Raw genomic sequence first — 228,023 nt, 5'->3', positions numbered from 1 at the left:
AACGTCACGCGAAGAAACTGGCTCGCGAAAACGCACGCCGTACTCGTCTGTACTAATTGGTTGAGGGCCTCAGCCCTCAATTGACAGACAGAGTAATAGTCGTAAGGCCGTGCTTCCGGAAGGAATGCGCGGCTTGTTTTCGTTTATAAGTCGCTTAAAATTTTGGGGCATATGGCCGGAAGAATCCCACGCGTTTTCATCAATGACCTGCTTGCCAGAACCGACATCGTCGATCTCATCGACGCGCGGGTAAAGCTAAAAAAGCAGGGCAAGAACTACCATGCGTGCTGTCCGTTCCATAATGAAAAAACCCCCTCCTTCACCGTAAACGGTGAAAAGCAGTTCTACCATTGCTTCGGCTGTGGCGCACACGGTAATGCCGTCGATTTTTTGATGAATTACGACAAGCTCGAGTTCGTTGAAACCGTCGAAGAGCTGGCGGCGATGCATAACCTTGAAGTGCCGTATGAAGCAGGCAGTGGGCCAAGTCAGATCGAGCGCCATCAACGGCAAACGCTGTATCAACTGATGGATGGCCTGAATTCGTTTTACCAACAGTCTCTTAAGCAATCTGCGGCTGAGCCTGCGCGTCAGTATCTGAATAAGCGCGGACTGAGCGACGATGTCATTGCGCGTTTCGCTATTGGTTACGCCCCGCCCGGCTGGGACAACGTGTTAAAGCGTTTTGGCGGCAATAGCGAAGATCGTAAGTCTCTCATCGATGCAGGCATGCTGGTCACCAACGACCAGGGACGAAGCTACGACCGCTTCCGCGAACGGGTAATGTTCCCGATCCGCGACAAGCGTGGCCGGGTAATTGGTTTTGGTGGTCGCGTGCTGGGTGATGCCCTGCCGAAATACCTCAACTCCCCGGAAACCGATATTTTCCATAAGGGCCGCCAGCTGTACGGTCTTTATGAGGCGCAGCAGAATAATGCGGAACCTCCGCGTCTTCTGGTCGTCGAAGGCTATATGGACGTCGTGGCCCTGGCGCAGTACGACATCAACTACGCGGTTGCGTCGTTAGGGACGTCCACCACCGCCGATCATATTCAACTGCTGTTCCGGGTGACCAACAACGTCATCTGCTGTTACGACGGTGATCGCGCAGGACGCGACGCCGCCTGGCGCGCGCTGGAAACCGCGCTGCCGTATATGACCGACGGGCGTCAGCTACGCTTTATGTTTCTGCCCGACGGCGAAGACCCGGATACGCTGGTGCGTAAAGAGGGCAAAGCGGCGTTTGAAGCGCGGATGGAGCAGGCTCAGCCGCTCTCCACGTTTTTGTTTAACAGCCTGATGCCGCAGGTCGATTTGAGTACCCCTGACGGGCGCGCGCAGCTCAGTACGCTGGCGCTGCCGTTAATCAGCCAGGTGCCCGGCGAAACGCTGCGCATCTATCTGCGTCAGGAGTTAGGCAACAAGCTCGGCATTCTGGATGACAGCCAGCTTGAACGTTTAATGCCAAAACAGGCTGAAAACGGTGCGGTTCGCCCCGCGCCTCAGCTAAAACGCACAACCATGCGTATACTGATAGGGTTGCTGGTCCAAAACCCCGAGCTCGCACCGCAGGTGCCGTCGCTGGCGGGTTTAAACCACGAAAAATTGCCCGGGCTTGGCTTATTTTCAGAACTGGTCAACACGTGTTTGTCTCAGCCAGGTCTGACCACCGGACAACTTTTAGAGCATTATCGCGGCACAAAAGAGGCCGCTACCCTTGAAAAATTGTCGATGTGGGACGATATAGCAGATAAGGACATTGCAGAAAAAACGTTCACCGACTCACTCAACCATATGTTTGATTCGATGCTTGAGCTGCGCCAGGAAGAGTTGATAGCTCGCGAGCGCACACACGGTTTAAGCAGCGAAGAACGCCGGGAGCTCTGGATGATTAACCAGGAACTGGCGAAGAAATAAAAAATTTAACGGCTTAAGTGCCGAATATCGATCGGGAAGCCCCCGGCAGCCGCACTGAGAGGCAGCGGCAAAAATATAAGTACGCCCTCGCTTTAAAGGTTGGCAGCCCCATCGCCGACACCAATCAAACGAATTAAGTGTGGATACCGTCTTATGGAGCAAAACCCGCAGTCACAGCTGAAACTTCTTGTCCAACGTGGTAAGGAGCAAGGCTATCTGACCTATGCCGAGGTCAATGACCATCTGCCGGAAGATATCGTCGATTCAGATCAAATCGAAGATATCATCCAAATGATCAATGACATGGGCATTCAGGTGATGGAAGAAGCACCGGATGCCGATGATCTGTTGCTGGCTGAAACCTCCAACAACACTGACGAAGATGCGGAAGAAGCTGCTGCACAGGTACTGTCCAGCGTGGAATCTGAAATCGGGCGTACCACTGACCCGGTCCGCATGTACATGCGCGAAATGGGTACCGTTGAACTGTTGACCCGCGAAGGCGAAATTGACATCGCAAAACGCATCGAAGACGGGATCAACCAGGTTCAGTGCTCTGTCGCCGAGTACCCGGAAGCGATCACCTATCTGCTGGAGCAGTACGATCGCGTTGAAGCGGAAGAAGCGCGCCTGTCTGACCTGATCACCGGTTTTGTCGACCCGAACGCCGAAGAAGATATGGCGCCTACCGCCACTCACGTCGGTTCTGAACTGTCTCAGGAAGAGATGGATGATGACGAAGACGAAGATGAGGAAGAGAGCGACGACGACACCGCGGACGATGACAACAGCATCGACCCGGAGCTGGCGCGTGAGAAGTTTGCCGAGCTGCGTACCCAGTACGAAGTGACGCGTGACACCATCAAAGCGAAAGGCCGCAGCCATGCCGCCGCACAGGAAGAGATCCTGAAGCTGTCTGAAGTATTCAAACAGTTCCGCCTGGTGCCAAAACAGTTCGACTACCTGGTAAACAGCATGCGCGTGATGATGGATCGCGTACGTACCCAGGAACGCATCATCATGAAGCTGTGCGTTGAGCAGTGCAAAATGCCGAAGAAGAACTTCATCACCCTCTTCACCGGCAACGAAACCAGCGAAACCTGGTTCAACGCGGCTATCGCGATGAACAAGCCGTGGTCTGAAAAACTGCACGACGTGAAGGACGATGTGCATCGCGGCCTGCAGAAACTGCATCAGATTGAAGAAGAGACCGGCCTGACCATCGAGCAGGTTAAAGACATCAACCGTCGTATGTCCATCGGTGAAGCGAAAGCCCGCCGTGCGAAGAAAGAGATGGTTGAAGCGAACTTGCGTCTGGTTATCTCTATCGCCAAGAAATACACCAACCGTGGTCTGCAGTTCCTGGATCTGATTCAGGAAGGCAACATCGGTCTGATGAAAGCGGTAGATAAGTTTGAATACCGTCGTGGTTACAAGTTCTCCACCTACGCAACCTGGTGGATCCGTCAGGCTATCACCCGCTCTATCGCGGATCAGGCGCGCACCATCCGTATTCCGGTGCATATGATTGAGACCATCAACAAGCTCAACCGTATCTCCCGCCAGATGCTGCAGGAGATGGGCCGCGAGCCGACGCCGGAAGAGCTGGCCGAGCGCATGCTGATGCCGGAAGACAAGATCCGTAAAGTGCTGAAGATCGCCAAAGAGCCAATCTCCATGGAAACACCAATCGGTGATGATGAAGATTCGCATCTGGGTGATTTCATCGAGGATACCACCCTCGAGCTGCCGCTGGACTCTGCCACCACTGAGAGCCTGCGCGCTGCGACGCACGACGTTCTGGCTGGCCTGACCGCCCGTGAAGCAAAAGTCCTGCGCATGCGTTTCGGTATTGATATGAACACCGACCACACGCTGGAAGAAGTGGGTAAACAGTTCGACGTTACCCGCGAACGTATCCGTCAGATCGAAGCGAAGGCGCTGCGCAAGCTGCGTCATCCAAGCCGCTCTGAAGTGCTGCGTAGCTTCCTGGACGATTAATCGGTCCTGACAGTGAAAAAGCTCCCAATCGGGAGCTTTTTTTTTGTTTATTCCCTCTCCCTGTGGGAGAGGGTCAGGGTGAGGGCATCAGGCCGCAGAGGATTACAGCCCCCGCACCATAAGCGCCTCATCCAGCTCCCGATACGCCTCAACCAGCTTATCCAGCGTCGCCCTGTTGAGCCCGCTCGGGTTCGGCAGCACCCACACCTGCGTAACGCCAATCATGATGCTCTGCTTGCCCCACTGCGTTCCGCGCTGGCTAAACGCCTGCTCGTAGGCCTGCTTGCCGAGGATCGCCAGCGCGGCCGGCTGATAATCCTCTATCTTCTTGATCAGCTCCCGCCCGCCGCTGCGCAGCTCATGCAGGTTGACCTCGCTCGCCTGTACCGTAGGCCGCTCGACCAGCATGGTGATCCCGCAGCGCGTGTCCAGCAGATGCTGTTCCTCTTCGGGCTTAAGTAGCCTGTCGGTAAACCCGGCCTGGTAGATCACCTTCCAGAAGCGATTACCCGGATGGGCAAAGTGAAAACCGGTGTGCGCCGAGGACTTACCCGGGTTGATTCCGCAGAACACCACCCGCAGGCCAGGGGCCAGAATATCGTTGATCATCTTTACTCCCGCTCGATACATCGTCAGGGAAGTATAAAGGATTGATTATGCGTTGTTTATAAAAACAGCAGGCAGGTGTGAATGGCTGGATTGCTGCGGGGAGTTACTTTATAATTCACCGCCACGGCCCCTTAGCTCAGTGGTTAGAGCAGGCGACTCATAATCGCTTGGTCGCTGGTTCAAGTCCAGCAGGGGCCACCAAATTTTAGCTTTAGAATCATATGATTAAGCCACTCGACCGAGTGGCTTTTTTATTGGTTTTTAAGAACCGGTAACGCAGCCGCTAACCGTGGTTCAGCGAAGCCGTTCGGACTCGCTCAGACGCACCGGGAGTGGCAATCAGGCGCTCCACGGACTCCATCGTCACGAACGTACAGCTGCAGTCCACATTGGTGCACTGGTGATAGCGCTCTTTGGTATTTTCACTTAGATAGCGACTGGTACGCGCATGCGCAGAGTGCTTGCACTTAGGACAATGAAACATGTACCCCTCCACTTGGTTCACATTTTGTGAATAAATAATACCCAAAATAAAACCAATAGCAACTACATTACTCACTATCAACAGTAAATTTTTCGTCGCTGACGTTCAGCTCAAGCTTAAGCTGCGTGGTAAATCCGCTATCGTTGAGGGTATGCATCACCTCGCTGATGATCCACGCCTGCTCGTCAATGACGCGTTTAAAACCGTTTACCAGCACCGGCGTTTCGGGGAACAGATCGGCGCGTCCCAGGGCAAGCTGGATGGAAAACTCTACGGTTCCCCGCTGAAGCGCGCGCCACTTAGCCTCTGCGGCCCTGAGCGCCTGCTCTTCAGAGGCATAAACCGTGGTGAGCTCAAATACGTTCTCCGCCGATCCCACCAGCCTCTCTTGCGGTTTCTGCTCCTTGCCTGCTGCTCCCGCTACCGGTGCGGCGGCATCCGGGTGCTGCAGTGCTTCTGTCTGCTGCCCTCCGGACTGACGATTAATACTCAATTGAGGATTTTGTTGTTTGGGGTCACGCGTTTGCAGCCATTTGGCCGTTACGCCGGAATAATTTTCACGGTCAGTTATGGAAAAAAGGTGCTTATCGCCATCCCCACGTTCAATCATCATTAAGGAAAGCGGAGTGCCGCTGGCCGTCACGGCCTGGCCCGCTTTCATAAAGATAATCTTCCCGGCTTTGATTGAAACAAATGCTCCATTACGTTCAGCAAGGCGGGAGAGGAAGGCCGCGTCTGTCTCCTGAGACTGGTCAATATGAGAGATGGCGATGGATGCAAGCCCCGACGCGACGCTGGCGGTCAACTGGTTACGCTGAGCGATGGTATCGACTATCGCGCCAATCGTCGTGTCATGCCACGACTGTTCGCGCCGCACGTTTAGCTTTCCACGAAAATCTGCGCTGAATCCCTGGATGGTCAGCGTGTCCGGCGCGCCCCGGAAATGAATCGCATCAATCGTAAAGTCCCCTTTCTCCTCGAGCGGGGTTCCCTCCCATCCCAGCCATAAGGACAGCCTTGCCCCCCGGGCAGGCAAGTCCAGCAGCCCGTCGGAATCATCCAGCAGAATATCCAGCTGATCGGCTTCCAGCCCCCGTTTGTCGGTCATGGTCAGGCTGATAAGACGATGGCTGAAATTTTGCGTGATATCACGATCGTCAAGCTTAAGCATAAAATCAGGGGCGATTTTTCCACCCGCCCGGATATTCATTTCGGTGATCATCCCACCAGCCCTCCAATGCTATTCCGTGCGCTTTCCACCAGTTCTGAGGCCTGCGTTCGCAGGTCGCCAAACGTCGTCATCAGCGATTCGTCCACGCGTTTTAGCGACAGGGTAAACTCAATTTTTCGAGCGGTACCGTCACTGTAAAAATCCGAATGCGTGTGCGTGACTTTCTCAATGATAAACATGCCGTGAATGATGCCGGTACCGTCTATCAACGGCCATGCCCGCCCCTCATTTGCCATCAGCTCAATCGCCTTGAGGGAAAGCCGCCCTCCCGTGAGTTCCGGGTAAAGTAAGCCGGAGAGGCTAAAGGATGTCTCACCTTCGCCAAGGTACTGCCAGGCTTTGGGTTTCCCGATGCGAGCGCTGGATGCCCAGCGGTAGTCTTTTGTGAATATCATTGACTGATACGGTAAGGTTCGTCGTTCAAAGACAAACAGACCCAGCACCATTAACATTTTCTCTCTCCTCAACTATACATAAAGCTGGATTGCTGCCGTCTCGCTTTATCCTGTTCAATATTATCTATCGTCTCCCGGATTTGACGCGTCAGATCCGTTCCGGAGGCCGCGCCCCCCTGCAGCGTGATGTTATATTCGCTTTTACTCTGATCGACGTAAGAGCGTCCTCCAGTAGCGATGGTCGGCTGATACCCCAGGCCGCCGCCAGAGATCCCCGCGCCCGGAATATAAGCGCTGCCCGCCGGTGAGGATGCCGCTTCTGCTTTTGCCGCAGCGGCGTCGAGATCGCCCGACTCGTTTTTGATAATACCGAGCTTCTCCAGCAGCCAGCTGGCCTTGCCGCTCAGGCTATTAAAGAGATCGAGCGGTGCCATTAACGCATCGCCCAGCGCCTGACCAAAAATCACGCCAGCGTTTTTACAGCCATCCAGCGTTTCCTGCGTCGCCTTGATCGGCGTAATCAAGTCGGTGAACCATTGCCAGATACCGCCCAGCTTCTCCGAGATAGAGTCAAATACCGCCATCACCGGTGAGAACAGCGCACCCAGCGGTGCGAAAGCCGTCGAAAGCCCTTCCATCACCCCACCAAAGAAGGCGCTGATGGGCTCCCAGTATTTAAAAATCAGTAAGGCGCCGGCAGCAATCGCCGCGCCAAGGGCAATCACCGGCCAGCTAAGGGCACCCAGCACCGTCATGATGGCGCCGCCCACCACGCTGAATACCGTTCCCAACATCCCGGCTGCGGTAACAACCATATTGACGCCCGTCAGAACCGGGCCGATAACCGTGCCTACGCCACCCAGTACGCCAGCAAACGCCTGTGCGCCGACAACGATGCTGGCGAGAGTCTGCGTCAGCTCAGGGTTGGCATTCACCCAAAGGGAGGCCGTGCCAAGCCAGCCGGTTGCGGTTGTTATCAGGTTGCGCAGAGCGCCATCCGCTTTATCAAACACATCAATCTTCAACCCGCTCCACGCGGCCTGGAATCGGTTGATATCGCCGTCAAGATTATCGGTCTGCACGGACGCCGCAATCGCGGTACTGCCTTTTGCCCCCTGCAACTGCTGGCGTTTTTCATCAAGCGATCCATCACCCGCAGCGGAAGCCAGCGCCCCCGCGGCTTTTATGGCATCCGGAGTCTGAACATGGCGCAACATCGCGCTGAGCGCGTCCCCCGCGGCGGCGCCTTTCATCCCTTTTTCCGCCAGAACGCCAAGCAGCGCGGTGGTCTCTTCAAGCCCCATACCGGATGCATCCGCAGCGGGCGCAGCGGAGGTAACGGCCGCCACCATCTCAGCAAGGCTGGTATTCGAAGAGGTAGAACCGCGCGTAAGCACATCTGCGATGCGTCCCGCGTCCGTATCGGCCAGGCTATACGCGGCCTGCGTGCTGGCGATCATATCGGCCGCTTTAGCCGCGTCGACACTCCCCGCCAGGCTGAGGTTGACCGTTGGCGCGGTGGCCGCAAGCAGCCCATCGGCGTCATAGCCTGAACGAGTCAGTTCGGTTTGTGCCCGGAGGACCGTATCTGCAGGTACTCCGGTCCTGGCGCTGACCTCCCGCGCCTGCTGGCGAATCGCCTCAAGCCGGGAATCCCCCTTCGCCAGGCCAAGGTTTGCCTGAATGGCCGACATCTGCTTTTCAAAGCTGATGCCAGGCGCCATAAACCGGGACGTCTGGTCAAAGCCCGCTTTTGCCATGCCCACGCCCGCATTCGCAAGCTGACGCACCCGCGCGGTAACGCGTTTGCCTGACTCGTAGCGATTCTGAACGGTACTCAGCCGCTCCTGCTGCTGATTGACGCGGGCCAGCGCATCCCGCTGTCGGTTAAGCTGCTGCGTTTTTTCGCTGATGTGACTTTTTAAACGACGTTCATCCGACGAGAGAGTGCGCGTGTTCACTCCCGCCTGAGCGAGTTCAGTGCGCTGACGCTGCACCGAGTAGCGTAAGCTATTGTACTCATGCTTCAGGTCGACTGCCGATTTTCGGGCTGCAGTCAGCGCATCAGCCTGCGCCTGGGTGGGGTTTTGCGTGTTTTTAAACTGCACCGCAAGCGCCGCTGCCTGCTGTTTCGCCTGAGCAAGCGACTGCTCCGTCGTGGAGAGCCGGGCATTTGCTTTTCTGAAGCCGTTAATACGCCCCGCCTGCTCATCGAGCGCCCCCAGCGCCGTCTGCGCATCGCGGATATCGCTCGCGAGAGTGAGGCTGGCGTTCTGGAGAGCGTTAAGCGGTCGGGTTGCCCGGTCGACTGCCTTAAGCAGCTCCTGAAGACTGACATTATTACTCATGGTGGTTTCCGCTTCGCTGCAGCGCTTTTTCGCGCCATAAGAGGAGTTCGGTCACGCTCAGGGAGTACAGTTCTGACGGCGGCCAGTGAAAAATCACCGCGATATCCGCCATCAGATCGTCGACCGACACATTTTCGGGAAATTTCAGCGAGCCGAAGCCGGTGACAAAAAACCGATCACCTTACCTGCAAAAGAGAGCAGATCGCAGGCGTCCAGGCGCGCAACCTCATGCTCGGTCAGCGCCGGCGAGGTCATTCGCGGCAGCACCTTAATCAGCGCATCGACGTCAGATTGCGCCAGCGACGCCAGCGATACGCCGCGCAGGGTCCCCGCATTGGGTTTTGCGACAGTCACCTTTTCGATTTTTTGCTCGCCGCGCTGAACGGGGCTATCAAGCGTGACGATATGTGGGTTTTCACTTTCGTTCATGGCGGTCTCGTTGATATTTTCCATTTCGTTACTCTTCTGAAAGTTAATTCACCGGCCGGTAATCCCGGCCGGTTAAAGGGTTACAGGCCGATGGCCTTACGGTGTTCTGCCAGGCGATCGACGCCATCGACTTTGAGCACCATGTTGATGATGTCGATTTCGATGATCTCTTTGCCATCAATGGTCAGCTGGTAGTAAGCGCACTCGGTGGACATCTTGGTGGTGCCGCTCTCGCCCTGCTTGTTTTCACCGCCATCAAACTCTTTATGACGGCCGCGCATGACGATTTCGACGGCGGAGATTTCGCCGGTATCATCACGCTGATAAGAGCCGGTAAAGCGCAGCGGCACGCTGTCCGCGCCCGGAGAGGCATACTGCGCCCACAGCGCGGCGTCCGGCAGACCGCCAACGGTCCACTCCAGCGCCAGGGCATCATCGTCCAGGCCGAGGTCGACAGAGACCGAGCCCGGCATACCGCCGCCGCGATACTTCTCCAGTTTGCGGGTAAGCTTCGGTAGAGTCACAGACTCAACAACGCCCATATAGCTCAGGCCATCGTTGAACATATTCAGGTATTTAAGTTTGCGTGGTAACGCCATGCTTCAGCTCCTTAGCTGTTAACCGAATCTGACAGGTCTGCCAGATAGGTATCGGTGATGCGCTGGCGCAGGGTCAGATTTTCCAGCGGCGGGACAGGGGTGTAGTCGTAATCGATATACAGTTTCCCCGCTTTCAGGGTGGTTGCATCGTTCGAGTCAGGGTCATACCAGCAGGAGCCGTCGACGATATAGCCGTTGGTTTTCAGCTCGCGGAACTTGGCGTTAATACCGGAAACGATGTCGCGGATAAGCGTTGGCGTGATGGGTTTATCCATGGCCCACGCGTGCGCTTCCGCCATGGTATCGGCCAGCACCTGTGCGGTACGGGTGTAGTTTTCAAAGACGAATAACGGATCGTCTGAACAGGTACGGTTACCCCAGAATTTGAAGCCGTCGTTGCGAATAAGCGTGGTGACGCCAGCCTGGTTGAGCAGGTTCGCATCGGTAGCCTGTTCCTGCAGATCCCAGGAGACAGAGGCGCTTACGCCGGTAACGCCGTTGACGCCAACGTTTGACAGGGTTTTATGCCAGCCAATTGTCTGGTCGATTTTGGCGCGCAGGCCAAGCGCACGGGCGGTAGCCCAGGCCGTCGTCGTTGCGTTCGTGGTGGTATCCCATGCCAGAAAATCAGGATGAATAACCATCAGCTCGCGCTGGCTGAAGTTTTTGCGGTAGTTAATCGCCTCAGAAATGGTTTTACATCCCCACGCGCTGACATAGCCGAACGCGCGCAGGCTCTGGCACATTGCGGCCAGTGCGGTCGCCACTTCCTGAGAGTCCAGCCCCGGAACGCCGAGAATACGCGGCTTAACGCCGGTTACCGTTTTCGCCGTGAGAAGCGCCTTCAGGCCGGTATATTTACCGTTTTCATCTGTGGTACCGATGATGTTGGAAACAGTCTGCTTGCGCGCCTCTTCCGGGGTTTCAGCGGTGCCTTCGGCCACGCGAACGACCACGACAACCGGTTTGCACTGGTCCGCGATCGCCTGCAGAGAAGCGGACAGCGTCCCCGCCTTGCCGGCTTTCGCAATCGCGTTTTGCACGTTGGTAATGAGCACGGGCTCGTTTAAAGGAAATGTCTTGTCGTCAGCATCGCTGGCCGTACAGACCATGCCGATGATTGCCGTCGAGACGGTGGAAATGGTGCGGGTGCCATCGTTGATTTCGATAACTTCCACGCCGTGGTGAAAATCACTCATCCGTTTAACTCCTTGGTTAGTTGGTGAGTGATATTGTCGCGGCTGGGCTTGCTATGAGCTAACCATCCCTGTCCAGCGGCCGCTGGCACAACGATTGTCCGACTATCGTGGCGGGGAATTTTTTATAAAGCGTGGAAATACCCACATCAAAAATTAACGCAACGCGCTGTCGGGATTCCCCGGCAGCAATCAGCCTGCCAGCCTGAGCCCATTCATCCTGCGTCAATTTAGGGCGTCTGCCACCAATTCGTCCCTGTTCCCGCGCTGCGGCTAGCCCGGCGCACGTCCTCTCGACAATGAGTTCACGCTCCATTTCAGCAAGCGCCCCCATGATATGGAAGAAGAAACGCCCCATTGGCGTTGAGGTATCAATGCTATCAGTCAAACTGCGGAAATTAATACTTCGCTGGCGTAGTTCCTCGGTCATTGAAACAAGGTGGCGCATACTGCGCCCGAGACGATCGAGTTTCCATACAACGAGAGTATCTCCCGCATTAAGTTGTCTGAGGGCATGATTAAGTCCCGGTCTGTTTGTCGATTTACCGCTGATTTTATCTTCAAAAATCAGCTCATATCCTGAACGCTGCAGCGCGTCACGCTGTAAGGCGGTGTTTTGTTCATTTGTTGACACGCGTATGTATCCAATAAGCATGGTATTTCTCTCCGTCAAAACCGGAAATCATGCCATTTAATGGATAAACACGCATTTTCGAAAACCTTGGTTTAGGAGAAGGGTCAGCTTTGCCTGTCGGTGTACCCGTTCCGTGGCCGTCAGCAACTCCACCGACGGGATGGCTCAAATGCAACGGCGCGGCATTTACGGCTGCACAATATCCGAAACTAGCGCTTGCCTATCCAACCCTCAAACTGCCAGATCTTCGCGCTGAGTTTATCCGTGGCTGGGATGATGGCAGAGGAATAGATAGCGGAAGGCGGCTGCTGTCAGCTCAGTTTGGTTCCGGGATTGGGATGTTTGTTGGCGGTTATTCTGATGGAACTGCTTATATTGCTGTGAGTGATTTCGATAGCGTTGTCGACAATAGTCCGTAATGGTCACATATTAGTACCTCTGGGATGATTTCTTCAATTACAGGGCAAAAGTCATCGTTTGGCGCTCGCCCACGTAACATTGCATTCAACTACATTGTAAGGGCTGCATAATGGTGATGGCAAAATTAAACAATGAACATATCGCCATTATGGCCGGTGATATTACTGTATTTAATTATGACGGTGAAACGCGCGAATATCTCTCCGAATCAGTGGAGACTTTGCCTGTTGGCGTGGGGATTCCCGCTAACTCTTGCATTGACGCACCGGGAAATAAAAAAGAAGGCTTTGTAATTTGCCGGGTAGCCAATTTTGCCGCGTGGGAATATGTCATAAATCACCGTGGTGAAACGGTGTATAACACTGAAACCGGCGAGCCCTTTACCATTACTTTGCCAGGAGATTACCCGGAAAATACAACCACCCATGCTCCAGCCACACCATACGATAAATGGGATGGCAGCAAATGGGTTACAGATTTGAATGCCCGACATTTAGCAAATGTCGCCAGTGCTGAAACTGAAAAAAAGTCCTGGATCGATAAAGCCAATGATTACATCAACAGTAAACAATGGCCCGGTAAAGCAGCTATTGGGCGTCTGAAGGTAGAAGAACTGGCACAGTATAATCTGTGGTTGGACTATCTTGATGCGCTGGATGATACAAACCCTTCCAGCGCACCAGAAATCAGCTGGCCTATACCTCCGGCTTCGGCGGAAGGTTAATTTCAGGCGCGGTACTGGTATCGACTTTATTCAGTTTGTAACGGTACCGCTGCCACTCAGCAAGGCGCGGCATATCTGCGTCGTCAATATATCCCCTAGCCTGAGCATCTGCCAGGGGTGCAATGATTGCCGTCGCCTCCGCCAATAACACAGCTTTCATCTGTTCTGCTGCCATCACGTCCGCAGCGTGCCGCGCTGTCGTGTCCGTCACCCATTGGATACCGTTCCACTTATCGTATGGTGTGGACGGGGCCTGCGTAGTGGTATTTTTCGGATACTCCCCCGGCATGGTGATGATAACTTTCTCACCTGTCGTTGTGCTGTATACCGTCTCGCCGCGATGGTCGACAATGTATTCCCAGCTTTTGCCATCCACAGTACTGCAAACAGTAAAACCTTCCTTGATTTTGCCCGGAGCATCAATGCACGAATTAGCAGGCAGGCCAACACCAACTGCCAGATATTCAACGGATGAAGACAGGTATTCTCGTGTCTCGCCATCGTAGTTATAGACAGTGATTTCCCCGGCCACCACGGCGATCATGTTTTGATTTAATTTTGCCTTAGCCATTATGCAGCTCTCACAATATAGTTAAATACGACGTTGCGCGGCCGGGTTTCAGTTTTCATTGATGAAACATCATTGATGTTCTCCGCTCCATTTTTGCCGCCAGACATATAGGTGAATGTCCTACCTCCATTAGCCCAATAGTCACATCCGTATTGAGCTGCAGGAGAAAAAATAGTTTCATTTGCTATCACCTGCTCTACACCGGGAGGGATGGAAGTTGGAGAATTAACCGTCGTAGGAATCGCGTGGTTGTGGGATATGACAGTATGCTCTTGGCTTGACAGTATTTCCCTTCCAGTATCAACTCCGCGCCCATCATCCCAGCCACGGATAAACTCAGCGCGAAGATCTGGCAGTTTGAGGGTTGGATAGGCAAGCGCTAGTTTCGGATATTGGGAGGCTGTGAATGCCGCTCCGTTGCATTTAAGCCACCCCGTCGGTGGATTTGCTGACGGCCACGGAACGGGTACACCGACAGGCAAAGCTGACCCTTCTCCTAAACCAAGGTTTTTGAGAACCTCAGCGCTCAACCCCGCATCGGCAATTTCTTTTAACGCATTGGCGATTAATGGGTACTGTTTATGCGGATTATCAGCAGCAATATGCTTTTTCATCTGATCATCAGCGTAGCCTTTAACCTCGATAACTTTATCGTCAACGTACTGACGCGTTGCCAGCACAACTGAGGGATCAATTTTCAGGGAAATTGACGATGTGCTCGACACAATCAGAATCATGCGGATGGTCTGCGTGCGACCGCTGCCTTCCTGCAGCTGAGGCTTGTATGTCTCCGGGCAGTTAGCCACGGCGATCAGAATGCCGTCGTCGTCATAGAGACCGATCTCTCGGATCCAGAAACCGCCCTCATTCTCGGGAATAATCTGTTCAGCGATAATCTGGCTGGTATTGTTTGGGTCAACAGCGAGCAGGTTCAGCGGCGCTATGCGTTTTTGGTTGACGAGCTTCGTCTGCGCCGGGTCGGGGGTTGGCAACGTTCCGTTGGCGTCGCCTACCGCCATTTGCGTCAGGTTGAGTTGCGTACCAAGTGCCGTCGCGTTAGCTAGCCGCGCCGCGCCCTGATTCGTCAGTATGGCAAAATATTTTGCGGTCATGCGTTCACTCTCAGGTTATCAATCAAATGGATGGCCGAGGCCGGGTAATAATCACCACCGACAATAAGTTCCTCGGTGGTATAGGGGTAAACAGCCAGCGCATCGCCGTGATAGCATCCTGCGCCGACATAAAACTCTCCCGTTGAGCTCAGGCTGATAGCCAGCCCGGTCATATGTCTACTTGCCGGTTTGGCATCCTCAATGAGCCGTTCAAGCTCCTGATACATTTCGTCAGTGATGCCGTTATCAAGCACACCGACAACCAGACGGAACGTGCCTGGCTCCTCACCGAGCTGCCACCACTCGCGCACCTCAATCAAGAAACCAAGCGGTTCCACCACACGACGCAATGCGCTGATGGTTCCTTTGTGCTGATGGACGAAAAACGAGGACATAATGACGCTGCGCTTCGTGCTCTCCGGCCACGCCTCATCCCAACGGTCTACCGACAGCGCCCATGCCAGATAGGGAAGTAAATTCACCGGGCACGCGCTGGGGTTCCATAAGGTGCGTAGCGGTACCGGCACTCGTTCAATATTCGAGAGCGCTGCGGCAGCGGCGACTTCCAGCGGTGATGACCCAACGGGTAATAGCCTTTCACTCATCCGAACCCCCGATCGCTATCTGATACGAGGTACAGTTCGAGGCCTGCGACTTACTCAGTACAATGTCAGAGTGGGGAGATTCCAGCTCAACGCGCTGCACGCCTTCAACGTGAAGTGCTGCATAGATGGCCGACAGACGGATATCGCGTCCAAGGCGATGCTGTGCGCTGATATAATTCTGCAGCTTCTGCTCCGCTGCTTGCCTGATGGGTTCAGACTCTGGTCCGGGATAAACGTAGAGCGTCGCGTTTATCTGGTAAGGTACAATTTCTGCCGACTGGACCGTTACACGATCGCCTACGGGGCGGACGGTTTCAGCATTAAGCGCTTTTTCAACAACCGCCAGTAGTTCAGGACGAGCGGTACCATCACCCTCACGGGATAACACCGAAATCGTCACATGTGCAGGCTGAGGGCTTTCAACCGAAACGTCAGCGACCCGTCCGTCGGCACTTCGACCATGATATTCATAGGCTCCAACCGGCCCCGCGACGCTCAATCCCTCAAATGCCTGCTGCGCGCGCAGTCGCAGGTCAGCGTCAGACTCCATGACGGCAGCCGTTGGCGGAATGGTAGTGTCATCGCCCGGGGTGATGGTCAGGCGTTCGGTATTATTGTTTGCCGCAATAACGTCCAGATCGTGACCGGAAGAATAGGCCAGCGTCACGGCCAGCGCAGCCTCATTAACCCGCTGGCGCCAGATGACTTCCCGGTAGGCATTCTCCTGCAGCAGCTTCACAATCGGCTCGGATTCCAGCGTCAGCGTCCGTGCAATCGCCTCTCGCTCCTCTTCCGGGTAGAGGGAGACAAAGGTGGCCTTTCGTTCTGCCAACAGCGTTTCATAATCCACCTCCTCCACGACATCAGGCGCGGCGAGCTGGCTCAGATCAACAATAGCCATAGCGTTTAACTCAGTGAAATGGTGATAGATAAGGATTGCCCGGAGGTCGGGCGCGTGCCGGTGATATCGACATACAACGTCCCGTCGTTCTCCGAACGCTCGAAAGTGATGGCCGTCAGGCTTATCCGCGGCTCCCATTTCTGGATGGCGGAATAACAGGCGGCCATGATTTGCAGACGCAGCGCCGGGCTCTGCGGCCTGTCGATCATCGCCGCCAGCAGCGAGCCGTAATCCCGCCGCATGACCCGCGAGCCAATCGGCGTAACCAGAATGTCGCGCACGCTTTGCCGGATGTGTTCAACCTCTGAAATGCTCAGTCCGGTCTGCCTGTTCATCCCCCTGTAACGCACCGTCATTGTGTCCCCTTAGTCCAGCTTCCGCCGCTTTGCACACTGCCGTGCGCGTGGTTATCCACCTGCACCCCGTTTGAGGTGAATTTACCGCCGGAATGCTCAATATTTCCGGCCATCACGCCGCCCTTCTGCACTTCAAGAGAGGCAGTAATTAACTTGTTGGTACACACCACTTCAGGCGTATCCAGCGTGATGCGGGACGTTGACGTCACCCTCACCTCCGGCACGGTGGCGGTCAGCGATTCAGAGGCGGTAATGTCGGCCGTTTTAATGCCTGCAACCGTCAGCGCCCCGCGCCCGGGTTCGTACTCGATCACCGCGCCGTCAGGGAACGAGACGTGGAACGCGTCAGGTGACCCGGACGGCGCCGGATGGTCGTCAGAGAAAATGCCGGGCAGCACAAAGGCGGTATCAAGCTCGCCGCCGATGGCCAGCAGCAGCACCTGCTCTCCCTCGGAAGGAGCCCACCAGACGCGCGAACGTCCCGCACGACAGGTTAGCCAGTTCAGCCAGGTGGTTTTCATCCCGCCGGTCTGGACACGACAAAGCCCTCTGTTGAGGTCAACATCGGTCACAACACCGATACGAATAAGATTGCGGATCGCGCGAGCGATGCCGTTCATGGAAGTTAATGTATTCATGAGAAGAGAATGCCGTTCAGGAGGAACGGCAGCAACGAGACGGGGTTTTCTGCGGGATGATACAACAAGCGGTCAAGACGGCAGGCGAATAGCGGCCTTCAGCGCGGGGAAATCAGTCCTCCCACTGGCTGACCAGCTCGCCGTTGACGTACAGCGCCTTCGGCCGCGTGACGGGCTCCGGCAGCGGCGGCTCGGGGGAATACGTCGCGTGCAGAGCGCCCTGCTCCTGGGAAACAAGAATACGCTCGGTTAATTGCACGCTGATGGTGATATCCATCGTATCGTCATCGTTTAAGACGATCGCGAAGGTGTAACCGTTTTTGCGTCCTTCATCGAGGGTAAAAATATCCGGCTGGTTTTCCCGAAGCCAGGCCAGCACCGGGACGAAAAATCCCTCGCTGTCGCCGGTGAAGCCGCTAACCTTCGCGTTCAGCACATACTGCTTTTCAAAGGAGAGCGAGGAGGCCTGGCGGGCGTCAATATTGCCGCCTCCGACCGACATCTGCAGGCGCTCCGGGTTGGCATTGAGTTGGGGGATCGCGTCAATTAATGCCTGACGCAGGCTCTTGAGTTTGTGCATCGAGTTTATCCTGACAGTCTTTGATGGTTTCAACCTGCAGCGCGCAGGCGATAAGGGCGTATTCCAGCCTGCGAATATCCGCGCTGAGATCGCCGTTAGTGGCGGGCTCGCTTCCCGGCATCGGGCAGCGGCTCACCTTCGGGCAGGCGTTGTAAACAATGGGCTGCGGAGGCGCAGGCGGTGCGGGTGTGCAGCCTGCGGACAGCATCAGGCAGCTGAGCGGTATACCAGCGGCGTAACGCTTCATTTTCATTGAGTAATCTCCCGATAGTCGCTTCCCGTCTTGCCCTCTCCTCGCCCGCGGTGACAAGCTCCTCACGGAGCCTGACCTGGGCATTTTCATTTGCTCTGGACATCCGCTGCGACAGGGACAGCTGCTGGTTAAGCGTGGCGAGGGCCGTTTTTTGCTCGCTGGCGACCCAGTTGGCCGTGGCTAAGGAACGGGACAGGTTCAGGTTGTCATGACGAAGCCACAGCGTGATGGCCAGCAGCCCGGCCAGCGCCAGCATGAGGGTTCTCACGGTAGCCCCTTCATGCACCAGGCCTTCTCGCGGACGCGACGGTTTTCCAGACCGGCATTTTTGACGCCGTTGACGTACACCCAGCGGGTAAGCTGCCCGCATGCCTGCGGCCACTGTTTATGCTTGATAAAGGACACCAGCGTCGAACGGCAGGCGGCGCCTGCGCCGACATTAAAGGTAAAACTCACCAGCGCGTCGTAGACCCGGGGCGGCATATCTACCGGCGCACACGCCGCCAGACGCCGCTCAACGTTGAGCACATCAGCGACCAGATTTACCGCGGCCTCACGCTCGGTAATGTCCCGCGTCGGCACAACGTTTGCCGTATGCCCAATGCCTGACGTCCAGACCCCGGCGCTGCACCGGTAGGGCGAGAGGCGACATCCTTCGAGATCGGCAATCAACGCCAGCCCCTCCGGGGACGTTTTCAGTAATCGAAAGTCAGGCATCAGCACCGCCAGGGCCAGCACGCCGGCGACGCTGCAACGCTTAATGATTGAGTTCACGAATGCTCTTCTTATCGAGGCCAAGAGACTGGAGATAGCGCCAGGTTTTTCGCTTAAACCAGTAATTCGTCAGCGCGGTAAAAATGGCGCACAGACTCCCCACGTACAGCGCGACTTTTTCAGGAGACATCGCCCCGAACCAGGCCAGCGCCACGGCCAGCCAGTAGGCGATAAACGTGGTGATTTTCTCCAGGCTCAGTCCCATAGGTTTACGGATTCTTTTGTGGGGGCGCTATTCACCTCCGGCATCTCTACCGGCGTGCCGTGAGGCAAGATAACGCCTAACTCCGCGAGGCCAGGATTGGCCTTCAGAACGGCTTCAACGACGCCAGCCGTGCGCCCATAAAAGCGGGCGCAAACGGCATCAAGCGTGTCCCCCTGCATTGCATAGATTTTCATCAGACGCTCCCAACATCCGGTTTCCAGGTACCCTAGAGTTTCCCGGGCCAGAAGGCTTTTCGCTATCGCTGACGGATGGACAATCGCGGGCACAACAGATCGTCCGCGAGAGGCGAAGCGTGATTCAACGGAAGCGCAAAACAGGAATGAGGGTGTTGGTACGGGCGATGACGCCGGGGCTAGCGCCAGCTCTCGTCTTCCCAGACTTCCCGGAGGATAGCGTCCAGCGCCTCGCGATCGGCTTCTTTTTCAAGCCCCTGGAGCTCGACCCCCGTCACCGATCCGATTTTCACATTCACCCGCGATGACGGAAACAGGGATCGTATTCTGCGGGTCAGTTCGCACTGAAAGGCCTCAACGACGGCATGGCCAATCTGCTGATCTTTATCGAGAGTAATGTTCACCCGAACGTTGCCCTCTTTTTTGATTCGTTCCGGAACAGGCGATGCTGAGAACACAACGGTAAATGCGTTGTTCTTGATTAAATTTCCCCGCGCAATCTCAGCAATCAAATTCAGGGCAATCTCACGATCTCTTTCCTGACACGTTCCTTCCGTCGTCAGTCGCGCAATCAGCTCGACTCGTTCAATCATGACCTGCTCGTTCAACTCTCTGTCCACACAACCTCCACCACGAGATACTGTATAAACATACAGTAGCACGTATTCATAAAAAGAGTGAAGCGAAAAATCAGAACCCTTGACGGTATGTACATGATATGGATGGAGATTAGCGGGCTCTCTGGGCGAAGAGATCCGTTAAATACCCAATACGTTCAAGGATTTTCCGCGCCTTTTGCTGGTAAGAACACGGTGCCGGAAATAGCGATCCGTCAGCTGCGCCCCTGCACCATTTATCGTTAAAGCGGCTGATGCCTCCCGCCATCAGATGCAGGGCTTCTGCCCGACTGATGGCTATCCCGGTGGCGAGCCGTATCTCATCGATCACCTTCTCCGGAACCCCGTTCTGCGGGTCGCTCGCGAAGACGACGGGCGCTGTAGCGCCAGGGCGGATGAATTTGATGCGTTCGGTTAACGCCCGTCTTGCACGTCGGCTGAGGGGTTGAGAAAGATCGGTCTGCGTACAGTTATTGACAGAACTCCGAGAGGATACGGGCGCGTCCTTAAGATCTGCGGCCCGCTTCGGCACAATTTTCCACTGCGTGAGCCGGGTTAAAACTGGGCTGCCCGCGCCAACGGCGGAATCGTACACGCCGCGGATGCGGACCGTTTCCTCGCCGTACTGGTTAAACCCGGCGTGCGGTTCATACAGCGTGCGCACCTGTAAATCATCGCGACGCACAAACGGCCCGCCCTGCGCGGTAACGTAACCCGCCCAGTCCCCGGCGTCGGCAGCCTCCTGGACGGCGGCAAACTCAACGCTCAGACCGCGCGCGGCCTCGGTATCCACCAGACGCCGCAGCTCGCGGTAGACCGTTACCGGCGCGCCGCCGATGAACTGAAACTGGCGAATGTGCCAGCGCCCTGCCCAGGCCGACACGGCGGACGCCGTCTCCTTCAGCAGCCCGCCGCTTTCGCTATCGGTCTCGCCATCGAGCGCATAGCCGTCGATATTCTTTGAGATGTATTTGGCGATATAGCCGGTAGCGCTGCCTTTCTGCGGATCGATCGCGTCCGAGTGAAAGCGCGCCTGTCTGGCGCTTTCGCTCCGTAGCTCAACGGCATCCTCCTGCCGGGCATAATCCCCGATAATCCGGCGAACGCATTCGACGTCTTCCGGCAGCATAAACATCAGCATGTGCCAGTGGGGCGTACCGTCGTGGTGGGGTTCCGCAACGCGGATACCAAAAATACGGCGCCCGTCCCGGTGGAGCTTTGCGCGGATACGCGCCCAGAGACGGGTAAAGTAGATTTGTGTATCCGCCGGGCTGGCCCCGTTCCACTTCGCGCTGGGGAAACCTGATTTCAGCGTCGCGTGATACTGCGCGGGCGCGGTTAAGGTATAGAACTCGCCCACGTAGCCCAGCGCCTCACAAATATTTTCAAACCCGCGGATACGGGTCATCAGTTCACAGCGACGTATCGCCGGGTTGGCCACCGAGCTGTCGTATTTTTCAATCAGGCTGATGCGGTTGCCCTCTTCATCTTCCAGCTCCATGCCCTTGAGAAATTCGCGCGTGCGGCGCTTCTGCTCGCGCCACTCGGTCACGCAGCGTTTGCTCGCATACGCCGTTCTCTTTTTGCTGACGTTGCCGAGGGCAATCTGCAAATGCTCGCGCCAGGCAGCCGCGACCCGACGCAGACGCCCGCGCCACCACGCCTCGGAAAACATGCGGATCACCGCCGCGGCAACGTCATCTTTGTTGAAAAACGTCTTCGACACCCGCTCCCAGTGCGGAGGCGACACGTTGAACTGCCGGGCAATCAGTCCGGCGCGCTGATACCAGACGTACAGCGTCTGGTATTCGCCCATTTCAGCATCGTTAATATTCGCCAGCTCGCCGCGAATAAAGCTGGCGATATCTGCGGCAAGCAGGTCGATGTCCGCGCGGGTCATATCCGGAAGGCGGTTATAGCGGGCAACCAGTTCGACCATCCGCGAGGCGAGGTATTGCAGAAGCTGAGTGTCGAAATGACCGTCGAACACGGCCCTGGAGACTTCGTCGTGCAGGCCTGTGCAGGCATAACGTTCAGAGACCCGCCGCAGGCGAGGCAATATCCTTTTGCAGAAGCGGATCAAAAAGGCGTTGGCCTGCGGGCTGCCCCGATGCTGTTCGAGGGCGTCAACCGTGCGCCAGATTTCGAAGCGTACGCAGTCGGGCTGCTGTGAGAGGGCAATTCTTGCCTGCTGCAGCGCCGCGAAAAGGCGATCGCGGCGCTGCTGTTGGGCATGGGTGAGATAAGGGCTGGCAATGGCCGACCGTGGGGCATTCCACGGATAAGCAAATGACGTAGCCAACTTATCCTCCCCGGACGTGTTTATTTTTTATCTCTGCGATCTCCTGGCAGGTTACGCACAGGGCTACGCCGGGCACCGCTATTCGGCGCGCCTCCGGTATCGGCGCCTCGCAGTCCTCGCAGAGGAAACGCGAAGGCGATACGGGTCGTCTGCGGGCGCGATTAATGTATCGCTCTCTGTCTTCCTGCTCGCGCGCCTGCGCAAGATCGATAAAATCGGCCATCAGTGCAGCTCCTGGGATTCACGCTCATAGCGAGCCGCCTCGTGGCACAGCAATTCGGCAACGTCTTCTCCGCTCATGCCGGTTTTGTAGATATGGCTCGCCAGCGCCTCCAGACGCAGGGAGACCGCGAGGGCTCGCGCGCATCGTTCCTCTGTTTTTGCCTCTGCCAGCAGGCGTTTCAGTTCTTCACTTCCGGTGGGATAAGGGCGGTTTTCACTGTTTCGCATCACGCGTTCTCCTTAATTTCAGGCAATAGGGTGCCCGGCGGGTTTACGCCATTAGTTTTTGGGTTGGGTTATATCGGCATGGTCAGCCGTTCAGGAAATAAACTCACAACAGCACGAAAATGGTTCATGGCATTAATCAGCGCCCGTTTCTCTTCGGTCGTCAGCTCGCTGATATCGCACTCGTGGCGGGTGGCGGGCAATCTCGCCAGGAAAAAGAGGGCCGCCAGCGCCCTGCTGTTCTCCTCAAAACAGGGATCGCGCCTGTCGCGCATTTCAGCCATAAACCGCGCCAGCTCTTTTCCGCTATCGCTCCCGTATCGGGCGCGCAGTTCAGCGACGTGGTTAAGCCCGCTAAGACGCGCTCCCACGCTAAGTGGAACCCTTGCACGGGCAGCTTCTATCGCCATATCTCCCCTCGCGTAAATTCACGCACGCTAGTGCGCTGAAAACGGGCACAGCACGGTTTTTTCCGCCGTTTGATGATTGCGATTTCAGATGCCATGCTGCATGATTCCCATTTTGATAATGTCTGCAATCATTAGCCTCTGTTTGCCAACGCCTGCCGCTGATTGCCCGAATTTGTAATGATACTAATACCCAAATGAGTATTAGTAAACACCCAAAGGAATATATTTTGATTTTAGATTCTCAAGTGAATAATGAAGAGTTACTCGATAGAATCTGTCAGGTATATGGTTTCACGCAGAAAATCCAGCTGGCCCGGTACTTTAATATCGCCGCCAGCTCGCTTCAGAACCGCTACGCGCGCGGTACCGTCTCTTACGACTTTGCGGTTCAGTGCGCGCTGGACACCGGCGCCAGCCTCCGCTGGCTGATGACCGGACAAGGCGCGCAGTTTGAAGGTAACCCCGCGCCGGGCGATCCGGTTTCGGTTTCCACATTCACACTGAGTGATGGAAAGCTGGAAAAAAATACTACTTTGAGTATCGATTCTGGTTTCTTTAGCAAACCGCTGGCTCGCGGCATCGCCGTTCGGGCGGAGGGGAAGCTGCACTTTATTGAAAAAGAGGCATCGTTAACCGACGGCCTGTGGCTGGTTGAGATTGAAGGCACCGCCAGCATCCGCGACCTCACGCTGCTGCCGGGTAAAAAACTCCACGTGGCGGGCGGCAAGGTTCCGTTTGAATGCGGTATCGACGAGATAAAAACGGTGGGTCGCGTGGTGGGGATTTACAGCGAGGTTAGCTGAGGGTGCAAGATTCAAGGCTGACGACGCTCGTCAGCCTTTTGATTGATTTTAAACGTTATTTTTCGATGTAGTTGTATGAAGTCAGAATTCCTTTGTCAGAAAAATCAATGGACAGCTGCTGCTTGCGGTCCAGATTAAGTGGAATGATGAGATAGATACGACGGTCGAGGATCTGCGACGTATATTCCCAGTGGCGCGTATTATTGTAGTCAGCCGTATTTGCAGGCACGCCAAAAGCAATCAGTACATCTTTGCGGGTCGTGACCTCTGGGATCAGCTTCTGCTTTATCTCTTTTTCAGAATACTGCGCCAGGCTTGTTGCCTTGGTTCCATCGTAGTTTGATGCACAAGAGGTGTTCAGGAGACAGACTAACGCCACGCCTAAGACATTCATGGTTCTCACTGTACAAAATCCTTTTCAATATAAATACCATTGACGGTATCCAGCGCGACCTCTTTCATATAAAGCACGCAATATCCCGTTTTATCGCTATAGCTAATATGACCTTCGTAAATCTTTTTCTTTTCTGGCGTGAAGGTGAGCGATACATTACATCCCTGGTATAAAGCGTGCTGAACAGTCGTTTTTTCGTCTGGAACAATCAGCGTTTCAAAATAGTCTTTATCATATTTTTTGCCCGTCACTTTAGGGAGACCAATATCTTTTGTCGACCCAAGGAAAGGGTTCAGATAGCGATTGTGCTTAAGTACCCACCCACCAGTTTCTTTACCTGCCTTATCATACTGATAGATGCCATAACTCATCGGCGGGCCAATGAGGCGAATCTTAGCCACATCCTCGCTATTCGGAGGAGGCGTGTACATTTTCGGCTCAGGAAAGAAAGTGCTACAGCCAGAAAGACTCACTATTGCTGGAATAATTATATATTTTAAAAATCGCATACCGTTACCTTTATATATACCATTGCTTATTTCCCGGGAGACAATGCCGGGGCATTAACATCCCGGAATGTTATTAACAAATCACTCATAGATATAAAGGTCAACTAAAAAAAATAAATTTAGGTTTAGTGTAATAAAAATGAGCGTGACGTTGGATTTTGAGGAATTCACTAATACGATTTGTACAATGAAATGCCCATTGCTATATGATGCTCCTCAGGCATGGAAAGCGCTGCGAACACCATGGCGCAGCGTGGAAGCATTGGCAGAGCGGAAACGGGGAACGCAAACCATCCTGTCTCTTTACTCACAAACCCTAAAAACTAAAGAAATCCCCCATCGCGCCGATCATCATCCGTGTGTATTATTTCCTGTAGCTTTTACAACAACTAACCTTAACTCAAATACTTAAGCGCCAAAGCGAAAGGCATCATGAGCACACCGATCAAACGGCTAGAAATCATTAAAAATGCCATTGAACTGGAAGATGACGACATCATCCAGAGCCAGCTGACACGGCTGAAAAATGAAGCGTTTGACGATGAGCTACAGGCAATCGTCGTGGCGCTTGAAAAGAAGAACTACACCGCTGCGATGGTGGCAATTACCGCCTGGCTGCAGGGCCAGCGCGCCGTGACCCAGTGGCGCGATCCGAAGGTGGCCGCCAGCAAACTGGAGCTGAAGGCGCTGGAAGAACGTCTGCGCGATCTGATTGACCGCCGCAACGCCCGGGTGCAGCAGCTTGATGAGTTCAACGATCTCTATTTCTCTCGCCTCGGGCCGCTGATGCAGCAGATCCTCGCCCTGCGTAAAACCCTGGCCGAGCTGAACCTGCGCCGTCAGCAGGCGGAAGCGCGTCGCCGTGAGGAAGATTACCGTCGCTGCCAGCGCTATATGGCGCAGGCGGTAGAGGTGCTGGCGACGCTCACCCAGCGCTGGCGCGATCTCCCGGCCGACTCCGTCCAGGCCGCTGAGGCGCGTAAGCATCTGGAGCAGCAAAGCAATCTGATTGCCAACCTGCTGGCCGAAGCGCTGGAGCTGGAGAGCGGCTTAACGCGCGAAGAGGAGCCTGCGCGTCAGGCGCGCGACGACGCTAACGAAGAGTACGAGAAATATCGCGAGCAGCATCACGATGCCGAAGTGCGGCTGCGCAAGGGTAAGGATCTTTCGGAAGAGGATCGGAACGAGCTGAAGCGTCTCTGGCGGCAGGCGAGCAAGCTCTGCCACCCGGATCTGGTGGCGGATGACCTGAAAGAAGAAGCCAACGCGATGATGGTCCAGCTCAACCAGGCGAAGCAGCGTGGCGACGTCAAAACCATTCGCTCACTGGTGGCCCGCCTGCAGCAGGGCTTTGAGCCATTGATGGCAAGCGACAGGCTGAACGATCTGGAACGCATCCGCAAAAAAATGGCGCAGGTTCGCGAGCAGATAGACATTTTAGTGAACGAGCTGGCGGAGCTTGAGAAAGAGGAGTCCTGGCTTCTGGTCTCGTCGCTGAACAATATGGAAGCGTACTTCGCTCAGCAGGAGAAAGCCCTGCACGAGGTCCGCGCCTCGCTCGAACATCAGGTGAGCGAAGCGCAGCTGGATTCCGCCGCCTGATTATTTGGCGTGCCAGTATGCGCTGGCACGCACCAGCTGCTGGTCAATCGCATCGGTTTCAAACTGACGGCTCAGCGTCTTCACTACCTTCCCTTCCCCGGTCAGCCAGATGAAATAGTCTTCACCAGGAACGGTCAGCGCCGCCAGATGGTCCGCTACCGCCTGCTCGCTATGGCCCACCACCCAGGTGATGTTGAATTCGCTCAGGTGTGCCAGATAGTCTTTATAAGATTCGTCCCCGACCGTCACTACCGCATGAATTTCCGGGCGAACCGGCAGTTTAGTAATGCTCTCCAGGCGTCGGCGCAGCGCGGGCATGCCGGACTCGTCGCACACGTACAGCTGCCAGGCGTAATCCTCCGGCACCACCAGCGAACCGCGCGGGCCGCCGATGGTCAGCCTGTCACCCGCTTTCGCCTCGACCGCCCAGCTGCTGGCAATGCCGCCGTCATGAACGAAGAAATCGAGCACCAGCTCATGGTTTGCCTCGTCGTACAGCGGCGTGTAGTCGCGCGTCTGAGGACGTACGCCGTCTCCCCAGTCGATGCCTTCATCGGTGACCACCGGCGGTACAAATACCGCCCCAGGAGCCGGGAAAAAGACTTTTGTATGGTCGTCGAAACCGCGGGAGCTAAAGCCCTCCAGCGCCTCGCCGCCTAAAACAATGCGCTGGAAACCCGCGCTGGGGCGCTCAACGCGGAGCACCGTCAGCTCGCGAAAGCGCAGGTCATTACGAACACGCTGTGGGTAACGGGTAGATGCCATTTTTAGCCCCTTCTCTGGTGAATACGATATATCTAAATCATTTTTCAAATGATAATGATTACTAATAAGAAAAAATGCAAGATCTTTTAGATTGCATCTGAATATATCTTAGATATAGTTTAGATATATCAAATTGAGAGAGCTACTATGCGACACGAACACGACAGCGGCGGGCGCCGACCGCGCTTTTTCGGCCACGGCGATCTGCGACTGGTGATTCTGGATATCCTGACCCGCAGCGCGAGCCACGGCTACGAGCTGATCAAAGAGATCGAGAATTTGACTCAGGGGAATTACACCCCGAGCCCAGGCGTGATCTACCCGACCCTGGATTATCTTCAGGATCAAACCTTTATCACCATTACGGAAGAAGAGAACGGTCGTAAGACGATTACGATTACCGCTGAAGGACAACGCTGGCTGGACGAAAACCGGGAGCAGCTGGAACAGATCCAGGTGCGTATCAAAGCCCGTTCCGTCGGTTTTCAGCTGCGCAAAAACCCGCAGATGAAACGGGCGCTGGATAACTTCAAAGCGGTGTTAGATCTGAAGGTGAATCAGGGAGAGCTCAGCGACGCGCAGCTCAAGCAGATTATCGGCGTTATTGACCGCGCGGCACTCGAGATCTCCCAGCTGGACTAAGCCGTCGCGTGCTCGCTCACGCGGAAGACGCGCACCAGCTCTTTCAGGTGCATCGCCTGTTCGTTAAGCGATGCTGCTGCAGCCACAGACTCCTCCACCAGCGCGGAGTTCTGCTGGGTGGTGGCATCGATCAGGCCAATCGCGCTGTTAATCTGCGAGATACCTTCCGTCTGCTCGTGGCTGGCCTGGCGAATTTCGCGCAGGATCGCGTCCATCTCTTCCACGTTGCCGACCATCCCATTAATCAACGCACTCGCTTTTTCAACCAGGTTCATCCCGTCCTGGGTCTGGCTGGTAGAGCTCTCAATCAGCTCGCGGATTTCGCTGGCAGACGACGCGCTCTTCTGGGCAAGCTGGCGAACTTCACCCGCCACCACCGCAAAGCCGCGACCGTGCTCGCCGGCGCGCGCCGCTTCCACCGCCGCGTTCAGCGCCAGAATGTTGGTCTGGAACGCAATGGCGTCGATCAGGTCGATAATGTCGGACATCCGGTTCGACGTCTCGTTAATCAGGCGCATTTTGCTGGTCACCTGCTTCATCATCTCGCCGTTGTTTTTAACCACCGTGGCGGCATCCGCCGAGAGGTTGGTCGCTTCCCCGGTATGCGAGGCGGTATTTTTCACCGTCGCGGTGATCTGCTCCATCGAGGCGGCGGTCTGTTCTACAGAACTTGCCTGCTCTTCCGTGCGCGCGGCCAGATCCTGGTTCCCGGCGACAATCTGCGCGGCTGCGCTGGAGATATTCTCCGAGCCGGTTTGCACCTGCTGCACAATGTCCAGCAGTCGCGTTTTCATCTCCATCAGCGCATGCAGCAGCAGACCCGTTTCGTCTTTGCCGTGAGGCTTGATGCTGCCCGTCAGATCGCCCTCAGAAATGGCTTTCGCAAAATGCACCGCCTCGCCAAGCGGCCGAGTGATAGCGCGCACGATAAACCAGCCGATCAGGCTGCCTGCCGCAACGCTAAAGAGCGTGAGCACGATCAGCAGCAGGCGGTTAGACCTGAAATCCCCTTCCACCTGCGCGCCTGCACTCTGCATCTCGCTGTTTTGAATGGTAATCAGTTCCTTCACCTTCGCTTTATAAGCCTGCTGCACGGCGAGGGTGGTGGTCATCATCTCCTGAATAGCGCCCGCACGATTGTTGTTCTGCACCGCCTGCAAAATGCGGTAGCGCGAGTCCAGATACTGCTGGCGCACGCTGCGGATTTCCGCCAGCACCTGCTGAGACTTTTGATCCTGCAGCGCGTTGTTCAGCTCGCCCAGGATCACCGTGATGTGCTCGCTGATCTCCTTCAGGCGCTGCTGAGATTGCCCCGTGTAAGTGCCCTGCTCGTCCAGCAGCATCAGCTGTTGAGTGCTAATAAATTCCTGAAAGTTATCGATTAACTGGTTCGCTTTTACCGTGGTCGGATAATCGCTGGTAATAATCGATTGCATCCCGTTATTAGCCCGGTTCAGGCTCAGCAGAGACAGGCTCGCGCTGATCGCCATCAGGACAATAAAGAACCCAAACGCCAGAAATAATTTCGTGCCGATCTTTACGTCATGTAAGAACATATTTTCTCCATCGATGTGATTATTTCTCAGACGATCGCTGTTATCGGTAACGATTTCGCTAACTTTATGAGTTTGATCGTTTTTTTATTTCATAACCCCCGCAATGCATAGGTGTAGGCTATTAATATTGCCTCATCGATCGTTACCAGACCGTCAAACGGGGTATTTTCGAAATAGCATTCTGAAGAACTGACTTAGGCAGGAATAAATAACTGAGGCGCTTTCTTTAGTTATTTAATATTAAATTAACAATAAAATACATTAATAGTCACAACCAGAAAATAAAAAGCCGTTTATTCCTTACGAAATAAACGGCTTTTTTAGAACATTACTGACTCAATGAAGCACAGTCACCGCATCCTTAAGGCGTCCGGCGCGGTGCTTCACCATCGCAGAAATGTGGGCGCTCTCCTCGACCAGGTCGGCGTTTTTCTGCGTGATGCTGTCGAGTTCAGCGACCGCGCGGGTCAACTCTGACAGTCCGGTTGCCTGCTCGGAGGTCGCGTGGCTGATCTGGGCGATAAGCTGCGTCACGTTTTTCACCTGCTCGACAATATCATCCATCGTGCGACCTGCGGCGTGAACCTGCTCAGAGCCGGACTGTACCTTGCTGGCGCTGGCATCAATGAGTTTACGAATATCATTGGCGGCGCTGGCGCTGCGGCTGGCGAGATGGCGCACTTCGCCCGCGACCACGGCAAAACCTTTTCCCTGCTCTCCTGCCCTTGCCGCTTCAACCGCCGCGTTCAGCGCCAGAATATTGGTCTGGAAAGCGATATCGTTAATCAGGGAGGTAATCGAGCCAATTCGCTGCGTGCTGTCGGCAATGTCATCCATGGTTTTGACGACGGTCTGCATCGCGTTGCCCCCTTTCGTCGCCGCGCTGCTCGCGGCCACGGAGAGTTTATCCACCTCGGCGGCGGTTTCAGAGTTACTCTGAACGGAAGCGGCCATCTGGTTCATTGTCGCGACGGTCTGCTGCACGTTCGCCACGGTCTGACGCGTCCGATCGTTCAGGTCTTCATTTCCCTGCGCCAGCCTGTCGCTGCCGTCACGGACGCTCACCACCTGGCTCGACACGTCATTGATTAACCAGCGGCACATCAGGCCCAGTTGCCCGACCGCGCGCAGCGTCAGCCCCAGCTCGTCGCTGCGGTTCAGATGCTGCACGCTGTTGCGCTCACCGGTTGCGACCTTCAGCGCCTGTCGCGCCACATTCTCTACCGGGCTGACAATCTGTTGCTCAAACAGCAGTGTCCCCAGCAGCATCACCAGCGCGGCTGCGGCGAGCGGTATCCACCCGGCAGAGGTCGCGACCAGCGTGGCGGCGAGAACGGCAAAAAGCGCCGCCATCACGCAGCGCACGCGCCAGCGCAGCGGCATAGCCGGCAGTTTACCCAGCCAGCCTTTTCCAACCACCAGCCCCTTGTGCACACGTTTCTTACAGCTCCCGTCGTTCAGCGCCCGGTAGAGCGGCTCCACGGCGGCAATCTCTTCCGCCGTGGCTTTGGTGCGAATGGACATATAGCCCGTCACCTGCCCGCGGCGCACCATCGGCACCGCATTCGCTCGCACCCAGTAGTGGTCACCGTTTTTGCGCCGGTTTTTGACAATCCCGCTCCACGGCTCGCCCTGCTGCAGCGTGTACCACATATCGGCAAACGCGGCTTTTGGCATATCGGGGTGGCGCACCATATTGTGCGGCTGGCCCGTCAGCTCATCGAGCTGGTAGCCGCTCACCTGCACAAAGGTGTCGTTGGCGTGTGTGATATAGCTGTGGACGTCTGTGGTAGACATTAAGGTGGTGTCATCGTCCAGAGGATATTCATTCTGGGTGACATAGGTTGGAGAGGACATTGTGGGCATCCCTTGCAGGTTATTTGAATGTTAATTTTGTGGGTCAATGTTTTTTCGGCGGTAAACAATTTATCTTTAGTTGTTAAACTTGATGAAGATCGCAGATTTCACTTAAACCATACTTTTTGTACGATTTTATAATTCATTGATTTCAAATACTTTCGCCAAGAAATTACCTATAAAGCATGACCTGTTAATGCCCACTTAAGTTGCAGCGAATGCACTTCTTTAGTGCAGCTGCGCTTTTCCGCCCTCATTTATCCTCTCTTCCCTGTACCGCTAAATCCCGTTTCGGTTGCTCCTGCATGATTAAATATTGTGCAACATTATTTTAACCTGGCGTTTATCCCGATTTTCGTTAAGGCATCTGAAGTGGCGTAATCCCTGCAATACTTAAACCAGTATCATGTGATACGCGATCCCCGGGAGCACATTTTGAACAGGTTACCTTCCAGCGCCTCGGCTCTTGCCTGTACCGCGCACGCACTGAATCTCATTGAGAAGCGAACGCTCGATCATGAGGAGATGAAACAACTTAACCGAGAGGTCATCGATTACTTTAAAGAGCACGTCAATCCAGGTTTTCTGGAGTATCGCAAATCTGTTACCGCCGGCGGGGATTACGGAGCCGTAGAGTGGCAAGCGGGGAGTCTTAACACGCTTGTCGACACCCAGGGACAGGAGTTTATCGATTGCCTGGGTGGTTTTGGTATCTTCAACGTGGGGCACCGTAATCCAGTTGTGGTTTCCGCCGTACAGAATCAACTTGCGAAACAACCTCTCCATAGCCAGGAACTGCTCGACCCGCTTCGCGCCATGCTCGCGAAAACGCTGGCGGCCTTAACGCCCGGTAAACTGAAGTACAGCTTCTTTAGCAACAGCGGCACGGAATCGGTCGAAGCGGCGATTAAACTCGCCAAAGCGTACCAGTCGCCGCGCGGGAAATTCACCTTTATCGCCACCAGCGGTGCGTTCCACGGTAAATCTCTGGGCGCACTGTCTGCTACCGCCAAATCCACCTTCCGCAAACCGTTTATGCCGCTGCTGCCGGGCTTCCGCCACGTGCCGTTTGGCGACATCAGCGCCATGCGCACCGTGCTGAGCGAGTGCCGTAAAACCGGCGATGACGTGGCCGCGGTAATCCTGGAGCCGATTCAGGGCGAAGGCGGCGTAATCCTCCCTCCGCAGGGCTATCTGCCCGCCGTGCGTCAGCTGTGCGATGAGTTTGGCGCGCTGCTAATCCTCGACGAAGTCCAGACCGGGATGGGGCGCACCGGCAAGATGTTTGCCTGCGAGCACGAAAACGTTCAGCCGGACATTCTATGCCTGGCGAAAGCGTTGGGCGGCGGCGTGATGCCGATTGGCGCGACGGTGGCCACCGAGGAGGTCTTCTCGGTGCTGTTCGACAACCCGTTCCTGCATACCACCACCTTTGGCGGTAACCCGCTGGCCTGTGCGGCCGCGCTGGCAACCATCAACGTGCTGCTGGAGCAAAACCTGCCCGCGCAGGCGGAGCAGAAAGGCGACATGCTGCTGGACGGCTTCCGTCAGCTAGGCCGGGAGTATCCGGACCTGGTGCAGGACGCGCGTGGCAAAGGGATGCTGATGGCGATTGAGTTTGTCGATAACGAAACCGGCTATAGCTTCGCGAGCGAGATGTTCCGCCAGCGGGTGCTGGTCGCCGGAACGCTCAACAACTCGAAAACCATCCGCATTGAACCGCCGCTGACGCTGACGATTGAGCAGTGCGAGCAGGTGCTGAAAGCAGCGCGTAAAGCGCTGGCAGCGCTGAGAATAAGTGTGGATGCGTAATGAATATTTCCCCTCTACCGAGGGGAAATATTTTACCTGAATCGACAGTCTTCGTTTCCTGCTATCTATATTCCTGTCAACGCGTAATAATGCGGGAAAAAATGCAACCTTTAGGCTACATTGTAAAAATAAACCTCTGATGTTTAACATCAGCGTTTACATCCATAAAAATCAATCTTTCCAGACAAAAATCATAATGTTGCATAAGATTAGCGCTCAAATTATAATGCTTATATTCATCTATGAGGGCGTTTAGGCGATGGAGTACCTACTTGACGGTATTGTGCATTATAATAATGACTTACGCACTTTAACCGATAATAAACATACAGTTGAGCTATCACTGGCCACTTCGCGATTATTAAATGCACTCATTGATGCAAATAACAGGCAAATAAGTCGTACTGAACTACTTGAAAAAGTGTGGGAAGAGCATGGACTGGTTGCATCAGATAATAATTTAAACCGAAACATATCGCTATTGCGGAAAGCATTTCTTGAATTTGCACTTGAAGACAAAATCGAAACAATACCGAAGCAAGGTTTTGTACTTCACTGTAAATGCACTCCTGTTAATCCTATCAGCAGCAATACTCGCGAAAAACTAAAGAATATATACTCTTCGAACAAAAGTTTTCACATCAGCACAATAATTTTAACATTCCTGATCCTGTCTACATTCGGTACATTTTATTTAAACCACGCAAACAATAGCAATTTGCACAAATATAAATCCGTGGGATTATGCGATGTTTTTAGTGATGTAAATGTAATAAAACAAGAAAATATCGACGCATTTTTTAACACAACGCTAGGTCAGAAAATCGCCATACAGTGCACCAAAAAAACCAGCATAATATATTTTGATGACAACAGAGCCCCTTTAAAAAGCAAGATATACTCCACTCACATTGCCGTATGCGGCAAAGTAAATACAGGGAAAGGTCATGAATGCGAAAACTACGTCAATATTAACAATAATTAATATTGTCCTTAGTCTGCTGTTACTCCCATTGCTTGTGGTGGGCATACACAAGCTTGTTGGCATTTATAGCTACTTACCTATGAACTGTATGTCAACCGTACATATCAACCGTGCAGATGAGAAAAATGCCCGGGAAGGCATAAACGGCAATATCAAAATAGTTTTTCATATTACAAATGAAGGTCTCGTAACGGTGAGTGAGTACGGCACCTTGAATTATCTTGGTAAAGAGTACCTTGTCGATCGCACTGGGAATATGATGATGGACAAAGATGTTCAAAATGGCTTCCATAAAGTTACAAAAGGTAAATTTGTTTCCAATCTTCAGCATAATGCGCCTTCTGAGTTGACTGAAAAACTCACCTCAAGCCAACCTGTTTTGCATTACAAGATAGATAAGCTTGACACCGAAACCTGGCGAATAAGCGATTTACAGCGTTCTATATTTATTTGCCGAAAATGAGTCAGCTGCGTAAGTACATAGCACGTTATAATAATATTACAAATGCATTATCGATGTACTAATTGTTAAAGCAAGAGCGCTTTCTACGTTTACTCTTTAACAAAAGATAAACTATAGAGCAAACAAATAAACCATATATTCATCTATACAGGAGCACCCACTTACAGAATTAAAGAATAAAAACCTTAATAAATCTGACTAAATGTGATTTAATTCTACTTCATCTGCTTTTCACACCATCTCCCCTGCACTTCTTTTATTTTGGCATTTATTATTTTGTATTTACTGCTCACCTCTTAAAAGAATTGCCTCCATTTTTTTAGTAAGTACTATTTAGCGAACGTTAGATGATGATGCTTATACCTGATAAGCAGAGAAATCTATTTCATTAAACATCAGTAACCGCAATAAATGACGCAACTAAAACGAGGGCTGAAACATGGTTATTTATCTATTATACGCATTATGTATCGCTCTGATTGCAGAGGCGGTGTTAATAACCTTTATAGATAAAGATCTTATTGAATTCATAATAAACGCATCAGATCTATCAAAGGCCTATAAGCGTCTTTACTCGGTAATTATGTAACAAGGTTATCATATTGCATATGAGATAAGAGGAAGATATGCGTGTTCTAATATTAGATCCTAACATTGTACATCAGCATTTTTTGAAAACACAAATTGAGGAAGCAGGCATATTAACTGATGTGTCTTCAAGCATTCAGGAAGTGGAGCTATTTATGTTTTCAAATAAAGCTGAATTGCTAATTATGTCATGCGAGACTCTTTCAACGACCGAGTTACAGGCGATTCGTAAGTGGCGACGCGAAGGACGTAATATCCGCATTATGATCCTAAACAGCAGTAACGATATTGAACACAAAGTGAAAGCGCTTGAAAGCGGAGCGGATGATTATGTAGTAAGAACATGTCATATTGAAGAAATTATCATTAGAATTTGGGTTTTGGTACGCAGAAATTACCTTACCCCTTCCAAACGTATTTCTGCTGGTAATTTAGAACTCGACTTGAACAGTAAAATACTTTTCATTAATAAAGAAAAAATTAGGCTAACTGGTTTTGAATTCGAGATTATGAAACTTTTGATGAAGAACAAAGGTCAGGCCTTGAGCAAACGTAAAATAATGAAACATCTGTATCACGACTGGATTGGGAAAGAAAACAATACTGTCGAGGTTCTTATTGGTCGCTTAAGAAAGAAGCTTGCACCTTATAACAGCGGACAAATCCGACATCAGCGAGAAGAAGGTTATTACTACGATCTAAATGGCGCCATCTGAATAGGTGTCAGACACTCTGCTGTCTTTTATGACATAAACGTTAGCTTCATTTAGGAACGGTATATTAACAGCCTCTAAGCTTTCATTTCATCAATTACAGCTTCATTTTTAAGAAAACTTTATGAGCAAAACTGCGAACAATACGCTATCGCTTTGGTCTTTAACGACCCTTGTTGTTGGAGCAATGATCGGGGCGGGTATATTTTCATTACCTGCGACATTCGGACGCGCAACCGGTGGGCTGGGCGCAATGATTGCCTGGGTGATAGCTGGCGGCGGTATGCTGATGCTGGCATTCGTATTTCAGAACCTTGCGGAAAGGAAACCTGAACTCAATGCTGGCGTTTTCAGCTATGCCAAGGCCGGTTTTGGCGAATATCCCGGCTTCATTTCCGCCCTGGGCTTTTGGGCTGGTACATGTATCGGTAACGTATCCTATTTTATTTTAATTAAATCCACATTAGGCGCCTTTTTCCCTTCATTTGGTGAAGGGAACACCTGGCTCGCGATCGCCGTATCATCGATTGTTTTATGGTCATTCCATCTCCTTGTTTTACGGGGTATTAAAGAAGCTGCTTTCATTAATACCCTGGCGACGTGTGCCAAAATTATCCCTATTTTTGTGTTTATCGCCATCCTGATAATGGCGTTCAAAAAAGATATGTTTATGCTTAATTTCTGGGGCGGAGCCGCCGGAGAGCCTCCTCTCCTCAGATCGGTCTTTTCCCAGGTCAGAAGCACCATGCTGGTGACTGTATTTGTATTCCTTGGGATCGAAGGCGCAAGTATTTACTCACGTTATGCGACTAACAGAAAAGACGTCGGCCTGGCCACCGTATTCGGTTTCATCGGGGTTCTGTGCTTATTGATGTTAGTCACCATGCTTTCTTATGGCGTTATGCCTCAAGCCGAACTGGGAGCTTTACGGCAACCCTCTATGGCCGGCGTCCTCGAAAGCATAGTGGGTCGCTGGGGTGTGATTTTCATCAGCGTGGGGTTAATTATCTCTGTACTCGGGGCATATCTTTCCTGGTCATTACTTGCCGCAGAGGTAATTTATTCTGCAGCATTAAAAAAGAGTATGCCTGCGGTGTTTGCCCGTGAGAACCGTTGGTTTGTTCCTTCTTCAGCCGTATGGTTGACCAATATTGCCATACAGCTTTTTTTAATCATCACCTTTTTCAGCGATTATGCATTCCAGTTAGCGCTTGAACTTACCAGCGCAATGACGCTGATCCCCTACCTCCTGGTTGCAGCTTATAGCCTGAAGCTGGTGATTACACGTGAAACATATGAGCATTCTTCTAAAGGATATTATAAAGATCTGGTGATCTCGTTAATTGCCACCCTCTATGCATCCTTGATGATTTATGCCGGAGGATTAACTTATGTTCTGCTCTCCGCTGTCATTTATACTCCCGGCACGCTTCTTTATTACATAGCCAAGCGTGAGCAAGGCAAAAAAATATTCTCTGGAACTGAGAAAACATTATTTACCGTCATCGCACTGGCTGCTGTGGCCTGTATTTATGGAATTGTAACTGGAAGTATTACCATTTAATTAATCCCTTAAGGAGTCTATATGCAAGAGGTACCATTCGGTGTTCACTCTGAGGTCGGCCAATTACGCAAAGTAATGGTGTGCGCCCCTGGGTTAGCGCATAGCCGTCTTACACCAGGCAATTGCGACAGACTTTTATTTGATGATGTCATGTGGGTAGAGCGTGCCCGGCACGATCACCTCGACTTTATTAATAAAATGCGTGGATGTGGTGTTGAAGTTGTAGAAATGCATGATCTGCTCGCAGAAACGCTGGCTAACCGCCAGGCCCGAAACTGGCTTACAGAACAGCAGATCACTGCCGATGAAATCCCATTAGGTTTACTTAATGAAACACGTTCGTTCCTGGATTCGTTGTCAGCAAATCATCTGGCAGAGTTTATGATTGGTGGGCTTTCAACAAATGATTTGCTGAATAGACGGAGGGGAGATAAAGAAGAGCTTGAACTCGTCGGAAGAGCGACAGGGCTTCGTGAATACTTACTTCCGCCGTTACCCAATACGCTTTATACGCGAGATACAACCAGCTGGATTTACAACGGGGTTACGCTTAATCCACTTTACTGGCAGGCGCGTCGTGAAGAAACGCTACTGACTACCGCTATTTATAAGTTCCATCCTGATTTCACCCGTCAGACGATTAATACATGGTGGGGGGATCCGACACGTTATCACGGTTCAGCCACCCTCGAGGGCGGTGATGTTATGCCTATCGGCAATAAGGCCGTTTTAATTGGCATGAGCGAACGTACGTCATATCAGGCGATTGCACAGCTCGCATCAGCCCTGTTTTCAAACCCGCTTAGCGATGTCGAGCGCGTAATCATTGCAGCGATGCCGAAACTCCGAGCGGCGATGCATCTGGATACGGTATTCACATTTTGTGACCGGGATTTAGTGACGCTCTATCCAGCCATTGTTGATCAAATCGAAGTCTTTGCACTGATAAAAGACGATTCCCCCGGCGGGATGCGTCTGGAGCATTATTCAGAACCGTTAACTGACGTGGTTGCCGGAGCACTTAATTTAGGAAAACTTAGGGTTGTTGAAACTGAAGGTAATGTTTACGACACCGAACGTCAGCAATGGGATAGCGGCAATAATGTGGTCGCCATGTCTCCCGGTGTCGTTATCGCCTATGACCGTAATACGAAAACAAACGATCGATTGCGTAAAGAAGGCGTTGAGGTCATCGAAATCGTTGGTAGTGAATTAGGCCGTGGACGCGGCGGCGGCCACTGTATGACTTGTCCATTAATTCGTGATGCTGTTGATTATTAATAAGGAATAAAGATGTTTAAACGCTGTGTTTTTATTTTCGTCGGATTGTTTACATTGGTTGGCTGTGCGGAAAAGCCCGTAGGTTCTGCCAATCATGCGAGTGCTGCGCTTTCCGGTCAGGTTATGGCGCTTTCACATGGCACAATAACAGAAGTCAGAAATATTACCATCCAAAGCGACACTGGAAACAGCGCTGCCGGTACGGTCGGGGGGGCTTTGATTGGCGGTGCTGCTAGTAACGCTATTGGCGGCGGAAGCGGCCGTCTGTTAGCGACAGCGGGTGGTACCGTTGCGGGTGCGATGGCAGGACAGTCAATACAACGTGGAATGGCGCGAAATAATGCTGTGGAACTCTTTATTCGTCCTGATAATGGTCCAGAATTCGTCACAGTACAGCCAGCCCGTGAAGGAGAATTTGTCGTAGGGCAACGTGTGAATATCACCTCCCATCGCGGTCAGGTAACTATTTCTCCAGCTCGCTAAATCACTTTATCAGACCTGCCACAACAGGATTAATGTACTTTAACTCAGCATGAATATATTTTGCGGCAGGTTTTTTTAGGTTTTTATCAAAATTTTATCAATCTTTTTTACCTCATGACCATGTATAATTTTTAAAGGGCACATCATGACCACTCATTTATTGCAATTCTGGAATATGGCAGCAACTGTTTTTTCATTATTCTTTTTCGTTGCTTATTTGTTTGTTATTTTCCAGATAGTTACTGATTTATTTCGTGATAATACATTGAATGGCTTTTTTAAGTCATTATGGATAATACTTTTGCTTTTCATTCCCCTAATCACCTCAATTTTTTATCTCATTCTGAGAGGAAAAGGAATGGCAAAAAGACAACGTGCTTACCGACTGGATACCAATGCTGCAACTCTATGTAAATCACCAGCGGAGCAAATATGGGATGCGAAAAAACTGCTGGAGCAAGGAGTTATTAATCAAGAGGAATTCGAAACCCTTAAGAAAAAAGCCATTAATTAAATTGAACTGGCTAAGGGGAGTGAAAATCTACCTTAGTCAGTTGTTTTTAGTCAATTAACCATCTCAAAAGCAGCTAACACCTATTTCAAAGGTTTATTAAATAGCTCAGCTTAACCATCATTTAAACAATTAGTTTTTACTTAACCATATCAACTGGAGCGTTCGCGATGAAAAGCGCCTCACCCTGGAAACATTATAAGGAAAAAATCTATTTTATTGGCGGGATTTATCATTTATTTTTGATAACTTGCTCAGTTGCACTATGGTGTGCGCTGCTTTTTTTTGCCTCGCGAGCGTATAGCCAGACTCATTTAAATGATGATGCAGCGAACTGGAGAAGCAAAATCGTTTCCGACATCACGCTAACGTGGACAGATTATGACAGTCACGATATCTATCTTCCTTTTATTAGCTGGCATAACCGTTTCATGTACGATAAAGAAAAAACAGACCGCTATAACGAAATGCCCTGGGGCGCTGGGGTTGGTATTTCTCGTCACCATAGCGAGGGCAACTGGAGTGCAATCTATGGGATGGTATTTAAAGACTCGCATAATGAATGGCAACCGGTGACAGGTTATGCATGGGAGAAGGGATGGTATCCAGACCAACAAAAAGAGTTCAGGTTTGGGTTAGGGGTTACCGCCGGGATAACGGCGCGTAAAGATATGGGTAACTATATCCCTTTGCCTATGGTATTCCCGCTTTTTTCGGTAAGTTATAAAAAAGTGAATTTTCAGTTCACCTATATTCCAGGCACGTATAATAATGGAAATGTACTTTTCGGCTGGTTACGCTATAACCTGTAAATGCGTACTCACAGGTGCTAATTGAGAGGGATTCACGTTTCTGAAGGTGGAAAATGCAATAACTCACCGCGAGCCTATCGCTCGCGGTGAGTCATTTTTAGAATTTAAGTGAGGCCCCCAGGTAAGCGCCATCAAGCAAAGTGTGATTCGGTGTGCTGGATTTACCATGGACGCTAATATGACGGTAACCCGCTTTGAGTTTCACCGAATCTTGTACCTGCCAGGCCAATCCTGCATCAACCTCAACATAATTTTCTACGGCATTGTTCAGGCCGCGCGGCGCCGTGTAACCTTCACCGTATGCATAAAGCTCATTGCTAAAATGCAGACGTAAGCCGCCACCAATAGGTGCCGCAAACCCGTTATCGCCTTTTTTAGGCGCCAGATAGATGGCTTTAGCGCCAGCGTAAAGATCGGCTTTCCCCAAAGATACCTGATAGCCCAGGCCAACACCGCCTGAATTACGGCCATCATTATAGTTATTCGCCCAGTTCGCAGTATAAAAAATGCCGGTCTGCTCTGGCGCTATCAGTGCATTTAACTCCGTATGCTGTGTACCTAACTGGGCACCAATTTCAGCAGCATTAGCGCTGACAGAAAGAGTTGAAAGAATTGCCACTACCGTAAGTGTTTTTTTAAACATCAGTTATCACCTAATCTACATTAAAAAATGGAAGTCAGAGCCTTTCTCAGGGGCCTACTGGTGACTTACTTTAGGTGAAGAAGTTATATGAAGTTCAAACAAAGAAGAGATACCAATCTGCTGGGTTGCAATTCATCAATAACCTTTTGGTCTTGGGTGTACTCTATAAAAATGAAGTACGTTTAGAATCCATCTATCTTCCCAGAATAGAATACGTCCTTATTTTCAATGAAACCAGAGAGGGAAGCATGTTTCCGGCAGAGAATATCCAACGCCAAAAAAAGCCAAGCTTTATCCGATATCTTTTTCTGTTCAATCTGTTATTACTTCCACTATTCATGGTTGTGGCACGCACATTGTGGGGACAAGATTTATTTTCAGTTTCACCAACTGGAGTCTTATTCTGGCCCGGGGCCGTCACACACGTTTTGCTGCTGGGTGGGGTTTGGTTGTTTTTAGATGTCCTGTTTATGATTTGGTTTTATATTAGCAACAAAAAAAGCTGAGAGGAGGAAATCATGCTACTATTTATCTCATGGCTTTTTGCATTAATTGGCAGTGAATTACTTTTGTTGCAGATAAATTCTGCGAGCATTATCATACCAGTTTTATATTTATCTATGGGAGTAATGTACTTATATCAAAAAAACAAAATAAGAAATATGGTATGGCTAGATGAAAACTTAAAAAAAAGACGCACACTCAATTTAAAAGTGTTATTTTTAGCCGCACTTCTTATTATGTTATCAATAGTCGCCCATATCAATTTCGCCATTAACTCATTACTGATTGTACAATGGATAAAAGCATAAATGATGCAACGCAAAACACTGTAATATGCACTCAAAGTAACCATGCTGTCTCTTAAAAAATGACGGCAGGTATCTGGTTTAGTTATAACCATATTGCATCCTATCCATAGCTTAGAGAAATCATGCGCAAGAAAACTTTAATTCTAATAAAGCGTTTTATATTTATTTTGGTTGGCGTCATGATTTGCGTAATGATAGGCCTGTTTTATTGGGTTCAGCGTAGCGGTGAACTCCAGCCATGGCATACGTATGTCCCGAATGAATTGCGTGAAAAAGATATCGATCGAGCCGACTGGGATGATTATATCAATGCCGAAAACACCCTCTTTATGGAGGTCCATAAGCATGTCGTCATGAAGCAAGCCGATCATGATACAACGAGTTTAAATCGTTATAACTCGTTAAGCCCGGTGTATCCAGATAACCTTCCCACGGACTGGAATCGCTCCTACATCATGCGGACAAAGACGGAACCGAGAGGTGCAGTCGTGTTATTGCACGGGCTAACGGACTCCCCATACAGTTTGCAGCATATTGCCCGGCTGTATCAACAAGCAGGATTTGTCGCAATCGGGATCCGTTTACCTGCCCATGGCACCGTACCAGGGGCTTTAACGGATGTTAAATGGCAGGACTGGCTGGCTGCAACACGTCTTGCCGTGCGCGAGGCGACGAAAATGACAAATGCCGATACGCCTCTGCACATTGTTGGCTTTTCCAATGGCGGGGCTCTGGCCATGAAATATGCCCTCGACGCCCTTGACGACAGTAGTTTGAGGAAGCCACAACAAATAGTCCTTATTTCCCCCATGATAGGGGTAAGTCGCTTTGCTCGCTTTTCGGGAATGGCCGAATGGACGGCCTTTCTCCCGGCCTTTTCTCGTGCGGCATGGTTAGGTCTGGTCCCCGAATTTAATCCTTTTAAATATAATTCTTTTCCCGTGAATGGCGCACGCCAGGCTTATCTACTTACCGAGTCATTAAAACGCGAGCTTAACCGGCGCAATTCAAGTTCGCGCTGGAAAGAATTTCCTCATGTACTAACGTTTCAATCCGTTCTGGATTCCACGGTCAGCACCAGAGCAGTATTGGATGTTCTTCATCAAAACCTACCGGATAACGGTAGCGAACTGGTTTTATTTGATATTAATCGCGCGGTCAATTTTCGTGCACTCTTTCGTCACTCATCCGATCGTGCGCTATCGCATTTGCTGGCAACGCCAGAGCGTACCTTTACGACGACTATTATCAAAAACGCCTCTTCAGAGAGCATGAAGATGGTGGCTTCGACACACTTAGCACACACAACAACAGCAGACGTTCAGCCACTTAACCTGCTGTATCCGCGAGATGTTTTTTCTTTATCACATGTTGCTCTCCCTTTTCCTGTACATGATTCCTTATATGGAAGTGAACCGTATGAACCGAATCGCTATGGGCTCAGCCTTGGAATTTTAAGAGTCAGAGGCGAGCGTGCCGTTTTGCTCGCGGATATGGACTCCTTAATGCGTATCACGTCAAATCCCTTCTTTCCCTACCTGATGGATAGGATCGCGAGCGTAATAAAGTAAAAAGCGGAGCCCAGGCTGTGTTTTTGTAGGCCCGGACGCTACACGCCACCGGGCGGTTGTTACCGGTGAAACTCTGCCATCGTCTCATCGACCGTCAGGGTTGATAAGCCCTCGTTCACATGCAATAACTTGATTGTCCCATTCCCGTGTCCTGGCGAAGTGAACGGCTCCCCTGAATCCGGTGGTGGATATTTCCGCGCGGTGAGTCTTCGCTACATCATTCTGGTTGGCGGTGAAATCTCGCTGCTTATTCTGGCTCGCTGGCCGACGGCAGTGAGCCGTTTAATACTTTCAAAGAAGGACAACACGATGTTTCACGGGTTAAGCGCGTTTCCGTTAACCCCCCTGAAAGAGGGGACGTTTGACGAGCACGCCTTCATCAATCTTCTGCGCCCCGTGGTCGACGCTGGCGTGGATTCACTGGGCATTTTGGGCTCAACGGGAAGTTACGCCTATCTGACCGTTGAAGAGCGTGGTCGGATCGCACGCTGCGCGGTGGCGCATGCTGATGACATTCCGGTCATCGTCAGCATCGGCGCATTGCGGCTGGATGATATTCTGCGTTTGGCTGACGACGCACAATCGGCAGGTGTCTCCGGCGTGCTGCTGGCACCCGTGTCGTACCAGCGATTAACGGAAGACGAAGTGTTTCATCTCTATGAAACGGTGACCCGCCAGCTCTCCGTACCGCTGTGCATTTACGATAATCCCGCCACGACCGGTTTTTCGTTTAGCGATGAACTGTTATTTGCCGCCGCGGCCCTGCCGAATATAGGGTCCATAAAGCTTGGCCGCGTGCCGGAGGACCTGTCGCAGGTACGCGCTCGTCTTCCTGATACCGTCACGCTGGGCATCGCCGGTGACTGGCGAGCGGCTTCCGCCCTGCAGGCCGGGTTTGACGTCTGGTACTCGGTGGTTGGCGGGTTGTTTCCGCAAGCAGCGCTGGCGATTGCCCGTTCGAAAGAGTCGGCACAATCCGAGCGGCTGGAGCCGCTTTGGGCGCTGTTCCGCCATTATGGTAGTTTGCGGGTGGTAGCGGCAGCGGCAGAAATGCTGGGGAAAGTGGAAACGCCCGCGCTACCCTTCCCCCTTCAGGCTCTTCAGGGTGAGCCGCGCGAAGCGCTTGCTACGATACTTGCGGATCTGGCGCTGGCCTGAACAACGCCGGGTGGCGCTAGCGCTGACCCGGCCTACAAAACCTTTATAACGCCTGTTACTCCGGCAACAGCCCCACAAAACTGCGTTTCTTGCGCGGCTCCGACATCAGCTCTTCGAGCCTATCCACGCACGCCAGGTAGTGCGGGGTTTGCTTATGCGCCAGCACCGCCTCTTCGTCTTTATAGGCCTCGTAGATAAAGAACCGGGTCTTCACCCTCGGGTCCTGCAATACGTCAAAACGCAGGTTTCCCGGCTCCTTGATTGCCCCCTCGTGGTTGGCGCGAAACACCTCCAGAAACTCGTCCACCCGCTCGGGCTTAATGTTGATTTCAACCAGCGTCACGTTCATTTTGCTTCTCCCTGTTTCTCTTCCTGCCAGAACTGGAACGCATCGCGGGCGTTCCAGTTCTCGTGAACCACTTTTTTCACCGCCTTCAGCATGGCGAGCGGCGCGCTGGACTGGAAGATATTGCGCCCCATATCCACGCCCGACGCGCCCTGGTCAATCGCCCGCCAGCACATCTCCAGCGCTTCGTGCTCCGGCAGCTTTTTGCCCCCGGCGATCACAATCGGCACCGGGCAGCTGGCGGTCACTTTTTCAAAGCCCTCGTCCACGTAGTAGGTTTTGACGAACTGCGCCCCCATTTCGGCGGCGATGCGGCTGGCCAGCGAGAAATAGCGCGCGTCGCGCGCCATCTCCTTGCCGACGCCCGTCACCGCCAGCGTCGGCATGCCGTAGCGCGCGCCCGCGTCCACCAGCTTGATGATGTTGTTGATCGACTGATGCTCAAACTCGCTGCCGATATACACCTGCGCCGCCACCGCGCAGACGTTCAGGCGCAGCGCGTCTTCCATCGCCACCGCCACGCACTCGTTGGACAGCTCGCCCAGAATCGAATTACCGCCGGAGGCGCGCAGCACCACCGGTTTGTTCGTCGCGGCTGGCACCTGGCTCCTGAGGATGCCGCGGGTGCACATCAGCACGTCGGTTTCGCCAAACAGCGGCGCGATGGAGAGATCGATGCGCTCAAGGCCGGTGGTCGGCCCCTGAAAGTAGCCGTGGTCAAAGGCCAGCATCACCGTGCGGTTGCTCTGCGGGTTGAAGATGCGCGCAAGCCTGGACTGCATGCCCCAGTCCAGCGAGCCGCAGCCCTTCAGGGTGTAAGGCACATTCTTCTGCGGCGTGCCGATGCCAAAATCCTTGCCGTCTTTGATATCGTCTAAATCAGCCATTTGCTCCCCCGTCAGAAATCGTATTTGCTGATGTTCTCTTTAGTGAACACCACGCGCTCCGGCAGCAGCACGATGCCGTTGCCCTTCGCCTCATACTGGTAACCCTGCACGCTGTTCGGTTCGACCTTCAGCGCGCCGATATCTTTTACTTCCACGCTGTCCCCGACGTTAAGATCGCCTTTTTTCAGCAGGCGATCGGCGACATTGACCGCAATTTTGCCCTGTTGCACCACATCCCACAGGCCGAAGGCCTTCACCGTGCCGCGCTCAACGTACGGACGCATCACGTTCGGCGTGCTGAACCCGACAATCGCCACCCCTTCCCGCTTCAGGTTTTCCGCCGCCTGCGCCGCCGCTGGAAGCGCGTTAGCGTCCGGGGCGATGATCGCATCCAGATCCGGATACGCTTTTAAGATCCCTTCGGCGGTTTGCAGGGATTTGGTGGCGTCGTTATAGCCAAACTGGGTCGTCACGACCTGCCACTGGGGGTGATCTTTCTCGATTTTGGCCTTCGCCTCTTTCACCCACTGGTTCTGGTCGGTAACGGTGGGGCTGGAGTAGAAGAACGCCACTTTAGCGTTCGGTTTGGTGACCTGTTTGCCCGCCATCTCCACCAGCAGGCCGCCAAGCTGCTCCGGCGTCCCCTGGTTGATGTAGATGCTGCGGCACTCCGGTTTGGTGTCTGAATCCCAGGTCAGGACCTTGACGCCGCGCTGCATCGCGCGCTTGAGCGCCGGGCAGAGGCCGTCCGGCGACACGGCGGAGACGATGATGGCGTTATAGCCCTGGTTGACGAAGTTGTTGATGAGCTGCACCTGGCCGGAGACGCTCGGCTCGGTCGGGCCGTCGTAGGTCACATCCACGCCGAGTTCTTTCCCCGCCTCTTTCGCGCCGTTGCCGCCGCTGGTGAAGAACCCCACGCCCACCAGCTTCGGGATAAAGGCAATGCGGTCCGCCGCCTGCGCCGAGGCGAAGCTGAGGGCCATTGCCAGGACGAACAGTTTTGTTTTCATCTTACGCTCCGGATAGTTTTCTAAAGAGAGAACGCACCCACTCGCGGTGCAGACTCAGCGAACGTCCCATCACCACCACAACCAGCAGCGCCCCTGACAGCGCGCTCGACACCTGGTTAGGGATGCCGACCATCTGTAAACCCTGCTGCAGGTAGCCCACCAGCAGCGCCGCCAGCGCCGTACCGACCACCGAACCTGACCCGCCGTAGATATTGGCCCCGCCGAGCACGGCGGCGGTGAGCGCGGGCATCAGCAAATCGCGCCCCAGATCCGAACGCGCGGAGCCGAAATAGGAGACCATCACCAGTGCGGCAATGGCGGAGGCCATGCCCACCAGCCCGTACAGCGCGTAGGGCATACCGTTCACCGACAGCGCCGCATAGCGCGCCGCGCGCGGATTCTGCCCAATCAAAAACAGATGACGGCCAAAGCGCCCGCGGTGGGTAATCAGCCAGAAGAAAAACGTAATCACCGCGAACAGCACCAGCGGGATCGGCAGACCCAGCACCGTGAGGTTAGCGAACGCCGTGAAGCCGTCCGGGAAGCCGCCGATGCCCTCGTAGCCCGTCGCCCCCGCCATGCCGGAGAGCAGCAGCGCGCCGCCGCCGTAGAGGTAGAGCGTGCCGAGGGTGATAACCAGCGGGCTGATGCCGGTGTAGTGGATCAGCGCGGCATTAAATAATCCGCACAGCAGGCCGAGCAGCAGCGTCAGCGGAATGGCAACCGCCATCGGCCATCCGGCCTGCATCATCACGCCCAGCGCGATGGCGCACAGGCCGATGGTCGAGCCGAGGGAGATGTCGATCCCGCCGCTGATGATCACCAGCGTAAGCGGCAGCGCCACGATGCCGATGCAGATGAAATCGCTGGTGCTGAACAGCAGCATGTTGATGTCGAGCATGCGCGGGTTGATGGCGCCAAAGAGCAGGATCTCCAGCACCAGTAAAATCAGCAGCGCGCTTTCCCAGTTAAGCCTCATTTACGCCACCTCTTTTTTGCGTTTGGGAAACGGGGTGACGTGCTTTCCCCCTTTGTTACCCGGCTGGAAGCGACCGTACTTCAGCGCCCGCTGATGGCGCGCCAGCGCCTGGCGCAGGCGCCCGTCGAGCACCAGCACGCCCAGCAGCACCAGCCCGGCGATAAAGTCGTTCCACCACGCCGGGAGCCTGAACAGCACCAGCACGGTGTCGATTTGGGTCAGGAAGAAGGCCCCGAGCAGCGCGCCAACCAGCGTGCCCGTGCCGCCCAGCAGCGAAATACCGCCGAGCACGCAGGCGGCGATGGCCTTCATCTCCAGCCCGCTGCCGGTCTGGTTGGGCACAAAGCCAATCTGCGCGGCAAAGACGATCCCGGCGCAGGCCGCCAGCATGCCGTTGAGGGTAAAGGCGATCATGCGGGTGCGGTTCACCGCCACGCCCAGCTGGCGCGCGGCGGCGAGGTTATCCCCCACCGCGTAGAAATCACGCCCGAACGCAGTACGCGACAGCGTCCATGCGCCTGTGGCCGCGATAATCAACACCAGCATGCCGAGCGGCGAAATGCCGACGGCGGCAGGCTCAGAGAGGGATTTCAGCCCCGGCGGCAGCCCTTCAATCCACTTTCCGCCGGTCCAGAGCAGCATTGCCCCGCGGTACAGCCCCAGCGTGCCGAGGGTGGCGACAATCGCCGGGATGCGCAGCCCCACCACCAGGAACCCGTTGAACGCCCCGGCCAGCGCGCCAATAGACAGCGCGAAGAGAATGGAAACGGGCAGGCTGTAGCCGCTATTAAGCGCCACGCCGACGGCGATGGCGGACAGCCCGACGATGGAGCCGACGGACACGTCGATATTGCGGGTCAGCATCACCAGCGACGCGCCGATGGCCAGCAGGATCAGGATCTGCGAGCTGGCGAAGATCATCCCCAGCGTCTGCAGGCTGAAGTAGGACGGGTTCAGCGCCACCAGCACGGCGAACAGCGCCAGAATGGCGAGAAACGCGCTCAGCTCGCGGTTTTTCAGTAAGGTCTTCATGATTGCCCTCCGAATGCCAGCGCCATCATTCTGTCGAGGCTGACGGCGTGGCGCGGCAGCTCGCCGCTGAGCACGCCCTGATGCATCACCAGCACCCGGTCCGCAAGGCCGGGAAACTCGTCAAGATCGCTTGAGATCATCAGCACCGCCACGTTCTGCGCCGCCACGCTTTTTATCAGCTGGTAGATATCGGCGCGCGCCGAGACGTCCACCCCGCGCGTCGGTTCATCGACGATCAGCAGTAAAGGATTAGCCTCCAGGCAGCGCGCCAGCAGCACCTTCTGCTGGTTGCCGCCGGAGAGCGTGCGCACGTTTTGATCCGCATGGTTGAGCTTGATCCCCAGCGCCCGGTGATAGCGCTCCACCACCGCCGACTCCCGCTTGCGCTGCTGCCAGATAGACGGCTCGTTCAGCGCCACGGTGTTCCAGCGGATCGGCGCGTCGAGGAACAGGCCGGACACCTGCCTGTCTTCCGGCAGGTAAACCAGCCCTTTTTCCAGGCGTGAACTTACCGGATCGCCGGTAACCTCCTGATTCTCCAGCCAGACGCGGCCCCCGCGTACCGGCCGCAGGCCGTAGAGCGTTTCCGCAAGCTCGGTGCGCCCGGATCCCACCAGCCCGGCCAGGCCGACGATCTCTCCGGCGTAGATCTCAAGGCTGAGATCGATAAACCCTTCCCCGGTAAGATCGTCAACGCGCAGCACCGGGAAATCCTGCGGCTGGGTGCGGCGGTTGCCCGGCAGCGCCAGCCACAGCTTTTGCGTATCGCTGAGGGATTTCTCCCGGCTTACCGGCGTCATGGCGGCGATCAGGGCGCTGTCGTCAAACTGCGCGGTTTCGCCGCTCAGCACTACCGCGCCGTCGCGCATCACCGAGACGTGGCTTGAAAGCATGCGGATTTCCGGCAGCTTGTGCGAGATAAAGACAATCCCGACGCCGAGCGCCTGCAGGGCGCGGATCTGGCGGAACAGCCGCTCGGTTTCGCCCGGCGTGAGGGAGGCCGTGGGTTCATCGAGAATCAGGATCCTGGCATTGCGCATCAGCCCGCGCAGGATCTCCACCATCTGCTGATCCGCCACTTCCAGAGTGCTGGCGGCGGCATCAAGGCTAAGCTGGCACTGCAGCTGCTGGAGTTTCTCCCCCAGCCGCTTTTCCAGATCGCGCTCGCGCGGCAGGCGGAACAGGATGTTTTCCCGCACCGTCAGGTTGGGAAACAGCAGCGGCTCCTGCGGCACCAGGTAAATGCCTAACCTGTGCGCCTGTAAGGGCGTGAGCCGCGCATATGACTGCCCCTCGACAGAAAGTTCACCGCTGTCCGGCGTTTCGACCCCGGCGATGATCTTCATCAGCGTCGATTTTCCCGCGCCGTTTCCGCCCATCAGCGCGTGCACCTGGCCCGCAAGCAGCGTGAAATCAATGCCTTTTAGAACCGGCACGCCTGAGAACTGCTTGCTGATATTTCGCGCGTCGAGAAGTGAGGTCATCATCGCTCCACTATTGAACAAATGATTTTTAGATTTAATAATGTTCAAAAGCGTAGACGGTGAACTATATTTACAACCGTGCAGGGATCACAGTTTTATCGATTGAGATACAGATAAACCAGAAACGATCTAAAAGATCCGTTTTGTCGCGTGGCTCACACTTTCCCTTCGCGCCATCACGAACATATGATCTAAATTTTTATAAGAGTTCAACTATGAGCGATAAACGCACTGCGGAAGAAGGACGGTTTGCCGGGCTGGCACTGGCGGAAGAGGAGCTCGTGGCGCGCGTGGCCTGGTGCTACTACCACGACGGATTAACCCAGAACGACATCGGCGAGCGGCTCGGGCTGCCGCGTTTGAAGATTTCTCGCCTGCTGGAGAAGGGCCGTCAGTCCGGGGTGATCCGCGTGCAGATTAACTCCCGCTACGAGGGCTGCCTGGCGCTGGAAACCGAGCTACAGCAGCGCTTTGGCCTGAAGCTGGTGCGGGTGATGCCCGCGTTAAATACGCCGCCGATGAACGTGCGGCTCGGCATTGGCGCGGCGCAGTCGCTGATGGGCGTACTGGAGCCCGGCCAGCTGCTGGCGGTGGGGTTTGGTGAAACCACCATGAGCAGCCTGCAGCACCTGAGCGGCTTTATCAGCTCGCAGCAGATCCGCCTGGTGACGCTCTCCGGCGGCGTCGGGCCGTATATGACCGGTATCGGCCAGCTGGACGCGGCCTGCAGCGTCAGCATGATCCCCGCCCCGCTTCGCGTGTCCTCCGCCGAGGTGGCCGGGATCTTAAAACGCGAAACCAGCGTGCGGGACGTGATCCTCGCCGCCACCGCCGCCGACGTGGCGGTGGTCGGCATTGGTTCGGTTAACCAGCGCCGTGACGCCACGATACTGCGCTCCGGCTATATCAGCGAAGGTGAACAGCTGATGTACGCCCGCAAAGGCGCGGTCGGCGACATTCTCGGCTATTTCCTCAATGCCGAGGGCGAGTGCGTCGAGGAGCTGGAGATCCACAAAGAACTGCTGGGCGTCACGCTCGATGAACTGGCGCAGCTGCCCACCATCGTTGGCGTGGCCGGAGGGGAAGAGAAAGCCGATGCGATTTATGCCGCACTGAAGGGTCGCCGTATAAATGGCCTGGTGACGGAGGAGACGACAGCCCGCGCGGTGCTGGCCCTGACGTAACGGGCAGGCCCTGCGCTAACAACGAGGCAAGCTCATGAGTTACCTTTTAGCGTTAGATGCAGGGACAGGCAGCGTTCGCGCCGTTATTTTCGATTTACAGGGCAACCAGATTGCCGTCGGCCAGGCCGAGTGGAAGCACCTGAGCGTGGAGAACGTGCCGGGATCGATGGAGTTCGACCTCGAGACCAACTGGCGGCTGGCCTGCCGGTGCATTCATCAGGCGCTGGAGCGCGCGCGCCTGAGCGCGGCGGATATTCAGTCCGTCGCCTGCTGCTCGATGCGCGAAGGGATCGTGCTGTACGACCGCAACGGCGAGGCCATCTGGGCCTGCGCCAACGTCGACGCCCGCGCCAGCCGCGAGGTGGCCGAACTCAAAGAGATCCACGACGACCGTTTTGAATCCGAGGTGTATGAAGTTTCCGGCCAGACGCTGGCGCTGAGCGCCATGCCGCGCCTCCTTTGGCTGGCTCACCATCGTCCGGATATTTACCGCAAGGCCGCGACCATCACCATGATCAGCGACTGGCTGGCGGCGAAGCTCTCCGGCGAGCTGGCGGTCGACCCGTCGAACGCGGGCACCACCGGCATGCTGGATCTGTTTTCCCGCGACTGGCGTCCGGCGCTGCTCGACATGGCCGGGCTGCGCGCCGATATTCTCTCCCCGGTGAAAGAGACCGGCACCGTGCTGGGCGCTATCACCAAAGAGGCCGCGCAGCAGAGCGGCCTGCGCGAAGGTACCCCGGTGGTGATGGGCGGCGGCGACGTACAGCTGGGCTGTCTGGGGCTGGGCGTGGTTCGCGCCGGACAAACGGCGGTGCTGGGCGGCACCTTCTGGCAGCAGGTGGTCAACCTGCCGCAGGTGCGCACCGACCCCGAGATGAACATCCGCGTGAACCCGCACGTTATTCCCGGCATGGCGCAGGCGGAGTCGATCAGCTTCTTTACCGGGCTGACCATGCGCTGGTTCCGCGACGCCTTCTGCGCCGAGGAGAAGCTGATTGCCGAGCGGATGGGGATGGACACCTACTCCCTGCTGGAAGAGATGGCGAGCCGCGTACCGGCAGGCTCCCACGGGGTGATGCCGATATTTTCCGACGCGATGCATTTTAAGCAGTGGTACCACGCCGCGCCGTCGTTTATTAACCTCTCCATCGACCCGGAAAAGTGCAACAAAGCGACGCTGTTCCGCGCCCTGGAGGAGAACGCGGCGATCGTCTCGGCCTGCAACCTGGCGCAGATCTCGCGCTTCTCCGGCGTGACGTTTGAGAGCCTGGTGTTTGCGGGCGGCGGGGCCAAAGGGGCGTTGTGGAGCCAGATCTTAAGCGACGTTACCGGGCTGCCGGTGCGCGTGCCGGAAGTAAAAGAGGCGACGGCGCTGGGCTGCGCGATTGCCGCTGGCACCGGCGCGGGTCTGTTTGCGGATATGGCCTCGACGGGCGAGCGGCTGGTGAAGTGGAGCCGCGAGTTCACGCCAAACCCGCAGCACCGCGAGCTGTACGACGGCATGATGCAGAAATGGCAGGCGGTGTACGCCGACCAGCTCGGGCTGGTGGACAGCGGGCTGACGACGTCGATGTGGCAGGCACCGGGGTTAGTAAAAACCCACACCCCTCACCCTGCCCCTCTCCCCTGAGGGGAGAGGGAAAAAACCAGATCGAGCCAATTCTTTGAGACCGCACCAGCCAGTCCCCTCTCCCCTCAGGGGAGAGGGTTAGGGTGAGGGGCGAAGTTCTTTGAGATCTATCACAATCATTCGATCCCGCTTTTACCTTTACTCTCCCGCTGGCTAAATTAGTAACTCATCCGACCACATAACAATAATTTTACACTGGAAGAGACTATGAGCCGCTACCCGTCGTTATTCGCCCCTCTCGATCTGGGGTTCACTACACTCAAAAACCGCGTGTTGATGGGCTCGATGCACACCGGGCTTGAGGAGCATCCGGACGGGGCCGAGCGTCTGGCAGCCTTCTATGCCGAGCGTGCCCGCCACGGGGTGGCGCTGATTGTCACCGGCGGCGTAGCCCCTGCGCCTTCCGGCGTGGGCATGGAGGGCGGCGCGGTCCTGAACGATGCGTCACAGCTGCCGCACCACCGCATTGTGACCGACGCGGTACACCGCGAGGGCGGTAAAATCGCCCTGCAAATCCTGCACACCGGACGCTACAGCTATCAGCCGAACCTGGTCGCGCCGTCGGCCCTCCAGGCACCGATTAACCGTTTTAAACCTCACGCCCTCACCCACGACGAGATCCTGGCGCTGATTGACGACTTCGCCCGCTGCGCGGCGCTGGCCCGCGAGGCGGGCTACGACGGCGTTGAGGTGATGGGTTCAGAAGGCTACCTGATCAACGAGTTCCTCGCGGCCCGCACCAACCAGCGCGACGACGAATGGGGCGGCGACTATGCCCGCCGGATGCGCTTTGCCGTGGAGGTGGTGCGCGCGGTGCGCGAACGTGCGGGCGCAGACTTTATTATCGTCTTCCGCCTGTCGATGCTCGACCTGGTGGAAGGCGGCGGCACGTTCGACGAAACCGTGCAGCTGGCGCAGGCGATTGAAGCCGCAGGTGCCACGATTATCAACACCGGCATCGGCTGGCACGAAGCACGCATCCCGACCATCGCCACGCCGGTGCCGCGCGCGGCGTTCAGCTGGGTAACGCGGAAGCTGAAAGGCAAAGTCTCTGTTCCACTGGTCACCACCAACCGCATTAACGATCCGCAGGTGGCGGACGATGTGATTTCGCGCGGCGACGCCGATATGGTGTCGATGGCGCGGCCGTTCCTGGCCGATGCCGAACTACTCTCCAAAGCGCAAAGCGGCCGTGCGGATGAGATCAACACCTGCATCGGCTGTAACCAGGCCTGTCTGGATCAGATCTTCGTCGGCAAGGTCACCTCTTGCCTGGTTAACCCGCGCGCCTGCCATGAAACCAAAATGCCGATCGTTCCGGCGGTGAATAAAAAACGCCTGGCCGTGGTGGGCGCTGGCCCGGCGGGCCTGGCGTTTGCGGTAAATGCCGCCTCGCGCGGGCATAGCGTGACGCTGTTTGATGCGCTGGCGGAGATTGGCGGGCAGTTTAATATCGCCAAGCAGATCCCCGGCAAAGAGGAGTTCTACGAAACCCTGCGCTACTACCGCCGGATGATCGAGCTTACAGGCGTCGATCTGCGGCTTAACCAGTTTGTCAGCGCGGCGGATCTGATCGGTTTCGACGAGGTGATCCTGGCGAGCGGGATCGTCCCGCGCCTGCCGGCGATCGAGGGTATCGATCATCCGAAGGTGTTGAGCTATCTGGATGTATTGCGTGACAAAACGCCGGTTGGCGAGAAGGTGGCGATTATCGGCTGCGGCGGGATCGGCTTTGATACCGCCATGTACTTAAGCCAGCCGGGCGAGGCCACCAGCCAGAACATTGCCGAGTTTTGCGTGGAATGGGGTATCGACACCAGCCTGAATCAGTCCGGCGGACTGCGCCCGGAAGGGCCGCAGCTGCCGAAAAGCCCGCGCCAGATCGTGATGCTGCAGCGTAAGGCCAGCAAGCCGGGCGAAGGGCTGGGCAAAACCACGGGCTGGATCCACCGCGCCACCCTGCTCTCACGCGGGGTGAAGATGATCCCAGCGGTGAGCTATCAGAAGATCGACGACGAGGGTCTGCACGTCACAATCGGCGGCGAATCGCAGCTGCTGCGCGTGGATCATGTCATTTTATGTGCCGGTCAGGAGCCAAAGCGCGATCTGGCCGATCCGCTGCGCGAAGCCGGTAAAACGGTGCATTTGATCGGCGGGTGCGACGTGGCGATGGAGCTGGACGCGCGGCGGGCAATTGCGCAGGGGACGAAGTTGGCTCTGGCGATCTAGGACATTGCCGGGCGGCAGGGTAAAAGCAAAACGGCAACCCAGTTGCCGTTTTTAGTGTTTGCGCCCTCTCCCTGTGGGAGAGGGCATCAGGCCGTACATAACAATCTTACCGACGACGCCCCAGCTTCACCGCTTTCAGCACCACGAACTTGTTATTGGTGGCGATGGTGACGCAGTTACCGAAAATCTTCTTCAGCTTGTGGAAGTAGTCCAGGTGGCGGTTCGCCACGATGTACAGCTCGCCGTTGATTTTCAGGCAGCGGCGCGCGTGGTGGAACATCTCCCACGCGACGTTATCCGTCAGGGCGTGCTTCTGGTGGAACGGCGGGTTGCAGAACACCGCGTTGAAGCGGAACGGCTCTACGCCGGACAGCGCGTTGTTGATCATAAACTCGCAGCGGTCCAGCGCTTCCGGCATGTTGGTTTCCACGTTCAGACGGCTGGAGGCCACCGCCATCGGCGACTCGTCGCTGAACACCACGCTGGCGTCCGGGTTCTTCGCCAGCAGCGTCAGGCCAATCACGCCGTTACCGCAGCCCAGATCGACAATCTCACCTTCCAGATTTTCCGGCAGATGTTCCATAAAGAAACGCGCCCCGATATCCAGACCGGTGCGGGAGAAGACGTTCGCATGGTTGTGGATGGTCCAGTCGGTGCCCTCCAGCTTCCAGCTCAGGGTCTCCGGCGCGTCGGCCAGCTCCGGCGCGCTAAACGTACAGTTGATCAGGCGCGCTTTTTTCCACGCCAGCGTGGTGGTGGTCGGGCCGAGGACTTTCTCGAACAGCTCCAGCGTCGAGGTGTGAATATCGCGCGCTTTGGCGCCCGCGATAATGCGCGTTTCAGGCGTCACGACCTTACGCAGCGCGCGCAGCTGTTGCTCCAGCAGCGCCATGGTTTTTGGCACTTTGATCAGCACCAGGCCCGGCGCCTGCGGGTAATCCGCGGTGCTGTCGAGGAATTTCACGCTGGACTCTTCGATGTCGTTATGGCGCAGGTTTTCACGCGTCGCCAGCTCGCTCAGGTAGGAATCGCCGATGCTGTAAGGCGTGTGCTCCGCCAGGGCGCATCCCAGCGCGCCAAACGCGTCATTCAGGATCAAAACCGGGCCGCGGATTTCAGTCTCATCCAACTGCTGCAGCAGATATTCATCCGCCGCTTCCCACGCCATGAGCGGGTTAACGTCGTCCGTTTCCGGGAAACGTTTAAGGTTGAGTGAACGGAAACCGTTGTCTAAGTGGCTCATCGGCCCTCCTGAATGGTAAAATTTGGCGTATCCCTGAAAAGGGTGCGTGAGTATACCCGTTTTATTGTCGATTTGGGGCGTTGATGAACCAACTTACTTATCTCCAGGGCTATCCGGAGCATTTACTGACTCAGGTTCGCAGCCTGATTGCCGAGCAGAAGCTCGGCGCGGTGCTGGAAAAACGCTATCCCGGCACGCACGATTTCGCGACCGATAAGGCCCTCTGGCAGTATACGCAGGATCTGAAAAGCCGGTATCTGAAGAGCGCGCCGCCGATCAACAAGGTGATGTACGACAACAAGATCCACGTGCTGAAAAACGCGCTCGGTCTGCACACCGCCATCTCCCGCGTGCAGGGCGGCAAGCTGAAAGCGAAGGCCGAAATCCGCGTCGCGACGGTTTTCCGTAACGCGCCGGAGGCGTTTCTGCGGATGATCGTCGTCCACGAGCTGGCGCATTTGAAAGAGAAAGAGCACGACAAAGCCTTCTATTCACTTTGCTGCCACATGGAGCCGCAGTACCACCAGCTGGAGTTTGATACCCGCTTGTGGCTTACGCATTTATCGTTAAATGGTAATGCGGAATAGCGCACGCGAATTGTCATGATGACGTGCTACAGTGGCTAAAGGTTCCCCGCTACGGAGTACGTAAACGTTTATGATACGTTTCGCAGTCATTGGTACGAACTGGATCACGCGCCAGTTCGTCGACGCCGCCCACGAAACCGGCAAACTTAAGCTTACCGCAGTCTATTCCCGCAGCCTTGAGCAGGCGCAGAGTTTTGCTAACGACTACCTCGTTGAGCATCTCTTCACTTCGCTTGATGAGATGGCGCAAAGCGACGCCATTGACGCGGTGTATATCGCCAGCCCGAACTCCCTGCACTTCCCGCAGACAAAGCTGTTCCTCAGCCATAAAAAGCATGTGATTTGCGAGAAGCCGCTGGCGTCAAATATCCAGGAAGTGGAAGCGGCCATTGCGCTTGCCCGCGAAAACCAGGTGGTGCTGTTCGAAGCGTTCAAAACCGCCAGCCTGCCGAATTTCCTGCTGCTGCAGCAGTCTCTGCCGAAAATTGGCAAAGTGCGTAAAGCCTTTATCAACTACTGCCAGTACTCGTCGCGCTACCAGCGTTATCTGGACGGCGAGAACCCGAACACCTTTAATCCGGCCTTCTCGAACGGCTCGATTATGGATATCGGTTTCTACTGCCTGGCCTCCGCCGTGGCCCTGTGGGGCGAGCCGCACGGCGTCAGCGCCACCGCCAGCCTGCTGGAGAGCGGCGTGGATGCGCACGGTGTAGCGGTGCTGGACTACGGTGATTTCAGCGTCACGCTGCAGCACTCCAAGGTGAGCGATTCCGTGCTGCCGAGCGAAATTCAGGGCGAAGCGGGCTCGCTGGTTATCGAGAAGATCTCCGAGTGCCAGAAAGTGAGCTTTGTGCCGCGCGGCGGCAAAGCGCAGGAGCTGACGCAGCCTCAGCATATTAACACTATGCTCTATGAGGCAGAGGTCTTCGCCCGTCTGGTGGAAGACAATGAAGTGAATCACCCTGGCCTCGCGGTGAGCCGCACCACGGCGAAGCTGCAAACGGAGATCCGCCGCCAGACGGGCGTGGTGTTCCCGGCAGACGGCGTCAGCGCGGAAGTTATCGCGTAAAGCTGTGTAATGAAACGGCGCAGACCATTGACGAAACCAATGGTCTGACATATTTTGTTACCTGCAAAGGGGAGTAACTTCTTCGCCGGTGGATCGTCATTACGATGCGTTAAACACGCATCCGGTCGCCGGGCAACCTTCGTGGTTGTAAGTGAGACCTTGCCGGAAGGCGAGGTCTATGCATAAAAAGCTAACGGCTATCGTCTTCTGACCATGGCCGTTTTTGTTTTTTATGTGTAAGGAAAATAGTATGCATTCTGTCGGCACTCCAATGTTGTGGGGCGGATTCGCGGTTGTCGTGCTCATCATGCTGGCGATCGACCTCTTTTTGCAGGGCCGTCGCGGCGCGCACGGCATGAGCATCAAACAGGCTGCGGCCTGGTCTCTGGTATGGGTCACCCTCTCCCTGCTGTTCTGTGCCGCCTTCTGGTGGTACCTGGCCTCGACCGAAGGCCGCGCGGTGGCCGACCCTCAGGCGCTCGCCTTCCTCACCGGTTATCTGATTGAAAAAGCCCTGGCGGTTGATAACGTCTTCGTCTGGCTGATGCTGTTCAGCTACTTTGCCGTGCCTGCTGCCCTGCAGCGACGCGTGCTGGTCTACGGCGTGCTGGGCGCGATTATCCTGCGTACCATCATGATCTTCGCCGGCAGCTGGCTGATTACCCAGTTCGAATGGCTGCTGTACGTCTTTGGCGCGTTCCTGCTGTTCACCGGGGTCAAAATGGCGCTGGCGAAAGAAGACGGCTCCGCGATTGGCGATCGCCCGCTGGTGAAGTGGATCCGTGGGCATCTGCGCATGACCGACAAGATTGAGAGCGAGCACTTCTTCGTGCGCAAGAACGGCCTGCTGTTTGCCACTCCGCTGCTGCTGGTACTGATTCTGGTTGAGCTGAGCGACGTGATTTTCGCGGTGGACAGCATTCCGGCGATCTTCGCGGTGACCACCGACCCGTTCATCGTCCTGACCTCAAACCTGTTCGCCATTCTCGGCCTGCGTGCGATGTACTTCCTGCTGGCAGGCGCGGCGGAGCGCTTCTCGATGCTGAAGTACGGTCTGTCGGTGATCCTGGTCTTTATCGGTATCAAGATGCTGATCGTCGATTTCTACCATATCCCGATTGCCATTTCGCTCGGCGTGGTGTTTGGCATTCTGATCGTGACGCTGATTATCAATACCTGGGTTAACCGCCAGCACGATAAGAAGCAGCAGGTGGAGTAAAACGTTCGGTGCGGGATGATGCCCTCTCCCACAGGGAGAGGGTGAAAAGTAATGTAGGCCGGGTAAGCGCAGCGCCACCCGGCATTTTCGTTAATCAATAGTTAAAAAACATGACGCAACACGTAAAATCCAGCATTTTACGCTTCCCTCCTTTCGCGCATTCCCTATACTCGACCAGGCAAACATTTACTTACATCCGGACATAAATGTGACTAAGAGCACATCCGGGATGGAACGCAATTTCACTCAGGAAATACGTATGAGCACACAATCAAGCGGTCTGTTCGCGCGCCTGGCGCAGGGCAGCCTCGTTAAACAAATTCTGGTCGGGCTGGTGCTGGGTATTCTGCTGGCGATGGTGTCAAAACCTGCTGCGGAGGCCACGGGGCTGCTCGGGACCCTTTTCGTTGGCGCACTGAAGGCCGTCGCACCGGTACTGGTTCTGATGCTGGTTATGGCGTCAATTGCCAACCACCAGCACGGACAAAAAACCAACATTCGCCCCATTCTGTTCCTTTATCTGCTGGGAACCTTCTCGGCTGCCTTAACGGCCGTGGTGTTTAGCTTCCTGTTCCCGTCCACGCTGCACCTGACCAGCGCGGCCGGTGACATCACGCCGCCATCCGGCATTGTCGAAGTGCTTCGCGGCCTGCTGATGAGCATGGTTTCTAACCCCATCACCGCGCTGATGAGCGGAAACTACATTGGCATCCTGGTCTGGGCGATTGGTCTGGGCTTCGCGCTGCGTCACGGTAACGACACCACGAAAAACCTGGTCAACGATCTGTCCAACGCCGTGACCTTTATGGTGAAGCTGGTGATTCGCTTTGCGCCAATCGGGATTTTCGGGCTGGTCTCCTCTACGCTTGCAACCACCGGTTTCGACGCGCTGTGGGGCTACGCGCAGCTGCTGGTTGTGCTGGTCGGCTGTATGCTGCTGGTGGCGCTGGTGATCAACCCCCTGCTGGTGTTCTGGCAGATCCGCCGCAACCCGTATCCGCTGGTGCTGACCTGCCTGCGCGAGAGCGGCGTATATGCCTTCTTCACCCGCAGCTCTGCGGCGAACATTCCGGTTAACATGGCGCTGGCGGAGAAGCTGAACCTGGACCGCGATACCTATTCCGTGTCGATCCCGCTGGGTGCAACCGTGAACATGGCGGGCGCGGCAATCACCATTACCGTGCTGACTCTGGCGGCGGTGCATACGCTGGGCATTCCGGTGGATCTGCCAACCGCGCTGCTGCTGAGCGTCGTGGCGTCGCTGTGTGCCTGTGGCGCATCCGGCGTGGCGGGCGGTTCGCTGCTGCTGATCCCGCTGGCGTGTAATATGTTCGGCATCCCGAACGAGATTGCGATGCAGGTTGTGGCCGTCGGCTTTATCATCGGCGTGCTGCAGGACTCCTGCGAAACCGCGCTGAACTCCTCTACCGACGTGCTGTTTACCGCAGCGGCCTGTCAGGCGGAAGACGCGCGTTTAGCGAAGAACGCCCTGCGCAGTTAACAACAAAAGCCTGGTGGCGGCTACGCCTTACCGGGCCTACAGGGTGAACGCAAAACGGCAACCAACGGTTGCCGTTTTTAGTGTTTGTACCCTCTCCCCGTGGGAGAGGGCCAGGGTGAGGGCATCAGGCCGCACCGATTAAAGCGTCACACCACTCTTAAAGATCGCCAGCTCGCGGAAGTCGTTCTTCTCGTTACAGGTCTGCTTGCCGTTAGCAAATTCCACGATAGTATCCACGAACTCCGTCAGCAGCAGCGGCATGGCTTTACCGTGAATCAGCTGGCCCGCATCAAAGTCGATCCAGTGCTTTTTCTTTGCCGCCAGCTCGCTGTTGGTAGCGATTTTTACCGTCGGCACAAAACCACCGTACGGCGTGCCGCGACCGGTACTGAACAGCACCATATGGCAGCCAGCACCTGCCAGCGCGCTGGTGGCGACCGCATCGTTGCCCGGTGCGCTCAGCAGGTTCAGGCCGTGGGTTTTCAGGCGCTCGCCGTAGCGCAGCACGTCAACCACCTGGCTCGCGCCCGCTTTCTGAGTGCAGCCGAGGGATTTCTCTTCCAGCGTAGTGATACCGCCCGCTTTGTTGCCCGGCGACGGGTTCTCGTAAATCGGCTGATTGTGGGCGATAAAATACTGTTTGAAGTCGTTCACCATGGTGACGGTCTTCTCAAAGGTCTCTTCGTCGCGGCAGTGGCTCATCAGAATACGCTCCGCGCCGAACATTTCAGGCACTTCGGTCAGCACAGTCGTGCCGCCGTTGGCAATTACGTAATCCGAGAAGCGGCCCAGCATCGGGTTGGCGGTAATGCCGGAAAGGCCATCTGACCCGCCGCACTCCAGCCCAAACTTCAGCTCGCTCAGCTTGCCCGGCTCACGCCTGTCATGGCGCATCACCTCATAAAGCTGGTGAAGCTGTTCAACGCCCGCTTCCACTTCGTCGTCCTGATGCTGGCACACCATAAAATGCACGCGCTCAGGATCGAACTCGCCCAGCGTGTCGCGGAAGGCGTCCACCTGGTTGTTCTCGCAGCCCAGGCCAATCACCAGCACCGCGCCCGCGTTCGGGTGGCGCACCATGTTTTGCAGCATGGTGCGGGTATTGATGTGATCGTCACCGAGCTGGGAACAGCCGTAAGTGTGGCTGAACAGATGCACGCCGTCAGTCCCTTCGGCATCGTTGGTCTCTTTCAGGAAACGCGTCTGGATCTGACGCGCAATTCCGTTGACGCAGCCGACGGTCGGGAGGATCCACAGCTCGTTGCGGATCCCCACGTCGCCGCTGGCGCGACGATAGATCTGCACCTCACGGTCCGCCGCCTGACGCTCTTCCGCGGGTAAATCAGGTTGATAGCTGTACTCGTCCAGATCGCTCAGATTGGTGCGGGTATTGTGTGAGTGAATGTATTCACCCGGCGCAATATCCGCCAGCGCATGGCCGATGGGCAAACCGTACTTCACCACGTTCTCCCCTTTCGCAATGGGGATCAGGGCAAACTTGTGTCCACGAACGATCGCCTGACGCAGGGTGACGCTCTGGTTATCAACGGTCACCACGTCGCCTTCACCGAGATCCGTCAGCGCGACGGCCACATTATCCAGCGAATGGATTTTGATGTATTGCATATCAACCTCAAACGGCCTTAGTTCAGTTCAATGGCGAAGTAGTCACGCGCATTGTTAAAGCAGATGTTTCTCACCATTTCGCCCAGCAGCTGGATATCCGCTGGCGCTTCACCTGCGTGCACCCAGCGGCCAATCATCTGGCACAGAATGCGGCGGAAATATTCATGACGGGTATAGGACAGGAAGCTGCGGCTGTCGGTCAGCATGCCGACAAAGCGGCTCAGCAGACCCAGCTGCGCCAGCTGCGTCATCTGACGCTCCATGCCGTCCTTCTGATCGTTGAACCACCAGCCGGAACCGAACTGCATCTTGCCCGGCATCCCTTCGCCCTGGAAGTTGCCGACCATGGTACCCAGCACTTCGTTATCGCGCGGGTTCAGGCAGTACAGGATGGTTTTTGGCAGCAGGTTTTGTTCGTTCTGTTTGCTCAGCAGTTTGGACAGCTCTTCCGCCAGCGGACGGTCGTTGATGGAGTCGAAGCCCACATCCGCACCGATCAGTTTGAACTGGCGCTGGTTGTTATTGCGCAGCGCGCCGATATGGTACTGCTGTACCCAGCCGCGACGCGCGTATTCCGCACCGAGGAATACCAGCACCGCCGTTTTGAACTGCGCCACGTCGTGCTCGCTCAAGCCCTCGCCGGAGAGACGACGCGCCAGAATGCTGTCCAGTTCGGCTTCGTTTGATTCCGCAAACAGCACCACGTCCAGCGCGTGGTCAGACACTTTACAGCCGTGCGCCGCAAAGTGATCCAGGCGTTTGGTCAGCGCGGTTTGCAGGTCAGCGAAACGACGGATGTCGGTATCCGACACTTCCGCCAGCTTCGCCATGTAGTCGGTGAAGGTGGCCTGCTCAATGTTGAAGGCTTTGTCCGGGCGCCAGCTTGGCAGCACTTTGATATCAAAAGAGGTGTCTTTGGCGACAACGGCATGATGTTCCAGGAAGTCGATCGGATCGTCGGTAGTGCCCACCATCTTCACGTTCATCTGCTTCATGATGCCGCGCGCGGAGAAGTTATCCTGCGCCAGCAGCGCGTTGCAGCGATCCCAGATTTCATCCGCGGTCGTTGGGGAGAGCAACTTGCCGGTGATGCCAAACGGACGGCGGAGCTCAAGATGCGTCCAGTGGTAGAGCGGGTTGCCGATGGTGTGCGGAACGGTCGCCGCCCAGGCGTCAAACTTCTCGCGGTCGGTCGCATCGCCGGTACACAGGCGCTCAGCCACGCCGTTGGTGCGCATGGCGCGCCATTTGTAGTGGTCCCCCTTCAGCCAGATGTCATACAGGTTTTTGAAGCGATAATTTTCGGCAACCTGCTGCGGCGGTAAATGGCAGTGGTAGTCGAAAATCGGCTGGTCTTTTGCGTAGTCGTGGTACAGGCGGCGAGCAAATTCGGTATCTAACAGAAAATCTTCGGTCATAAACGGCGTCATTATCGTCTTCCTCATTACGGGAGCGCAGAAAGCGTATGTTCATATGCTGCAAAGTTATCACACCAATTTCCACCAACCGAAGTTTTTTTCGTGAGTGAGATCAATAAACGCCAACAAATAAATTACCCTCAATGGAGTAAACCCTTCTGCAACCCCCGCCAGCACTGGCTTTGCGCGCAACAGATAATGTCCCCACAAAGAATCATACATTTGTGATGTCACTCACCTTTTAAAGTTGTATGACAAGTTATCTTTTCGCCGTCGCAAACTATAAGCCGACGGAATGCATTACCGGTGTGAGAGACATCGGGTTTAACGGTACGGATACCGACTTATGCACGCTTACTTATGGCAAGGTTCGGGCCGTTCCGGGACATGCTCCTGGTTACGCCCCTCCCGTTACACAACTGCTCCCGGAAACGGTTGAGAGGTTGCCGTGCTCTGGCGCGGAAATAACATAACGATGAGGTTTTAGATGCGTAAAATTAAAGGGTTACGTTGGTATATGATCGCGCTGGTGACGTTAGGCACCGTGCTGGGCTACCTGACGCGTAACACCGTGGCAGCAGCAGCGCCAACGTTGATGGAAGAGCTGCATATCTCCACGCAGCAATACTCCTACATCATTGCCGCCTATTCCGCGGCTTATACCATCATGCAGCCTGTTGCTGGCTATGTGCTGGACATTCTCGGTACCAAAATCGGTTATGCCTTCTTCGCCATCGCCTGGGCGGTGTTCTGCGGCGCAACCGCGCTGGCAGGCAGCTGGGGTGGACTGGCGCTGGCGCGCGGTGCGGTCGGTGCGGCTGAAGCCGCGATGATCCCGGCGGGCCTGAAGGCCAGCTCCGAGTGGTTCCCGGCGAAAGAGCGCTCCATTGCGGTCGGCTACTTCAACGTGGGCTCGTCCATCGGGGCGATGATAGCGCCGCCGCTGGTGGTGTGGGCTATCGTGATGCACAGCTGGCAGATGGCGTTCATCATCTCTGGCGTGCTGAGCTTTGCCTGGGCGATGGCGTGGCTGGTTTTCTATAAACACCCGCGCGATCAGAAAAAACTCTCCGAAGAAGAACGTGAATACATCATTGGCGGTCAGGAAGCACAGCATCAGACCAACAACGGCAAAAAAATGACCGTCTGGCAGATCCTGGGCACCCGTCAGTTCTGGGGTATCGCCCTGCCGCGTTTCCTGGCTGAACCAGCCTGGGGTACCTTTAACGCGTGGATCCCCCTGTTCATGTTTAAAGTTTACGGCTTTAACCTGAAAGAGATTGCGATGTTCGCCTGGATGCCAATGCTGTTCGCTGACCTGGGCTGTATCGTGGGCGGCTACCTGCCACCGCTGTTCCAGCGCTGGTTTGGCGTGAACCTGATCGTTTCCCGTAAGATGGTGGTGACCATGGGCGCACTGCTGATGATCGGCCCAGGCATGATCGGCCTGTTCACCAGCCCGTACATCGCCATTGCCCTGCTGTGCATCGGTGGCTTTGCGCACCAGTCCCTGTCCGGCGCGCTGATTACGCTCTCGTCTGACGTCTTTGGTCGTAACGAAGTGGCAACCGCCAACGGTCTGACCGGCATGGCCGCCTGGACCGCGAGTACGATGTTCGCACTGGTGGTCGGCGCGCTGGCGGATACCATCGGCTTCAGCCCGCTGTTCGCGGTGCTGGCGATCTTCGACCTGATGGGTGCGGTGGTTATCTGGACGGTGCTGAAAAGCAAATCGGCAGAGGAGCTGGCGAAAGAGTCCATCGGCAAACCGGCTACGCAGAGTTAGCGAAAATACGTTTCACCTAAGCCGCCCTCGGGCGGCTTTTTTAATGGCAAAATCTGGAGAGTGGTACGCAAAAGTGGTATAACAAATCATCTGCCGTACCCTGCCTGGAGCGCATATGGAAATCACCGAACCACGTCGTTTATATCAACAACTTGCTGCGGAGCTGAAAGATCGCATCGAGCAAGGGGTCTATCTTGTCGGTGATAAACTTCCCGCCGAGCGCTTTATCGCGGATGAAAAAAGCGTGAGCCGCACCGTGGTGCGTGAAGCAATTATCATGCTGGAAGTGGAAGGCTACGTTGAGGTACGCAAAGGCTCCGGCATTCACGTGATTTCTAATCTGCCGAAACACTCTCCCGTCGCGGACGAAAGTCTGGAATTCGCCAGCTATGGCCCGTTCGAGCTGCTCCAGGCTCGCCAGCTGATTGAAAGCAATATTGCAGAGTTTGCGGCGACGCAGGTGACCAAGCAGGACATCATGAAGCTGATGGAGATCCAGGAGAATGCCCGTAAGGAAAAATGTTTCCGCGATTCAGAGTGGGATCTTCAGTTCCACGTTCAGGTCGCTCTGGCAACCCAAAATACGGCGCTGGCGGCAATCGTTGAAAAAATGTGGACTCAGCGCGTTCACAACCCGTACTGGAAAAAACTGCACGACCATATCGATTCCCGTACCGTCGACAACTGGTGCGACGATCACGACCAAATCCTTAAGGCGCTGATTCGTAAAGATCCGCATGCCGCTAAGCTGGCGATGTGGCAGCACCTGGAAAACACCAAGCAGATGCTGTTCAACGAAACCAGCGATGACTTCGAATTTAACGCTGACCGCTATCTTTTTGCCGATAATCCGGTTGTTCATCTCGATACGGCTTCCAGTGCCGCAAAATAGATGACCTTTCTGCTGGCAGGCGCTACGTCGCGCCTTCCGGCTTACATGGGTAAGCAAAACATATATAGTGTCAGCCTTTGTAAATCCCCTCGCTCACTTCCTGGGCTTACGCCAAAATCAACTCAACCCTGCAAATTCTGTGACGCAGAACGTTGGGCTTTGTTACAATTGGATTCAATTCCTTATTTTGTAAGTTAGTGCTTGCTAACCAGCCAATTAACAGGGAACAGTGTTGGCCACACCGCAATGTGTCCGCGAGCGACCATAATGAAATCACAACAATGTCGCCGTGCTGTTTGTCCCGGATAACAGGCGTGACGTTAACCGATTTCCAGGAACACTGAATGGAACTTTTGACCCAACTACTGCATGCCCTCTGGGCGCAGGATTTTGAAACGCTGGCCAACCCTTCCATGATTGGCATGCTCTATTTCGTCTTGTTTATGATCCTGTTCCTTGAGAACGGTTTGCTGCCTGCAGCCTTCCTGCCCGGTGACAGTTTGCTGGTGCTTGTCGGCGTGCTGTGTGCCAAAGGGGCGATGGCGTTTCCGCACACCATTTTATTACTGACCGTTGCGGCCAGCCTCGGCTGCTGGCTGAGCTATATCCAGGGAAGATGGCTGGGCAATACCCGGATCGTCCAGAACTGGCTCTCTCATCTTCCCGCGCATTATCACCAGAGGGCGCACCACCTGTTCCACAAACACGGGCTTTCCGCGCTGCTGATTGGCCGCTTTATCGCCTTTGTTCGCACCCTGTTGCCGACCATTGCCGGTCTGTCGGGGTTGAGCAGCGCGCGCTTCCAGTTCTTTAACTGGATGAGCGGCCTGCTATGGGTGCTTATTTTGACGACGCTCGGCTATGCGCTGGGTAAAACGCCGGTCTTTATGAAATATGAAGACCAGCTGATGTCCTGCCTGATGCTGCTGCCTGTGGTTCTGCTGGTCTTCGGCCTGATTGGCTCACTGGTTGTCCTGTGGAAGAAGAAATACGGAGCCAGAGGCTAACGATGGTTATCTCACCGCTCGCCCTGCGCCGTTTTGCCGTTGCCGTGATTACGCTGATCGTCCTCAGCGCCATGCTGCTGGCATGGAGCGCGCTTTCGCATCAGGAATCGACGCTGGCCATCCGCCCGGTAAACCAGGGCGCCAGCGTGCCTGACGGTTTTTCTGTCTGGCATCATCTGGATGCGAACGGGATCCGCTTTAAGAGTATTACCCCGCAGGACGATGTTTTACTGATCAAGTTTGATTCCCGTGCGCAAAGTGCCGCCGCGAAAGTGGTTCTCGACCGTACGCTGCCGCACGGGTATATCATTGCCCAGCAGGAAGATGACAACCAGCCTGCAGCCTGGCTCTCGTTGATTCGCGATACGTCGCATCGGTTTGGATAACTTCCAGGATTCCGAATCTTTTCACTCACTTTGGTGAATCCCCCGTTTACTTACTATGCTTAAGTACGCGGAGCACCCCTCAATGTACTCCGCATAACTTTGGATAGCGGCTAACGCCGCAACACAATGGAAGGTTTCGATAATGAAATTCCGCATGACTCTGGCTCTGGCCCTTTTTTCTTTAAGCACAGCATCCTTCGCAAGCTCTCTCTGTCAGGAGAAAGAACAGGATATTCAGCGTGAGATCGGTTATGCCGAAAAGCATAACAATCAGCACCGTGTTGATGGTCTTAAAAAAGCGCTGAGCGAAGTGAAAGCGAACTGTTCAGACAGCAAGCTTCGTGCCGACCACAAGAAGAAAATCGCTGAACAGAAGGACGAGATAGCCGAGCGCCGTCGCGACCTGCAGGAAGCGAAAGAGAAAGGAGATGCGGAAAAAATTGCTAAGCGCGAGAAGAAGTTGAAAGAAGCGCAGGACGACCTGAAAGCGCTGGAAGCTCGCGATTATTGAGTTAACGGAAATCTCAACAGGAGAGAGAATCATGTCAAAAGATACGACGTCTGAACATCTGCGCGCTGAACTGAAATCCCTGGCCGATACCCTTGAAGAGGTGCTGAACTCCTCTGCTGACAAGTCAAAAGAAGAGGTCAGCAAACTGCGCAGCAAGGCGGAGCAGGCGCTGAAAGAGAGCCGCTATCGCCTGGGTGAAACCGGTGATGCGCTGGCGAAACAGACCCGCGAAGCTGCTGCCCGCGCGGACGAATATGTGCGTGATAATCCATGGACGGGTGTAGGGATTGGTGCCGCAGTGGGTGTGGTACTGGGTGTCCTTCTGACGCGTCGTTGATATGGAAGATCCTCGTCACGCACAAGGGCCTGCTAACAACGTCCTCGGCATCGGCCAGCGTATTTTAACGACGCTGGTCGGGATTGCCGAAACGCGCGTCCGGCTGGCAGTGGTCGAGCTGGAGGAGGAGAAAGCGAACCTCTTCCAGATGCTGCTGATGCTCGGGCTGACCATGCTCTTCGCCGCGTTTGGTCTGATGAGCCTGATGGTGCTAATCATCTGGGCCATCGATCCGCAGTATCGTCTTAACGCGATGATTGCCACCACCGTCGTTCTGCTGGTCGCCGCGTTGATAGGCGGTATCTGGACGCTGCGTAAAGCGCGCAAGTCCACTTTCCTGCGCCATACGCGTCAGGAGCTGGCGAACGATCGCGCTCTGCTGGAGGATGACTAGCCGTGAGCGGTAAAGCCGAACGTCAAAAGCGAAAAGCGTACCTGCTAAGCCAGATCCAGCAGCAACGGCTGGATCTGTCTGCCAGTCGTCGCGACTGGATTGACGCAACGCGACGGTTTGACCGGGGCTGGAATACCGTCCTGAGCCTGCGTTCATGGGCGCTGGTCGGCAGCAGCGTGATGGCTATCTGGTCCGTTCGTCATCCGAATATGCTGATCCGCTGGGCTCGTCGTGGATTCGGCGCCTGGAGCGCCTGGCGCCTGGTGAAAGCAACGTTGCGGCAGCAGCAGCTGCGGTGATAAAAGCAAAACGGTAACCCAGGTTACCGTTTTTTGTTTTTGCGCCCTCTCCCACAGGTAGAGGGTTGAGGTGAGGGCACCAGCGCGCACGCCCCTTACTCAATATCTTTGAAGAAGATTGACAGTTTTCCTTGCTAACAATTACCACCCGCCCCGTTTATTATCCTCTCCATCGACAGCAACGCCGCGGTATCTACCCGGAATTGCAGACAAATAATGTTCAGCCGCTCATGTGGTTTCCTGGAGAGTAAAATGAAAAAATTAGAAGATGTTGGTGTACTGGTCGCGCGTATTCTGATGCCAATTCTGTTCATCGTGGCAGGTTGGGGAAAAATCACCGGTTATGCGGGTACCCAGCAGTATATGGAAGCCATGGGCGTTCCGGGGTTCCTGCTGCCGCTGACCATTCTTCTTGAGTTCGGCGGCGGCCTGGCGGTACTGTTCGGCTTCCTGACCCGTACTACCGCGCTGTTTACCGCAGGCTTCACCGTGCTGACGGCGTTCATCTTCCACAGCAACTTTGCGGAAGGCGTGAACTCTCTGATGTTCATGAAAAACCTGACCATCGCGGGTGGCTTCCTGCTGCTGGCCGTTACTGGCCCGGGCGCATACAGCATTGACCGCGTTCTGAATAAGAAGTGGTAAGCACGCTATACTGAATGAACACAAAGCGAGGAGATATCTCCTCGCTTTTGCTATCTGACGGAGGAAAAAATGGGACAACTCGTAGACGGCGTATGGCAGGATGTCTGGTATGACACCAAATCCACCGGAGGTCGCTTCAAGCGCTCAGTTTCGGCCTTCCGTAACTGGCTGACCGCCGACGGCGCGCCAGGCCCGAGCGGCGAAGGCGGCTTCGCGGCTGAGAAAGACCGTTATCATCTTTATGTTTCGCTTGCCTGCCCGTGGGCACACCGCACGCTGATTGTGCGCAAGCTTAAAGGTCTCGAATCCTTAATTCCGGTTTCGGTCGTGAACCCGCTGATGCTGGAAAACGGCTGGACGTTTGACAGTGATTTCCCCGCGGCGACCGGCGACGATCTTTACCACCACGATTTCCTTTACCAGCTCTATCTGCGCGCCGATCCTCACTACACCGGGCGCGTTACCGTGCCGGTGCTGTGGGACAAGAAAAACCAGACGATTGTCAGCAATGAGTCTGCGGAAATCATCCGCATGTTCAATACCGCGTTTGACGCGCACGGCGCCCGCGCCGGAGATTACTATCCGGCTGAGCTGCGTGAGAAAATTGACGAGCTGAACAGCTGGATTTACGACAACGTCAACAACGGTGTCTACAAGGCCGGTTTCGCCACCAGCCAGGAAGCGTATGACGAAGCGGTCGGAAAGGTGTTTGAATCGCTTGAGCGTCTCGAGCAGATCCTGGGCCAGCATCGCTACCTGACGGGCGATCGCCTGACGGAAGCGGACATTCGCCTGTGGACCACGCTGGTTCGCTTCGATCCGGTCTATGTCACCCACTTTAAGTGCGACAAGCACCGCATCAGCGATTACCTGAACCTGCATGGTTTCCTGCGCGACATCTACCAGATGCCGGGTATTGCCGACACGGTCGACTTCGACCATATCCGCACCCACTATTTCCGCAGCCACAAAACCATCAACCCGACGGGTATTATCTCCATTGGGCCGTGGCAGGATCTGGATGAACCTCACGGGCGCGACGTCCGATTTGGCTAAATATTAAGGGCATCAACAGATGCCCTTTTTTAATTCACAATCTCCATCTATCCTTACCTCGATCGCTTAGAAAACAAGTGATTGACTGACTAATGAGGCAAGGAAAATGGACTGGTATTTAAAAGTACTGCGTAACTACATTGGATTTGGTGGTCGTGCCCGCCGGAAAGAGTACTGGATGTTCGTTCTGGTGAACTTCATTCTCATTATGGTGCTGGGTATTGTGGATAAAATTCTTGGCTGGGAGCGGGCTGGCGGTGAAGGCGTGCTGACTACCATTTATGGCCTGTTAGTCCTGCTGCCATCATGGGCGGTGCTGTTCCGTCGACTGCACGACACCGATCGTTCAGCGTGGTGGTTACTGCTGCTGCTGATCCCGATTATTGGCTGGATCGTGATTTTAATTTTCAACTGCCAGAGCGGGACGCCGGGCGAAAACCGCTTTGGTCCGGATCCGAAAATCGGCGCATAAAAAAAGCCCGGTGGCGCTTCGCTTACCGGGCCTACAAATTACGATTTTATTTATTATATTGCGTGAAAAGCTTCGGAATTTCGCGTAAACACCATGATTTGGCTTCGCCCATGCTGTCACGGCGCCACGCCATAATAATATCCACCTCGTGGCTATATTCCGGGCTGACAACGCGCAGCCGCCCTTCAGCAATGTCTTTTTCCACAAACGGGTACGGCATGGTCGCCACGCCCAGACCCGCCAGCAGCGCCTGCCGTTTGTCTTCCAGCGAGGTCACCGTCAGGCGAGGCTGCTTATCCAGCAGCTGCACCGTCAGCACCGGACGCTCGCGCGCGGTATCCGCTACCGCCACGCCGCGATACTTCACGCGCGTCACTTCAGAGAGCGGCTCCGGCTCCTGGTGAATCGGGTGATTGGGTGCGGCAACATAGACGTTCATCACGCTGTAGAGCTTGCGCGAGTTGATTTCCGATGAGGAACGGAAGTGCATGTCCGGCGCAATCACAATATCCGCCCTGCCCGTTTCCAGACGTTCCCACGCGCCTGCCAGCACCTCTGTGATGATTGACAGCTGCGTATTGGCCTTCGCCGCCAGGCGGTCCACCAGCGGGAACAGCGCTTCAGTCGGTACCAGCGCTTCCGTTACCAGCGTTAGATGGGTTTCCCAGCCGCGCGCCAGCGCTTCCGCGTCTGTCGTGAGCTTATCCGCCGCTTCCAGCAGCACGCGGCCGCGCTCCAGCAGCATTCGCCCCACGTTAGTGAATTTTGTTCGATGACCGGAGCGGTCAAACAGCACCACGTCCAGCTCTTCCTCCAGCTTCTGCATGGTGTAGCTAAGCGCAGACGGAACGCGCCCCAGCTCATCTGCTGCCGCCGCAAAACTGCCGCGCCGGTCAATTGCGTCCATGACGCGAAGCGCCTCAAGCGTCAATGCTCTCTCTTTAGCCATCTCGTTCTCATTCAGGAAATTTGAACATACCGGGCAGAATATCTGGCTAACAATGCAGCGTCCATACCTTTACCATTGTTTTAGTGTAAAGAGAGGTCAAGTTTATGATTACGACAAGAACAGCTAAACAGTGCGGACAAGCCGATTTCGGTTGGCTGCAGGCCCGCTACACCTTTTCCTTTGGACACTACTTTGACCCTAAACTCCTCGGTTACGCTTCACTGCGCGTGTTAAACCAGGAAGTGCTCGCCCCGGGCGCCTCCTTCCAGCCGCGTACGTACCCGAAAGTCGATATCCTGAACCTGATCCTGGAAGGCGAGGCAGAATACCGCGATAGCGAGGGCAATCATGTCCAGGCAAAGGCTGGCGAAGCGTTGTTAATTTCCACGCAGCCGGGCATCAGCTACAGCGAACATAACCTCAGCAAAGACAAAACGCTGACCCGTATGCAGCTGTGGCTGGACGCCTGCCCCGAGCGTGAAAATCCGCTGGTGCAGAAGTTAGATTTAACGGGCGACAAGCAGCAGCTGATTGCATCGCCGGACGGCAGTATAGGTAGCCTGCAGCTGCGCCAGCAGGTGTGGCTGCACCATATCGAACTGAAAAAAGGTGAACAGGCGAGCTTCCAGCTTCATGGTCCGCGCGCCTATTTACAGTCTATTCACGGTACGGTACATGCGGTGACGCACACGGAAGAGAAAGAAGCGCTCACCTGCGGCGACGGGGCGTTTATTCGTGATGAAGCGAATATCACCCTGGTGGCGGATACGCCGCTGCGCGCGCTGCTGATTGATTTGCCGGTTTAGAAAATACTCACACCCTAACCCTCTCCCAGTGGGAGAGGGAACCGGTCGAGCCACAGGAGAATCATCCGGCGCCGTATGCGACGTACGAAATCACTCTGCCAGCGCGTTAGCCATATCGGTTCTAATCTGCTTACGCTGTTCCGGCGTCAACACCTGGCTGACGTCGAAGTAATATTTCACGCGGTAATAGCGGGTCTGCTCTTCAATTTTGCTAAAGGCAGCAAGCTGGCTTTTCACCGTGCTTTCGTCCCATTTACCCGCCTGGAACATGTCGATCAGCGCGCCGTCCTTCACTCCCGTCATCGGGATCTTACTGACATTTTGTTCCAGCTGTTTATGCAGATCTTCAATCTTCTTAACCTGCTCATTGCTGAGCTTCAGGTGCTGTACCAGCGGATCCTGCGAGGGAGACGGGGCAGCCTCAACGTTCGCGGCCTTTGCCGTAAAACTGCACACTGCCAGCGAGGCGGCGACCAGCGCGATACGGGTCATTTTCATCATCTTACTGTCCTTACATGCTGTGATAGGGAAAAGCAGGCGTATTGTTTTTCAAGAGCGGATGAATATGTGTGAATAATTATATAAACAATTTTGTATGTTTAGCGGGCAAAAAAATGCCCCCAGGGTTGAGGGGGCATGAGACCTGAATGTCATCAGATAGATTGGGTAAACGTCCTCGAAATCACATCCTGCTGCTGCTCGCGCGTCAGCGCATTAAAACGTACCGCATAGCCTGAAACGCGGATCGTCAGGTTTGGGTAATTCTCGGGATGCGCAATGGCATCGAGGAGCATTTCCCGGTTCATGACGTTGACGTTCAGATGCTGCCCGCCCTCAATGGACGCTTCGTGATGGAAGTACCCGTCCAGCAGCCCCACCAGGTTGGTTTTTCGCACCAGCTCGTCCTTGCCCAGCGCCTGCGGCACGATGGAGAAGGTGTAGGAGATCCCGTCTTTCGCATAGGTGAACGGCAGCTTGGCCACCGACGTTAGCGAGGCCACGGCCCCTTTTCTGTCGCGGCCGTGCATCGGGTTCGCGCCAGGCGCAAACGGCGTGCCGCCGCGGCGTCCGTCCGGCGTGTTCCCGGTCTTCTGGCCATAAACCACGTTGGAAGTGATGGTCAGGATCGACTGGGTTGGCACCGCGTTGCGGTAGGTTGGCAGCGCCTGAATTTTCTTCATAAAGCGCTCCACCAGGTCGCAGGCGATGCTGTCCACGCGGTCGTCGTTGTTGCCGTACTGCGGATAGTCCCCTTCAATCACGAAATCGACCGCCAGTCCGGTATGGTCGCGCACCGGCTTCACCGTGGCGTATTTAATGGCCGACAGGGAATCTGCGGCCACCGACAGCCCGGCAATGCCGCAGGCCATGGTGCGATAGACGTCCCGGTCGTGCAGCGCCATCAGCGAGGCTTCGTAGCTGTACTTATCATGCATGTAGTGAATGAGGTTCAGGGCGCTGATGTACTGCACCGCCAGCCAGTCCATAAAGTGATCGAGGCTCGCCATCACGGTGTCGTAATCCAGCACGTCGTCCAGCAGCGGCTCGGTTTTCGGGCCGACCTGGATCTTCAGCTTCTCGTCCACCCCGCCGTTGATCGCGTACAGCAGCGTTTTGGCGAGGTTGGCGCGCGCGCCAAAGAACTGCATCTGCTTGCCGATCACCATCGGGCTGACGCAGCAGGCAATGGCGTAGTCGTCGCTGTTGAAGTCCGCACGCATCAGATCGTCGTTCTCATACTGCAGCGAAGAGGTGACGATCGACACCTGCGCGGCGTATTTCTTGAACGCGATCGGCAGTTGTTCAGACCAGAGGATCGTCAGGTTCGGCTCCGGCGCAGGCCCCATGGTGTGCAGCGTGTGAAGATATCGGAAGCTGTTTTTGGTCACCAGCGTGCGCCCGTCCAGCCCCATGCCGCCGATCACTTCCGTCGCCCAGATCGGATCGCCGGAGAAGAGCGTGTCAAACTCCGGCGTGCGCAGGAAGCGCACCATGCGGATCTTCATGATGAAGTGGTCGATCAGCTCCTGCGCCTGGACTTCATTCAGCCTTCCTGCCTGCATGTCGCGTTCAATGTAGATATCGAGGAACGAGGCCGTGCGCCCCAGCGACATCGCTCCGCCGTTCTGGGATTTCACCGCCGCCAGGTAGGCAAAATAGACCCACTGCACCGCTTCCTGGGCGTTCATCGCCGGGCGTGAGATATCAAAGCCGTAGTTCGCCGCCATCTGCTGGATCTGCAGCAGCGCGCGCCTGTGCTCCGCCAGCTCTTCACGCAGGCGGATCGTGGCCTCCAGATCTTCACCGCGCTCCAGCCTGCCCTGCAGATCGGCAAACTGAAGTTCGCGCTCGCGCACCAGATAAGCGATCCCGTATAGCGCCACGCGACGATAGTCGCCGATGATGCGCCCGCGCCCGTAGCCGTCCGGCAGACCGGTCAGCACGCCGGATTTACGGCAGCGCATCATCTCCGGCGAATAGACGTCAAACACGCCCTGGTTGTGGGTTTTGCGCAGGTCGGTAAAAAGGTATTCGAACTGCGGATCCATCTCCCGACCATAGGCTTCGAACGAGCTGCGGATCATGTTGATCCCACCGTACGGGTGCAGCGCGCGCTTGAGCGGTTTATCGGTTTGCAGACCGACGATCGTCTCCAGATCCTGGTCGATATAGCCCGGCCCGTGGGCCGTAATGGTGGTGGCAATGTTGGTGTCAAAATCCACCGGGGCGTGGGTGGCGTTCTCCTGGCGAATGCCGACCATTACCTTCTGCCACAGCGCCGTCGTTGCTGGCGTCGCCTGCGCGAGGAAAGCTTCATCGCCTTCATAAGGGGTGTAGTTATGCTGAATAAAATCGCGGACGTTGACGGCGTTTTTCCATTCTTCACCGCGAAACCCGGCCCATGCGTCGCTGTAGGGCGCGACGCCCGTATCGATTGTTACTTTCATGTGTTTCTCGCTTTATCAGGCGTAAGCCGCGGCCGGGGTAACCTTCCCAAGACGGAGGGCGTCCAGCGCGATCATTTTTTCTTCGTTGGTAGGGATAACCGCGCAGGCCACGCGGGACGACTCGGTGGAGATCACGCGCTCGCCCGCGCTGCCCGGCAGGGCATTTTTGGCGTCGTCGAGGCGGATGCCGAATACGTTCAGATGTTCCGCCACCAGCGCGCGGACAAGCTTCGAGTTTTCGCCAATGCCGCCGGTAAAGACCACCCCATCCAGGCGGTGCAGCGACGCCGCGTGCCCGGCGATATGTCGCGCAATGCGGTGAACAAAGGTGTGTATTGCCAGCTGTGCCCGCTCATTGCCTTCGTGCCAGGCTTTCTCCAGCGCGCGTAAATCGGAGGAGATGCCGGAGATCCCCAGCAACCCGGACTCTTTATTGACCACGCGCTCCAGATCCTCGAACGACTGGCCGGTCTGCTGGGCAATCCACGCCATGGCGCCAAAGTCCACGTCGCCGCAGCGCGTACCCATCACCAGCCCTTCCAGCGGCGTCATCCCCATCGAGGTATCGACGCTTTCGCCGTTGCGCACCGCGCAGATGGACGCCCCGTTGCCGAGATGGGCAATCACCAGGCCGCTGTCATCGGGGGACAGCCCGAGAAGCGTATGCGCCTGCGCGGCCACGTAGCGGTGAGAGGTGCCGTGGAAGCCGTAGCGGCGCACGCCCAGCGTTTCAAAATAGCGGTACGGCAATCCGTACAGATACGCCTGCGGCGGCAGCGTCTGGTGGAAGCTGGTGTCAAATACCGCCACCTGCTGCACGCCCGGGAACAGGCGCTCTGCGGCTTCCACGCCGCTCAGGTTGGCGTAGTTATGCAGCGGCGCCAGCGGGGAGACCTGGCGGATCTGCGCGATCACCTCTTCCGTAATCAGGGTCGACTCGCTGAAGAGGTCGCCGCCGTGCGCAATGCGGTGTCCAATTAAGGCCACGCTGCTCATCAGGTTACGCTTCTCCAGCTCCAGGGCGATGGCAGCCAGCGCCCCTTCGTAGTCATGGTGAGCCAGTCTGGCCGGCTCACCCCCGTTCACGGAAATAAAGGCCTTCTCGGTGTTGATCCCGTCTGCAATGCCCGTCATCAGGGCATCGCAGCTGCTGGCGTCGAGCACCGAAAACTTAACAGAGGACGATCCGCAGTTAATAACCAGTACAACCGGAAACTCAATCATCATGTGACTCCGCTCTTCCTGAGCAATGGGTTAGAACAGTTTATAAACGATATTCAGAATGGTCAGCAGGCCGACCGCGGTAACGAAGATGTTCTCGGTACGCCCTTTGTATTTCGCCAGCGCCGGTGCTTTGCGGATGGCATACATCGGCAGCAGGCAGAGCAGAGAGGCGATGATTGGTGCGCCCATGGCTTCAATAAGGTCCAGAATGTTCGGGTTGGCGTAGGCCACAACCCAGGTGGAGCCCATGATGAACACCATGCTGATGGTGTTCAGTTTGCCAACGGAGACTTTCTTCTTATCGCCCTTGTAGCCGAACTTGAGGATCAGGCCGTTCAGCCCTTCCAGCGTGCCCAGGTAGTGGCCGAAGAAGGATTTGAAGATAGCCACCAGCGCGATGATGGAGGCACCGTATTCCAGCACCGTCGCGAACGTCGATTTGGTTCCGGACATCGACGCAAAGTGGTTCGCCAGGTAGGAGAGCACCGGAATGTTCTGCGCCTTGGCGTCCGCCATGTTCTGCGGAGAGAGCGTAAACAGGCAGCTAAAGGCGAAGAACATCACCACGGCCACCATCAGCAGGCTGGCGCGACCGATGATTTTGGAACATTTCTGCTCGGTGAACGCTTTGCCGAACTCAGGTTCGTACTCTTCGCGCTTGGAGACCACAAACGAGGAAACGATAGGCGAGAAGTTGAAGGAGAAGACCATGATGGAGATACCCAGCCACACCGTGACCAGAATGCCGTCATGACCGGTAAAAGCGATATCGCTCAGGTTGACCTGGTCGATCACCGCCGAGTTCCAGTAAGGGATCAGCGACAGGGAAATCAGCACCAGGCTGGCGATAAACGGGAACACCAGGAAGCTCATGACCTTCACCATCAGGTCTTTACCAAACCAGATAACAAAGGCCATCAGCAGCAGCAGGAACAGCGCCACCACGCCGCGGTTCAGTGCAGGCAGCTGGAGCTGGTTTTCCCAGAAGGTCATAAAGGTGTTGGTAATGGTGACGCCGTAAATCCACAGCAGCGGGCAAATGGCGAAGAAGTAGAGGAAAGTGATCACCACCCCACCGGTTTTACCAAAGTGCTCTTCCACCGTTTCGGTGATGTTGCCGGAGACGTTGCTGCCGGACAGACACAAACGCGCCAGCGCGCGGTGACAGTAAAACGCAATCGGGAACGCGAGAACCAGCATCAGCAGAATAGGGATCAATCCACCAAAGCCTGCGCGAATGGGGAAGAACAGCACGCCTGCGCCAATGGCGGTACCAAACAGGCCGAGGGTCCATGTGGTATCAGACTTACGCCAGGAGGACGTTTTTGTCTGGCCAACGATAATGCTTTCTGTGTTGCTCATAGGTCACCTTTATGCGTCAACGAAGCCGGTAATTTGGGAAACACGGGAGAGATCGATATTGCCGCCGGAAATAATGCAGACGGTTTTACGACCCTGAATATAGTGGTCAAGCTTGCCGCTTAATAACGCGGCACAGGCCAGCGCGCCGGCACCTTCCGTCACTACTTTATTTCGCTGAATAAGCGCGATCATGCTGTCGCGAATGTTGTCTTCGCTGACCAGCACAATGTCATCAACCAGCTCGCGAACAATTTCGAACGGTAAATTACCGGGACGAGAAACATCACAGCCGTCGGCCAGCGTGCCGGTAACGCGATGGCTCATTATTTCCCCGGCCTGAAACGATGCCGCCATGCCGTGAACATTTTCTGACTGCACACCGATGATATTAATGGTGGGGTTGATGGATTTAATTGCCGTCGCAATTCCGGCAATTAAACCGCCGCCGCCGATAGGCACAATAACGTTATCCACGTCGTATAAATCTTCGAGAATTTCCAGACCGATGGTGCCCTGCCCGGCGATCACTTTGGCGTCATCGTACGGCGGAATAAAAATACGTCCTTCCATCTCGACGATTTCGCTGACTTTGGCAATGGTGTCGTTGAAGTTCTCGCCGTGCAGCACAACTTCCGCCGAGTAGTCGCGCGTCGCGGCCACTTTAGACTTCGGCGCGCCCATCGGCATCACCACTTTGCCGTCGATGCCAAGCATCGCGCAGGAGAGGGACACACCCTGCGCGTGATTCCCCGCGGAGCAGGCGACAACGCCTTTGCGTTTTTCAGCGTCGGTCAGCGAGCTTAATTTGTTAAACGCGCCGCGGATCTTAAACGAGCCGGTACGCTGCATGTTCTCAAACTTCAGGAATATTTCGCCCTTGCAGCGTTCGCTAAGATAATTCGAGCGCGGCATACCTGTTTTATATATTTTTCCTGCCAGTCGTTTTCTGGCGTCCTGAATATCTTCAATCGTTACCGGGAGATCGTAGGTAATATGCATAATATCCTCGTTATAATAATTCATTCTTTTCAGGCAAAGTCAGGGTATCAGAGCGTTACAGAGATAAGCTCTGGGTGTTTTTAAAATGATTACTCATTATTCATCGTCGTCTTTCGACATTCATCGACGAATACTGTTTTGCCAGCTCAACTAATACTGACGCCGATTTTTTAATCCTGTAATTTTTTGACCACACGGCGGCATAACGTGCCACGGGTAATTCATCTTCCACGGGCAGCACAATAAACTGATCAGAACCGAACGGGGCAATCATGTCGCGGGGAATGACCGTCAGATAATCGGCATTCAGCACGAGGTTATAAATGGTGACGACGGAATCGGTCTGGACGATGTTTTCGATGCTGATGTGGTTGTCTTGCAGAGTAGTCAGAAGTTCTTTGTAGTAGCCCATATCGGTTTGCGGCATCACCCACTGCTCGTGCGTGAGCGATGCCAGTGTCGTCGGGCCGGTGCACGTTCGCGTTTTGCTGGCGACCAGCACAAACTCGGACTCAAACAGCGGTTCGACGTGCAGATCCTGCAGCAGCATTTCATCGCTCAGCGTGCCGATAGCGAAATCCAGACGACCGTCGCGAATGGCCGGAAGGAAAGAGGAGAGCTGGGCTTCATACATCGAGACGCGTGCTTTCGGGAACACTTCCTTGAATTTTTTGATCATCTCAGACAGGAAGGTAAAGCCGATCAGCGACGGGTAGCCAAAGGAGACGTCCATAACGGTGCTGAAACTCAGGCTGTTAATCTCACTCACCATGTTTTTCATTTCGCGGGTGATCGACTCAGAGTACGAGAGCAGAACCTGGCCCGCGGCGGTGAGTTTTACGCCGGTGTTTTTACGCACCATCACTTCCACGCCGAAGTAGGACTCAATATCGCTGATGATTTTGCTGACGGCGGGTTGCGTCAGGCCCAGCTGTCTTGCTGCAGAACCTATGGAGCCACTTTTAATGACTTCCTGAAATACCACGAGGTGCTGTGTTTTCGGTAGAATAATAGTGTTCATAATATTCTGCGCTTATTTCCCTATGACGGAGCGGATTCTACCTAATAGAGTTTAAGGGGGTATGTGCTGTCACTCACAATTTGCTTTTTCGCGCGCTTCACAGGAACAATGGCAACCCAAAAATGCATTTATTATCAATAACATGAATAAATACAGCCACACCATTACGCTGATATCGATCAATAAAAGCAGTAGTAATAAATTTATTTTATGGCGATAACCTTGATAAATTTTCCTGCGTTAAAAAAATCAATAAAGACGATCTTTCAGGCAATTAAAGACCAATAAATAACCGCTATTTGTTTGAAACATTCTTTCAATTTATTAAATTTTTCCGATGCAAATTTTCAGGTTTGCGGAAAAGAGTGGAATTCGTCACATATTCACGGGAGAAATGTATTTGATTTCAATATATGCATATCAAACGAGAAAAGTTTCGCGATCATTAAGGTAACAATCATAACAAATTATCAACACTGAAAATCGCCTGTTTTTTAGCGTGAAATTTTGTGATGACGATCGTCTACAGATACAGGATCGATACGAAAGGTATAAAAGCAGTGAAATGTGCTTACTGTCGCAAATATGAGAATTGATGTCGTTTGTCCGGCGCTGCGCTTACCCGTCCAGCAGAACCCGGAAAGCAAAACCCCGCCGAAGCGGGGTTTTTTAAGAAGTTGAAGCTGACCGATAAGCCGGGTTCTGTCGTGGACAGTCATTCATCTAGGCCAGCAATCGCTCACTGGCTCAAGCAGCCTACCCGGGTTCAGTACGGGCCGTACCTTGTGAACCCCTATTTGGCCTTGCTCCGGGTGGAGTTTACCGTGCCACGGACTGTTACCAGCCGCGCGGTGCGCTCTTACCGCACCCTTTCACCCTTACCTGATCCCGCTTGCGCGGGCCATCGGCGGTTTGCTCTCTGTTGCACTGGTCGTGGGTTTCCCCCCCAGGCGTTACCTGGCACCCTGCCCTATGGAGCCCGGACTTTCCTCCCCTCCGCCCGTCTCCCCCGAAAGGGACGACGACGAAGCGGCGACTGTCTGGTCAGCTTCGGCGCGCAGTATAGAGGGTTTGCGCGCCGCTGTCACCCTAACGTGTAGGCAAGGCGTGATTAACGCGCCACTTCCACCTTGGCCAGTTTTTCGTAGTAGCACGCAATCGCGCTGTGATCGGCCGTGCCCAGGCCGTCGGCACGCAGCGCCTGCATCATCTCCATGACCGCCGCGGTCAGCGGCAGCTGTGCGCCCACGCCGTGTGACGTATCCAGCGCGTTCGCCAGATCTTTGATATGCAGGTCGATGCGGAAACCGGGTTTGAAATTACGATCCATGACCATCGGCGCTTTGGCATCCAGCACGGTACTGCCCGCCAGACCACCGCGAATGGCCTGATAGACCAGATCCGGGTTAACGCCCGCTTTGGTTGCCAGCGTCAGCGCCTCGGACATGGCGGCAATGTTCAGCGCCACAATCACCTGATTGGCCAGCTTGGTCACGTTACCCGCCCCGATGTCCCCGGTATGCACCACGGAGCCCGCCATCGCTTTCATCAGGTCGTAAAATCTATCGAAAACGGCTTTATCACCGCCGACCATCACCGACAGCGTGCCGTCGATCGCTTTCGGCTCTCCGCCGCTGACCGGTGCATCCAGCATATCGACGCCCTTCGCTTTTAACGCCTCGCTGATTTCACGGCTTGCGAGCGGTGCAATAGAGCTCATATCAATCAGCACCAGGCCCGGCTTCGCACCGTCGATAATGCCGTTCTCACCCAGCGCAACCTCTTTAACATGCGGTGAGTTTGGCAGCATGGTGATGATGACATCGCACTGCTCGGCAATGGCCTTCGCGGTGGTGGCCGTTTCAGCGCCAGCCGCTATCACCTCTGCCACGGCCTGCGGATTGTGATCGGATACCACCAGTGAGTAACCCGCTTTGATGAGGTTCTTACTCATTGGTTTACCCATGATGCCCAGGCCAATAAAACCCACTTTCAGCGTCATAATCTGTTTCCTCAATGATGGTTATTTTTTAAAAGCGTCGGCTAATTTCTGCGTGGCTGCGCGGAATACGCCGAGGTCGCTGCCGACGGCAACAAACGTGGCTCCCCACTCCAGATAGCGACGGGCGTCAGCCTCAACAGGCGCCAGAATGCCGCACGGTTTGCCGTGAGCTTTAGCGCGGGCAAAGATGTGCTGGATCGCGCGCTGCACGTCAGGATGGCTGGCGTTACCCAGATGGCCAAACGCGGCCGCCAGATCGCTCGGGCCGACGAAGATACCGTCCACGCCGTTTGTGGCTGCAATCGCGTCAACGTTATCAACGCCCTGCTGGCTCTCGATCTGAACCAGAATGGTGATGTTGTTATTGGACTGCGCGAAGTAGTCCGGCACGGTGCCAAACATATTGGCGCGATGCGAAACGGAAACGCCGCGGATCCCTTCAGGCGGATAGCGCGTTGAAGCTACGGCCAGGGCCGCTTGTTCTTCCGTCTCCACAAACGGGATCAGAAAGTTGTAGAAACCGATATCCAGCAGGCGCTTGATAATTACCGGCTCGTTAGTTGGCACGCGCACTACCGGGGCGCTGGGACTGCCTTTCAGCGCCATCAGCTGCGGAATAAAGGTGCTGATATCGTTCGGCGCATGTTCGCCGTCCAGCACCAGCCAGTCAAAACCGGCCAGGCCCAGCACTTCGGTGCTGATAGGGTTTGCCAGCGCGGACCAGCAGCCAATCTGAATCTGGTGTGCCGCGAGGGCCGCTTTAAATTTATTCGGGAAGATATCGTTACTCATCGTATTTACCTTTTTAATTCCGCAGCCTATATCAGCATCATTTTATTTATTCAGACACCGCACCAGCATTATATTTATTATTCTGACGTATTTTGGCGTTATAAAATCGTCATTCAGTATAAGACGCAATCCACGACCGCACATTGTTTTAATGCTCAAGTATTGCGTTACACTTCGATAAATTTTTTTGCATATGCACAAGGCGCTGGGCGCTAATGCACAGAATCAGGCATTACTGGTTCTGGAGCGATCGCGATCACATTTTCATGTTCCCTATGCTGACATGCTTTATTTCTGAAAGCCGCGTATTTATTTCTACCATTTTAAAATTGGCTGAATTTATTATCAGACACTTTGCTGGAGAATACTGAACAATGGCCGACATTGAAATTCGACAGGCATCGCCGACGGCGTTTTATATAAAAGTCCACGACACCGATAATGTGGCGATTATTGTCAACGACAATGGCTTAAAAGCGGGCACCCGCTTCCCGGACGGGCTGGAACTGATTGAGCATATTCCGCAGGGACATAAGGTCGCCCTGGTGGATATCCCTGCTAATAGCGAAATCGTACGTTACGGTGAAGTCATCGGCTATGCCGTTCGCTCTATACCACAGGGGAGCTGGGTTGAGGAGTCGCTGGTGGCGCTGCCGGAAGCGCCGCCGCTAAACACGCTTCCGCTGGCGACCCGCGTACCGGAACCGCTTCCTCGGCTGGAGGGCTATACCTTCGAAGGCTACCGCAACGCGGACGGCAGCGTCGGCACCAAGAATCTGCTCGGCATTACCACCAGCGTGCACTGCGTGGCGGGTGTAGTGGATTACGTGGTGAAAATCATCGAACGCGATCTGCTGCCGAAATACCCGAACGTCGACGGCGTGGTTGGCCTGAACCACCTCTACGGCTGCGGCGTGGCGATTAACGCACCCGCTGCCGTGGTGCCTATTCGTACCATCCATAATATCGCCCTGAACCCGAACTTTGGCGGCGAGGTGATGGTCATCGGTCTGGGGTGTGAAAAATTGCAGCCAGAGCGCCTGCTGCAGGGCACCGAAGATGTCAAAGCCATTCCGGCAGACGAGGCCAGCATCGTGCGCCTGCAGGACGAACGCCACGTGGGTTTCCGCTCAATGGTCGAGGATATCCTGCAGGTGGCTGAACGCCATCTGGACAAGCTCAACAAGCGCCAGCGCGAAACCTGCCCGGCGTCTGATTTGGTAGTGGGAACACAGTGCGGCGGCAGCGATGCCTTCTCCGGCGTGACGGCCAACCCGGCGGTGGGCTATGCGTCCGATCTGCTTGTGCGCTGCGGCGCCACGGTGATGTTCTCCGAGGTAACCGAAGTGCGTGACGCCATCCATCTGCTCACGCCACGCGCCGTTAATGAAGAGGTCGGTAAGCGCCTGCTCGAGGAAATGGCCTGGTACGATAGCTATCTCGATATGGGCAAAACCGACCGCAGCGCCAACCCGTCTCCGGGCAACAAAAAAGGCGGCCTGGCCAACGTGGTGGAAAAAGCGCTTGGATCGATTGCCAAATCCGGCCAGAGCGCGATTGTGGAAGTGCTCTCTCCGGGCCAGCGCCCGACGAAACGCGGCCTGATCTACGCGGCAACGCCGGCCAGCGATTTCGTCTGCGGTACTCAGCAGGTAGCGTCCGGCATTACGGTACAGGTCTTTACCACCGGGCGCGGCACGCCGTACGGCCTGATGGCGGTGCCGGTGATCAAGATGGCGACCCGTACCGAGCTGGCAAACCGCTGGTATGACTTAATGGACATCAACGCGGGCACCATCGCCACCGGGGAAGAGAGCATTGAGGACGTGGGCTGGAAGCTGTTCCACTTCATTCTGGATGTCGCCAGCGGGCGGAAGAAAACCTTCTCGGATCAATGGGGATTACATAATCAGCTGGCGGTGTTCAACCCGGCACCGGTGACGTGATTCATATTCCCAACCGCACCGAACGGTCCCCTCTCCCCTATGGGAGAGGGTTAGGGTGAGGGGAAAGCCCCCTTAAACCAGCACCACCTCAATCCCGCTTTTCCGCAGCCCGTCCAGACTCTCCGCCGGAATGCCTTCATCGACAATAATCATATCAATCCTTTGCGTATCAATGATTTTATGCAGGCTTGAGCGGTTAAATTTACTCGAGTCCGTGACAACGATAATACGCTCCGCCACCTCGCACATTTTGCGGTTCAGGCGGGCTTCGTCTTCGTTATGCGTACTTACGCCGCGGTCGAGATCGATGGCGTCAACGCCCAGGAACAGCAGGTCAAAATGGTAATTCTGTAGCGACTGTTCTGCCTGGTCACCGTAGAAAGATTGCGACTGACGGCGCAGATGCCCGCCGGTCATCAGCAGTTCCACCCCTTCCGCTTCCAGCAACGCATTCGCCACGTTAATCCCGTTGGTCATCGCAATGACGTCCGTGTGCTGGCGCAGCATGCGGGCGATTTCATACGTCGTGGTGCCGGAGTCCAGAATAATACGGTGCCCGGGTTTGACCAGGGCGGCAGCGGCCTGCGCGATACTGCGCTTCACCGCCGTATTCAGCGAGCTTTTATCCTCCACGGAAGGCTCAGCGCCCGGCATGTTGCCTTCGCAAATCAATGCCCCACCGTAAGCGCGAACGGCGATGCCCTGCTTCTCCAGGAACGCCAGATCGTTGCGGATCGTCACCGTCGATACGCCGTACAGATGAGACAGATCGTTAACCTGCACGCTTCCCTGCGCCCGCAACCGCTGAATGATCTGCTCTCGCCTTTCACTGGTGCCGGGGATGCGCTTTTCCGCGGATGAATCGGTGCTGCTCATACGAGATCCTTAATAAATAGTCTTTCGTTTCATTTCGTTTTGCCTATTAAGGCCTTTCTTTTTCGGGAATGCAAGTCCCGCCTTACGTACAGACGCAAGCCAACACTGCGCTGAAACCTTTCATTATGTTTCTTTTGTGAAACAGATCGGAAAACTATTATCTTTCGTTTTATTTTTATATCACCATGATGCAGGATTAAATGAAACAAAACGAAAGACAAGTATCATTACCATCCGAAATGGAGAGGAAAGTGAAACATCTGACAGAAATGGTGGAACAACATAAACGAGGGAATTCGAACGGGATCTATGCCGTCTGTTCCGCACATCCGCTGGTACTTGAAGCTGCCATTCGTTACGCGCATTCGCGTCAGTCGCCGCTGCTGATCGAGGCCACCTCCAACCAGGTGGATCAGTTTGGCGGCTATACCGGCATGACGCCTGCGGATTTTTACGGATTTGTCTGCCAGCTTGCCGAGTCGCTCGGTTTTCCGACGTCACAGCTGATCCTCGGCGGCGATCATTTAGGCCCCAACCGCTGGCAAAATCTCCCTGCGGAACAGGCGATGGCCAACGCCGACGATCTGATCAAAAGCTATGTTTCCGCCGGATTCAAAAAGATCCACCTGGACTGCAGCATGTCCTGCGAGGACGACCCGGTTCCCCTGACCGACGCGATCGTTGCCGGACGCGCCGCACGCCTGGCGAAGATTGCCGAAGCGACCTGCCGCGAGCAGTTTGGTGAATCCGATCTGGTCTACGTTATCGGCACGGAAGTGCCGGTTCCCGGTGGCGCGCACGAGACGCTCACCGAACTTGCCGTCACCACGCCGGACGCGGCCCGCGCCACGCTTGAAGCGCATCGTCACGCGTTCGAAAAGGAAGGCTTAAGCGACATCTGGCCGCGCATTATTGGCCTGGTGGTCCAGCCTGGCGTGGAGTTCGACCACGCGCACGTCTGCGACTATCAGCCGCAGAAAGCCGTTGCCCTGAGCAAAATGGTTGAAGCCTACGATACGCTGGTGTTTGAAGCGCACTCCACCGACTACCAGACGCCGCAGGCGCTGCGCCAGCTGGTTAACGATCACTTTGCGATTCTGAAAGTTGGCCCCGCCCTGACCTTCGCCCTGCGCGAGGCGCTATTCTCGCTGGCCGCCATAGAAGAGGAGCTGCTGCCGGCAAAAGCCAGCTCCGGCCTGCGTCACGTGCTGGAAAACGTCATGCTCGATCGCCCGGAATACTGGCAAAGCCATTACCACGGTGACGGCAACGCGCGTCGCCTGGCGCGCGGCTACAGCTACTCTGACCGCGTGCGCTACTACTGGCCGGACAGCCAGATTGACGACGCCTTTGCACGGCTGGTGCGTAACCTGGCAGACGAGTCTGTTCCCCTGCCGCTGATCAGCCAGTACCTGCCGCTGCAGTACAGTAAAGTTCGCGAGGGCGCTCTCAAGTCAACGCCACGGGAACTCATCATCGACCACATTCAGGACATACTCCAGCAGTACCACGCCGCCTGCGAAGGCGTAACGACTCAAGACGCATAATTAAAAAAGAGGAAAACGCTATGCCAAACATTGTCTTATGCCGCATCGACGAACGCCTGATCCACGGTCAGGTGGGCGTGCAGTGGGTGGGGTTTGCGGGGGCAAACCTGGTGCTCGTCGCTAACGATGAGGTCGCTGAGGATCCGGTTCAACAGAACCTGATGGAAATGGTGCTCGCGGAAGGGATCGCCGTGCGCTTCTGGTCGCTGCAAAAGGTGATCGACAACATTCACCGCGCCGCTGACCGCCAGAAAATCCTGCTGGTCTGCAAATCACCCGCCGATTTTCTGAAGCTGGTCGAGGGCGGCGTACCCATCACCCGTATTAACATCGGAAATATGCACTACGCCAGTGGCAAACAACAAATTGCCAAAACGGTCTCTGTCGACGCGAACGATATTGACGCGTTCAACGGCCTGAAAGAGGCCGGTGTGGAATGCTTCGTTCAGGGCGTTCCAACAGAAACTGCTTTGGATCTCTTTAAACTGCTCTGAGGGATTCACAATGGAAATCAGTCTGTTGCAGGCGCTGGGGTTAGGCATACTCGCCTTTATCGCCGGTCTGGATATGTTTAACGGGTTAACGCACATGCACCGCCCGGTGGTACTCGGGCCGCTGGTCGGCCTGATTCTGGGCGATCTGCACACCGGCATTTTGACCGGCGGGACGTTAGAGCTGGTCTGGATGGGGCTGGCCCCGCTCGCCGGTGCCCAGCCGCCTAACGTCATTATCGGCACCATCGTGGGGACCGCATTTGCCATCAGCACCGGAGTGAAGCCAGAAGTCGCGGTTGGCGTCGCCGTGCCGTTTGCCGTGGCGGTTCAGATGGGGATTACGTTCCTCTTCTCGGTGATGTCCGGCGTCATGTCGCGCTGCGATCGCATGGCGGCTAATGCAGATACATACGGTATTGAACGGGTTAACTATCTTGCGCTGCTGGCGCTCGGCATCTTCTATTTTCTGTGCGCGTTCCTGCCAATCTACTTCGGTGCGGAACATGCGAAAACCGCCATTGACGTTCTGCCAGCGCGTCTGATTGACGGCCTCGGCGTCGCGGGCGGCATCATGCCAGCCATCGGCTTCGCCGTGCTGCTGAAGATCATGATGAAAAACGTCTACATCCCTTACTTCATTATCGGTTTTGTCGCCGCCGCCTGGCTCAAGCTTCCGGTGCTGGCGATTGCGGCGGCCGCGCTGGCGATGGCGCTGATCGACCTGATGCGTAAATCGCCTGAACCGACGGCTCCCGCCGCTCAGAAAGAGGAATTCGAAGATGGCATCTAACCAAACCACCCTGCCGGGCGTGTCTGAAAGCGAAGAGACGCTGCTGACCGGCGTGAATGAAAACGTCTACGAAGACCAGAACATCGGTGCCGAGCTGACGAAAAAGGATATAAACCGCGTGGCCTGGCGTTCCATGCTGCTGCAGGCCTCGTTTAACTACGAACGTATGCAGGCCTCCGGCTGGCTGTACGGGCTGCTGCCCGCGTTGAAAAAGATCCACACCAACAAGCGGGACCTGGCGCGGGCGATGAAAGGCCATATGGGCTTCTTTAACACCCACCCGTTCCTGGTGACCTTTGTTATCGGCATCATTCTGGCGATGGAGCGATCCAAGCAGGATGTGAACAGCATCCAGAGCACAAAAATTGCCGTCGGCGCGCCGCTCGGCGGTATTGGCGACGCCATGTTCTGGCTAACCCTGCTGCCCATCTGCGGCGGTATTGGCGCCAGCCTGGCGCTGCAGGGTTCGATTCTGGGCGCGGTGGTCTTTATCGTGCTGTTTAACGTGGTGCACCTTGGCCTGCGCTTTGGCCTGGCGCACTACGCTTACCGGATGGGCGTCGCGGCCATTCCGCTGATTAAAGCCAACACCAAAAAGGTCGGCCACGCGGCGTCTATCGTCGGGATGACGGTAATCGGCGCGCTGGTGGCAACCTACGTCCGCCTCAATACCACGCTCGAAATCAAAGCGGGTGATGCGGTCGTCAAACTGCAGGCCGACGTCATCGACAAGCTGATGCCCGCGTTCCTGCCGCTTGTCTACACCCTGACGATGTTCTGGCTGGTACGCCGCGGCTGGAGCCCGCTGCGGCTAATCGGTATCACCGTGCTGCTGGGCGTTGTCGGTAAATTCTGTCACTTCCTGTAAAAGCAAAGAGGTTGCGATGTTAGGCATTATTTTGACGGGTCACGGCGGTTTTGCCAGCGGGCTTGAGCAGGCGATGAAGCAGATCCTCGGCGAGCAGCCGCAGTTTATCGCCATCGATTTTCCGGAAACCTCCACCACCGCGCGGCTGACCGCTCAGCTTGAGCAGGCGGTGAACGAACTCGATGCGCAGCACGATATTGTGTTTCTCACCGACCTGCTCGGCGGCACGCCGTTCCGCGTGGCGTCAACGCTCGCGATGCAAAGGCCGGGTAGCGAAGTGATCACCGGCACCAACCTGCAGCTGCTGCTGGAGATGGTGCTGGAGCGCGACGGATTAAGCAGCGAAGCGTTTCGTCTGCAGGCGCTGGAGTGCGGGCACCGCGGCCTGACGAGCCTGGTCGACGAGCTGGGGCGCTGTCGCGAGGAAGCTCCGGCTGAGGAAGGGATATGAGCCAGCTGCTGCGCGCGAGACGGATCCTTACCGAGCAGGGCTGGCTGGACGACCACCAGCTACGCATTGAAAGCGGCGCGGTTGCGGCGATTGAACCCATCCCGGCGGGCGTTACGACGCGCGATGCGGAGCTGCTTTGCCCGGCCTATATCGATACGCACGTCCACGGCGGCGCGGGCGTGGACGTCATGGATGATGCGCCCGACGTGCTGGACACTCTGGCAATGCATAAAGCGCGTGAAGGCGTAGGCGCATTTCTGCCCACCACCGTGACCGCGCCGATGGAAGCCATCCACAGCGCGCTGATGCGTATCGCCCGGCGCACTCGGTCCGGCGGCCCCGGCGCGCAGATCCTGGGCAGCTATCTGGAAGGACCGTACTTTACGCCCCAGAACAAAGGGGCGCATCCGCCCGAGCTGTTTCGGGAGCTGGATATCGCCGAGCTGGACAGGCTGGCTGACGTTTCACAGGGCACGCTACGGGTGGTGGCGCTCGCGCCGGAAAAGCCCGGCGCGCTGCAGGCGATTCGCCATCTTAAACAGCGCGGTATACGCGTCATGCTGGGCCACAGCGCTGCCACCTACCGACAAACTCTCGCCGCGTTTGACGCGGGTGCCGACGGGCTGGTGCACTGCTACAACGGTATGACGGGGCTGCACCACAGAGAGCCAGGCATGGTCGGCGCAGGGCTTACGGACAAACGGGCGTGGCTGGAGCTGATTGCCGACGGCCACCACGTCCATCCAGGGGCGATGCGTTTATGCTGCTGCTGCGCGCAGGATCGCGTGGTGTTGATTACCGATGCCATGCAGGCGGCAGGTATGCCGGACGGACGGTATACCCTGTGCGGCGAAGAGGTCACGATGCAAAACGGCGTGGTTCGAACCGGCTCCGGCGGGCTGGCGGGCAGCACGCTGTCGCTGGATGCCGCGGTCAGGAATATGGTGGAGTATACGGGCGTAACCGCCGAAGAGGCGATCCATATGGCCTCGCTGCAACCTGCCCGGCTGCTGGGCGTTGACGGTCAGCTTGGATCCTTAGCCCCGGGAAAACGCGCCAATATCATTGCGCTGGACGGGGGTTTACACCTCCAGCGGATCTGGATTCAGGGCCAGGCTCTCCCCCTTTAGCCCTTTCATTGTGTCACCTTTTGGCTTTACGGCCTGAAACCGTAAGGCCTTTCTTTTCCTTTCCTTAAATTTCCCCTTTTCTTTCACGATCACACTTTTCGTTTTATTTCTTTTCTTTCATTGAAGTTTCGATTTCTTTTCTATAGATTTTATTTAACTGCTTAAGTGAACAAGTGAAACGAAACGAAAGATAGCGACACGATTGCCAGCGTCTGATGTGGAATTCACACGACTAAGGACTGAGTTATGCCACAAACCACTACCGCCGCCGCAACCGGCACCTGGACCGAGGAAGAGATCCGCCAGCAGCCTGCCAGCTGGATCCGCTCGCTCAACAACATCGATAACCTGCGTGCTTCGATCGACAGTTTCCTGACGCCGCTGCTGCGCAAGCGCGATCTGCGGATCGTCCTGACCGGCGCGGGCACGTCCGCCTTTATCGGCGATATCATTGCGCCATGGCTTTCAAGCCACACCGGGAAAAACTTCACTGCCGTCCCGACAACCGATCTGGTCACGAACCCGATGGACTACTTCAGCCCTGCGCATCCGCTGCTGCTGATTTCGTTTGCCCGCTCCGGCAACAGTCCGGAAAGCGTCGCGGCCGTTGAGCTTGCAAACCAGTTCGTGCCGGAGTGCTACCACCTGTCGATTACCTGCAACGAGGCGGGCAGCCTGTACCAGAACGCCGTCGCCAGCGATAACGCCTTTGCCCTGCTGATGCCTGCCGAAACGCACGATCGCGGGTTCGCAATGACCAGCAGCATCACCACCATGATGGCGAGCTGTCTGGCCGTGTTCGCCCCGGAAACGATCAATACCCACACCTTCCGCGACGTCGCCGATCGCTGCCAGGCGATCCTCGCCTCGCTCGGGGATTTCAGCCACGGCGTCTTTGGCAGCGAACCGTGGAAACGGATCGTGTATCTGGGAAGCGGCGGCCTGCAGGGCGCGGCGCGCGAATCGGCGCTGAAGGTGCTGGAACTGACGGCGGGCAAGCTGGCGGCATTTTACGACTCCCCAACGGGCTTCCGTCACGGGCCAAAGTCGCTGGTCGATAGCGAAACGCTGGTGGTGGTGTTCATCTCCAGCCATCCGTATACGCGTCAGTACGATCTGGATCTGCTGGCCGAGCTGCGCCGCGATCGCCAGGCCCTGCGCGTCGTTGCCATCGCCGCTGAAAACGATCCGGTCATTGAAGCGGGTCCGCACATTCTGCTGCCGCCTTCACGTCCGTTTATCGATATGGAACAGGCGTTCTGCTTCCTGATGTATGCCCAGGTCTTTGCGCTCACCCAGTCGCTTAGCACAGGCATTACGCCCGATACGCCATCCGCCAGCGGGACGGTCAACCGCGTGGTGCAGGGCGTCGTTATTCATCCGTGGCAGGCTTAAGAGGATCTGATTATGAGTATTATCTCGACGAAATATCTTCTGCAGGATGCGCAGGCAAAAGGCTACGCCGTGCCGGCGTTCAACATCCACAACGCGGAGACGATTCAGGCGATCCTCGAAGCGTGCAGCGAAATGCGATCGCCGGTGATCCTCGCGGGCACGCCGGGCACCTTTAAGCATATTGCGCTGGAAGAGATCTACGCCCTGTGCAGCGCCTACTCCCACACCTACGACATGCCGCTGGCGCTGCACCTCGATCACCACGAATCGCTGGACGATATTCGCCGCAAGGTCAACGCAGGCGTGCGCAGCGCGATGATCGACGGCAGCCACTATCCGTTTGAACAAAACGTGAAGCTGGTGAAGTCGGTGGTCGATTTCTGCCACCTCAACGACTGCAGCGTCGAGGCCGAGCTGGGCCGTCTGGGCGGTATGGAAGATGACATGAGCGTGGACGCGGAAAGCGCATTCCTCACCGATCCGCAGGAGGCGAAACGCTTCGTCGAACTGACCGGCGTAGACAGCCTTGCCGTCGCCATCGGCACCGCGCATGGCCTGTATACCAAACGCCCGAAAATCGACTTCCAGCGGCTGGCAGAAATCCGCGAAGTGGTCACCGTGCCGCTGGTGCTGCACGGCGCGAGCGATGTGCCGGATGAGTTTGTTCGCCGCACCATCGAGCTGGGCGTGTGCAAAGTCAACGTGGCGACCGAGCTGAAAATTGCTTTCTCTGACGCGGTTAAGGCCTGGTTTGCCGAAAACCCGCAGGGCAACGATCCGCGCTTCTATATGCGGGTCGGCATGGACGCCATGAAAGAGGTGGTCAGAAGCAAGATCGCCGTTTGCGGATCGGCAAACCGATTGCTGCTTCCGGCAGAAGCCTGATTAAAAAGGAGCTTACGCTGATGAAAAAAATCCTCGCACTCTCAGTGCTGGCCCTGTGCGTTTCCCATAGCGCGGTGGCCGCGAATTACGCGCTCGGTAACGACAATATAGCCCTGTCATTTGATGATGCAAACTCAACGGTAGTGGTTAAGGACATCAGAGCTAACCATCCGCTCACGCCGCAGGAGCTGTTCTTTCTGACGCTTCCGGACGAGACGAAAATCCACACCGCTGATTTTAAAATCAAGCATGTCGAAAAGCAGGACAGCGGCTTGGTCATCGATTTCACCCATCCGGACTTTAACGTAACGGTGAAGCTGAACCTGGTGAAGGGGAAATACGCCAGCATCGACTACACCGTTGCCGCCGTTGGCCAGCCGCGAGACGTGGCGAAAATTACCTTCTTCCCGACCAAAAAGCAGGCTCAGGCACCTTACGTAGACGGGGCGATTAACAGCTCGCCGATCGTCGCAGACTCGTTCTTTATTCTGCCTGACAAGCCCATCGTTAACACTTACGCCTATGAAGCGACCACCAATCTCAACGTAGAGCTGAAAACGCCGATTCAGCCAGAGTCGCCGGTCAGCTTTACCACCTGGTTCGGCACCTTCCCGGAGACCAGCCAGCTGCGCCGCAGCGTAAACCAGTTTATTGATGCCGTCCGCCCGCGTCCGTATAAGCCTTATTTACACTACAACAGCTGGATGGATATCGGCTTCTTTACCCCATATTCCGAGCAGGACGTGCTGGGGCGGATGGATGAATGGAATAAGAAATTTATCACCGGGCGCGGCGTGGCGCTGGACGCCTTCCTGCTTGACGACGGCTGGGATGACCTGACCGGGCGCTGGCTGTTTGGCCCGGCATTCAGCAACGGTTTTGGCAAAGTTCGGGAAAAAGCCGACAGCATGCACAGCTCGGTTGGACTGTGGCTCTCGCCGTGGGGTGGATATAACAAACCGCGCGACACTCGCGTCTCGCATGCAAAAGAGTACGGTTTCGAAACGGTAGACGGGAAACTGGCGCTGTCAGGCCCAAACTATTTTAAAAACTTCAATGAGCAGATCGTTAAGCTAATTAAAAACGAGCACATTACCTCGTTCAAGCTGGACGGGATGGGTAATGCCAATTCGCATATTAAGGGCAGCCCGTTCGCCTCGGATTTTGACGCCTCTATCGCTCTGCTGCACAACATGCGCAGCGCCAACCCGAATCTGTTTATTAACCTGACGACAGGTACCAACGCCAGCCCATCCTGGCTGTTCTACGCTGATTCCATCTGGCGCCAGGGCGATGACATCAACCTGTACGGCCCCGGTACGCCGGTGCAGCAGTGGATGACCTACCGCGATGCGGAAACGTACCGCTCCATTGTTCGCAAAGGCCCGCTGTTCCCGCTGAACTCGCTGATGTACCACGGGATCGTCAGCGCGGAAAACGCCTATTACGGGCTGGAGAAAGTGCAAACGGACAGCGACTTTGCCGATCAGGTCTGGAGCTACTTCGCGACCGGAACCCAGCTGCAGGAGCTGTATATCACCCCTTCAATGCTGAATAAGGCGAAGTGGGATACCCTGGCGCGGGCCGCGAAGTGGTCGCGGGAAAACGCCGGCGTGCTGGTGGATACGCACTGGGTTGGTGGCGATCCAACCGCGCTGCAGGTTTACGGCTGGGCATCCTGGAGCAAGGACAAAGCGATTCTCGGCTTGCGTAACCCGTCGGATAAGCCGCAAAGCTACTTCCTGGATTTGACGAAAGATTTTGAAATCCCGACGGGAAACGCGGCGCAGTTTCGTCTGAAAGCGGTGTACGGCAGTAATTCAACCGTACCGGAGGAATACAAAAACGCGGTGGTGATTACCCTGCAGCCGCTGGAAACGCTAGTGTTTGAGGCGGTGCCAGTTAGCTAAAAGACGCATAACGATCTGCAGGCCGGGTTAGGCGCAGCCGCCACCCGGCAAAACAGGCGGCAGGGGCTTACTCCCCCTGCTGCTCCAGCGCATGCTTATACAGCGCATTTTTCTTCACGCCGTGAATTTCCGCCGCCAGCGCGGCGGCCTTCTTCAGCGGCAGTTCCGCCTGAAGCAGCGCCAGCGTGCGCAGCGCGTCGGCAGGGAGCGCGTCTTCCTGCGCCTTATGCCCTTCGACAATCAGCACCATTTCACCCTTGCGGCGGTTTTCGTCTTCCTTCACCCACGCCAGCAGTTCACCCACTGGAGCACCGTGAATGGTTTCCCAGGTTTTGGTCAGCTCGCGCGCCAGCACCACGTAGCGGGCTTCTCCCCACACGGTCACCATATCTTCCAGGCTCTCCAGCAGGCGGTGCGTGGATTCGTAGAAAATCAGGGTGCGCGGTTCCGCTTCCAGATCTTTTAACACGTCACGGCGGCCTTTGGATTTGGCAGGCAGGAAGCCTTCATAGCAGAAACGGTCAGACGGCAGACCTGCGGCGCTCAGCGCAGCAATGGCAGCGCACGGCCCCGGCAGCGGCACAACGCGAATACCGGCTTCACGACAGGTACGCACCAGGTGATAGCCAGGATCGTTGATCAGCGGCGTACCGGCGTCGGAGACCAGGGCAATGTTCTGCCCCTCTTTCAGCTTCGCCACCAGCGTTTCGGCTTTTTGTTGCTCATTGTGATCGTGCAGAGCAAACAAACGGGCGTTAATCGCGAAGTGTTGCAGCAGCAGGCCGGTGTGGCGGGTATCTTCAGCAGCAATTAAATCAACAGCTTGCAGTACGGTGAGCGCACGTTGGGTAATATCAGACAAATTCCCGATAGGAGTAGGTACAATATAAAGCTGGCCTTGAGAATTATCTGCCGTTTCGTGTTGTTTCATTGTTTCGTCCGTATTGCCGATTTAATATTGAGCATTGCGTAAAAAAAATCACTGGATACAGTATGGTACCGTTAACGTTTCTTCGAAAAAAAGCCACGCGCAGCGTGCCGCTTCTGCTGGCAGCCCTGATCTTTGCAGGCTGTGGCACCCAGGCACCTGACCAGAGCACCGCCCATCTTCAGGGTTCTGCTCAGGCTGATTCTGGCTTTTATCTGCAACAAATGTCGCAGAGTTCAAATGATACCAAGACCAACTGGCAATTACTCGCCATTCGTGCACTGCTGAAAGAGGGTAAAACCCAGCAGGCAGCCGAACTGTTTAACCAGTTGCCAAAAGATCTTAACGACGCCCAGCGTCGTGAGCAGAGCCTGCTCTCTGCCGAGCTGAAGGTCGCGCTGAAAGATTACGCCGCCGCGAAGAAGATCCTCGGGGACATTGACGTGAGCGCGCTGGATAAAAATCAGCAGGCTCGCTTCTGGCAGGCCGGCATTACCGCGGAGCAGGGGCGTCCTTCCCTGACGCTGCTCCGCGCCCTGATCGCGCAAGAGCCGCTGCTCGGCGGTGCCGACAAGCAGAAAAATATCGATGCCACCTGGCAAGCGCTTGCCTCAATGACTCAGGAACAGGCGCAGGCGCTGGTCATCAACGCCGATGAAAACGTCCTGCAGGGCTGGCTGGATCTGCAGCAGATGTGGTTTAACAACCGCAGCGATCCAAAGATGCTGAAGGCCGGTATTACGGACTGGCAGACGCGCTACCCGCAAAACCCGGGGGCGAAAATGCTGCCAACCCAGCTGGTGAACGTGCAGAACTTTAAGCCAGCGTCCACCAGCAAAATCGCCCTGCTTCTGCCGCTCAACGGCCAGGCGGCGGTTTTTGGCCGTACCATTCAGCAGGGCTTCGAAGCAGCGAAAAACGGTACCACCTCGGTAACCGGCAGCGCGGTTCCCGCGCAGGCGGCTCAGGCGGCTAACGTGAATGACGTTGTCAGCCCGTCCGCCGCAGAGACCAGCGATCTGACCACGGCGCAAGCGCCGGCGCAGGGTACGATGCAAAACCCGGTGACGGCTCCGACGACGCCTCCGGCTTCACCTGCACCTGCTGCTCAGGCTCCGGCCGAGACGCAAGCGGCGCCAGCGCCTGACGCAACAGCACAACAGCCTCAACCGCAGCCTGCACAACCCGCAGCCCAACCTGCTGCGCAGCCGCAGGCCGTGGCAACCACCAGCGCCAACCCGGGCGCTGAGTTGAAAATATACGACACCAGCTCGCAGCCGCTTGACCAGGTTCTGGCGCAGGTTCAACAGGACGGGGCGAGCATCGTTGTCGGTCCGCTGCTGAAAAACAACGTGGAAGAGCTGATGAAGAGCAATACCACGCTGAACGTGCTGGCGCTCAACCAGCCTGAGCAGGTTCAGAACCGGGCCAATATTTGCTACTTCGCGCTTTCCCCTGAAGATGAAGCCCGCGATGCGGCGCGCCATATTCACGAGCAGGGTAAGCAGGCTCCGCTGCTGCTCATCCCACGCAGCGCGCTGGGCGATCGCGTGGCCAACGCCTTTGCCGATGAGTGGCAGAAGCTCGGCGGCGGCGTGGTGCTGCAGCAGAAATTCGGTTCCGTCTCTGAGCTGCGCGCGGGCGTTAATGGTGGAGCGGGTATCGCGCTTAGCGGCAGTCCTGTCACCGCGAGCCTGCCGCAGCAGCAGAGCGTGACGATTGGCGGCCTGACGATCCCTGCCCCGCCTACCGACGCGCAGATTAGCGGTGGCGGTAAAGTGGATGCGGCCTATATCGTTGCCACGCCGCAGGAGATCGCCTTTATCAAACCGATGATCGCGATGCGTAACGGCAGCCAGAGCGGCGCAACGCTCTACGCCAGCTCGCGCAGCGCGCAGGGCACCGCAGGCCCGGATTTCCGTCTGGAAATGGACGGTCTGCAGTACAGCGAAATCCCGATGCTGGCAGGCAGCAACCCGGCGCTGATGCAGCAGGCGCTGAGTACCGTACGTAACGATTATTCGCTGGCGCGTCTGTATGCGATGGGTGTCGATGCATGGGCGCTGGCGAACCACTTTACCCAGATGCGTCAGGTGCCGGGCTTTGAGCTTAACGGCAACACCGGCGATCTGACCGCGACTCAGGACTGCGTGATCAACAGGAAGTTATCATGGCTCAAATACCAGCAGGGGCAAATCGTCCCGGCCAGTTAAGCCGTAAAGAGACCGGCGATGCGTGGGAGTTAAAGGCGCGTCGCTGGCTTGAAGGCAAAGGACTGCGCTTTATCGCCGCTAACGTCCGCGGGCGCGGCGGCGAAATCGACCTGATCATGAAAGACGGTCAGGTCATCGTGTTTGTAGAAGTCCGCTTTCGACAGTCCTCCCGTTTTGGCGGTGCTGCCGCCAGCGTGACGCTCGCCAAACAACATAAATTATTACAGACTGCCCACTTGTGGCTTGCCCGCCATAATGGGAGCTTTGATACTGTGGATTGCCGGTTCGATGTGATAGCCTTCACCGGAAATGAGATCGAATGGCTTAAAAACGCTTTTGGCGAAGACGCATAATTAAGATTTAAAAGGGATAACGTGCTCGAAAGAATTAAAGTGTGCTTCACAGAAAGCATCCAGACTCAGATTGCCGCGGCGGAAGCCCTTCCGGATGCTATCTCGCGTGCCGCAATGACGCTGGTGCAATCCCTGCTTAATGGCAACAAAATCCTCTGTTGTGGCAACGGCACGTCAGCCGCCAACGCACAGCATTTTGCTGCCAGCATGATCAATCGCTTTGAAACAGAACGCCCGAGTTTACCCGCCATTGCACTTAATACCGATAATGTGGTCTTAACGGCGATTGCTAACGATCGTCTGCATGACGAAATTTACGCAAAGCAGGTGCGAGCCCTGGGTCACGCCGGAGATGTGCTGCTGGCCATCTCCACGCGCGGCAATAGCCGGGATATTGTCAAAGCCGTTGAAGCTGCCGTCACCCGCGACATGACAATCGTGGCCTTAACCGGCTATGACGGGGGTGAGCTGGCGGGTCTGCTTGGGCCGCAGGATGTGGAAATCCGCATTCCTTCTCACCGGAGCGCGCGTATTCAGGAGATGCATATGCTCACGGTGAACTGCTTATGTGATTTGATCGATAACACGCTTTTCCCTCACCAGGATGATTAAGGAGTTCTTATGAAGGCTTTATCGACCCTCGCAGTCCTTATGTCTGCATTACTGCTTCAGGGATGTATCGCTGCGGCCGTTGTGGGTACCGCCGCGGTAGGCACCAAAGCGGCAACCGATCCACGCACCGTGGGGACACAGGTGGATGACGGTACGCTGGAGCTGCGCGTCAACAGTGCGCTGTCGAAAGACGAACAAATCAAGAAAGAAGCGCGTATCAACGTGACGGCTTATCAGGGCAAAGTGCTGCTGGCAGGCCAGGCGCCGAATCTGGAGCTCGCCTCTCGCGCGAAACAGATTGCGATGGGCGTCGAAGGGACCACAGAGGTGTTTAACGAAGTACGTCAGGGCAAGCCAATTGGCCTGGGTGAAGCCTCTTCCGATACCTGGATCACCACCAAAGTGCGTTCTCAGCTGCTGGGCTCGGACCAGGTGAAATCCTCCAACGTGAAAGTGACGACTGAAAACGGCGAAGTGTTCCTGCTGGGTCTGGTGACCGACCGTGAAGGGAAAGCGGCGGCCGATATCGCCAGCCGGGTGAGCGGCGTGAAGCACGTCACCACCGCGTTTACTTACATCAAATAAAAAAAATCCCCTCGCTTGAGGGGATTTTTTTGTAGGCCCGGTAAGCGCCACCGGGCTTTTTTTACATCAACGCAATACTGCCCACCATCACCCCGCTCAACGCCACCAGCCCTGCGGTCAGCCACAGCGCTTTCGCCGGGAACGACTTACGCAGCATGATAAGCGACGGCAGGCTGATCGCCGGCAGCGTAATCAGCAGCGCCAGCGCCGGTGCGGTCCCCATACCGGCCAGCATCATGGTCTGAACAATCGGGATTTCCGCCGCCGTTGGGATCACAAACAGACAGCCTGCAACGGCCATCGCAATGACCCACATCAGCGTGTTGTCGATAGCGCCATCCGCATGCGGGAAGAGCCAGACGCGCGCCGCCCCCAGAGCCAGTACCGCCAGGATATAGACCGGGATGGTGCTCCAGAAAAGCTGCCATAGCGCCCTGCCCCAGCGCGCAAAGAAGCCACCCTGCGGCTCGCTGACGTCCAGCTCAACGGCTGCGGGTTCTGCAGCAGTATCCTTCACCAGTTTTTGCACCAGCGTCGCCACCACCAGCACGGTCAGCAGCCCGGCGACCAGGCGGATGAACGCGAAATGCCAGCCCAGCACAAAGCCCATAAACACCAGCGTTGCCGGGTTGAGCAGCGGGTTACCCATCCAGAACGCCAGCGCGCCCCCCATCGATACGCGCTGACGGCGCATCCCTGCGGCCACGGGCGCGGCACAGCAGGAGCACATCATGCCCGGCAGGGAGAAAATCGTTCCCAGCAGCGTGCCCTGAAAGCGCGGCTGCCCGAGGGTTTTCACCAGCCAGTTACGCGGGATAAGCACCTGAATCAGCGAGCCCAGAATGACGCCTAAGACGGCGGCCTTCCAGACGGCAAGGAAGTAAACCATGGCATAGTCCCACGCCGCCTGCAGCGGGCTGGATTCAGCCTGTGCGAGAATAGATTTACCGATGCTGTGCGTTTCGGCGGCGGTGAAGGCTTTGCCGTAGTACGGCTGCCATTTCACGTACCAGAGGCCAACAATGACCACGAGAAAGAAGAGTGCGGGCTTCCACCACTGAACAGGTGTTGCCGCCTGAGATGAAGACTGACCAGTCATAGCATTCCCCGGAGAGTATTAGGTTATTAGCCGGGGGAGTTTACGCCTCGCCCTGCGCGATTTCACGCAGTTTTGCCGAAGGGATAATGTTGACGCCCGCTTTCGACGGGGCCAGCCCCTCTTTTAACATCGCGCGCGCAACGTCCCGCGCCTCGATGGATTTCCAGTTGCCGGGAAGAATGCGAAACAGCGGGGCAAATATCGACTCGTTAAACCGGCGTTCGTCCCGGTGGCCGATCAGCATCGAGGGGCGCACAATCGTCAGCTGCTCCCATTTCTGCGCAATCAGCGCATCCTCCATCTTGCCCTTCACCTTGTTGTAGAAGAAAGGCGACCCGGCACTGGCGCCCAGCGCGCTGACCACCAGAAAATGTTTGGCTCCCAGCTTTTTCGCCGTAAGTGCGGTATCCACCACCAGCGTATAGTCGGCGTGGATAAATGCCTCTTTGCTGCCCGCCTCCCGCCGCGTGGTGCCCAGACAGCAAAAGGCGATATCAATGGGATCCTGCACCTGCGCCAGCGCGTCGGTCAGCTGAGGATCGTGCGGATTAAAGACGCCGGATAAGTCCGCCAGCGGTCGACGCGTCGGGGCGGCGATATAGTTCACGCGGCGATCCTGAATCAGCAGCCGCAGCAGATGATCGCCCACTAACCCGGTAGCACCTGTAATCAATACCTGACTCATCTTTTCCCCTTTACAGAATTGTCCGTTTGCGAACTCAGCGTCGTCGACCACACTTAGAAGTCTGTTACAGGTAAGTATTTACCACAAGCGGAGAAAAATCAGTCTGAAGCCAAAACAACGGAGGAAGCATGGGCAAGAAAATCGCAGTCTTGATTACCGACGAGTTTGAAGATTCAGAATTCACCTCTCCAGCAGAGGCGTTCCGCAAGGCGGGACATGAGGTCATCACCATTGAGAAAGAGGCGGGTAAAACGGTGACAGGCCATAAGGGCGAGGCGACCGTGACCATCGATGAGACCATCGATAACGTGAGTCCCTCAGATTTTGACGCCCTGCTGTTACCCGGCGGCCATTCCCCGGATTCCCTGCGCGGGGACGAGCGCTTCGTGACCTTCACCCGGGACTTTGTCTCTAGCGGCAAACCGGTCTTTGCCATCTGCCACGGCCCGCAGCTGCTCATCAGCGCAGAAGTGGTCCGCGGGCGTAAGCTTACCGCCGTGAAGCCGATCGTTATCGATCTGAAAAACGCGGGGGCCGAGTTTTACGATCAGGAGGTGGTCAACGACAAAGACCAGCTGATCACCAGCCGAACCCCGGACGATCTTCCGGCGTTTAACCGCGAAGCGCTACGCCTGCTCGGCGCGTAACCAGTGCAGCTTTTTGCCAAAGCCCAGGGTGTTGTCGGTAAATTTCAGCTCATCGAGGCGGATTTCCCACACCGGGGCTTTTAGCGCAGCGGCAACGGGAAAGCGGCGCGTGTAGAGCTTACGGCGCGCGTCGCTCTCTTCACCATCCAGACGACGGATCTCCCCTTTAAACTGCACGCCGCGGATCAGCGCGACCGTTTTCGGCTGGCCGTTTACCGTGCCTGCCACCTTTGCCTGCTGGCCGGTCATCTGCGCATGACGCGTTTTGTCTTCACTCATGACATAAAAAGCCACGCGCTCAGAGTCATAGTAGTAAAACGCATTTGCGCACCACATCTCACCCTCGTCATAGACGCACCAGGTGACAACATGCTGCTTTGCCAGCCAGCGGTTAATGGCGGCCAGTGTTTCCATTTTCGTTCTCTCTCATGCTATGGTGCGTTCACCTTAACATACTGAATCTGTATACCGTGTGCTGGTTTCTCTATCTTGTCCGAACCGCTGATAACGCACTCTACACCGGGATCACCACCGATGTAGCGCGGCGTTTTTTACAACATCAAACGGGAAAAGGGGCAAAGGCGCTGCGGGGGAAAGGGGAATTACAGCTCGCCTTCTCAGCGGCCGTCGGCGACCGATCGCTGGCGCTCAGGCTGGAATACCGCATCAAGCAGCTGACGAAGCGCCAGAAAGAGCGCCTCGTGACCGGAGACGACTCCTTTGAGGCGCTACGCGAGAGCCTGATTAAAAGCGATTGAAATGGTCGTGATACTCGACGAGACCATTGACGCCGTTGAGCGCATCGTCCGCCAGGCGATGGACCTGGAAAGCGGATTCCGTACCCGGCCAGCGGCAGCGCAGATCGTAATGCGCGGCCTGCTCAAAGCCTAAACGGCCATAGAATGCCGGATCGCCCAGCGTGACAACGGCCGCGTAACCGAACTCATTGAGCGAATCCAGCCCTTCATAGACCAGCTGGCGTGCCAGCCCCTGTCCGCGATAGCTTTCATCTACCGCCAGCGGCGCCATGCCAACCCACTGCAGCTCTTCGCCCTGAACGATGACCGGACTGAAGGCAACATAGCCCACCACCTGACCTTCGTCATCGGTGGCAACCAGCCCCAGCGTAATCAGGCCGTCTTCGCGAAGGTCGTGGACCAGTTGGGCTTCGGCATCGCTCGCAAAGGCGCGGCGTAACAACCCATCGATCCCCGGCGCATCAATCCCAATTTCGACTCGAATCAGCATGGCTCACCTACTGAAGTGTGTTTACCGTCCGGCGGGGTTTTCAGCCCGGCCTCAACGAAATCTGCCATTTGCATTAACATCACGCGCAGCGCTTTCGGCATCTGCTCCAGCTCAATGGCATCCATTAAATTCTTCACGTACAGGCCCAGCTCCGTGTCGCCTTCAATCACCAGACGGCGCTGGAAGAAGAGCGTATCCGGATCCTGCTTACGCGCGGCGATCATCAGCAGATCGCTGGCATTGGCGCTAAAGCTCACATCCGCCCCGGCGGATTCGCGGACGATCAGCTGGTCATTCTCAACGGAGGTAAACCAGCGCAGCCCGATGTCACGCACCTCAATGCTTAACCAGCGGCCTTCCAGGAACTCCAGCTCGCCGTCCTGCAGCGCCTGGCGGAACTGCCAGCTCAGGACCTGCTCCAGCACCTGGCGTTTAAGCGCGAACGGCGCCAGCTTGACCGGCACGCTCAGCATTGATGGACCAAATTGTACGAGACGTGAACGCAGTTTATCCAGCACGAGCTTTACTCCCTGATATCTATAGTCCTGCTATTTTGCCATATCCGAAGCGCAACATAGCGGCGTAAATCAACAAACCGTCGCCCGCCGTACCTCATTATTGGTGTCATCAATACGCCATTAGCTGCCTTAAATCAAAAATTGTCGCGTATGGGTTAATTAAAATCCCAGCTCGTTAACAATTTTGCGATCGACTACATCAGGATAAATTATGGAGCTGCTCTGCCCTGCCGGAAATCTTCCGGCGCTTAAGGCGGCCATCGAAAATGGGGCCGATGCGGTCTATATCGGGCTGAAAGATGATACCAACGCCCGCCATTTTGCTGGCCTCAACTTTACGGAGAAAAAGCTTCAGGAAGCCGTTAACTTCGTTCACCAGCACCGCCGCAAGCTGCATATCGCCATCAATACCTTTGCTCATCCTGACGGCTACGCCCGCTGGCAGCGCGCGGTGGATATGGCGGCACAGCTGGGTGCCGATGCGCTAATCCTGGCCGACCTCGCCATGCTTGAGTATGCGGCAGAACGCTATCCCCATATTGAGCGCCACGTCTCTGTTCAGGCATCTGCCACCAACGAAGAGGCGGTGCGTTTTTACCATCAACACTTTGACGTGGCCCGCGTGGTGCTGCCGCGCGTGCTCTCTATTCATCAGGTTAAGCAACTCGCGCGCGTCACGCCAGTACCGCTGGAGGTTTTTGCCTTTGGCAGCCTGTGCATCATGGCCGAAGGCCGCTGCTATCTTTCCTCTTATTTAACCGGAGAATCGCCAAATACCGTCGGAGCCTGCTCCCCTGCCCGCTTTGTTCGCTGGCAGCAGACCCCGCAGGGGCTGGAGTCTCGCCTGAATGAGGTGCTGATTGACCGCTACCAGGACGGTGAAAACGCCGGTTATCCAACCCTGTGTAAAGGCCGCTATCTGGTCGACGGCGAGCGCTATCACGCGCTGGAGGAGCCGACCAGCCTCAACACGCTGGAGCTGCTGCCGGAACTGCTGGCGGCCAATATTGCGTCGGTGAAAATCGAAGGTCGCCAGCGCAGCCCGGCCTACGTGAGCCAGGTCGCGAAAGTGTGGCGTCAGGCCATCGACCGCTGCATGGCGGATCCGCAGAACTACGCTCCACAGCAGGCCTGGATGGAGACGCTTGGTTCGATGTCCGAAGGCACGCAAACCACGCTTGGCGCGTATCACCGTAAATGGCAGTGAGATCATCATGAAATATTCATTAGGACCGGTGCTCTACTACTGGCCAAAAGAGACGCTGGAAGATTTTTACCAACAGGCCGCCACCAGCAGCGCCGACGTGATTTACCTCGGCGAGGCGGTGTGCAGCAAGCGCCGCGCCACCAAAGTGGGTGACTGGCTGGATATGGCGAAAGGCCTGGCAGGCAGCGGCAAGCAGGTGGTGCTCTCCACGCTTGCACTCGTGCAGGCGTCCTCCGAACTGGGCGAGCTGAAGCGCTACGTCGAAAACGGCGAGTTCCTGCTGGAAGCGAGCGATCTCGGCGTGGTGAACATGTGCGCTGAACGCAGGCTGCCGTTTGTCGCGGGTCATGCGCTGAACTGCTACAACGCCGTCACCCTGCGCCTGCTGCTCAAACAGGGGATGACGCGCTGGTGCATGCCGGTAGAGCTTTCCCGCGACTGGCTGGCTAACCTGCTTAACCAGTGCGACGAGCTGGGCATTCGCAATCAGTTTGAAGTGGAAGTGCTGAGCTACGGTCATCTGCCGCTGGCCTACTCCGCCCGCTGCTTTACCGCGCGCTCGGAAGACCGCCCGAAAGACGAGTGCGAAACCTGCTGCATTAAATACCCGAATGGACGCAGCATGCTGTCGCAGGAGAATCAGCAGGTGTTTGTCCTCAACGGTATTCAAACCATGAGCGGCTATGTCTATAACCTCGGCAACGAGCTGGCGTCGATGGACGGGCTGGTGGATATGGTTCGGCTGTCGCCCCTGGATACCGGGGTGTTCGCGATGCTGGACGCCTTCCGCGCCAACGAAAACGGTGCCTCACCGCTGCCGCTGACGGCAAACAGCGACTGCAACGGCTACTGGAGGCGTCTCGCCGGGCTGGAACTTCAGGCGTAAAAAAGGCTCACTTTGTTAACAACGGTTATCATTTTTTAATGCAGTATTAAAGATTCACCGTCGACAAAGTGAGCTGTTATGACTGACAAAACCATTCCGTTTTCGGTGCTGGATCTGGCGCCGATCCCACAAGGCTCCTCGGCAAGAGAAGCCTTTTCGCACTCCCTGGATCTGGCTCAGCTGGCCGAAAAGCGTGGCTATCACCGCTACTGGCTGGCCGAGCACCACAATATGGTTGGCATCGCCAGCGCCGCGACCTCGGTTTTGATCGGCTATCTGGCGGCAAATACCACCACCCTGCATCTGGGCTCCGGCGGCGTAATGCTGCCGAACCACGCCCCGCTGGTGATTGCCGAGCAGTTTGGCACCCTGAATACGCTCTACCCGGGCCGTATAGATTTAGGGCTTGGTCGTGCGCCCGGCAGCGACCAGCCGACCATGCGCGCCCTGCGTCGCCATATGAGCGGCGATATCGACAACTTCCCGCGCGACGTGGCTGAACTGGTGGACTGGTTCGACGTGCGCGATCCGAACCCGCACGTACGTCCGGTGCCGGGCTACGGTGAGAAGATCCCGGTGTGGCTGTTGGGCTCAAGCCTCTACAGCGCACAGCTTGCCGCGCAGCTGGGGCTGCCGTTTGCCTTTGCCTCCCACTTTGCACCGGATATGCTGCATCAGGCGCTGCATCTTTATCGCACGAACTTCAAACCGTCCGAGCGTCTTGAGAAGCCGTACGCGATGGTGTGTATCAACATCATTGCGGCCGACAGCAATCGCGACGCGGAATTCCTGTTTACCTCAATGCAGCAGGCGTTTGTGAAGCTGCGCCGCGGTGAGACGGGCCAGCTTCCGCCGCCGGTGGAGAATATGCATCAGCTGTGGTCAGCCTCCGAACAGTATGGCGTGCAGCAGGCGCTGAGCATGTCGCTGGTAGGCGATAAGGCGAAAGTGCGACACGGGCTGGACGCGGTGCTGCGCGAAACGCAGGCGGATGAGATTATGGTTAACGGCCAGATTTTCGATCACCAGGCGCGTTTGCATTCGTTTGAACTGGCGATGCAGGTGAAAGAGGAACTGGTGGGGTAGTTTTTTGCTTTTCTCCCTCTCCCTATGGGAGAGGGCCGGGGTGAGGGGTTCAACCCCTCGTTTTACTGATACACAGGCAACAGGTTAAAACTCGACAGCACATGTACCAGAGCGTTACCAACGCCGAATACCAGAATCAGTGCAATCATCGGCTTACCGCCCCAGACGCGGAATTTCGGGCTACCGAAGCGTTTACGTGATTTGCGCGCCAGCAGCGCCGGCACAATTGCCGCCCAGATAGTTGCCGCCAGCCCTGCATAGCCGATGGCGTACAGGAAGCCGTTCGGCCACAGCAGGCCGCCCACAATCGGCGGCAGGAAAGTCAGCAGCGCGGTTTTTAAACGCCCCATCGCAGAATCATCAAAGCCGAACAGATCTGCCAGATAGTCAAACAGGCCCAGCGTCACGCCCAGGAAAGAGCTCGCCACCGCAAAGTTAGAGAAGATCACCAGCAGCAGATCCAGACTGCGGCTGTTCAACACGCCGCTCAACGCCTGCACCAGCACGTCGATGTTACCGCCCTTCTGGGCAATGCCGATAAATTCCGGACGCGGGATGTTGCCCATCGTCCCCAGCAGCCAAATCACATACAGACCCAGCGCCAGCAGCGTGCCGTAGACCAGACACTTCACAATGGTGCGGGGATCTTTGCCGTAGTATTTCATCAGGCTCGGCACGTTACCGTGGTAGCCAAACGACGCCAGACAGAACGGCAGCGTCATCAGCAGGTACGGCGTGTAGGAGGTGTTCACTTCGGCGACGTTAAACAGCGTGGCGGGCGTCACGTGCCCCAGCAGGCTGCCGAAAGTCAGGAAGAAAGTGATGACCTTAGCGCCTAATACGATCGCCGTCATGCGGCTTACCGCTTTGGTACTCATCCAGACGATAAACGCCACAGCTAGCGCAAAACACAGCCCTGCCAGACGCGCCGGAACGTTCAGCGACATCTCCGAGAAGGTGTGGTGCAGAATCGAGCCGCTCGCTGAAATGTACGCGTAGGTCAGGATATAGAGCACAAACGCGATGGATAGCCCGTTCACCAGGTTCCAGCCTTTACCCAGCAGATCTTTGGTGATGGTGTCGAAGCTGGAGCCAATGCGGTAGTTCAGGTTTGCTTCAAGGATCATCAGCCCGGAATGGAGCATGCAGAACCAGGTGAAGACCAGCGCGGCCAGCGACCAGAAGAACCACGCACCGGACATGACCACAGGCAGGGAAAACATCCCGGCACCAATGATGGTTCCGCCGATGATCACCACGCCGCCAAGCAGCGAAGGTGACGTTTGGGTGGTGGTTAGTGTCGCCATACAGCCTTTTCTCCAGTCAATCATGCGGTTCTGCATTTTAATGTGACGCACTGTACCAGTACAAGAGTACAAAAGGAATAAAAAAAGCCCCGATAGCGTTTATCGGGGCTGTATATTTTACTTTACGTCAGTTGCGTAAGGCTTACGCGTCACGGCGACGGCTGGTGCCTTCGTCACGACGTGGGCCGCGATTTTCGCGACGCTCGCCGGAGAAACGACGTGGTTCACCGCGACCTTCGCTGCGGCCGCCTTCACGACGTTCGCCACCGAAGCTGCGACCACCGCCACGACGCTCACCACCGCGGTCAGGGCGTGGCTGTGCATCGCCCATCAGCTGCATGTTCATCGGCTTGTTCAGGATGCGGGTACGCGTAAAGTGCTGCAGTACTTCACCCGGCATACCTTTTGGCAGCTCGATGGTAGAGTGGGATGCGAACAGCTTGATGTTACCAATGTAACGGCTGCTGATGTCGCCTTCGTTAGCGATCGCGCCAACGATGTGACGAACTTCAACGCCGTCATCACGGCCCACTTCAATGCGGTACAGTTCCATATCACCAGCGTCACGACGCTCGCGACGTGGACGATCTTCACCACCACGCTCTGGACGGTCACCACGTGGGCCACGGTCATTGCGGTCATTACGGTCGCCACGACGCTCGAAGCGATCGTCACGGTCACGGAATTCACGCTTAGGACGCATCGGCGCATCTGGTGGCACGATCAGGCTACGTTCGCCCTGAGCCATTTTCAGCAGTGCTGCTGCCAGGGTTTCCATGTCCAGCTCTTCGCCTTCAGCAACAGGCTGAATCTGCGACAGCAGCGCACGGTACTGGTCCAGATCGCTGCTTTCCAGCTGCTGCTGTACTTTCGCGGCGAATTTTTCCAGACGGCGTTTGCCCAGCAGATCTGCGTTTGGCAGGTCAGCTTCTGGAATGGTCAGCTTCATGGTGCGTTCAATGTTACGCAGCAGACGACGCTCGCGGTTCTCAACGAACAGCAGCGCGCGGCCAGCACGACCCGCACGACCGGTACGGCCGATACGGTGAACGTAAGACTCGGAATCCATCGGGATGTCGTAGTTCACAACCAGACTGATACGCTCAACGTCCAGACCACGTGCTGCCACGTCGGTTGCAATCAGGATATCCAGACGACCGTCTTTCAGACGCTCCAGAGTCTGCTCACGCAGGGCCTGGTTCATGTCGCCGTTCAGCGCTGCGCTGTTGTAGCCGCTACGCTCCAGGGCTTCAGCCACTTCCAGGGTCGCGTTTTTGGTACGCACGAAGATAATCGCCGCATCAAAATCTTCCGCTTCCAGGAAACGTACCAGCGCTTCGTTTTTGCGCATGCCGTACACAGACCAGTAGCTCTGGCTGATGTCCGGGCGAGTGGTAACGCTGGACTGAATACGCACTTCCTGAGGATCTTTCATGAAGCGCTTGGTGATACGACGAATCGCTTCTGGCATGGTGGCAGAGAACAGCGCGGTCTGATGACCGTCCGGGATCTGCGCCATGATGGTTTCGACGTCTTCGATGAAGCCCATACGCAGCATTTCATCTGCTTCATCCAGTACCAGGCCGCTCAGTTTAGAGAGGTCCAGAGTACCGCGCTTCAGGTGATCCAGCAGACGGCCCGGCGTACCGACAACAATCTGTGGGCCCTGGCGCAGGGCGCGTAACTGCACGTCATAACGCTGGCCGCCGTACAGGGCTACCACGTTTACGCCGCGCATATGTTTAGAGAATTCCGTCATTGCTTCTGCAACCTGAACAGCCAGTTCACGGGTTGGAGCCAGGACGAGGATCTGCGGTGCACGCAGGTCCGGATCAATGTTGTTCAGCAGCGGCAGCGAGAATGCTGCAGTTTTACCGCTACCAGTCTGGGCCATGCCCAGCACGTCACGACCAGAAAGCAGGTGTGGGATACACTCAGCCTGGATCGGAGATGGTTTTTCGTAACCCAGATCGTTAAGGGCTTCAAGGATAGGAGCCTTCAGGCCCAGATCTGCAAAAGTGGTTTCGAATTCAGCCATGTAGTACAAGTGCCTCGATATTAATGGCGGCCAGTCTACTTAGCTCATCGTGAAAATGATTAGCAATTTTCATTGAAAAGTGTGAACCGGCTCAAAGTAGGTGTATTGACGAACAACAACGCCCTCACCAGTTAAGGTGATGGCAATCAAAAGATTACGGGCTGATGTTTATGTCGTCAGCTATTGCTGGTCCGATTCTGCCAGGTCGTCATGCTCCTGGCCCAAGAGCGATAATTCCAACAATGCATAACGGTGCTCAACGAAGTTGTGTACGTTGTTAGCAACCGCTAATTTGAACAGTGCCGTAGCGCTGTCCATATCCCCCAGACTTAGGTAGTACTTACCTAAATAGAAGTTGGTTTCACTGAGATGCTCAGCGAGCGAGGTGTTATCCGTTGCGTCCGCCTTGAGGCGTTCCATCAGCGTTGCTTCGCTAATGTTGCCCAGGTAGAACTCGACAATGTTCCATCCCCACTGTTCCTTGTCCGATTTATCGAAGCGCTGCTTCAGTGCCTCTTTTGCCTGCTTCTCATCGAGCTTCCGCTCAACGATGTAAAGCCACAGGCTACGGAAAGGATCATTAGGATCGTCTTGATAAAACGCCAGCAGATCATCTTGCGCTAACTTATCACGACCGCCGTAATACAATGCGATACCGCGATTCAAGTGCGCGTAGTTGTAAGTTGGATCAAGCTCAAGTACAGAATCAAACGCTTCATAGGCAGCATCAAAATTGCCTGCCTGCGTTAAATAAATGCCTAAGTAGTTGAATACTTCAGGCATATCAGGTCGGATAGCCAGCGCTTGTGAAAAATCATTTCGCGCCAATGCCCTCAGACCGAGACTATCATACAACACTCCGCGCTCATATAAAAGCTGTGCGCGTTCTTCATCGGTTAAAGCCCGACTGGCAAGTATTTGTTCCATGCGTGCCAGAATCACTTCCTGCTGCAAAGTCGGTTGCAATGGCACTGCGAGGACTTCGCTCTTACGCCAGGCAGAGTTGCTGCATCCTGCCAGCGTTAAAGCTGTCGCAACGAAACACCAGCGCAAAAAAGGCTTCATTTCCCACTCCCGAAGACAACTATTGGATGAACGTCCTGTCCCCCGGCGGCTTAACAAGGCGTCCTGCCTGATAATAGGCCCTCCGCAAAGCGGAGGGCAAATGGCAACTTACTCGCCTTGCTGTTCTGCTGCCTGTGCTTCTGGCGCAGCAGCTGGCTGAGACTGCTCGGTTGCTTCTTTAATGCTCAGACGGATACGGCCCTGGCGATCAACTTCCAGAACTTTCACCGGTACTTCCTGACCCATCTGCAGGTAATCGGTCACTTTCTCAACGCGCTTGTCAGCGATCTGAGAGATGTGAACCAGACCTTCTTTACCGCCACCGATGGCAACGAACGCGCCAAAGTCAACGATACGGGTCACTTTACCTGCGTAGACGCGGCCCACTTCGATCTCTGCCGTGATTTCTTCGATGCGACGGATAGCGAATTTCGCTTTCTCGCCGTCGGTTGCTGCGATCTTCACAGTACCGTCATCTTCGATTTCGATCGTGGTGCCAGTCTCTTCGGTCAGCGCACGGATTACGGAACCGCCCTTACCGATAACATCTTTGATCTTGTCTGGATTGATCTTGATGGTGTGGATACGTGGAGCGAACTGAGAAATGTCGCCACGCGGCGCGTTAATCGCCTGTTCCATCACGCCCAGGATGTGCAGACGCGCACCTTTAGCCTGGTTCAGAGCAACCTGCATGATCTCTTTGGTGATACCTTCAATTTTGATATCCATCTGCAGCGCAGAGATACCTTCGCGGGAACCCGCTACTTTGAAGTCCATATCGCCCAGGTGGTCTTCGTCACCCAGAATGTCAGACAGAACAACGAAGTTGTCGCCTTCTTTCACCAGGCCCATTGCGATACCCGCAACGGCGGCTTTGATTGGCACGCCTGCATCCATCAGCGCCAGAGAGGCACCACACACGGAAGCCATGGAAGAAGAACCGTTGGATTCGGTGATTTCTGACACCACACGTACGGTGTAAGGGAATTTGTCTGCTTCTGGCATCACTGCCAGCACGCCGCGCTTCGCCAGACGACCGTGACCAATTTCACGACGCTTCGGCGAGCCAACCATACCGGTTTCACCTACGGAGTACGGAGGGAAGTTGTAGTGGAACAGGAAGCTGTCAGTGCGCTCGCCCATCAGTTCGTCGATGTTCTGTGCGTCACGTGCGGTACCCAGGGTCGCGGTAACCAGCGCCTGCGTTTCGCCACGGGTGAACAGCGCGGAACCGTGAGTACGTGGCAGAACGCCAGTACGCACATCCAGACCACGGATCATGTCTTTTTCGCGGCCATCGATACGCGGCTCGCCTGCCAGAACGCGGCTACGAACAACGTTTTTCTCGATAGCGTGCAGAATGTCGCTCAGTTCGTTAGCGTCCAGCGCTTCGTCTTCAGCAACCAGCGTCGCGATAGTTTCAGACTTGATCACATCAACCTGAGCGTAACGCTCCTGTTTGTCAGTGATACGGTATGCATCGCTCAGACGAGATTCTGCCAGGGCTGCAACGCGTGTGTTCAGCGCGTCGTTTGCTGCTTCTGGCTGCCAGTCCCAACGTGGTTTACCGGCTTCTTTCACCAGGTCGTTGATGTTCTGGATAACGATCTGCTGCTGGTCGTGGCCAAATACCACAGCGCCCAGCATCTGGTCTTCGCTCAGCAGTTCAGCTTCGGATTCAACCATCAGTACAGCCGCTTCAGTACCCGCAACAACCAGGTCCAGCTTACTTTCTTTCAGCTCTTCCTGGGTTGGGTTCAGCACGTACTGGTCGTTAATGTAGCCAACACGCGCGGCACCGATTGGGCCATTGAATGGAATACCAGACAGTGACAGGGCAGCGGATGCGCCGATCATGGCAACGATGTCCGGGTTAACCTGTGGGTTAACGGAAACAACGGTCGCGATAACCTGTACTTCATTAACGAAGCCTTCCGGGAACAGCGGACGAACCGGGCGGTCAATCAGACGCGCAATCAGGGTTTCGCCTTCGCTTGGGCGGCCTTCACGACGGAAGAAACCACCCGGGATTTTACCGGCAGCGTAGGTACGCTCCTGATAGTTAACGGTCAGCGGGAAGAAGTCCTGACCTGGTTTAGCTTTTTTCTGGCCAACAACGGTAACGAATACCGCAGTGTCATCCATGCTTACCATAACGGCAGCAGTAGCCTGACGTGCCATCATGCCGGTTTCCAGCGTGACGGTATGTTGACCATACTGGAATTTACGAACGATCGGATTCAGCAAAGTTCTGTCCTTTCTTAAATGTTTGACAGCACACCACCGGTGTGCTGTCGATTTAACCCGACCTTCTTCGCATCCTCGCGACTAATGACAACCAACACCCCCATGGGTGAAGCCTCTCATTAGCCGCGCGAACCTCTGCAATGAAGATCATTTATAGCAACAATACAATAGTTTCCAGTGAATTGCTGCCGTCTGGTTGAAAAAAGGGGCCATCAGGCCCCCTTTTCTGAAACTCGCAAGAATTAGCGACGCAGACCCAGACGCTCGATCAGCGCGGTGTAGCGTGCAACATCTTTACGTTTCAGGTAGTCGAGCAGTTTACGACGCTGAGAAACCATACGCAGCAGACCACGACGGCTGTGGTGATCTTTTTTGTGCTCTGCAAAGTGACCCTGCAGGTGGTTAATCTGTGCAGTCAGCAGTGCAACCTGAACTTCGGTAGAACCGCTGTCGTTAGTACCACGACCAAACTCAGAAACGATTTTAGCTTTAGCTTCAACGCTTAGAGACATTTTCAAACTCCAAAGTATAAAGAATGTAAGGATGCCGATCTCTAATTCAGCAATCCCATGTACGCCCCGCAGATTGTTAAACAATTTACCAGGCGTTAAGCGGCGATATTCTACTCGTCTCCCCTGCTTATCGCAAGGTGAGCCGTTATCACCGTCACGCGTCGACCGGATATTCGACGACCAGACGACGCGGCGCAACGCGCCCTTCGCCATCCATTTCGCCCATACCGATGAATTTCCCTTCGTCACCTTCGGTCACGCGTACCAGTCCTTCCAGCGGCGCTTGTGCCGTACGAACCGGGTTGCCGTTCTTAAAGTAAACGGACGATGTTAAAGGAAGATTAACAACCGGGAAGTCTGCTGCCGGACTGTCCATCGGCATCAGCAAGGGATCCAGCAAATCTGCCGGCGCAACCCCCTGCGCTTCCGCCTGTTCTACCAGCTCGCGCAGCTGTTCCAGGGTCACCATCCGCTCCACCGGGTACTTGCTTACCGCCAGACGGCGCAGGTAAATCACATGCGCACCGCAGCCCAGCTTTTCACCGAGGTCGTCGATGATGGTGCGAATATAGGTCCCTTTCGAACAGTGTACTTCCAGCTCCAGCTCATCACCTTCGTGGCGAATAAACAGCAGCTCATACACGGTTATCGGACGGGCTTCACGCGGGACGTCAATGCCCTGGCGCGCATATTCGTAGAGCTTCTTGCCCTGATATTTCAGCGCAGAATACATCGACGGCACCTGCATCGTGTCCCCACGGAAGCTCTCCAGCGCAGCATCAAGCTGTTCCGCGCTGAAGGTCACCGGGCGCTCTTCCACCACCTGGCCATCCGCGTCGGAGGTGTCCGTGCGCTGGCCCAGTTTAGCGATAACGCGGTAACGCTTATCGGAGTCGAGCAGGTACTGGGAAAACTTTGTCGCCTCTCCCAGGCAGACCGGCAGCATGCCGGTTGCCAGCGGATCGAGCGCGCCGGTGTGGCCCGCACGGTTGGCGTTATAAATACGCTTAACTTTTTGCAGCACGTCGTTGCTGGAAGCGCCCTGGGGTTTATCCAGCAGCAGCACACCATGCACGTCGCGACCGCGACGACGAGGACGACTCATCAGTCCTCCTTGCTGTCGTCCGCCGGGTTAACACGACGCTCATCGTCATGTTTCACCACGCTGGTCACCAGGTTGGACATACGCATACCTTCGACCAGCGAGTTGTCGTAGAAGAAGGTCAGTTCAGGCACGATACGCAGGCGCATCGCTTTGCCGAGCAGGGAGCGGATGAAACCAGAGGCTTCCTGCAGCGCTTTAATGCCGTTTTTCACTGCCGCTTCGTCCTGATCGTTCAGGAAGGTGACGAACACTTTTGCATACGCCAGATCGCGGGACATTTCGACACCAGAAACGGTGGTCATCATGCCGACGCGCGGGTCTTTAATTTCACGTTGCAGAATGAGCGCGATCTCTTTCTGCATTTCCTGCGCTACGCGCTGAGGGCGACCAAATTCTTTCGCCATAATAAATTCTCCAGACAAAAAAGGGGCTAAAAGCCCCTTTTAAAATTATTGCCGGGTGGCGCGAGGCGATCCCGGCTTACAATCGGTAATTAAGCGATGGTACGCTGAATTTCGATGATCTCGAACACTTCGATCATATCGCCAACGCGAACGTCGTTGTAGTTCTTCACGCCGATACCACATTCCATGCCGTTACGGACTTCGTTAACGTCATCTTTGAAGCGGCGCAGGGATTCCAGCTCGCCTTCGTAGATAACCACGTTGTCACGCAGTACGCGGATTGGGTTGTGACGCTTGATGTTACCTTCGGTAACCATACAGCCCGCGATCGCACCGAATTTCGGTGATTTGAACACGTCACGTACTTCAGCCAGACCGATGATCTGCTGTTTCAGCTCAGGAGACAGCATGCCGCTCATCGCTGCTTTCACTTCGTCGATCAGGTTATAGATGACGGAGTAGTAGCGCAGATCCAGGCTTTCAGCTTCAATCACTTTACGCGCAGATGCATCCGCACGAACGTTGAAGCCAACCAGGATAGCGTTGGAGGCAGCAGCCAGGGTCGCGTCGGTTTCGGTGATACCACCTACGCCAGAACCGATGATCTTCACTTTCACTTCGTCGGTAGACAGTTTCAGCAAGGAGTCGGAGATCGCTTCCACAGAACCCTGAACGTCAGCTTTCAGAACGATGTTCACTTCGTGAACTTCGCCCTCGGTCATGTTGGCAAACATGTTCTCGAGTTTAGATTTCTGCTGACGAGCCAGTTTAACTTCACGGAATTTGCCCTGACGATACAGTGCCACTTCACGCGCTTTCTTCTCGTCACGCACAACGGTCACTTCGTCACCGGCAGCCGGAACACCGGACAGACCCAGGATTTCCACCGGAATGGACGGACCCGCTTCCAGAACTTCCTGACCCAGTTCGTTACGCATCGCACGAACGCGGCCGTATTCGAAGCCACACAGAACGATGTCGCCCTTGTTCAGGGTACCTTCACGAACCAGAACGGTTGCAACCGGGCCACGACCTTTATCCAGGAAGGATTCGATCACCGCGCCGCTCGCCATACCATTACGGATCGCTTTCAGCTCCAGTACTTCAGCCTGCAGCAGGATCGCGTTCAGCAGGTCGTCGATACCGGTACCCGCTTTAGCAGATACTGGGATGAACTGCGCTTCACCGCCCCACTCTTCCGGCATAACGCCGTACTGAGACAGTTCGTTCTTCACGCGGTCCAGATCGGCTTCTGGCTTATCGATTTTGTTGACTGCAACAACCAGAGGCACCTGCGCCGCTTTCGCGTGCTGGATAGCTTCGATGGTCTGTGGCATCACGCCATCGTCTGCGGCAACAACCAGGACTACGATATCCGTTGCCTGAGCACCACGAGCACGCATTGAGGTAAACGCTGCGTGACCTGGGGTATCCAGGAAGGTGATCATGCCGTTTTCGGTTTCTACGTGGTAAGCACCGATGTGCTGGGTAATACCACCCGCTTCACCAGAGGCGACCTTAGTAGAACGAATGTAGTCAAGCAGAGAGGTTTTACCGTGGTCAACGTGACCCATGATGGTCACAACCGGTGCACGCGGTTCAGCCGCAGCGCCAGTATCACGGTCGCTCATTACTGCTTCTTCCAGCTCGTTTTCACGACGCAGGATAACTTTGTGGCCCATCTCTTCAGCAACCAGCTGTGCGGTTTCCTGATCGATGACCTGGTTGATGGTCGCCATGGCACCCAGCTTCATCATTGCTTTGATGACCTGAGAGCCTTTAACCGCCATCTTGTTCGCCAGTTCGCCAACGGTAATGGTTTCGCCGATCACAACGTCACGGTTAACGGCCTGAGCCGGCTTCTGGAAGCCCTGCTGCAGCGCGGAACCTTTACGCTTGCCGCCTTTACCACCGCGAACAGCCGCGCGTGCTTCTTCACGGTCAGCTTTGGATTCAGCGTGCTTGTTGCCTTTTTTCGCCGGACGCGCTGCTTTTGCATTACGACCACGGCCACGGCCGCCTTCTACTTCACGGTCGTTATCATCTTCAGCCTGACGCGCATGCTGAGAAGTGGTCACGTGATAGTCGCTGGTGTCTTCAGTCGGCTCAACGGTATTCACACCATTCTTCTCGTTTTCTTCTGCCATACGGCGCGCTTCTTCGGCGACGCGGCGAGCTTCTTCTTCCAGCTTACGGCGGGCTTCTTCTTCCGCTTTACGCTTCAGCTCGGCAGCTTCATTTTCACGGCGGGCTTTTTCAGCCTGGGCGGTTTTGGTCATTTCGTCTGTCTGTTGATTGCTCACTTTGTCTTTTTCCGCAGCGTCACGCTTCACTTTATCACTTGCGTCGCGTTTCGCTTTTTCTGCGGCCTCACGTTCAGCTTTTAATTCTGCTTCACGTTTGGCGGCTGCTTCCGCCTCACGCTGAGCTTGTTCTTCCGCTTCACGCTGTGCCTGCTCTTCCGCGGCAAGGCGTTCTGCCTCTTGCGGATCACGTTTTACAAAGGTGCGCGTCTTGCGGACTTCAATTTGCACCGATTTGCTTTTGCCACCGGTACCAGGGATGTTTAACGTGCTGCGCGTTTTGCGCTGCAGCGTTAACTTGTCAGGCGTAGAACCGTGTTCACGGTTCAGGTGCGTTAACAAGGTTTGTTTTTCTTGCGCGGTCACCGAGTCATCAGCGGACTTCGGGATCCCTGCATCAGCAAATTGCTGTACCAGGCGGTCCACGGAGGTCTGAATCTCAGCAGCCAGCGATTTTACAGTTACATCAGTCATGCTGTTCCTTCCTGCTACAGTTTATTACGCTTCGTCGCCGAACCAGCAAATATTACGTGCGGCCATGATGAGCTCGCCGGCTTTCTCGTCGGTTAAACCTTCGATATCAGCCAGGTCATCAACGCCTTGCTCAGCGAGATCTTCCAGCGTACAAACACCACGGGCAGCCAGCTTGAACGCAATCGCACGATCAAGACCTTCCAGATTCAGCAGGTCATCAGCCGGCTTCTTATCGCCAAGGCTTTCTTCCTGAGCCAGTGCCAGGGTGGTCAGTGCGTTTTTAGCGCGTTCACGCAGGGCTTCAACGGTTGGTTCATCCAGACCGTCAATTTCCAGCAGCTCTTTCATTGGCACATAGGCCAGTTCTTCCAGCGTAGAGAAACCTTCTTCAACCAGAACAGTGGCGAAGTCTTCGTCAATATCCAGGTGTTTAGTGAAGGTATCGATCGCCGCATGGGCTTCAGCCTGATGCTTAGCCTGCAGGTCATCAACGGTCATTACGTTGAGTTCCCAGCCGCTCAGCTGTGACGCCAGGCGTACGTTCTGACCGTTACGGCCGATTGCCTGCGCCAGGTTGCCCGCTTCAACAGCGATATCCATGGTGTGTTTGTCTTCGTCAACAACGATAGACGCCACATCAGCTGGAGCCATTGCGTTGATCACGAATTGCGCCGGGTTGTCATCCCACAGAACGATATCAATACGTTCGCCGCCCAGCTCAGTAGAAACTGCCTGGACACGCGCACCGCGCATACCGACGCAAGCACCGACCGGGTCGATACGCTTGTCGTTGGTTTTCACCGCAATTTTCGCACGGGAGCCCGGATCGCGAGCCGCCGCTTTAATCTCGATAACTTCTTCACCGATTTCCGGCACTTCGATACGGAACAGTTCTACCAGCATTTCTGGTTTAGAACGGGTCACGAACAGCTGTGCACCACGCGCTTCAGGACGAACGGCGTACAGAACACCGCGGATACGGTCGCCTGGACGGAAGTTTTCACGCGGCAGCATATCTTCACGCAGGATCACGGCTTCAGCGTTACCCGGCAACCCTTCGGATTTGATCTCCAGGGAGATGTTGTCGCGGTTCACTTTCTTCACCACACCAGTGATGATTTCGCCTTCCTGATCGCGGAACTGATCGACAACCAGCGCGCGCTCGGCTTCGCGAACTTTCTGCACGATAACCTGTTTAGCGGTCTGGGTCGTGATACGGTCGAAGGTAACAGATTCAATCTGATCTTCAACGTACTCACCCACGTTCAGACTTTCGTCTTCAAAACGGGCGGCTTCCAGCGTGATCTCTTTGGTCGGCTGGGTCACTTCTTCAACGATTACCCAACGACGGAATGTATCGAAGTCACCGCTTTTACGATCGATTTCTACGCGAACATCGATCTCTTGTTCGTATTTTTTCTTGGTTGCTGTAGCCAGTGCACTTTCCAGCGCTTCGAAAATCTTCTCACGCGGCAGTGATTTCTCGTTGGAGACGGCTTCAACAACAGCCAAAATTTCTTTGTTCATCGCGGGCTTTTCACCTCAATCCAGACTGTTAAAAGTGGGGAACCAGGTTCGCCTTCTGGATATTACTCAGCGCGAACACTTCATCTTTGCCTTCGACTGTCACCGTGATCATTTCACCATCAACGGCTTTGATAATTCCCTGCCATTTACGGCGGTTCTGTACGGCCATACGCAGAACGAGAGCCACTTCTTCACCGGTAAAGCGCACGTAGTGCTCGGCCGTGAACATCGGGCGATCGAGGCCAGGTGAGGAAACTTCCAGGTTGTACGCAACGGTAATCGGGTCTTCAACATCAAGAACCGCACTCACCTGGTGGCTGACATCAGCACAATCATCAACATTGATGCCATCTTCACTATCAATATAGATGCGCAGCGTCGATGTACGGCCGCGAACGAATTCGATGCCGACCAGTTCGTAGCCCAGTGCTTCGACCGGTGCAGTAATCATCTCTGTTAATTTTTGCTCTAATGTGGACAAGCCCACCCCCAAGACATAAAAAAAGGGCGTAAAGCCCAGTTATTCTGTAGTCAGATAACAAAAAACCCCGATAAATCGGGGCTTTAGATAACTGAACCCTATAGCCACAACTGTGGCCTGGAGCACTTTCCGAAAGAATTTTTTCAAATCCAGCTACGAAGGCTCTAAGTCTTCACAGTATATTTGAAAAAGAACTTTATGGGAAAGTGGTTGCGGGGGCCGGATTTGAACCGACGACCTTCGGGTTATGAGCCCGACGAGCTACCAGGCTGCTCCACCCCGCGCCTGAAACGTGGCAAATTCTACGCGTTTTGGACAGAATTTGCAAATAATGCTGGGATTTGGTACCGAAGACGGGACGTAAAATCGGCGTTTAGTATATTGATAGTTGACCCCACCTGTCAACCCAACTTCCGCCAGATCGATTAGACCAAAATTTTTACAAAAAACGCACGACTCTCTTCCGGTCTTCGCCAAAAGATGATTAAATGAATACTCACTTATTTTGCATAAAAATGCACAAGAGAACGAAAGCGGTCTCTAATCAGTCAATCAAGCAGGGTTTTATTCTATGACGACGATTCTCAAGCATCTTCCGGTTGGACAACGTATTGGCATCGCTTTCTCAGGTGGCCTGGATACCAGCGCTGCACTGCTGTGGATGCGCCAGAAGGGAGCGGTTCCGTACGCCTATACTGCGAACCTGGGTCAGCCGGATGAGGACGACTATGATGCCATTCCTCGTCGCGCTAAAGAGTATGGTGCAGAGAATGCGCGCCTGATTGACTGCCGTAAGCAACTGGTCGCTGAAGGTATCGCGGCTATTCAGTGTGGTGCATTCCATAACACCACCGGCGGCCTGACCTACTTCAACACCACCCCGCTGGGCCGTGCGGTCACCGGCACCATGCTGGTTGCGGCGATGAAAGAAGACGGCGTCAACATCTGGGGTGACGGCAGCACCTATAAAGGTAACGATATTGAACGTTTCTATCGCTATGGCCTGCTGACCAACGCCGAACTGCAGATCTACAAGCCGTGGCTGGATACCGATTTCATCGACGAGCTGGGTGGCCGCCATGAGATGTCCGAGTTTATGATCGCCTGCGGTTTCGACTATAAGATGTCAGTCGAGAAAGCCTATTCCACCGACTCCAACATGCTCGGTGCGACGCACGAAGCGAAAGACCTGGAATTCCTGAACTCCAGCGTGAAGATCGTTAACCCGATCATGGGCGTGAAGTTCTGGGACGAGAACGTCAAAATCCAGGCTGAAGAAGTGACCGTGCGTTTCGAACGCGGCCATCCGGTTGCGCTGAACGGTAAAACCTTCTCTGATGATGTTGAACTGATGCTGGAAGCTAACCGTATTGGCGGTCGTCACGGTCTGGGCATGAGCGATCAGATTGAAAACCGCATCATCGAAGCGAAAAGCCGTGGCATCTATGAAGCCCCGGGAATGGCGCTGTTGCACATCGCTTACGAGCGTCTGCTGACCGGTATTCACAACGAAGATACCATCGAGCAGTATCACTCTCATGGCCGTCAGCTGGGTAAACTGCTGTATCAGGGCCGCTGGTTCGATCCACAGGCGCTGATGCTGCGTGATGCGCTGCAGCGTTGGGTGGCAAGCGCGATCACCGGTGAAGTAACGCTCGAACTGCGTCGCGGTAACGATTACTCCATCCTGAACACCGTGTCTGACAACCTGACCTATAAAGCAGAGCGTCTGACCATGGAGAAAGGTGAATCAGTGTTCTCGCCGGACGATCGTATCGGTCAGCTGACCATGCGTAACCTGGACATCACCGATACCCGCGAGAAGCTATTCAACTATGTTGAGAATGGCCTGCTCTCCGCGAATTCCGGTAACGGTCTGCCGCAGGTTGAAAACCTGGAGCACAGCGATAAGAAGTAATCGCTGATATAACGTGCAAAAGGCGCCCACAGGGCGCCTTTTTTATTTTGATTTTTGTAGGCCCGGTAAGCGCAGCGCCACCGGGCAACATGGCGGGTGGCGCATGCGCTTACCCGCCCTACAAAAGATCGGAGACTCGCAATCTACAGACGAAAAAAAAGACGTCTTTCGACGTCTTTCTTCTGGAATATTGGTACCGAGGATGGGACTCGAACCCACAAGCCCGTTAGGGCACTACCACCTCAAGGTAGCGTGTCTACCAATTCCACCACCTCGGTACAGAATACTTAGTGCGGGATATCGCTGGCTGGCTTAGCCGGTGCAGCTGGCTGAGTCTGCTCAGTTTTCGCTGGCGCGCTCAGGTTTTCCCACTCGCTTCCTTTGCTGGTCTTGTTGCTGTTGATATTGCCAAGCACCAGACTGATGATGAAGAACAGAGTAGCCAGAATCGCCGTTGTGCGGGTCATGAAGTTCGCAGAACCACTTGAACCGAACAGCGTACCGGAAGCGCCTGCTCCGAAGGAGGCTCCCATATCAGCGCCTTTACCTTGCTGCAGCATAATCAGCGCTACGAGAGCGATGGCTACAATAAGGAAAACAACTAAAAGAGCTTCGTACATAATCAACCTGTTCCTTGCGGATTTGCCGCATACCAATGCTTCGACCAATTAGCAGGATTTTTGTTTCCCACTGAAGCGGGTGTGAATACTAACCAAAGCGAATGGCCTTCGCAAGGGCATTTTTGACGCATTGTATCAACTGCGGAAAAAAACAGCAAAAAGCCATTAATTGCTTAAAACAAAGGCGGCAAACGCCGCCTTTTTAAACATTTAGCGTGCAAGATTATGCAGCTTTCACGGCATCCGCAATACGGTGTGCAAATTCGGTTACCTGCGCTTCGTCTTCACCTTCCACCATCACGCGGATCAGCGGTTCGGTACCGGACTTACGCAGCAGCACGCGTCCACGAGTGCCCAGGGCCGCTTCAACGTCAGCCATCACCGCTTTGACGTTCTCATTTTCCAGCGGATCGCCTTTACCGGCAGTGAAACGTACGTTTACCAGGATCTGTGGGAACATTTTCATCCCGCTGCACAGATCGTGCAGGCTCATATGGTTGCGCGCCATTGCGGCAACCACCTGCAGCGCGGCCACGATACCGTCACCGGTGGTGGTTTTATCGAGCAGGATCACGTGACCCGAGTTTTCTGCACCGATGCGCCAGCCCTTCTCCTGCAGTTTTTCTAGCACATAGCGGTCACCGACTTTCGCGCGGACAAACGGAATACCGAGCTGTTTCAGCGCCAGTTCCAGGCCCATGTTACTCATCAGCGTGCCCACCGCACCGCCGCGCAGCTGGCCCTGACGCAGGCCCTCACGGGCAATGATGTAGAGGATCTGATCGCCGTCGACCTTGTTACCTTCGTGGTCGACCATGATCACGCGGTCACCGTCGCCGTCCAGCGCAATGCCCAGGTCGGCTTTCTCTGCCAGAACACGCGCCTGCAGGGCACGAACGTCAGTTGCGCCCACCTGCTCGTTAATGTTCAGACCATCCGGCTCACAGCCAATGGTGATGACTTTCGCACCCAGTTCGCGGAAAACATTCGGGGCGATGTGATAGGTCGCGCCATTAGCACAGTCCACCACAATTTTGAGGTGAGCAAGGCTTAGCTCATTCGGGAAGGTGCCTTTACAGAATTCGATATAACGGCCCGCCGCATCAACGATACGGTTCGCTTTACCCAGCTCTGCGGAATCAACGCAGGTGATCTCTTTTTCCATTTCGGCTTCAATGGCTTCTTCCACGTCATCCGGGAGCTTGGTGCCGTCAATGGAGAAGAATTTAATGCCGTTGTCGTAGAACGGGTTGTGAGAAGCTGAGATAACAATCCCCGCTTCCGCACGGAAGGTGCGCGTCAGATACGCGACTGCAGGCGTTGGCATTGGGCCCGTAAAGGACGCGGACAGTCCAGCCGCCGCCAGACCCGCTTCCAGCGCTGATTCCAGCATATAGCCGGAAATACGGGTGTCTTTACCGATAATGATCTTACGGGAACCATGACGCGCCAGCACTTTGCCAGCAGCCCAGCCGAGCTTCAGGACAAAATCAGGGGTGATGGGAGCATCGCCTACACGCCCACGGATACCATCGGTACCAAAATACTTACGATTACTCATAGCGTTTGTTTTCCTTCGCTGCCAGTGTGGCTTCCACCACACGCATGGCTTCTACTGTTTCTTTGACGTCATGGACACGAATAATGTGCGCGCCCTGCATCGCCGCAATCACCGCGCAGGCCAGGCTGCCGCTCAGGCGTTCGCTCGGCCCCACGTTCAGCAACTGCCCAATCATCGACTTTCTCGACATCCCCACCAGCAGCGGCAGGTCAAAGTGATGGAATTCCGATAAGCGCGCAAGCAACGCATAATTGTGGGAGAGATTTTTACCGAAACCGAACCCCGGGTCGAGCAACAATTTCTCTTTTGGGATACCTGCACGTTCACAGCGCGCGATATGCTCAATAAAGAAGCGATTCACGTCGGCAAAGACATCGTCGTACTTCGGTGCTTCCTGCATGGTTTTCGGCTGGCCCTGCATATGCATCAGGCATAACGGTAACCCCGTCTCTGCCGCGGCTTCAAGTGCGCCAGGCTCGGTGAGTGAGCGAATATCATTAATAATGTGAGCGCCCACTCTCGCCACTTCACGAATCACTTCGGGTTTAGAGGTATCAACGGAGATCCATACTTCAAACCGCTGCGCGATAGCTTCAACCACCGGCACCACGCGCGCCAGCTCTTCTTCCACAGACACATCCGCTGCACCAGGACGCGTCGATTCACCGCCCACGTCAATGATGGTGGCACCCGCATTAATCATTAAATTCGCGTGCTTAACCGCCTCGATAAGCGTGTTATGCGTGCCGCCGTCAGAGAAGGAGTCAGGGGTAACATTCAGGATCCCCATCACATGGGGATGTGAAAGATCGAGATGCGAGTCCTGAGCGAATAGTTTCATGGCGAAATCCCTGGTATCTATATCGTTAAACAGAAATGAAAAACCCCGGAGCAAGCTCCAGGGTTTGAGTTACAGACAAACGCTTCAACAGCAGTGGCTTACTTATCGCCCAACTGTTCTGACATGGTGTTGCCCGGGTTTGGCGTACGCGGTTCATCAACCGGACGCGGCGCACGCGGGGTGCCATTGTTGTCAGAATTATTGGAAGCGCCTGGGTCTTCCCAGCCTGCTGGCGGACGCACTTCGCGGCGCGCCATCAGGTCGTCAATCTGCGGTGCATCGATGGTCTCATATTTCATGAGCGCATCTTTCATCGAATGCAGGATGTCCATATTGTCGGTCAGGATCTGGCGTGCACGTGCGTAGTTACGCTCTACCAGAGATTTTACTTCCTGGTCGATGATACGCGCCGTCTCATCGGACATATGTTTCGCTTTAGCCACAGAACGGCCCAGGAATACTTCACCCTCTTCCTCTGCATACAGCAGCGGACCGAGTTTGTCGGAGAAGCCCCACTGCGTCACCATGTTACGCGCCAGGTTTGTCGCAACTTTAATGTCGTTGGACGCACCGGTAGAAACATGTTCCACACCGTAGATAATCTCTTCTGCCAGACGACCGCCGTACAGGGTCGAAATCTGGCTTTCCAGCTTCTGACGGCTGGCGCTGATCGCGTCGCCTTCAGGCAGGAAGAAGGTCACACCCAGCGCACGACCGCGCGGAATAATCGTCACTTTATGCACCGGATCGTGTTCCGGCACGAGGCGACCGATAATCGCGTGACCCGCTTCGTGGTATGCCGTGGACTCTTTCTGCGCTTCCGTCATCACCATGGAGCGACGTTCCGCACCCATCATGATTTTGTCTTTCGCTTTCTCAAACTCCACCATCGATACGACGCGCTTGTTACCGCGAGCGGCAAACAGTGCAGCTTCGTTGACCAGGTTCGCCAGGTCCGCACCGGAGAAGCCCGGGGTACCGCGCGCAATGATTGCCGCATCGATATCCGGCGCCAGCGGTACGCGACGCATGTGAACTTTCAGAATCTGTTCACGACCGCGAACGTCCGGCAGACCCACAACAACCTGACGGTCGAAACGGCCTGGACGCAGCAGCGCAGGGTCAAGTACGTCCGGACGGTTAGTCGCCGCGATAACGATGATACCTTCGTTACCTTCGAAGCCGTCCATCTCAACCAGCATCTGGTTCAGCGTCTGTTCACGTTCATCGTGACCACCGCCCAGGCCAGCGCCACGCTGGCGGCCTACGGCGTCGATTTCATCGATGAAGATAATGCACGGTGCTGCCTTCTTGGCCTGCTCGAACATGTCACGCACACGAGATGCACCGACACCCACGAACATTTCGACGAAGTCAGAACCTGAAATAGTAAAGAACGGCACCTTCGCTTCACCCGCGATGGCTTTCGCCAGCAGGGTTTTACCGGTACCCGGAGGGCCAACCATCAGCACGCCTTTCGGGATCTTACCGCCCAGTTTCTGGAAACGGCTCGGTTCACGCAGGTATTCAACCAGTTCACCCACCTCTTCTTTCGCTTCGTCACAACCGGCGACGTCAGCGAAGGTAGTCTTGATCTGGTCTTCCGTCAGCATACGCGCCTTGCTCTTACCGAACGACATGGCACCTTTGCCACCGCCGCCCTGCATCTGACGCATAAAGAAGATCCAGACGCCGATAAGAAGCAGCATCGGGAACCAGGAAATGAAGATAGAAGCCAGCAGGCTTGGTTCTTCTGGCGGCTCGCCAACTACCTTGACGTTTTTGGTCAGAAGGTTATCAAGCAGCTTAGGATCGTTCACCGGGATGTAAGTCGTGTAACGGTTACTATCTTTCTTGGTAACGTTGATCTCACGTCCGTTGATACGCGCTTCGCGAACCTGGTCCTGATTGACCTCCTGCAGGAAGGTAGAATAATCCACCTTGCGGCCATTCGACTCGCTGGGCCCAAAGCTCTGGAATACTGACATCAGCACGACGGCAATGACTAGCCAGAGAATTAGGTTTTTCGCCATGTCACTCAAGGGATTAACCTCACATTACAACTGTGTTAAAAACAGCGTCAGGATACTCTATATCCGGTTTCATTCAAACTTTCGCCTGAAATCTACCGGTTATCATTTTCGCCCGGTCGCTACAATATACACTTCTCGGGAACGGGCCCGGGAAGAGTCCGGCTTACGAACTTTAACCTTCGCAAACAGGGAGCGAATTTCCTTAAGATACTCCTCGAAACCTTCGCCCTGAAACACCTTCACAACAAAACTACCACCAGGCGCCAGAACATCACGACACATTTCTAACGCTAGCTCCACCAGATACATGCCGCGGGGGATATCCACCGCAGGTGTTCCACACATATTTGGTGCCATATCAGACATGACAACCTGAACCTTACTATCACCCACACGTTCAAGTAACGCTTTCAGCACTAATTCATCACGAAAGTCGCCCTGAAGGAAGTCGACACCGACGATGGGATCCATTGGTAAAAGATCGCACGCGATGATTCGACCCGCTCCGCCGATCTGCGTGACCGCATACTGGGACCATCCGCCAGGGGCAGCACCGAGGTCGACAACCGTCATCCCCGGCTTAAAAAGTTTGTCACTTTGCTGTATTTCATCAAGTTTAAACCAGGCGCGGGAACGTAACCCCTTTTTCTGCGCCTGCAGAACATATTTATCGCTAAAGTGTTCCTGAAGCCAGCGGCTGGAACTGGCAGAACGCTTTTTACCTGTCATTTAACTTTTCCGTCCGGGTTCATCGTTGCTTACCTTTGGCGTAAATTTCTACGCTGCTATTTGGCGATATTAGGGAGATGGCGGTAGAATGAACCGTTTTCAATCCCAACGTAAGCAAAAATATACGATGAATCTGAGTACTAAACAAAAACAGCACCTTAAAGGTCTGGCACATCCGCTCAAGCCTGTAGTCATGCTTGGCAACAATGGTTTGACCGAAGGGGTGCTTGCCGAGATTGAACAAGCGCTGGAACACCACGAGCTGATCAAGGTGAAAATCGCCTCTGAAGACAGAGACACTAAAAACCTGATCGTGGAAGCCATCGTGCGCGAAACCGGCGCCTGTAATGTACAGGTCATCGGTAAAACGCTGGTGCTCTACCGCCCATCTAAAGAGCGTAAAATCTCGCTGCCACGCTAAGGATATCCTGAATCAAACACATTTTCTGTGTGAAACGAGGGATTTCTGTCAGCAGGCGAGCAAAATGCCATGCTCCTTGAGTTGATAAAAGGCCGCTATGCGGCCTTTTTCTTTTCTTTACAATGTATCAACATCTTAGTGGAGAAGCGAATTACAGGTATTCAACCTTAATAATTTCGTATTCCACTTCACCGCCAGGGGTGCGAATGGTGACAACATCGTCCTGCTCTTTGCCAATCAGGCCGCGAGCAATCGGGGAGTTCACTGAAATCAGGTTCTGTTTGAAGTCTGCTTCATCATCACCCACGATGCGATAGGTCTGCTCTTCGTCGTTGTCCAGGTTCAGCACGGTCACGGTAGAACCAAAGATCACACGCCCATTATTAGGCATTTTGGTGATATCGATAACCTGTGCATTGGACAGTTTTGCTTCGATATCTTTAATACGCCCTTCACAGAAGCCCTGCTGCTCACGCGCGGCGTGGTATTCAGCGTTCTCTTTCAGGTCGCCATGCTCGCGCGCATCCGCGATAGCGGCGATGATTTCAGGGCGACGCACGGATTTCAGGAAATCCAGCTCTTCGCGCAGTTTTTCGGCACCACGTAAGGTCATCGGAATAGCTTGCATTTGTTATACCTCTTAAACATTCCTGTTGGGAGCAGTGTTCCCTGCTCCTGCCCCCCTAAGCGGGCAAGAAGCAAAAAGAAAACCGACCCGGGAGCAATGCCCCAGGTCAGCAGCAATTTTTCAATTTGATATGCATTTTACCGCGAAGTTCACTATGGGTCATCGTTTACTTTGCAGTGCCATGCACCGTAGTATGACGGTTTGTTTTCGGGTTGTTAGCGCGAGATTATGCGATTTTCCAGATTTATCATCGGATTGACTACCAGTATAACGTTCACCGCCCAGGCCGCGAATGTTGATGAGTACATTAATCAGCTCCCCGCAGGCGCGAACCTTGCACTGATGGTGCAGAAGGTTGGCGCACAGGCTCCCGAGATTGACTATCACAGTCAACAGATGGCGCTGCCTGCCAGTACCCAAAAGGTGATCACAGCCCTCGCCGCCCTGCTCCAGCTCGGGCCTGACTTCCGTTTTACGACCACACTCGAGACCAAAGGTAACGTCGAGGGGGGCGCACTGAAAGGCGATCTTATCGCCCGTTTTGGCGGCGATCCGACCTTTAAGCGCCAGGATATCCGCAATATGGTTGCGGTACTGAAAAAATCTGGCGTACAGAAAATTGATGGCAATGTACTGATCGACACGTCGATCTTTGCCAGCCACGATAAAGCCCCAGGCTGGCCGTGGAACGACATGACCCAATGTTTTAGCGCCCCACCCGCCGCCGCTATTGTTGACCGTAACTGCTTCTCGGTTTCGCTTTACAGCGCGCCAAAGCCAGATGATTTAGCGTTTATCCGTATAGCGTCCTACTACCCGGTCACAATGTTTAGCCAGGTCCGCACGCTGGCGAAAGGCTCCCCGGATGCGCAATATTGTGAGCTGGACGTCGTGCCAGGCGATCTTAACCGCTTCACGCTTACCGGCTGCCTGACGCAGCGCGCCGATCCGCTGCCGCTGGCCTTTGCGATACAGGATGGGGCAAGCTATGCGGGCGCCATTCTGAAAGATGAACTGAAACAGGCGGGAATCACCTACTCCGGCACGCTGCTTCGCCAGACGCAGGTTAACCAGCCCGGCACGGTAATCGCCAGCAAACAGTCTCCGCCGCTGCACGATTTACTGCGAATCATGCTGAAAAAGTCTGACAACATGATTGCCGACACCGTATTTCGCATGATTGGTCACGCGCGTTTCGGCGTGCCGGGCACCTGGCGTGCGGGTTCAGACGCCGTTCGTCAGATCCTGCGCCAGCAGGCCGGGATCGAGCTGGGTAATACCATCGCCGTCGATGGCTCCGGATTATCGCGTCATAACTTGATCTCCCCGGCCACGATGATGCAGGTGCTTCAGTACATTGCACAGCACGACACTGAGCTAAACTTTATTTCAATGCTGCCGCTGGCCGGGCATGACGGTTCACTGCAGTACCGCGCCGGGCTTCACGCTGCCGGTGTGGATGGCAAAGTATCCGCTAAAACAGGCTCACTGCAGGGGGTTTACAACCTTGCAGGCTTCATCACTACCGCCAGCGGACAGCGCATGGCATTCGTGCAGTATCTTTCCGGCTATGCCGTCGAACCGACCGACCAGCGCAATCGTCGTATTCCGCTTGTTCGCTTCGAAAGCAGGCTTTATAAGGACATCTACCAGAATAACTAGCGATGAAACTACTCATAGTTGAAGACGATCTGTTATTGCAGGAAGGGCTAGCGCTGGGGCTGGCCAATGAAGGGTATGCCCTTGACTGTGCCGGCACCGCAGCGGAGGCGGATGCCCTGATCCAGAGCGGCGAATACAGTCTGGTGATCCTCGATTTGGGCCTGCCTGATAAAGACGGCGCCACGCTGCTCAGCCAGTGGCGACGCCGCGGTATCGCCAACCCGGTGTTGATCCTGACGGCGCGCGATGCCATTGAGGATCGTATCACCGGCCTTGATGCAGGCGCAGATGATTATCTGGTGAAGCCTTTTGCGCTTGCGGAGCTGCAGGCTAGGGTGCGGGCGTTGATACGCCGCTATCAGGGCCATAGTGATAACTTACTGACCGACGGCGATATTACGCTGAATCTGCAAACCCAGCAGGTACTGCGCCGGGACCAGGCGGTAGAAGTGACGCCAAAAGAGTTCGCCCTGCTTACGCGTCTGATCATGCGCAGCGGGCAAACGGTGCACAGAGAAACGCTCCAGCAGGATATCTACTCCTGGCAGGACGACCCGGGGTCAAATACCCTTGAAGTTCACATTCACAACCTGCGTCGCAAGCTCGGCAAGGACAGAATCAAAACCGTCCGTGGCGTTGGCTATCGCCTTGAGAGCCAGAAATGAACAGCATGCGTCGGCGTTTGATGGTGCTGCTGGCGGTTATTCTCTTATTTTTCCAGCTGATAAGCGTCATCTGGCTGTGGCATGAAAGCCGTGAGCAGATTGGCTTTCTGGTGAATGAAACGCTGTCGGCAAAAGCCCGCAATAACCATGTCGAAAAAGAGATCCGCGAGGCGATTGCTTCCCTTCTCGTCCCTTCTCTGGTGATGGTCAGTTTCACGCTGCTGTTTTCATTCTGGGCGGTCACCTGGATAACCCGACCGCTGAATAAACTGCGTGACAGCCTGGCTAACCGTTCGGCGGATAACTTAACTCCGCTTCCTATGTATTCCGACATGGAAGAAATAGGCGCGGTGACAACCTCCCTGAACCAGCTGCTCGCCCGGCTGGACAATACCATTCAGCAGGAGCGTCTCTTCACCGCTGACGCCGCACATGAGCTCCGAACGCCCCTTGCCGGTATCCGGCTTCATCTGGAGCTTATGGCGCAGTCAGGCGCACCACAGGCCGCGACGTTAATTAGCCGTATCGATCAGCTCATGCATACCGTCGAACAGCTGCTGATGCTGGCCCGTGCCGGACAGGCAATGGCCAGCGGACACTACGAAACCGTGAGCTGGACGGAAAATATCATTGAACCTCTCGGCCTGGGGCATGAAGCCAAAGAGCATACGGTGATTTGGCCCGCTAAAAGCGCGCTCACGGTTCAGGGAGACGCCGTGCTCCTTCGTCTGATGCTGCGCAACCTGCTGGAGAATGCCGGGCGCTACAGCCCGGCAGGGACAACGATTACAGTGACATTAACCGAGATCGACGGGGGGACGCAGATCGGTGTGATCGATCAGGGGCCCGGTATTGATGAAGCGCACCGACAGTCAATTACCGAGCCATTCCGCCGTCTTGACCAGCGCTACGGTGGCAGCGGTCTGGGCCTGAGTATCGTGCAGCGCATCGTGCAGCTCCACCACGGCAGGTTGACGCTTGAGAACGGCGCTGAAGGTGGTTTGATCGCCAGCTGCTGGCTGCCCGCAACGCTGGAATAAAAAAAGCCCCCATAATGGGGGCTTTGGACAGATATTAGTGCTTGTAGATGAACTCGACGCCTTCTTCGTCGTCTTCATCCCAGTCATCGTCCCAGTCTTCATCATCGTCTTCCGCTTCCAGCTCTTCGAGCTGCTGACGGTGGTAGTCATCCCACATGAATTCGACTTTTTCAGGCTGTTTCGCTTCTTCCGCCTGAACAATTGGGTTCTCAATGATGAAAGTCATCACATCCCAGCACAGATCTTTCACGCCAACCTGGCTTGCCGCAGAGATCAGGTAGTATTTATCTTCCCAACCCATTGCTTCAGCAATCGCTTTGGCTTTCGCTTCCGCTTCGGCTTTGTCCATCAGGTCGATCTTGTTGAAGACCAGCCAGCGCGGCTTACCTGCGAGTTTTTCGCTGTATTTTTCAAGTTCACCGATGATGATACGGGCGTTTTCGACCGGATCGGACTCATCGATTGGATTAATATCAACGATGTGCAGCAATACGCGGCAGCGCTCAAGGTGTTTCAGGAAGCGAATACCCAGTCCTGCGCCTTCTGCTGCGCCCTCGATCAAACCAGGGATATCAGCGACAACAAAGCTCTTTTCGTGGTCCATACGAACAACGCCCAGGCTTGGCACCAGCGTCGTAAACGGATAATCCGCCACTTTTGGCTTCGCGGCCGATACAGCACGGATAAACGTCGATTTACCGGCGTTAGGCATACCCAGCATACCCACGTCTGCCAGCAGCATCAGTTCCAGCTGCAGCTCGCGCGTATCGCCCGGTGTGCCCATGGTTTTCTGACGCGGAGCACGGTTAACCGATGATTTAAAACGGCTGTTACCGAGACCGTGCCAGCCACCTTTAGCAACCAGCAGGCGCTGACCGTGTTTGGTCATATCACCCATGGTTTCACCAGTGCCCTGGTCAATCACACGCGTACCGACCGGAACCTTGATGTTGACGTCTTTACCACGTTTACCGGTACAGTCACGGCTCTGGCCGTTCTGGCCGCGCTCGGCACGGAAAGATTTTTCGAAACGGTAGTCGATCAGCGTGTTGAGGTTTTCATCCGCCTCCAGCCACACGTCACCACCATCCCCGCCGTCGCCGCCGTCAGGACCGCCACGTGGGATATACTTTTCACGGCGGAAGCTCACGCAACCATTGCCGCCATCACCAGCCACGACCAGGATCGTCGCTTCATCAACAAACTTCATTTTACTCTCCGTAACTCATTCGCCTGAGCGGGGGACTACTACAACCGCTTCATTTTTGCGCCAACGTCCCCAAAGACGATGACCAATGGCGGAATACATCGCGCCCGCAACCACGACAAACGCACCGAGATAACCCAACAGGTTGAGCATCGGTCTGACGAAGACATCGGGCCAGGCCATTGATAACAAATCTGAAAATAACAGCGTAAACAGCGGAGTAAGCGTAATTAACGCGCTCACCTGTGCTGCCTGCCAGCGCGCCATCGCTTCGGCCAGCGCGCCATAACCGACCAGCGTGTTCAGCCCACAAAAAATGAGGCACGCCAGTTGCCAGTCGCTAAGCTGGGAAATCACACCCGGCTTTGCTAATGGCAGCAATGCTATTGTACACAAAGTGTACAGCAAAAAGAGGATCTGCTGTGAGGCAAGACGACGCAATAACATCTTTTGTGCGACGCCATAGCTCACCCAGACCGTTGCTGCCCCCACACCAAAAATTACACCCCATGTGTAATCCGTCAGGCGGGTGAAAATCTCTATCAGACTGGTGTTGAAGAACATCACCAGACCGCACAGCAGCATGCTCGCCCCGATAATCTGCGTACCACGCATCTTTTCCTTGAGGATAAAGACGCTGGCGACCATCATGCCCACCGGTGAAAGCTGACCTATCACCTGCGACGCCGTGGGGCTGAGATATTGCAGGGAAGAGCTGAACAGGATGAAGTTACCGAACAGACCGCCCGTCGCGATAGCCAGCAATACCAGCCAGCGCGGTTTGCGGAAAAGCCGCAAGGGTGGAAGCTTACCTTTGATAGCCAGAATGGCCCCGAGGCCGATGCTTGCCATCAGAAAGCGATAAAAGACCACCGTAGGCGGCTCCATCACTTCCAGAACCTGCTTCATTGCAATTGGCAGCGCACCCCAGCACATTGCGGTAGTGAGCGCCAAAAGAATACCAATGCCGGCCTGCTGCTTCATGCCCGTTTTCCCTACAGAAAAAATTACCGGGTTTCCAATGTAAAAAGCCCCGCAACAGGTTGCGGGGCTTTAATCCGTTACCGGACCGAGAAAACCTTACTCAGCAACGATGCTGATGTATTTACGGTTGTTCGGGCCTTTAACTTCAAATTTCACTTTACCGTCTGCTTTAGCAAACAGAGTGTGGTCACGACCGCAACCTACGTTGTTGCCAGCGTGGAATTTGGTACCACGTTGACGAACGATGATGCTACCCGCCAGAACGGATTCGCCACCGAAACGCTTAACGCCCAGGCGTTTAGCTTCTGAATCGCGACCGTTACGTGTGGAGCCGCCAGCCTTTTTATGTGCCATTTAAATCTCTCCTCAGGTCTTAGGCGCTGATGCCAGTAATTTTCACATCAGTGAACCACTGACGGTGGCCCTGCTGCTTACGGTAGTGCTTACGACGACGAAACTTAACGATTTTAACTTTCTCGCCACGACCGTGTGCAACAACTTCAGCTTTGATAACGCCGCCATCAACGAAAGGAACGCCGATTTTGACTTCTTCACCGTTTGCGATCATCAGAACTTCTGCGAACTCAACAGATTCGCCAGTTGCGATGTCCAGCTTTTCCAGGCGAACGGTCTGACCTTCGCTTACTCGGTGTTGTTTACCACCACTTTGGAAAACCGCGTACATATAAACTCCGCTTCCGCGCACGTCCTCGTATGAATCAGAGTGCGCTATAAATATTCACAATAGGGCGCGAATATTACGCAAAACGCGAGCCTTTGACAAGTGCTACCGTCAATACATGAAGAAAAAAAACACAACACGTACGGTAACGTTTATCTGTGCCGTTTTTTCAGTACAATCAGCACTACTATTGATAAACCGAAACCCTTCGTTACCCCATTGAAGATGGGATCAACAGGATAAAAAGCCCGGCTTTTGCGATGAATTTAGAAAAAATCAACGAGTTAACCGCGCAAGATATGGCGGGTGTGAATGCAGCAATCCTGGAGCAACTCAACTCTGACGTTCAGCTGATCAATCAGTTGGGCTATTACATCGTCAGCGGCGGCGGTAAACGCATTCGTCCGATGATTGCCATTCTGGCTGCCAGAGCCGTTGGCTATCAGGGAAATGCTCACATCACTATTGCAGCGCTCATCGAATTTATTCACACGGCGACGCTTCTGCATGACGATGTTGTGGATGAATCGGATATGCGTCGTGGCAAAGCCACGGCAAACGCCGCTTTCGGAAACGCAGCCAGCGTCCTGGTGGGGGATTTTATCTATACCCGTGCCTTCCAGATGATGACCAGCCTGGGCTCACTGAAAGTGCTGGAAGTGATGTCCGAAGCCGTAAACGTCATTGCTGAAGGCGAAGTGCTGCAGCTGATGAACGTCAACGACCCTGACATTACCGAAGAAAACTACATGCGCGTCATCTACAGCAAAACTGCGCGCCTGTTTGAAGCGGCAGCCCAGTGCTCCGGCATTCTGGCTGACTGTACCGAAGCACAGGAAAAAGGCCTGCAGGACTATGGCCGCTATCTGGGTACGGCATTCCAGCTGATTGATGATTTGCTGGACTACAGTGCGGACGGCGAGACGCTCGGCAAAAACGTGGGCGATGACCTGAACGAAGGCAAACCCACCCTGCCGCTGCTTCATGCTATGCGCAACGGAACAGCCGACCAGGCGAAAATGATCCGTGAAGCGATTGAGCAGGGAAATGGCCGCCATCTTCTGGAACCTGTACTGGAAACCATGGCTATCTGCGGATCGCTGGAATGGACGCGTCAGCGTGCGGAAGAAGAAGCCGACAAAGCCATCGAAGCGCTTCAGGTCATTCCAGACAGTCCGTGGCGCGAGGCACTGATTGGTCTTGCCCACATCGCCGTTCAGCGCGACCGTTAATCCCCTTGTTTCTCCCCGCAGCGATAGCGGGGAGATTCCAGAACACACCTGTAAATTCCGTGTTCATGTAAATTCATCGGTTTAGAGACCGCATGAATAAAGCCGTGTCTTATTCTGAATATCCCTTCAAGTAACGCGAACTTTTTAGAACAAGAAGTTGAAATGGGTATAGTAACCGCGTCGTTTCAGAAGAAACGGCGTAGGTGAATCCGAACTTAAGGACGGCGTTATGGATACGAAATTTATCGACTGGCACACGGCTGATATTATTGCCGCACTGCGCAAAAGAGGCACTTCACTGGCAGCAGAGTCCCGCCGCCATGGACTGAGTTCTTCAACTCTGGCAAACGCCCTCACCCGCCCCTGGCCCAAGGGAGAATTAATTATCGCGACGGCGCTGGATACGCATCCGTGGGTAATTTGGCCTTCTCGCTATCACGATCCCATTACCCATGAATTTATCGACAGATCGCGCATGATTCGCCAGAGAAAGGTAAAAACAGAACCGCAGGAATAACGCGTTTTTGACAGGAACAGCAACCCCCCGGTCATTGCTGGCAGGGGGCTGCCGGAACGATTACTCGCCCTTCACACGCTCAATGTTGGCACCCAGCGCGCGCAGTTTATCTTCGATACGCTCATAACCACGGTCGATGTGATAGATACGATCCACGATCGTTGTGCCTTCCGCGATACAACCCGCCAGCACCAGGCTTGCAGACGCACGCAGATCGGTTGCCATCACCTGAGCACCTGACAGTTTCTCAACGCCGTGGCAAATCACGGTATTACTTTCGATCTCAGCATGCGCACCCATACGGATCAGCTCCGGTACGTGCATAAAGCGGTTCTCGAAAATAGTTTCTGTGATGAAGCCAGTGCCTTCGGCGACCAGGTTCAACAGGGTGAACTGCGCCTGCATGTCTGTAGGGAACGCCGGATGCGGCGCCGTACGCACATTGACCGCTTTTGGACGCTGACCGTGCATATCGAGGCTGATCCAGTCTTCGCCGATTTCGATATCCGCACCCGCATCGCGCAGTTTCGCCAGCACCGCATCCAGGGTATCTGGCTGCGCGTTGCGACAAACAATCTTACCGCCAGAAATCGCCGCAGCGACCAGGAAGGTACCGGTTTCGATACGGTCCGGCAGAACGCGATAAACACCACCGCCCAGACGCTCAACGCCTTCGATGGTGATACGGTCGGTACCCTGACCGGAAATCTTCGCCCCCAGCGCCACGAGGAAATTGGCGGTATCCACAATTTCCGGTTCGCGCGCGGCGTTTTCGATGATGGTGGTACCTTCTGCCAGCGTCGCCGCAGACATAATGGTAACCGTTGCGCCCACGCTCACTTTGTCCATGACGATGTGCGCGCCTTTCAGACGACCATTAACGGACGCTTTAACGTAACCTTCTTCCAGCTTGATCTCGGCGCCCAGCTTCTCCAGACCAAAGATGTGCAGGTCAACCGGACGCGCACCGATGGCGCAGCCGCCCGGCAGAGAGACCTGTCCCTGACCAAAACGCGCTACCAGCGGGCCAAGCGCCCAGATGGATGCACGCATGGTTTTCACCAGATCGTAAGGGGCTGAGAAGTTGTTCACCTTGCTGGCGTCGATCCAGACGGAACCGTTACGCTCAACTTTCGTGCCCAGCTGGGTGAGCAGCTTCATGGTGGTGTCGATATCTTTCAGCTTTGGTACGTTCTGAATTTCTACCGGCTCTTCAGCCAGCAGCGCAGCAAAGAGGATTGGCAGCGCGGCGTTTTTTGCGCCAGAAATTGTGACTTCGCCCTGGAGACGCGTTGGCCCCTGTACACGAAATTTATCCATTGTGTGCTCTCTTATAAATTCAACCGTGCTGCGGGCCTGTCGCCCTCAGCTCAAAAACCGTTTAGTTTGCGATCGCGTGCCCACTCTTGCGGCGTGAACGCTTTAATCGACAGGGCGTGGATGCGGTTATCCGCAATATATTCCATCAGCGGCGCGTACACAGCCTGCTGTTTCTTCACGCGGCTCATACCGTCGAACATCTCACCCACAGCAATAACCTGGAAGTGACTGCCATCGCCAGTGACGTGGGCTTCCTGAAGGGAGAGTGCATTCATCAGCACTGTCTGGATTTCATGATTTTCCATGGGTTCTTAATCATCTGATAGTGAAAACAAGCCCAACATCTTAGAGCAAAGTGGCGTTGTCTTAAACAAGCAAAAAGCCCCGACGATGAAACAGTCAGGGCTTTCGGAAGTAACGCACTGAAAATATTAACGAGGCAGTACGTCCTCAGGGAGGTTGTAGAGCTGCGCAAGAGTCACGACATTATCGCTCGCGCCGTGAAGCTTAACGCTTGTCCCCTGCTTTTTCCCCACGGCAACCAGATGGGCAAGCAGCGCAACACCCGCCGTATCCACCCGTGTAACGTCTGTTAAGTCGATACGCGTCACGCCCTGCATCGCTTCGTGGCGTTTGTCCCACAGTGGGTTCAGCAGATCCTGATCCAGTTCACCGGACAGCTTTAATGTTTCGCCTTCACGCGACCAGCTGAGTTGCTGTGACATTACTTCTTCTCGTCCAGGGTAATTTTCTGGCGAGAGATAGACTGCAGCTGAGCGGTCAGGCCATCAATGCCTTTGGTGCGCAGCAGATCGCTCCATTCGTTCTGTTTGGTGGTGATCATGCTTACCCCTTCGGCAATCATGTCATACGCCTGCCAGTGACCGGTCTGGCTGTTTTTACGCCACTGGAAATCCAGACGAACCGGCGGACGACCGTTAGGATCGATGATCGTCACACGGATAGGGACGATAGTCGCATCGCCCAGCGGCTGCTCAGGCGCAATCTGATAGGTCTGGCCGTGGTACATCGCCAGCGCCTGGCCATAAGCCTGTTTCAGGTATTCACGAAACGCGGCAAAGTAGGCATCACGCTGCGCAGGGGTCGCGTCTTTGTAATAACGTCCCAGCACCAGCGCACCCGCATATTTAATCTGCACGTACGGCAGCAGCTCCTGGTCAACAACTTCACGCAGATAATCAGGATTAGCACGAATTTTAGGCTGTTCATTTTTAAGACGGTCGAAGGTCTTTTTCGCCGCTTCGTCCATCAGTTTGTACGGGTTACTCTGATCCGCAGCGTGGGCGGCGGTAAGAGGGGCGATGACCAGCATGGCAACCATTAACAGTCGTTTAAACATGAATGACTTCTCCTGATATTAATTCGCAGCACCTGGCGTCGGTGCGACGTCGGTATGATCTTCGCTCTGCGCTGGGGCAGCGTCGGATTTTTTCTCATCCCCTTTACTGCTGTAAAGGAACTGACCAATCATATCCTCCAGCACCATCGCGGATTTCGTATCCTGAATGACGCTACCGTCTTTAAGGATAGTCGTTCCCAGCTCGGGGTCTTCAAAGCCGACGTTAAGCGCCAGATATTGTTCGCCCAGCAGGCCGGAAGTGCGAATAGAAAGGGAGCTGGTGTCCGGGATATGGTTGTAACGCTCTTCGATATCCATCGCGACGCGTGGCAGATAGGTTTTCTCATCAAGCGTAATGTCAGATACGCGTCCGATCACCACGCCGCCGATACGAACCGGTGAACGCGCCTTCAGCCCGCCGATGTTATCGAAGGTGGCATAGATGCGATACGTCGGCTCGGTGCGCACAGACGTGATATCCGCCGCTCTCAGGCAGATAAACAGTGCGGCCAGCAGCGCCAGCAGCAGGAATACACCGACCCAAATTTCATTTTTTCTCGTTTGCATGAACTCAATTCCCAAACATCAGTGCGGTGAGCACAAAATCCAGACCCAGTACGGCCAGCGACGAATGTACGACTGTACGTGTAGTTGCGCGGCTAATGCCCGCCGACGTCGGGATGGCATCGTAACCATTGAACAATGCAATCCAGGTGACCGTAATGGCAAATACCACGCTTTTGATCAGGCAGTTAACCAGATCCATTCGCAGGTCGATGGCATCCTGCATTGCGGACCAGAAGAAACCGGCGTCAATGCCTTTCCAGTGCACGCCAACCAGCGAACCGCCCCAGATACCCACGGCGACAAACAGAATAGTCAGTAACGGTAAAGAGATCACCCCAGCCCAGAAACGCGGCGAGATCACGCGACGCAGCGGATCGACCGCCATCATCTCCATGCTGGAGAGCTGCTCGGTCGCACGCATCAGGCCAATTTCAGCCGTTAATGCCGACCCCGCACGCCCGGCGAACAGCAGCGCCGCCACAACCGGCCCCAGTTCACGCAGCAGCGAGAGGGCCACCAGCATCCCAAGGCTGGTTTCCGCACTGTAGGTCGTCAGAACAAGATAGCCCTGTAGCCCAAGCACCATACCGATAAACAGACCGGAAACAATGATGATGAGCATCGACAGCACGGCGACATTATAAAGCTGCCGCACCAGCAGCGGTGCGTGCTTGCGGAATTCCGGCTTGCCGACCAGCGCGTTGAATAACATCAATCCGGCACGCCCGAACGTCCTGATGGTTTTTATGCCACGGTGTCCGAGAGCGGCCAACGCATTTAACAGCATGAGTGGCTTAACTCCCTATTCCCAGTAAATCGTCACGATAGTCGCCCGCCGGGTAGCGGAACGGCACGGGGCCATCGGCAATACCGTCGAGGAACTGCCGCACGCGCGGATCGCAATTTTCCTGCAGCGCCTGAGCGCTGCCGTGTGCGACGATCTTTTTGTCCGCCACGATATAGGCGTAATCGGCAATGCTCAATACTTCAGGTACATCGTGAGATACCACAATGCAGGTGACGCCAAGCGCGCTGTTCAGTTCAGAGATGAGCTTCACCAGCACGCCCATCGTGATGGGATCCTGTCCAACAAACGGTTCGTCGAACATGATTAAATCAGGTTCTAATGCAATGGCTCGCGCCAGCGCGGCGCGGCGCGCCATCCCGCCGGACAGCTCAGAAGGCATCAGCTTCGCGGCGCCCCGCAAACCGACGGCTTCGAGCTTCATCATCACTGTGCTTTTCAGCAGTTCAGGCGGCAGGCTGGTATGCTCGCGCAGCGGATAGGCCACGTTATCAAAGACATTCATGTCGGTGAACAAGGCTCCCGACTGAAAGAGCATGCTCATGCGTTTGCGGACAGTATACAGACGCGAGCGTGACATCTCCGGGATGTTTTCGCCATCGAAGAGGATTTCACCGCGATCGGGTGGGATCTGCCCACCAATGAGACGCAGCAGGGTCGTTTTACCGATCCCGGACGGCCCCATGATGGCAGTGATCTTACCACGCGGTACGGTCAACGAAATATCATCAAATATCAATCTGTTGGCGCGAGAAAAACTCACGCCGCGAACATCGACTAAATTCGCCATCGTTTGGCTCATTTATGGTTCCTTTATTACCCTGCTCACGTTAAGGCATGCCGCCTGAATCAGCCCTCAACTCCGCATTTTTACAGAATAATAGCCGTTGAGGTTAGCGAAAGCTGGCATTTGTTTTACTTTTCCGGCGCATAAAGTCAAAATTAGGAATTCGTTACGCCTCAGACTGTATGCAGTCCAGCCATTCCCGTGCGATGGACCGACGAGTATACCTGAAGAAAGGACTTTTGATGCTTTTAGCAACAGCACTGTTAATAATTGGTTTACTTTTGGTGGTCTACAGTGCTGACCGTTTAGTGTTTGCTGCATCTATCCTCTGTCGCCTGACGGGCGTACCGCCTGTCGTCATCGGGATGACCGTTGTCAGCGTGGGAACGTCACTTCCTGAAATCATCGTCTCTGTCTCGGCATCGCTGCATGGTCAGTTAGACCTGGCAGTAGGTACCGCGATTGGCTCCAACATCGTCAATATACTCTTGATTTTAGGCCTGGCCGCACTGCTCCATCCATTTCGCGTGCATTCTGATGTTCTGCGCCGTGAATTGCCGCTAATGTTAATCGTAAGCCTGCTGGCAGGCTGCGTATTTTACGATGGTGTGCTGAGCTACAGCGACGGTATTTTCCTGCTGGCGCTGGCCATCATCTGGCTGCTGTATAGTGTTAAAATCGCCCGTCTGGCTGAGAAGCAGGGTCAGGATAGCCTCACGCGCGAGCAGGTCGCCGAACTGCCGCGAGAAGGCACGCTGCCTGTTGCCCTGCTCTGGCTTGGCGTTGCGCTGATCATCATGCCGATGGCAACGCGTATGGTCGTGGATAACGCGACGGTGCTGGCGAACTATTTCGCCATCAGTGAACTGACCATTGGCCTGACGGTGATTGCCATCGGCACCAGCCTGCCGGAGCTGGCCACGGCGATTGCAGGGGCACGTAAAGGTGAGGATGACATTGCCATTGGTAATATCATCGGTTCCAACATATTTAATATCGCCATTGTGATGGGCCTGCCGGCCCTGATTACGCCAGGGCCCTTTAATCCCCTGGCATTCTCACGCGACTACGGCGTGATGTTATTGGTCAGCGTGATATTTGCCCTGCTCTGCTGGCGGCGGCAAAGACAGATCGGCAAAGGCGCAGGCGCGCTGCTGACGGGTGGATTTATCGTATGGATGGCGATGCTGTACTGGCTCTCGCCTCTTCTCTCTGGGTAAACGGAAACGCATTATGTCGCAAATAGAATTGCAGCCGGGTTTTGACTTTCAGAAAGCAGGCAAAGAGGTTCTGGAGATTGAACGTGAAGGTCTGGCGCAGTTAGATCAGTACATTAATCAGGATTTTAGTCTGGCATGTGAGAAGATGTTCTACTGTGCCGGCAAAGTCGTGGTGATGGGGATGGGTAAGTCCGGCCACATTGGACGCAAAATGGCGGCAACGTTTGCCAGCACCGGAACCTCTTCCTTCTTTGTACATCCAGGGGAAGCCGCGCACGGCGACCTGGGTATGGTCACGCCGCAGGATATCGTCATCGCGCTGTCCAATTCCGGGGAGTCCAATGAAATTCTGGCGCTGATCCCGGTACTGAAGCGACTGCAGGTGCCGCTTATTTGCATGACCAGCCGTCCGGAAAGTAGCATGGCGCGGGCGGCCGATATTCACCTGTGCGTGAAAGTGCCCAAGGAGGCCTGTCCGCTCGGCCTGGCGCCGACGTCCAGCACCACCGCCGCGCTGGTCATGGGTGATGCGCTTGCCGTCGCGCTGCTCGAAGCCCGCGGTTTTACGCCGGAGGATTTCGCGCTTTCCCACCCGGGCGGCGCGCTGGGGCGCAAGCTTCTGCTTCGGGTAAACGATATTATGCACACTGGGGACGAGATCCCTCACGTCAGTAAAGAAGCCTCACTGCGTGATGCGCTGCTGGAAATCACCCGTAAGAATCTGGGTATGACGGTCGTGTGCGACGATCTGATGAAAATTCAGGGGATCTTCACCGATGGCGACCTGCGTCGCGTGTTCGACATGGGTGTAGATGTCCGCACGCTCGGCATTGCCGATGTGATGACGCCGGGCGGTATCCGCGTGCGTCCGGGTACGCTGGCGGTGGATGTGCTGAACCTGATGCAGTCCCGTCACATTACCTCAGTGATGGTTGCCGATGGCGACCAGTTGCTGGGTGTGGTACATATGCATGATCTGCTGCGCGCAGGCGTAGTGTAATGAAGGATAAGACAATGAGTAATGCGGGTGCATCCCTTGCAACCTGTTATGGACCGGTCAGCACCCAGATGATGGCGAAGGCGGAAAACATTCGTCTGCTCATCCTGGACGTGGATGGCGTACTTTCCGATGGCCTGATTTACATGGGCAATAATGGTGAAGAGCTGAAAGCGTTTAACGTTCGCGACGGCTACGGTATCCGCTGTGCGCTCACCTCGGGTATTGAGGTGGCTATCATCACCGGGCGAAAAGCTAAACTGGTAGAAGACCGCTGCGAAACCTTAGGAATTACCCATCTGTATCAGGGTCAATCCGATAAGATGGCGGCGTTTAAGGATTTACTGGGTAAACTGGCTATCGCGCCGGAAAACGTGGCCTACGTCGGGGACGATCTGATTGACTGTCCCGTGATGGCTGAAGTCGGGCTGAGCATCGCCGTTGCCGATGCGCATCCGCTGCTGATCCCGCGCGCTGACTACGTTACCCACATCAACGGAGGCCGCGGTGCCGTACGTGAAGTCTGCGATCTGCTTTTGCTGGCGCAGGGCAAGCTTGATGAGGCCAAAGGGCAATCGATATGAGTAAAACCAGACGCGGGATTATCATTTTGCTTTCGCTTGTCGCACTGGTATTGATTGGCGTGAACCTTGCCGATCGCGACGATACGCAAACGGAAGTGGTCAACAATAACGATCCAACCTATAAAAGCGATCACAGCGACACCGTGGTCTACAGCCCGGAAGGCGCGCTGAACTATCGCCTGATTGCCCAGCATGTTGAATATTTTTCAGATGACGGTATTTCGTGGTTTACCCAACCTGTCATGACCACATTTGATAAGGACAAAGTGCCGACGTGGTCAATTAAGTCAGATCGGGCAAAACTGACAAATGACCGTATGCTTTATCTGTATGGTCACGTTGAAGTCAACGCCCTGACCGCTGACTCGCAACTGCGAAAAATTACGACGGATAATGCCCAGATTAACCTGGTAACCCAGGACGTGACCTCGCAGGATCTGGTCACACTGTATGGCACAACATTTAATTCCAGCGGTTTGAGAATGCGCGGGAACTTACGCAGCAAGAACGCCGAGCTGATTGAAAAGGTTAGAACCTCCTATGAAATTCAAAACAAACAAACTCAGCCTTAAAGTAATTATCGCCAGCGCGATGCTGGCGACCAGTCTCCCCGCGCTTGCTGTAACGGGCGATACCGACCAACCGATCCATATCGAGTCTGATACCCAGTCTCTCGATATGCAGGGCAACGTCGTCACCTTCACGGGTAACGTCGTCATGACTCAGGGCACCATCAAAATTAACGCCGACAAAGTCGTCGTGACCCGTCCGGGTGGCGAGCAGGGCAAAGAGATCATTGATGGTTACGGCAACCCGGCAACCTTCTACCAGATGCAGGACAACGGCAAGCCGGTGAAAGGCCACGCCTCGCATATGCACTACGAGCTGGCGAAGGACCTGGTCATCCTGACCGGAAATGCGTATCTGGAACAGCTGGACAGCAACATTACCGGCGACCAGATCACCTATCTGGTGAAAGAGCAAAAAATGCAGGCCTCCAGCGAGAAAGGCAAACGCGTCACAACCGTACTGGTTCCGTCGCAGCTGCAGGACAAAGGCAAAGGCCAGGCCCCGGCACAGAAGAAGAGTAACTAATTCGTTATGGCAACATTAACTGCAAAAAATCTCGCGAAGGCCTACAAGGGCCGCCGTGTCGTAGAAGATGTCAGTCTGACCGTCAACTCCGGCGAAATTGTAGGGCTGCTTGGCCCTAACGGTGCGGGTAAAACCACCACCTTCTACATGGTCGTTGGCATTGTGCCGCGCGATGCCGGCAACATTATCATTGACGATGAAGACATCAGCCTTCTGCCGCTGCACGCGCGCGCGCGTCGCGGGATCGGCTACCTGCCGCAGGAAGCCTCCATTTTCCGTCGTCTTAGCGTTTACGATAACCTGATGGCGGTCCTGCAAATTCGTAACGACCTGACCAGCGAACAGCGTCAGGATCGTGCCAACGAGCTGATGGAAGAGTTCCATATTGAGCACCTGCGCGACAGCCTCGGTCAGGCACTCTCCGGGGGTGAACGCCGCCGCGTTGAGATTGCGCGTGCGCTGGCCGCAAACCCGAAATTTATCCTTCTGGATGAACCGTTTGCCGGCGTTGACCCGATCTCCGTTATCGACATCAAACGTATCATTGAACACCTGCGTGACAGCGGGCTTGGCGTACTGATCACAGACCACAACGTCCGTGAAACGCTGGCCGTGTGTGAACGCGCGTATATTGTGAGCCAGGGCAATCTGATCGCCCACGGTACGCCGCAGCAGATCCTCGAAGACGATCATGTTAAGCGCGTCTATCTTGGGGAAGACTTCAGACTCTGATAGGGTAGAGGTAACGTAACGCCGAACCGGAGAAAAATGCTCTGAACATGAAGCAAGGTTTGCAATTAAGGCTCAGCCAACAACTGGCAATGACGCCGCAGCTACAGCAGGCAATTCGCCTGTTGCAACTGTCCACGTTAGAACTTCAGCAGGAGCTCCAGCAGGCGCTGGACAGCAACCCCCTGCTGGAACAAACCGATCTTCATGACGAGGTAGATACTCAGCAGTCACAGGATACAGAAGCGCTCGACACCGCGGATGCACTCGAACAAAAAGAGATGCCCGACGAGCTACCGCTGGATGCCAGCTGGGATGAAATCTACACCGCCGGAACTCCTTCCGGTACGCGTGCAGACTACCAGGATGATGAGCTACCGGTCTATCAGGGAGAGACCACCCAGTCGCTGCAGGATTACCTGATGTGGCAGGTGGAACTCACCCCCTTCTCCGATACCGACCGCGCGATTGCCACCTCAATTGTCGATGCCGTTGACGACACCGGCTATTTGACCGTCACGCTGGACGATATCCTGGAAAGCATGGGCGACGACGAGATTGAGCTTGAGGAGATCGAAGCCGTTCTGAAGCGCATCCAGCGTTTCGATCCGGTAGGCGTGGCCGCAAAAGATCTGCGCGACTGCCTGCTGATCCAGCTATCTCAGTTCAGCAAAGAGACGCCATGGATCGACGAGGCGCGCTTAATCATCAGCGATCATCTGGATCTGTTGGCCAACCACGATTTCCGCTCCCTGATGCGCGTCACGCGCCTGAAGGAAGAGGTGCTGAAAGAAGCGGTGAATCTGATCCAGTCGCTCGATCCGCGCCCGGGACAGTCGATCCAGACCAGCGAGCCTGAGTACGTCATTCCGGACGTGCTGGTCAGAAAACACAATGACCGCTGGGTCGTTGAACTGAACTCAGACAGCATCCCTCGCCTGCAAATCAACCAGCAGTATGCCTCCATGTGCACCAGCGCGCGTAACGACTCCGACAATCAATATATTCGCAGCAATCTTCAGGAAGCGCGATGGTTGATCAAAAGTCTGGAGAGCCGAAATGATACGCTGCTACGCGTCAGCCGCTGTATTGTCGAACAGCAGCAGGCGTTCTTTGAGCAGGGCGAAGAGTATATGAAACCGATGGTACTGGCGGATATCGCCCAGGCCGTCGAGATGCATGAATCAACCATTTCCCGTGTCACCACGCAGAAGTATCTGCATAGTCCACGCGGTATTTTTGAGCTTAAGTATTTCTTCTCCAGCCATGTGAATACCGAGGGCGGCGGCGAAGCGTCGTCAACGGCCATTCGTGCCCTGGTGAAGAAGTTGATCGCCGCGGAGAACCCCGCGAAGCCACTAAGCGACAGTAAGTTAACCACCATGCTGTCCGATCAGGGTATTATGGTGGCACGTCGTACTGTTGCGAAGTATCGAGAGTCTTTATCCATTCCGCCGTCCAACCAGCGTAAACAGCTGGTTTGACACAACCGATAAGGAAGACACTATGCAGCTCAACATCACTGGACAAAACGTCGAAATTACTGAGGCTTTACGCGACTTTGTGAACGCGAAGTTTGCAAAACTCGAGCAGTATTTCGAAAGGATCAATCAGGTCTATATTGTGTTGAAAGTGGAGAAAGTGACTCATATCTCGGATGCCACCCTGCATGTTAACGGGGGTGAACTGCAGGCCAGTGCGGAAGGGCAAGACATGTACGCTGCTATCGACGGCTTGATTGATAAGCTTGCACGACAGCTCAATAAACATAAAGATAAACTGAAACAACACTAATTGTCCGGGCAGTTAACGGGTGCAGGACGGCCTGTTGTGAAACACAACAGGCCATTTGTACAGTTAGCGCTTAGGTGAAATTATGATGAACAACGATTCCGCTCTTCAACTGAGCAATGTCCTTAACCAGGAATGTACCCGCAGTGCGGTTCACTGCCAGAGCAAAAAACGTGCGCTGGAGATCATCAGTGAACTGGCTGCAAAACAGCTGGGCCTGCCGCCGCAGGTGGTATTCGAAGCGATTCTGACCCGTGAAAAAATGGGCAGTACCGGTATCGGCAACGGCATCGCGATCCCGCACGGCAAACTGGAAGAGGATACCCTGCGTGCCGTGGGTGTGTTTGTGCAGCTTGAAACACCCATCGCCTTCGATGCCATTGATAACCAGCCCGTCGATCTCCTCTTCGCGCTGCTGGTGCCTGCCGACCAGACGAAAACCCATCTGCATACGCTGTCGCTGGTCGCAAAACGTCTGGCCGATAAAACCATTTGCCGTCGACTGCGCTCGGCCCAAAGTGATGAAGAGCTCTATCAAATTATCACTGAAGCAGAAGGCAATCAGGATGATGCATAACCAGGAGTTGGCCTTCACATCTGTTGTCCTGAGGAGAAACGGAACATGGTGCTGATGATTGTCAGTGGCCGTTCAGGGTCGGGGAAATCCGTTGCTCTGCGCGCGCTGGAAGACATGGGTTTTTACTGCGTCGATAACCTGCCGGTCGTGTTGTTACCCGACCTGGCCCGCACGCTGGCGGAGAGACAAACCTCTGCCGCCGTCAGTATCGACGTTCGTAACATGCCTGAATCGCCAGAGATCTTCGAACAGGCCATGAGCAACCTGCCTGACGCGTTCTCGCCTCAGCTGCTGTTCCTCGACGCAGACCGCAATACGCTAATCCGCCGCTACAGCGATACCCGTCGCTTGCACCCGCTATCCAGCAAGAACCTCTCTCTGGAGAGCGCTATCGATGAAGAGAGCGACCTGCTGGAGCCGCTGCGTTCTCGTGCCGACCTGATTGTCGACACCTCTGAGATGTCCGTTCACGAGCTGGCGGAAATGCTACGTACCCGGCTGTTGGGTAAACGCGAGCGCGAACTGACGATGGTGTTCGAATCCTTCGGCTTTAAGCACGGTATTCCAATCGATGCGGATTACGTTTTCGACGTGCGCTTCCTGCCGAACCCGCACTGGGATCCGAAGCTGCGTCCAATGACCGGCTTGGATAAACCCGTCGCGGCGTTCCTCGACCGGCACACAGAAGTACACAATTTTATCTACCAGACGCGAAGCTACCTTGAGCTATGGTTACCTATGCTGGAGACAAACAATCGTAGCTACCTGACGGTGGCGATTGGCTGTACCGGCGGTAAACATCGTTCGGTTTACATCGCCGAACAGCTGGCCGACTATTTCCGCTCGCGCGGGAAGAACGTTCAGTCCCGTCATCGCACGCTGGAAAAACGTAAAACATGACCGTAAAACAAACCGTTGAGATCACCAACAAGCTGGGTATGCATGCACGCCCGGCGATGAAGCTGTTTGAGCTGATGCAGGGTTTCGATGCAGAGGTTCTACTGCGGAATGACGAAGGTACCGAAGCGGAGGCGAACAGCGTGATTGCGCTGCTGATGCTGGATTCCGCCAAAGGGCGCCAGATTGAGGTAGAAGCCACCGGTCCTCAGGAAGAGGAAGCTCTGGCGGCGGTGATTGCCCTGTTTAACGCAGGGTTCGACGAAGATTAAGGTCTGCTATTCAGGCGGGTAGCGCTGCGCTTACCCGCTCTACATAAGATTATTACGCTGCATAAACCCCTCTCCACCCAGCTGATTCATCTGGCGCATAATCCACGCCTGACGGCTTCGCACGTACCCTGATGGGGCACTGGCCTTAAAGCGGATGGGGTTCGGTAACACAGCGGCCAATAGCGCCGCTTCTGACATGCTCAGACGGCTGGCTGGCTTATTGAAATACCGCTGTGCGGCAGCTTCCACGCCAAATATACCGTCGCCAAACTCAGCGACGTTGAGATAGACGGTCAGAATGCGTTTTTTGCTCCAGACCGTTTCCATTCCCAGGGTCAACCCCGCTTCCAGCCCTTTTCGCACCCAGCTTCGACCATCCCACAGAAACAGATTTTTGGCCGTCTGCTGCGACAAGGTTGACGCACCGCGCACGCGGTTTTCATGGCGTTCGTTATGGGCTAACGCCTTCTCAATGGCCGCCACGTCGAACCCCCAGTGCTCCGGGAATTTCTGGTCCTCCGCCGCGATGACCGCCAGCCCCATGAACGGTGAGATCTCGTCCATGCTCACCCAGTCAGAGTGGGCAACATAGCCGAAATCGCCGCTGAACCACGCGCTAAGCTGACGCTCAACCATAACGGCAGAGAACGGAACCGGCATAATGCTGAATAAAGCCAGCCCGCCTCCCCAGAATACCGCCAGTACAAGAACGATACGCAAGAGAATACGTTTCACCCCTGCGCCTGCGGCAAATTTACGCCTCATTCAGTCAGCACCAGCACGCGGGCCACCAGCTTTTCAATGCCTGAGGCCGCCTCAGCGATATTGTTTGCCAGCATATACGCTGGCGTGGTGACAATTTTGTTATCTTCATCAACCACAATGTCATCAACCGGGCACGGAACGTGTTCGCCTCCCATTTCCTCGACGATCTCTGCGGTATCAATATCCGTCCCGATAGTCAGGCGCAGCGGGAAATCAAAAATCCTGGGCAGCATTGCCGGTGCGATGCAGATAAAGCCCTGCGGTTTTCCTGCCGCATGCATGGCCTGCGACAGCGCCTTTAAATGAGGATCGACCTGACACTCCGCGCCCTGCCCAGCAAAGGTACTGAGATTTTTGGCCGCGCCAAACCCACCCGGCACAATCAGCGCATCAAGCTCTGTAGGGTCTGCCTGAATAAGAGGATGGATATCACCTCGCGCAATACGCGCGGCTTCAATCAGTACATTACGGGTTTCCGCCATCGGCTCACCGGTCAGATGATTAATTACATCCGCCTGATTTTTGTCTGGCGCAAAACAAATAACCTCTGCTCCGTGTTTTGCCAGGGCCAGCAGCGTGATTACGGCTTCATGTATCTCAGAACCATCGTAAACACCGCATCCGCTCAGCACGACACCAATCTTTTTCATCATGACAATCCTTTTCTGCAACTTGCTGAAGCACATTAATAATTTTGATTAAAACGCTATGCTTCACACATTTCACTGATTCATGTAACAAACCATTTAAGATTTGCTATCTTATCTGCGTGCGGCCTAAATTTTTCAGGCAGCGCCCTTTCGAAAATAACTTTATAAAACAGGCGCAGCCACGATTTCCCTGGTGTTGGCGCAGTATTCGCGCACCCCGGTTAAGCCGGGGTCATTTTTTTCTGGCGTCGACCCAGGCTTTAAGCACCGCCACATCGTTTTGCCACTCTTGTTTCATCTCTTCAACCCAATCACCCACGTTATCTTCCCATGCAGGTAAATCAGGCGACTGAATCTGTTGACCCAACTGCTGCAGATGGCGTAAGCCGACCGAGCCGGCCGCACCTTTAATTTTATGTCCTTCTTCGACGATGCCCTTCCGGTCCCGGGCGGTCAGGTTTGATTCCAGCACGCTCAGATAGCCCGGCATCATTTTTTCGAACACCGCCAGACCATCGGTAATCAGTTTCGGGCCAACCAGATCGATGTACTGCTCCAGCATCGCGGTATCGAGTATCGTTTGGGCTTTTGCGCTATCAACAGACGTCATGGTGCTCTCCTCTTCATCACGGGTATCCCAGAACTTCTTAATCATGGCGGTCAGAGCAGGCACCGCCAGCGGCTTGCTGAGTACATCGTCCATACCGGCATCGAGATACTCTTTTTTATCTTTCAGGACGTTCGCCGTCAGCGCCACCAGCGGCGGCAGTTCGTCGGCCGCGTACTGACGCGTCAGCTCACGCGAGATATCCAGCCCGGTCATATCCGGCAGCTGAATATCCAGCAGGACAAGATCGTATTCGCCCGGTTTAAACATCTCCAGCGCGGCCTTACCGGTCATCGCGACATCCACGCTGTTGCCAAGTTTTTCCAGCACCGAGCGCGCCACAATTACGTTCAGCTCAATGTCTTCCACTAGCAGGACGTGCAGCGCGGGCAGCGGCATGTCGTCGTTTTCGAAGGTGTCCTCAACCTCCTCCGCCACCGCCGGCGCATGGACCGTCAGCGTGAAGGTTGACCCTTTACCCGGCTGGCTGGCAACGGTGATATCGCCCCCCATACTCTTCGCCAGCCGCTTAGAGACCGCCAGGCCAATGCCGGTTCCGGTAGCCGGTTTCCCGCCGTTGCTGTCCTTCACCTGGTAGTACATCGCGAAAATTTTGTCCTGCTCCTCCTGCGGAATACCCATCCCGGAGTCTTCCACCTCGAAGTGCAGCATATCGCCTTCGTCAAAGCGGATGCGCACCGCCACCTGCCCCTTCTGGGTAAATTTCACCGCGTTGCTGATAAGGTTCCACAGGATCTGGCGCAGACGCGTGCCGTCAGTCACCACTTTATGCGGCAGCGGCAGGGTTGGCTCCATGATAAAACGCAGTCCCTTCTGCTGCGCCTGCAGGCCGGACAGGTTTTCGAGATCGGCAAGGAAGCTGGTGAAATCGACAGGCTGATTATCAAGCTGAACTTTACGGCGCTCCATCTTATCCATATCAATAATATCGTTGAAGATATTACCCAGCGTGACCGCGGAGACATGGATAGTCTTGAGGTATTTTTCCTGCTCTGCGGTCAGGTCGGTATCCAGCAGAATACGGCTCAGCCCGACAATGCCATTAAGCGGCGTACGCAGCTCGTGGCTGATGGTGGAGATAAAGGTAGTCTTATCACGGCTGGCGCGCTCCAGGGCGTCCTGATAGCGCTTACGCTCGGTGATATCGCGGCCAAAGCCCATCAGGCCGTGGCGTTTCCCCACGCGGTCATAGTAGGGCACCTTACGGATCTCAAAGCAGGCTTTGCGTCCGTCCGGGTAATCCAGCCACTGTTCATAGGTCAGCGAGACGTTATGGCGGAATACTTTTTCGTCCGTCTCCATGACCTTGGCCGCCGCCTCTTCAGAGTAAACGTCCTGCGGCTTCAGGTTAATCAGCTGCTTCTCGCTTTTCCCGGTGAGCAGCTCCATCGCCCGGTTACAGCCGGAAAACTCTTTATCTTCATTACGGTAAAACACCAGGTCCGGCGAAGCATCGAGGAACGACCGCAGGAAAGAGGATTGCTGCTCAAGCTGGATCTGCGTGACCTCGCGCTCTTTCATTTCGATCTTTAGCTGCTCAAGCGTGGCCTGACGCTCGGCTTCCGCCTTCTCACGATCTGAAATCTCCTGGTTCAGCTGCGCAATGTTGTCTTTAAGTTGGACGTTGAGCTTCAGGTCGCGCTCGCGCATCTCTTCCAGTTTATCGACCAGTTTTGACAGACGCTGACGGGACTCTTCCAGCTGTTCAACCACCACGGAAAGGAAATAGACCGCCCAGGGCGTAATGAGCAAGCCAAAGAAGATGGAGCGGATGACGTCGATACTCTCGACCTGACCATGCAGAACCATGGTGACGGCCATTTGCACAACAATGGCCAGAACGACCAGCGCCAGCGCAAGCAGCATGGAGAAACGCACCAGCCCAAGCTTCATCATCAGGTCGACGTAATACTGGGCAAGCATTCGAATTTGCTTCATAGAGGATCCCTTCACGACTTTATCGCTCAATAATACTCAAATTCAGGGCGAGGCGTTGAAGGTTGTGAGAAAAAGTGCGGGGTGAAACAGGAGATTAGCCTCGCTCCCGGTTAACCGGAAGCGAGGAGAGGTCGATCAGGAGCGTTTCAACAGCAGCCAGAGGCTGATCAGGAGGAAACTTGCGCTTGGCAGCAGCGCTCCGATTATCGGCGGAATGCCATAAACCAGCGTCAGCGGACCGAAGATCTGGTCGAGCACGTAGAACACAAAGCCGAAGCTGATACCGGTCACCACGCGCACGCCCATCGGCACGCTGCGTAACGGGCCGAAGATAAACGACAGCGCCATCAGCATCATCACCGCCACGGACATCGGCTGGAAGATTTTGCTCCACATGTTGAGCTGATAACGTCCTGCATCCTGCCCGCTCGACTTCAGGTATTTCACATAGTTGTGTAAACCGCTGATGGAGAGCGCGTCAGGATCCAGCGCAACAACACCGAGCTTATCGGGCGTCAGGTTGGTCTTCCACGTCCCGGTTACCGTCTGAGAACCGGCGATCTGTTTCGGATCGGTCAGGTCAGACTCATCGACCTGGGACAAACGCCACTGTTTATGCTCGGCGTCAAATTTCGCCGAAGAGGCGTGGCGGACTGACTCCAGACGGCGCTGGTCATCGAAAGCATAGATGCTCACCCCACCCAGTTCATCATTCCCCTTCACCCGTTCGATGTAGACGAAGTTTTTACCGTCTTTCGCCCATAAACCTTGTTGAGTCGAGAGCAGTGAACCGCCATACATGGCCTGGGCACGGTAGTTACGCGCCATCTGTTCGCCCTGCGGCGCGACCCACTCGCCGATCGCCATGGTCAACAGCACCAGTGGGATCGCGGTTTTCATGACCGACAGCGCAACCTGCATGCGGGTAAAGCCCGAGGCCTGCATAACGACCAGCTCGCTGCGCTGCGCCAGCATTCCCAGCCCCAGCAACGCGCCCAGCAGGGCCGCCATCGGGAAGAAAATCTGTACATCTTTCGGCACGCTGAGCAGGGTATACATCCCCGCGCCCATCGCGTCATAGCTCCCCTGCCCGGCTTTTTTCAGCTGATCGACAAATTTGATAATGCCGGAGAGCGACACCAGCATGAACAACGTCATCATGATGGTGGTAAAAATGGTTTTACCGATATAGCGATCAAGAACGCCAAACGCCTGCATTAGATGGCTCCTTTACGCGAGAATCGGGCACGTATGCGGCGCACAGGCACCGTATCCCACAGGTTTAATCCCAGCGCCAGTAAGATGTACAGGCTGTTGACGAACCATGTCCAGACCATAGGGTCCAGCTTACCCTTCGCGCCGTTAGAACGAATCGAGGTTTGCAGCAGGAAATAGATCAGGTAAAGCAGCATCGCCGGCAGCATAGAGAGCACGCGTCCCTGGCGCGGGTTCACCACGCTCAGCGGAACGACAATCAGCGCCATCATAAACACGGTGAATACAAGCGTAATACGCCAGTGGAACTCAGCGCGCGCTCTGTCGGTATCGGTATTCCACAGGGTGCGCATGTCCATTTGCTCGGTATCCGTTGGATCGAGCGCCACCGCCTGGTGGCCGATAATGGCCTGATAGTTCTGGAAATCCGTAATACGGAAGTCGCGCAGCATCGCGGTGCCTTCGAAACGGGTGCCTTTGTTCAGCGTCACGATCTGAGAACCATCTTTGCGCTGAGCAAGCTGACCGGAGTCTGCAACCACCACGGAAGGACGCGCGTTACCTTTGGGACGTAACTGCGCCAGGAATACGTCGTTGAATTTACTGCCGTCAACGCTCTCAATAAACAGCACGGAGTTGCCGTCGGTCGCCTGCTGGAACTGACCCTGAGCTAAGGCTGCCATGCCGGGGTTGGCTTTCGCTTCGGCCAGCACTTCGTCCTGATGACGGGAAGACATGGGACCCGCCCACATCACATTCACCGCCGCGACAATACCCGTGAACAGCGCCAGTATCATGGCCGCTTTCACCAGTACCGCTTTGCTCAGGCCACAGGCATGCATCACCGTGATTTCACTCTCGGTGTAGAGTTTCCCAAGCGTCATGAGCAGGCCAAGGAAAAGACTTAGCGGCAGGATGAGCTGCGCCATTTCCGGGATCCCTAAACCAAGCAGGGAAAGCACCAGATTAGTTGGAATTTCGCCGTCAACGGCCGCACCGAGGATCTTAACCAGCTTCTGACAGAAAAAAATCAGCAGCAGGATGAAGAGGATCGCCAGTTGGCTTTTGAGCGTCTCCCGCACCAGATATCTTATGATTATCACTTTAAATACGCCCGTAAAAACCCGTCTCTTTGCAGGAATTTCGCTTGTTTCATGGCTTAAACGTCATTTATTCTCTTGAGTCGTCGAAATCATCGCTAAGATTAAAACATCCGGCGGATTCACGCTTCAGGACTTTTTCTGACGTGTCGAAACCGTAGTAACGTAAGATTAACACGAAGTCACCACAACAGCGGACATGAGTTACGAAAGGTTTCAATTCTATCCGTAGCTGCCGCCGTTGTCTTTAAGATTCAGGAGCGTAGTGCATGGAGTTCAGTGTAAAAAGCGGTAGCCCGGAGAAACAGCGGAGTGCCTGCATCGTTGTGGGCGTCTTTGAACCACGCCGACTCTCCCCGATCGCCGAGCAACTCGATAAAATCAGTGACGGCTATATTAGCGCCCTGCTGCGCCGTGGCGAACTGGAAGGCAAACCTGGGCAGACGCTGTTACTGCACCATGTTCCGAACGTGCTGTCAGAACGTATTCTGCTGATTGGCTGCGGCAAAGAACGCGAGCTTGATGAACGTCAGTATAAGCAGGTGATTCAGAAAACAATCAATACGCTGAATGATACCGGCTCAATGGAAGCCGTCTGCTTCCTGACGGAACTGCACGTTAAAGGGCGTAACACCTACTGGAAAGTGCGTCAGGCGGTTGAAACGGCAAAAGAGAGCCTGTACAGCTTCGATCAGCTGAAGACTAATAAAAGCGAGCCGCGTCGTCCGCTGCGTAAAATGGTCTTTAACGTGCCAACCCGTCGCGAGCTGACCAGCGGCGAACGCGCGATCCAGCACGGTCTGGCGATCGCAGCCGGCATTAAAGCGGCCAAAGATCTCGGCAACATGCCGCCTAACATCTGTAACGCGGCGTACCTGGCCTCTCAGGCGCGTCAGCTGGCCGACGCCTACAGCAAAAACGTCATTACCCGCGTCATCGGCGAACAGCAGATGAAAGAGCTGGGCATGCACTCTTACCTGGCGGTCGGTAACGGCTCGCAGAACGAATCCCTGATGTCCGTCATCGAGTACAAAGGCAATCCGTCCGAAGACGCGCGCCCGATTGTGCTCGTCGGTAAAGGCCTCACCTTCGACTCCGGCGGTATCTCCATCAAGCCTGCCGAAGGCATGGATGAGATGAAGTACGACATGTGCGGCGCGGCGGCGGTTTACGGCGTGATGCGCATGGTCGCGGAACTACAGTTGCCTATCAACGTGATCGGCGTTCTGGCGGGCTGCGAAAACATGCCTGGCGGGCGCGCCTATCGTCCAGGTGACGTTCTGACCACCATGTCCGGCCAGACCGTTGAAGTGCTGAACACCGACGCCGAAGGCCGTCTGGTGCTGTGTGACGTGCTGACCTACGTTGAGCGCTTCGAGCCTGAAGCGGTAATTGACGTCGCCACCCTCACCGGTGCCTGCGTGATTGCGCTGGGCCACCACATCACCGGCCTGATGTCGAACCACAATCCGCTGGCGCACGAGCTTATTGGTGCCTCAGAGCAGGCCGGGGACCGCGCATGGCGTCTGCCGCTGGGTGACGAGTATCAGGATCAGCTGGAGTCCAACTTTGCGGATATGGCGAACATTGGCGGACGTCCTGGCGGTGCGATTACCGCGGGCTGCTTCCTGGCACGCTTCACCCGCAAGTACAACTGGGCGCACCTGGATATCGCGGGCACCGCATGGCGTTCCGGTAAAGCCAAAGGCGCAACCGGTCGTCCAGTGGCGCTGCTGTCGCAGTTCCTGCTCAATCGTGCGGGTTTTAACGGCGACGAGTGATGTAAAACGCCGGGTGGCGGCTTCGCCTTACCCGGCCTACAACGTCACTCAACCGTAGGCCGGGGAAGCGTAGCGCCACCCGGCTTTGCATTTAAATCCACGACAAGAAGCCCCATATATGAAGAATGCAACGTTCTACCTTCTGGACAACGACACCCATCAGGATGGCCTCAGCGCCGTCGAACAGCTGGTGTGTGAAATTGCCGCAGAACGTTGGCGCGCAGGTAAACGCGTTCTGATTGCCTGTGAAGATGAACAGCAGGCCATTCGCCTTGATGAGGCGCTGTGGGCGCGCCCGCCGGAGAGTTTTGTGCCGCATAACCTGTCGGGCGAAGGCCCGCGCGGTGGAGCACCGGTTGAAATTGCCTGGCCGCAAAAGCGCAACAGCAGCGCGCGCGATATTCTGATTAGTCTGCGGATAGATTTTGCAGATTTTGCCACCGCTTTCACAGAAGTGGTAGACTTTGTCCCTTACGAAGAATCTTTGAAACAACTGGCGCGCGAACGCTATAAAGCGTACCGCCTGGCTGGTTTTAACCTGAATACGGCAACCTGGAAATAATGGAAAAGACATATAACCCACGCGATATCGAACAGCCGCTTTACGAGCACTGGGAACAGCAGGGCTATTTCAAGCCTAACGGCGACGAAAGCAAAGAGTCCTTCTGCATCATGATCCCGCCGCCGAACGTCACCGGCAGTTTGCATATGGGTCATGCTTTCCAGCAGACCATCATGGACACCATGATCCGCTACCAGCGCATGCAGGGTAAAAACACCCTGTGGCAGGCGGGGACTGACCACGCGGGTATCGCGACCCAGATGGTGGTTGAGCGTAAAATTGCCGCTGAAGAAGGAAAAACCCGCCACGACTACGGTCGCGACGCGTTCATCGACAAAATCTGGCAGTGGAAGGCGGAATCCGGCGGCACCATTACCCGTCAGATGCGCCGTCTCGGCAACTCTGTGGACTGGGAGCGCGAGCGCTTCACCATGGATGAGGGCCTGTCCAACGCCGTTAAAGAAGTCTTCGTCCGCCTGTACAAAGAAGACCTGATTTACCGCGGCAAACGCCTGGTAAACTGGGATCCGAAACTGCGTACCGCCATCTCTGACCTGGAAGTGGAAAACCGCGAGTCTAAAGGCTCCATGTGGCACATCCGCTATCCGCTGGCCGATGGCGCAAAAACCGCCGACGGTAAAGATTACCTGGTGGTCGCGACCACCCGTCCGGAAACCCTGCTGGGCGATACCGGCGTGGCCGTTAACCCGGAAGATCCGCGTTATAAAGACCTGATCGGCAAATTCGTGGTGCTGCCGCTGGTAAACCGCCGTATTCCGATTGTGGGCGACGAACACGCCGACATGGAAAAAGGCACCGGCTGCGTAAAAATCACCCCTGCGCACGACTTCAACGACTATGAAGTCGGTCGTCGTCACGCCCTGCCAATGATCAATATCCTGACCTTTGACGGTGATATCCGTGAAAGCGCAGAAGTGTACGACACCAAAGGCAACGAATCCGACGTTTACTCCAGCGAGATCCCGGCGGAGTTCCAGAAGCTGGAACGCTTTGCCGCGCGTAAAGCCATCGTGGCTGCCGTCGACGCACTCGGCCTGCTCGAAGAGATCAAACCTCACGATCTGACCGTGCCGTACGGCGACCGTGGCGGCGTGGTGATTGAGCCCATGCTGACCGACCAGTGGTACGTGCGTGCCGACGTGCTGGCGAAACCGGCTGTTGAAGCGGTTGAGAACGGCAGCATTCAGTTCGTGCCGAAGCAGTACGAAAACATGTACTTCTCCTGGATGCGTGACATTCAGGACTGGTGTATCTCCCGTCAGCTGTGGTGGGGTCACCGTATTCCGGCGTGGTACGACAACGAAGGTAACGTCTACGTTGGCCGTACGGAAGACGAAGTCCGTCAGGAAAACAACCTGAGCGCGGACGTTGCGCTGCGTCAGGACGAAGACGTGCTGGACACCTGGTTCTCCTCCGCGCTGTGGACCTTCTCCACCCTCGGCTGGCCGGAAAACACCGACGCGCTGCGTCAGTTCCACCCAACCAGCGTGATGGTCTCCGGCTTCGACATCATCTTCTTCTGGATTGCCCGCATGATCATGATGACCATGCACTTCATCAAAGACGAAGACGGCAAACCGCAGGTTCCGTTCCATACCGTCTACATGACCGGTCTGATCCGCGACGACGAAGGCCAGAAGATGTCCAAGTCCAAGGGTAACGTTATTGACCCGCTGGACATGGTTGACGGTATCTCTCTGGAAGACCTGCTGGAAAAACGTACCGGCAACATGATGCAGCCGCAGCTGGCTGAGAAAATCCGCAAGCGCACCGAGAAACAGTTCCCGAACGGGATCGAGTCTCACGGTACCGATGCCCTGCGCTTCACCCTGGCAGCGCTGGCCTCTACCGGTCGTGACATCAACTGGGACATGAAGCGTCTGGAAGGTTACCGTAACTTCTGTAACAAGCTGTGGAACGCCAGCCGCTTCGTGCTGATGAACACCGAAGATCAGGACTGCGGTTTCAACGGCGGCGAGATGAAGCTGTCTCTGGCAGACCGCTGGATCCTGGCGGAATTCAACCAGACCGTGAAAGCCTTCCGCGAGGCGCTGGACAGCTACCGCTTCGATATCGCGGCGGGCATCCTGTATGAATTCACCTGGAACCAGTTCTGCGACTGGTATCTGGAGCTGGCGAAGCCGGTGATGAACGGCGGTACTGAGGCGGAGCTGCGCGGCACGCGCAACACGCTGATTACCGTTCTGGAAGGTCTGCTGCGCCTGGCGCATCCGGTCATTCCATTTATCACCGAAACTATCTGGCAGCGCGTGAAGGTGATTGCAGGCATCAACGCCGATACCATCATGCTGCAGCCGTTCCCGGAATTCGATGCGGCCAAGGTTGATGAAGCGGCGTCCGCGGATACCGAGTGGCTGAAACAGGCGATCGTTGCGGTACGTAACATCCGTGCTGAAATGAACATCGCCCCTGGCAAACCGCTGGAGCTGCTGCTTCGTGGCTGCAGCGAGGCTGCCGTTCGTCGCGTCACCGAGAACAACACTTTCCTGAAAACCATGGCACGTCTGGAAAGCATCACCGTGCTGCCTGCGGATGATAAAGGTCCGGTTTCCGTGACCAAAATCATCGACGGCGCCGAGCTGCTGATCCCAATGGCGGGCCTGATCGACAAAGACGCCGAGCTGGCTCGTCTGGCGAAAGAAGTGGCGAAAGTCGACGTGGAAATTGGCAAAATCGAAAGCAAGCTGGCGAACGAAGGCTTTGTCGCCCGCGCGCCGGAAGCGGTCATCGCGAAAGAGCGTGAGCGTCTGGTTGCTTTCGCCGATGCGAAGACCAAGCTGATTGAGCAGCAAGCGGTTATCGCAGCCCTGTAATGCTTTTACCCCTTACGCTTCAGGGCGTAAGGGGTAACCTTCCTGAAAACTCCTCGCTTGCACTCCCCTTTCTGCGGTGCTATTAACAGCAGTTATGTGTCAATTTTTGTTATGAGTAATGCTATGAGCGTGATTACCCCCGTCGCGACGACGATGCGTCGGATCACTGAGCAGGATAATCCGGCTATCGCCGCCGTAATCCGCACCGTTTCTGCCGAATATGGCCTGACGGCTGACAAAGGCTACACGGTTGCGGACCCGAACCTGGACGAGCTTTACCAGCTCTACAGCCAGCCAGGGCATGCCTACTGGGTAATCGAGCAGAACGGCCGGGTGGTGGGCGGTGGCGGCGTGGCGCCCCTCAGCTGCAGCGAGCCGGATATCTGCGAGCTGCAGAAAATGTATTTCCTGCCAACGGCGCGCGGGCAAGGACTGGCAAAAAAGCTGGCGCTGATTGCGCTGGACCACGCGCGTAAGCAGGGTTTTACACGCTGCTACCTTGAAACCACCGCTTTCCTCAAAGAGGCCATCGGCCTGTATGAACATCTGGGCTTTGAGCATATCGATGCACCGCTGGGCTGTACCGGCCACGTTGATTGCGAAGTCAGAATGCTGAAAAGTCTGTAAGTTTCGTTCCTGCCCTCTTCTGTTAAGCGGCTGTAAACTGAATGCTCTACACTCTCAGTTCACACCACTACGGGGGAAACACGATGTCGAAGATAAAAAGCTACGCCGCACCGCAGGCGGGTGCAGAACTTGAGCTGTACGAGTACGATGCGGGCGAACTAAAAGCTGAAGACGTCGAAGTACAGGTTGATTACTGCGGGATCTGCCACTCGGATCTCTCGATGATCGACAACGAATGGGGCTTCTCGAGCTATCCGCTGGTTGCCGGGCACGAAGTCATTGGACGCGTCGTGGCGCTCGGTAGCGCCGCGCAGGACAAAGGGCTGAAAGTGGGCCAGCGCGTGGGCATTGGCTGGACGGCACGCAGCTGTGGTCACTGCGATGCCTGTATCAGCGGCAATCAGATCAACTGCCTCGAAGGCGCCGTTCCCACCATTCTGAACAAGGGCGGTTTCGCCGATAAACTGCGCGCCGACTGGCAATGGGTCATCCCGCTGCCGGACAGCATTGATATCGAATCCGCCGGTCCGCTGCTGTGCGGCGGTATCACCGTCTTCAAACCCCTGCTGATGCACCATATCACCGCCACCAGCCGCGTGGGCGTGATTGGTATTGGCGGTCTGGGCCATATCGCTATCAAGCTGCTTCACGCGATGGGCTGTGAAGTCACGGCATTCAGCTCGAACCCGGCGAAAGAGAAAGAAGTGCTGGCGATGGGTGCGGATAAAGTCGTGAACAGCCGCGATCCTGACGCACTGAACGCGCTGGCTGGGCAGTTTGACCTGATCATCAACACCGTTAACGTGGATCTCGACTGGCAGCCGTACTTTGAAGCGCTGGCCTACGGCGGCAACTTCCATACCGTCGGTGCCGTAATGAAGCCGCTGCCGGTTCCGGCGTTTACCCTGATCGGCGGGGATCGCAGCGTGTCAGGCTCCGCGACCGGTACGCCGTTTGAGTTGCGCAAGCTGATGAAGTTTGCCGGACGCACCAAAGTGGCCCCGACCACCGAACTGTATCCGATGTCGAAAATCAACGAAGCGATCCAGCACGTGCGTGACGGCAAAGCCCGCTACCGCGTGGTGTTGAAAGCGGATTTTTGATGTGACATTGCCGGGGAATGTGCGGCCTGATGCCCTCACCCCAACCCTCTCCCACAGGGAGAGGGCGCACACACTAAAAACGGTAACGGTCGTTACCGTTTTGCATCTACCATGGCCTTAAACACCTCAGCCACCGCGACCGCACCGGGATCCATTACCCCATCCAGGTTCTCTTTATTCACATACGACGAGCGCCCCGCACCGGCTTTCGCCATTTTCGCCGTTGCTTCGGCACCGTGCTGTGCTGCCTTCGCCGCTGCCTCGATATCGCCTTTCAGCAACGCCTCCAGCGCCGGCTGCAGCGCGTCGATCAGGGTACGATCGCCGAGATCTGCTCCGCCGTACTGCTTCATCTGCGCCAGCCCGCTGAGCAATGCTTCGGGTAACGGCTGACCATCGTGAAGCTTTTGCCCGGCCGCGGTGAAGAAGATCGACATCAGCACCCCGCTCGATCCGCCCATCACCGTGGCCAGCCGCTCGCCCACCAGCAGCAGCGTCGATAGGTTATCAAGCGGGAGCTTGCGATCCTCCAGACGCTGCGCAATATCCCGCGCGCCTTGCGCAAAGGTAGAGCCGGTATCACCGTCGCCCACTTTCGCATCCAGCGCGTTCAGCCGGTTTTCCAGCTGGAGCAGCGTGCTGGTCACCGTGGAGACATATTCGCCCACCCGCAGGTTGTCCGACGGGGTGTATTCCACGCGATCGTGAATGGCGGTATGCGCCACGGTGCGCAGTGGCGCAAACGCTACGGGCTTCTGCCAGCCCAGCGTTTCAACCTCGGCGTGAATCGCCTTTTCAAAGAAATCGTTGAGCTTCAGCAGCGTGAGCGAAAAGCCCTTCATGTCCAGCGCGCTCACCAGCGGCGCGGGGCCTATCAGGTACGCGATCTCCTTTTTAAGCGCCGAATGCGCCAGCTCTTTGGTCAGCAGCGCCATCTCCAGCGCCGATACGCCACCGAGATTGTTAATCAATACCGCAAAGCGCCCTTCTCCCGCCTGCGCGCGTAGCGGCGTCACCAGCGTGTCGATAATGGCTTTGCTGTTCTGCGTATCCACAACGGAAGCACCGGGCTCGCCGTGTATGCCCAGCCCCAGCTCGACATGGCCCTGCTTAATGCGCCCCTCTTCCTCGTCGCTGCCCGGCAGGTTGCACGTTTGCATCGCAACGCCCAGGCTCCACAGGTTATCGCAGGCCTGTTGCGCAATATCCCGCACCTCGCTCAACGATTTCCCGTGCTCCGCCGCATAGCCCGCAATCTTATGCACCAGCGCCGTACCGGCAATACCGCGCGGCTGTTTGTTATCCGGCAGCGCGATATCGTCCGCCACGATCACCATCTCCACCTTGAGGCCGTAGCGTTTGGCCTTTTCTGCAGCCAGACCAAAGTTCAGGCGATCGCCGGTGTAGTTTTTGACGATCAGCAGACAGCCGCGATCGCCCGTGACCGCCACAATGGCGTTCAGCACCGCATCCACGCTCGGCGAGGCGAACAGATCGCCACACACTGCCGCCGTCAGCATCCCTTTGCCGACAAACCCGGCGTGCGCGGGTTCGTGGCCTGAGCCGCCGCCGGAGATCACCGCCACGCGGCTTTTGTCCCAGTCTCCGCGTGCGACGATCCTGATGGCCGGATCGATATCAAGTTTGACGAGATTTGCGTGTGGCGCAGAAAGCAGTATGCCTTCAATGGCATCGTTGACCAGCTGTTTGCGATCGTTAAAGAAGAATCTGGACATCGTTTCCCACTATTTTTGTGAACCGTATGCAAAAGCATAGTCCGCGCTGGATAATGCGCCGCAAAGTCAGGAATTTACTCAACCAAATTGCGGTCAGGTTGCCTATACTCCACCCAGGACTAAGAGAGGAAGCGCATCATGAGTACACCATTGTTAATTGCCCGGACGCTGGAAAAAGAGCTGTATTTACTGCCCGCGATGGCGAACCGCCACGGTCTGATCACCGGAGCGACCGGGACAGGGAAAACCGTCACCCTGCAAAAGCTGGCGGAGTCGCTTTCGGAGATTGGCGTACCGGTCTTTATGGCTGACGTGAAAGGCGATTTAACCGGTGTGGCTCAGGAAGGGACGGCCTCTGAAAAACTGCTCGAACGGCTGAAGAATATTGGCATCACGGACTGGACGCCGCATAACAATCCGGTGGTAGTGTGGGATATTTTTGGTGAGAAAGGCCACCCGGTGCGGGCTACCGTCTCCGATCTCGGCCCGCTGCTGCTGGCCCGTCTGCTTAACCTCAACGACGTGCAGTCCGGCGTGCTGAATATTATCTTCCGCATTGCCGACGATCAGGGGCTGCTGCTGCTTGATTTCAAAGATCTGCGCGCCATTACCCAGTACATCGGCGATAACGCCAAATCCTTCCAGAACCAGTACGGCAATATCAGCAGCGCCTCGGTGGGAGCCATTCAGCGCGGGTTATTGACGCTGGAACAACAGGGCGCCGAGCACTTCTTCGGCGAGCCGATGCTGGATATCAAAGACTGGATGCGCACCGACAGCAGCGGCAAAGGCATCATCAACATTCTGAGCTCCGAGAAGCTCTATCAGATGCCAAAGCTCTACGCCGCCAGCCTGCTGTGGATGCTCTCTGAGCTCTACGAACAGTTACCCGAAGCGGGCGATCTGGAAAAACCGAAGCTGGTCTTCTTCTTTGACGAAGCGCACCTGCTGTTTAGCGACGCGCCGCAGGTATTGCTGGATAAGATTGAACAGGTCATTCGCCTGATCCGCTCCAAAGGCGTTGGCGTCTGGTTTGTTTCACAAAACCCGTCGGATATCCCGGATAACGTGCTCGGCCAGCTTGGTAACCGCGTGCAGCACGCCCTGCGCGCCTTTACACCGAAGGATCAGAAAGCGGTGAAAGCCGCCGCGCAAACCATGCGCGCCAATCCTGCCTTTGATACCGAAGCGGCGATTCAGGCGTTAGGCACCGGTGAAGCGCTGATCTCGTTCCTTGATGCGAAGGGCAGCCCGTCCGTGGTGGAACGCGCCATGGTGATCGCGCCCTGCTCGCGCATGGGGCCGGTTACCGACGATGAACGTAACGGTCTGATTAACCACTCTCCGGTTTACGGGAAGTACGAAGACGAGGTGGATCGCGAGTCCGCGTTCGAGATGCTGCAAAAAGGGGTGCAGGCGACCACCGAATCGCAGGATGCGCCTGCCGCTAAAGGGCAGTCTGTCGCCGTGGATGACGGTATTCTCGGGGGGCTCAAAGACATCCTGTTCGGCAGCACCGGGCCGCGCGGCGGCAAGCGCGACGGCGTGGTACAAACCATGGCGAAAAGCGCGGCGCGACAGGTCACCAATCAGATAGTGCGCGGCATGCTGGGGAGTCTGTTAGGTGGCCGTCGCCGGTAGACGGGGAGTCCACGGGCGGTCAAGCGCCGAACCCTGCACGCCGTTCTCCTGCAGATAGCGGTCGATTTCCACCATCCCCGTCCAGCGGTTCTCACACCATAGCGGTGCCAGAAGCGTTGGACGGCGGGCGCTGGCGGAGATGCGGTGGTAGACAATTTCCGGCGGCGTGTGGCGAATCATCTCCCCCGCCGTCACCGTATAGTCTTCAAGCTCAATACCGCTTAACCGCCCCGCTTCCCAGGCTTTCGCCATAATGCTTCCCGTAACGATATGCAGCGGGTGCAGCTTAATGCCGTCCACGCCGGTCTCAGCCACCTTTTCCAGCGTCTCCAGGCCGTGCTGCTGCCCTTCACCCGGCAAGCCGACAATCAGGTGCGAACAGACCTTCAGCCCACGCTCGCGGGCCAGCCGCGTGGTACGCTGGTAGCAGGCGAAATCATGGCCACGGTTAATACGGTGCAGGGTTTTGTCGTGTGCGGTCTGCAAGCCCAGCTCCAGCCAGATCTCGTAGCCTTGTTCTTTGTACTCGCTGAGCAGGTCCAACACCGCGTCCGGTACGCAGTCCGGGCGCGTGCCCACGCACAGCCCAACGATGTTAGCCTGGCTGACGGCCTGCTGATACATAGAGCGTAGCACCTGCGCCTCCGCCCACGTGCTGGTGTAGGCCTGAAAATAGGCCAGATACTGCTTAGCGCGGTTCACCAGGCTGGCCTGATGGGCAAGCTGTTCAGCGATAGAGTGATGCTGCTGGGCTTCGTCAGCAAAGGACGCAACGTTACAGAAGGTGCAGCCGCCGCGCCCGATGGTGCCATCGCGATTCGGGCAGCTAAACCCGCCGTGCAGCGTCAGCTTATGAACCTTTTGCCCGTACCGCTGCAAAAGATCCCCACCAAACATATTGACTAATTTCTGTAACTGCATAATCTGATAGACCGTCCCGGAGAAAGGGGACAAGCCTGCCACTTTTAGCCTCTGTCGGCGATGACCTGGATCAATCGCCCTGGACGGCCTTTATCTATATGAATAAATACTCAGGATTACTGCAATTTCATTCACGCTACCCGTGATTACTTTTCCTTATGTTCTGATTGTTTTTTTCATTTATAGCGCCACCACTGAAAAACAGTGGGTTTATGCGGGTTTGCTACCAATGCCAGATTATTATTCTGCTATAAAACTGCTATTCAGCACGCTACATTGATAATACCGCTTTCATATAGTGAGTCAGATCACACTCCGCTACGTCCTGTCAGAGCATGCAATCAATGTAAAAATAGTTAAATACCCTTTAATTACAATTAGATAAACTCTCTTTAGCACATTTTTGTATAAATAAGATTGCCATTTGACCTGTGTACCAATTCCCGATAAGTTGGAAATCCGCTGGAAGCTTTCTGGATGAGCGGCCTGCTCATCATATTTATGCAGTAATTGAGATTCCCTCTGAAGCAAGTCCTCAAACTTGTTTACCTGCGCGAAAGGATGAAAAAGAGGGCGAATGCGAGGTCCGCGTATGAAACGCAAACCCCGTCGCCATGCTCTTTCTGTGCCTGTGCGCCACGGTAAAGTTCAGTGGGAAGCCCGACGAGCCTGGGGAGGTTCACTGATATGTTGTACGATAAATCCCTTGAGAAGGATAACTGTGGTTTCGGCCTGATCGCCCACATAGAAGGCGAACCTAGCCACAAGGTAGTGCGTACTGCTATTCACGCACTGGCCCGAATGCAGCACCGTGGCGCGATTCTTGCCGATGGTAAAACGGGCGACGGTTGCGGCCTGCTGCTGCAAAAACCGGATCGTTTCTTCCGCATCGTGGCGGAAGAGCGCGGCTGGCGTTTAGCCAAAAACTACGCTGTCGGCATGCTGTTCCTGAACCAGGATCCTGAAAAGGCTGCCGCCTCACGCCGCATCGTCGAAGAAGAACTTCAGCGTGAAACCCTGTCGATTGTCGGCTGGCGCAATGTGCCAACCAACGAAGGGGTGCTCGGTGAAATCGCCCTCTCCTCGCTGCCTCGTATTGAACAGATTTTCGTCAACGCGCCTGCGGGCTGGCGTCCGCGTGATATGGAACGCCGTCTGTTTATTGCCCGCCGCCGCATTGAAAAACGTCTCCAGGACGATAAAGAGTTCTACGTCTGTAGCCTCTCTAACCTGGTGAACATCTATAAAGGTCTGTGTATGCCGGCTGACCTGCCGCGCTTCTACCTGGACCTGGCGGACCTGCGTCTGGAATCGGCCATTTGCCTGTTCCACCAGCGCTTCTCCACCAACACCGTTCCACGCTGGCCGCTGGCTCAGCCGTTCCGCTACCTGGCGCACAACGGCGAGATCAACACCATCACCGGTAACCGCCAGTGGGCCCGCGCCCGTACCTATAAGTTCCAGACGCCGCTGATCCCTGACCTGCACGATGCCGCGCCGTTCGTAAACGAAACCGGCTCTGACTCCAGCTCCATGGATAACATGCTGGAACTGCTGCTGGCGGGCGGGATGGACATCGTGCGCGCCATGCGTCTGCTTGTGCCACCGGCCTGGCAGAACAATCCGGATATGGACCCTGAGCTGCGCGCGTTCTTCGACTTTAACTCCATGCACATGGAGCCGTGGGACGGCCCGGCGGGCATCGTCATGTCCGACGGCCGCTTCGCCGCCTGTAACCTGGACCGTAACGGTCTGCGTCCGGCGCGCTACGTCATCACCAAAGACAAGCTCATCACCTGCGCCTCTGAGGTCGGTATCTGGGATTACCAGCCTGACGAAGTGGTCGAGAAGGGCCGCGTCGGTCCGGGCGAGCTGATGGTTATCGACACCCGTGGTGGGCGCATTCTGCACTCAGCCGAAACCGATCACGATCTGAAAAGCCGCCATCCGTACAAAGAGTGGATGGAGAAGAACGTGCGTCGCCTCGTGCCGTTCGAAGATTTATCGGATGAAGAAGTGGGTCGTCGCGAACTGGACGACGATATGCTTGCGAGCTTCCAGAAACAGTTTAACTACAGCGCGGAAGAGCTGGACTCTGTTATTCGCGTACTGGGTGAAAACGGTCAGGAAGCGGTTGGCTCCATGGGGGACGATACCCCGTTTGCCGTCCTCTCCAGCCAGCCGCGCATCATTTACGATTACTTCCGTCAGCAGTTCGCACAGGTCACCAACCCGCCGATCGATCCGCTGCGCGAAGCGCACGTGATGTCGCTGGCAACCAGCATCGGTCGCGAGATGAACGTTTTCTGCGAAGCAGAAGGCCAGGCGCACCGTCTGACCTTTAAATCGCCGATCCTGCTGTACTCCGATTTCAAACAGCTCACCACCATGAAAGAGGAGCACTACCGCGCCGACACGCTCGATATTACCTTCGACGTGACCGAAGCGAGCCTCGAAGAGACGGTGAATGCGCTGTGTGACAAAGCCGAACAGATGGTGCGTAACGGTACCGTTCTGCTGGTGCTGTCCGACCGTAATATCGCGAAAAACCGTCTGCCGGTGCCTGCCCCGATGGCGGTTGGCGCTATCCAGACCCGTCTGGTCGACAAGAGCCTGCGCTGCGACGCCAACATCATTGTTGAAACCGCAAGCGCCCGCGACCCGCACCACTTTGCCGTGCTGTTAGGCTTCGGCGCGACGGCGATCTACCCGTACCTGGCCTACGAAACGCTGGCACGCCTGGTGGATACCCGCGCGATCGACAAAGATTACCGCGCGGTGATGCTGAACTACCGTAACGGCATCAACAAAGGTCTGTACAAGATCATGTCCAAAATGGGCATCTCGACCATTGCCTCCTACCGCTGTTCGAAGCTGTTTGAAGCGGTCGGCCTGCATGATGAGGTCGCCAACCTCTGCTTCCAGGGCGTGGTCAGCCGCATCGGCGGCGCCGGTTTTGCTGACTTCCAGCAGGATCTGGTGAACCTGTCCAAACGCGCCTGGCTGGCACGTAAGCCGCTGGACCAGGGCGGTCTGCTGAAATACGTTCACGGCGGCGAGTATCATGCCTATAACCCGGACGTGGTGCGCACGCTGCAGCAGGCGGTTCAGAGCGGTGAATACAGTGATTACCAGCAGTACGCTGAGCTGGTAAACAACCGCCCGGCGGCAACGCTGCGCGACCTTATTGCCCTCAATCCGGGCGATGAAGCGGTCAGCATTGACGAGGTTGAGCCTGCATCCGAACTGTTCAAACGCTTCGATACTGCAGCGATGTCCATCGGCGCGCTGAGCCCGGAAGCCCATGAAGCGCTGGCGGAAGCCATGAACAGCATCGGCGGCAACTCCAACTCCGGCGAAGGCGGTGAAGATCCGGCGCGTTACGGCACCAACAAAGTGTCCCGTATCAAGCAGGTGGCATCCGGTCGCTTTGGCGTGACGCCTGCGTACCTGGTCAACGCCGACGTAATCCAGATTAAAGTCGCTCAGGGTGCTAAACCGGGCGAAGGCGGCCAGCTGCCGGGTGATAAAGTTACCCCGTACATCGCCAAACTGCGCTATTCCGTGCCGGGCGTGACGCTGATCTCCCCGCCGCCACACCACGATATCTACTCTATCGAGGACTTAGCGCAGCTGATTTTCGACCTGAAGCAGGTCAACCCGAAGGCGATGATCTCCGTGAAGCTGGTTTCCGAACCGGGCGTCGGCACCATCGCTACCGGCGTGGCGAAAGCCTATGCGGATCTCATCACCATCGCCGGCTACGACGGCGGCACCGGCGCAAGCCCGCTCTCCTCCGTGAAATATGCGGGATGTCCGTGGGAGCTTGGCCTGGTGGAAACCCAGCAGGCGCTGGTGGCTAACGGTCTGCGTCACAAGATCCGTCTGCAGGTGGACGGCGGCCTGAAAACGGGCCTCGACATCATTAAAGCGGCGATCCTCGGCGCGGAAAGCTTCGGCTTCGGTACCGGCCCAATGGTTGCGCTCGGCTGTAAATACCTGCGTATTTGCCATCTGAACAACTGCGCAACCGGCGTTGCTACCCAGGACGAGAAGCTGCGTAAGAACCACTATCACGGTCTGCCGTTCAAAGTGACCAACTACTTTGAGTTCATCGCCCGCGAAACCCGCGAGCTGATGGCGCAGCTGGGCGTGAAACGCCTGGTGGACCTGATTGGCCGTACCGACCTGCTGAAAGAGCTGGAAGGCTTCACGGCGAAGCAGCAGAAGCTGGAGCTGAGCAAGCTGCTGGAAACCGCGCAGCCGCACCCGGGCAAAGCGGTCTACTGTACCGAGAACAACCCGCCGTTCGATAACGGCGTGCTGAACGCGCAGCTGTTGCAGCAGGCGAAACCGTACGTGGACGACAAGCAGAGCAAAACGTTCTGGTTTGATATCCGCAACACCGACCGCTCCGTGGGTGCCTCCCTTTCCGGCTACATCGCGCAGACGCACGGTGACCAGGGGCTGGCAGCGGATCCGATTACCGCGCATTTCAGCGGTACCGCGGGTCAGAGCTTCGGCGTATGGAACGCAGGCGGCGTTGAGCTGTACCTGACCGGGGATGCCAACGACTACGTCGGTAAAGGCATGGCGGGCGGTCTGCTGGCGGTGCGTCCTCCGGTCGGCTCAGCCTTCCGCAGCCATGAAGCCAGCATCATCGGTAACACCTGCCTGTACGGCGCGACCGGCGGTCGTCTGTTCGCAGCAGGCCGTGCGGGCGAGCGTTTTGCGGTGCGTAACTCCGGTGCTATCACCGTGGTGGAAGGCATTGGCGATAACGGTTGTGAATACATGACGGGCGGGATTGTTTGCGTTCTGGGTAAAACCGGCGTGAACTTCGGCGCGGGCATGACGGGCGGTTTTGCGTACGTCCTGGATGAAGACGGTGAGTTCCGCAAACGCGTGAACCCGGAGCTGGTGGAAGTGCTGGACGTTGATACGCTGGCTATCCATGAAGAACACCTGCGCGGCTTGATTACCGAGCACGTGCAGCATACCGGTTCTTCGCGCGGCGAAGAGATCCTGGCGAACTGGCCGGCGTTCTCTGCGAAATTCGCGCTGGTTAAGCCGAAGTCCAGCGATGTTAAAGCCCTGTTGGGTCACCGTAGTCGTAGCGCAGCAGAGCTGCGCGTGCAGGCGCAGTAAGGAATTCAGATGAGCCAGAACGTATACCAGTTTATCGACCTGCAGCGTGTTGATCCGCCAAAGAAACCGCTGAAGATCCGCAAAATTGAATTTGTTGAAATCTACGAGCCGTTTTCAGAAGGCCAGGCCAAGGCACAGGCAGACCGCTGCCTGTCCTGCGGTAACCCTTACTGCGAATGGAAATGTCCGGTACACAACTACATCCCGAACTGGCTGAAGCTGGCCAACGAAGGACGTATTTTTGAAGCCGCCGAGCTGTCTCACCAGACCAACACCCTGCCGGAAGTGTGCGGCCGCGTGTGTCCTCAGGACCGTCTGTGCGAAGGCTCCTGTACGCTGAACGACGAGTTCGGTGCGGTGACCATCGGCAACATCGAGCGCTATATCAACGATAAAGCGTTCGAGATGGGCTGGCGTCCGGATATGACCGGCGTGAAGCAAACCGACAAGCGCGTGGCCATCATCGGCGCGGGCCCGGCGGGCCTGGCCTGTGCAGACGTCCTGACCCGCAACGGCGTGAAGGCGGTGGTCTTTGATCGTCATCCGGAAATCGGCGGTCTGCTGACCTTCGGTATCCCGGCCTTCAAGCTGGAAAAAGAGGTTATGACCCGTCGCCGTGAAATCTTCACCGGCATGGGCATTGAGTTCAAACTGAACGTGGAAGTGGGTCGCGACGTGCAGCTCGACGACCTGCTGAAGGATTACGACGCCGTGTTCCTCGGCGTGGGCACCTATCAGTCCATGCGCGGCGGTCTGGAGAACGAAGATGCGCCGGGCGTGTTTGACGCGCTGCCGTTCCTGATTGCCAACACCAAGCAGATCATGGGCTACGGCGAAACCGCAGATGAGCCGTTCGTCAGCATGGAAGGCAAACGCGTGGTGGTGCTGGGCGGCGGTGATACCGCGATGGACTGCGTGCGTACCTCCATTCGTCAGAATGCGGCACACGTGATCTGCGCCTATCGTCGTGACGAAGAGAACATGCCGGGCTCTAAGCGCGAAGTGAAAAACGCGCGTGAAGAGGGCGTGGAGTTCCAGTTCAACATCCAGCCTCTGGGTATTGAAGTGAATGCCAACGGTAAAGTGAGCGGCGTGAAGATGGCGCGCACTGAGATGGGCGCACCGGATGCGAAGGGCCGTCGTCGCGCCGAGATCGTCGCCGGTTCTGAGCACGTGATCCCGGCCGATGCCGTGGTGATGGCGTTCGGTTTCCGTCCTCACAGCATGGAATGGCTGGCGAAGCACAGCGTTGAGCTGGATTCGCAGGGCCGCGTGATTGCGCCAGAAGGCAGCGACAACGCATTCCAGACCAGCAACCCGAAAATCTTCGCCGGTGGCGATATCGTTCGTGGTTCTGACCTGGTGGTAACAGCGATTGCCGAAGGCCGTAAGGCGGCTGATGGGATCCTGAATTACCTGGAAGTGTAAAAAAAACAGGCCCGATTGGGCCTGTTTTTTATTTCACGACGCGAAGAGCCGGACGACCACCGCGCGGAGGCGGATCGTCATCAGGGTCATTGTCGTCGTGACGATCGGGTTTATCGCCATCAATAAGTGACATCACCGTGTCGCTTTCGCGCTCATCGGATGCGTTGTCATCATTCAGGCTGGCAACATCTTCATCATACGCCGCTTCCGGCTCGAACATGGTACCCGCACCGTTTTCACGCGCGTAGATAGCCAGCACGGCTGCCAGCGGCACGGAAACCTGACGCGGCACGCCGCCGAAACGCGCGTTGAAGCGCACTTCATCGTTAGCCAGCTCCAGGTTACCCACCGCACGCGGCGCAATGTTCAGTACGATCTGTCCGTCACGCGCGTATTCCATTGGAACCAGCACGCCCGGCAACGTCACATCCACAACCAGGTGCGGCGTGAGCTGGTTATCCAGCAGCCATTCATAGAAGGCGCGCAGCAGATACGGACGGCGTGGGGTAAGTTGTGACATTTCCACAGTCATTAGCCTCGGCCGAGACGCATTTCACGTTCCGGTTCAGTTAAAGATGCCAGGAAAGAGTCGCGTTCAAATACGCGAGTCATATAGCCCTTCAGCTCTTTCGCGCCAGGACCGCTGAACTCTACGCCCAGGGTTGGCAGACGCCACAGCAGCGGTGCCAGGTAGCAATCCACCAGGCTGAACTCATCGCTCAGGAAGAATGGTTTCTGACCAAACACCGGGGCGATAGCCAGCAGCTCTTCACGCAGTTGCTTACGCGCAGCGTCGGCTTCAGAAGCGGAACCGCTGACGATAACGTTCATCAGCGAGTACCAGTCTTTTTCGATACGCTGCATGTACAGGCGGCTTTCACCACGCGCGACAGGGTAAACAGGCATCAGTGGCGGATGCGGGAAACGCTCATCCAGATATTCCATAATGATACGGGATTCCCACAGGGTCAGCTCGCGATCCACCAGCGTCGGTACGCTTTGGCTCGGGTTGAGATCGATCAGATCCTGAGGCGGGTTATCCTTTTCCACATGCTCGATCTCAAAACTGACACCCTTCTCGGCCAGCACGATACGAACCTGATGGCTATAAATGTCAGTAGGACCAGAAAACAGCGTCATTACCGAACGTTTGTTGGCAGCGACAGCCATGAAAACCTCCAGGTATATTCAGAATTTTTACTGCTACCAGCCCAACAGGGGCCAGCCAGATGTTGTATCGCCCATCCCAGAGAAAACACATTGTTCAAGAAACGAACAAAAATCGAGTATTCACCGATATTTGGGCAGAAAATTGGATGATAGTTTACCAGATTTTGATGGCTTTGTGGTGAGGGGATTCTGGAAATGTGGAAAAAGAGAAGATATATGCATGGATATTGTGGATAACCTGCGCATTATCCATAAAAAAACCCGCCGAAGCGGGTTTTTCGCCAATCGTTCTGCGTAAGCAGAATGGATTAACGTTTGGAGAACTGTGGACGACGACGTGCTTTACGCAGACCCACTTTCTTACGTTCAACCTGACGCGCGTCACGAGTAACGAAGCCAGCTTTACGCAGTTCAGAACGCAGGGATTCGTCGTACTCCATCAGAGCGCGGGTGATACCGTGACGGATCGCACCTGCCTGACCGGAGATACCACCACCTTTAACGGTGATGTACAGATCCAGTTTTTCTACCATATCAACCAGTTCCAGCGGCTGGCGAACTACCATGCGGGCAGTTTCGCGACCGAAGTATTGTTCCAGAGAACGCTGGTTGATTACGATTTTACCACTGCCCGGTTTGATGAAAACGCGAGCTGCGGAACTTTTGCGGCGACCAGTGCCGTAGTATTGATTTTCAGCCATTGCCTATAATCCCGATTAGATGTCAAGAACTTGCGGTTGCTGTGCCGCGTGGTTGTGCTCGTTGCCTGCGTAAACTTTCAGTTTACGGAACATAGCACGACCCAGCGGGCCTTTTGGCAGCATGCCTTTAACCGCGATTTCAATCACACGCTCAGGACGGCGGGCAATCATCTCTTCAAAGGTCGCTTCTTTGATACCACCGATGTGGCCGGTGTGGTGATAGTACACTTTGTCAGTACGCTTGTTGCCGGTTACAGCAACTTTATCAGCGTTCAGAACGATGATGTAATCACCGGTATCAACGTGCGGAGTGTATTCCGCTTTATGCTTACCGCGCAGGCGACGAGCCAGTTCAGTAGCCAGACGGCCCAGAGTTTTACCGGTCGCGTCAACAACATACCAGTCGCGCTGTACGGTTTCTGGTTTAGCTGTAAAAGTTTTCATTAAAAGCTTACCCAAATAAATAAGTTACACGTTGGTGAACACCCAAACGTTTAGTCAGTTGAGGCTCACACGACAAAGTCCGGCAAACCTACCCCTTCGAATAGCACATGCCGACACATAGAAAGTTTTGGGAAAAAAACCTTCTCGTAACGTGGGGTCGCAAGATTATAGAGAAGTTGAGGTCAAAGATCGACCCTTAAATGCGTTTTGGAATGGGTTTTTCGGGGGTGAGTATTGTGCGGTCTGGTGCCCTCACCCCCAGCCCCTCTCCCACAGGGAGAGAGGGGCATTTATGGCATATGTTCCAGCTTCAGGTATTCTTCGCTCTGCATCTCCTGCAGGCGCGACAGGCAGCGCTGGAACTCAAACTTCAGCCGCTCGCCCTGGTAAATCTCATATAAAGGTACCTCGGCGCTGACCACCAGCTTGACGTGGCGCTCATAAAACTCGTCCACCAGCGCAATGAAGCGCCGTGCTTCGCTCTCCATCAGCCGCGTCATCACCGGCACGTCCAGCACCATCACGGTGTGGAACAGACGCGAAAGCGCAATGTAGTCGTGCTGGCTGCGGGCATCCACGCAGAGCGTCGTAAAGGAGACCGCCAGCGTTTGGTTTTCGACGCCGAGTGTGGGCAGCGGTCGATGATTAATCTCGAGTTCCGGGGCGTGCTCGCGTTTTGCTCCCGCCAGCGCCAGCCAGAGTGTATCCATCTCGCGGGTGGTCTCTGCATTTAACGGCGAAAGCCACAGATGCGCCTGGGTCAGCGTGCGCAGACGATAATCGACACCGGCATCGACGTTCATGATGTCGCAGTGCTGCTTGATGGCATCGATGGCGGGCAGGAAGCGTGCCCGCTGCAGGCCGTTACGATAGAGCTCATCCGGCGGGATATTCGACGTGGCCACCAGCGTGATCCCGCGGGCAAATAGCGCTTTCATCAGGCCGCCTAGCAGCATGGCATCGGTGATGTCAGACACAAAAAACTCATCGAAGCAGAGCACGTCCGTTTCAGCTTTGAACCTGTCGGCCACAATCTCCAGCGGATCGCTCTTGCCCTGCAGTGCGGTCAGCTCTTCATGCACCCGCAGCATAAAACGATGGAAGTGCAGACGCTGCTTACGTGCGCCAGGCAGGCTCATATAAAACAGGTCCATCAGCCAGGTTTTTCCGCGACCGACCCCGCCCCACATATATAAACCGCGCACCGGCGCGTGAGCCTGTGGCGCTTTTTTACCGAGCAAGCGCCCAAATGCCGCCTTTAACCCACCGTTCTGTTCGACTTCAGCGGGTTTTGCCGTGAGCTCCTGGTAAATCATCTCCAGGCGGTTTACCGCCTCACGTTGAACGTCATCAGGCTGATGAGTGCCCTCGTTAAGGGCCAGTTGATATCGCGATGCAGGGGACAGGTTTTGCATAATCTTATTGTTATTCCTTCAATTAACGCTCACCAGCAGACGTGACTGATGAAAAAAAGGCCGTTCTACACTACGCGATGATACGTCAGGATTCCACTTCTGCAGAAATAGCGGTTATAGTGGCATTATCAGGCACAGGCAGGAGCCGAGCCAACACCCTACGGAACAACAAGACAACGGGAGAAGTTCATGACCTGGGAATATGCGCTAATCGGTTTAGTCGTCGGCATCGTCATTGGTGCTGTGGCCATGCGTTTCGGTAATCGCAAATTGCGTCAGCAGCAGTCACTGCAGTACGAACTGGAAAAGAACAAAGCCGAGCTGGAAGAGTATCGCGAAGAGCTGGTCAGCCATTTTGCCCGTAGCGCCGAGCTGCTGGACAACATGGCAACCGACTATCGTCAGCTGTATCAACATATGGCAAAAAGCTCCAGCAGCCTGCTGCCGGAAATGACCGCGGAAACCAACCCGTTCCGCAACCGTCTGGCTGACTCTGAAGCCGGTAACGATCAGGCGCCCGTTCAGATGCCTCGCGACTATTCCGATGGCGCGTCCGGCCTGCTGCGCGGCGGTGTAAAACGCGATTAATCGCACAACCTGAAATTATTTTACGGGCGCAGCGATTGCGCCCGTCCTTTCTTGATGACCCCAGCTATCATTTAGTTACATACCTCATTGTTCAGCGGTTTAAAATTCAATAACATCAACGTGTTTTTAGGGCCGTTTTTCCTTTATTCCAGGTTACGAGAGTCAACATCGATGAAGAAAAAAAACCAGCTGTTGAGCGCTATCGCGTTAAGTGTCGGGTTATCTCTCTCGGCGTCCGTCCCTGTATTCGCCGCCATTCCTTCCCAGGTGCCTGGCCAGGCGGCCATTCCAAGCCTCGCGCCAATGCTGGAAAAAGTGTTGCCTGCGGTCGTCAGCGTTCAGGTTGAGGGCACCGCAGTACAAAGCCAACGCGTCCCTGAAGAACTGAAAAAATATTTTGGCGATGAGTCTCCGGACCAGCAGGCGCAGCCTTTTGAAGGCCTGGGCTCTGGCGTCATTATTGATGCGGCAAAAGGCTATATCCTGACCAACAATCACGTCATCAGCCAGGCCGATAAGATCAGCGTCCAGCTGAACGATGGCCGTGAATTTGATGCCAAACTGATCGGCGGCGATGACCAGAGCGACATCGCTCTGCTGCAGGTACAAAACCCAAGCAACCTGACCCAGATTGCCATAGCGGATTCCGACAAACTGCGCGTCGGCGATTTTGCCGTCGCCGTGGGCAACCCCTTTGGTTTAGGGCAGACCGCCACCTCCGGGATCGTCTCGGCGCTCGGGCGCAGCGGCCTCAATCTGGAAGGACTGGAAAACTTTATCCAGACCGATGCCTCAATCAACCGTGGTAACTCCGGCGGAGCATTGCTTAACCTTAACGGCGAGCTGATCGGGATTAACACGGCTATTCTGGCCCCTGGCGGCGGCAGCATCGGGATTGGTTTTGCTATCCCCAGCAATATGGCCAAAACCCTGGCGCAGCAGCTGATCCAGTTCGGTGAAATCAAACGCGGGCTGCTGGGTATTAAAGGTATGGAGATGAGCGCGGATATCGCAAAAGCGTTCAATATCAACGTACAGCGCGGGGCGTTTGTCAGTGAAGTGCTGCCAAACTCCGGCTCGGCAAAAGCGGGCGTGAAATCAGGGGATGTGATCGTCAGCCTGAACGACAAACCGCTGAACAGCTTTGCAGAACTGCGTTCACGGATTGCCACGACGGAACCTGGCGCCAAAGTGAAGCTGGGCCTGATACGTGACGGCAAGCCGCTTGATGTTGAAGTGACGCTGGATAAGAGCACCTCTTCCTCGGCCAGTGCGGAGCTTATCGCCCCGGCGCTACAGGGGGCTACGTTGAGCGACGGGCAGCTGAAGGACGGCACGAAAGGCATTAGCATCGATACCGTCGAGAAGAGTAGCCCTGCCGCACAGGCCGGATTGCATCAGGATGACGTGATCATCGGTGTCAACCGCAACCGCGTGCAGTCTATTGCCGAACTGCGCAAGGTGCTGGAAAGTAAACCGGCGGTTATTGCCCTGCAGGTCATGCGTGGCAATGAGTCCATCTATATTCTGTTGCGCTAAGCATTTGCGATCCGGACATCACCGCTGCGTGTGATGTCCGGATAACTCATGTTATGCTGCAAATCGTTCCTTTTTTAACGACACGCGCATCATGCTTTTAAAGCTCTTACGTTCTACTGTCATCGGTTTGATTGTCGCTGGCCTGCTGCTGCTGGCGCTGCCGTCTTTACGTCAGTTCAATAAACTGTCGGCTCCCCAGTTCGATAGCACGGATGAAACGCCGGCCACCTATAACCAGGCCGTTCGCCGTGCCGCACCTGCCGTGGTTAACGTCTATAACCGAGGCCTTAATACCTCAGCCCATAACCAGCTGGAGATCCGTACCCTCGGCTCCGGCGTGATCATGGACGAGCGCGGCTACATTATTACCAACAAGCACGTGATTAACGATGCCGACCAGATCATCGTCGCCCTGCAGGATGGCCGCGTGTTTGAGGCGTTACTCGTTGGTTCTGACAGCCTGACCGACCTGGCCGTTCTGAAAATTAATGCCGCGGGCGGTTTGCCGGTCATCCCGATCAACCGTAAACGTACCCCGCATATTGGTGACGTCGTACTGGCTATCGGTAACCCTTACAACCTGGGCCAGACCATCACCCAGGGGATAATCAGCGCGACCGGTCGTATCGGTTTGAACCCCTCCGGGCGGCAGAACTTCCTGCAAACCGATGCCTCCATCAACCACGGTAACTCCGGCGGGGCGCTGGTCAACTCATTGGGCGAGCTGATGGGTATCAATACCCTCTCGTTCGATAAAAGTAACGACGGTGAAACGCCGGAAGGGATCGGCTTTGCCATTCCGTTCCAGCTGGCGACCAAAATTATGGATAAACTGATCCGCGACGGACGCGTGATCCGCGGCTATATCGGTATCGGCGGGCGCGAAATTGCACCGATGCATACCCAGGGCGGCGGTATCGATCAGATTCAGGGCATCGTGGTTAACGAGGTGGCACCGGGTGGTCCGGCGGCTAACGCGGGGATTCAGGTAAACGATGTCATTGTGTCGGTCAACGGCACGCCAGCGGTCTCTGCGCTGGAGACGATGGATCAGGTGGCAGAAATTCGCCCGGGTTCTATCATCCCTGTAGAGGTCATGCGCAACGATAAGAAACTGACGCTGCACGTAACGATTCAGGAATACCCGGCCACTAACTGACAGGCATAAAAAAACGGAGCGATAAGCTCCGTTTTTTTTACCGGGAGACGGTTCGTATTACTTGTTAACGAACTCTTCGCCCAGGGTGATATCTTTCTTCAGCGTATCCAGCATGCCTTCCATCGCGTGTTGTTCAAACGCGCTCAGCGTACCAATGGATTTACGCTCTTCGATACCGTTTTTACCCAGCAGCAGCGGCTGAGAGAAGAAGCGAGCGTGTTCGCCATCGCCTTCAACGTAAGCGCATTCAACAACGCCTTTCTCGCCCTGCAGAGCGCGAACCAGTGACAGACCAAAACGCGCAGCCGCCTGGCCCATAGACAGGGTCGCAGAACCGCCACCCGCCTTCGCTTCCACCACTTCGGTGCCTGCGTTCTGGATGCGTTTAGTCAGATCAGCCACTTCCTGCTCGGTGAAGCTCACGCCTGGGATCTGCGACAGCAGAGGCAGGATGGTGACGCCAGAGTGACCGCCGATGACAGGAACTTCCACTTCTGTTGGCTGTTTGCCTTTCAGCTCAGCAACAAAGGTGTTTGAACGGATGATATCCAGCGTGGTTACGCCGAACAGTTTGTTTTTGTCGTAAACACCCGCTTTCTTCAGCACTTCTGCCGCGATAGCCACGGTGGTGTTCACCGGGTTAGTGATGATGCCGATGCATGCTTTCGGGCAGATTTCTGCAATCTGCTGCACCAGGTTTTTCACGATGCCCGCGTTGACGTTGAACAGGTCTGAACGATCCATGCCTGGCTTACGCGCCACGCCTGCAGAAATCAGCACCACGTCGGCACCCTGCAGAGCAGGACGTGCATCTTCACCGGAGAAGCCTTTGATTTTTACAGCAGTCGGGATGTGGCTCAGGTCAACCGCCACACCTGGGGTTACCGGAGCAATATCGTACAGGGAGAGTTCTGAGCCTGAAGGCAGTTGGGTTTTCAGTAGTAGGGCAAGCGCCTGGCCGATACCACCAGCAGCGCCGAGGACTGCGACTTTCATCCTAAACTCCTTATTATGGTTAACTTAAGTATCTGTAAATCCGTTGCGGCGACCATAATTCAGCAAGTAAATAATTACAATTTTCGTAGCTAAAGAATTTGAGGTCACGCGACTTTATCTCTCACCAGAAGACTATCTGACGACAGAGGGCAACGCTTTAAGAGGTGGTTACAATACACCCTGCCCCGCCACCAAAACAACATCATTTTGATAACATTTAATTTACTTTTAAGCTTATTTGCGCGGCGTGACCCAGGCATGTTTTCTGATAACGAAATCTGATAAAATCACTCCCTTTCATAACATTATTTCAGCCTGGCGCTGAGTAGATAATTTGCATAAAAATTCATCCACATGCATAATAATGTTGTTTCTATCGTCATATTCCGGGTGACTTATGCGAAGCTCGTCTAAGCAAGAAGAATTAGTAAAGGCGTTTAAGGCGCTACTCAAAGAAGAGAAATTCAGTTCTCAGGGAGAAATTGTTCAGGCGCTGCAGGAACAAGGCTTCGATAACATCAACCAGTCGAAAGTCTCCCGCATGTTAACGAAATTTGGGGCGGTGCGTACCCGTAACGCCAAGATGGAGATGGTCTATTGCCTGCCGGCAGAACTTGGCGTGCCGACCACCTCAAGCCCGCTCAAGAATCTGGTTCTGGATATCGATCATAACGACGCCGTCGTGGTGATCCACACAAGCCCGGGTGCCGCGCAGCTGATTGCCCGCATGCTGGACTCGCTGGGTAAAACAGAGGGTATCCTCGGGACTATCGCCGGCGATGACACCATCTTCACCACACCGGCTAGCGGTTTCTCCGTGAAAGATCTCCACGAAGCGATTCTGGTTCTGTTCGAACAGGAACTCTAATCCCCTCTCCCCGTAGCGCCGCTGCGGGGATCGTTCTGCTTCTGCTGCGTTTCCCCCTCTTTTCCACTGCCCTTCACTTTGACAAATAGTGCTTTTTACCACCCATTAACATTGATCTGGTGAATGCTAAATCAAAAAATCGCACAAAAAATCAAAAGCGGGTATCCATATGATTTAATTAGATATACCTGCTATAAATGTACAAAAAACACCCAACGTTATGCATTTTGGTTATAAAAAACAGACTGGTTAACACGTAATAACAAGGGAAACCATTAGCCTGGTATTAATTTTTACCGTTATTAGTGTATACTTGATTTTGTGATGAGGGTCACGAAACAAGACCCCACTAAAAAATTCGACGAGGTAAGAATCATGAAAATCAAATCAACTGTAGCGGCGCTCAGCGTCCTGTCCGTCCTGTCATTCGGTGCTTTCGCAGCAGACTCTATCAATGTTGACCAGGCGCAATCCCGCCAGGCCATCGGTACGGTTTCTGTCGGCGCGGTCGGCACATCGCCAATGGACATGCATGAGATGCTGAACAAAAAAGCGGAAGAACAGGGTGCGTCATCCTATCGCATCATCGAAGCGCGTTCTGGTGACCACTGGCACGCCACCGCTGAGCTGTACAAATAAGTTTTAGTAATAGCTGAAAACGTAAATCTCCACTCAACGGCACCAGGCATAAAAATAGCGGTTCAACCCTTCTCGCCGTTGAGTAAAAAACCCTATTCAGGAGTAAAGACTATGAAAACCAAATTGATCATCGCAACCCTCGGTCTGGCATCTGTTCTCTCTTTCGGCGCAAGCGCAGCCGTACAGCAGGTAAATGCCGACCAGGCACAAAATCTACAGCGTATGGGCAGCATCTCCGTAACGTCTGTCACCGGTTCACCGATGGATATCCGTCACGAACTTGCCGCCAAAGCTGAAAAAGCAGGCGCCAGCAGCTACCGCGTCACCGAACTGAATCAGGGTGACCACTGGCATGCAACGGCAGAACTGTATAAATAAACCCTCGTCGTATCTCATCATACGACTTGCCCCTGGCCTCATGGTCAGGGGCTTTTTTTCATTCAATGCCGCGCGTTAAAGCGCAGCTGCCCTTCAAGCTCTTCTTCCGCTTCATCGAACAGCAATATCAGCGCGCCAAAACGTCTTCGCAGCTTATCGGGCAAATGGATGAACTCAATTTCCAGCGGTAGCGGCAACTGACTGCCGGTGACCACGTCCCACAGCGTATCCAGATTCGTCACGTTTTCCCGTTCAAGATCAAACGCCCGGATAAATTCACGGTAGAAGTCTTCCTGACTGTCGATCTCGTCAAAATCAAACGTATAGGTTTTCATTGCCAGCCACCCAGTCCAGGCGAGCGGCAGATGCCGCCCTGTCTATTATAATCCCCCAATATGCAGGGTTTTAACTTCCAGATACTCTTCCAGCCCCAGCACGGAGCCCTCTCGTCCAAGACCTGACTCTTTTACGCCGCCAAAGGGCCCGAGCTCCGTGGAGACGGCGCACTCGTTGATGCCGATCATCCCGCTCTCGATGGCCTGTGAAACACGGAAGACCCGAGAAAGATTCTGGGTGTAGAAGTAAGCCGCCAGTCCATAGGGGGTGTTGTTGGCGCGCTGGATGACTTCATCTTCCGAGGTGAAACGGAAGCACGCCGCCACCGGGCCAAACGTCTCTTCTTCTGCGAGCTTCATGCCTCCATGGCAGTCGCCCAGTACGGTTGGCATCCAGAAATTCCCGCCAAGCGGATGAGGCTTCCCACCAGCCAGTACGGTTGCGCCCCGGGCAACGGCATCGTCGACATGCTCACGCACCTTGTTGACCGCCGAAGGTTCAATCAACGGCCCGACGACCACGCCCTCCTCAAGACCATTACCCACCTTCAGCGCCTTCACCGCATCGGCAAGTTTATTCACAAATTTGTCGTAGACGGTTTCCTGAATATAAAAACGGTTCACGCTGACGCAGACCTGCCCGGCATTGCGGAACTTGTTGGCGATCGCGCCCTTAACCGCTGCGTCGATGTCCGCATCCTCAAAAACGATATACGGGGCATTTCCCCCCAGCTCCATCGAGACTTTTTTCATGGTTTCTGCGGCGTTACGCACCAGCGTTTTGCCGACGGATGTTGAGCCGGTAAAGGAGATTTTACGCACGTCGCGGCTTGCCATGATCGCATCGCTGATTTCATGCGTATTCCCGGCGACGGCGTTGAGAACACCGTCGGGCACACCGGCCTGTTTCGCCAGCGTAAGCAGCGCAAAGGCGCTGAGCGGCGTGTTATTGGCCGGTTTAATGACCCCGGTGCATCCTGCTGCCAGCGCCGGGCCTAACTTGCGGGTGAGCATCGCCATCGGGAAGTTCCACGGCGTAATCGCCGCGACCACACCAATAGGTTCACGGGTCGCCAGAATGCGTGAGCCGGGCTTGATCGGCGGAATAATTTCACCGTTCGCGCGTTTGGCCTCTTCGGCAAACCACTGGATAAAGCTGGCGGCATACTCGACTTCTCCCTCCGCCTCTTTCAGGGGTTTGCCCTGTTCGGTGGTCATTAACCGCCCGAGCCAGCTTTTATTCTCAATAATCAGTTCGTACCAGCGGTAGAGAATGGCCGAGCGTTCTTTCGCGGTTTTGGCACGCCATGCCGGGAAGGCCTGGGTAGCCGCTGCGATAGCGTCTTCGGTTTGCGCTTTACCCGCTTTTGCGACTTTAGCAATGACCTCACCGGTCGCGGGGTTCAGCACATCAAAGGTTGTATCCAGCGTTTTCCAGATTCCGTTGACCAGATAACCGGTCTGAAAAAGGATGTGGTCCTGAAGCGCCTGCGTCGTCATGTGTTCTCCCTTTCTGAAATGTAAGAACGTGCTGGAATAAGTATAGCCACAAAAAAACCGACGCTTTTGGCGTCGGTTTTTTTACTTCTGTCAGTTATCGGTGAGGGCATTCTGGTAGCGATGCAGCATAAACACCAGCCGTCCTACCGGCTCGGTCACCTGAGGCGGTGCCTCCCAGTGCTTGAGCTTTTCCTGATAGGTATCGAGCTCTTCAAGCAGCTGCGTAAAGTAGCGACGCCGTTTGTCATCGCTGCTGGCAGAAAGCACGTGATCGGCGGTACGACGCAGCTGGCGGTGCCAGGCCGACAGATCGTCGTTGATCGGCACGGGCGCGTTACGCAAACGCTGGTGTGCGATGATCATGGTTAACGCCAGGCGGAACTTCGCGATATCGCCCGGGAACTTGTTCAGCAGTAAAAACAGCTGCTGGTAGAGCGCGGGCAGATGGTTCTCTTTACGGCGCGCGGTATTGGTAGTCAAAGACGACACGGCAGCCGACACGAACTGGTTCAGCAGCACGCGGCCCGTTCTTGCCTGCGAGTTATCCCGAACCAGCAGTATCACCATCATGGCCAGGAAGCAGCCCACCAGCTGGCCTAACGCGCTGTCGAGGAACTGGCTGAAATGGAAGGTCATCGGGTTATCGAGCACGATGATGTTAATCGTACTCGCCAGCGCCCCCAGCGATCCCAAACGCCGCTTTTGCACTTCAATGCCGATAAAGAACGCCATTACCGCCAGGCTAATACAGAGCAGCAGCATGCTCTGTTGCGTCGACGGGATGATGACCAGGAAATAGAGCGCGCCTATCGGCAGGGCGGCAATGGTGCCGTAGAGGAAATCAACGGCAACCATACGCGGGTTAGGCAGACGCATCGCCAGTGCGGTCACAACGGCAATCATTACCATCGCGCCGCTGCCGGACGTCCAGCCCGTCCACAGCCAGAACAGCGTGCCGAGCATGCAGGCAAGCGTCGTACGCCAGAAGTTGACCATGGCGTGATGGCGCTCGGCGGATTCCGCCTTGATCACCACTTCCCCCTGCAGCACCTCTTCTTCCGCCGCGCTGATTTTGGTGTTGCCGATCACTCCGCGCTTCAGCAGCAGGTAGCGCGTCGCGGCGCCGGCCCAGGTGTAGATGGTCACCGGCGTGTCGCGCTCCCCGGTCCAGGCAATCACCCGGCGCATGCGCTTAAGCTGCTTATGCACGTCCTGTACGGTTTCCACCGGCTCGGCAAACAGTTCGCGGAACGTATCGGTGACCGCTTCCGGGCGCGTGTTCTGAATCAGATAGGTTTCACATGCCTGGGTAATCAGCGTCAGAGAGACGGTGTTAAGGGCTTTAAGGCGTCGATTCGCGCGGGCCCAGCGCGAGGACTCCATATTAAGATTGCTGCGCATCCCTTCCAACGCCTGCGTACGGCGTACCAGCCCGCTCCAGGCTTTATCCACCTCTTCGCTGTCGCCGTGCTTAATGCACAGCTGCATCAGCTGATACTGGGCAACGATCAGCGCGTCAAGCTCACGGTCGACTTCCTGCTTGATGGAGCGCGGGGAGAAAAGCAGATCAGCGACGATCGCGCTGACAATACCAATCACAATTTCGCTGCATCGCTCCACCGCAAACTGCGGGGCCAGCAGCGGCTCGGACTGGATGGTGATGATAATAATCAGCGCGGTATAGCCCGCCAGTCCCCAGGCGTAGGAGTTCTCCACTTTCACCAGAGACGAGATCCAGGTGCAGAAACCCGCCCAGATGCAGCAGACCATCAGCATCAGCAGCGGGGTGCGGATCATGAGAATAATAATGGTCAGCGCCGCGAAACAGCCGATAAACGTCCCGATGATACGCAGCATCCCGCGATAGCGGATCGCGCCTGAATAGGGTTCCCCACCCGCGGCAAAGGCCGGGCCCGCCGCGACAATCGCAGCCGTCAGCACTGCCCAGCGAGGGGTTTCAAGCTGGAAGTGAAAGCCAACAAACAGCGCCAGCACGATGGCGCACGCCAGCTTCACGGCGAAGCGAATGTGCTGGCTGGCGATGGAAAAGATACCCATGGCGATTAACCAAACTCGCGCAGGCGGTGGGCAATTTTACGGAAGAACGAGTCCTGGCTGGCATCCCGGTCCTTTTCACCGGTGATCACCACCGTCGCCGTGGTACCCGCAGGCCACAGATTTCCCTGCTGTTCATCAAGATGAATACGTACCGGCACGCGCTGGGCCAGACGCACCCATTCCAGGTTGGAATCGACCGTCGCCATCCCTTTGGCATCGTTAGAGCTGCTGGAGTTAGTCACCCCTGCGGCAACGCTGTCGACGGTACCTTTAAACACACGATTACTGCCAAGCGGCGTGATCTCCGCGCGATACCCTGGGCGCACGCCTTCCAGCTTGGTCTCTTCCATATAGGCGAGCACGTAGAAGGAGTTCTGTTTAACCAGCGCCACGGCGGTTGAGCCACGGGTAATGAATTCCCCGGCATAGACGTTGAGGTTGGTGACCCAGCCATCGGACGGCGCGCGGATCACTGTGCGCTCGAGATCGAGCTTCGCCAGATCGCGCGTTGCCTGCGCTTTCGCCAGCTGGTGCAGCACGGTTTGCAGCACGTTGTTGGACTGGTCAATCTCTTCACGGGACATTGCCTGAACGCCCAGCTGATTACGGCGGCCTGCCTCGCGGCGTTTCTCCGCAGCGAGCGCCTGATAATAGGCCACGTCCGCCTCCGCCTCTTCCAGCGCTTTCTGATAACGAGGCTGGTCGATGGTGAACAGGACCTGATCTTTTTTCACCAGCTGGTTATCGTGGACGTTGACCGCCGTGATAAGACCGGCCACGTCAGGGGCTATTGCCACCACATCGGCGCTGAAGCGTGCATCACGCGTCCACGGTGATTCGGTGTAATAAACCCAGGCGCGGAAAATAGCGATGAAGGCGAGGATAACCAGCGCCATTGTGATGGCAGTGCGGGAGATTTTTCTTGTTAGCGTTTTCACATCAACCTCAGACAAACATGCGCGATATCAGGTAAAACAGGCAGCAATACAGCGCGGTATTGAACAATGCAGGGTGCCAGACGAAATCGTAGATCCCGGTAGGGACCAGCACCTTGCGCACCAGCCAGAAGATCGCCAGTGATAAAAGAAGCTCGAAAAATATCGGTGGGAACGACAGACCGAACACCACGATAACGGGAAACAGACTCATGTTGACCTTGATAAGAGAGAGTGCAGGCTTCAGAATTTTTAAGCGCACGCCACCGCAGGAGAGCAAGAAACGCCGGGCGAGAATGGCGCAGCCGTTATGTAATTAATAATATATTAACGTAACTGTTATGCTGTTATCTATAATATGTGATCTAAATCACTTTTAAGCCAGAGTGAACAATGGAACGTTTAAAACGCATGTCGGTCTTCGCCAAAGTGGTTGAGCTGGGCTCGTTTACCGCCGCTGCACGCCAGCTTCAGATGAGCGTCTCATCCATCAGCCAGACGGTGTCCAAACTGGAAGATGAGCTTCAGGTCAAGCTGCTCAACCGCAGTACCCGCAGCATTGGACTGACGGAAGCAGGTAAAATTTACTATCAGGGCTGTCGCCGCATGCTGCTTGAAGTGCAGGATGTTCACGAACAGCTCTATGCCTTCAACAACACCCCTATCGGCACGCTGCGCATCGGGTGTTCTTCAACTATGGCACAAAATGTTCTCGCTGCCATGACCGCGGATATGCTGAAAGAGTACCCTGGGCTTACCGTCAATCTGGTGACGGGTATCCCGGCGCCGGACCTGATTGCCGACGGGCTGGACGTGGTGATCCGCGTCGGCGCGTTGCAGGATTCCAGCCTGTTCTCGCGTAGGCTGGGGAGCATGCCGATGGTCGTCTGCGCCTCGAAAAGCTATCTGGCGCAGTACGGCGTTCCGGAGAAACCCGCCGATCTCACCAACCACTCGTGGCTGGAGTACAGCGTGCGGCCCGATAATGAATTTGAGCTGATTGCCCCAGAAGGGATTTCTACCAAACTGCTGCCGGAAGGGCGGTTTGTCACTAACGATCCGATGACCATTTCGCGCTGGCTGGTGGCCGGGGCCGGGATCGCCTACGTGCCGTTAATGTGGGTGATCAACGAGATCAACAGCGGCGTGCTGGAGATCCTCTTCCCGCGCTACCAGTCCGATCCGCGTCCGGTGTACGCCCTGTATACCGAAAAAGACAAACTCCCGCTCAAGGTACAGGTGTGTATTAACTATCTGACCGAGTATTTTGTGGACGTGGCGGAGTTGTTTCAGGGGATGCGGGGGAGAAGGAAAGAGTAGGCCTTTTTCCATAAGGACGAGGGAGAAAAGACAGCGTGGAGCAGTACCCTCTCCCCTTTGGGGAGAGGGTCTGGAAATTACGCCGTGCCGCCCACCGTCAGGTTGTCCACCTTCAGCGTTGGCTGGCCTACGCCAACCGGCAGGCTCTGGCCCTCTTTACCGCAGACGCCCACGCCGTTATCCAGCTTCAGATCGTTGCCGACCATGGAGATCTGCTGCATGGCTTCAATACCGGAGCCAATCAGCGTCGCGCCTTTCACCGCTTTAGTTACTTTGCCTTTCTCGATCAGATACGCTTCTGACGTGGAGAAAACAAACTTACCGGAGGTGATGTCCACCTGGCCGCCGCCAAAGTTTGGCGCAAAGATACCGTAATCAACGGATTCGATAATCTCCTGCGGCGTGGATTTGCCCGGCAGCATGTACGTGTTAGTCATGCGCGGCATCGGCAGATGCGCGTAAGATTCACGGCGTCCGTTGCCCGTCGGCGCTACGCCCATCAGGCGCGCGTTGAGTTTGTCCTGCATGTAGCCTTTCAGCACGCCGTTTTCGATCAGCACGTTATACTGGCCTGGCGTACCTTCATCGTCAATAGCCACCGAGCCGCGACGATCGCGCATGGTGCCGTCATCCACCACGGTGCACAGCTCAGAGGAGACAAGCTGCCCGATTTGACCGCTGAACACGGACGTCCCGCGACGGTTAAAGTCGCCTTCCAGGCCGTGGCCTACGGCCTCGTGCAACAGCACGCCCGGCCAGCCGGCGCCCAGCACCACCGGGAATGAGCCCGCCGGCGCCGCGACGGCATTCAGATTCACCAGCGCCATGCGCACGGCTTCTTTCGCCCACGCGTCGGCGCGTGCTTCACCGTCAACGTCGCCCAGGAACCAGTCATAGCCGAAACGACCGCCGCCGCCGCTTGATCCGCGCTCGCGTTTGCCTTCGTCATCGACCTGCACGCTGATGGAGAGACGCACCAGCGGGCGAACGTCTGCCGCAAGGGTACCGTCCGTTGCCGCAACCAGAATCAACTCATACACACCGCTCAGGCTGGCAGAAACTTCCTGCACGCGTTTGTCCGCCGCGCGGGCGACTTTGTCTACGCGACGCAGGATATCCAGCTTCTCTTCACGGCTCATGCTCTGCAGTGGATCGATACTGGTATAGAGCGCAGAGTGCTGCACTTCTCCCAGGGTTTTCACGCGACCATCGCCGGTATCACGCACAATGGTACGCGCGGCCTGCGCGCTCTGCTCAAGTGCGGTGAGGCTAATCTGATCGGCATAGGCAAAACCGGTTTTCTCGCCGCTGACGGCACGGACGCCGACGCCCTGGTCGATGTTGTAGGAGCCATCTTTGATGATGCTGTCTTCTAAAACCCAGGATTCGTGATAGCTCGACTGGAAATAAAGGTCGCCGTAGTCGAGACGGCGTTCGGTCAGTTGACCAAGAATGGAAAACAGGTCCTGATGGCTCAGGCCGTTCGCTGCGAGCAAATGTTCACTTACCAGGTTCAGACTCATCGTATTGCTACTCGTTCGTTGCCGCCCGTGGCGGTATAAAGATCGTATTTATTGAGAGTGAGGCAATTACCTGCCCACGTCAAATCATTGCTGTGCTTCTTTGCGCGGCTGGCGCAGCACCTCGTTAATCTGCGGTTTATCTACCGGACCGGTAATGCGGTAGCGCAGAATGGAGACCTTGCTCCAGAGTGGCCCCAGCACTTTACTGGCGGCAAACACCGCCGCACCGACAATCGGGTTCACCACAAAGGCCGCCGCAACGCCCACGCTTGCGGAAATTTCCGGTGCCACCACGGCTTCCATATCCAGCTCGCGACGCACGAGGTTGACGGAGCCTTTCATGGCGATATCCGCTTCCAGGCCATCCACCAGCGTGTCGTCCGTATGCAGAACGCCGTCCTTGATCCACGCCGTGCTGCGGATGGAATCGTAGTAGAACCCTTCGCTGAAGGTATCGCTGAAATCGAAGCGCAGCTTGCGCAGCAGCGCGTCAAAACTCAGCAGGCGCAGGATCTGCCCGGCGCGCCCAGTGCTCACGTCGGCAATTTCACCTTTGCCAAAGTGGGTTTTCAGAATGCCGTTCAGCGAGGCTTCATCCGGCTTCCACGGGGCGTCACGCCAGTGAAGATCGTAATTAACGTTAAATGACGAGCCGCGCAGCGGCGTGCTGATACCAAAGAAATTGGCTGCCGCGTCCAGCTTGTTGCCTTTAATGTCGCCCTTCAGGGACGTTCGCTGCTCGCCCGGGTTATTCACCCATTCCCCCGCGGCCGTCATGCGGCCAAAGCCGGTATCAACCAGGCCGCCGGAGAGCGTAAGCGTGTTTGCCTGGATGGTGAAATCACCGTCTATACGGCCATATTTCTGCCCCCACAGCCAGCACTCCGCACAGCGCAGCTGGAGATCGGGCCAGCCGCTAAAATCGACGCGGGTGGTCTGGCTCAGCGGCGACGTCTCTGCCGGTTTGTCTTTCCCGCTCGCGGCGCTTGCCGGGTTGTAGTAGAGGTAGCGAATCGCCGCCTGCCACGGCGCGTGATTGCGCATGGTCAGCGTACCGTTGATCTCTCTGCCCTGGGCCTCCACCTTCGTGCCGTTAGCGCCAGGCCACGAGACAATACTCAGGTTGTTCCACTGCTGTCCGCCCAGCATCAGCGACGGCGTACGTACGGTAATGGCCTGCGGGAACTGGGCGGTTTCATCAACGTTTTGCCCAACGCCTTTCTGGAACAGCGCCAGCCACTCTGCGCCGTCCATCGGCGGGAGATTCAGCTCAATGCCAGCCTGCTCCGGCAGAGGCGGCGTGGAGCGGCTATCCGTTGTCCAGATGGCTTTGTCGAGGGTGAGCTTGCGGTTAAGCAGCCAGCGGCTGTTGAAGTGGTTTGTCCCGCCCGCGCTGCCGGTCAGCGCGAAGCTGTTCAGGTTGCCATCGACGTTCAGCTTTACCGGCAGCGGCTGTCCGGCCTGTTTATCCAGCGGCGCAGGCAGCTGGCTCTGAAGGTTTTTCAGATCGCCCGTGATGTCGACCTTATACTGGGCGCCCGCGTGATAAGGCAGGTCAATTGCCACTTTACCCTGCCAGGCGACTGCGCCCTGCACTGACGCCTCAATGGGTTTCGGCAGGACGTCCATGCGCGCTGGCTGCCAGTTACCGTCCAGATTGACGGCCACCTGATAAGCCTTTTCACCCTCGGTGGTCGTGAAGTCGATATTAACGGGCTGATTAAACCAGCTGGCCGTAAGCGGCTCGCTCTTCAGGTTACCGTTCTCAAAGCTGAACTGCCCGCTGAGATTTTTCAGCGTGCTCTCAAGGGGTTTGATGAACAGGCTGTTGTTCTTCAGACGGACGTCGCCTTTGGCGGTGGTCATCTCTCCGTCCAGCGGGATATCAAGATGTAAGCGAGCATTCACATCGCCATCAAGCTGCAGCTGCTGAAGCGTCGCCGCCAGCGACTCTTTCAGCGGCGTCTCCTCAAAGTACGGTCCCACCGCTTTGCCCGGACCGTTGATATCGGCATCAATCAGCAGCTTCTCTTTTGAGTAGTCCGGGATGTTGGCCGTCAGGTTGCTGGCCGTCACGCCGCCCAGCGCCACGCTGTCGGCCTTCATCCATAGCCCGTCATTGAGGAAGTTGAGTTCAATATCCAAGTTTTTCAGCGCGGGCCAGCCGGGCTGGAACGCAAAGGTCGCGTTATGCAGCGGGACCAGCACCTGGAACTGGCCTTCATTGTGTTTGTACGGGAAAAGATGCGGATTACCGCCGTAGACCAGCGTGGCATTGTCCGCCTGACCGCCCTGAATCGCGCCGCTGAGATAGTCTACCAGGGCTTTTCCCATCAGGTTTTCCGGGAAGTAGCGCCAGGCCTGAGAGCCGTCATCGGTGCTGATCCCGGCCAGAATACCCAGCCACGGCTCATCGCCCTCAGGCTGCAGATAGCGGAAATCGCCGCGCGCGTGAACGGCTTTGGCTTTCACATCGATATGGCGGCCATCAAGCTGGAAGCCTTTGTCGTTACGGAGCCAGTTAAGCACCGCGCTGCCCTGTTCGATTTCCAGCGGCGCGCGGAAGACCGTCTCATAAGGCATTTTGGCGTCGTGCATATCAACCGTCAGCCTGCCGTTTTCCACGCTGCCTTCCAGCTTGCCGCTAAAGTGTTCCGCCCCCGGCAGCAGCTTCCACTGCTTCCAGGCAAGATCTTTCCACGTGGCCTGGAAGCGGGTTTTTTCCGTCGCCTGGAGCGGGATATCCAGCGCCAGAGCGTCTATCTTCCCGCTCGGCTGCGTTGCCAGCCAGATCTCGCCCAAATCCGGAGAGAGCTTTGCCGCCATCGAGCGCAGGCCTTCAATGGCCGCCAAATCCAGGTTGCTGGCGCGGATGCGCAGCTCGTCGCTGCGTTTACTGGCCGTGCCACCGACATCCTGCTCCGGCATCCAGGCCAGCGTCAGCGCACCGCGCGGCCACGGCTTGCCGTCCATGGTGATGCGCGTATCCGGAATGGCAAACTGCCAGCCCTCTTTTTCCTGCGTCACGTGCGCGGTGAGGTTATCCACGGAAAGCTGATGCTGCTGTTTTTCGCCTTTCCAGCTGGCGCCCCCCTGCTTAAGCCAGATATCGCCGCTGGCAAATTCGCCTTTGGTCAGGGTCAGCCAGCCTTCAAGGCTGAAACGGGCAGTCTCCAGCTGCATGTTTTGCTGGATCCAGTCGCCCAGCCACGGCTTCACGTCCACATCGTCGGCCTGCAGCCAGACTTTGCCGTTGTTTAACAGGCCGTCATCGTCCCGCAGATCCATCCGCACCTGCATCACACCGTGCTGGCCGTTCAGGCTTGAGAGATTGACCTGCCCCTCGGCGCGGTGACGTTCTTTACCGTTGAGCCAGGTCAGCTGAGGGATCGCCAGTTCAGCGCGCTGGCCGGAGAGGGTAATGAAGCTCACTTCGCTGTCGCGCAGATCGAAGTGATCGAACTGGCGGAGGAAAAGATCGCTAAAGCGGTTGGCTTCAAGACCCTGACCGCTATCGCCGCCAGACAGCGGCGTATTGGTCAGGAACTGGAGTTGATAAAAGGTGAGATCGCGAAACTGCCAGCGCAGATGCAGCAGGCTTTGCCAGACGTCCAGCGCCAGGGTTACGCGTTTGATTTTCAGATAGCCGCCATCTTTCAGGCTGGCGTTGATATCCCGGACATCGAGCGTCGGGCCAAAATTCTGCCAGTTAGCGCTAATCTGGCTTACGTTCACCGGCACGCCGGTGGTGGACTCAATTTTAGCCAGCAGCTGCGGACGCCAGCTGTCCAGATGCGGTAATACGAGGCGTAGCCCGCTCACGAGCAACGCGACAATCACGACCAGCGTTGCCCCTGTAAGCAATAAAATCCCCGGCAATCGCCTCACGCATCTCTCCTTGTCAGCTTTCGTCACGCAGCGTACTGCGTCTTACATCATCACGACGTCAAACTGCTCCTGGTTATAGAGCGGTTCAATTTGTACTTTTACCTGTTTGCCGACAAAGATTTCCACTTCCGCCAGCGCGTGTGACTCTTCGCCTTTCAGCGCTTCAGCCACCGCAGGGGAAGCATAGACCAGAAAACGATCGGAGTCGTAAGCATGATGAACACGGACGATTTCACGCATAATTTCGTAGCAGACGGTCTCAACCGTCTTTACCGTTCCGCGTCCATGGCAGGTTGGGCATTCATTACACAGCACATGCTCAACGCTCTCGCGGGTACGCTTACGCGTCATTTCCACCAGCCCCAGCTGCGAGAAGCCGTTAATGCTGGTTTTCACGCGGTCTTTGCTCAGCGCCTGCTCAAGCGAGTGCAGCACGCGGCGACGATGGTCTTCATTACTCATATCGATGAAGTCGATGATGATAATGCCGCCCAGATTGCGCAGACGAAGCTGGCGCGCAATCGCCTGCGTGGCTTCAATGTTGGTATTGAAGATGGTGTCATCGAGATTGCGATGGCCGACAAACGCGCCGGTGTTGATATCGACGGTGGTCATCGCTTCGGTCTGATCGATGATCAGATAGCCGCCTGACTTCAGCTCGACCTTACGCTCCAGCGCGCGCTGGATCTCGTTTTCGACATCATAGAGATCGAAGATAGGCTGACGCCCTGAATAATGCTCCAGCAGGCCTGGCATCTCCGGGATGTACTCAGCGGTAAATTCCAGCAGCGCCTCATAGGTCAGGCGCGAGTCCACGCGAATGCGGTCGAGCTGCGCATCGGCAAAGTCGCGCAGAACGCGCTGAGCAAGCGCCAGTTCACCGTAGAGCTGGTAGCGGGTCTGGTTGCGTTTTTTACGCTCCATTACCTTGGTCCAGACGCGCTTCAGGTAAGCCGCATCCGACGCCAGGTCTTCTTCGCTGATCCCTTCCGCAGCGGTACGGATGATAAACCCGCCCTGCTCATCGCAGTAGGCGCTGACCACTTTCTTCAGACGCTCGCGCTCGGTTTCGCTCTCAATACGCTGCGAAACGCCCACGTGCGACGCGCCGGGCATAAAGACCAGATAGCGGGAAGGTAAGGTAATGTCGGTGGTCAGACGGGCGCCTTTGGTACCGAGGGGATCTTTCACCACCTGCACCATCAGATCCTGCCCCTGACGCACCAGTTCAGAAATATCGCGCACGGCAAACTGCTTTTGCTCTTCGCCCGCGACGCACTCGGTATGCGGCATGATATCGGAGGCATGTAAAAACGCCGCCTTATCCAGTCCAATATCTACAAAAGCCGCCTGCATACCCGGTAGTACACGACTGACACGACCTTTGTAGATATTGCCTACTATTCCGCGCCGCGCTTCACGCTCAATATGAATTTCCTGAAGAATGCCACCATCAATATAGGCCACACGGGTTTCCGATGGCGTTACGTTTACCAACAATTCAGCCGTCATAATTATCCCTTCCCTCACGCAGTGAGTTAAAATTGCTCAGCAACTCATACGTTTCCACCAGCGGTAAGCCGACTACGGCGTGATAGCTGCCATTAATCTTCCTGACAAAACAGCCACCCAGCCCCTGAATACCGTATGCACCTGCTTTATCCATCGGTTCACCGCTGGCAATATAAGCGGCGATGTCGTCGTCGGTAAGTACTCTGAACGTCACTTCGGTCACCACCAGGCAATCCAGCACGTGCTGGCGGTCAGCCAGCGCGACGGCCGTCATCACCTGATGCGTTTGTCCGGACATTTTGTGCAGCATGCGTGCCGCATGATCGGCGTCGCGCGGTTTCTCAAGCACTTCACCGTTCAGAATAACGATGGTATCTGCTCCCAGCACGGGAAGATCGCGTGGCACACTGGCCACGCCCGCCTGCGCTTTCTCGCGCGCCAGGCGAGACACGTACTGTTGAGCGCTTTCGCCCTCAGCACGTTTTTCTTCAATGCCGGTAACGATGCGTTCAAAAGAGACTCCTAGCTGCGTCAGGAGTTCCTGACGGCGCGGGGAGCCGGAAGCGAGATACAAAGACGTCATAGAAACCTTTTATTGCACAGCAAACTGCTGGCGAACCTTACGCATCAGCAGGAATAACCATGGCCAGAGCACACCGTTTACTACACTACTCCAGAACACTTCCGGTCGGAAAGAGACGTTGATCACTAAAAACTCTGCCCAGAAAACAACGATATCCGCAGCGAGCGACAATAACATCACCACCAGGGCCTGTTGCCAGAGCGCAAGGTTACGAAAGAGCTGGAATTTGAGTGCGACGAGGTACGCAATAATGCTCATGGACAAGGCGCGCACGCCAAGCGTAGAGCCGCTAATGAGATCCAGTATGGCACCCATCACGAAACCTGTGCCGACATTTACGCGATGCGGCAGGGCAAGGATCCAGTAGAGTAAAATGAGCAATACCCAGTTTGGCCGGAAAACGAGAATGTCATCCGGCCAGGGCATCACTTGCAGTAACAGTGCAATGAGAAACGAGAGCCAGATGACCCAGCGTCCCTGGCTACGATAGCTTGCCACTACTGCCCTCCCGAAGAGAGTTTAGGCGGTGGCGGCGCATCCGGCAGCGGCTGCGTTAACCCGGTTGCCGGCGCCGGTACTGGCGCAGGCGGGCCCATGGAATCCGCAGGCGGGAGAACCTGTGGCATCATCTGCATCAGGCGCTCATTTGCCACGCGATGTACCTCTTCAGGCGTCATCGGATTAGCACCGTTACGATCGGCCCCCCACAGCAGCAGCAGATAGCGCAGACGCTGCAAACCGGCGGTTGGACGCGCCTGAATCACGGTATAGGCACGCTGAGTATCCAGCTTGACCGAAGAGACCACTGCAACCGGATAGCCTTCAGGGAAGCGTCCACCCAGACCGGACGTCACCAGCACGTCGCCCACGCGGATATCCGTGTTAGCCGGCAGGTGTTCCAGCTGCAGATCGTCCGTACAGCCGTTACCGGCCGCAATCACGCGGATGTCGTTGCGCAGGACCTGGATCGGCAGCGCATGCGTGGCATCGCAAATCAGCAGCACGCGGCTGGTCAGTTTGGCCACGGCAACAACCTGGCCCACGACGCCTTTATCACTGATAACAGGCTGACCTTCATACACCCCGTTCACGCTCCCTTTGTCGATCACAACCTGATCGCTGTAGGGGTCGTTCACGGTGGAGATCACCTGCGTGACCATTTTCTGCTCATCCTGACGCAGCGGCGAGCCGAGCAGTTCACGCAGACGCGCGTTCTCCTGCTTGTATTGCCCCAGCATCAGCAGCTCGCTGTTTTTCAGCAGCAGTTCCTGACGTAATGCCCGGTTTTCGAGTTCGAGTTGGTCACGCGAAGACAGCGTTTGAGAAACGGAGTCGAGCAGTTCACGGGGACCATTTGAAACAAAGTAGAAAGGACTGACGGCGGTATCCATGTACGTTCTGATCTGGCTGAACGTACCGAGGCGGCTATCGGCAATAATGACCCCAAGCGCAACCAGAACCGCCAGGATGAGGCGAAACTGTAGCGATGGGCCACGGCTAAAAATTGGCTTCATAGGCTATGCGTATTCTCGCGTCAGAGAGAAAGGGTAGCAAATTGCTACCCTCTCAAACTCGACTACTCTTCGCTGAACAAATCGCCGCCGTGCATGTCGATCATTTCCAGCGCCTTGCCACCACCACGGGCGACGCAAGTCAGTGGATCTTCTGCAACTACGACAGGAATACCTGTCTCTTCCATTAACAGGCGGTCGAGGTTACGCAGCAGCGCACCACCACCGGTCAGAACCATACCGCGCTCGGAGATATCGGACGCCAGCTCTGGTGGGCACTGTTCCAGCGCAACCATTACCGCGCTCACGATGCCCGTCAGTGGTTCCTGCAGAGCTTCCAGAATTTCGTTGGAGTTCAGGGTGAAACCGCGTGGAACACCTTCAGCCAGGTTACGGCCACGTACTTCGATCTCACGCACTTCATCGCCCGGATACGCAGAGCCGATTTCGTGTTTGATACGCTCTGCGGTGGCTTCACCGATCAGAGAGCCGTAGTTACGGCGCACATAATTAATGATGGCTTCATCGAAACGGTCACCACCGATACGTACGGAAGAGGAGTACACCACGCCATTCAGAGAGATAACGGCCACTTCAGTGGTACCACCACCGATATCCACCACCATAGAACCGGTAGCTTCGGAAACAGGCAGACCCGCACCGATGGCCGCAGCCATTGGCTCTTCAATCAGGAACACTTCACGTGCACCTGCACCCTGGGCAGATTCACGGATTGCGCGACGCTCTACCTGGGTTGCGCCAACCGGCACACACACCAGAACACGCGGGCTTGGACGCATGAAGCTGTTGCTGTGAACCTGCTTGATGAAGTGCTGAAGCATTTTTTCAGTCACGAAGAAGTCGGCGATAACGCCGTCTTTCATTGGGCGAATGGCGGCGATGTTGCCAGGGGTACGACCCAGCATCTGCTTCGCGTCATGACCCACTGCAGCCACGCTTTTCGGCGAGCCTGCACGATCCTGACGAATGGCCACAACGGAAGGCTCATTCAATACGATGCCTTGTCCTTTTACATAAATAAGGGTATTCGCGGTACCCAGGTCAATGGACAGGTCATTGGAAAACATGCCACGAAATTTTTTCAACATACTAAGGGATAATCCTGAAAGCTGGGGCGGAAAACAAAATCCGCTTACTTTACCAACCACACGCAGCAGCGACAAGGCGCAAAAATCATCTGCAACGGTGAAAATTTGTGCAGTACGTTTCCTGATGTTACAAAATCATCCCCTGACTCCCTCAGGGCTGAGTAAACAGTAGCGTTCCCCACTGACGTTTGTAACCCGTTACAGGTCGTTCACTGGCTTTTTGCTCGACATACACAAAGCTACAGGCGCGATATTCTACGTGAAAACAGCGTAAACGGCAGGTCAAACAGAGTATCTTTGCAAATATTTTTTCACGTTGGTGTCAAGCGGTTGAGAGGCAGCAAAAAAATCCCCCTGACCACCCATCACGCCGCGCGCTGTTAACATCTGCCATTCGCTTCTGGAGCGCACGCCCGTGGCAAATACTTGTGTTCGCGTACCCTTGCACGCTTCTACCAGACTCTGTACCAGCAGCTGGTTTTCCGTACGCTTCTCAATATTCCTTACCAGCCCCGGATGTAGCTTTAATAACTCCACATCCAGCTCCTTGATCCAGCTGGTGCTGACCAGGGTTAAACCTGCCTGCGTCACAGCGATACGTGCACCGAGCGCATTGATCAAACGTACCACCGGACGTAACCGGCTGATGTGTTGACCTACATCGGCCTCAGCAAGTTCAAAAATAATGTGTTTACGTTGCGATTTTTCGCATTGCATTAGCGTATCACGTAGCCAGCGCTGAAAACGTGGGCGTATTAACGACTCCACGGTGACCTGTAACGCCAGGTTTTCTTCAGGCCAGAAGGATAAAAACGGAATCAGCCGGGTAATTTGCTGGCGGTCATACTCTTCGGACAGGCCAAATTGCAGCACCATCGGTAGATATTCCGCAGAGATGACCTCTTCGGTACCGTCAAAAATACGACACATCAGTTCACGGTGATGAACGTTGCCGTTTTTCATGACCGCAGGTTTTTGATAAATACGTGGACCGCCGCGGCTGAGCATTTGCTCAATCAGCGTGCGCCAGCGCACGTTGCCGCGCCCTTTTTCCGGCAGCGAGTCATCGTAAACCGCCCATCCGTTGGCCCCCTGCAACACGGCGTTGCGGGTAGCGGCTTCCGCATGTTCCATCACCTGCTCTGTGGATTGTCCGCCACGCCAGGCGCAGATCCCCATGTGGACCATATCGTCCCTGTCGAGCATTTTGCTCTGCGGCAGCGCATCTACCGCCTTCAGCAGCTGGCTGGCGATGCTTTCCGATTCCTTCCGCGTACGATGAGGCAACAGCACGGCAAAGTCGCTGCGGTGATAGCGGGCCAGCAGCGCGCCCGGGTAGCGCATAATAAAGGTGGAGAGCAGGTTGATCAGCGTAAAGAGATTTTCTTCCGCGACCCGCTGTCCCCACGTGTCGCGCAGGAGATCGAAATCGGGCAGGCGAATCATCATCACCACCCCGTGAGTCCCCACTTTTTCTGAATCGTCGAGCAGCGTGGCGAGCTGATTATCAAAGAAAAGACGGTTGTTAAGGCCGGTTTTATTATCCTGCGCCGCATAAGAGCGGATCAGCGTATCCATACGGCTGCGCTGGTCGCTGGCAAACTGGATTTCGGAGAGCAGGGTATCCAGCGCGCTGCTGGCGCGAGACGGCCACTCGTGAACGGAGCCACGCACCTGCGGGCCGCGCTCACCGTTCAGGATGCGTACGGATCGCATCTCCAGCAGCTCCTGACCGGAAAGCTGGCGACGCAGCCAGCGGACCGCGAGAAAGATCAGCAGGACGATAAACGCAACGGCGACGGTGAGCGGCGCGGTGGTCATCATGGAACGGAAATAGCTGGCCATCGGATCGAGGTAGACCATGTGTATGGTCATCCCTGGATTTTTAAGGGAATGCACCGTCACTTCCCGATACTGGCTTACCACGCCCGCGGGGCGATAGCTTCCCGGTCGTTCGTGGCTTAAAACACGATGCTTTCCCTGCTGAATGTCGATCTGAACGATATCAACAGGTACCATCAACTCATCGAGCTCACGGGAGAGCGCCGGTAGCGGCGTCGTCAGCAGACGCGTATCAATCACCGAGGCAACAGACTGTACCCGGTTGACCAGCTTGTCCTGAATGGCGGTGTAAAAGCTCAGGGAACAGCCCAGGAGCGTGACAAAAATGGTAAGCCCCGTCAGCAAGGTGATAAAAGCTGAGAACTTCGTCGTTAATCGCATCCTTGAGATTACTCCGTGGGTTGATGGGGTAGCGAGTAAGCGCTAACTTGCATTTCAAATGCGGCATACTACCAAATCGGGTGTATCTGGCAATTTATTGCGTTAAATCGGCACTGCGTTTCCCTGAGCGAGTATAGTCTTCAGAAATTATTTTCCAATCATCTGAGTCGTGAGGACCCCGTATGCAGGCTTTGATCTTAGAACAGCAGGACGGAAAAACGCTTGCCTCAGTGCAGGCGGTTGAAGAGAGTCGCCTGCCGGAAGGCGAAGTAACCGTCGACATCGACTGGTCCAGTTTAAATTATAAAGATGCGCTGGCTATTACCGGTAAGGGTAAAATCATCCGAAATTTCCCTATGGTGCCGGGGATTGATTTCGCTGGCCGGGTTCATACCAGCGAGGATCCGCGCTTCCATCCAGGCCAGCATGTACTGCTCACCGGCTGGGGCGTGGGTGAAAATCACTGGGGCGGGCTGGCAACGCAGGCGCGCGTGAAGGGCGACTGGCTGGTGCCTGTGCCGAAAGGCATGGATGGCCGCAAGGCAATGATCGTCGGCACGGCAGGCTTTACCGCCATGCTGTGCGTAATGGCGCTGGAAGATGCGGGTATCCGCCCTGAGTCAGGGGAAATTGTCGTCACCGGCGCCAGCGGCGGCGTGGGCAGCACGGCTGTCACGCTGCTCCACAAGCTGGGCTATCAGGTCGCTGCGGTTTCCGGCCGAGAAAGTACCCATGACTATCTGCGCCAGCTCGGCGCCAGCCGCATTCTCAGCCGCGACGAATTTGCCGAAACCCGTGCGCTGGAAAAACAGGTTTGGGCAGGGGCGGTGGATACCGTCGGTGATAAGGTGCTGGCAAAAGTCCTTGCGCAGATGAACTACGGCGGCTGCGTGGCAGCCTGCGGTCTGGCGGGCGGATTTGCCCTGCCAACCACCGTGATGCCATTTATTCTGCGTAACGTACGCCTGCAGGGTGTGGATTCCGTGATGACTCCGCCGGCCCGTCGTCATGAAGCCTGGGAACGGCTGGTGCGCGATCTGCCGGAATCTTTCTATACCCAGAGCGCAACGGAGATAACCCTCAGCCAGGCGCCGGAATACGCCAGTAAGATCATGGACAACCAGTTCCACGGTCGTGCGCTGGTGAAAATCGCCTAATCTTCAAATTTTCGTGACATATTCGCGCGAATCCCTCTCCTCCGTCATGCTTAGAAAAACGCATGACGGAGGATGCCATGAAAAACCGAAAACTGACGGAAGCCGACGTAACGTCCGAGTCTGTCTTTATGTTACAGCGCCGCCAGATCCTGAAAATGCTTGGCATCAGCGCCACTGCCCTGACGCTCTCTCCTGCGGCACACGCCGACCTGCTCGACTGGTTTAAAGGCAACGATCGGCCAAAGGCCCCATCCGGCGCCCCGCTCACCTTTACGAAACCGGCCGAATGGCAAAACAAGCTGACGCTCACGCCGGAAGATAAAGTTACCGGCTACAACAACTTCTACGAATTTGGTCTCGATAAGGCCGATCCTGCCGCCAATGCGGGGAGCCTCAAAACCGATCCGTGGACGCTGAAAATTGATGGCGAAGTGGCGAAACCCCTGACGCTGGACCACCACGATCTCACCACCCGTTTCCCGCTCGAGGAGCGTATCTATCGCATGCGCTGCGTGGAGGCGTGGTCGATGGTGGTGCCCTGGATTGGCTTCCCGCTGCATAAACTGCTGGCAATGGTTGAGCCCACCAGCAACGCAAAATATGTCGCTTTCCAGACGCGCTATGCGCCTGACGAGATGCCCGGGCAGAAAGATAGGTTTATCGGCGGCGGGCTTGAGTATCCGTATGTAGAAGGGCTACGTCTTGACGAAGCTATGCACCCCCTCACCCTGCTGACCGTTGGCGTTTATGGCAAAGCGCTTCCGCCGCAGAACGGTGCCCCTATCCGTTTAACCGTACCGTGGAAATATGGTTTCAAAGGGATTAAATCTATCGTCAGCATTAAGCTTACCCGCGAACGTCCGCCAACCACCTGGAATCTGGCGGCTCCGGACGAATACGGCTTCTTCGCCAACGTGAACCCGCACGTGGATCATCCGCGCTGGTCGCAGGCAACCGAGCGGTTTATCGGTTCCGGCGGTGCGCTGGACGTGAAGCGCCAGCCGACGCTGCTGTTTAACGGCTATGCGGATGAAGTGGCCTCGCTTTACCGTGGCCTCAACTTACGGGAGAACTTCTGAGTGCGTTTAACGGCAAAACAGATTACCTGGCTGAAAGTGCTGCTGCACCTGGCCGGGCTGCTTCCTTTTATATGGCTGTTCTGGGCCGCAAGCCAGGGGCTCTTTAGCGCAGACCCGGCGAAGGATATCCAGCATTTTACCGGTCGGATGGCTCTGAAATTTTTGCTGGCTACCTTGCTCGTCTCGCCGCTGGCGCGCTACGCTAAACAGCCCTTATTGATACGCACCCGTCGCCTGTTAGGGCTATGGTGTTTTGCCTGGGCGACGCTGCACCTCACCAGCTACGCCCTGCTGGAACTGGGAATTAACAATCTGGCGCTGCTTGGCCGCGAACTGGTGACACGTCCTTATCTGACGCTGGGTATCGTGAGCTGGGTGGTTTTACTGGCGTTAGCGCTGACATCCACACAATATGCGCAGCGAAAACTGGGCAGGCGCTGGCAGCTTCTGCATAACTTCGTCTATCTTGTCGCGATCCTCGCTCCCATTCATTACCTGTGGTCGGTGAAGATCCTCTCCCCGCAGCCAATCCTTTATGCACTGGCGGCCGTGGCGCTTTTGGCATGGCGTTATAAGAAGTTCCGCCAGTGGTTGCGATAGTTCGCGAAACTGTGCGTTTTCCCGCAGATTACCGGTCAACCGCAAATCTTTTTCGGATAGCGGTTGATAATCTTCCCTGATAAGACCAGTATTTAGCTGCTAAATGCTACGAAATCGTTATAATGTGCGACCTTGGTTCGCCTGACAGCGGTTTTAAGCCTCTGAAAAGGTGACATTTGCGTTTCGAAGGTATATTTTGTTTTTTACCCGAAAATCGCAGGAGATAGCGGCAGAATGACTGATAAATTCCATATCTTAGTTTTGAACGGACCGAACCTGAACATGCTCGGCACCCGTGAGCCAGAGAAGTACGGCACGCTAACATTGAGTGAAATTGTTAACCGTCTGGGAACGGAAGCAGCGTCACTGAATGTGGATTTGGATCATTTTCAGTCGAATGCGGAGTACGCACTCATCGACCGTATTCATCAGGCTAAAGACAATGTGGACTATATCCTGATCAATCCGGCCGCGTTTACGCACACCAGTGTTGCTATCCGCGACGCACTGCTCGCGGTGAGTATCCCGTTTATCGAGATCCACCTGAGTAATGTGCACGCACGAGAGCCGTTCCGTCACCATTCGTATCTGTCGGATATCGCTGCTGGCGTTATCTGTGGACTGGGCGCAGACGGCTATTCATACGCTTTACAGACAGCGGTAAAACGCTTGTCACAATCACACTAAACAAGAGTACGGAACCCACTCATGGATATTCGTAAGATTAAAAAACTGATCGAGCTGGTTGAAGAATCAGGCATCTCCGAACTGGAAATTTCTGAAGGCGAAGAGTCTGTACGCATCAGCCGTGCAGCCCCAGCCGCTAGCTTCCCGGTAATGCAGCAGGCTTATGCTGCGCCAGTGCAGCAGCCTGCGCTCTCCGCAGCCGTTGCGCCAGCAGCTGAAGCCGCACCTGCCGCTGCAGCAGAAATCAGTGGTCACATCGTACGTTCCCCAATGGTTGGTACTTTCTACCGCACCCCGAGCCCGGACGCGAAGGCGTTCATCGAAGTGGGTCAGAAAGTCAACGTAGGCGATACCCTGTGCATCGTTGAAGCGATGAAAATGATGAACCAGATCGAAGCAGACAAATCAGGTACTGTGAAAGCGATTCTGGTCGAAAGTGGTCAGCCGGTTGAATTTGACGAGCCGCTGGTCGTCATCGAGTAACGAGGCGTACATGCTGGATAAAATTGTTATCGCCAACCGCGGCGAGATCGCACTGCGTATTCTTCGTGCCTGTAAAGAACTGGGCATCAAGACCGTCGCTGTGCACTCAAGCGCGGATCGCGATTTAAAACACGTATTGCTGGCGGATGAGACGGTCTGTATTGGCCCGGCTCCGTCCGTAAAAAGCTATCTGAACATCCCGGCTATCATCAGCGCCGCTGAAATCACCGGCGCGGTGGCAATTCATCCGGGTTACGGCTTCCTCTCTGAGAACGCCAACTTTGCTGAGCAGGTTGAACGCTCTGGCTTCATCTTCATCGGCCCGAAAGCCGACACTATCCGCCTGATGGGCGACAAAGTGTCTGCAATCACCGCGATGAAAAAAGCCGGTGTTCCAACCGTACCAGGCTCTGACGGCCCTCTGACCGACGACATGGATGCTAACCGTGCTCATGCTAAACGCATTGGCTATCCGGTTATCATCAAGGCGTCCGGCGGTGGCGGCGGTCGCGGTATGCGCGTTGTGCGTAGCGATGCTGAACTGGCGCAGTCCATCTCCATGACCAAAGCAGAAGCGAAAGCCGCTTTCAGCAATGACATGGTGTACATGGAAAAATACCTGGAAAACCCACGCCACATCGAAATTCAGGTGCTGGCTGACGGTCAGGGTAACGCGATCTATCTGGCAGAACGTGACTGCTCCATGCAGCGTCGTCACCAGAAAGTGGTCGAAGAAGCACCAGCACCGGGCATTACCCCAGAGCTGCGTCGCTACATCGGCGAGCGTTGCTCCAAAGCGTGTGTCGATATCGGCTATCGCGGTGCAGGTACCTTTGAGTTCCTGTTCGAGAACGGCGAGTTCTATTTCATCGAAATGAACACCCGTATTCAGGTTGAACACCCGGTTACCGAAATGATCACCGGCGTTGACCTGATCAAAGAACAGCTGCGTATCGCTGCAGGCCAGCCGCTGTCCATCAAGCAGGAAGAAGTTGTGGTGAAAGGCCATGCGGTAGAGTGCCGTATTAACGCCGAAGACCCGAACACCTTCCTGCCAAGCCCGGGTAAAATCACGCGTTTCCACGCGCCGGGTGGCTTTGGCGTGCGCTGGGAGTCTCATATCTACGCCGGTTACACCGTACCGCCGTACTATGACTCAATGATCGGCAAGCTTATCTGCTATGGCGAAAACCGTGACGTGGCGATTGCCCGCATGAAAAACGCCCTGCAGGAACTGATCATCGACGGTATCAAAACCAACGTTGATCTGCAGATGCGTATCATGAGCGACGAGCACTTCCAGAATGGTGGAACTAACATCCATTATCTGGAGAAAAAACTCGGTCTGAACGAGAAGTAAGAGACCTGTGTTGCTAAAAGGCCGGATTATCCGGCCTTTTTTATTTCTGGGGCCTGGAAAGCCTCATCATGTACAATCCCCGCTTTCTTCATCCACAAGGGACAAAAAATGGACAAACGTTTTGTTCAGGCCCATAAAGAAGCGCGCTGGGCGCTGTGGCTGACCCTTCTCTATCTCGCAGCATGGTTAGTAACTGCTTACTTACCTGACTCCGCTATTGGCATCACCGGCCTGCCGCACTGGTTCGAAATGGCGTGTCTGCTGGTACCGCTGGTCTTCATCCTGCTGTGCTGGGCAATGGTGAAATTCATCTATCGCGATATTCCGCTGGAGGACGATGATGCAGCTTGAAGTCATTCTGCCGCTTATCGCTTACTTGTTAGTGGTGTTTGGTTTATCCGTTTACGCCATGCGTAAAAGAACGACGGGCACCTTCCTGAACGAGTATTTTCTTGGCAGCCGCTCGATGGGCGGCGTCGTGCTGGCCATGACGCTGACCGCGACCTACATCAGCGCCAGCTCGTTTATCGGCGGACCCGGTGCAGCCTATAAATACGGGTTAGGCTGGGTGCTGCTGGCGATGATCCAGCTTCCAGCCGTCTGGCTCTCGCTGGGCATACTGGGTAAAAAATTTGCCATTCTGGCGCGCCGTTATAATGCCGTGACGCTCAACGATATGCTGTTTGCCCGCTATCAGAGCCGTTTACTGGTGTGGCTGGCCAGCTTAAGCCTGCTGGTGGCCTTTATTGGCGCAATGACGGTGCAGTTTATCGGCGGGGCACGCCTGCTGGAAACGGCGGCGGGGATCCCCTACGAGACAGGCTTGATCATCTTCGGAGTCAGCATTGCGCTGTATACCGCGTTTGGCGGATTCCGCGCCAGCGTGCTGAACGATACGATGCAGGGTTTGGTGATGCTTGTTGGCACCCTTGTTCTGCTGGTGGGCATTGTGCATGCTGCTGGTGGTCTGAGCCACGCCGTCGAAACGCTGGAAACCATCGACCCGAAACTGGTCTCTCCCCAGGGCGCGGATGACATCCTTTCGCCAACCTTTATGACTTCGTTCTGGGTGTTGGTGTGCTTTGGGGTGATCGGCCTGCCGCATACCGCCGTGCGCTGTATCTCTTACAAAGACAGCAAAGCCGTGCATAGAGGTATCATTATCGGCACTATCGTTGTCGCCATCCTGATGTTTGGTATGCACCTGGCAGGCGCGTTAGGTCGGGCAGTTATTCCTGACCTTACCGTACCCGATCTGGTTATCCCAACCCTGATGGTTAAAGTACTGCCGCCATTTGCCGCCGGGATCTTCCTCGCCGCACCGATGGCCGCCATTATGTCGACCATCAACGCTCAGCTGCTGCAAAGTTCCGCTACGATCATTAAAGATCTCTATCTGAACCTGCGTCCTGAGCAGGCAGAGAATGAACGGCGCCTGAAGCGCATGTCGGCCGTTATTACTCTGGCATTAGGGGCATTGCTGCTGTTAGCCGCGTGGCGCCCGCCGGAGATGATCATCTGGCTGAACCTGCTGGCATTTGGTGGGCTTGAAGCGGTATTCCTGTGGCCGCTGGTGTTAGGGCTCTACTGGGAGCGCGCGAATGCCGCCGGTGCGCTGAGCGCTATGATTGTCGGCGGCGTGCTTTACGCCGTACTCGCAACGTTTAAGATTCAGTACTTGGGCTTCCATCCAATTGTGCCTTCGTTACTGCTAAGTTTACTGGCGTTTGTGGTGGGGAACCGTTTCGGTCAGCCCGTCCCACAACCCGCTATGATTTCTACTGATAAATAAAGAGTTTTGCCATGCCGTGGATCCAACTAAAACTGAACACAACCGGCGCGAACGCCGAGGAACTGAGCGATGCGCTGATGGAGGCCGGTTCGGTCTCTATCACCTTCCAGGACACGCATGACACGCCGGTCTTTGAGCCGCTGCCGGGCGAAACCCGCCTGTGGGGTGATACCGACGTTATTGGCCTGTTTGATGCCGAAACCGATATGAAAGAGGTTGTCGCGATTCTGGAGAATCATCCTCTGCTGGGCTCGGGTTTCGTGCACAAAATCGAACAGCTGGAAGACAAAGACTGGGAACGCGAGTGGATGGATAACTTCCACCCGATGCAGTTCGGCAAACGTCTGTGGATCTGCCCAAGCTGGCGCGACGTTCCGGACGAGAATGCGGTCAACGTGATGCTCGACCCGGGCCTGGCGTTTGGTACCGGTACTCACCCCACCACGTCCCTGTGCCTGCAGTGGCTGGATGGTCTGGATCTGGACGGTAAGACAGTGATCGACTTCGGCTGTGGATCCGGGATCCTCGCGATTGCAGCCCTGAAGCTGGGCGCGGCAAAAGCCATCGGGATCGATATCGATCCGCAGGCTATTCAGGCCAGCCGCGATAATGCCGAGCGTAACGGCGTCTCCGATCGTCTGGAGCTGTATCTGCCGGATGCACAGCCAGAAGCCATGAAAGCCGATGTGGTGGTCGCAAACATTCTGGCGGGCCCACTGCGCGAACTGGCTCCGTTAATCAGCGTGCTGCCCGTTGAGGGCGGTCTGCTGGGTCTTTCCGGTATCCTGGCGAGCCAGGCCGACAGCGTGTGTGAAGCCTACGCCGATCTCTTTGCCCTTGACCCGGTGGTAGAAAAAGAAGAGTGGTGCCGCATCACAGGTCGTAAAAAATAAGCATTTGGCGTGGTCATCTGACCACGCCTCTCCCCCTCTGATAATCCTCTCTCCCCGGGTCATTCTTCGGTAAAATAACCCTACAAATCATGCTGATTTGTATTACAAAAATTCACCGGAAGAATATGATGACACACGTTACAGGCAAGGCAGCGCTGCTGGCGCTGAGCATGATCTCGGCTTCAACATTCGCATCACACTGGAGCTACGAAGGGGAAGGATCGCCGGAACACTGGAGTGAGCTGGACGAGGCATACAAGACCTGTCAAAGCGGAATGAACCAGTCTCCTGTTAATATTGATTCGACCGCTAACGCCCATCTCTCCCCGCTACAAACCCACTACGTTGATGGCCCTGTTACACTGACAAACAACGGCCATACCATTCAGGCAAGTGAACAGGCTAACACTCTAGATACCCTTACTCTTGATAAGCAAACCTGGACGTTACAGCAGTTCCATTTCCACGCGCCGAGCGAAAACACCGTGCATGGCAAGAGATACGCGATGGAAATGCATCTGGTCCATAAAAATGCCAGTGGGGAACTGACGGTGGTGGCGGTCATGTTTGATAAAGGAGCCGCAAACCCGGAGCTAGAAAAACTGTGGCGCGTTATGCCTCAGCAGGCCGAGCAGAACGTCTCCATCAAACAGGATCTCAACCTGAACAAACTGCTGCCAAAAGATAAAACGTACTGGCGCTTTAGCGGTTCACTGACCACCCCACCGTGTACAGAAGGCGTCACCTGGATTGTGCTTAAGCAGCCCCTGACGGTTTCTGCAGAACAGCTGGCCAGATTCACCCAGACGATGCATCACGATAATAACCGTCCGGTACAGTCGCTGCATGGGCGCGTAGTGGTCGAATAACACACATTTTTCGCATGATGATCATGTTCTAAAATGCGACGCAGATCGCAAAGAAGTGGGGAAATCTGCTGCTAAAAACAGCAGATTATCCCGCTTCAGTAACGCATTTATTCAGAAATGATGAGAAGTTACGGGAAATTGTAAGCGTCGATAAAATAACCATTATCATATAACTTAATGATTTAAATAATGAATAATTTTGAACGGAAAGATTGGGCGGCGATTCCTTGATCTACAACAGTGGATTGTTCAAAGTTTGGCCTTTCATCTCGTGCAAAAAATGCGTAATATACGCCGCCTTGCAGTCACAGTATGGTCATTTCTTAACTCATGCGCATCGGACACCACCAGCTTAGAAATCGCCTGATCGCAGCCCCAATGGCAGGTATTACAGACCGGCCGTTCAGGACGCTGTGCTATGAGATGGGAGCCGGTTTAACCGTATCCGAGATGATGTCGTCTAACCCGCAGGTTTGGGAAAGCGATAAATCCCGCCTTCGGATGGTGCACGTTGATGAACCAGGTATTCGCACCGTGCAAATTGCCGGAAGCGTGCCTGAAGAGATGGCAGATGCCGCGCGGATTAACGTGGAAAGTGGTGCCCAGATTATTGATATCAATATGGGGTGCCCGGCCAAAAAGGTGAATCGCAAGCTTGCAGGTTCAGCCCTTCTGCAATACCCCGACCAGGTGAAAGCTATCCTGACGGCGGTTGTCAGCGCGGTGGACGTTCCTGTTACGTTGAAGATTCGCACGGGTTGGTCGCCGGAACACCGTAACTGTGTAGAGATTGCCCAACTGGCCGAAGACTGTGGCATTCAGGCCCTGACCATCCATGGACGCACTCGCGCCTGTTTGTTCAACGGTGAAGCTGAATACGACAGCATTCGGGCAGTTAAGCAGAAAGTTTCCATTCCGATTATCGCGAATGGCGACATAACTGACCCGCTTAAAGCCAGGGCTGTACTCGACTATACGGGAGCTGATGCTCTGATGATAGGACGTGCAGCTCAGGGAAGACCCTGGATCTTCCGGGAAATCCAGCATTATCTGGACACTGGGGAGCTGCTTGCCCCGCTGCCTCTGGCAGAGGTTAAGCGCTTGCTTTGTTCGCATGTTCGGGAACTGCATGACCACTACGGTCAGGCAAAAGGGTACCGAATTGCGCGTAAACACGTCTCCTGGTATCTCCAGGAGCACGCTCCAGATGACCAGTTTCGGCGCACATTCAACGCCATAGAGGATGCCAGCGTACAGCTGGAGGCGTTGGAGGCATACTTCGAAAATCTTGCGTAATGAAATAAAGAGCTGACAGAACTATGTTCGAACAACGCGTAAATTCTGACGTACTGACCGTTTCTACCGTTAACTCTCAGGACCAGGTAACTCAAAAGCCCCTGCGTGACTCGGTTAAACAGGCACTGAAGAACTATTTTGCTCAACTGAACGGTCAGGATGTTAATGACCTGTATGAGCTGGTACTGGCTGAAGTTGAACAGCCACTGTTGGACATGGTGATGCAATACACCCGCGGTAACCAAACCCGCGCTGCGCTGATGATGGGTATCAACCGTGGTACTCTGCGTAAGAAACTGAAAAAATACGGCATGAACTGATACTAATCAGTTAAATGCTTGTTTAAAAAGGCGCTCTTCGGCATGGGGAAGCGCCTTTTTTATTATTTGCGCTTCTCCGTCAACGCATTGTAAACCTTCGCCTCTCCCGCTTTTCAACCACGGTTTTTCGTGTATATTTCCCCCACCTTACTGGCGATCTTCCCGCGGAATGACACAATGATTCGTAAATACTGGTGGCTGGTTGTCTTTGCAATCTCCGTTCTCATTTTCGATACACTCCTGATGCAGTGGATTGAACTAATGAGCACCGAAACCGATAAGTGTCGCAATATGAACTCCGTTAATCCGCTGAAACTCGTAAACTGCTCAGAGCTCGACTAACCGCCCGATTGCGCAAATCACCCCGTTATTACCCACTAAAAACGGGGATTTAAATCCCTTTGAGCCATTACCTGACGGTGATAATGTCTCGCCCTTCTCAACCGCTCTAGCGTAACCCCACACTCGAGTAGAACCGTCCATGCTGGTCAGCCAATACAACCATATCCTTGTCGTCCTCTCCTTTGTTGTTGCCATCCTTGCTGCTTATACCGCGCTGAACATGGCTGCACGCGTCGCCGGGAGTGAGGGCGTCGCTGCCCGCGTCTGGCTGGCTGGCGGAGGTATTGCTATGGGCATCGGCGTGTGGGCCATGCATTTTATCGGCATGCTGGCGATGGACCTCTCCATGAGCATGAGCTATAACGCCACCCTGACGGTGCTATCCATGGTCATCGCCATAGGTTCGTCGCTGTTTGCGCTATGGCTCGTGAGCTGCGAGCAACTACGCCTGCGCCGACTGCTGCCCGGCGCGCTGGTGATGGGAAGCGGTATTGTTGCTATGCATTACACCGGCATGGCGGCGCTGGAAGTGATGCCCGGGATTATCTGGGACAAGGTCTGGGTGGCCATTTCGGTCGTGATTGCGCTTGCTGCTTCGCTCGCGGCATTATGGCTCACCTTCCGCCTGCGTCGCGAAGCCGCGCAGGTCGTGCTGATGCGCATGGGAGCAGCCATCACGATGGGGATTGCCATTGCCGGTATGCACTATGCCGGGATGAAAGCGGCGCAGTTTCCGATGTCCACAATGGTTCACCATGAGGGTATCAACGGGAGCTGGCTGGCGGTACTGGTCAGCGTCGTCGCGCTCTCAATTCTTGGGATCACCCTGCTGGTCTCGATGCTGGATGCCCGCCTTCAGGCACGTACCGCCCTTCTGGCCTCGTCGCTGGCAGAAGCTAACCGGGAACTCGCTCAGCTGGCGCTACACGATACCCTGACGCGCCTGCCCAACCGTATCCTGCTGGAAGACAGACTCGATCAGGCCATCAGCAAAGCCGATCGTGAAGGGAACCACTTTGCCCTGATGTTCATGGATCTTGACGGCTTTAAAGCCATCAATGATGCCTACGGACATGATGTCGGTGACAGGCTGCTGGTCGCCGTTACGCAGCGTCTGCTGCTTCTCCTGAAAGGCCAGTTCACCCTTGCACGTATTGGCGGTGATGAGTTTGTTCTGCTGGCTGAGGGAGAAGGTCCGGACGACGCGGCATCGCTGGCAAATTCGCTGGTGCGCGCGATCGATAGCCCGTTCAATCTCAGCCCCTATGAACTGGTAGTGACCCTCAGCATTGGTATCGCGCTCTACCCTCACGACGGCAAAACCGAGCGTGAGCTGATGTTTAACGCCGACGCGGCGATGTATCACACGAAGCATATGGGCCGTAACGGTTACCACTTTTTCCAGCCCTCCATGAACACCCTGGCGCAGACCCATCTCCAGTTAATGAACGATCTGTGGATGGCGGTCGATCGCAATGAGCTGCGCCTGCTGTATCAGCCAAAATTTCACGCCCCGGCGGGCCCGGTCCTCGGATTCGAGGCGTTATTGCGCTGGCAGCATCCTAAACAGGGGCTACTGACGCCGGACCTTTTTCTGCCGCTGGCGGAAAAAACGGGGCTAATCGTCCCCATTGGCAACTGGGTGATTAATGAAGCCTGTCGCCAGCTGCGGGAATGGCATCTCCAGGGGCATCAAAGCTGGTCAATGGCGGTAAATCTGTCGACACTGCAGTTTGAACAACCTTCGCTGGTTAAAACGGTTCTCGACTGCCTGGCACTTCACCAGGTGCCACCGGAAATGTTGATCCTCGAAGTGACGGAAACCACGGCGATGAGCAACCCGGATGAGAGCGTACGGGTGCTGACAGAGCTGACGGATGCAGGCGTGAAGGCCTCCATTGATGATTTTGGCACCGGATATTCGAGCCTGCTGTACCTCAAGCGCTTACCGGCCTGCGAATTGAAAATCGACAGGGCGTTTGTGAAAGAGCTCAGCGGCGAGAGCGAGGATGCCACTATTGTCTCAGCAATTGTGGCTCTCGCTAAAACACTTAACCTGAAAGTCGTGGCTGAAGGTGTGGAAACCGAAGCGCAGCAAGCCTTTTTAACCGAGCTTGGCTGTAACACCCTTCAGGGTTATCTGTTAGGTAAACCCGTCAGCGCGCAGACCATAGAAGCACTTTGTGCCCGAGGGGAAATGTTACCTGGCGCTGAGCAGTAAGCACCCTCATCTGGCGACACGCGAATAACCGGGAGTGTCGCCAGTATGCTATCGACCAGAGCGGGAGCCTGCTGATAAAGATTAAAACTATCGTTATTCATTAACCAGTTTTTAATTATTCCGCTAAAAAAACCGTGGAATACAATCAAGGTGAGATCAACATTCACCTGTGGCGAAATGATGTTCCGCGAAATACAGGTCTCCAGCGCGGCACGTAGCGTGTCATCGTTGAATCCGATACGCTTTCTGATTTCACGCTCAGAAATCATATCACTGCTAAATTCACACTTATGATACAGAATTTGTAAAAGCGCACATTGCCGGGGTTCATGGGCAATATACTGCAGCGCGGTAATAAATTGCTCACGAAGTTTTAACAATGGATCGTCACTATCGGAAAGCGAAAGCCTGTCGTGAATAATGTCGCGAAGCGGTAATTGGTGTTCCCAGATGGCATTAAATATTTCAGATTTACTGGTGAAGTGCCAGTAGATCGCGCCGCGAGTCAACTTAGCGGCATCAGCGATATCCGTCAGCGTCGTGCTGGCTACGCCACGCGTGGCAAACTGTCCGATAGCCGCCTCAATCAGCTGCTGCCGGGTTTGTTGAGCCTCTTCTTTCTTTTTACGCGCCATAGGCAACTACTCGTTACTCACAAGGTTTAAAGGTCATATTGCGTTCATGCAAATGTAAGTATTCACTAAAATCCGTTTTAATTTTGCACAAAAAAAGTCACCCCTCTTGATTTATAATTAATACAAATACATCCAATCAATTAAATTGACGAAATGAATAATTATAAAATATTAAACTCATTTACCTGATTAACATGCCTGAACTATATCCCAGAATGAAGCTGGTCTGATTCTGATTTTCTTCCACAAGCATGGTCATTCGCACTTATAAATTAAAAAACATTAAATACCCTCATTATTATACGCAGCTACATTTTATTTTTATCCCTCTGCCTCTGCTACCGATTTGCGGCATATATCGGTTAATGGGTATTTAAAGGAACAGTAATGACGAATCATTTCAGACGCTTGCCCTTATCCGGTTTCATTGTCTGTACGGTACTGCTCACTGGATGCGATGGTCAGGAAAATCAACAACAACACCTGCAGGCGCCTCAGGTCAGCGTGCATATTGTGAAAAGCGCGCCTCTGGCTGTCACCACTGAACTCCCGGGCAGAACAGATGCATTTCGCGTTGCGGAGGTTCGTCCTCAGGTTAGCGGCATTATCCTTCGCCGTAACTTCGCGGAGGGTAGCGATGTAAAAGCGGGCGAGTCACTCTACCAGATTGATCCTGCGACCTATCAGGCAGCCTATGACAGCGCGAAAGGCGAACTGGCGAAGGCTCAGGCGGCGGCCAATATTGCACACCTGACGGTGAAACGTTATCTCCCGCTGGTAGGCACCCAGTATGTCAGTAAGCAGGAGTATGACCAGGCCGTGGCGACGGCTCAGCAGGCAGATGCCAGCGTAGTTGCCGCAAAAGCGGGCGTTGAAAGCGCACGTATCAACCTTGCCTACACCAAAGTAACCTCTCCGGTTGATGGTCGTATCGGGAAATCCAGCGTGACCGAAGGGGCGCTGGTGACGAACGGGCAAGCCGCAGCGCTGGCAACGGTCCAGCAGCTTGATCCGATTTATGTCGATGTCACCCAGTCCAGCAATGATTTTATGCGCCTGAAACAGACGAGCCTGCAAAAAGGCGATACCGCCAGCAGCGTTGAACTGCTGATGGAGAACGGGCAGCCCTATCCGCTGAAAGGCACATTGCAGTTCTCTGACGTCACGGTCGATGAAAGTACCGGCTCGATTACCCTGCGCGCCATTTTCCCGAACCCTCAGCATCTGTTGTTACCCGGCATGTTTGTTCGCGCCCGCATTGATGAAGGCACCCAGCCGGATGCGATTCTGGTACCACAGCAAGGCGTGACCCGCACACCGCGAGGCGATGCAACCGTCCTGGTGGTGAACGATAAAAACCAGGTTGAGCCGCGAACCGTCGTGGCCCCTCAGGCAATTGGCGATCGCTGGCTGGTGACGGAAGGGCTGAAAAACGGTGACCGCGTGATTGTCAGCGGGCTACAGAAAGTCAGACCGGGGGTAACCGTCGTCGCCACGCCGGATACCACCACGACGCCAGCCGGTTAAGGGACGACGACATGGCTAATTTCTTTATTCAGAGACCGGTTTTCGCCTGGGTACTTGCCATCATTTTGATGATTGCAGGCGGACTGGCCATTCTCAAACTTCCCGTCGCACAGTATCCGACCATTGCCCCTCCCGCCGTGGCGATATCCGCGACCTACCCGGGAGCTGACGCTCAAACGGTGCAGGATACCGTGACCCAGGTTATCGAGCAGAACATGAACGGTATCGATAAGCTGATGTATATGTCCTCCACCAGCGATTCAGCGGGTAACGTCACCATCACCCTGACCTTCGAGTCAGGAACCGATCCGGACATCGCTCAGGTGCAGGTGCAGAACAAGCTGCAGCTCGCCATGCCGCTGCTGCCGCAAGAGGTACAGCAGCAAGGGATTGGCGTGGAGAAATCCAGCAGCAGCTTCCTGCTGGTCGCCGGCTTTGTTTCAGACAACAAAAATCTCACGCAGAATGACATCTCTGACTATGTCGCGTCGAACGTCAAAGATGCCATCAGCCGAACGTCTGGCATCGGGGACGTTCAGCTGTTTGGCGCTCAGTATGCGATGCGCATCTGGCTCAACAGCAACGCGATGAACAAATACCAGCTGACGCCGCAGGATATTATCAACCAGCTGAAAACGCAGAACGATCAGATAGCGGCAGGCCAGCTGGGCGGAACGCCGTCCATTCCCGGGCAGCAGCTGAATGCCTCGATCATCGCGCAAACCCGCCTGAAATCTCCGGAGGAGTTTGGCCGCGTGACGCTGAAGGTGAACCAGGACGGCTCGATGGTTCATCTGAAGGACGTGGCTCGCATTGAGCTGGGCGGCGAAAACTACAACATGGTCACTAAAATCAACGGGCAGGCGGCAACCGGTCTGGGGATTAAGCTGGCAACCGGGGCAAATGCGCTGGACACTGCGGCAGCCATTAAGAGCAAGCTGGCGCAGCTGCAGCAGTTCTTCCCGCAGGGGCTGAAAGTCGTCTATCCCTATGACACCACGCCTTTTGTGAAGATCTCCATTCACGAAGTGGTGAAGACCCTGTTTGAAGCAATCGTTCTCGTCTTTCTGGTCATGTACCTGTTCCTGCAAAACCTGCGGGCGACGCTCATCCCGACTATCGCGGTGCCGGTTGTTCTGCTGGGTACCTTTGCGGTTCTGGCGGCATTCGGTTTCTCCATCAATACCCTGACGATGTTCGGCATGGTGCTGGCGATAGGTCTGCTGGTCGATGACGCTATCGTGGTCGTTGAGAACGTTGAACGCGTCATGGTCGAGGACAAACTGCCGCCGAAAGAGGCCACGCAGAAGTCGATGGAGCAGATCCAGGGTGCACTGGTCGGGATCGCCATGGTGCTCTCGGCGGTCTTTATTCCGATGGCCTTTTTTGGCGGCTCGACGGGGGCGATCTATCGCCAGTTCTCGCTGACTATCGTTTCCGCTATGGCCTTGTCCGTACTGGTTGCGCTAATCCTGACGCCCGCCCTCTGTGCAACGTTGCTTAAGCCCGTATCAGGTGACCATCATGAGAAAAAAGGGGGCTTCTTCGGCTGGTTTAATGCGCTCTTTGATAAAAGCGTGGAGCACTACAGCAACAGCGTGAGCGGTATTTTGCGTAAGACAGGGCGCTATCTGGCGGTGTACGTCATTATCGTCGGAGGGATGGCGGTGCTCTTCCTGCGCTTGCCTACCTCCTTCCTGCCCGAAGAGGATCAGGGGGTATTTATGACGATGGTTCAACTCCCGGCGGGTGCAACCCAGACGCGTACTCAGCAGGTCCTTGATCAGGTTCAGGACTACTATCTGAACAAAGAGAAAGCGAACGTTGAATCCGTCTTTACCGTAAACGGCTTTAGCTTTAGCGGCCAGGGTCAGAACGCCGGCATTGCCTTCGTCAGCCTGAAGCCCTGGGAGGAGCGCCCGGGGGCGGAAAACGGCGTTGAAGCCATTGTGGGTCGCGCGACGAAAGCCTTCAGTCAAATTAAAGACGGCCTCGTGTTCCCGTTTAACCTGCCTGCAATTATCGAACTGGGTACCGCCACGGGCTTCGATTTTGAATTGATCGATCAGGCCAACCTGGGGCATACCCAGCTGACGCAGGCGCGTAACCAACTGCTCAGTATGGTGCATGAGCACCCTGACCTGCTGGTTCGCGTGCGCCCTAACGATCTTGAAGATACGCCTCAGTTCAAGCTGGATGTCGATCAGGAGAAAGCGCAGGCGCTGGGCGTCAGTCTTTCTGACGTCAACCAGACGATTTCGACGGCCTTAGGTGGCAGCTATGTGAACGACTTTATCGATCATGGGCGCGTGAAAAAGGTCTACGTCCAGGCCGACGCAAAATTCCGTATGTTGCCAGGAGATATTAATAACCTTTACGTGCGCAGCGCGAATGGGGAAATGGTCCCGTTCTCCGCCTTCAGTAACGCTCACTGGGTCTATGGTTCACCTCGTCTGGAGCGCTATAACGGGATGCCCTCTATGGAGATCCTGGGTGAATCCGCTCCGGGTAAAAGTACCGGTGAGGCCATGGCTATGATGGAAAGCCTCGCGGCAAAACTGCCTTCCGGCATCGGCTATGACTGGACGGGGATGTCTTATCAGGAGCGCCTCTCGGGTAACCAGGCGCCAGCACTGTACGCCATTTCACTGATCGTGGTGTTCCTGTGCCTGGCTGCGCTGTATGAAAGCTGGTCCATTCCATTCTCCGTCATGCTGGTTGTGCCGCTGGGGGTCATTGGGGCTCTTCTCGCAGCGTCGCTGCGCGGGTTAAACAACGACGTCTATTTCCAGGTCGGCCTGCTGACGACGATTGGTTTATCGGCGAAAAACGCCATCCTGATCGTCGAATTTGCTAAAGACCTGATGGATAAAGAAGGCAAAGGCATTATTGAAGCCACGCTGGAAGCCTCCAGGATGCGCCTTCGACCGATCCTGATGACGTCCCTGGCCTTTATTCTTGGCGTCATGCCGCTGGTAATCAGCACCGGGGCCGGGAGCGGCGCGCAAAACGCCGTCGGTACGGGCGTTATGGGGGGAATGCTTTCCGCAACGCTTCTGGCAATTTTCTTCGTGCCCGTCTTCTTTGTGGTTGTTCGGCGACGGTTTACTCACCATAAAGATTAATGTTTCCCTGAAAAGGCATCTCTGGTGCCTTTTTATTTTTAACATAAACAACGAATTAGATTTTACATAAAGGCAGCATTAAGAATATGATGATTTGCATTAAGTAAAAACAGTCTCTTGTAACTCCATAATGTCTCCATTAATTCCTCCTGAAACCGACTTTTCTCCACGATTTTTACAAACTACATAATTTGAGATTATTCCTCGTGTAACGAGGACTTACCCCGGTGGTAAAATAACCTCCAGTTCGTTAATCGCCCTCCTGGCTTTATAGCGGATGAGAAATAATACTGAGGTAACATCATGAAAAGATTCATTTCCGTTGCACTTCTCGCTGCGCTGCTTGCTGGTTGCGCGCACGACTCTCCATGTGTACCGGTTTACGACGACCAGGGCCGACTGGTTCATACCAATACCTGTATGAAAGGCACCACCCAGGATAACTGGGAGACTGCGGGTGCTATCGCCGGCGGTGCTGCCGCAGTAGCGGGTCTGACGCTGGGTATTGTTGCCCTCACCAAGTAACATCTGTTGAGAAAGCGCGGCTCTGGCCGCGCTTTTGCTTTTAATGAGTGCAGTATTTTCAAATAAGTAAAAAAATAGCCCTGTATATATTCACTAAATTAATCTAAGCCTGAAGTCAGTCACAACTTTTTCGCTTACTCATTCAAATTACTTATTCTATCGTGATGATTTTCACACATTAATATTATTGAATACCCTGCCAATATTCACGCTGAAAACTATCTCTTCTTTTTCCTGACCCGACTCGCAACTTTTGCTCCGATTTGTGGCACAGGTTGTAATTTCGCACCGTTTCGGGGCGCTCGTTTTATTTAAGCCTGTCTACACTCAGCATTAAGCGTTCACTCGTCTCTTATTTTGTCGAACGCAAAACTGGCATTACGTTTGCTTTATAAACGTTGGCCAAAGCCACAGACAGGTAAAGCGTTTAAAAACGCCTCTATAACGATAAATTTCGCCACACAGGATGCATTATGAAAAAGACGATGATAGCCAGCCTGGCCGCTGCAGGCATGTTGTTTGCCGTAGCCGGTCAAGCCCATGCGGGAACGACACTGGATGCCGTTAAAAAGAAAGGTTTTGTTCAATGTGGTATCAGTGACGGTTTGCCTGGCTTCTCTTATGCCGATGCGAACGGCAAATTTACCGGTATTGATGTGGATGTCTGCCGTGGCGTTGCAGCCGCCGTTTTTGGCGATGACAGCAAAGTAAAATATACCCCGCTGACGGCGAAAGAGCGCTTTACGGCGCTGCAGTCCGGCGAGGTCGACATGCTCTCCCGTAATACCACCTGGACTTCCTCCCGTGATGCAGGCATGGGGATGTCATTTACGGGCGTGACCTATTATGACGGCATAGGCTTCCTGACCCACAATAAAGCTGGCCTGAAAAGCGCTAAGGAACTGGATGGCGCCACCGTTTGTATCCAGGCGGGCACCGATACCGAGCTGAACGTCGCGGATTATTTCAAAGCAAACAACATGAAATATACCCCGGTGACATTCGACCGCTCGGATGAATCGGCCAAAGCGCTGGAATCCGGCCGTTGCGACACGCTGGCCTCTGACCAGTCACAGCTGTATGCCTTACGCATTAAGCTGAGCAACCCGGCAGAGTGGATTGTCCTGCCTGAAGTGATCTCCAAAGAACCTCTCGGCCCCGTCGTTCGTCGTGGTGATGAAGACTGGTTCTCCATTGTTCGCTGGACGCTGTTTGCCATGCTGAACGCAGAAGAGATGGGCATCAATTCCAAAAACGTTGATGAAAAAGCCGCTAAACCATCCAACCCGGATATGGCACACCTGCTCGGTAAAGAAGGTGATTTCGGCAAGGATCTGAAGCTGGATAACAAGTGGGCTTACAACATCATCAAACAGGTGGGCAACTACTCTGAGATCTTTGAGCGCAACGTGGGATCGGAAAGCCCGCTGAAGATCAAACGCGGCCAGAACAATCTCTGGAACAACGGCGGTATTCAGTACGCACCACCAGTACGTTAAGTCATAGCTGTAACGGGCACTGCTCCGGCAGTGCCCACTCCAGAGTCATGGTTACTGAGGTTTCTTTATGTCCCATCGCCGCTCAGCCGTAAAAGGATCGCTATCCTTTTCTCATCCCGCGGTCCGCGCCTGGCTATTCCAGATTATTGCTATTGTTGCGGTTGTTCTCATCGCCGCGTATCTCATCCATAACACCATCACCAACCTGAATAATCGCGGCATTACTTCCGGTTTCGCGTTTTTAGATCGCAGCGCGGGGTTTGGTATTGTTCAGCACCTTATTGATTACCAGGAAGGTGACACGTACGGACGCGTGTTCGTAGTCGGTTTACTGAATACGCTGTTGGTATCGGCGCTTTGTATCGTCTTCGCGTCGGTACTGGGCTTCTTTATTGGCCTGGCGCGTCTTTCTGAAAACTGGCTCCTGCGGAAACTGTCGACTGTTTATATTGAGACGTTCCGCAATATCCCCCCGCTGCTGCAGATCTTCTTCTGGTATTTCGCCGTACTGCGTAACCTTCCCGGTCCCCGCCAGGCCGTCGACGCGTTTGAGCTGTTTTTCCTGAGTAACCGTGGTTTGTCCATCCCTTCTCCTCAGCCGGGTGAAGGGCTGTACGCTTTTATCGGCGCGATTGTGATAGCGCTTGCGCTCTCTGCGGGGGTATTCCGTTTTAACCGCAAACATCAGATCAAAACCGGTCAGCTTCGTAGAACCTGGCCCACTGCAGCTGTCCTGATCGTTAGCCTGCCGCTAATTGCACACTGGCTGTTTGGGGCAGCGCTGCACTGGGATATTCCACATCTGCGGGGCTTTAACTTTCAGGGCGGGATGGTATTAATTCCCGAGCTGGCAGCCCTGACGCTGGCGCTGTCGATTTATACGTCCGCCTTTATCGCAGAGATTATCCGTGCAGGGATCCAGGCCGTTCCTTATGGACAGCACGAGGCGGCACGCTCGCTGGGATTGCCCCATACCGTGACGCTTCGCCAGGTCATTATTCCTCAGGCTTTACGGGTCATCATTCCTCCCCTGACCAGCCAGTATCTCAATATTGTCAAAAACTCGTCTCTGGCCGCTGCCATTGGTTACCCGGATATGGTGTCACTCTTCGCCGGAACCGTGCTTAACCAGACCGGACAAGCCATTGAAACCATCGCCATCACGATGTCTGTCTATCTGATCATCAGCCTGGTGATTTCACTGCTGATGAACCTTTATAACCGCCGTATAGCACTGGTCGAGCGCTAAGGATCTATGATGACAAAAGCGATACTGTCGCACTCCTCGCGCCCTGCCAACTCGACAGGTGGACGTTTCATTCTGTGGGCGCGTAAGAATCTGTTCTCCAGCTGGAGTAATAGCCTGCTGACGATTGTCTGCCTGTGGCTCATGTGGGAATTGATTCCTCCCCTGCTGAATTGGGCGTTTTTACAGGCCAACTGGGTCGGTTCAACCCGAGCAGACTGCACTAAAGCCGGCGCCTGCTGGGTGTTTATTCATGAGCGCTTCGGCCAGTTCATGTATGGATTGTATCCGCACGAACAGCGCTGGCGGATTAATCTGGCGCTGGTTATCGGCCTGCTTTCTGTCGCAGCCATGTTCTGGAAAAAGCTGCCTCATCGGGGACGCTATATTGCCGGCTGGGCAGTGGTTTATCCGATTATTGTCTGGGTACTGTTGTATGGCGGTTTCCTGGGACTGGAACGCGTTGAAACACGCCAGTGGGGCGGGCTGACGCTGACGCTGATTATCGCTTCAGTGGGGATAGCCGGTGCTTTACCGTGGGGGATTTTACTGGCTCTGGGACGGCGTTCAAAAATGCCGATCGTCCGCGTGCTCTCCGTTATATTCATTGAGTTCTGGCGCGGCGTACCGCTTATCACCGTGTTGTTTATGTCGTCGGTCATGCTGCCGCTGTTTATGGCAGAGGGAACAACCATCGACAAGCTGATCCGTGCCCTGGTGGGGGTGATTCTCTTCCAGTCCGCCTATGTCGCTGAAGTTGTACGTGGTGGTCTGCAAGCGTTGCCTAAGGGCCAGTACGAAGCGGCGGAATCACTGGCTCTCGGTTACTGGAAAACGCAGGGACTGGTCATTCTTCCACAAGCACTCAAGCTGGTTATTCCGGGTCTGGTCAACACGATCATCGCCCTCTTCAAGGATACCAGCCTGGTGATCATCATCGGATTGTTCGATCTCTTTAGCAGCGTGCAACAGGCAACCGTTGACCCTGTCTGGCTGGGTATGTCCACCGAAGGATATGTCTTTGCTGCCCTGATCTACTGGATCTTTTGTTTTAGCATGTCGCGCTACAGCCAGCATCTGGAAAAGCGCTTTAACACCGGGCGTACACCGCACTGAGGAAATTATGAGCCAAATAACTATGACACCCGCCGACGCGATGATTACGCTGGAAAATGTGAATAAATGGTACGGACAATTTCATGTCCTGAAGGACATTAATCTTAAGGTCAAGCAGGGAGAGCGCATTGTCCTTTGCGGCCCTTCTGGATCCGGGAAATCCACAACCATTCGCTGTATTAATCATCTTGAAGAACATCAGCAAGGACGCATTGTGGTTGATGGTATCGAGTTGAATGAAGATATCCGCAATATCGAGCGCGTACGTCAGGAAGTGGGAATGGTATTTCAGCACTTTAATCTGTTTCCGCACCTGACCGTTCTGCAGAACTGTACGCTTGCGCCAATTTGGGTACGAAAGATGCCGAAAAAGGAAGCGGAGGCGTTGGCAATGTACTACCTGGAACGTGTTCGTATCGCAGAGCATGCTAATAAGTTTCCGGGCCAGATATCGGGTGGCCAACAGCAGCGTGTGGCTATCGCCCGTTCGCTGTGTATGAAACCGAAAATTATGCTGTTTGATGAACCGACATCTGCCCTCGATCCGGAAATGGTGAAAGAGGTTCTGGACACCATGATTGGGCTGGCTCAATCCGGCATGACCATGCTGTGTGTGACGCATGAGATGGGGTTTGCGCGAACCGTGGCCGACCGGGTGATCTTTATGGACCGCGGGGAGATTGTTGAGCAGGCACCGCCGGATGAGTTCTTTGCGCATCCGAAGTCAGAACGCACGAGAGCATTCCTTTCGCAGGTAATTCATTAGTCGTTTGCTCTGCCGGGTGGAGGCATCGCCTTACCCGGCCTACCCTTTTTTCGGCGCATAAACGCAAAAAGGCCATCCTTTCGGATGGCCTTCTCACTTATTTGATGTCTGGCAGTTCCCTACTCTCACATGGGGAGACCCCACACTACCATCGGCGCTACGGCGTTTCACTTCTGAGTTCGGCATGGGGTCAGGTGGGACCACCGCGCTAAAGCCGCCAGACAAATTCTTTTACTTCTTGCCGAACTTTAACCTAAGTATAAAGTGGTGCTGATACCCAGAGTCGAACTGGGGACCTCACCCTTACCAAGGGTGCGCTCTACCAACTGAGCCATATCAGCACGCTAAATTTGATGCCTGGCAGTTCCCTACTCTCACATGGGGAGACCCCACACTACCATCGGCGCTACGGCGTTTCACTTCTGAGTTCGGCATGGGGTCAGGTGGGACCACCGCGCTAAAGCCGCCAGGCAAATTCTGTTAAATCTGTATCAAAGCTGAAATTTGATTGTCTGTCTCTTCGCCGAAACAGCTTCGGCGTTGTAAGGTTAAGCCTCACGGTTCATTAGTATCGGTTAGCTCAACGCATCGCTGCGCTTACACACCCGACCTATCA

At 55.3% G+C, this 228,023-nt stretch carries 223 protein-coding genes, 4 tRNA genes, 2 rRNA genes, 1 other RNA gene and 4 pseudogenes (1 of these 234 running past the window's edge); 114 read left to right on the top strand and 120 right to left on the bottom strand.

Annotated features, from left to right (window positions below; all coding sequences use genetic code 11):
• From rpsU to rpoD, 3 genes and pseudogenes are all read left to right on the top strand, one after another.
• A protein-coding gene (rpsU, locus tag DFO52_RS12545; RefSeq protein ID WP_001144069.1) for a 30S ribosomal protein S21 crosses the window boundary here: on the top strand, positions 1-56 show its end. The gene continues 160 nt to the left of window position 1, outside the view; 56 of the gene's 216 nt are visible here — the last part of the coding sequence; its start codon lies beyond the left edge, outside the window; the stop codon is at positions 54-56.
• Between the two features lie 115 nt (positions 57-171).
• Positions 172-1,975 (top strand): annotated as a pseudogene (gene dnaG, locus DFO52_RS12540) (DNA primase).
• Positions 1,976-2,070: 95 nt separating this feature from the next.
• Positions 2,071-3,918, top strand: coding sequence for an RNA polymerase sigma factor RpoD (gene rpoD / locus DFO52_RS12535; protein WP_023309228.1), 1,848 nt, complete (start codon positions 2,071-2,073; stop codon positions 3,916-3,918).
• A 102-nt stretch (positions 3,919-4,020) separates the two neighbouring features.
• On the opposite strand, the gene mug is transcribed toward rpoD, so the two are convergent.
• Positions 4,021-4,527 (bottom strand): G/U mismatch-specific DNA glycosylase, encoded by a 507-nt coding sequence (gene mug, locus DFO52_RS12530; protein WP_029741755.1) that lies wholly within the window; start codon positions 4,525-4,527, stop codon positions 4,021-4,023.
• Between the two features lie 125 nt (positions 4,528-4,652).
• Between mug and DFO52_RS12525 the strand changes: the two genes are divergently transcribed.
• Positions 4,653-4,728, top strand: a tRNA-Ile gene (locus tag DFO52_RS12525).
• Positions 4,729-4,810: 82 nt separating this feature from the next.
• On the opposite strand, the gene DFO52_RS12520 is transcribed toward DFO52_RS12525, so the two are convergent.
• The 9 genes from DFO52_RS12520 to DFO52_RS12480 all read right to left on the bottom strand — a co-directional run bounded on the left by DFO52_RS12520 (position 4,811) and on the right by DFO52_RS12480 (position 11,864).
• Positions 4,811-5,011 carry an ogr/Delta-like zinc finger family protein gene (locus DFO52_RS12520; protein WP_029741756.1) on the bottom strand — a complete coding sequence of 67 codons (201 nt, stop codon included), beginning with the start codon at positions 5,009-5,011 and terminating at the stop codon, positions 4,811-4,813.
• Positions 5,012-5,078: 67 nt separating this feature from the next.
• Positions 5,079-6,233 carry a phage late control D family protein gene (locus DFO52_RS12515; RefSeq protein ID WP_133550489.1) on the bottom strand — a complete coding sequence of 385 codons (1,155 nt, stop codon included), beginning with the start codon at positions 6,231-6,233 and terminating at the stop codon, positions 5,079-5,081.
• Entirely contained in the window at positions 6,230-6,694 is a 465-nt protein-coding gene (locus DFO52_RS12510; RefSeq protein WP_133550488.1) for a phage tail protein, read from the bottom strand. Before DFO52_RS12510 ends, DFO52_RS12515 begins: the two co-directional genes overlap by 4 nt.
• 11 nt (positions 6,695-6,705) lie before the next feature.
• Entirely contained in the window at positions 6,706-8,985 is a 2,280-nt protein-coding gene (locus DFO52_RS12505; protein ID WP_133550487.1) for a phage tail tape measure protein, read from the bottom strand.
• Positions 8,978-9,097: a GpE family phage tail protein gene (locus DFO52_RS12500; protein ID WP_023616176.1), complete on the bottom strand. Its 120-nt coding sequence runs from the start codon at positions 9,095-9,097 to the stop codon at positions 8,978-8,980. Before DFO52_RS12500 ends, DFO52_RS12505 begins: the two co-directional genes overlap by 8 nt.
• A 32-nt stretch (positions 9,098-9,129) precedes the next feature.
• The gene (locus DFO52_RS12495) at positions 9,130-9,438 is read right to left on the bottom strand and encodes a phage tail assembly protein (protein ID WP_023309234.1); all 309 of its coding nucleotides are present in this window, start codon (positions 9,436-9,438) and stop codon (positions 9,130-9,132) included.
• A 56-nt stretch (positions 9,439-9,494) separates the two neighbouring features.
• Positions 9,495-10,013 carry a phage major tail tube protein gene (locus DFO52_RS12490; protein WP_023309235.1) on the bottom strand — a complete coding sequence of 173 codons (519 nt, stop codon included), beginning with the start codon at positions 10,011-10,013 and terminating at the stop codon, positions 9,495-9,497.
• An 11-nt stretch (positions 10,014-10,024) separates the two neighbouring features.
• Positions 10,025-11,212 (bottom strand): phage tail sheath protein, encoded by a 1,188-nt coding sequence (locus DFO52_RS12485; protein WP_047646375.1) that lies wholly within the window; start codon positions 11,210-11,212, stop codon positions 10,025-10,027.
• 58 nt (positions 11,213-11,270) lie between these two features.
• On the bottom strand, positions 11,271-11,864 hold the full coding sequence (locus tag DFO52_RS12480; protein ID WP_133550486.1) for a recombinase family protein: 594 nt from the start codon (positions 11,862-11,864) through the stop codon (positions 11,271-11,273).
• Positions 11,865-11,917: 53 nt separating this feature from the next.
• On the opposite strand from DFO52_RS12480, the pseudogene DFO52_RS12475 reads away from it, so the two are divergent.
• Positions 11,918-12,373 (top strand): annotated as a pseudogene (locus DFO52_RS12475) (tail fiber protein).
• Positions 12,373-12,987: a tail fiber assembly protein gene (locus DFO52_RS12470; RefSeq protein WP_133550485.1), complete on the top strand. Its 615-nt coding sequence runs from the start codon at positions 12,373-12,375 to the stop codon at positions 12,985-12,987. The pseudogene DFO52_RS12475 and the gene DFO52_RS12470 overlap by 1 nt, the downstream one beginning before the upstream one ends.
• On the opposite strand, the gene DFO52_RS12465 is transcribed toward DFO52_RS12470, so the two are convergent.
• The 17 genes from DFO52_RS12465 to DFO52_RS12385 form a co-directional block, all read right to left on the bottom strand.
• Entirely contained in the window at positions 12,959-13,558 is a 600-nt protein-coding gene (locus DFO52_RS12465) for a tail fiber assembly protein (protein WP_133550484.1), read from the bottom strand. The two genes, DFO52_RS12470 and DFO52_RS12465, sit on opposite strands and share 29 nt — an antisense overlap.
• The gene (locus DFO52_RS12460) at positions 13,558-14,670 is read right to left on the bottom strand and encodes a phage tail protein (protein ID WP_133550483.1); all 1,113 of its coding nucleotides are present in this window, start codon (positions 14,668-14,670) and stop codon (positions 13,558-13,560) included. Before DFO52_RS12460 ends, DFO52_RS12465 begins: the two co-directional genes overlap by 1 nt.
• Positions 14,667-15,275, bottom strand: coding sequence for a phage tail protein I (locus DFO52_RS12455; protein WP_029741411.1), 609 nt, complete (start codon positions 15,273-15,275; stop codon positions 14,667-14,669). The genes DFO52_RS12460 and DFO52_RS12455 overlap by 4 nt, the downstream gene beginning before the upstream one ends.
• Complete coding sequence (locus tag DFO52_RS12450) at positions 15,268-16,176, bottom strand: baseplate assembly protein (RefSeq protein ID WP_054830242.1); 909 nt, start codon at positions 16,174-16,176, stop codon at positions 15,268-15,270. Before DFO52_RS12450 ends, DFO52_RS12455 begins: the two co-directional genes overlap by 8 nt.
• 5 nt (positions 16,177-16,181) lie before the next feature.
• Positions 16,182-16,532, bottom strand: a complete 351-nt coding sequence (locus tag DFO52_RS12445; RefSeq protein WP_047646379.1) for a GPW/gp25 family protein — start codon at positions 16,530-16,532, stop codon at positions 16,182-16,184.
• Entirely contained in the window at positions 16,529-17,170 is a 642-nt protein-coding gene (locus DFO52_RS12440; protein ID WP_047646380.1) for a phage baseplate assembly protein V, read from the bottom strand. The genes DFO52_RS12445 and DFO52_RS12440 overlap by 4 nt, the downstream gene beginning before the upstream one ends.
• A 112-nt stretch (positions 17,171-17,282) precedes the next feature.
• Positions 17,283-17,750 (bottom strand): phage tail protein, encoded by a 468-nt coding sequence (locus tag DFO52_RS12435; protein WP_133550482.1) that lies wholly within the window; start codon positions 17,748-17,750, stop codon positions 17,283-17,285.
• Positions 17,713-17,958, bottom strand: coding sequence for an Rz1-like lysis system protein LysC (gene lysC / locus DFO52_RS23300; protein WP_229226321.1), 246 nt, complete (start codon positions 17,956-17,958; stop codon positions 17,713-17,715). Before lysC ends, DFO52_RS12435 begins: the two co-directional genes overlap by 38 nt.
• Positions 17,846-18,271, bottom strand: a complete 426-nt coding sequence (lysB, locus tag DFO52_RS12425; RefSeq protein ID WP_133550481.1) for an Rz-like lysis system protein LysB — start codon at positions 18,269-18,271, stop codon at positions 17,846-17,848. The genes lysC and lysB overlap by 113 nt, the downstream gene beginning before the upstream one ends.
• Complete coding sequence (locus DFO52_RS12420; RefSeq protein ID WP_133550480.1) at positions 18,268-18,777, bottom strand: lysozyme; 510 nt, start codon at positions 18,775-18,777, stop codon at positions 18,268-18,270. Before DFO52_RS12420 ends, lysB begins: the two co-directional genes overlap by 4 nt.
• Complete coding sequence (locus DFO52_RS12415; protein ID WP_029741404.1) at positions 18,761-18,982, bottom strand: HP1 family phage holin; 222 nt, start codon at positions 18,980-18,982, stop codon at positions 18,761-18,763. Before DFO52_RS12415 ends, DFO52_RS12420 begins: the two co-directional genes overlap by 17 nt.
• Positions 18,973-19,176: a tail protein X gene (locus DFO52_RS12410; RefSeq protein ID WP_023309248.1), complete on the bottom strand. Its 204-nt coding sequence runs from the start codon at positions 19,174-19,176 to the stop codon at positions 18,973-18,975. The genes DFO52_RS12415 and DFO52_RS12410 overlap by 10 nt, the downstream gene beginning before the upstream one ends.
• A 179-nt stretch (positions 19,177-19,355) precedes the next feature.
• The gene (locus DFO52_RS12405; RefSeq protein ID WP_029741403.1) at positions 19,356-19,796 is read right to left on the bottom strand and encodes a DinI-like family protein; all 441 of its coding nucleotides are present in this window, start codon (positions 19,794-19,796) and stop codon (positions 19,356-19,358) included.
• Between the two features lie 109 nt (positions 19,797-19,905).
• Positions 19,906-22,095 carry a replication endonuclease gene (locus tag DFO52_RS12400; protein ID WP_133550479.1) on the bottom strand — a complete coding sequence of 730 codons (2,190 nt, stop codon included), beginning with the start codon at positions 22,093-22,095 and terminating at the stop codon, positions 19,906-19,908.
• Position 22,096: 1 nt separating this feature from the next.
• Complete coding sequence (locus DFO52_RS12395) at positions 22,097-22,318, bottom strand: TraR/DksA family transcriptional regulator (RefSeq protein ID WP_059347618.1); 222 nt, start codon at positions 22,316-22,318, stop codon at positions 22,097-22,099.
• Entirely contained in the window at positions 22,318-22,545 is a 228-nt protein-coding gene (locus DFO52_RS12390) for a DUF2732 family protein (protein WP_029741400.1), read from the bottom strand. The genes DFO52_RS12395 and DFO52_RS12390 overlap by 1 nt, the downstream gene beginning before the upstream one ends.
• A gap of 68 nt (positions 22,546-22,613) precedes the next feature.
• Entirely contained in the window at positions 22,614-22,952 is a 339-nt protein-coding gene (locus DFO52_RS12385; RefSeq protein WP_133550478.1) for a DUF5347 domain-containing protein, read from the bottom strand.
• Between the two features lie 227 nt (positions 22,953-23,179).
• On the opposite strand from DFO52_RS12385, the gene DFO52_RS12380 reads away from it, so the two are divergent.
• Positions 23,180-23,755 carry a phage repressor protein CI gene (locus DFO52_RS12380; RefSeq protein ID WP_133550477.1) on the top strand — a complete coding sequence of 192 codons (576 nt, stop codon included), beginning with the start codon at positions 23,180-23,182 and terminating at the stop codon, positions 23,753-23,755.
• Positions 23,756-23,810: 55 nt separating this feature from the next.
• Here DFO52_RS12380 and DFO52_RS12375 read toward each other — a convergent pair whose 3' ends face one another.
• Together DFO52_RS12375 and DFO52_RS12370 are read right to left on the bottom strand one after the other, a co-directional pair.
• Positions 23,811-24,158 (bottom strand): hypothetical protein, encoded by a 348-nt coding sequence (locus DFO52_RS12375; RefSeq protein ID WP_133550476.1) that lies wholly within the window; start codon positions 24,156-24,158, stop codon positions 23,811-23,813.
• Complete coding sequence (locus DFO52_RS12370) at positions 24,155-24,658, bottom strand: hypothetical protein (RefSeq protein ID WP_084492154.1); 504 nt, start codon at positions 24,656-24,658, stop codon at positions 24,155-24,157. Before DFO52_RS12370 ends, DFO52_RS12375 begins: the two co-directional genes overlap by 4 nt.
• Positions 24,659-25,090: 432 nt before the next feature.
• On the opposite strand from DFO52_RS12370, the gene DFO52_RS12365 reads away from it, so the two are divergent.
• Positions 25,091-26,260: a DNA repair protein gene (locus DFO52_RS12365; protein ID WP_133550475.1), complete on the top strand. Its 1,170-nt coding sequence runs from the start codon at positions 25,091-25,093 to the stop codon at positions 26,258-26,260.
• Here the strand turns inward: DFO52_RS12365 and DFO52_RS12360 are convergent, their stop codons facing one another.
• Positions 26,261-27,025, bottom strand: a complete 765-nt coding sequence (locus DFO52_RS12360; RefSeq protein WP_133550474.1) for a siderophore-interacting protein — start codon at positions 27,023-27,025, stop codon at positions 26,261-26,263.
• Between the two features lie 147 nt (positions 27,026-27,172).
• Between DFO52_RS12360 and DFO52_RS12355 the strand changes: the two genes are divergently transcribed.
• Complete coding sequence (locus DFO52_RS12355) at positions 27,173-27,667, top strand: PadR family transcriptional regulator (protein ID WP_029741394.1); 495 nt, start codon at positions 27,173-27,175, stop codon at positions 27,665-27,667.
• On the opposite strand, the gene DFO52_RS12350 is transcribed toward DFO52_RS12355, so the two are convergent.
• Both DFO52_RS12350 and DFO52_RS12345 read right to left on the bottom strand, forming a co-directional pair.
• Positions 27,664-29,223, bottom strand: coding sequence for a methyl-accepting chemotaxis protein (locus DFO52_RS12350; RefSeq protein WP_133550473.1), 1,560 nt, complete (start codon positions 29,221-29,223; stop codon positions 27,664-27,666). The two genes, DFO52_RS12355 and DFO52_RS12350, sit on opposite strands and share 4 nt — an antisense overlap.
• A 336-nt stretch (positions 29,224-29,559) precedes the next feature.
• Positions 29,560-31,080 (bottom strand): PAS domain-containing methyl-accepting chemotaxis protein, encoded by a 1,521-nt coding sequence (locus tag DFO52_RS12345; protein ID WP_133550472.1) that lies wholly within the window; start codon positions 31,078-31,080, stop codon positions 29,560-29,562.
• Between the two features lie 435 nt (positions 31,081-31,515).
• Here DFO52_RS12345 and ygjG point away from each other — a divergent pair, with 435 nt between their 5' ends.
• The 9 genes from ygjG (at position 31,516) to pagP (ending at position 40,292) form a co-directional block, all read left to right on the top strand.
• Positions 31,516-32,892 (top strand): putrescine aminotransferase, encoded by a 1,377-nt coding sequence (gene ygjG / locus DFO52_RS12340; protein ID WP_181599558.1) that lies wholly within the window; start codon positions 31,516-31,518, stop codon positions 32,890-32,892.
• A 259-nt stretch (positions 32,893-33,151) separates the two neighbouring features.
• Positions 33,152-33,877, top strand: coding sequence for a winged helix-turn-helix domain-containing protein (locus DFO52_RS12335; protein ID WP_133550470.1), 726 nt, complete (start codon positions 33,152-33,154; stop codon positions 33,875-33,877).
• Positions 33,840-34,340: a hypothetical protein gene (locus tag DFO52_RS12330; RefSeq protein WP_047743628.1), complete on the top strand. Its 501-nt coding sequence runs from the start codon at positions 33,840-33,842 to the stop codon at positions 34,338-34,340. Before DFO52_RS12335 ends, DFO52_RS12330 begins: the two co-directional genes overlap by 38 nt.
• Before the next feature lie 626 nt (positions 34,341-34,966).
• Positions 34,967-35,644 carry a winged helix-turn-helix domain-containing protein gene (locus DFO52_RS12325; protein ID WP_063927802.1) on the top strand — a complete coding sequence of 226 codons (678 nt, stop codon included), beginning with the start codon at positions 34,967-34,969 and terminating at the stop codon, positions 35,642-35,644.
• Positions 35,645-35,765: 121 nt separating this feature from the next.
• On the top strand, positions 35,766-37,205 hold the full coding sequence (locus tag DFO52_RS12320; RefSeq protein ID WP_133550469.1) for a basic amino acid/polyamine antiporter: 1,440 nt from the start codon (positions 35,766-35,768) through the stop codon (positions 37,203-37,205).
• Positions 37,206-37,226: 21 nt separating this feature from the next.
• Entirely contained in the window at positions 37,227-38,486 is a 1,260-nt protein-coding gene (locus DFO52_RS12315) for an arginine deiminase (protein WP_023333513.1), read from the top strand.
• A gap of 12 nt (positions 38,487-38,498) precedes the next feature.
• Positions 38,499-38,969, top strand: coding sequence for a glycine zipper 2TM domain-containing protein (locus DFO52_RS12310; RefSeq protein WP_133550468.1), 471 nt, complete (start codon positions 38,499-38,501; stop codon positions 38,967-38,969).
• A gap of 145 nt (positions 38,970-39,114) precedes the next feature.
• Positions 39,115-39,483 carry an SHOCT domain-containing protein gene (locus DFO52_RS12305; protein ID WP_032666544.1) on the top strand — a complete coding sequence of 123 codons (369 nt, stop codon included), beginning with the start codon at positions 39,115-39,117 and terminating at the stop codon, positions 39,481-39,483.
• Between the two features lie 167 nt (positions 39,484-39,650).
• The gene (pagP, locus tag DFO52_RS12300; RefSeq protein ID WP_133550467.1) at positions 39,651-40,292 is read left to right on the top strand and encodes a lipid IV(A) palmitoyltransferase PagP; all 642 of its coding nucleotides are present in this window, start codon (positions 39,651-39,653) and stop codon (positions 40,290-40,292) included.
• Positions 40,293-40,389: 97 nt separating this feature from the next.
• On the opposite strand, the gene DFO52_RS12295 is transcribed toward pagP, so the two are convergent.
• Positions 40,390-40,935, bottom strand: coding sequence for a YfaZ family outer membrane protein (locus tag DFO52_RS12295; RefSeq protein ID WP_047743626.1), 546 nt, complete (start codon positions 40,933-40,935; stop codon positions 40,390-40,392).
• A 74-nt stretch (positions 40,936-41,009) separates the two neighbouring features.
• Here DFO52_RS12295 and DFO52_RS12290 point away from each other — a divergent pair, with 74 nt between their 5' ends.
• From DFO52_RS12290 to DFO52_RS12280, 3 genes are all read left to right on the top strand, one after another.
• Entirely contained in the window at positions 41,010-41,441 is a 432-nt protein-coding gene (locus DFO52_RS12290) for a hypothetical protein (RefSeq protein ID WP_133550466.1), read from the top strand.
• A gap of 12 nt (positions 41,442-41,453) precedes the next feature.
• Entirely contained in the window at positions 41,454-41,747 is a 294-nt protein-coding gene (locus DFO52_RS12285) for a hypothetical protein (RefSeq protein WP_023333518.1), read from the top strand.
• Between the two features lie 122 nt (positions 41,748-41,869).
• Complete coding sequence (locus DFO52_RS12280; RefSeq protein WP_133550465.1) at positions 41,870-43,318, top strand: alpha/beta hydrolase; 1,449 nt, start codon at positions 41,870-41,872, stop codon at positions 43,316-43,318.
• A gap of 83 nt (positions 43,319-43,401) precedes the next feature.
• Here the strand turns inward: DFO52_RS12280 and DFO52_RS23435 are convergent.
• A pseudogene (locus DFO52_RS23435) lies at positions 43,402-43,491 on the bottom strand (XRE family transcriptional regulator); the annotation flags it as partial.
• A 136-nt stretch (positions 43,492-43,627) separates the two neighbouring features.
• Here DFO52_RS23435 and DFO52_RS12270 point away from each other — a divergent pair.
• The gene (locus DFO52_RS12270) at positions 43,628-44,476 is read left to right on the top strand and encodes a dihydrodipicolinate synthase family protein (RefSeq protein WP_133550464.1); all 849 of its coding nucleotides are present in this window, start codon (positions 43,628-43,630) and stop codon (positions 44,474-44,476) included.
• Positions 44,477-44,531: 55 nt separating this feature from the next.
• On the opposite strand, the gene lsrG is transcribed toward DFO52_RS12270, so the two are convergent.
• Genes lsrG through lsrA form a run of 6 tightly spaced genes read right to left on the bottom strand, consistent with a single transcriptional unit; the run spans position 44,532 to position 50,217 of the window.
• A complete protein-coding gene (gene lsrG, locus DFO52_RS12265; RefSeq protein ID WP_023333521.1) occupies positions 44,532-44,825 on the bottom strand; it encodes a (4S)-4-hydroxy-5-phosphonooxypentane-2,3-dione isomerase in 294 nt (97 codons plus the stop codon).
• The gene (gene lsrF / locus DFO52_RS12260) at positions 44,822-45,709 is read right to left on the bottom strand and encodes a 3-hydroxy-5-phosphonooxypentane-2,4-dione thiolase (RefSeq protein ID WP_045353994.1); all 888 of its coding nucleotides are present in this window, start codon (positions 45,707-45,709) and stop codon (positions 44,822-44,824) included. The genes lsrG and lsrF overlap by 4 nt, the downstream gene beginning before the upstream one ends.
• Before the next feature lie 11 nt (positions 45,710-45,720).
• Complete coding sequence (gene lsrB / locus DFO52_RS12255) at positions 45,721-46,722, bottom strand: autoinducer 2 ABC transporter substrate-binding protein LsrB (protein ID WP_133550463.1); 1,002 nt, start codon at positions 46,720-46,722, stop codon at positions 45,721-45,723.
• A gap of 1 nt (position 46,723) precedes the next feature.
• Positions 46,724-47,701, bottom strand: a complete 978-nt coding sequence (gene lsrD / locus DFO52_RS12250) for an autoinducer 2 ABC transporter permease LsrD (protein WP_121932151.1) — start codon at positions 47,699-47,701, stop codon at positions 46,724-46,726.
• Positions 47,702-48,733 (bottom strand): autoinducer 2 ABC transporter permease LsrC, encoded by a 1,032-nt coding sequence (lsrC, locus tag DFO52_RS12245; protein ID WP_133550462.1) that lies wholly within the window; start codon positions 48,731-48,733, stop codon positions 47,702-47,704.
• Positions 48,730-50,217 carry an autoinducer 2 ABC transporter ATP-binding protein LsrA gene (gene lsrA / locus DFO52_RS12240; protein ID WP_133550636.1) on the bottom strand — a complete coding sequence of 496 codons (1,488 nt, stop codon included), beginning with the start codon at positions 50,215-50,217 and terminating at the stop codon, positions 48,730-48,732. Before lsrA ends, lsrC begins: the two co-directional genes overlap by 4 nt.
• Positions 50,218-50,432: 215 nt before the next feature.
• Between lsrA and lsrR the strand changes: the two genes are divergently transcribed.
• From lsrR to DFO52_RS12225, 3 genes are all read left to right on the top strand, one after another.
• The gene (gene lsrR / locus DFO52_RS12235; RefSeq protein ID WP_010435856.1) at positions 50,433-51,401 is read left to right on the top strand and encodes a transcriptional regulator LsrR; all 969 of its coding nucleotides are present in this window, start codon (positions 50,433-50,435) and stop codon (positions 51,399-51,401) included.
• A 34-nt stretch (positions 51,402-51,435) separates the two neighbouring features.
• The gene (gene lsrK, locus DFO52_RS12230; protein ID WP_133550461.1) at positions 51,436-53,034 is read left to right on the top strand and encodes an autoinducer-2 kinase; all 1,599 of its coding nucleotides are present in this window, start codon (positions 51,436-51,438) and stop codon (positions 53,032-53,034) included.
• A gap of 207 nt (positions 53,035-53,241) precedes the next feature.
• A complete protein-coding gene (locus DFO52_RS12225) occupies positions 53,242-55,263 on the top strand; it encodes an NADPH-dependent 2,4-dienoyl-CoA reductase (RefSeq protein WP_133550460.1) in 2,022 nt (673 codons plus the stop codon).
• 106 nt (positions 55,264-55,369) lie between these two features.
• On the opposite strand, the gene rlmG is transcribed toward DFO52_RS12225, so the two are convergent.
• On the bottom strand, positions 55,370-56,506 hold the full coding sequence (gene rlmG, locus DFO52_RS12220; RefSeq protein WP_047646402.1) for a 23S rRNA (guanine(1835)-N(2))-methyltransferase RlmG: 1,137 nt from the start codon (positions 56,504-56,506) through the stop codon (positions 55,370-55,372).
• An 83-nt stretch (positions 56,507-56,589) separates the two neighbouring features.
• Here rlmG and DFO52_RS12215 point away from each other — a divergent pair, with 83 nt between their 5' ends.
• The 4 genes from DFO52_RS12215 (at position 56,590) to sstT (ending at position 60,882) form a co-directional block, all read left to right on the top strand.
• Positions 56,590-57,093: a M48 family metallopeptidase gene (locus tag DFO52_RS12215; RefSeq protein WP_023333531.1), complete on the top strand. Its 504-nt coding sequence runs from the start codon at positions 56,590-56,592 to the stop codon at positions 57,091-57,093.
• A 70-nt stretch (positions 57,094-57,163) separates the two neighbouring features.
• Positions 57,164-58,162 (top strand): Gfo/Idh/MocA family oxidoreductase, encoded by a 999-nt coding sequence (locus DFO52_RS12210; RefSeq protein WP_047646403.1) that lies wholly within the window; start codon positions 57,164-57,166, stop codon positions 58,160-58,162.
• Between the two features lie 250 nt (positions 58,163-58,412).
• Complete coding sequence (locus DFO52_RS12205; protein WP_029739669.1) at positions 58,413-59,381, top strand: TerC family protein; 969 nt, start codon at positions 58,413-58,415, stop codon at positions 59,379-59,381.
• A gap of 259 nt (positions 59,382-59,640) precedes the next feature.
• Positions 59,641-60,882, top strand: a complete 1,242-nt coding sequence (gene sstT, locus DFO52_RS12200) for a serine/threonine transporter SstT (protein ID WP_029739668.1) — start codon at positions 59,641-59,643, stop codon at positions 60,880-60,882.
• A gap of 138 nt (positions 60,883-61,020) precedes the next feature.
• On the opposite strand, the gene DFO52_RS12195 is transcribed toward sstT, so the two are convergent.
• Together DFO52_RS12195 and uxaC are read right to left on the bottom strand one after the other, a co-directional pair.
• On the bottom strand, positions 61,021-62,508 hold the full coding sequence (locus DFO52_RS12195) for an altronate dehydratase family protein (protein WP_047646405.1): 1,488 nt from the start codon (positions 62,506-62,508) through the stop codon (positions 61,021-61,023).
• Between the two features lie 17 nt (positions 62,509-62,525).
• On the bottom strand, positions 62,526-63,938 hold the full coding sequence (gene uxaC / locus DFO52_RS12190; RefSeq protein WP_133550459.1) for a glucuronate isomerase: 1,413 nt from the start codon (positions 63,936-63,938) through the stop codon (positions 62,526-62,528).
• A gap of 475 nt (positions 63,939-64,413) precedes the next feature.
• Here uxaC and DFO52_RS12185 point away from each other — a divergent pair, with 475 nt between their 5' ends.
• The 11 genes from DFO52_RS12185 (at position 64,414) to DFO52_RS12135 (ending at position 71,711) form a co-directional block, all read left to right on the top strand.
• Positions 64,414-65,712 (top strand): MFS transporter, encoded by a 1,299-nt coding sequence (locus tag DFO52_RS12185; protein WP_121932143.1) that lies wholly within the window; start codon positions 64,414-64,416, stop codon positions 65,710-65,712.
• Between the two features lie 115 nt (positions 65,713-65,827).
• Positions 65,828-66,604, top strand: a complete 777-nt coding sequence (gene exuR, locus DFO52_RS12180) for a transcriptional regulator ExuR (RefSeq protein WP_023309288.1) — start codon at positions 65,828-65,830, stop codon at positions 66,602-66,604.
• A gap of 344 nt (positions 66,605-66,948) precedes the next feature.
• Positions 66,949-67,611: a DedA family general envelope maintenance protein YqjA gene (gene yqjA / locus DFO52_RS12175; protein ID WP_133550458.1), complete on the top strand. Its 663-nt coding sequence runs from the start codon at positions 66,949-66,951 to the stop codon at positions 67,609-67,611.
• Between the two features lie 2 nt (positions 67,612-67,613).
• Positions 67,614-67,997, top strand: a complete 384-nt coding sequence (gene mzrA, locus DFO52_RS12170) for an EnvZ/OmpR regulon moderator MzrA (RefSeq protein WP_133550457.1) — start codon at positions 67,614-67,616, stop codon at positions 67,995-67,997.
• Positions 67,998-68,139: 142 nt separating this feature from the next.
• Complete coding sequence (locus tag DFO52_RS12165) at positions 68,140-68,508, top strand: DUF1090 domain-containing protein (protein WP_029739662.1); 369 nt, start codon at positions 68,140-68,142, stop codon at positions 68,506-68,508.
• Positions 68,509-68,539: 31 nt separating this feature from the next.
• A complete protein-coding gene (locus DFO52_RS12160) occupies positions 68,540-68,845 on the top strand; it encodes a YqjD family protein (protein WP_008503141.1) in 306 nt (101 codons plus the stop codon).
• A gap of 1 nt (position 68,846) precedes the next feature.
• Positions 68,847-69,239 carry a phage holin family protein gene (locus tag DFO52_RS12155; protein ID WP_023333540.1) on the top strand — a complete coding sequence of 131 codons (393 nt, stop codon included), beginning with the start codon at positions 68,847-68,849 and terminating at the stop codon, positions 69,237-69,239.
• Between the two features lie 2 nt (positions 69,240-69,241).
• Complete coding sequence (locus tag DFO52_RS12150) at positions 69,242-69,538, top strand: YqjK-like family protein (protein ID WP_024906403.1); 297 nt, start codon at positions 69,242-69,244, stop codon at positions 69,536-69,538.
• 252 nt (positions 69,539-69,790) lie between these two features.
• Entirely contained in the window at positions 69,791-70,183 is a 393-nt protein-coding gene (locus DFO52_RS12145; protein ID WP_023309292.1) for a DoxX family protein, read from the top strand.
• 69 nt (positions 70,184-70,252) lie between these two features.
• The gene (locus tag DFO52_RS12140) at positions 70,253-71,239 is read left to right on the top strand and encodes a glutathione S-transferase family protein (protein ID WP_033146724.1); all 987 of its coding nucleotides are present in this window, start codon (positions 70,253-70,255) and stop codon (positions 71,237-71,239) included.
• Between the two features lie 106 nt (positions 71,240-71,345).
• Positions 71,346-71,711, top strand: coding sequence for a DUF805 domain-containing protein (locus DFO52_RS12135; RefSeq protein WP_029739660.1), 366 nt, complete (start codon positions 71,346-71,348; stop codon positions 71,709-71,711).
• A 46-nt stretch (positions 71,712-71,757) separates the two neighbouring features.
• On the opposite strand, the gene DFO52_RS12130 is transcribed toward DFO52_RS12135, so the two are convergent.
• Positions 71,758-72,660, bottom strand: coding sequence for a LysR family transcriptional regulator (locus DFO52_RS12130; protein WP_029739659.1), 903 nt, complete (start codon positions 72,658-72,660; stop codon positions 71,758-71,760).
• 104 nt (positions 72,661-72,764) lie between these two features.
• Here DFO52_RS12130 and DFO52_RS12125 point away from each other — a divergent pair, with 104 nt between their 5' ends.
• Positions 72,765-73,466: a pirin family protein gene (locus tag DFO52_RS12125; RefSeq protein WP_133550456.1), complete on the top strand. Its 702-nt coding sequence runs from the start codon at positions 72,765-72,767 to the stop codon at positions 73,464-73,466.
• Between the two features lie 90 nt (positions 73,467-73,556).
• On the opposite strand, the gene DFO52_RS12120 is transcribed toward DFO52_RS12125, so the two are convergent.
• The 9 genes from DFO52_RS12120 to garL all read right to left on the bottom strand — a co-directional run bounded on the left by DFO52_RS12120 (position 73,557) and on the right by garL (position 83,814).
• Positions 73,557-73,967 carry a hypothetical protein gene (locus tag DFO52_RS12120; protein WP_029739658.1) on the bottom strand — a complete coding sequence of 137 codons (411 nt, stop codon included), beginning with the start codon at positions 73,965-73,967 and terminating at the stop codon, positions 73,557-73,559.
• Between the two features lie 152 nt (positions 73,968-74,119).
• Positions 74,120-76,414 carry a formate C-acetyltransferase gene (pflB, locus tag DFO52_RS12115; RefSeq protein WP_023309297.1) on the bottom strand — a complete coding sequence of 765 codons (2,295 nt, stop codon included), beginning with the start codon at positions 76,412-76,414 and terminating at the stop codon, positions 74,120-74,122.
• A gap of 15 nt (positions 76,415-76,429) precedes the next feature.
• On the bottom strand, positions 76,430-77,638 hold the full coding sequence (gene tdcD, locus DFO52_RS12110) for a propionate kinase (protein WP_047646461.1): 1,209 nt from the start codon (positions 77,636-77,638) through the stop codon (positions 76,430-76,432).
• A gap of 30 nt (positions 77,639-77,668) precedes the next feature.
• Positions 77,669-79,000 carry a threonine/serine transporter TdcC gene (tdcC, locus tag DFO52_RS12105; protein WP_029739656.1) on the bottom strand — a complete coding sequence of 444 codons (1,332 nt, stop codon included), beginning with the start codon at positions 78,998-79,000 and terminating at the stop codon, positions 77,669-77,671.
• 9 nt (positions 79,001-79,009) lie between these two features.
• Positions 79,010-79,999, bottom strand: coding sequence for a bifunctional threonine ammonia-lyase/L-serine ammonia-lyase TdcB (tdcB, locus tag DFO52_RS12100; protein WP_029739655.1), 990 nt, complete (start codon positions 79,997-79,999; stop codon positions 79,010-79,012).
• 100 nt (positions 80,000-80,099) lie between these two features.
• Complete coding sequence (gene tdcA / locus DFO52_RS12095) at positions 80,100-81,020, bottom strand: transcriptional regulator TdcA (RefSeq protein ID WP_133550455.1); 921 nt, start codon at positions 81,018-81,020, stop codon at positions 80,100-80,102.
• A gap of 675 nt (positions 81,021-81,695) precedes the next feature.
• Positions 81,696-82,072, bottom strand: an RNA gene (gene rnpB / locus DFO52_RS12090) — RNase P RNA component class A.
• Positions 82,073-82,131: 59 nt separating this feature from the next.
• On the bottom strand, positions 82,132-83,022 hold the full coding sequence (garR, locus tag DFO52_RS12085; protein ID WP_133550454.1) for a 2-hydroxy-3-oxopropionate reductase: 891 nt from the start codon (positions 83,020-83,022) through the stop codon (positions 82,132-82,134).
• Between the two features lie 21 nt (positions 83,023-83,043).
• Positions 83,044-83,814: a 2-dehydro-3-deoxyglucarate aldolase gene (gene garL, locus DFO52_RS12080; RefSeq protein ID WP_059347592.1), complete on the bottom strand. Its 771-nt coding sequence runs from the start codon at positions 83,812-83,814 to the stop codon at positions 83,044-83,046.
• A gap of 374 nt (positions 83,815-84,188) precedes the next feature.
• Here garL and garD point away from each other — a divergent pair, with 374 nt between their 5' ends.
• On the top strand, positions 84,189-85,760 hold the full coding sequence (gene garD, locus DFO52_RS12075; protein ID WP_133550453.1) for a galactarate dehydratase: 1,572 nt from the start codon (positions 84,189-84,191) through the stop codon (positions 85,758-85,760).
• A gap of 72 nt (positions 85,761-85,832) precedes the next feature.
• Here the strand turns inward: garD and DFO52_RS12070 are convergent, their stop codons facing one another.
• Positions 85,833-86,636: a DeoR family transcriptional regulator gene (locus tag DFO52_RS12070; RefSeq protein WP_133550452.1), complete on the bottom strand. Its 804-nt coding sequence runs from the start codon at positions 86,634-86,636 to the stop codon at positions 85,833-85,835.
• 239 nt (positions 86,637-86,875) lie between these two features.
• Here DFO52_RS12070 and kbaZ point away from each other — a divergent pair, with 239 nt between their 5' ends.
• The 9 genes from kbaZ (at position 86,876) to DFO52_RS12025 (ending at position 96,106) form a co-directional block, all read left to right on the top strand.
• Complete coding sequence (gene kbaZ / locus DFO52_RS12065; protein WP_133550635.1) at positions 86,876-88,183, top strand: tagatose-bisphosphate aldolase subunit KbaZ; 1,308 nt, start codon at positions 86,876-86,878, stop codon at positions 88,181-88,183.
• A 20-nt stretch (positions 88,184-88,203) separates the two neighbouring features.
• The gene (gene agaV / locus DFO52_RS12060; RefSeq protein ID WP_133550451.1) at positions 88,204-88,677 is read left to right on the top strand and encodes a PTS N-acetylgalactosamine transporter subunit IIB; all 474 of its coding nucleotides are present in this window, start codon (positions 88,204-88,206) and stop codon (positions 88,675-88,677) included.
• Between the two features lie 10 nt (positions 88,678-88,687).
• Entirely contained in the window at positions 88,688-89,467 is a 780-nt protein-coding gene (agaW, locus tag DFO52_RS12055) for a PTS N-acetylgalactosamine transporter subunit IIC (protein ID WP_133550450.1), read from the top strand.
• Positions 89,457-90,335: a PTS N-acetylgalactosamine transporter subunit IID gene (agaE, locus tag DFO52_RS12050; RefSeq protein ID WP_029739649.1), complete on the top strand. Its 879-nt coding sequence runs from the start codon at positions 89,457-89,459 to the stop codon at positions 90,333-90,335. The genes agaW and agaE overlap by 11 nt, the downstream gene beginning before the upstream one ends.
• A 16-nt stretch (positions 90,336-90,351) precedes the next feature.
• Positions 90,352-90,786 (top strand): PTS galactosamine/N-acetylgalactosamine transporter subunit IIA, encoded by a 435-nt coding sequence (gene agaF, locus DFO52_RS12045; RefSeq protein ID WP_029739648.1) that lies wholly within the window; start codon positions 90,352-90,354, stop codon positions 90,784-90,786.
• Positions 90,783-91,916 carry an N-acetylglucosamine-6-phosphate deacetylase gene (gene nagA / locus DFO52_RS12040; RefSeq protein ID WP_133550449.1) on the top strand — a complete coding sequence of 378 codons (1,134 nt, stop codon included), beginning with the start codon at positions 90,783-90,785 and terminating at the stop codon, positions 91,914-91,916. The genes agaF and nagA overlap by 4 nt, the downstream gene beginning before the upstream one ends.
• A 246-nt stretch (positions 91,917-92,162) precedes the next feature.
• A complete protein-coding gene (locus DFO52_RS12035) occupies positions 92,163-93,311 on the top strand; it encodes an SIS domain-containing protein (RefSeq protein ID WP_133550448.1) in 1,149 nt (382 codons plus the stop codon).
• Positions 93,312-93,323: 12 nt separating this feature from the next.
• Positions 93,324-94,196 carry a tagatose-bisphosphate aldolase subunit KbaY gene (gene kbaY / locus DFO52_RS12030; protein WP_023309313.1) on the top strand — a complete coding sequence of 291 codons (873 nt, stop codon included), beginning with the start codon at positions 93,324-93,326 and terminating at the stop codon, positions 94,194-94,196.
• A 20-nt stretch (positions 94,197-94,216) separates the two neighbouring features.
• Positions 94,217-96,106, top strand: a complete 1,890-nt coding sequence (locus DFO52_RS12025; RefSeq protein WP_133550447.1) for an enterotoxin — start codon at positions 94,217-94,219, stop codon at positions 96,104-96,106.
• Positions 96,107-96,173: 67 nt separating this feature from the next.
• Here the strand turns inward: DFO52_RS12025 and rsmI are convergent, their stop codons facing one another.
• The gene (gene rsmI, locus DFO52_RS12020; RefSeq protein WP_023309315.1) at positions 96,174-97,037 is read right to left on the bottom strand and encodes a 16S rRNA (cytidine(1402)-2'-O)-methyltransferase; all 864 of its coding nucleotides are present in this window, start codon (positions 97,035-97,037) and stop codon (positions 96,174-96,176) included.
• 62 nt (positions 97,038-97,099) lie between these two features.
• On the opposite strand from rsmI, the gene DFO52_RS12010 reads away from it, so the two are divergent.
• Genes DFO52_RS12010 through dolP form a run of 4 tightly spaced genes read left to right on the top strand, consistent with a single transcriptional unit; the run spans position 97,100 to position 100,797 of the window.
• Positions 97,100-99,247, top strand: a complete 2,148-nt coding sequence (locus DFO52_RS12010; RefSeq protein WP_133550446.1) for a penicillin-binding protein activator — start codon at positions 97,100-97,102, stop codon at positions 99,245-99,247.
• Positions 99,205-99,600 (top strand): YraN family protein, encoded by a 396-nt coding sequence (locus DFO52_RS12005; protein ID WP_028014533.1) that lies wholly within the window; start codon positions 99,205-99,207, stop codon positions 99,598-99,600. Before DFO52_RS12010 ends, DFO52_RS12005 begins: the two co-directional genes overlap by 43 nt.
• Positions 99,601-99,621: 21 nt before the next feature.
• A complete protein-coding gene (diaA, locus tag DFO52_RS12000) occupies positions 99,622-100,212 on the top strand; it encodes a DnaA initiator-associating protein DiaA (protein ID WP_003861754.1) in 591 nt (196 codons plus the stop codon).
• A 9-nt stretch (positions 100,213-100,221) separates the two neighbouring features.
• The gene (dolP, locus tag DFO52_RS11995) at positions 100,222-100,797 is read left to right on the top strand and encodes a division/outer membrane stress-associated lipid-binding lipoprotein (protein ID WP_133550445.1); all 576 of its coding nucleotides are present in this window, start codon (positions 100,222-100,224) and stop codon (positions 100,795-100,797) included.
• Between the two features lie 61 nt (positions 100,798-100,858).
• Here the strand turns inward: dolP and DFO52_RS11990 are convergent, their stop codons facing one another.
• Entirely contained in the window at positions 100,859-101,896 is a 1,038-nt protein-coding gene (locus DFO52_RS11990; RefSeq protein WP_133550444.1) for a permease, read from the bottom strand.
• Between the two features lie 40 nt (positions 101,897-101,936).
• The gene (locus tag DFO52_RS11985) at positions 101,937-102,581 is read right to left on the bottom strand and encodes an NAD(P)H-binding protein (RefSeq protein ID WP_033146736.1); all 645 of its coding nucleotides are present in this window, start codon (positions 102,579-102,581) and stop codon (positions 101,937-101,939) included.
• A gap of 128 nt (positions 102,582-102,709) precedes the next feature.
• Between DFO52_RS11985 and DFO52_RS11980 the strand changes: the two genes are divergently transcribed.
• On the top strand, positions 102,710-103,228 hold the full coding sequence (locus DFO52_RS11980) for a type 1 glutamine amidotransferase domain-containing protein (RefSeq protein ID WP_133550443.1): 519 nt from the start codon (positions 102,710-102,712) through the stop codon (positions 103,226-103,228).
• On the opposite strand, the gene DFO52_RS11975 is transcribed toward DFO52_RS11980, so the two are convergent.
• Positions 103,208-103,642 carry a YhbP family protein gene (locus DFO52_RS11975; protein ID WP_047646422.1) on the bottom strand — a complete coding sequence of 145 codons (435 nt, stop codon included), beginning with the start codon at positions 103,640-103,642 and terminating at the stop codon, positions 103,208-103,210. The two genes, DFO52_RS11980 and DFO52_RS11975, sit on opposite strands and share 21 nt — an antisense overlap.
• A 14-nt stretch (positions 103,643-103,656) precedes the next feature.
• Here DFO52_RS11975 and DFO52_RS11970 point away from each other — a divergent pair, with 14 nt between their 5' ends.
• Positions 103,657-103,986, top strand: coding sequence for a GIY-YIG nuclease family protein (locus tag DFO52_RS11970; RefSeq protein WP_052194014.1), 330 nt, complete (start codon positions 103,657-103,659; stop codon positions 103,984-103,986).
• Here DFO52_RS11970 and DFO52_RS11965 read toward each other — a convergent pair.
• Positions 103,973-104,476, bottom strand: coding sequence for an N-acetyltransferase (locus DFO52_RS11965; protein WP_133550442.1), 504 nt, complete (start codon positions 104,474-104,476; stop codon positions 103,973-103,975). The two genes, DFO52_RS11970 and DFO52_RS11965, sit on opposite strands and share 14 nt — an antisense overlap.
• Positions 104,470-104,994, bottom strand: a complete 525-nt coding sequence (locus DFO52_RS11960; RefSeq protein ID WP_133550441.1) for an SCP2 domain-containing protein — start codon at positions 104,992-104,994, stop codon at positions 104,470-104,472. Before DFO52_RS11960 ends, DFO52_RS11965 begins: the two co-directional genes overlap by 7 nt.
• A 211-nt stretch (positions 104,995-105,205) precedes the next feature.
• Here DFO52_RS11960 and DFO52_RS11955 point away from each other — a divergent pair, with 211 nt between their 5' ends.
• The 3 genes from DFO52_RS11955 to DFO52_RS11945 all read left to right on the top strand — a co-directional run bounded on the left by DFO52_RS11955 (position 105,206) and on the right by DFO52_RS11945 (position 108,173).
• Entirely contained in the window at positions 105,206-106,201 is a 996-nt protein-coding gene (locus DFO52_RS11955) for a peptidase U32 family protein (protein ID WP_023309326.1), read from the top strand.
• Positions 106,202-106,208: 7 nt separating this feature from the next.
• Positions 106,209-107,087: a U32 family peptidase gene (locus DFO52_RS11950; RefSeq protein WP_029739635.1), complete on the top strand. Its 879-nt coding sequence runs from the start codon at positions 106,209-106,211 to the stop codon at positions 107,085-107,087.
• Between the two features lie 78 nt (positions 107,088-107,165).
• Entirely contained in the window at positions 107,166-108,173 is a 1,008-nt protein-coding gene (locus DFO52_RS11945; RefSeq protein ID WP_133550440.1) for a luciferase-like monooxygenase, read from the top strand.
• Positions 108,174-108,235: 62 nt separating this feature from the next.
• Here DFO52_RS11945 and mtr read toward each other — a convergent pair whose 3' ends face one another.
• From mtr to DFO52_RS11885, 12 genes and pseudogenes are all read right to left on the bottom strand, one after another.
• Entirely contained in the window at positions 108,236-109,480 is a 1,245-nt protein-coding gene (gene mtr / locus DFO52_RS11940; RefSeq protein WP_045355428.1) for a tryptophan permease, read from the bottom strand.
• A gap of 142 nt (positions 109,481-109,622) precedes the next feature.
• A complete protein-coding gene (locus tag DFO52_RS11935) occupies positions 109,623-111,518 on the bottom strand; it encodes a DEAD/DEAH family ATP-dependent RNA helicase (protein WP_029739632.1) in 1,896 nt (631 codons plus the stop codon).
• Entirely contained in the window at positions 111,511-111,591 is an 81-nt protein-coding gene (yrbN, locus tag DFO52_RS11930) for a protein YrbN (RefSeq protein WP_097397692.1), read from the bottom strand. Before yrbN ends, DFO52_RS11935 begins: the two co-directional genes overlap by 8 nt.
• A gap of 107 nt (positions 111,592-111,698) precedes the next feature.
• Entirely contained in the window at positions 111,699-112,583 is an 885-nt protein-coding gene (nlpI, locus tag DFO52_RS11925; RefSeq protein ID WP_023309331.1) for a lipoprotein NlpI, read from the bottom strand.
• Between the two features lie 50 nt (positions 112,584-112,633).
• A pseudogene (pnp, locus tag DFO52_RS11920) lies at positions 112,634-114,830 on the bottom strand (polyribonucleotide nucleotidyltransferase).
• A gap of 242 nt (positions 114,831-115,072) precedes the next feature.
• Positions 115,073-115,342 (bottom strand): 30S ribosomal protein S15, encoded by a 270-nt coding sequence (gene rpsO, locus DFO52_RS11915; protein WP_003861789.1) that lies wholly within the window; start codon positions 115,340-115,342, stop codon positions 115,073-115,075.
• A 154-nt stretch (positions 115,343-115,496) separates the two neighbouring features.
• Entirely contained in the window at positions 115,497-116,447 is a 951-nt protein-coding gene (truB, locus tag DFO52_RS11910; RefSeq protein WP_133550438.1) for a tRNA pseudouridine(55) synthase TruB, read from the bottom strand.
• Positions 116,447-116,851, bottom strand: a complete 405-nt coding sequence (rbfA, locus tag DFO52_RS11905; protein ID WP_003024988.1) for a 30S ribosome-binding factor RbfA — start codon at positions 116,849-116,851, stop codon at positions 116,447-116,449. Before rbfA ends, truB begins: the two co-directional genes overlap by 1 nt.
• 89 nt (positions 116,852-116,940) lie before the next feature.
• Positions 116,941-119,628, bottom strand: coding sequence for a translation initiation factor IF-2 (infB, locus tag DFO52_RS11900; protein WP_133550437.1), 2,688 nt, complete (start codon positions 119,626-119,628; stop codon positions 116,941-116,943).
• Positions 119,629-119,652: 24 nt separating this feature from the next.
• Positions 119,653-121,155 (bottom strand): transcription termination factor NusA, encoded by a 1,503-nt coding sequence (nusA, locus tag DFO52_RS11895; RefSeq protein WP_133550436.1) that lies wholly within the window; start codon positions 121,153-121,155, stop codon positions 119,653-119,655.
• Positions 121,156-121,183: 28 nt separating this feature from the next.
• Positions 121,184-121,636 (bottom strand): ribosome maturation factor RimP, encoded by a 453-nt coding sequence (gene rimP / locus DFO52_RS11890; RefSeq protein ID WP_014833432.1) that lies wholly within the window; start codon positions 121,634-121,636, stop codon positions 121,184-121,186.
• 207 nt (positions 121,637-121,843) lie between these two features.
• Positions 121,844-121,920, bottom strand: a tRNA-Met gene (locus tag DFO52_RS11885).
• A gap of 287 nt (positions 121,921-122,207) precedes the next feature.
• Between DFO52_RS11885 and argG the strand changes: the two genes are divergently transcribed.
• Positions 122,208-123,554 carry an argininosuccinate synthase gene (gene argG / locus DFO52_RS11880; RefSeq protein WP_023309336.1) on the top strand — a complete coding sequence of 449 codons (1,347 nt, stop codon included), beginning with the start codon at positions 122,208-122,210 and terminating at the stop codon, positions 123,552-123,554.
• A 191-nt stretch (positions 123,555-123,745) separates the two neighbouring features.
• Here argG and DFO52_RS11875 read toward each other — a convergent pair.
• The 6 genes from DFO52_RS11875 to rlmE all read right to left on the bottom strand — a co-directional run bounded on the left by DFO52_RS11875 (position 123,746) and on the right by rlmE (position 129,338).
• Positions 123,746-123,832, bottom strand: a tRNA-Leu gene (locus DFO52_RS11875).
• Between the two features lie 9 nt (positions 123,833-123,841).
• Positions 123,842-124,174: a preprotein translocase subunit SecG gene (gene secG / locus DFO52_RS11870; protein WP_054829684.1), complete on the bottom strand. Its 333-nt coding sequence runs from the start codon at positions 124,172-124,174 to the stop codon at positions 123,842-123,844.
• A 223-nt stretch (positions 124,175-124,397) separates the two neighbouring features.
• A complete protein-coding gene (glmM, locus tag DFO52_RS11865; RefSeq protein ID WP_121424771.1) occupies positions 124,398-125,735 on the bottom strand; it encodes a phosphoglucosamine mutase in 1,338 nt (445 codons plus the stop codon).
• Positions 125,728-126,576: a dihydropteroate synthase gene (gene folP / locus DFO52_RS11860; RefSeq protein WP_133550435.1), complete on the bottom strand. Its 849-nt coding sequence runs from the start codon at positions 126,574-126,576 to the stop codon at positions 125,728-125,730. The genes glmM and folP overlap by 8 nt, the downstream gene beginning before the upstream one ends.
• Positions 126,577-126,674: 98 nt before the next feature.
• Positions 126,675-128,609 (bottom strand): ATP-dependent zinc metalloprotease FtsH, encoded by a 1,935-nt coding sequence (ftsH, locus tag DFO52_RS11855; RefSeq protein ID WP_029739626.1) that lies wholly within the window; start codon positions 128,607-128,609, stop codon positions 126,675-126,677.
• Between the two features lie 102 nt (positions 128,610-128,711).
• The gene (gene rlmE, locus DFO52_RS11850; protein ID WP_010436004.1) at positions 128,712-129,338 is read right to left on the bottom strand and encodes a 23S rRNA (uridine(2552)-2'-O)-methyltransferase RlmE; all 627 of its coding nucleotides are present in this window, start codon (positions 129,336-129,338) and stop codon (positions 128,712-128,714) included.
• Between the two features lie 127 nt (positions 129,339-129,465).
• On the opposite strand from rlmE, the gene yhbY reads away from it, so the two are divergent.
• Positions 129,466-129,759 carry a ribosome assembly RNA-binding protein YhbY gene (gene yhbY, locus DFO52_RS11845; protein ID WP_003861814.1) on the top strand — a complete coding sequence of 98 codons (294 nt, stop codon included), beginning with the start codon at positions 129,466-129,468 and terminating at the stop codon, positions 129,757-129,759.
• A gap of 151 nt (positions 129,760-129,910) precedes the next feature.
• Here the strand turns inward: yhbY and greA are convergent, their stop codons facing one another.
• Positions 129,911-130,387, bottom strand: a complete 477-nt coding sequence (greA, locus tag DFO52_RS11840; RefSeq protein ID WP_014171793.1) for a transcription elongation factor GreA — start codon at positions 130,385-130,387, stop codon at positions 129,911-129,913.
• A 228-nt stretch (positions 130,388-130,615) separates the two neighbouring features.
• Between greA and dacB the strand changes: the two genes are divergently transcribed.
• Genes dacB through pmrB form a run of 3 tightly spaced genes read left to right on the top strand, consistent with a single transcriptional unit; the run spans position 130,616 to position 133,754 of the window.
• Positions 130,616-132,049, top strand: coding sequence for a serine-type D-Ala-D-Ala carboxypeptidase (gene dacB, locus DFO52_RS11835; RefSeq protein WP_133550434.1), 1,434 nt, complete (start codon positions 130,616-130,618; stop codon positions 132,047-132,049).
• A 2-nt stretch (positions 132,050-132,051) separates the two neighbouring features.
• Positions 132,052-132,714, top strand: a complete 663-nt coding sequence (pmrA, locus tag DFO52_RS11830; protein WP_033146744.1) for a two-component system response regulator PmrA — start codon at positions 132,052-132,054, stop codon at positions 132,712-132,714.
• Positions 132,711-133,754 carry a two-component system sensor histidine kinase PmrB gene (pmrB, locus tag DFO52_RS11825; protein ID WP_133550433.1) on the top strand — a complete coding sequence of 348 codons (1,044 nt, stop codon included), beginning with the start codon at positions 132,711-132,713 and terminating at the stop codon, positions 133,752-133,754. The genes pmrA and pmrB overlap by 4 nt, the downstream gene beginning before the upstream one ends.
• A gap of 34 nt (positions 133,755-133,788) precedes the next feature.
• Here pmrB and cgtA read toward each other — a convergent pair whose 3' ends face one another.
• From cgtA to rplU, 4 genes are all read right to left on the bottom strand, one after another.
• A complete protein-coding gene (gene cgtA, locus DFO52_RS11820; protein ID WP_029739622.1) occupies positions 133,789-134,964 on the bottom strand; it encodes an Obg family GTPase CgtA in 1,176 nt (391 codons plus the stop codon).
• A gap of 15 nt (positions 134,965-134,979) precedes the next feature.
• Complete coding sequence (locus DFO52_RS11815) at positions 134,980-135,945, bottom strand: DMT family transporter (RefSeq protein ID WP_133550432.1); 966 nt, start codon at positions 135,943-135,945, stop codon at positions 134,980-134,982.
• 96 nt (positions 135,946-136,041) lie between these two features.
• Positions 136,042-136,299 (bottom strand): 50S ribosomal protein L27, encoded by a 258-nt coding sequence (gene rpmA / locus DFO52_RS11810; RefSeq protein ID WP_004385076.1) that lies wholly within the window; start codon positions 136,297-136,299, stop codon positions 136,042-136,044.
• A gap of 19 nt (positions 136,300-136,318) precedes the next feature.
• The gene (gene rplU / locus DFO52_RS11805; protein WP_003025032.1) at positions 136,319-136,630 is read right to left on the bottom strand and encodes a 50S ribosomal protein L21; all 312 of its coding nucleotides are present in this window, start codon (positions 136,628-136,630) and stop codon (positions 136,319-136,321) included.
• A 257-nt stretch (positions 136,631-136,887) separates the two neighbouring features.
• On the opposite strand from rplU, the gene ispB reads away from it, so the two are divergent.
• The gene (gene ispB, locus DFO52_RS11800; RefSeq protein ID WP_024906360.1) at positions 136,888-137,859 is read left to right on the top strand and encodes an octaprenyl diphosphate synthase; all 972 of its coding nucleotides are present in this window, start codon (positions 136,888-136,890) and stop codon (positions 137,857-137,859) included.
• Between the two features lie 229 nt (positions 137,860-138,088).
• Positions 138,089-138,376, top strand: coding sequence for a DNA-binding transcriptional regulator SfsB (gene sfsB / locus DFO52_RS11795; RefSeq protein ID WP_029739619.1), 288 nt, complete (start codon positions 138,089-138,091; stop codon positions 138,374-138,376).
• A gap of 60 nt (positions 138,377-138,436) precedes the next feature.
• Here sfsB and murA read toward each other — a convergent pair whose 3' ends face one another.
• The 7 genes from murA to mlaF all read right to left on the bottom strand — a co-directional run bounded on the left by murA (position 138,437) and on the right by mlaF (position 143,230).
• On the bottom strand, positions 138,437-139,696 hold the full coding sequence (gene murA / locus DFO52_RS11790; protein WP_023309349.1) for a UDP-N-acetylglucosamine 1-carboxyvinyltransferase: 1,260 nt from the start codon (positions 139,694-139,696) through the stop codon (positions 138,437-138,439).
• Between the two features lie 50 nt (positions 139,697-139,746).
• On the bottom strand, positions 139,747-140,001 hold the full coding sequence (gene ibaG / locus DFO52_RS11785; protein ID WP_008501458.1) for a BolA family iron metabolism protein IbaG: 255 nt from the start codon (positions 139,999-140,001) through the stop codon (positions 139,747-139,749).
• A gap of 126 nt (positions 140,002-140,127) precedes the next feature.
• Positions 140,128-140,421, bottom strand: coding sequence for a lipid asymmetry maintenance protein MlaB (gene mlaB / locus DFO52_RS11780; protein ID WP_029739618.1), 294 nt, complete (start codon positions 140,419-140,421; stop codon positions 140,128-140,130).
• Positions 140,421-141,056 carry a phospholipid-binding protein MlaC gene (gene mlaC, locus DFO52_RS11775; protein ID WP_029739617.1) on the bottom strand — a complete coding sequence of 212 codons (636 nt, stop codon included), beginning with the start codon at positions 141,054-141,056 and terminating at the stop codon, positions 140,421-140,423. Before mlaC ends, mlaB begins: the two co-directional genes overlap by 1 nt.
• 18 nt (positions 141,057-141,074) lie before the next feature.
• On the bottom strand, positions 141,075-141,623 hold the full coding sequence (mlaD, locus tag DFO52_RS11770) for an outer membrane lipid asymmetry maintenance protein MlaD (protein WP_023309352.1): 549 nt from the start codon (positions 141,621-141,623) through the stop codon (positions 141,075-141,077).
• A gap of 4 nt (positions 141,624-141,627) precedes the next feature.
• A complete protein-coding gene (gene mlaE / locus DFO52_RS11765; protein WP_023333605.1) occupies positions 141,628-142,410 on the bottom strand; it encodes a lipid asymmetry maintenance ABC transporter permease subunit MlaE in 783 nt (260 codons plus the stop codon).
• A gap of 7 nt (positions 142,411-142,417) precedes the next feature.
• A complete protein-coding gene (gene mlaF / locus DFO52_RS11760; protein WP_023309353.1) occupies positions 142,418-143,230 on the bottom strand; it encodes a phospholipid ABC transporter ATP-binding protein MlaF in 813 nt (270 codons plus the stop codon).
• Positions 143,231-143,457: 227 nt separating this feature from the next.
• Between mlaF and DFO52_RS11755 the strand changes: the two genes are divergently transcribed.
• The 11 genes from DFO52_RS11755 to npr all read left to right on the top strand — a co-directional run bounded on the left by DFO52_RS11755 (position 143,458) and on the right by npr (position 151,377).
• On the top strand, positions 143,458-144,435 hold the full coding sequence (locus DFO52_RS11755) for a calcium/sodium antiporter (protein WP_047646430.1): 978 nt from the start codon (positions 143,458-143,460) through the stop codon (positions 144,433-144,435).
• Positions 144,436-144,448: 13 nt separating this feature from the next.
• Positions 144,449-145,435 carry an arabinose-5-phosphate isomerase KdsD gene (gene kdsD / locus DFO52_RS11750; RefSeq protein WP_023333606.1) on the top strand — a complete coding sequence of 329 codons (987 nt, stop codon included), beginning with the start codon at positions 144,449-144,451 and terminating at the stop codon, positions 145,433-145,435.
• Between the two features lie 14 nt (positions 145,436-145,449).
• Complete coding sequence (gene kdsC / locus DFO52_RS11745; RefSeq protein WP_133550634.1) at positions 145,450-146,016, top strand: 3-deoxy-manno-octulosonate-8-phosphatase KdsC; 567 nt, start codon at positions 145,450-145,452, stop codon at positions 146,014-146,016.
• Positions 146,013-146,588: an LPS export ABC transporter periplasmic protein LptC gene (gene lptC, locus DFO52_RS11740; protein ID WP_133550431.1), complete on the top strand. Its 576-nt coding sequence runs from the start codon at positions 146,013-146,015 to the stop codon at positions 146,586-146,588. The genes kdsC and lptC overlap by 4 nt, the downstream gene beginning before the upstream one ends.
• Positions 146,557-147,111 (top strand): lipopolysaccharide ABC transporter substrate-binding protein LptA, encoded by a 555-nt coding sequence (gene lptA / locus DFO52_RS11735; RefSeq protein WP_023309358.1) that lies wholly within the window; start codon positions 146,557-146,559, stop codon positions 147,109-147,111. The genes lptC and lptA overlap by 32 nt, the downstream gene beginning before the upstream one ends.
• Before the next feature lie 6 nt (positions 147,112-147,117).
• Positions 147,118-147,843 (top strand): LPS export ABC transporter ATP-binding protein, encoded by a 726-nt coding sequence (gene lptB / locus DFO52_RS11730; protein ID WP_023309359.1) that lies wholly within the window; start codon positions 147,118-147,120, stop codon positions 147,841-147,843.
• Between the two features lie 47 nt (positions 147,844-147,890).
• Positions 147,891-149,324, top strand: a complete 1,434-nt coding sequence (gene rpoN / locus DFO52_RS11725; RefSeq protein ID WP_133550430.1) for an RNA polymerase factor sigma-54 — start codon at positions 147,891-147,893, stop codon at positions 149,322-149,324.
• Between the two features lie 22 nt (positions 149,325-149,346).
• Positions 149,347-149,634 carry a ribosome hibernation promoting factor gene (gene hpf / locus DFO52_RS11720; protein ID WP_133550429.1) on the top strand — a complete coding sequence of 96 codons (288 nt, stop codon included), beginning with the start codon at positions 149,347-149,349 and terminating at the stop codon, positions 149,632-149,634.
• A gap of 82 nt (positions 149,635-149,716) precedes the next feature.
• A complete protein-coding gene (gene ptsN / locus DFO52_RS11715) occupies positions 149,717-150,208 on the top strand; it encodes a PTS IIA-like nitrogen regulatory protein PtsN (RefSeq protein WP_008501443.1) in 492 nt (163 codons plus the stop codon).
• Positions 150,209-150,253: 45 nt separating this feature from the next.
• A complete protein-coding gene (gene rapZ, locus DFO52_RS11710; RefSeq protein ID WP_014885397.1) occupies positions 150,254-151,108 on the top strand; it encodes an RNase adapter RapZ in 855 nt (284 codons plus the stop codon).
• The gene (gene npr / locus DFO52_RS11705; RefSeq protein WP_003861872.1) at positions 151,105-151,377 is read left to right on the top strand and encodes a PTS phosphocarrier protein NPr; all 273 of its coding nucleotides are present in this window, start codon (positions 151,105-151,107) and stop codon (positions 151,375-151,377) included. The genes rapZ and npr overlap by 4 nt, the downstream gene beginning before the upstream one ends.
• A gap of 39 nt (positions 151,378-151,416) precedes the next feature.
• Here npr and mtgA read toward each other — a convergent pair whose 3' ends face one another.
• From mtgA to lptF, 5 genes are all read right to left on the bottom strand, one after another.
• On the bottom strand, positions 151,417-152,142 hold the full coding sequence (mtgA, locus tag DFO52_RS11700; protein ID WP_133550428.1) for a monofunctional biosynthetic peptidoglycan transglycosylase: 726 nt from the start codon (positions 152,140-152,142) through the stop codon (positions 151,417-151,419).
• Positions 152,139-152,792, bottom strand: coding sequence for an isoprenoid biosynthesis glyoxalase ElbB (gene elbB / locus DFO52_RS11695; protein ID WP_133550633.1), 654 nt, complete (start codon positions 152,790-152,792; stop codon positions 152,139-152,141). The genes mtgA and elbB overlap by 4 nt, the downstream gene beginning before the upstream one ends.
• Positions 152,793-153,024: 232 nt before the next feature.
• A complete protein-coding gene (gene arcB / locus DFO52_RS11690; protein WP_047646435.1) occupies positions 153,025-155,358 on the bottom strand; it encodes an aerobic respiration two-component sensor histidine kinase ArcB in 2,334 nt (777 codons plus the stop codon).
• 135 nt (positions 155,359-155,493) lie between these two features.
• A complete protein-coding gene (gene lptG / locus DFO52_RS11685) occupies positions 155,494-156,576 on the bottom strand; it encodes an LPS export ABC transporter permease LptG (protein WP_029739610.1) in 1,083 nt (360 codons plus the stop codon).
• Positions 156,576-157,676: an LPS export ABC transporter permease LptF gene (gene lptF / locus DFO52_RS11680; protein WP_024906345.1), complete on the bottom strand. Its 1,101-nt coding sequence runs from the start codon at positions 157,674-157,676 to the stop codon at positions 156,576-156,578. Before lptF ends, lptG begins: the two co-directional genes overlap by 1 nt.
• A gap of 266 nt (positions 157,677-157,942) precedes the next feature.
• Between lptF and pepA the strand changes: the two genes are divergently transcribed.
• The 5 genes from pepA (at position 157,943) to DFO52_RS11650 (ending at position 164,601) form a co-directional block, all read left to right on the top strand.
• Entirely contained in the window at positions 157,943-159,454 is a 1,512-nt protein-coding gene (gene pepA, locus DFO52_RS11670; protein WP_023309366.1) for a leucyl aminopeptidase, read from the top strand.
• 118 nt (positions 159,455-159,572) lie between these two features.
• Positions 159,573-160,016: a DNA polymerase III subunit chi gene (gene holC, locus DFO52_RS11665; RefSeq protein ID WP_008502815.1), complete on the top strand. Its 444-nt coding sequence runs from the start codon at positions 159,573-159,575 to the stop codon at positions 160,014-160,016.
• Positions 160,016-162,871 carry a valine--tRNA ligase gene (locus tag DFO52_RS11660; RefSeq protein WP_133550427.1) on the top strand — a complete coding sequence of 952 codons (2,856 nt, stop codon included), beginning with the start codon at positions 160,016-160,018 and terminating at the stop codon, positions 162,869-162,871. The genes holC and DFO52_RS11660 overlap by 1 nt, the downstream gene beginning before the upstream one ends.
• Positions 162,872-162,994: 123 nt before the next feature.
• Entirely contained in the window at positions 162,995-163,498 is a 504-nt protein-coding gene (locus DFO52_RS11655; RefSeq protein WP_029739608.1) for a GNAT family N-acetyltransferase, read from the top strand.
• 83 nt (positions 163,499-163,581) lie between these two features.
• A complete protein-coding gene (locus DFO52_RS11650; protein WP_032659690.1) occupies positions 163,582-164,601 on the top strand; it encodes an NAD(P)-dependent alcohol dehydrogenase in 1,020 nt (339 codons plus the stop codon).
• Between the two features lie 92 nt (positions 164,602-164,693).
• Here DFO52_RS11650 and DFO52_RS11645 read toward each other — a convergent pair whose 3' ends face one another.
• A complete protein-coding gene (locus tag DFO52_RS11645; protein ID WP_133550426.1) occupies positions 164,694-166,337 on the bottom strand; it encodes a dihydroxyacetone kinase subunit DhaK in 1,644 nt (547 codons plus the stop codon).
• 138 nt (positions 166,338-166,475) lie between these two features.
• Here DFO52_RS11645 and DFO52_RS11640 point away from each other — a divergent pair, with 138 nt between their 5' ends.
• A complete protein-coding gene (locus DFO52_RS11640; protein ID WP_029740082.1) occupies positions 166,476-167,978 on the top strand; it encodes a helicase HerA-like C-terminal domain-containing protein in 1,503 nt (500 codons plus the stop codon).
• Here DFO52_RS11640 and DFO52_RS11635 read toward each other — a convergent pair.
• The gene (locus tag DFO52_RS11635; protein WP_133550425.1) at positions 167,958-168,899 is read right to left on the bottom strand and encodes a TIGR01212 family radical SAM protein; all 942 of its coding nucleotides are present in this window, start codon (positions 168,897-168,899) and stop codon (positions 167,958-167,960) included. The genes DFO52_RS11640 and DFO52_RS11635 overlap by 21 nt on opposite strands.
• A gap of 687 nt (positions 168,900-169,586) precedes the next feature.
• Between DFO52_RS11635 and gltB the strand changes: the two genes are divergently transcribed.
• Together gltB and gltD are read left to right on the top strand one after the other, a co-directional pair.
• Positions 169,587-174,047: a glutamate synthase large subunit gene (gene gltB, locus DFO52_RS11630; protein ID WP_121932119.1), complete on the top strand. Its 4,461-nt coding sequence runs from the start codon at positions 169,587-169,589 to the stop codon at positions 174,045-174,047.
• A gap of 9 nt (positions 174,048-174,056) precedes the next feature.
• The gene (gltD, locus tag DFO52_RS11625) at positions 174,057-175,475 is read left to right on the top strand and encodes a glutamate synthase subunit GltD (protein WP_029740079.1); all 1,419 of its coding nucleotides are present in this window, start codon (positions 174,057-174,059) and stop codon (positions 175,473-175,475) included.
• Between the two features lie 28 nt (positions 175,476-175,503).
• Here the strand turns inward: gltD and sspB are convergent, their stop codons facing one another.
• From sspB to zapE, 5 genes are all read right to left on the bottom strand, one after another.
• Positions 175,504-176,001: a ClpXP protease specificity-enhancing factor gene (gene sspB / locus DFO52_RS11620; RefSeq protein WP_029740078.1), complete on the bottom strand. Its 498-nt coding sequence runs from the start codon at positions 175,999-176,001 to the stop codon at positions 175,504-175,506.
• A gap of 5 nt (positions 176,002-176,006) precedes the next feature.
• The gene (gene sspA, locus DFO52_RS11615; RefSeq protein WP_023333624.1) at positions 176,007-176,645 is read right to left on the bottom strand and encodes a stringent starvation protein SspA; all 639 of its coding nucleotides are present in this window, start codon (positions 176,643-176,645) and stop codon (positions 176,007-176,009) included.
• Between the two features lie 308 nt (positions 176,646-176,953).
• The gene (gene rpsI / locus DFO52_RS11605; protein WP_003860436.1) at positions 176,954-177,346 is read right to left on the bottom strand and encodes a 30S ribosomal protein S9; all 393 of its coding nucleotides are present in this window, start codon (positions 177,344-177,346) and stop codon (positions 176,954-176,956) included.
• Between the two features lie 15 nt (positions 177,347-177,361).
• Positions 177,362-177,790, bottom strand: coding sequence for a 50S ribosomal protein L13 (rplM, locus tag DFO52_RS11600; RefSeq protein ID WP_006178824.1), 429 nt, complete (start codon positions 177,788-177,790; stop codon positions 177,362-177,364).
• 290 nt (positions 177,791-178,080) lie between these two features.
• Positions 178,081-179,205, bottom strand: coding sequence for a cell division protein ZapE (gene zapE, locus DFO52_RS11595; protein ID WP_023309384.1), 1,125 nt, complete (start codon positions 179,203-179,205; stop codon positions 178,081-178,083).
• A gap of 189 nt (positions 179,206-179,394) precedes the next feature.
• On the opposite strand from zapE, the gene zapG reads away from it, so the two are divergent.
• The 3 genes from zapG (at position 179,395) to degS (ending at position 182,491) form a co-directional block, all read left to right on the top strand.
• Positions 179,395-179,793 (top strand): Z-ring associated protein ZapG, encoded by a 399-nt coding sequence (zapG, locus tag DFO52_RS11590; protein WP_008502832.1) that lies wholly within the window; start codon positions 179,395-179,397, stop codon positions 179,791-179,793.
• Positions 179,794-179,964: 171 nt separating this feature from the next.
• Entirely contained in the window at positions 179,965-181,332 is a 1,368-nt protein-coding gene (gene degQ, locus DFO52_RS11585; RefSeq protein WP_023309385.1) for a serine endoprotease DegQ, read from the top strand.
• Positions 181,333-181,423: 91 nt separating this feature from the next.
• Positions 181,424-182,491 carry an outer membrane-stress sensor serine endopeptidase DegS gene (gene degS, locus DFO52_RS11580; RefSeq protein ID WP_133550424.1) on the top strand — a complete coding sequence of 356 codons (1,068 nt, stop codon included), beginning with the start codon at positions 181,424-181,426 and terminating at the stop codon, positions 182,489-182,491.
• 57 nt (positions 182,492-182,548) lie between these two features.
• Here the strand turns inward: degS and mdh are convergent, their stop codons facing one another.
• Positions 182,549-183,487, bottom strand: a complete 939-nt coding sequence (gene mdh, locus DFO52_RS11575; protein WP_023309387.1) for a malate dehydrogenase — start codon at positions 183,485-183,487, stop codon at positions 182,549-182,551.
• 397 nt (positions 183,488-183,884) lie between these two features.
• Here mdh and argR point away from each other — a divergent pair, with 397 nt between their 5' ends.
• From argR to yhcN (DFO52_RS11560), 3 genes are all read left to right on the top strand, one after another.
• Entirely contained in the window at positions 183,885-184,355 is a 471-nt protein-coding gene (gene argR, locus DFO52_RS11570) for a transcriptional regulator ArgR (RefSeq protein WP_023309388.1), read from the top strand.
• Between the two features lie 375 nt (positions 184,356-184,730).
• Positions 184,731-184,994: a peroxide/acid stress response protein YhcN gene (yhcN, locus tag DFO52_RS11565; protein ID WP_029740076.1), complete on the top strand. Its 264-nt coding sequence runs from the start codon at positions 184,731-184,733 to the stop codon at positions 184,992-184,994.
• A 111-nt stretch (positions 184,995-185,105) separates the two neighbouring features.
• The gene (yhcN, locus tag DFO52_RS11560; protein ID WP_023333630.1) at positions 185,106-185,372 is read left to right on the top strand and encodes a peroxide/acid stress response protein YhcN; all 267 of its coding nucleotides are present in this window, start codon (positions 185,106-185,108) and stop codon (positions 185,370-185,372) included.
• Positions 185,373-185,434: 62 nt separating this feature from the next.
• Here the strand turns inward: yhcN (DFO52_RS11560) and DFO52_RS11555 are convergent, their stop codons facing one another.
• The 5 genes from DFO52_RS11555 to aaeX form a co-directional block, all read right to left on the bottom strand.
• Positions 185,435-185,707 carry a barstar family protein gene (locus DFO52_RS11555; RefSeq protein ID WP_047646443.1) on the bottom strand — a complete coding sequence of 91 codons (273 nt, stop codon included), beginning with the start codon at positions 185,705-185,707 and terminating at the stop codon, positions 185,435-185,437.
• A gap of 45 nt (positions 185,708-185,752) precedes the next feature.
• Positions 185,753-187,207 (bottom strand): NAD-dependent succinate-semialdehyde dehydrogenase, encoded by a 1,455-nt coding sequence (locus DFO52_RS11550; protein ID WP_133550423.1) that lies wholly within the window; start codon positions 187,205-187,207, stop codon positions 185,753-185,755.
• A 90-nt stretch (positions 187,208-187,297) separates the two neighbouring features.
• On the bottom strand, positions 187,298-189,265 hold the full coding sequence (gene aaeB, locus DFO52_RS11545; protein WP_133550422.1) for a p-hydroxybenzoic acid efflux pump subunit AaeB: 1,968 nt from the start codon (positions 189,263-189,265) through the stop codon (positions 187,298-187,300).
• A 5-nt stretch (positions 189,266-189,270) separates the two neighbouring features.
• The gene (gene aaeA, locus DFO52_RS11540) at positions 189,271-190,203 is read right to left on the bottom strand and encodes a p-hydroxybenzoic acid efflux pump subunit AaeA (protein ID WP_023309394.1); all 933 of its coding nucleotides are present in this window, start codon (positions 190,201-190,203) and stop codon (positions 189,271-189,273) included.
• 7 nt (positions 190,204-190,210) lie between these two features.
• Complete coding sequence (gene aaeX, locus DFO52_RS11535; RefSeq protein WP_003860416.1) at positions 190,211-190,414, bottom strand: p-hydroxybenzoic acid efflux pump operon protein AaeX; 204 nt, start codon at positions 190,412-190,414, stop codon at positions 190,211-190,213.
• A gap of 179 nt (positions 190,415-190,593) precedes the next feature.
• On the opposite strand from aaeX, the gene aaeR reads away from it, so the two are divergent.
• Positions 190,594-191,520: an HTH-type transcriptional activator AaeR gene (aaeR, locus tag DFO52_RS11530; RefSeq protein ID WP_023616809.1), complete on the top strand. Its 927-nt coding sequence runs from the start codon at positions 190,594-190,596 to the stop codon at positions 191,518-191,520.
• Between the two features lie 77 nt (positions 191,521-191,597).
• Here aaeR and tldD read toward each other — a convergent pair whose 3' ends face one another.
• From tldD to csrD, 8 genes are all read right to left on the bottom strand, one after another.
• Complete coding sequence (gene tldD / locus DFO52_RS11525) at positions 191,598-193,043, bottom strand: metalloprotease TldD (protein WP_133550421.1); 1,446 nt, start codon at positions 193,041-193,043, stop codon at positions 191,598-191,600.
• 84 nt (positions 193,044-193,127) lie between these two features.
• Positions 193,128-196,931: an AsmA2 domain-containing protein YhdP gene (yhdP, locus tag DFO52_RS11520; protein ID WP_133550420.1), complete on the bottom strand. Its 3,804-nt coding sequence runs from the start codon at positions 196,929-196,931 to the stop codon at positions 193,128-193,130.
• Between the two features lie 42 nt (positions 196,932-196,973).
• On the bottom strand, positions 196,974-198,443 hold the full coding sequence (rng, locus tag DFO52_RS11515; RefSeq protein WP_010436156.1) for a ribonuclease G: 1,470 nt from the start codon (positions 198,441-198,443) through the stop codon (positions 196,974-196,976).
• On the bottom strand, positions 198,433-199,026 hold the full coding sequence (locus DFO52_RS11510; protein WP_023309398.1) for a nucleoside triphosphate pyrophosphatase: 594 nt from the start codon (positions 199,024-199,026) through the stop codon (positions 198,433-198,435). Before DFO52_RS11510 ends, rng begins: the two co-directional genes overlap by 11 nt.
• Positions 199,027-199,035: 9 nt before the next feature.
• On the bottom strand, positions 199,036-199,524 hold the full coding sequence (gene mreD / locus DFO52_RS11505; protein WP_023309399.1) for a rod shape-determining protein MreD: 489 nt from the start codon (positions 199,522-199,524) through the stop codon (positions 199,036-199,038).
• The gene (gene mreC, locus DFO52_RS11500; protein WP_023309400.1) at positions 199,524-200,540 is read right to left on the bottom strand and encodes a rod shape-determining protein MreC; all 1,017 of its coding nucleotides are present in this window, start codon (positions 200,538-200,540) and stop codon (positions 199,524-199,526) included. Before mreC ends, mreD begins: the two co-directional genes overlap by 1 nt.
• Before the next feature lie 62 nt (positions 200,541-200,602).
• Positions 200,603-201,646, bottom strand: coding sequence for a rod shape-determining protein MreB (gene mreB / locus DFO52_RS11495; protein ID WP_000913396.1), 1,044 nt, complete (start codon positions 201,644-201,646; stop codon positions 200,603-200,605).
• Between the two features lie 282 nt (positions 201,647-201,928).
• The gene (csrD, locus tag DFO52_RS11490) at positions 201,929-203,869 is read right to left on the bottom strand and encodes an RNase E specificity factor CsrD (RefSeq protein WP_133550419.1); all 1,941 of its coding nucleotides are present in this window, start codon (positions 203,867-203,869) and stop codon (positions 201,929-201,931) included.
• Positions 203,870-204,051: 182 nt separating this feature from the next.
• On the opposite strand from csrD, the gene DFO52_RS11485 reads away from it, so the two are divergent.
• From DFO52_RS11485 to DFO52_RS11420, 14 genes are all read left to right on the top strand, one after another.
• On the top strand, positions 204,052-205,026 hold the full coding sequence (locus DFO52_RS11485; RefSeq protein WP_133550418.1) for an MDR family oxidoreductase: 975 nt from the start codon (positions 204,052-204,054) through the stop codon (positions 205,024-205,026).
• Between the two features lie 77 nt (positions 205,027-205,103).
• Positions 205,104-206,105 (top strand): protein-methionine-sulfoxide reductase catalytic subunit MsrP, encoded by a 1,002-nt coding sequence (msrP, locus tag DFO52_RS11480; RefSeq protein WP_029741739.1) that lies wholly within the window; start codon positions 205,104-205,106, stop codon positions 206,103-206,105.
• Positions 206,106-206,705, top strand: coding sequence for a protein-methionine-sulfoxide reductase heme-binding subunit MsrQ (gene msrQ, locus DFO52_RS11475; RefSeq protein ID WP_032659655.1), 600 nt, complete (start codon positions 206,106-206,108; stop codon positions 206,703-206,705).
• A gap of 234 nt (positions 206,706-206,939) precedes the next feature.
• Complete coding sequence (aroQ, locus tag DFO52_RS11470; RefSeq protein WP_023309405.1) at positions 206,940-207,392, top strand: type II 3-dehydroquinate dehydratase; 453 nt, start codon at positions 206,940-206,942, stop codon at positions 207,390-207,392.
• Between the two features lie 21 nt (positions 207,393-207,413).
• On the top strand, positions 207,414-207,875 hold the full coding sequence (accB, locus tag DFO52_RS11465; RefSeq protein WP_010436174.1) for an acetyl-CoA carboxylase biotin carboxyl carrier protein: 462 nt from the start codon (positions 207,414-207,416) through the stop codon (positions 207,873-207,875).
• Positions 207,876-207,885: 10 nt separating this feature from the next.
• Positions 207,886-209,235 (top strand): acetyl-CoA carboxylase biotin carboxylase subunit, encoded by a 1,350-nt coding sequence (gene accC / locus DFO52_RS11460; protein ID WP_023333644.1) that lies wholly within the window; start codon positions 207,886-207,888, stop codon positions 209,233-209,235.
• A gap of 108 nt (positions 209,236-209,343) precedes the next feature.
• Entirely contained in the window at positions 209,344-209,586 is a 243-nt protein-coding gene (locus DFO52_RS11455; protein ID WP_006178860.1) for a YhdT family protein, read from the top strand.
• A complete protein-coding gene (gene panF / locus DFO52_RS11450) occupies positions 209,576-211,027 on the top strand; it encodes a sodium/pantothenate symporter (RefSeq protein WP_029741741.1) in 1,452 nt (483 codons plus the stop codon). The genes DFO52_RS11455 and panF overlap by 11 nt, the downstream gene beginning before the upstream one ends.
• Positions 211,028-211,038: 11 nt before the next feature.
• Positions 211,039-211,920 (top strand): 50S ribosomal protein L11 methyltransferase, encoded by an 882-nt coding sequence (prmA, locus tag DFO52_RS11445; protein ID WP_133550417.1) that lies wholly within the window; start codon positions 211,039-211,041, stop codon positions 211,918-211,920.
• 128 nt (positions 211,921-212,048) lie between these two features.
• The gene (locus tag DFO52_RS11440; protein WP_133550632.1) at positions 212,049-212,789 is read left to right on the top strand and encodes a carbonic anhydrase family protein; all 741 of its coding nucleotides are present in this window, start codon (positions 212,049-212,051) and stop codon (positions 212,787-212,789) included.
• A gap of 330 nt (positions 212,790-213,119) precedes the next feature.
• Positions 213,120-214,085, top strand: coding sequence for a tRNA dihydrouridine synthase DusB (gene dusB / locus DFO52_RS11435; protein ID WP_023309409.1), 966 nt, complete (start codon positions 213,120-213,122; stop codon positions 214,083-214,085).
• Between the two features lie 23 nt (positions 214,086-214,108).
• Positions 214,109-214,405, top strand: coding sequence for a DNA-binding transcriptional regulator Fis (fis, locus tag DFO52_RS11430; RefSeq protein WP_000462905.1), 297 nt, complete (start codon positions 214,109-214,111; stop codon positions 214,403-214,405).
• Between the two features lie 177 nt (positions 214,406-214,582).
• Positions 214,583-214,747 (top strand): DUF2556 family protein, encoded by a 165-nt coding sequence (locus tag DFO52_RS11425; RefSeq protein WP_023309432.1) that lies wholly within the window; start codon positions 214,583-214,585, stop codon positions 214,745-214,747.
• A gap of 139 nt (positions 214,748-214,886) precedes the next feature.
• A complete protein-coding gene (locus DFO52_RS11420; RefSeq protein WP_133550416.1) occupies positions 214,887-216,968 on the top strand; it encodes a bifunctional diguanylate cyclase/phosphodiesterase in 2,082 nt (693 codons plus the stop codon).
• On the opposite strand, the gene envR is transcribed toward DFO52_RS11420, so the two are convergent.
• Entirely contained in the window at positions 216,884-217,603 is a 720-nt protein-coding gene (envR, locus tag DFO52_RS11415; RefSeq protein ID WP_133550415.1) for an acrEF/envCD operon transcriptional regulator, read from the bottom strand. The two genes, DFO52_RS11420 and envR, sit on opposite strands and share 85 nt — an antisense overlap.
• A 387-nt stretch (positions 217,604-217,990) precedes the next feature.
• On the opposite strand from envR, the gene DFO52_RS11410 reads away from it, so the two are divergent.
• From DFO52_RS11410 to DFO52_RS11380, 7 genes are all read left to right on the top strand, one after another.
• On the top strand, positions 217,991-219,130 hold the full coding sequence (locus tag DFO52_RS11410; RefSeq protein WP_133550414.1) for an efflux RND transporter periplasmic adaptor subunit: 1,140 nt from the start codon (positions 217,991-217,993) through the stop codon (positions 219,128-219,130).
• Between the two features lie 11 nt (positions 219,131-219,141).
• Entirely contained in the window at positions 219,142-222,255 is a 3,114-nt protein-coding gene (locus DFO52_RS11405; protein WP_133550413.1) for an efflux RND transporter permease subunit, read from the top strand.
• A gap of 303 nt (positions 222,256-222,558) precedes the next feature.
• The gene (locus DFO52_RS11400) at positions 222,559-222,780 is read left to right on the top strand and encodes a lipoprotein (RefSeq protein WP_008502867.1); all 222 of its coding nucleotides are present in this window, start codon (positions 222,559-222,561) and stop codon (positions 222,778-222,780) included.
• Positions 222,781-223,253: 473 nt separating this feature from the next.
• The gene (locus DFO52_RS11395; protein ID WP_023333654.1) at positions 223,254-224,279 is read left to right on the top strand and encodes an amino acid ABC transporter substrate-binding protein; all 1,026 of its coding nucleotides are present in this window, start codon (positions 223,254-223,256) and stop codon (positions 224,277-224,279) included.
• A 67-nt stretch (positions 224,280-224,346) separates the two neighbouring features.
• Positions 224,347-225,528 carry an amino acid ABC transporter permease gene (locus DFO52_RS11390; protein ID WP_133550412.1) on the top strand — a complete coding sequence of 394 codons (1,182 nt, stop codon included), beginning with the start codon at positions 224,347-224,349 and terminating at the stop codon, positions 225,526-225,528.
• A gap of 9 nt (positions 225,529-225,537) precedes the next feature.
• Entirely contained in the window at positions 225,538-226,641 is a 1,104-nt protein-coding gene (locus tag DFO52_RS11385; protein ID WP_038417796.1) for an amino acid ABC transporter permease, read from the top strand.
• A gap of 7 nt (positions 226,642-226,648) precedes the next feature.
• Complete coding sequence (locus DFO52_RS11380; RefSeq protein ID WP_133550411.1) at positions 226,649-227,407, top strand: amino acid ABC transporter ATP-binding protein; 759 nt, start codon at positions 226,649-226,651, stop codon at positions 227,405-227,407.
• Positions 227,408-227,513: 106 nt separating this feature from the next.
• Here the strand turns inward: DFO52_RS11380 and rrf (DFO52_RS11375) are convergent.
• The 3 genes from rrf (DFO52_RS11375) to rrf (DFO52_RS11365) all read right to left on the bottom strand — a co-directional run bounded on the left by rrf (DFO52_RS11375) (position 227,514) and on the right by rrf (DFO52_RS11365) (position 227,878).
• Positions 227,514-227,629, bottom strand: a 5S ribosomal RNA gene (gene rrf / locus DFO52_RS11375).
• A 43-nt stretch (positions 227,630-227,672) separates the two neighbouring features.
• A tRNA-Thr gene (locus DFO52_RS11370) sits at positions 227,673-227,748 on the bottom strand.
• A gap of 14 nt (positions 227,749-227,762) precedes the next feature.
• Positions 227,763-227,878 (bottom strand): 5S ribosomal RNA (gene rrf, locus DFO52_RS11365).
• Positions 227,879-228,023 lie beyond the last annotated feature (145 nt).

The organism is Enterobacter sp. AG326 (assembly GCF_004362415.1).
Lineage (GTDB): Bacteria > Pseudomonadota > Gammaproteobacteria > Enterobacterales > Enterobacteriaceae > Enterobacter > Enterobacter asburiae.
The sequence above is the reverse complement of the archived record's forward strand: the minus strand, read 5'-3'. Positions and strand labels throughout refer to the sequence as shown.

What these genes read in the sequence shown, in the direction of transcription:
- rpoD (WP_023309228.1), top strand. Translation starts at nt 2,071, where the DNA reads ATGGAGCAAAACCCGCAGTCACAGCTGAAACTTCTTGTCCAACGTGGT.
- mug (WP_029741755.1), bottom strand. Translation starts at nt 4,527, where the DNA reads ATGATCAACGATATTCTGGCCCCTGGCCTGCGGGTGGTGTTCTGCGGA.
- DFO52_RS12520 (WP_029741756.1), bottom strand. Translation starts at nt 5,011, where the DNA reads ATGTTTCATTGTCCTAAGTGCAAGCACTCTGCGCATGCGCGTACCAGT.
- DFO52_RS12515 (WP_133550489.1), bottom strand. Translation starts at nt 6,233, where the DNA reads ATGATCACCGAAATGAATATCCGGGCGGGTGGAAAAATCGCCCCTGAT.
- DFO52_RS12510 (WP_133550488.1), bottom strand. Translation starts at nt 6,694, where the DNA reads ATGTTAATGGTGCTGGGTCTGTTTGTCTTTGAACGACGAACCTTACCG.
- DFO52_RS12505 (WP_133550487.1), bottom strand. Translation starts at nt 8,985, where the DNA reads ATGAGTAATAATGTCAGTCTTCAGGAGCTGCTTAAGGCAGTCGACCGG.
- DFO52_RS12500 (WP_023616176.1), bottom strand. Translation starts at nt 9,097, where the DNA reads ATGGCGGATATCGCGGTGATTTTTCACTGGCCGCCGTCAGAACTGTAC.
- DFO52_RS12495 (WP_023309234.1), bottom strand. Translation starts at nt 9,438, where the DNA reads ATGGAAAATATCAACGAGACCGCCATGAACGAAAGTGAAAACCCACAT.
- DFO52_RS12490 (WP_023309235.1), bottom strand. Translation starts at nt 10,013, where the DNA reads ATGGCGTTACCACGCAAACTTAAATACCTGAATATGTTCAACGATGGC.
- DFO52_RS12485 (WP_047646375.1), bottom strand. Translation starts at nt 11,212, where the DNA reads ATGAGTGATTTTCACCACGGCGTGGAAGTTATCGAAATCAACGATGGC.
- DFO52_RS12480 (WP_133550486.1), bottom strand. Translation starts at nt 11,864, where the DNA reads ATGCTTATTGGATACATACGCGTGTCAACAAATGAACAAAACACCGCC.
- DFO52_RS12470 (WP_133550485.1), top strand. Translation starts at nt 12,373, where the DNA reads ATGGTGATGGCAAAATTAAACAATGAACATATCGCCATTATGGCCGGT.
- DFO52_RS12465 (WP_133550484.1), bottom strand. Translation starts at nt 13,558, where the DNA reads ATGGCTAAGGCAAAATTAAATCAAAACATGATCGCCGTGGTGGCCGGG.
- DFO52_RS12460 (WP_133550483.1), bottom strand. Translation starts at nt 14,670, where the DNA reads ATGACCGCAAAATATTTTGCCATACTGACGAATCAGGGCGCGGCGCGG.
- DFO52_RS12455 (WP_029741411.1), bottom strand. Translation starts at nt 15,275, where the DNA reads ATGAGTGAAAGGCTATTACCCGTTGGGTCATCACCGCTGGAAGTCGCC.
- DFO52_RS12450 (WP_054830242.1), bottom strand. Translation starts at nt 16,176, where the DNA reads ATGGCTATTGTTGATCTGAGCCAGCTCGCCGCGCCTGATGTCGTGGAG.
- DFO52_RS12445 (WP_047646379.1), bottom strand. Translation starts at nt 16,532, where the DNA reads ATGACGGTGCGTTACAGGGGGATGAACAGGCAGACCGGACTGAGCATT.
- DFO52_RS12440 (WP_047646380.1), bottom strand. Translation starts at nt 17,170, where the DNA reads ATGAATACATTAACTTCCATGAACGGCATCGCTCGCGCGATCCGCAAT.
- DFO52_RS12435 (WP_133550482.1), bottom strand. Translation starts at nt 17,750, where the DNA reads ATGCACAAACTCAAGAGCCTGCGTCAGGCATTAATTGACGCGATCCCC.
- lysC (WP_229226321.1), bottom strand. Translation starts at nt 17,958, where the DNA reads ATGCTGTCCGCAGGCTGCACACCCGCACCGCCTGCGCCTCCGCAGCCC.
- DFO52_RS12415 (WP_029741404.1), bottom strand. Translation starts at nt 18,982, where the DNA reads ATGGGACTGAGCCTGGAGAAAATCACCACGTTTATCGCCTACTGGCTG.
- DFO52_RS12410 (WP_023309248.1), bottom strand. Translation starts at nt 19,176, where the DNA reads ATGAAAATCTATGCAATGCAGGGGGACACGCTTGATGCCGTTTGCGCC.
- DFO52_RS12395 (WP_059347618.1), bottom strand. Translation starts at nt 22,318, where the DNA reads ATGGCCGATTTTATCGATCTTGCGCAGGCGCGCGAGCAGGAAGACAGA.
- DFO52_RS12390 (WP_029741400.1), bottom strand. Translation starts at nt 22,545, where the DNA reads ATGCGAAACAGTGAAAACCGCCCTTATCCCACCGGAAGTGAAGAACTG.
- DFO52_RS12385 (WP_133550478.1), bottom strand. Translation starts at nt 22,952, where the DNA reads ATGGCGATAGAAGCTGCCCGTGCAAGGGTTCCACTTAGCGTGGGAGCG.
- DFO52_RS12370 (WP_084492154.1), bottom strand. Translation starts at nt 24,658, where the DNA reads ATGCGATTTTTAAAATATATAATTATTCCAGCAATAGTGAGTCTTTCT.
- DFO52_RS12365 (WP_133550475.1), top strand. Translation starts at nt 25,091, where the DNA reads ATGAGCACACCGATCAAACGGCTAGAAATCATTAAAAATGCCATTGAA.
- DFO52_RS12360 (WP_133550474.1), bottom strand. Translation starts at nt 27,025, where the DNA reads ATGGCATCTACCCGTTACCCACAGCGTGTTCGTAATGACCTGCGCTTT.
- DFO52_RS12355 (WP_029741394.1), top strand. Translation starts at nt 27,173, where the DNA reads ATGCGACACGAACACGACAGCGGCGGGCGCCGACCGCGCTTTTTCGGC.
- DFO52_RS12350 (WP_133550473.1), bottom strand. Translation starts at nt 29,223, where the DNA reads ATGTTCTTACATGACGTAAAGATCGGCACGAAATTATTTCTGGCGTTT.
- DFO52_RS12345 (WP_133550472.1), bottom strand. Translation starts at nt 31,080, where the DNA reads ATGTCCTCTCCAACCTATGTCACCCAGAATGAATATCCTCTGGACGAT.
- DFO52_RS12335 (WP_133550470.1), top strand. Translation starts at nt 33,152, where the DNA reads ATGGAGTACCTACTTGACGGTATTGTGCATTATAATAATGACTTACGC.
- DFO52_RS12330 (WP_047743628.1), top strand. Translation starts at nt 33,840, where the DNA reads ATGAATGCGAAAACTACGTCAATATTAACAATAATTAATATTGTCCTT.
- DFO52_RS12325 (WP_063927802.1), top strand. Translation starts at nt 34,967, where the DNA reads ATGCGTGTTCTAATATTAGATCCTAACATTGTACATCAGCATTTTTTG.
- DFO52_RS12320 (WP_133550469.1), top strand. Translation starts at nt 35,766, where the DNA reads ATGAGCAAAACTGCGAACAATACGCTATCGCTTTGGTCTTTAACGACC.
- DFO52_RS12315 (WP_023333513.1), top strand. Translation starts at nt 37,227, where the DNA reads ATGCAAGAGGTACCATTCGGTGTTCACTCTGAGGTCGGCCAATTACGC.
- DFO52_RS12310 (WP_133550468.1), top strand. Translation starts at nt 38,499, where the DNA reads ATGTTTAAACGCTGTGTTTTTATTTTCGTCGGATTGTTTACATTGGTT.
- DFO52_RS12305 (WP_032666544.1), top strand. Translation starts at nt 39,115, where the DNA reads ATGACCACTCATTTATTGCAATTCTGGAATATGGCAGCAACTGTTTTT.
- pagP (WP_133550467.1), top strand. Translation starts at nt 39,651, where the DNA reads ATGAAAAGCGCCTCACCCTGGAAACATTATAAGGAAAAAATCTATTTT.
- DFO52_RS12295 (WP_047743626.1), bottom strand. Translation starts at nt 40,935, where the DNA reads ATGTTTAAAAAAACACTTACGGTAGTGGCAATTCTTTCAACTCTTTCT.
- DFO52_RS12285 (WP_023333518.1), top strand. Translation starts at nt 41,454, where the DNA reads ATGCTACTATTTATCTCATGGCTTTTTGCATTAATTGGCAGTGAATTA.
- DFO52_RS12280 (WP_133550465.1), top strand. Translation starts at nt 41,870, where the DNA reads ATGCGCAAGAAAACTTTAATTCTAATAAAGCGTTTTATATTTATTTTG.
- DFO52_RS12270 (WP_133550464.1), top strand. Translation starts at nt 43,628, where the DNA reads ATGTTTCACGGGTTAAGCGCGTTTCCGTTAACCCCCCTGAAAGAGGGG.
- lsrG (WP_023333521.1), bottom strand. Translation starts at nt 44,825, where the DNA reads ATGAACGTGACGCTGGTTGAAATCAACATTAAGCCCGAGCGGGTGGAC.
- lsrF (WP_045353994.1), bottom strand. Translation starts at nt 45,709, where the DNA reads ATGGCTGATTTAGACGATATCAAAGACGGCAAGGATTTTGGCATCGGC.
- lsrB (WP_133550463.1), bottom strand. Translation starts at nt 46,722, where the DNA reads ATGAAAACAAAACTGTTCGTCCTGGCAATGGCCCTCAGCTTCGCCTCG.
- lsrD (WP_121932151.1), bottom strand. Translation starts at nt 47,701, where the DNA reads ATGAGGCTTAACTGGGAAAGCGCGCTGCTGATTTTACTGGTGCTGGAG.
- lsrC (WP_133550462.1), bottom strand. Translation starts at nt 48,733, where the DNA reads ATGAAGACCTTACTGAAAAACCGCGAGCTGAGCGCGTTTCTCGCCATT.
- lsrA (WP_133550636.1), bottom strand. Translation starts at nt 50,217, where the DNA reads ATGACCTCACTTCTCGACGCGCGAAATATCAGCAAGCAGTTCTCAGGC.
- lsrR (WP_010435856.1), top strand. Translation starts at nt 50,433, where the DNA reads ATGAGCGATAAACGCACTGCGGAAGAAGGACGGTTTGCCGGGCTGGCA.
- lsrK (WP_133550461.1), top strand. Translation starts at nt 51,436, where the DNA reads ATGAGTTACCTTTTAGCGTTAGATGCAGGGACAGGCAGCGTTCGCGCC.
- DFO52_RS12225 (WP_133550460.1), top strand. Translation starts at nt 53,242, where the DNA reads ATGAGCCGCTACCCGTCGTTATTCGCCCCTCTCGATCTGGGGTTCACT.
- rlmG (WP_047646402.1), bottom strand. Translation starts at nt 56,506, where the DNA reads ATGAGCCACTTAGACAACGGTTTCCGTTCACTCAACCTTAAACGTTTC.
- DFO52_RS12215 (WP_023333531.1), top strand. Translation starts at nt 56,590, where the DNA reads ATGAACCAACTTACTTATCTCCAGGGCTATCCGGAGCATTTACTGACT.
- DFO52_RS12210 (WP_047646403.1), top strand. Translation starts at nt 57,164, where the DNA reads ATGATACGTTTCGCAGTCATTGGTACGAACTGGATCACGCGCCAGTTC.
- DFO52_RS12205 (WP_029739669.1), top strand. Translation starts at nt 58,413, where the DNA reads ATGCATTCTGTCGGCACTCCAATGTTGTGGGGCGGATTCGCGGTTGTC.
- sstT (WP_029739668.1), top strand. Translation starts at nt 59,641, where the DNA reads ATGAGCACACAATCAAGCGGTCTGTTCGCGCGCCTGGCGCAGGGCAGC.
- DFO52_RS12195 (WP_047646405.1), bottom strand. Translation starts at nt 62,508, where the DNA reads ATGCAATACATCAAAATCCATTCGCTGGATAATGTGGCCGTCGCGCTG.
- uxaC (WP_133550459.1), bottom strand. Translation starts at nt 63,938, where the DNA reads ATGACGCCGTTTATGACCGAAGATTTTCTGTTAGATACCGAATTTGCT.
- DFO52_RS12185 (WP_121932143.1), top strand. Translation starts at nt 64,414, where the DNA reads ATGCGTAAAATTAAAGGGTTACGTTGGTATATGATCGCGCTGGTGACG.
- exuR (WP_023309288.1), top strand. Translation starts at nt 65,828, where the DNA reads ATGGAAATCACCGAACCACGTCGTTTATATCAACAACTTGCTGCGGAG.
- yqjA (WP_133550458.1), top strand. Translation starts at nt 66,949, where the DNA reads ATGGAACTTTTGACCCAACTACTGCATGCCCTCTGGGCGCAGGATTTT.
- mzrA (WP_133550457.1), top strand. Translation starts at nt 67,614, where the DNA reads ATGGTTATCTCACCGCTCGCCCTGCGCCGTTTTGCCGTTGCCGTGATT.
- DFO52_RS12165 (WP_029739662.1), top strand. Translation starts at nt 68,140, where the DNA reads ATGAAATTCCGCATGACTCTGGCTCTGGCCCTTTTTTCTTTAAGCACA.
- DFO52_RS12160 (WP_008503141.1), top strand. Translation starts at nt 68,540, where the DNA reads ATGTCAAAAGATACGACGTCTGAACATCTGCGCGCTGAACTGAAATCC.
- DFO52_RS12155 (WP_023333540.1), top strand. Translation starts at nt 68,847, where the DNA reads ATGGAAGATCCTCGTCACGCACAAGGGCCTGCTAACAACGTCCTCGGC.
- DFO52_RS12145 (WP_023309292.1), top strand. Translation starts at nt 69,791, where the DNA reads ATGAAAAAATTAGAAGATGTTGGTGTACTGGTCGCGCGTATTCTGATG.
- DFO52_RS12140 (WP_033146724.1), top strand. Translation starts at nt 70,253, where the DNA reads ATGGGACAACTCGTAGACGGCGTATGGCAGGATGTCTGGTATGACACC.
- DFO52_RS12135 (WP_029739660.1), top strand. Translation starts at nt 71,346, where the DNA reads ATGGACTGGTATTTAAAAGTACTGCGTAACTACATTGGATTTGGTGGT.
- DFO52_RS12130 (WP_029739659.1), bottom strand. Translation starts at nt 72,660, where the DNA reads ATGGCTAAAGAGAGAGCATTGACGCTTGAGGCGCTTCGCGTCATGGAC.
- DFO52_RS12125 (WP_133550456.1), top strand. Translation starts at nt 72,765, where the DNA reads ATGATTACGACAAGAACAGCTAAACAGTGCGGACAAGCCGATTTCGGT.
- DFO52_RS12120 (WP_029739658.1), bottom strand. Translation starts at nt 73,967, where the DNA reads ATGATGAAAATGACCCGTATCGCGCTGGTCGCCGCCTCGCTGGCAGTG.
- pflB (WP_023309297.1), bottom strand. Translation starts at nt 76,414, where the DNA reads ATGAAAGTAACAATCGATACGGGCGTCGCGCCCTACAGCGACGCATGG.
- tdcD (WP_047646461.1), bottom strand. Translation starts at nt 77,638, where the DNA reads ATGATTGAGTTTCCGGTTGTACTGGTTATTAACTGCGGATCGTCCTCT.
- tdcC (WP_029739656.1), bottom strand. Translation starts at nt 79,000, where the DNA reads ATGAGCAACACAGAAAGCATTATCGTTGGCCAGACAAAAACGTCCTCC.
- tdcB (WP_029739655.1), bottom strand. Translation starts at nt 79,999, where the DNA reads ATGCATATTACCTACGATCTCCCGGTAACGATTGAAGATATTCAGGAC.
- tdcA (WP_133550455.1), bottom strand. Translation starts at nt 81,020, where the DNA reads ATGAACACTATTATTCTACCGAAAACACAGCACCTCGTGGTATTTCAG.
- garR (WP_133550454.1), bottom strand. Translation starts at nt 83,022, where the DNA reads ATGACGCTGAAAGTGGGTTTTATTGGCCTGGGCATCATGGGTAAACCA.
- garL (WP_059347592.1), bottom strand. Translation starts at nt 83,814, where the DNA reads ATGAGTAACGATATCTTCCCGAATAAATTTAAAGCGGCCCTCGCGGCA.
- garD (WP_133550453.1), top strand. Translation starts at nt 84,189, where the DNA reads ATGGCCGACATTGAAATTCGACAGGCATCGCCGACGGCGTTTTATATA.
- DFO52_RS12070 (WP_133550452.1), bottom strand. Translation starts at nt 86,636, where the DNA reads ATGAGCAGCACCGATTCATCCGCGGAAAAGCGCATCCCCGGCACCAGT.
- kbaZ (WP_133550635.1), top strand. Translation starts at nt 86,876, where the DNA reads ATGGAGAGGAAAGTGAAACATCTGACAGAAATGGTGGAACAACATAAA.
- agaV (WP_133550451.1), top strand. Translation starts at nt 88,204, where the DNA reads ATGCCAAACATTGTCTTATGCCGCATCGACGAACGCCTGATCCACGGT.
- agaW (WP_133550450.1), top strand. Translation starts at nt 88,688, where the DNA reads ATGGAAATCAGTCTGTTGCAGGCGCTGGGGTTAGGCATACTCGCCTTT.
- agaE (WP_029739649.1), top strand. Translation starts at nt 89,457, where the DNA reads ATGGCATCTAACCAAACCACCCTGCCGGGCGTGTCTGAAAGCGAAGAG.
- agaF (WP_029739648.1), top strand. Translation starts at nt 90,352, where the DNA reads ATGTTAGGCATTATTTTGACGGGTCACGGCGGTTTTGCCAGCGGGCTT.
- nagA (WP_133550449.1), top strand. Translation starts at nt 90,783, where the DNA reads ATGAGCCAGCTGCTGCGCGCGAGACGGATCCTTACCGAGCAGGGCTGG.
- DFO52_RS12035 (WP_133550448.1), top strand. Translation starts at nt 92,163, where the DNA reads ATGCCACAAACCACTACCGCCGCCGCAACCGGCACCTGGACCGAGGAA.
- kbaY (WP_023309313.1), top strand. Translation starts at nt 93,324, where the DNA reads ATGAGTATTATCTCGACGAAATATCTTCTGCAGGATGCGCAGGCAAAA.
- DFO52_RS12025 (WP_133550447.1), top strand. Translation starts at nt 94,217, where the DNA reads ATGAAAAAAATCCTCGCACTCTCAGTGCTGGCCCTGTGCGTTTCCCAT.
- rsmI (WP_023309315.1), bottom strand. Translation starts at nt 97,037, where the DNA reads ATGAAACAACACGAAACGGCAGATAATTCTCAAGGCCAGCTTTATATT.
- DFO52_RS12010 (WP_133550446.1), top strand. Translation starts at nt 97,100, where the DNA reads ATGGTACCGTTAACGTTTCTTCGAAAAAAAGCCACGCGCAGCGTGCCG.
- DFO52_RS12005 (WP_028014533.1), top strand. Translation starts at nt 99,205, where the DNA reads ATGGCTCAAATACCAGCAGGGGCAAATCGTCCCGGCCAGTTAAGCCGT.
- dolP (WP_133550445.1), top strand. Translation starts at nt 100,222, where the DNA reads ATGAAGGCTTTATCGACCCTCGCAGTCCTTATGTCTGCATTACTGCTT.
- DFO52_RS11990 (WP_133550444.1), bottom strand. Translation starts at nt 101,896, where the DNA reads ATGACTGGTCAGTCTTCATCTCAGGCGGCAACACCTGTTCAGTGGTGG.
- DFO52_RS11985 (WP_033146736.1), bottom strand. Translation starts at nt 102,581, where the DNA reads ATGAGTCAGGTATTGATTACAGGTGCTACCGGGTTAGTGGGCGATCAT.
- DFO52_RS11980 (WP_133550443.1), top strand. Translation starts at nt 102,710, where the DNA reads ATGGGCAAGAAAATCGCAGTCTTGATTACCGACGAGTTTGAAGATTCA.
- DFO52_RS11975 (WP_047646422.1), bottom strand. Translation starts at nt 103,642, where the DNA reads ATGGAAACACTGGCCGCCATTAACCGCTGGCTGGCAAAGCAGCATGTT.
- DFO52_RS11970 (WP_052194014.1), top strand. Translation starts at nt 103,657, where the DNA reads ATGCTATGGTGCGTTCACCTTAACATACTGAATCTGTATACCGTGTGC.
- DFO52_RS11965 (WP_133550442.1), bottom strand. Translation starts at nt 104,476, where the DNA reads ATGCTGATTCGAGTCGAAATTGGGATTGATGCGCCGGGGATCGATGGG.
- DFO52_RS11955 (WP_023309326.1), top strand. Translation starts at nt 105,206, where the DNA reads ATGGAGCTGCTCTGCCCTGCCGGAAATCTTCCGGCGCTTAAGGCGGCC.
- DFO52_RS11950 (WP_029739635.1), top strand. Translation starts at nt 106,209, where the DNA reads ATGAAATATTCATTAGGACCGGTGCTCTACTACTGGCCAAAAGAGACG.
- DFO52_RS11945 (WP_133550440.1), top strand. Translation starts at nt 107,166, where the DNA reads ATGACTGACAAAACCATTCCGTTTTCGGTGCTGGATCTGGCGCCGATC.
- mtr (WP_045355428.1), bottom strand. Translation starts at nt 109,480, where the DNA reads ATGGCGACACTAACCACCACCCAAACGTCACCTTCGCTGCTTGGCGGC.
- DFO52_RS11935 (WP_029739632.1), bottom strand. Translation starts at nt 111,518, where the DNA reads ATGGCTGAATTCGAAACCACTTTTGCAGATCTGGGCCTGAAGGCTCCT.
- yrbN (WP_097397692.1), bottom strand. Translation starts at nt 111,591, where the DNA reads ATGAAAATTGCTAATCATTTTCACGATGAGCTAAGTAGACTGGCCGCC.
- nlpI (WP_023309331.1), bottom strand. Translation starts at nt 112,583, where the DNA reads ATGAAGCCTTTTTTGCGCTGGTGTTTCGTTGCGACAGCTTTAACGCTG.
- rpsO (WP_003861789.1), bottom strand. Translation starts at nt 115,342, where the DNA reads ATGTCTCTAAGCGTTGAAGCTAAAGCTAAAATCGTTTCTGAGTTTGGT.
- truB (WP_133550438.1), bottom strand. Translation starts at nt 116,447, where the DNA reads ATGAGTCGTCCTCGTCGTCGCGGTCGCGACGTGCATGGTGTGCTGCTG.
- rbfA (WP_003024988.1), bottom strand. Translation starts at nt 116,851, where the DNA reads ATGGCGAAAGAATTTGGTCGCCCTCAGCGCGTAGCGCAGGAAATGCAG.
- infB (WP_133550437.1), bottom strand. Translation starts at nt 119,628, where the DNA reads ATGACTGATGTAACTGTAAAATCGCTGGCTGCTGAGATTCAGACCTCC.
- nusA (WP_133550436.1), bottom strand. Translation starts at nt 121,155, where the DNA reads ATGAACAAAGAAATTTTGGCTGTTGTTGAAGCCGTCTCCAACGAGAAA.
- argG (WP_023309336.1), top strand. Translation starts at nt 122,208, where the DNA reads ATGACGACGATTCTCAAGCATCTTCCGGTTGGACAACGTATTGGCATC.
- secG (WP_054829684.1), bottom strand. Translation starts at nt 124,174, where the DNA reads ATGTACGAAGCTCTTTTAGTTGTTTTCCTTATTGTAGCCATCGCTCTC.
- glmM (WP_121424771.1), bottom strand. Translation starts at nt 125,735, where the DNA reads ATGAGTAATCGTAAGTATTTTGGTACCGATGGTATCCGTGGGCGTGTA.
- folP (WP_133550435.1), bottom strand. Translation starts at nt 126,576, where the DNA reads ATGAAACTATTCGCTCAGGACTCGCATCTCGATCTTTCACATCCCCAT.
- ftsH (WP_029739626.1), bottom strand. Translation starts at nt 128,609, where the DNA reads ATGGCGAAAAACCTAATTCTCTGGCTAGTCATTGCCGTCGTGCTGATG.
- rlmE (WP_010436004.1), bottom strand. Translation starts at nt 129,338, where the DNA reads ATGACAGGTAAAAAGCGTTCTGCCAGTTCCAGCCGCTGGCTTCAGGAA.
- yhbY (WP_003861814.1), top strand. Translation starts at nt 129,466, where the DNA reads ATGAATCTGAGTACTAAACAAAAACAGCACCTTAAAGGTCTGGCACAT.
- greA (WP_014171793.1), bottom strand. Translation starts at nt 130,387, where the DNA reads ATGCAAGCTATTCCGATGACCTTACGTGGTGCCGAAAAACTGCGCGAA.
- dacB (WP_133550434.1), top strand. Translation starts at nt 130,616, where the DNA reads ATGCGATTTTCCAGATTTATCATCGGATTGACTACCAGTATAACGTTC.
- pmrA (WP_033146744.1), top strand. Translation starts at nt 132,052, where the DNA reads ATGAAACTACTCATAGTTGAAGACGATCTGTTATTGCAGGAAGGGCTA.
- pmrB (WP_133550433.1), top strand. Translation starts at nt 132,711, where the DNA reads ATGAACAGCATGCGTCGGCGTTTGATGGTGCTGCTGGCGGTTATTCTC.
- cgtA (WP_029739622.1), bottom strand. Translation starts at nt 134,964, where the DNA reads ATGAAGTTTGTTGATGAAGCGACGATCCTGGTCGTGGCTGGTGATGGC.
- DFO52_RS11815 (WP_133550432.1), bottom strand. Translation starts at nt 135,945, where the DNA reads ATGAAGCAGCAGGCCGGCATTGGTATTCTTTTGGCGCTCACTACCGCA.
- rpmA (WP_004385076.1), bottom strand. Translation starts at nt 136,299, where the DNA reads ATGGCACATAAAAAGGCTGGCGGCTCCACACGTAACGGTCGCGATTCA.
- rplU (WP_003025032.1), bottom strand. Translation starts at nt 136,630, where the DNA reads ATGTACGCGGTTTTCCAAAGTGGTGGTAAACAACACCGAGTAAGCGAA.
- ispB (WP_024906360.1), top strand. Translation starts at nt 136,888, where the DNA reads ATGAATTTAGAAAAAATCAACGAGTTAACCGCGCAAGATATGGCGGGT.
- sfsB (WP_029739619.1), top strand. Translation starts at nt 138,089, where the DNA reads ATGGATACGAAATTTATCGACTGGCACACGGCTGATATTATTGCCGCA.
- murA (WP_023309349.1), bottom strand. Translation starts at nt 139,696, where the DNA reads ATGGATAAATTTCGTGTACAGGGGCCAACGCGTCTCCAGGGCGAAGTC.
- ibaG (WP_008501458.1), bottom strand. Translation starts at nt 140,001, where the DNA reads ATGGAAAATCATGAAATCCAGACAGTGCTGATGAATGCACTCTCCCTT.
- mlaB (WP_029739618.1), bottom strand. Translation starts at nt 140,421, where the DNA reads ATGTCACAGCAACTCAGCTGGTCGCGTGAAGGCGAAACATTAAAGCTG.
- mlaC (WP_029739617.1), bottom strand. Translation starts at nt 141,056, where the DNA reads ATGTTTAAACGACTGTTAATGGTTGCCATGCTGGTCATCGCCCCTCTT.
- mlaD (WP_023309352.1), bottom strand. Translation starts at nt 141,623, where the DNA reads ATGCAAACGAGAAAAAATGAAATTTGGGTCGGTGTATTCCTGCTGCTG.
- mlaE (WP_023333605.1), bottom strand. Translation starts at nt 142,410, where the DNA reads ATGCTGTTAAATGCGTTGGCCGCTCTCGGACACCGTGGCATAAAAACC.
- mlaF (WP_023309353.1), bottom strand. Translation starts at nt 143,230, where the DNA reads ATGAGCCAAACGATGGCGAATTTAGTCGATGTTCGCGGCGTGAGTTTT.
- DFO52_RS11755 (WP_047646430.1), top strand. Translation starts at nt 143,458, where the DNA reads ATGCTTTTAGCAACAGCACTGTTAATAATTGGTTTACTTTTGGTGGTC.
- kdsD (WP_023333606.1), top strand. Translation starts at nt 144,449, where the DNA reads ATGTCGCAAATAGAATTGCAGCCGGGTTTTGACTTTCAGAAAGCAGGC.
- kdsC (WP_133550634.1), top strand. Translation starts at nt 145,450, where the DNA reads ATGAGTAATGCGGGTGCATCCCTTGCAACCTGTTATGGACCGGTCAGC.
- lptC (WP_133550431.1), top strand. Translation starts at nt 146,013, where the DNA reads ATGAGTAAAACCAGACGCGGGATTATCATTTTGCTTTCGCTTGTCGCA.
- lptA (WP_023309358.1), top strand. Translation starts at nt 146,557, where the DNA reads ATGAAATTCAAAACAAACAAACTCAGCCTTAAAGTAATTATCGCCAGC.
- lptB (WP_023309359.1), top strand. Translation starts at nt 147,118, where the DNA reads ATGGCAACATTAACTGCAAAAAATCTCGCGAAGGCCTACAAGGGCCGC.
- rpoN (WP_133550430.1), top strand. Translation starts at nt 147,891, where the DNA reads ATGAAGCAAGGTTTGCAATTAAGGCTCAGCCAACAACTGGCAATGACG.
- hpf (WP_133550429.1), top strand. Translation starts at nt 149,347, where the DNA reads ATGCAGCTCAACATCACTGGACAAAACGTCGAAATTACTGAGGCTTTA.
- ptsN (WP_008501443.1), top strand. Translation starts at nt 149,717, where the DNA reads ATGATGAACAACGATTCCGCTCTTCAACTGAGCAATGTCCTTAACCAG.
- rapZ (WP_014885397.1), top strand. Translation starts at nt 150,254, where the DNA reads ATGGTGCTGATGATTGTCAGTGGCCGTTCAGGGTCGGGGAAATCCGTT.
- npr (WP_003861872.1), top strand. Translation starts at nt 151,105, where the DNA reads ATGACCGTAAAACAAACCGTTGAGATCACCAACAAGCTGGGTATGCAT.
- mtgA (WP_133550428.1), bottom strand. Translation starts at nt 152,142, where the DNA reads ATGAGGCGTAAATTTGCCGCAGGCGCAGGGGTGAAACGTATTCTCTTG.
- elbB (WP_133550633.1), bottom strand. Translation starts at nt 152,792, where the DNA reads ATGAAAAAGATTGGTGTCGTGCTGAGCGGATGCGGTGTTTACGATGGT.
- arcB (WP_047646435.1), bottom strand. Translation starts at nt 155,358, where the DNA reads ATGAAGCAAATTCGAATGCTTGCCCAGTATTACGTCGACCTGATGATG.
- lptG (WP_029739610.1), bottom strand. Translation starts at nt 156,576, where the DNA reads ATGCAGGCGTTTGGCGTTCTTGATCGCTATATCGGTAAAACCATTTTT.
- pepA (WP_023309366.1), top strand. Translation starts at nt 157,943, where the DNA reads ATGGAGTTCAGTGTAAAAAGCGGTAGCCCGGAGAAACAGCGGAGTGCC.
- holC (WP_008502815.1), top strand. Translation starts at nt 159,573, where the DNA reads ATGAAGAATGCAACGTTCTACCTTCTGGACAACGACACCCATCAGGAT.
- DFO52_RS11660 (WP_133550427.1), top strand. Translation starts at nt 160,016, where the DNA reads ATGGAAAAGACATATAACCCACGCGATATCGAACAGCCGCTTTACGAG.
- DFO52_RS11655 (WP_029739608.1), top strand. Translation starts at nt 162,995, where the DNA reads ATGAGCGTGATTACCCCCGTCGCGACGACGATGCGTCGGATCACTGAG.
- DFO52_RS11650 (WP_032659690.1), top strand. Translation starts at nt 163,582, where the DNA reads ATGTCGAAGATAAAAAGCTACGCCGCACCGCAGGCGGGTGCAGAACTT.
- DFO52_RS11645 (WP_133550426.1), bottom strand. Translation starts at nt 166,337, where the DNA reads ATGTCCAGATTCTTCTTTAACGATCGCAAACAGCTGGTCAACGATGCC.
- DFO52_RS11640 (WP_029740082.1), top strand. Translation starts at nt 166,476, where the DNA reads ATGAGTACACCATTGTTAATTGCCCGGACGCTGGAAAAAGAGCTGTAT.
- DFO52_RS11635 (WP_133550425.1), bottom strand. Translation starts at nt 168,899, where the DNA reads ATGCAGTTACAGAAATTAGTCAATATGTTTGGTGGGGATCTTTTGCAG.
- gltB (WP_121932119.1), top strand. Translation starts at nt 169,587, where the DNA reads ATGTTGTACGATAAATCCCTTGAGAAGGATAACTGTGGTTTCGGCCTG.
- gltD (WP_029740079.1), top strand. Translation starts at nt 174,057, where the DNA reads ATGAGCCAGAACGTATACCAGTTTATCGACCTGCAGCGTGTTGATCCG.
- sspA (WP_023333624.1), bottom strand. Translation starts at nt 176,645, where the DNA reads ATGGCTGTCGCTGCCAACAAACGTTCGGTAATGACGCTGTTTTCTGGT.
- rpsI (WP_003860436.1), bottom strand. Translation starts at nt 177,346, where the DNA reads ATGGCTGAAAATCAATACTACGGCACTGGTCGCCGCAAAAGTTCCGCA.
- rplM (WP_006178824.1), bottom strand. Translation starts at nt 177,790, where the DNA reads ATGAAAACTTTTACAGCTAAACCAGAAACCGTACAGCGCGACTGGTAT.
- zapE (WP_023309384.1), bottom strand. Translation starts at nt 179,205, where the DNA reads ATGCAAAACCTGTCCCCTGCATCGCGATATCAACTGGCCCTTAACGAG.
- zapG (WP_008502832.1), top strand. Translation starts at nt 179,395, where the DNA reads ATGACCTGGGAATATGCGCTAATCGGTTTAGTCGTCGGCATCGTCATT.
- degQ (WP_023309385.1), top strand. Translation starts at nt 179,965, where the DNA reads ATGAAGAAAAAAAACCAGCTGTTGAGCGCTATCGCGTTAAGTGTCGGG.
- degS (WP_133550424.1), top strand. Translation starts at nt 181,424, where the DNA reads ATGCTTTTAAAGCTCTTACGTTCTACTGTCATCGGTTTGATTGTCGCT.
- mdh (WP_023309387.1), bottom strand. Translation starts at nt 183,487, where the DNA reads ATGAAAGTCGCAGTCCTCGGCGCTGCTGGTGGTATCGGCCAGGCGCTT.
- argR (WP_023309388.1), top strand. Translation starts at nt 183,885, where the DNA reads ATGCGAAGCTCGTCTAAGCAAGAAGAATTAGTAAAGGCGTTTAAGGCG.
- yhcN (WP_029740076.1), top strand. Translation starts at nt 184,731, where the DNA reads ATGAAAATCAAATCAACTGTAGCGGCGCTCAGCGTCCTGTCCGTCCTG.
- yhcN (WP_023333630.1), top strand. Translation starts at nt 185,106, where the DNA reads ATGAAAACCAAATTGATCATCGCAACCCTCGGTCTGGCATCTGTTCTC.
- DFO52_RS11555 (WP_047646443.1), bottom strand. Translation starts at nt 185,707, where the DNA reads ATGAAAACCTATACGTTTGATTTTGACGAGATCGACAGTCAGGAAGAC.
- DFO52_RS11550 (WP_133550423.1), bottom strand. Translation starts at nt 187,207, where the DNA reads ATGACGACGCAGGCGCTTCAGGACCACATCCTTTTTCAGACCGGTTAT.
- aaeB (WP_133550422.1), bottom strand. Translation starts at nt 189,265, where the DNA reads ATGGGTATCTTTTCCATCGCCAGCCAGCACATTCGCTTCGCCGTGAAG.
- aaeX (WP_003860416.1), bottom strand. Translation starts at nt 190,414, where the DNA reads ATGAGTCTGTTTCCCGTTATCGTGGTGTTCGGTCTGTCGTTCCCACCG.
- aaeR (WP_023616809.1), top strand. Translation starts at nt 190,594, where the DNA reads ATGGAACGTTTAAAACGCATGTCGGTCTTCGCCAAAGTGGTTGAGCTG.
- tldD (WP_133550421.1), bottom strand. Translation starts at nt 193,043, where the DNA reads ATGAGTCTGAACCTGGTAAGTGAACATTTGCTCGCAGCGAACGGCCTG.
- rng (WP_010436156.1), bottom strand. Translation starts at nt 198,443, where the DNA reads ATGACGGCTGAATTGTTGGTAAACGTAACGCCATCGGAAACCCGTGTG.
- DFO52_RS11510 (WP_023309398.1), bottom strand. Translation starts at nt 199,026, where the DNA reads ATGACGTCTTTGTATCTCGCTTCCGGCTCCCCGCGCCGTCAGGAACTC.
- mreC (WP_023309400.1), bottom strand. Translation starts at nt 200,540, where the DNA reads ATGAAGCCAATTTTTAGCCGTGGCCCATCGCTACAGTTTCGCCTCATC.
- mreB (WP_000913396.1), bottom strand. Translation starts at nt 201,646, where the DNA reads ATGTTGAAAAAATTTCGTGGCATGTTTTCCAATGACCTGTCCATTGAC.
- csrD (WP_133550419.1), bottom strand. Translation starts at nt 203,869, where the DNA reads ATGCGATTAACGACGAAGTTCTCAGCTTTTATCACCTTGCTGACGGGG.
- DFO52_RS11485 (WP_133550418.1), top strand. Translation starts at nt 204,052, where the DNA reads ATGCAGGCTTTGATCTTAGAACAGCAGGACGGAAAAACGCTTGCCTCA.
- msrP (WP_029741739.1), top strand. Translation starts at nt 205,104, where the DNA reads ATGAAAAACCGAAAACTGACGGAAGCCGACGTAACGTCCGAGTCTGTC.
- aroQ (WP_023309405.1), top strand. Translation starts at nt 206,940, where the DNA reads ATGACTGATAAATTCCATATCTTAGTTTTGAACGGACCGAACCTGAAC.
- accB (WP_010436174.1), top strand. Translation starts at nt 207,414, where the DNA reads ATGGATATTCGTAAGATTAAAAAACTGATCGAGCTGGTTGAAGAATCA.
- accC (WP_023333644.1), top strand. Translation starts at nt 207,886, where the DNA reads ATGCTGGATAAAATTGTTATCGCCAACCGCGGCGAGATCGCACTGCGT.
- DFO52_RS11455 (WP_006178860.1), top strand. Translation starts at nt 209,344, where the DNA reads ATGGACAAACGTTTTGTTCAGGCCCATAAAGAAGCGCGCTGGGCGCTG.
- panF (WP_029741741.1), top strand. Translation starts at nt 209,576, where the DNA reads ATGCAGCTTGAAGTCATTCTGCCGCTTATCGCTTACTTGTTAGTGGTG.
- prmA (WP_133550417.1), top strand. Translation starts at nt 211,039, where the DNA reads ATGCCGTGGATCCAACTAAAACTGAACACAACCGGCGCGAACGCCGAG.
- DFO52_RS11440 (WP_133550632.1), top strand. Translation starts at nt 212,049, where the DNA reads ATGACACACGTTACAGGCAAGGCAGCGCTGCTGGCGCTGAGCATGATC.
- dusB (WP_023309409.1), top strand. Translation starts at nt 213,120, where the DNA reads ATGCGCATCGGACACCACCAGCTTAGAAATCGCCTGATCGCAGCCCCA.
- fis (WP_000462905.1), top strand. Translation starts at nt 214,109, where the DNA reads ATGTTCGAACAACGCGTAAATTCTGACGTACTGACCGTTTCTACCGTT.
- DFO52_RS11425 (WP_023309432.1), top strand. Translation starts at nt 214,583, where the DNA reads ATGATTCGTAAATACTGGTGGCTGGTTGTCTTTGCAATCTCCGTTCTC.
- DFO52_RS11420 (WP_133550416.1), top strand. Translation starts at nt 214,887, where the DNA reads ATGCTGGTCAGCCAATACAACCATATCCTTGTCGTCCTCTCCTTTGTT.
- envR (WP_133550415.1), bottom strand. Translation starts at nt 217,603, where the DNA reads ATGGCGCGTAAAAAGAAAGAAGAGGCTCAACAAACCCGGCAGCAGCTG.
- DFO52_RS11410 (WP_133550414.1), top strand. Translation starts at nt 217,991, where the DNA reads ATGACGAATCATTTCAGACGCTTGCCCTTATCCGGTTTCATTGTCTGT.
- DFO52_RS11405 (WP_133550413.1), top strand. Translation starts at nt 219,142, where the DNA reads ATGGCTAATTTCTTTATTCAGAGACCGGTTTTCGCCTGGGTACTTGCC.
- DFO52_RS11400 (WP_008502867.1), top strand. Translation starts at nt 222,559, where the DNA reads ATGAAAAGATTCATTTCCGTTGCACTTCTCGCTGCGCTGCTTGCTGGT.
- DFO52_RS11395 (WP_023333654.1), top strand. Translation starts at nt 223,254, where the DNA reads ATGAAAAAGACGATGATAGCCAGCCTGGCCGCTGCAGGCATGTTGTTT.
- DFO52_RS11390 (WP_133550412.1), top strand. Translation starts at nt 224,347, where the DNA reads ATGTCCCATCGCCGCTCAGCCGTAAAAGGATCGCTATCCTTTTCTCAT.
- DFO52_RS11385 (WP_038417796.1), top strand. Translation starts at nt 225,538, where the DNA reads ATGACAAAAGCGATACTGTCGCACTCCTCGCGCCCTGCCAACTCGACA.
- DFO52_RS11380 (WP_133550411.1), top strand. Translation starts at nt 226,649, where the DNA reads ATGAGCCAAATAACTATGACACCCGCCGACGCGATGATTACGCTGGAA.